Here is a 230,686-nt window from a genome sequence, read left to right on the forward strand (position 1 = left end):
CGCCGAGGATGGGGCGCGCGGCGACTCGCGGACCGCGACCATTGTGGAGATCAACCGGACGGTGCGGGCAATTACCGCGCTGCCGCATCCGGTTGTTGCCGTCGTTCAGGGACCGGCAGCCGGCGTCGGCGTTTCGCTGGCCCTGGCCTGTGACCTTGTGTTGGCGTCTGACAGAGCGTTCTTCATGCTTGCGTTCACGAAACTCGGGTTGATGCCCGACGGCGGTGCGTCGGCCTTGGTTGCCGCCGCTGTTGGCCGCATCCGGGCAATGCGGATGGCCCTACTGCCCGACCGACTGGCGGCCGCCGAGGCGCTGGCCTATGGCCTGGTCAGCGCGGTGTACTCCGCCGAGGAATTCGAAGCCCAAGTCGACCAGGTGATCTCGAAGCTGCTGACGGGCCCGGTCGTGGCGTTCGCCAGGACCAAAGAAGCAATCAACGCGGCCACGCTGACTGAGTTGGACCACACCCTCGAACGTGAGCTGCACGGTCAATCGGCTCTGCTGCGGTCAAACGACTTCCGTGAAGGTGCGAGGGCATTCCAGCAGCGCCGCGCCCCCCATTTCACCGATTTCTGAATGCGTCAGACGGCGAACAACGGGGGCAGCGCGAGCACCATGATCAGGCCCCACACGAAGTGGGTCAGCATCGGCGCCAACACCCCACCGCTGGCCCGGCGCTCAAACGCGCACACCGTGCCGACGATGACCGCCGCGAAGCCGAGCATCAGATTCGCGCTGGCCATAACGGCGCCGACGTACAACACGGTCGAGATGGTCACCGGAAAGCATCGCCCGAGCGCGGTGTAGAGCGCGCCGCGGAAGAACATCTCCTCGGCGATGGCGTTGACCAAGGTGATCAGGAGAATCGGGAGCAGAGCTCCCTGATGGGCGAATTGCAGTACGCGGGCTATCAATTCAGCTGCGCGAGGAAGCTCCCTGGCGATCACTCCGCCCACCACGAAGACGCCTGCGAGTAGCAGGCCAACGGTAGTCCCGGTGATGACTGGGCGCTGATTGCGACCGCGCCAGCAGATACCACCCAGATGTAACGGCCCGGAGATGAGCGCACCGAGGATCCACACGGCCGCTAGCGCCAGTGTCAGCCAGTAGAAACTCGCTTCGCCGGGTGTCCGCCTCAGCGAAAAGCCCAGCACCACGGCTCCGATGACCAACGTGACGGCGACAACGACACGGCGGCAGCGCACGACTCTCGGCGGTTCATGATGGGGCACAGCAACATTAGTGATCGCACGACGAAACTCTTCGAGCACGCTGGTGTGGTGTGGAGTGGTGGATTGGCTCATGCAGACCGGACTTTCGGGCTCAGAGTGATCAGAATATCCAGACCGGTACGCAGCGCACCGGCGACCGGGCCAGGGAAATGGTTCACCACCCCAAGGGTGGGCCGCGGCAGGTGCGGTATCAGCGCCCGGGCGAGCCGCCGAATTCGCAGCGCGTCGCCACCGGCCCAAGTCGGATCGGTGTCGGCGAGGTGATGGGGATCCGCTAGCGCGTTGACCGGCCGGGGCGCTGAATTGGACGCGTCCGCCAGCGCAAGCGCAATTGCCTCCTCGACGCCGAGCAAGCCACCGGGCGGGTCGGCTACCCGATCTCGCAGGTCAGTGCCGGACGCGGTCATTGAGTGGTCCATCGACTCCACCAGGTCACCCGCCAACCCCTGGGGCACCGGGAGCGCGATCGCGGTGACCTGCGAAGCCAACGCGGTGTCAACTCCGGGCACCCGCCAAACGGCCCGCCACCGACCGGAGACGCGCGCATATGCCTGCACTAGCTCACGGTAGGACGTGGTGTCGGCGCCGCGAATGTCATACGCCCCCGCGGGTACCTGGGCGGCGTCAGAAGCTGCGACGAGATAGTGCAGCACATCGCGGATGGAGATCGGATCGACCGCGTTGTCCATCCAGCCCGGAATCGGCATGAGCGGGAACCGGTCTCCGACGTAGCGCAGCATCTCGAACGACGTCGACCCGGCACCGATTATCATCGCCGCGCCCAGCCACACCAGCTCCGCGCCACCCTCGACCGCCAGGGCCGCGGCCACCTCGGCCCGGCTGGTCAGGTGCTCTGACAGCGCCGGTTCATCCGGCACGAAGCCACCCAGGTAGACGATCCGTCGCACGCCGGCATCGCTGGCCGCGGCTGCCACATTTGCGGCCGCGGCCTGGTCGGCGTCCCGGAAGCCCGGTCGACCAATTCCGTGGACCAGGTAATACATCACCTCGATCGGGCCCGCCGCGTCCAGCGCCGCGCGCGCTGAAGGGTCGGAAGCGTCGAGAATGACGGGTGTGACGTCGTCAAACCAACCTAACCGCTTGAGCCGGGCCAGGTTTCGGGAAGCCGCTACCACCTGGTGGCCGTCCGCTAGCAACGCCGTGACCAGTCGCGAACCCACATAACCGGTGGCACCGGTCACCAAAATCCGCACAACGTCCAACCTAGCGCGGCGACGATGCGGGCCGTGGAACGGCCCGAGGAGGAGCCACGCAATCAGCACAGCGCGGCGACCCCGAACCTTCCGAGCGGGCCGTGGAACGGCCCGAGGATGGCGATCCCCGCAACTGCGTGCAGGTCAACGTCCCCAGCCGACACGATCTGAACCCATCCGACGCCGGTAACGTAACTGACAATATGGACGTGATCACAGGGGGAGATACGGTCTGCCTCGGTGTGCAGACACCGAGGCAGACCGCACCAGATAGTCCGGCCGTGGCCGGCTTGGCCGTGAAATTCCCACGACACCGGCACACCCAGGACCAGACCATCGGGGCGCTCGCAGAATTCGCCGGCCCGGAGTTTCGGCGGTTCGCCCTCAACAGCGGGGTCCAGGCCCGCCACACCGCGCTACCGCTGTCGCGCTACTCGCAGCTGCACGGCTTCACCGAGGCCAACGATGCCTTCGTCGAGGTTGCCCTTGACCTGGGTGAGCGGGCGCTACTGGCGGCACTGGACGACGCCAAAGTCAAACCGTCGGAGGTGGACATCGTCTTCTCCACGACAGTTACTGGCCTGGCCGTGCCGACGCTGGAAGCGCGACTGGCGGCGCGAGTGGGGCTGCGCCAGGACGTCAAACGCATTCCCCTATTCGGACTGGGCTGCGTCGCCGGTGCCGCCGGGGTAGCGCGCATGCATGACTACCTGCGCGCCTTTCCCAACGAGGTAGGGGCGCTGCTGGCGGTCGAACTGTGCTCGTTGACCATCCAGCGCGACGACACTTCGGTGGCCAACCTGGTTGCCACCAGCCTCTTCGGTGACGGCGCCGCGGTCGTCGTCACCAAGGGAGCCGCCCGGGCCGCTGCGGGTTGCACCGGTCCCCATGTGCTGGCAACCCGCAGCAGAATTTATCCCGACACCGAAGAAGTCATGGGCTGGCGGATCGGCAGTGACGGGTTCCGGATCGTCCTGTCCGTCGACGTCGCTACCGTCACCGAGAAGTACCTCGGCGACGACGTCCGCAGGTTTCTCGCCGACCACGGGCTGGCCCTCGAAGATGTGACGACTTGGATCTGTCACCCCGGGGGGCCCCGCGTGATTGACGCGGTCGAAAACGTGTTGGATCTGCCCGAACACGCCCTGGACCACACGCGAAACTCACTGCGCGACAACGGCAACCTGTCGTCAGTATCGGTGCTGGATGTGTTGCGGGCCACCATGGCCGATCCGCCGCCGCCAGGTTCGATCGGGTTGATGATCGCGATGGGGCCGGCGTTTTGTTCGGAACTGGTGCTGCTCAGGTGGTAGGGCCGTGTACTACCTGCTGATCCTGGCGGTCGTCTTCGAACGCCTGGCGGAGCTGGTGGTGGCCCAACGCAACGCGCGGTGGTCTTTCGCGCAGGGCGGCAAAGAGTTTGGCCGCCCTCACTATGCGGTGATGGTTGTCCTCCACACCGCTCTGCTGCTCGGCTGCATCGTCGAACCGTGGGCCCTGCACCGACCTTTCCTACCTTGGCTGGGCTGGCCGATGCTGGCCGTGCTGGTGGGAAGCCAGGGCCTGCGCTGGTGGTGTGTCAAGTCGCTGGGCAAGCGGTGGAACACTCGGGTGATCGTGTTGCCGGACGTCGCGTTGGTGCGACGGGGCCCCTACCGGTGGATGCACCATCCGAATTATGTTGCAGTGGTGGCCGAAGGGATCGCGTTGCCGCTGGTGCACACAGCGTGGCTGACCGCGCTCTGTTTCACCTTGGCCAACGCGATCTTGCTGACGGTCCGTATTCGGGTAGAGAACTCCGTTTTGGGCTACGCATGACGAACTACGACACCGACCTGCTAATCGTCGGAGGCGGCCCAGGCGGCCTCGCCACGGCGTTACACGCACGCGCGCATGGACTTTCGGCGATCGTGGCCGAGCCTCGCGAGAATCCCATCGACAAGGCGTGCGGCGAGGGCCTGATGCCCGGCGGCCTGGCCGAGCTCACCTCACTCGGCGTGGACCCGGCCGGTATGCCGTTTCAGGGGATCGCTTACGTGGACGAACGGCGTCGGGCCGAGGCGCGGTTTCGCACCGGGCCGGGCCGGGGCGTGCGACGCACCACACTGCATGCGGCCTTGGCGGCACGAGCCAAAGAGCAAGACACTGAATGGATCCGGTCGCGGGTGACCGACATTCAGCAAGACGCACACGGCGTGACTGCCGCCGGCATTCGCGCGAAATGGTTGGTGGCAGCCGATGGACTGCATTCGGCGGTCCGGCGCACCGTCGGAATCAAAGCGACCGCCGGAACACCACGACGGTACGGCGTGCGCTGGCATTTCCGGGTGCCGGTGTGGTCGGAGTTCGTCGAAGTGCATTGGTCCCGTTGGGGTGAGGCCTACGTGACTCCGGTGGAACCCGACCTGGTCGGCGTCGCGATCCTGTCCCGCCAACGACCCGAACTCGCCTGGTTTCCATGGCTCGCGCACCATCTGCAAGAGGCCAGCCGCGGACATGCCCGCGGCTGCGGTCCCTTGCGGCAGGTGGTCTCCCGGCGCGTCGCAGGCCGGGTATTGCTGGTCGGCGATGCGGCCGGGTACGAGGACGCCTTGACCGGCGAGGGCATCAGCCTTGCCGTCAAACAGGCCGGCGCGGTGGTGCGCGCCATCATCGACGACGCACCGACGTCGTATGAGGCTGCGTGGCACCGGATTACCCGCGATTATCGGCTGCTCACCCGGGGGTTGGTGCTGGCCAGCACACCTCACGCGGCCCGGCGTGCCGTGGTGCCGCTATGCACACACCTGCCTGCGGCATTCCGGTACGGGGTGAACATCCTGGCGCACTGAGATAACCCGGTGTCCCGCGCCCGCAATGCCTCATCGGACAGCGACGGTCGCTGTGCGCCGCCGGGCCCAGCCGAGGTGGCCCGGCCGTTCAGCGTGCCTTCCAGACCGGTTCCCGTTTCTCGGCGAACGCCCGAGGTCCCTCCTTGGCGTCCTCGGATCTCATCAGGGAACCCATCTCGCGCTGCGTGCGGGCCCAGCCCGCCTCTTCGTCGACGACGACGCCGTCCTCGACGCCGTAGGCAATTCGCTTGCTGGCCTGCACCGACAGCGGCGCGTTGACGGTCACCCGCGCTGCCAGGGTAAGGGCGGCATCCAGGACCGAGCCCTCCTCGACGACGTAGTTGATCAGGCCCCAGTCCCAGGCTTCGGAGGCGGTGAGCGGGTCACCGGTCAGCAGCAGCTCCATCGCCACCTTGCGCGGCAGCTGGTTCATGATCCGGAAGACGCCGCCGGCGGCGGCGATCAGCCCGCGTTTGACCTCGGGCAACCCGAACTTGGCGCGCTCATCGGCCACCACCAGATCGCTGGCGAGCGCCAGCTCGGTGCCGCCGCCGAATGCCGTGCCGTTGACCGCGGCGATGGTCGGCTTGTCGATGAAATGGTGCACGTAGCCGGCGAAGCCCCATTCGCCGTGATCCGGGTGGTACAGGTTCTCCCGGCGTGCGATGGCCTTGAGGTCGGCACCGGCGCAAAACGACTTGTCACCGGCGCCGGTGATCACCACGGCCCGCACGTCGGCGTCGTTTTGCGCTTCTTCGAGCGCGTCCCCGACCGCGATGCTGACCGCACCGTTGACTGCGTTGCGGGCTTCGGGCCGGTTGATCGTAATGACCATGACGTTGCCACGGCGCTCGACAAGTGCCGCCGGCTGGCCATTGGCCCCTGTCACAGCAACTCCAGGATGGTCGCGTTGGCCTGGCCGCCGCCTTCGCACATCGTCTGTAGGCCATAGCGAATTCCCTTGTCCCGCATGTGGTATAGCAATGTGGTCATCAACCGTGCCCCCGAGCCGCCGAGTGGGTGGCCAAGCGCGATCGCGCCGCCGTTGGGATTGAGCTTGTCCTCGTCGGCGCCGATGTCACCCAGCCAGGCCAGCGGGACCGGCGCGAATGCCTCGTTGACCTCGTACGCACCGATCTGGTCAATGCTCAGCCCGGAGCGTTTCAGCGCCTTCTGCGTAGCCGGGATGGGCGCGGTCAACATGATCACCGGATTGGCTCCGGCCAACGTCGCGGTGTGCACCTTGGCGATCGGTTTCATCCCCAGCGACTTCGCCTTCTCGGCGGACATAAACAGCAGAGCCGCCGAGCCATCGGAGATCTGCGACGAGTTGCCGGCGTGGATCACACCGTCGGATTTGAACGCCGGTTTCAGCGATGCCATCTTTTCCATCGGGGTGCCGCGGCGGATGCCTTCGTCCTTGAGCACGATATTGCCGTCTTGGTCCTTGATGCCCACGATCTGGTCGTCAAAAGCGCCGGAATCCTGTGCTGCCGCGGCCTTCTCATGTGACCCAAGGGAGAACTCGTCGAGTGCTGTGCGGTCGAACCCCCACTGCTCGGCGATCATTTCCGCGCCGATACCCTGGTTGGGCACCTTGCGGTCGTAACGCTGCATAAAGGCCTCCGGTAGCGGTCTCCCGCCGCCGGCCAGCGACGAGCCCATGGGCACTCGCGACATCGATTCCACACCGCCGGCGACGACGACGTCGTAGTGACCGGCCACCACCCCGGCCGCGGCGAAATGCACCGACTGCTGGCTCGACCCACACTGACGGTCGACGGTGACTCCCGGGACGGTCTCGGGCCAGCCGGCCGCCAGCAGCGAGGTGCGGGCAATGTCGAGGGCCTGTTCGCCGGCCTGCATCACGCAGCCCCAGACGACGTCGTCGACGATCTCGGGGTCGATGCCGGCCCTGTCGACGAGTCCATTGAGTACCTGCGCCGACAGGTCGGCGGGATGCACCCCCGATAGCCCGCCGTTGCGCTTGCCGATCGGTGAGCGCACTGCCTCGACGATGACGGCTTCAACCATGGCACATCTCCTTTTGACATGATTTTGGACACAGTTTTCTTTAGTCGATTGTTGACCAGTGCGCTCGACGGTGTCGGGGCGGGGGTAGACGGATGTTCGAAACAACGCTTCGTAGGTGTCCCGGCCAGCACAAAGTCGGGCCGTGGACCACCCCAACGATTTAGCGGAAATGCTGATGCCGACCTGCGACTGTCATAGTGTTTTGCTGCCAGGGTGCATGAGTTGCCAGGCGATCGACCCAGTGTTGTCGGCGGGAGGCCCACCATGGTGACTGTCTTCATGCCGGCCGTGGCGGCCGCCACTGCTGTGATGCGGCCTGCTGAGGAAGGGATGGCGTGATGAGTTTTCTGGTGCTGCCTTCGCCAATGCCGGCAACACCAACACCGGTTTCTGGAACTCGGGCGGAACCAACACGGGCTTCGGAAACGACGGCAGCAACAACTTCGGCTTCGGGAACGGGGGCTCATTCAATATCGGCAGCGGGAACGCCGGCAGCTTGAACCTGGGTGTGGGCAACTCCGCCGGCGGCAACACCGGCAGCTACAACTCGGGCTCGTTGAACACGGGCTTCTACAACGCGGGCGACACCAACACGGGATGGGGAAACTCGGGCGATGTCAACACGGGCCTGTACAACTCCGGCGACGTGAACACCGCTGTCGGCAGCTCGGTCACCCAAGCGGCTATGAACTCGGGCGATAACCAGTCGGGTTTCAATAGCTAGACTCACCGAGGTTCTGGCGGTAGCTGGCCAACCTTGCCAACCTCAACGCGCTCAGGTGATTTCGGGTGCGGCGTGGCGGAGATTCACACCGGGGCGAACTCGAGGTGCAGTTCGGTTAGTCCCCGCATCTGCCAGGTCGGTTCGTAGGTGTAGCGACAAGCCCGCGGTGAGCCGTGCTTGGCCTCGAGGATGGAGATGTCTGACGTACGGTCCAGGATGCGGTTGATCGAAATTCGTCCCTCCGCCCGAGCGAGCGGCGCGCCGGGGCAGGAGTGGTTGCCCCGGCCGAACGCGACGTGCTCGCGAACATTGGCCCGGTCGATTCGAAACTCGTTGGGTTGCTCGAATTTACGTGGGTCCCTGTTGCTGGCACCGGGGAGCAGCATTACCGTGCTGCCGGCTGGAATCTGGACGTCACCGATAGACGTCGATGTGCGCGCCATGCGGAAGTGAGCTTTCACCGGGCTCTCCATGCGGAGTGTCTCTTCGACGAAAGTGGGTATGCGGGTGCGGTCTTCGCGCAGCAGCCCTTGAAGCTCGGGTCGTTGCGCGATCAACCGCATCGCGAAACTGAGCAACTTCGTGGTGGTTTCCTGTCCGGCCGCGAACAGGAACGTGGCGAGCCGGACGACGTCGATGACGTCGGGAGTAGAGCCGTCGGGATACTTTGCCCAAGCCAGTTCGGTCAGCACGTCCGCTCGTGGCTCGCGCCTGCGTTCGGTGATATGAGCAGTGAACTTTTCATCGAGGTACTCCAGCGGATTGTGCGCGCGCGTCAGCGAATCATCCTCGATCCCGCCCACTACCCTGCCCGAGAATGCGGCCCGGAACTCTTCATGGTCTGCTGCGGGAACTCCGAGCAGATCGGCGATTACCAACCCAGAAAAGGGCCTGGCGTACTCGTCGAGGAACTCGCACCTTCCGGTCGACACAAACTCATCAAGTTGCCGGTCGGCCAGCCGCCACATGAAGTCTTCATTCTCCTTGAGCCGCTTGGGGGTCAACAGGCGGCTCAGCAACCCCCGCGTCCGGATGTGCTCCGGGGGATCTTGGGTGACGATGTGTTCGCTCATGGGGATCTGCGCACGATGCTGCTCGATCAGCGCGCCGATGTCGTCGCCCTCGGGCACGAACGGCAGACCCGAGAACGGGCCGGCGACCGCCACACACGAGGAGAACGCCGGTTCTCGGTACACCGCAAGGGCTTCCTCGTGGCCCGTTACGGCCACCACACCCTGCTCAGGTCGCGACAGCACCGGGCAACGCTCGCGCAGATAGGCGAAGTACGGGTACGGATCGGGGATCAGGGCCGCGTCGGTGAAGAAGTCGACAGATTCGTAATCGTTCAACGGGCCTCCCGTGGCAACCTCGGCGCAGCCAAAGAAGCATCGAACAGCACCGGAAGTGACGTTGGCGACCGGAAAACCTGGCCCCGGATGTGCGGATCGTCACCCTGGGGGTGCAGCCGCAGGTTCGGCAGCCGGTCAAGTAGCAGGTTGAGCGCCACCCGCATCTCCAACCGGGCCAAATGCATTCCGAGGCAGACATGGACCCCGTGACCGAACCCGATATGCGCTCTAGCCGAACGGAAGATGTCGAAGCGATCCGGATCGGGATAACGGTCCTCTTGCCGGTTTGCCGCCCCCAGCATCGGCATGACCGAGGAGCCGGCGGGTATGGGCACGCCCGCCAACTCCGTGTCGCGGGTGGCCACCCGGGTGATGGTCAGCAGCGGCGGTTCCCATCGCACCGCCTCCTCGATCGCCTGTGGCAGCAGCGAGCGGTCGGCGCGGACCGCGTCGAGTTGATCGGTGTTGCATAGCAATCCGAACAGCAAGTTTCCCAGCGACCGGTAGGTCGTTTCGACGCCGGCCGGTAGCAGCAGGCGCAGGAACGAGAAGATCTCCTCGTCGGACAGCTGCTCCCCGTCGATCTCAGCCTGGGCGAGGCCGCTGATCAGATCGTGGCGGGGGGCCGCGCGCCGTGCCGCGACAATTGGCGTGAGATAGTCCTGCAACGCGCGCGAGGCGACGCGCCCGCGCTCCGGGTTGATGGTGAAACTCAGCAGGGAGATCGACCAGCGCTGGAACTGCGGATAATCCGCACGCGGCAAACCCAGCAGACCAGCGATGATCTGGGTCGGATAAGCAAAGGTGAACTCCTTCACCAGATCGGCGCGGCCGCGGACGGCGAACTGGTCGATCAGGTCATTTCCCACCTTCCGCACCAACTCGCCTTCCCAACGCGCCAACGCCTTCTGCGAGAACGCCTTTGCGACCAGGGACCGGTGTCGGCCATGTTCTGGCTCATCCATCCCGAGCATGACGTGGCGGCCCAGCACGTCACCGAACGCGTCGATGATGATTGCCGACGAGAACGTCTCGTTGTCGCGCAGCAGCTGCGCGACCTCTTCATGTCGATAGACGATGAAGACCGGTTTGGACTCGGCGTGCGGCATGCTCGACATGTCGATGCGCTGCACCGGTTCCTCGCGTCGCAATCGGGCCAGTTCGGTGTAGGGATCGCGGACGTCGCCGGAGACCACGTCGTCGAAGGACCCGAAAGCCTCGAGGTCGTCGAACAGTTGCACTCCCGGTCTCCTTCACCCAGCCGGGTAACCCACCGATTTGATCTGTGTGTATTGGTCGAACCCGGCGACACCGTTCTGCCGGCCCACCCCGCTGTCTTTGTAGCCCCCGAACGGTGTGTCGGCGCCGTAGGGAGCCCCACCCTGCACGCCGATAAAGCCGGCCCGCAGCCGGCGTGCCACGGCCAGGGAGTGCTCCAGCGACCCCGACATCACGTTCCCGGCCAATCCGTATGAGCTGTCGTTGGCTATCCGGATCGCGTCCTGTTCGTCGTCGAAGCCGATGACCGTCAGCACCGGTCCAAAGATCTCTTCCTGGGCGATCGTCATGGAGTTATCGACATCAACGAAAAGCGTTGGCCTAACGAAGAATCCCTTGTCGAAGCCGGTAGGTGCATCCGGGCCGCCGACCAGGCAGGTGGCACCCTCGTCGATGCCTTTGCGGATGTAGTCCAGTACCCGCTTGCGCTGCTTGTCCGAGATCACCGGACCGCACAGGGTCGCCGGGTCCTGCGGGTCTCCCGGCATTACGTTGTCATAGATGTTCTTCAGGTTCGCCACACCTTCGTCGTAGCGAGATCGTGGCAGCAGCAACCGCGTTGGGTTGGCGCAACCCTGGCCGGCGTGCATGCACGGCGCGATGCCGATCGCGCAGGCCATCGCAAAGTCGGCATCTTCCAAGACGATGGTGGCCGACTTGCCGCCAAGTTCCAGGAACAGCCGCTTCATTGTCGCGGCGCCCTTTTCCATGATTCGTTTCCCGACGACGGTGGATCCGGTAAACGAGATCAGGTCGACCTTGGGAGAAAGGGTTAGCTCCTCGCCGACCAGGTGATCCGAGGCGGTGACGACGTTGACGACACCGGCAGGGATATCTGTTGATTCGGCGATCACCCGGCCGAGGCGGGTTGCATTGAACGGGGTGTCCGGTGCCGGCTTGAGCACCACGGTGTTGCCGGTCGCCAGCGCTTGGCCGAGCTTGTTGATGGTGACCTCGAACGGGAAGTTCCATGGCACGATCGCACCGACCACCCCCACCGGTTCGCGCCAGACCCTGCGGCTGGTCAGCTGGCCGGTGATGCTGACTATCGCATCACCCAAGTCGGTTTCCCACGGGTATTCGTCGATCAGCTGGGCGGGATAACGCAGCGCGTCGGCCAGTGGGGCGTCCAGCTGGGGTCCGAAGGTGATGGCCCGCGGGGCGCCGGCTTCGAGGATGAGCTCCTCGCGCAGCTCTTCCCGCTCGGCCTCCAGCGCTTCCTGCAACTGCGCCAGGCAGCGCTTGCGCAACGCGCGGTTGGTTGACCAGTCGCTGTCGTCGAACGCTCGTCGGGCCGCGTCAATAGCCCGGTGCATGTCCGCCTTCGATGCGTCGGCGACTTCTCCGAGCGGCTCCTCGGTGGCCGGGTTGATGTTGGTGAACGCGCCGGCTTGGCCGTCGACCAGTGTGCCGCCGATCATCATCTTGGACTCGAACCGAACCGTGGCAGTGTCAGCCATGTGTGTCGCTCTCTGTAGCCGAGGCGTTCCGCAGAGCGCCGGGGGGTGGGGTTCCCATCGCCAGACGGGTCACCCTATGGAGAGCCTTACTGGAAAGCAACCGGTTAGCAACCACCAGCATCCGGGCATCGAGTCCGACGGCATGTCGGGCAAACGGTGCGCGCTCGTCGGCCGCCTTAGCGAGCGCGCGGGCGAAATGCGCCGGGGGGCGCGCAAATCGCATCGCAAAGCGGCCCCGCCGGTCGACCGTGGCGTGCAGCGCGGCGTACGGCCCACGCAAGTCACGGTGGTCCGCGGTCCCCGCGTCGGTGATGATGTCGGTGTCGAAGGTCCCGGCCACCAAAACCGTGACACCGAGCCCGAACGGCGCCACCTCGCCGGCCAATGACTCCGCCCAACGTTCAAGCGCACCCTTGGCGGCCGAGTAGGCCGCGATCTCCGGCATGCCCCGCACGCCGCCCTGACTCGAGATCACGACGATTCGTCCCCGCCCCGCGGTCCGCATCGACGGCAACAGCGCTTTGGTCAACGACACCGGCCCAAAGATGTGGGTGGCAAACATCAGCTCCCACAAGTCGATTGGTGTCTCCTCCAGCATCCCGGCCGCCGAAATCCCGGCATTGTGCACCAGCACGTGCGGGGCCCCGACCGCCGCCACGATCGCCTTGGCGGCAGCCGCGATCGAGGCGGTGTCCGTAAGGTCTAGCGGGATGGCGATCAATCGCGGATCATCCACGGCGGCACCGGTCTTCGACCGCAGCGCCGCAAGGCCGGACTCGGGTGCGCGCATGGCCGCCACCACGTGCCAGCCCAGCCGATACATATGCGTTGCGGAAGCGAGACCTAGCCCGCGGGATGCGCCGGTGATGACGATGCTGTGTGGCTGGCTCATGGCTCGATCATGGGTTGGGAGCACACCGCCCACCGTCGGCCGGGAGCGCCACGGTCGGTCGTCCGTTGGGCTGAGCGCTCATCCAAGTGGACCAGATTCCCACCGAGTACGGGCCTGGTTGCCCGTTGCGCTCGTAGAAGCCCTGTGGATCATAGACTTTGGCCTCGGGGTACGGCCACGGGCAGGCCACGGAGGTGGCAGTCCTGGTCCACTTGATTGCGGCGAAGCCAGTACCGTAGGCGAAGTAGGCGAGATTGATGAGAACGAACATCACCGCGAACATCCCCAGGGTCGGGCGGCCGGCAAAGAGCCGCACCCGGTACGCCAGTTTCTCGGCCACCGTGCGCCCGGTGTCGTCGCGGTAGAGCAGCACGCCCGCCGGGATCATCACGAAGGTCACCATTACGGTTTCCCAGATGAACGGGAATTGGTATGGCTTGCCGGTAAATACGGAGCCGAACGGGATGACTTGCGAGTAGATGTACATCCCGGTGCGCACCAGGGAGATCTCCAGCATCGCATCGATGGCTATTCCGATGGGCAGGATGATCGCCGCCAGGCAGATCAGCGGATGGCGCCATACGAACGAATCGACCGGACGGCGAGCCTGAATTCGGCGCAGGATCGCGACGGCTGGGAAGTACGGGCCGAGGTAGAACATGATGTACCCAATGACCAAAAACGGCTCCACCGTGGGCGACAGCGAGACCAGCGGCCAGTCTTCGGGCCAGTGCCACAACTGCGGGTTGTAGACGGCGTAGGGCGCCCAGTTCATGATGGGGTCCTGCCAGACGATCAACGTGGTGACAATGCCCATCAACAGCACCGGGTGCCGAGGGTGCCGGCGCCACGCCACCACGTAAACGGTGACGATGATGGCCATCGCGACGACAGTGAACAGCTGCATCAGCCCCAGCCAGTGCTGATAGCCGAACAGCGGCTGCACCGGACGGGGAGCGCCGGTGACGTCCGGGTTGCGAATTCGGTCGGAGACCGCACCCGTGCGTGCGAAGTACGCGACGACGGCGAGCACCGCGATGGCTACGGCAATCCACACCGAGGTCCAGACGAAGGTCCGCACGGACCGGTTCTCCCGTTCAGCGGCCGGGGTAGCGGCGGGCGGTGCGGTCTGGTGGGTGGCCACGGCTATTGGGCACCAAAGCGATCGACGAGATGGGAATGGATGCCGTCGGCATCCAGTCTGCGGGCCACCAGATACCCGGCGCCCATCCAGGCTCGCCGGGTCCACTTTCCGAATGAGACCCTGGTCCCGGGTGCACCGGATGCGGCCGGCAACATCTTCACCCGCTCCAGGGCCTCCTTCACACCGCGCGCGCTCAGCGGATGCGCATCGGCGAAGGCGTGCAGCAGCGCGTTGGCAACGTCGCGATTCACCACCGGCACGCAATACTGCGGACGGCGTCCGTACGCCGCCTCGTAGGTGTCCAGGAATCGCTGGCCGACACCGTTGCCTTCGTCGTACTGGTCGATACCGGTCCACCCCAGGAACGCTTGCCACATAACCGGGTTGATCCACGCGTTCTGAAACGCGGTGCTGGTGAACCGGGGTGGGTCCCAGCTCAGTTCCGCCAGAGCCGGGTTGACGAACACAATCCCGAAGCCGAAACCGCAATGCACCAACGCGCTCGGTTTCGCCTCGTACAAGCTACGAATCGCGGCACCGATGTCCTGGGCGGTTTGCGCGATACGGGCTTCACAGACAATGCGAATGCCCTTACGAACAACCGCATTTCGGAAGTTCTTGAGATAGTTCTCGCCGACCAGCGATTGCTCGACCAGCAGGCCGACCTCCGTATGGCCGCCCTTACCGAGCAGGTCGGCCCAGAAAATCGGCTCGTCGGTCATCGACCCCTGCGGAAACGCGAAGGTCCACTCCCCCAACCAGTCATCGCTACCACACACGTTGATCGCCGGGACCCGAAAACGCTCTTCGATGGCCTCCCGGGTGGGTATCGCGTTCTCGGTGATGTGGGGCCCGAACACCACCAGGCAACCGTCGTCGACCAGCTCGCCATAGGCGTCGATGACGGCCTTGACGGTACCCTTGGGCAGCCCCTCAACCTCCCGGTACACGATCTGGACCGGCCGGTCGATCACCTGCTGACGCAGTCCTTCGTCAAACACCAACTCGAAGGGCCGGGTGAGGTCGTCCCGCATCTCCTGCGGGTAGCCCTCCGGCAGCCGGAAGTCGAACAGGTAGCCGATCTTGATCGGCTCGGCTGTGCTCTCGTAGGACAATCTCAGCTCCCGCCCACCGCGCACGTCACGGCCGTCCAGGAAAACCTAAAATTTGTTCTGACATTATCGCGGGAAATGTCGCACCGTCAATGACGCGCCTAGCGACCGGCCAGATAGACGTCGATCATCTCCGACAGGCCGCCGGCTGCATGGGCGTCGTCGGTCAGCGGCCCGGCGATAGCGGCGCCAGCGGCTACCCGCGGGCTCAGCCCCTCGGCGATGAGTTGTCCTGCGGCGATGAGTACCCGCGTCGAAGCCACTTCGCGCAACCCGCCGTCCTCGACGCGCCGAATCGCATGGGCCAACCGCACCAGCTCGGCGGCCGCGTCGGGGCCGATGCCGGCCTCGTGGGCGACGATCTTTTCCTCGACGTCGGCGGCCGGGAAGCCGAATTCGATGGCGACCATTCGCTGCCGTGTCGAATCCTTGAGATCCTTGAGGACGCTCTGATAGCCGGGGTTGTAGGACACCACCAGGCAGAACCCCGCCGCGGCGTCCAGGGTTACCCCCAGTCGTTCAATCGGCAGCTGCCGGCGGTGGTCGGCGAGCGGATGCAGCACGACGGTGGTGTCCTGCCGCGCCTCAACGACCTCGTCGAGGTAGCAGATCGCGCCCTCGCGCACGGCCCGGGTCAACGGGCGGTCGACCCACTCGGTTTCGCCGCCGCGCAACAGATAACGCCCGACGAGATCAGCGGTGGTGAGATCGTCGTGGCAGGCCACCGTGATGAGCGGGCGATCGACGTCGTGTGCCATGGCCTCGAGGAACCGGGTCTTGCCGCACCCGGTTGGACCCTTGAGCAAGACCGAGAGCCCTTGCCGGAAGGCCGCCTTGAATACCCGTTCCTCGTTGCCGACCGACACGTAGAACGGACGACACGCCGGTGGCGCCACTCATCTCTCCTTCACACCGAGCTGGGCGCAGCGTAGCGCGGAACAGATATTTGGCTCAAGGTACGCCGCGGCCCCGGGTCGCCGGACATTCCCCGCGCGCAGTGCCTCGCGGAACAACGGCCCGACCACCCGGCTCAGTTGTTCCGGTCGCGCAACGGTGGCGTGGCTAGCGCTCCCGAATACCCGTTGCAACTCCCCCGGATCGGTGCCAGCGCCGACCGTCAGACACACGCACCCCATGCCCCGACCGCGGGCTTCGGCCAGCGCGCGGTGAACATCGGCCGCCCCGTAGCCGCGTTCATAACCGTGGTCGTAGGCCAACCCATCGGATACCACCACCAGCAGCCGCCGCGATGTGCCGCCGCGGTTCTCCAACACGGCAGCTCCGTGCCGGATCGCCGCGCCCAGCCTCGAATACCCGCCTGGAACTAAGCCGCGAAGTTGCCGCAACACCAACCCGTCGAGGGCGTCATCGAAACGCTTTACCGGCATCAGTCTAACCGCCGATCGCCCTTGGGAATGAAACGCGTAGAGCGCCAGTCGATCTCCGATACCATGCAGGGCGACAGCCAGCGCCGCCGCGGTGATCCGCTGTTGTTCGTGCACGGTGTTGCCGGCCACGCTCGGCTCGGCGACCGAGCCGGACACGTCCAGCAGCAGGAGCACCGCGAGATCGCGCCGGCGACGCAGGCTGTCGATGTATACCGCCTCGCTCGAACCAGAACCCGCCAGACTCCCGACCCGTGCTTCGATCGCGGCGTCGATGTCGATGTCGTCGCCGTGGACCTGCCGATGAAACCAGTCTGGCCCCAGGCCCAGGCGGGCCAGCGGCCGGCGCAATCCGTACTCCCCCGCACCGTCCGGTAACGAGGCGTCCCCGACACCGGGCTGGACTTCTCGCACCGTGCACCAGTTCGGCCGATAGCGCTGTCGATGAATATCCCACTCGGGGTATGTCGTTCCGAGGCTTTCACCGGCCGGACCGTCGATTGGGCCCATCGGACCGGTCCACGACACAGCCGCGTTGCCCCGGGGGGCCGAACGGGTATGGTGCGTCGGCGCGTTGGCGCCCGGCTGGCCACCGGCACCGAGCCGTCGCACCGCCCGCAGCATGCTGGCGAGCAACCGGCCGACCGCGCCGCCGCCTATCGAGCTGGTGAAACCGTCGGAAGCTGCCGCTGGATTGTCGGTGTCGTCCTCGTCGAGTTCGATCCATCTCCGACGACGGCTGCCACGGTGGTTCGTTGCCAACAGAATTCGACAGCGGATGGTTCCAAAGCACTCCGGTGGGTCGGCGACCGGCCCTCGCCCCAGCGCCACAGCCAAGGAACCCTCGGGCGATTCGGTGGCTGCCGCGATGCCACCATCGACCAGCGGCCGGACTGACGTCGGCAACAAATGGTTGTTCGCCGCCAGCGCCCGGTGGCCCTCCACGGCCAGATATCGCCTTGTCACCGCGGGGCGTCGGGTGAGGGTCCGCAGCACCTGCGGTTTCAGGCTTCCGGCGGCCAGCAGCGACGCCTGCACGGCCAGCGCCGCCAACTGATGGCGCGCAGTGGTCCCGGGATCGAGAAAGATCGTGACACCATCCGTCCACGCTCGCTCGCCCGGCCCCGCCGGGGCCACCCGCAGAGTGTGACCGGAAAGAGCGGAAGCCAGCATGCCCCATCGAGCAAACCGATCGGGGTGGGACTGGTCGGTCACCACGGGCCCTTCCTAGGTATCCCGGCCTCGATGCATTCGAGCGGTTTGACCAAATATCTGTTCCACCGTAAGGTCCGGCATTGCCGGGAGTCAATCGGGTGAACGAAGGAGAAGGAGCGGCCACGATCGACTTCACCGACCAGGTGGTGATAGTCACGGGAGCCGGTCGGGGGCTGGGCCGATTGTACGCGCTGGAACTGGCGCGTCGTGGCGCCTCGGTCGTCGTCAATGACCTGGGCGCGACGATGCGCGGCGACGGCACCGATACCACCGTTGCCGACGAGGTGGTCGCCGAGATCGAAAGCGTAGGCGGGGTGGCGGTGGCATCGCATGATTCGGTGGTCAGCCCACGGCGTGACAACCGAACCGGCGTCTTAGCACGCTCTAGAATCGGGCTGTCACCGCCCGTCAGCAACAACTATTTGGGTTTGAGAGGACGAGCAGCTAGCCATGGCCAAAGCCGACTCCTTGGTGCCCGACTACCAATCCAGGAGTGCCGGCGACGCCGGGACACGCCGAAGCGAGATCCTGCAGACCGCGGCATCGTTGATCGCCTCCTCGGGCTTGCGAACGTCGCTGCAGGAGATTGCCGATGCGGCAGGCATTCTCCCGGGTAGCTTGTACCACCACTTCGAATCCAAAGAAGCGATCCTGGTCGAGCTCACTCGTCGGTATCAGGATGAGCTGAATCGCATTGGGCTAGCCGCGCAGGCGAAATTGGACGAGGCCGACTCGCGACCCGTTTCCGAGAAGATTGCCGAGCTGGGGTCGGCGATTGCCAACTGTGCCGTGCGACACCGGGCTGCCCTGCAGATGTCGTTCTACGAGGGGCCGAGCGCAGATCCCGAACTGGTGAAGCTGACCCAGCAACGACCGGGCGCGATTAGGGAGGCGATGCTGCAAACCCTGCGAGCCGCCAGGTGGAGTGGCTACATCAAACCCGATATCGACCTTCCCACATTGGCTGACCGCATCTGCCAGACGATGCTGCAGGTTGGGCTCGACGTCATCCGGCACAACGCTTCCGCCGATCAGGTGTCGGCGCTCATGTGCCGAATCATGCTGCACGGGCTGGCGGCCCGACCGCCCGCCGACCGGGCGCTCGACGGGTCCGCCGCGTTCGCCGCCGCCAGCGATGTCATCGAGTCGTGGACCGACGACAAGGACGCCGACCCGAGCGACAAGTCCGCCCACGTTCGCGCGGTGGCGCGAACGGAGTTCGGCCGCAAGGGGTACGAAGTCACCACGATCAGGGACATCGCGTCGGCAGCCGGCCTCGGTACCGGGACCGTCTATCGGGTGATCGGATCCAAGGACGAGCTCCTCGCCTCGATCATGCGCTCCTTCGGGCAGAAAGTTGAAGCCGGCTGGGTCAGCGTTCTGCGCTCGGATTCAACGCCTGTCGCGAAGCTGGACGCGCTGAGTTGGGTCAACGTCAACGCGCTGGACCAGTTTTCCGACGAGTTCCGGATTCAGCTTGCCTGGATGCGCCAATCGCCACCCAACACTGCCAACCCGGGATGGTCATATCCGACGCGCCTGCGGCAGATGAAATCGCTTCTGTCCGAAGGGATCCGGTCGGCCGAGATAAGCATCGACACGCCGTCCACCGCGATGCTGGCACGGGCTGTCATCGGCATGCAGTGGATCCCGGAGAACATCCTGCGCGCCGTCGGCAATCGTCCGTCCCTGATCCTCGCACGCGACACCGTGTTGCGCGGCGCCGCTGTTCGCAACGGCTAAGCATGCCGTGAGTCTGAGGTATTGAACCAAATTTATGTTCTCCATAAGGTGGGCGGGAGGGCGTGGGCTGCGGAAAGGGGCGCAATGACTGCAATCGATCGGTTCCGGTACGACGGCAAGCGGGCGCTGGTGGTCGGCGGCGCGACGGGCATGGGTGCCGCAGCGGCCAAGGCCGCGGCAGAGCTCGGCGCCGAAGTTGTCGTGATGGACTACGCGCCGGTGAACTACCAGGTCACCCAGGCTCTGAATGTCGACCTGCGCGACCCGGCCTCGATCGACGCCGCCGTCGAGGAGATCGGTGGGCCGGTCCACGCGGTCTTCTCCGCCGCGGGCGTTGCCGACGGTGGAGATCTGATGAAGATCAACTTCATCGGACACCGGCATCTCATCGAACGCCTGCTCGGCAACGGCCAGCTCCCTTCCGGCTCGGCGATTTGCTTCATCTCCTCGGTCGCGGGCATGGGATGGGAGAACGATATGCCCCGACTGCTCGACTTCCTGGCCGCGCCGGATTATGCAGCGGCCGTGGCTTGGGCCGCCGCTCATGAGGCAGAAGGCATCATCCACTACGGCTTCAGCAAGAAGGCCATCAACGCCTACGTGGCAACGCGGGCCTATCCCCTGCTGAAGAACGGGATCCGCATCAACGCGATTTGTCCGGGTCCGACGGACACCCCGTTGGCCCAAGCCAATGCCGACCTGTGGCTCACCTTCGCGCAGGACTACCGAGACGAAACCGGCTCCATGGTCCATACCCCGGAACAGATGGGCGATGTCATGGCGTTCCTCAACAGCGCCGCTGCCGTCGGTATCAGCGGGACCACGCTGCTGGTGGACTACGGGCACGCGATGTCGTCGCTCACCGGGGCGTTCCCACCCGGAAAGCCCATCATCGATCTGATCATGGGCCGCGTCGCGCTGTCGTAGCGCCGCGCGGCTATCTCGCGTTCGCGCCCGATCGATCCTGCCAGTAACCTTGACATCGCAGCTGGTCTGCTGTCGCCGCAGCACGCGGCGCCGGCATCGAGCGAAGCAATGATGCATTCGCGAGAGGGAACCCGGTGAAAATCCGGGACTGTCCCGCAGCGGTATGCAGGAACGACCGCCGTCATATAGCACTGGGCCTCACAGATCTGAGACTGGGAAGCGACGGCCAGTAGGAGCACCCACCGGGTGCGTGCCTGTGAGTCCGAAGACCTGCCAGCTGTGCCGGGCGCGCCGCGTCCGGCGGCTCATCGCCTCGTGGAGAGGGCGTTTGGCCGTCGCGGTTGTGGTTAACGCGTCAGACGTGTGCACCGCAACCCGGATCGGCTGTGCGTTCGCGGGCGGTGAGGCCTCCGTCGATTCGATAGGACGAGCTCGTGACCCAGCTTGTAAGTCGTCAGCCATTCACCGCAACCATTACCGGCACGCCGCGCATCGGCCCGCACCGCGAACTCAAGCGCGCAACCGAGCGCTACTGGGCGGGGCGCGTCAGCCGATCCGACCTGGAGTCCGTCGCGGCCACCCTACGCCGCGACACCTGGTCGGACCTGGCCGCAGCCGGCCTGGACTCGGTGCCGGTGAACACCTTCTCCTACTACGACCAGATGCTCGACACGGCGGTTCTGCTGGGCGCGTTGCCGGAGCGGGTACGCAAGGTCTCCGACGACCTGGACCGCTACTTTGCCGCCGCGCGGGGCAACGACGACATCGCGCCGCTGGAGATGACGAAGTGGTTCGACACCAACTACCACTACCTGGTTCCAGAAATCGGGCCGTCGACCCGCTTCACACTGAATCCCGACAAGGTGCTCTCCGAGCTGAAAGAGGCACAAGAACAGGGTATCCCGGCACGTCCCGTTGTCATCGGGCCAGTCACCTTCCTGTTGCTGAGCAAGGCCGTCGACGGTGCGACGGCACCGATCGAGCGTCTCGAAGAGCTGCTTCCGCTCTACTGCGAACTGCTGTCCTTGCTCGCCGACAGCGGTGCGCAATGGGTCCAGCTCGACGAGCCGGCGCTGGTGAGCGACATCTCCCCCGACGCGCCAGCGCTGGCCGAGCGCATCTACAGCGCGCTGGGATCGCTGAGCAATCGGCCGGCCATCTATGTCGCCACCTACTTCGGCGACCCCGGCCCCGCGTTGGCCGGGTTGGCCCGCACACCGGTCGAGGCAATCGGCGTTGACTTGGTGTATGGGCAGAGTGCCGCGATTGCGGCGGTGCCTGAGCTGGCGGACAAGACGCTGGTGGCCGGCGTCGTCGATGGCCGCAACATCTGGCGCACCGACCTGCAGGCCGCGCTGGGCAAGCTGGCGACGCTGCTGGGGTCGGCTAAAGCCGTGGCCGTGTCTACATCGTGCTCCACGCTGCATGTCCCTTACTCGCTCGAGCCGGAAACCGACCTGGACCACGCCCTGCGCAGCTGGCTGGCGTTCGGCGCCGAGAAGGTGCAGGAGGTTGCCGTCCTCGCGCGCGCCCTGCACGAGGGCCGCGAGGCCGTCGCCGACGAGATCGCAGCGTCCAACGCCGCGGTGGCCTCGCGCAAACACGACCCGCGTCTGCACAACGGCCAGGTTCGGGCTCGCATCGACTCGATCATCGCCTCGGGTGCACATCGCGGCGAACCCGCAACACGCCGGGCCAGTCAGGAGGCGCGGCTGCACCTACCACCGCTGCCCACCACCACGATCGGGTCGTTCCCGCAGACTGTCGAGATCCGCAAGGCCCGCGCCGCGCTGGTCGCCGGTGAGATAGACGACGCCGAATACACGCGTCGGATGCAGGCCGAGGTCGCCGAGGTGATCAAGCTGCAGGAGCAACTCGGGCTGGACGTGCTGGTGCACGGTGAGCCCGAGCGCAACGACATGGTGCAGTACTTCGCTGAGCAGCTGGACGGCTTCTTCGCCACCAAGAACGGCTGGGTGCAGTCCTACGGCAGCCGCTGCGTGCGGCCGCCGATCCTCTACGGTGACGTCACGCGCCAGCACCCGATGACGGTGGACTGGGCCACCTATGCGCAGTCCCTGACCGACAAGCCGGTGAAGGGCATGCTGACCGGGCCCGTCACGATCTTGGCCTGGTCGTTCGTCCGTGACGATCAGCCGCTGGCCGAGACCGCCAACCAGGTGGCGCTGGCCATTCGCGATGAGACGGTGGATCTGCAGTCCGCCGGCATTGTGGTCATCCAGGTGGACGAGCCCGCACTGCGCGAGCTGCTGCCGCTGCGTGGCGCCGACCAGGACGAGTATTTGCGCTGGGCGGTGGGGTCGTTCCGGTTGGCCACCTCCGGCGTCGCGGACGCCACGCAGATCCACACCCACCTGTGCTACTCGGAGTTCGGCGAGGTGATCGGCGCTATCGCCGACCTGGATGCCGATGTCACGTCTATCGAGGCGGCGCGGTCACACATGGAGGTGCTGGACGACCTGAACGCGATCGGCTTCGCCAACAGCGTGGGCCCGGGTGTCTACGACATCCACTCGCCGCGGGTGCCGAGCACGAACGAGATGGCCGAATCGCTGCGGGCCGCATTGAGAGCCGTTCCGGCTGGGCGGCTTTGGGTCAACCCCGACTGCGGGCTGAAGACGCGAAACGCCGGCGAGGTGACCGCCTCGCTGCGGAACATGGTCGCCGCGGCGCAAGAGGTTCGAGCGGGCGTCTAGTCCCCCGCCGAGCAGACGCAGAATCGCACGACACGCCCCGCGTGCGTGCGATTCTGCGTCTGCTCGCCGAGTTAGTCGGGCAGCACCTGGATCGGCACCTCGTCGTCCCAGGGCTGTCGGTTCACCATGTCGGCGACGCGCACATAGCCGCGCTCGAACTCGCCGGTCGCCGCGTCCACCAGTCGATACTGCTGGGTCTGCCGGTGGATAGGCTGCGCATCGAGCAGCACGATCCGCACCTCCCCGGGCTCGAACCGGCAGCGTTGCTGCATTGCCTCGATCAGTTGCTCGTTGTGCATGTGGCCGTCGCCGAAATTCCACCCGATTGCGGTGCTGCAGATCCGCTCCCCGTCGGTGATGACGTAGTCGTCCTCGTTGTGGCCCGCCATCGCCCGATGCGCCAGCGTGAACAGCGCCCTGCCGTGAGTGTTCATGGCGCGGAACGCGTATCCGAGGTACATCGGGATTTGGGCTCGGTCCTTGCCGTAGTACAGCTCCAGCTGTGCGGCCGGCATGCTGGCGATCGCGACGATGCCCCTGGTGATCTTGTCGTCGGCCGAGGGCTTAATGCACCACAGCGTGGTGTCCCAGTTTCCGGCGTAATAGCGCATGCCCGGCAGGAACGAGATCTTACGCGGAAACAGGTTGCCCGCGATGACTGTGCTGACGACCACCGCCAACAGAATCGCCACCGGCACAGGGTTTTTCATGTCGGTCAGGCCAAGATCGGCATGGCCGACGAACAACGACAGGACACCGAATATCATGAAGACGTTCCACTCCAGCGGCACCCCCATTGGGATCGCGGTGAGGATCCCCAAGTGGAAACCCACCATGACCGCCGCGGCCACCGCGGTCGGCCAGCCGCCGTGGGCGACGAACAACACCACGGGCACACACATTTCGATGAAAGTGCTGACGTGGGCAAAGATCCGCGACAGGAGTCCGGGCCGCAGATCGTCGGGAAACTTCTCGAAGAACATCCGCTTGATGAACCGCGGGCGGAACAGGGGGTTGTTGGACATCATCGTGGCGATCACAAAGGGGAAGTGCCTGTTGAGCTTCGACGTCGCCGCGCCCATCCAGATCACCAGGAACACCAGCTTGGCGGCGACGATCATGTCGACACCGCCGAACAGGAAGGTCACCGTCAGCGTCGCGTACACCTCACCGCGGGCCGCCAGAAAGATCACCTTGTCCCGCAGCCCCAGCACCCCGAGAAGTACCAGGATCGTCACGATCTGCCACACCGGCAGCAGACCGACCCTCGAGCCCAGCTCCGGTACCGGCCCGCCGCCGTCGGTGAACAGCGCCGACAACAGCATGATCAGCAGTAGCGCGTAGAACGCGACGTCCACCGGTTTGCGCTTGGTACCCGCGGTCCACCCGACGCGATCCGGCCACGGTGGCAGCCGGATGGTGCCAAAGCGCATCCAGTACAGGATCGAGCCCATCGGCGGGAAGAACCGGTTGTTCAGCGGCCCGAAGCCGCAGCCCAGCCCGATCAATTCGAACAGCATCGTGTAGAGCACGACCTTCTGAAACACGATCGGCTCGGAGTACCACGACTTGAAGTCGGTGAACCCGTCAATGTCCTTGGTGCTGAACACGATCAGCCAGCCAACCAGGATGTAGAGCAGGATCTTTGCGACGTAGAACAGGTGCAGCGCCACCGGCGTTCCAAAGCCCACCTCGGCCCAGTGCCGGGCCATCGGGCGGATCTTCTCGCTGCGGGTGCCCTTACTCCACTCGGCCATGTCGATTTCCGGCAACTGGGGCTTGAGAAATCCCATGGTTGCAAAGACTAGAACGGTTCTAGCCGTGCACTGAATTGGTGCCTCGAAATCCTATGTCGGCCGGTGCGTTCGGGGCCGGTTTGGACTCCGGCAGACCACGATCGGTGTAGTTTGCTGCTGGACGGCATTCAAAACCCAAGGAGTCGCTCGTAGTTGACGTCGACTATTGCGTCGTTGGTGCAGGATTCGCCGGTTTGACGGCGGCGTGGCGGCTCAACCGGGCGAGGCGCTCGGTTGCTTTGCTGGAGGCGCGCGACCGGGTCGGCGGTCGCACGCACACCGTAACTTCCGACGATGGCGTGTGGATCGACCGCGGCGGCGCCTGGATCGGACCGGGTCAGGACCGGATTTATGCCCTGATGGAAGAGTTCGGCGTACCCGAATACAAGCAGCACAACGACAGTGACGCCATGCTGGTCGTCGACGGTAAGAAACACCGATACGGCGGCAAATTGCCTCCGACGATGAGCCCGTGGGCGGTGGCCAACCTGGGCCTTGGGTTGCTGACGGTGGAGCGAATGTGCAAGACGCTCCCCCGCGAGGCCCCGTGGGCGGCCAAGGACGCCGCCGAGTGGGACCGGACAAGCCTCGGGGATTGGGCTCGAGCGCAACGTCTTGTCCAGGCCGGCACGCGACGTGCTGGACATGGCCTTGGCCGGCCCGTACACCTCGGCGGCCGCAGAAGTGTCTCTGCTGTGGGTGCTGTTGCAGATGGGGTCTGCGGGCGGGCCTACCTTTGTCATCTCAGGCAAGGGTGGCGCACAGGACGCCCGCCCGGTCGGTGGGATGGGCGCGATTTACCGGCCGATGGCCGCGGGGTTGAGTGATGGGTTTCACTTGTCGCGACCGGTCCGCCAGATCGCTCAGGACGCCGACGGGGTAACCGTCCACGCCGAGGGCATGACCGTGCGCGCCCACCGGACCATCGTCGCGATTCAGATGGCGATCGCCGGCACGATCAGCTACCAGCCGGCGCTGCCGGTGGATCGAGCTTTTCTGAATCAGCGCTGCCCAGCGGCGCGGTCATCAAGATCTCGGTCGTTTACGACGAGCCCTTCTGGCGTGCCGACGGACTGTCCGGCCAATCGGCGGCGCCGGGAACCCCGGCCACGCTGACACTCGACGAAGCCGAGCGGAAAGCAATAGTCATCGGCGAACTCGTGGACCGGTTCGGCGCCAAGGCCAGTGCTCCCGTCGAATTCCACGAGCACAGCTGGACGCACGACCGCTATTCCGGTGGCGGGATGATCAGCCACACCCCCTGCGGTGCACTCACCGAATTCGGTTACACGCTGCGCGAACCGTGCGGTCGCATCCACTGGGCCGGCTCCGAGAGCTCAGCCACCATGTGCGGATGGGTCGCGATTCGCTCCGGGGAGCGCGCCGCGGCCGAAGTCATGGCACACGAAGCCGCGGCCTGACCGCTGACCGCGTGGATACCCCCACCCGCTAGGCCGGCGGGCGGTAGAAGATCAGCAACTGGCCCACGGCCCCGGCGAGGCCGAGCCCCGTCGCGAACAGCAATCCGTGCCAGCCGTCGAACCAGTTCTTCTGAAAGATCAGCCAATCCAGGCTGAGCTTGCCGGCGCCCAACGTGGCGACGACGACTGCACTGACCGCCAGCACCAGGTTGTACTCCCAGCCTTCATTGACGATGAAGAAGCCGTTGGCGCGGTGTACCGTCCACGCCGCAACCAGCATCAGCGAGACGAAACCCGCGGCCGGGATCGGCGTCAGCAGGCCTGCCGCCAGCCCCAGGCCGGCGGCCGTCTCGGTGCTGGCGGCCAGGGTGGCGTGAAAGGTGCCCGGCTTCATCCCGATGCTCTCGAACCAGCGCGCGGTGCCCGGAATCCGGCCGCCGCCGAAGAACTTGTTCAAGCCATGCGCGGCCAGGGTCACACCCAGCACCAGCCGCAGGATCAGTAGCCCGACATCGTAGGAAGTCATAGCTGCAAACCTAGAACATCGAGGTAGGTGTCTTGGCGGCAGCGGCGAGCCGCCGGGCCCGGTGATCGGTGTGGAAACATGGCTGGCGATGCAGCGTTTGCCGAAAAGCACTAGGGGGTGCACCACGACTCGTATCGCACGAGGCACCACGGGACACACCGTGGTCTTGCTGGACGGCGAGGCGCAACACCCGCGGGCGCTCCTGGGCAACAAGGGCCACGGCATCGATGCGATGCGACGGCACAAGTTGCCGGTGCCGCCCGCCTTCTGCATCACCACCGACGTGGGCGTTCGCTATCTCGCCGAACCCGGGCCGACGATCGACGCGATTTGGCACGACGTGGTTGACCGGATGAACTGGCTGGAAGCCGAGACGTCTCGCACGTTCGGCAAAGGTCCGCGTCCATTATTGGTCAGCGTGCGCTCGGGAGCCACCGAGTCCATGCCCGGCATGATGGACACGATCTTGGATCTGGGCGTCAACGACGCCGTCGAACAGGCGTTGGCCGCGCAGCGCTCCCCCGAGTTCGCCCGCGATACCAGACGGCGGTTTACCCGCATGTATCGGCGCATCGTGGCCGGTACCGACCCAGCCGAGGATCCATACGCACAGTTGCGCGCCAGCATCGAAGCCGTGTTTGCCTCGTGGAACTCGCCGCGCGCCGCCGCCTACCGCGCGCATTGCGGCCTCGACGACCAAGGCGGCACGGCGGTGGTGGTGCAGGCCATGGTGTTCGGCAACCAGGCGAAAGACTCCGGCGCCGGAGTGTTGTCCTCCCGCAACCCGATCACCGGCGCCCACGAGCCGTTCGGCGAATGGCTGCCCGGCGGCCAGGGCGATGACGTGGTGTCCGGATTGGTCGACGTAGAACCGATCACCGCGCTGCGCGACGAGCAACCGGGTGTCTATGACGAACTCATCGACGCCGCCCGCAGCTTGGAACGGCTGGCCTGCGACGTCCAAGAGATTGAGTTCACCGTCGAAGACGGCAAGCTGTGGTTGCTGCAGACACGGGCTGCCGAGCGGTCGGCGCAGGCCGCGGTGCGACTGGCGCTGCAGCTTCGAGACGAGGGACTCATCGACGACGACGAAACCCTCCGCCGGGTGACCCCAGCGCATGTCGAAACCTTGCTGCTGCCAGCGCTACAGCCGGAAACACGTTTAGCCGCACCACTTTTGGCCAAAGGCCTGCCGGCTTGCCCCGGCGTGGCAGCCGGCACGGCGTTCACCGACGTGGACCGGGCACTGGACGCCGCCGACCGCGGGGAACAGGTCATCCTGGTGCGCGACCACACCAGGCCCGAAGACGTCTCGGGCATGCTGGCGGCCCAGGGCATCGTCACCGAGGTCGGCGGTGCGGCCAGCCATGCGGCGGTGGTCAGCCGTGAGCTCGGCCGGGTGGCCGTGGTCGGCTGCGGGCAAGGAGTCGCCACATCCTTGGCGGGCAGGCAAGTCACCGTCGACGGCTACGAAGGTGAAGTGCGCGAAGGCAATCTGCGACTGTCGGCGTGGTCGGAGGACGACACGCCGGAGCTCTGCGAGTTGGCCGACATCGCGCGACGGATCAGCCCGCTGCGTGCCCACGCCGCCGGCGACTTCCCGCGACTGGACGATCATTCCGAAGCAGCGGTGCGCGCCGCGCTGACCGCCAGGCATGGCGACGTTGTGTCGGCCACTCCGCTGATCACCATGTTGACCGCACTGCGGCTTACGGGTCAGGACGCCCCGTGAGCGAGTTGACGGTGCTACAGGCAGTCCGGCTCAAGGGCCGGGTGCGTCCGGCAGACCTCGCCGCGACGTTGGACGAAAATCTTGCCGACGTCACCAAGACCGTCGAGCAGCTTACCGCGGCCGGCCTGCTGGTCGACGGCACAACATTGCGGATCAGCCCAAGCGGCCGTGACCGGCTCAGCTTGTTGCTAGCCGAGGAGCGCAAGCGGGTCGACCCGACCGCCCTCGCCGCTGCCTACGACGCCTTCCGCTCTGTCAATGCCGACTTCAAAGCTCTCGTCACGGACTGGCAGCTCAAAGACGGCACGCCCAACGTTCACGACGACGCCGCGTACGACGCCGCGATAGTGGCCCGCCTGGACGACATCCAGCAACGGGTGCTGCCGATCGTTGCGGCGGCCGCGATACAGCTGCCCCGGTTGAGCGCCTACCCGGCTAAATTGGGTGCGGCGCTGGACAAGGTGAAGGCCGGCGATAACGCTTGGCTGACCCGTCCACTCATTGACTCCTACCACACAGTGTGGTTCGAGCTGCACGAAGAACTGATCCTCGCCGCCGGCCTGACCCGGGAAGAAGCGGCCAGATCCGGTGATGCCCAGTAGCTTTCACTGCAGGGCCGCACCGAGGAGTTGTAGGTATCCGTCAATGTCGGGTAAGGCGGACTGTGCCGCATGCACGCTGATCGCGACGCTGTCGCCGATGCCATGCACCCCATGGGTCAGGCCCATCACCGGAGATAGCGCCGGGTATCCGGCGGTCAACACCACCGGCGCATCCCCGAAACTCAGATCGGCGGCTCCGCGATGGACACTGGAGACCACGGTGTTGCCGGCCACCTGCACGGGCCGCGCATCCGGGTTGAATTGCGAGATGCCCCAATGCAGGAGCGCTGCGGGCACCGCGGCAAAGGCCCGATCGCCCGACCGGGTCGCCGGATGCTCCAAGCGGCGGCGCCCGTTGGCCAGTTCGGCCGAGATCCGCTGCACCCGCTCGTCACGCTCAAGCTGCGGGTACAGGCCGACAACGACGTTGGCGAAATGATTACGTGCTTGCCGCACACCCGGTTTAGCCATCGGTACCTCGGCGCCCAGCGCGTCGGCGGCCGGGCCCAGCAGCCTGGACAGCGCGGTGGACACCGCGGCCAACACACTCACCGTGACGGTGCGGCCTTGCAACAACTGCGAGCGATGCCGCACCAGGGTACGCACCGCGCGGACGCCTTCGGGCCGGGCGTTCGTGGACAGCGGTGGCCGCGATCCGGCCCCCGGCGCCAGCAGTCCGGCCCCGATATCGCGAACCAGTCGGCGCTGTGTTCGCGCGGCATCCACCGCCCGCCACGGTAGGAAACCCCAACGCGGCCTCGCTAATTCGGGTACCGGGGTGGGCCGGCCGAACACCCACGCCGCCACCGCCGACGCCCGGGCGCCGTCGCCCAACGCATGCGCGATTTGCAGGACGGCAACCAAACCTGGGCCACTTACCCCCGGAATGCCCCGCACTTGTGTGAAAACGTGCAGCCGCCAAGCCATCCGGCGAATGTCCAGCTGGTCGTCGGCCAGCCCGACAACCGCCGCGAGACACCCCCGCCAGCTGCGATCGGCCAGGTCGTGGCAGACCACCTGGTCACACTGCACCGGGGCGGGCACCCACTGCGGGTAGGTCAGGGCGCATCCATCGTGAACCCGCATGGCCAAATCCGGGCAGGCACCGGCCCGACGGTAGATTTGGTCGAGGGCGTGACCGAGATCGGTGGGTTCACCGTCGAATGCATACAGCAGGAATTCGTCGTTGGGGATCTTGGCCGACATCCAGTAGAACTGCGCGTCGACGGCCGCCATCCGGTGCCCCGCCACTACTTCAGCCGGGCGAGCCGATGAACGCCAGGATCAGTTCGGCAACCGTGTCCGGCCGCTCGAGCTGCAGGAAGTGCCCGGCGTGCTCGACGATGACCACGTCACTGCCGGCGGGCAACACCCTTGCTGTCCAGCGCGCGAAAGCCGGTGTCAGGCAACCGTCATCGCGGCCGTGCAGGTACAAGCTCGGCAATGTCGGCGGCTCGGTCCAGCGCCGGTTCAGTTCGGCGTACCGCGCCGGTGGCCGGGTGTTGCGGATGGTGGCCCGGTAGGGTCCCAGCGCCGCCCGCCAGCTCTCCGGCGTCCCGATCGCGGCGTCGACGTGACGCAGATCCTCGTCGGCTCGATACCCCGGCGACCACCGTTTCCACAGCAGTGGCACCACCCAGGAAGCGGATCGTTCCGGCAACCACGGCAACTGGAAGTAGCTGATGTACCAGCTACGCAGCAGCTGATGCGGCAGCTCGCGGACCAGCCGGCCCCGATCGCGCAATTGGCCCAATCCGCGGAAGGCCGCGGCCGGCGGCACCGACATGATCACCGCCTTGTTGAACGGGCCAGCGGGCATTGCGGCCAAACCGGTGGCAGCAATCGCGCCCCAGTCGTGGCCGATCACCACATCGCGCTCGGTGCTTCCCGCGGCCGAGTGCACCCGCAACGCGTCGTCCATCAGGGCGCCGACGTGATAACTACCGTCGGCGGGAATCGACGACGGCGCGTACCCCCGCATGAACGGTGCGACCACCCGCCAGCCAGATTCGGCCAGCCGGGGAGCGATTAGGCGCCACCCATAGGCGGTGTCGGGGAAGCCGTGCAGGCACAACGCGATCGGGGCGTCGGTCGGCCCCCAGGTCAGCGCCTTCAGGTCACCGCCGGGTCCTCCTACGTCGATCCAGCGTGGTTCATGCATCGCGACACACCTTGCCGACTCGGGATGTCGGCTTGTCCAGAGTTGGCCCGAAGGCGGCGGCGATGTCGCGTGAAGTCCCCACGGTGACAGTCTGGTCGGCGAACACCGGAGCGGGCAATCCGGCACACCCGTTAGCTTCTAGGTATGCCGACCTCCGCGCAGGCCCACCGCTGGGCCAAGACCGGCGCCACCCAGCGGCGGATTCTCGACGCAGCTACTGAGGTTTTCGCAACCAAAGGTTTCACCGCGGCGACGATTGCCGATGTGGTGGCCGGCTCCGGCGCCAGCATCGGCAGCATCTACCACCACTTCGGCGGCAAGAGCGAGCTGTTTTCGGCGATTTTCGAGCAACTGGCCGACGCCGTCGATCGCGGCATCGAGGCGGCGATGCAGCAAGCCAGCGACCGGGTTGATCCGCGGCGGGTATTCGAACTCCACGTACGGGCCTACCTCGAGGCGATCTTCGAGAACCGGCGCCAGGCCAGGGTGCTGTCGTCCGGCGACACGCCAGCCGGGTTCGAGACCGCCCGGCGCAGCCGCATGACCGCCGCCTTTCGCCGCTGGATGGCGGTGCTAAACCTGGACACGTCGCTGCGCGGACAACTCCTGAGCCGCATATTGGTGGCCACCATGGCCGAGTCCTCGCTCATGGTGGCGGCATGCGAGCACCCCGAGGATGTGCCGCCGATCATAGACGCGACGATCGAATGGATCGGCCGGCTTGTCGAGTGAGCTCAGACACCGACTGCGCCGCCTGCTCCAGTTCGGCCACGACGATCTTGCGCATCCCGAGCATCGCGCGGGTGGCCGCGGCGACACGGGCGGAATCCGGATCTCCGATCAACTCGTAGAGCCGGTCCGGGACGATCTGCCAACTCAGACCGAAGCGGTCCTTGAGCCAACCGCACTGCGATTCCTCGCCGCCGTCGACCAACCGGTCCCAGTAGTAGTCGACCTCCTCCTGGTCCTTGCAGTGGACCGTGAAGGACACCGCCTCGGTGAATGAGAATTCCGGGCCGCCGTTGATCGCGATGAACCGGGTGCCGTCCAGCACGAAGGTGCCGGTCAGCACCGAACCCGGCTCGCCCGGTCCAGCGTCGGTGTACCGGGTGAAGCCCTCGATGTGCGAGTTCGGGAACACCGAGGTGTAGAACTCCGCCGCCTCCTGAAGGTTTCGGTCGAACCACAATGCGGGCGTGATCGGTGGCATGGATACCTCCTGGTTCCTTGGGTCTGCACTTTGATAGACCCCGGCGCCGGCGGGAACTCACCGTTGACAGTAATAGAATCTAATTCTAGTATTTGGCATGGCCATGCCCATCGCGCCTGCGACACCGCTCAAGCTCTGGGCCAACTCGGGTGACTCCCACTTCATCGAGCCGGCCGATCTGTGGCGGTCGCGGCTGCCGATGCGGCTGGCCGAGCGGGTGCCACGAAGCAAGAAGGATCCCGACGGCCGCTGGGAGACGATCCACGTCGACGGCCAGGTGTTCCGCCGCCGGCTACCGAGCATCGCCCAGGCAGAATTCTTCGAGACGACGGTCGCCGCGCCCGGATCCCGCGACGTCAGTCAGCGGCTGGCCGACCTCGACGACGAAGGCATCTGGTCGGAACTGGTGTTTCCGTCGCTGGGCATGTGGTCCAGCTCGTTTCGCACCCCGGAGCTGTTGCGCGAGGCGATGCGGGTATCCAACGACTGGGCGGCAGAAACGATCATGGACCGCTCAGCGCGGCTGATCCCCACCGCGCAAGTGTCGACACTTGATATCGACGATGCGATCGACGAGCTCAAGCGTTGCGGTGCAATGGGTTTCAAGGCGGTGTTTCTTCCGGTCACCCCGCATCCCGCGCAGCACGACTACCACCGGGACGACTGGGAGCCGTTCTGGGCCACCGCGGAGGACATCGGGATGGTGATCGCTTTCCACATCGGCACCGAGCCAATCGATTTCGCCGCGGGCAATTCCATCGGGGTGACCTACCACGGCCCGGGCGGCGCGGTGCTCAACTACACCGAGACGTCCTTCGGCGGCCAGCGCGCGGTGGTGAAGCTGGTCGCCTCGGGCGCGCTGGATCGGCATCCGAACCTCAAAGTGCTGGTAGCCGAGGGCGGCGCGACGTGGGTACCGTTCATCGCCGACCGGATGGAGGAGGGTTACCGGCAACACGCAATGGTGGTGCGGCCCAAACTCAAACGCAGCCCACGGGATATCGTCTACACGCAGGTATACGCATCGTTCCAGCATGACTCGTCGGCGATCGCGGCGATGACCTCGATGGGTTTCAACAACGTCCTCTGGGGCAGCGACTACCCGCACATCGAGGGCACCTTTGGCCACACCCAGGCGACGTTGCACCAGCTGTTCGATGACGTCGACCAAGCCACCCGGGACCGCATCCTGGTCGGCAGCTTCACCGAGCTGTTCCCCGATGCCCCGCCGCCGCCCCTAACGCCAACCACGTGGTTGCAGGACGGATGAACGCCATGAGCAGCAACCCCCGAACGGTCGAGTTTTCCGGTGCCGACGGGATCACCCTGGTCGCCGACGAATGGAACCGCGGCGGCACTGCGGCGGACCGCCCGACAATCCTGATGCTGCACGGTGGGGGCCAGAACCGGTTCTCCTGGAAAAACACCGGTCAGATCCTGGCTGACGAGGGGTACCACGTCGTCGCGATCGACACCCGCGGACACGGTGACAGCGATCGCGCACCTGACGCGGATTACGCCGTCGAGACGCTGACCGCCGATGTCATGCACGTGCTCGCTGCCATCGGCCGGCCGGTGGTGCTCATCGGGGCGAGCATGGGCGGGTTGACCGGCATCCTCGCCGCCCACCAAGCCGGCCCGGAACGGGTGCTCGCCCTGGTGCTCGTCGACGTGGTGCCGCGATTCGAGAAGGACGGCAGCGCCCGCATCCGCGAGTTCATGTTCGGCAACATCGACGGCTTTGACTCGCTGGATCAGGCCGCCGACGCCGTTGCCGCCTATCTGCCGCACCGGAGGCGGCCACGCAGCCCGGAGGGCCTGAAGAAGAACCTGCGCTTACGGGACGGACGCTGGTATTGGCACTGGGATCCGGCCTTCATGACCAAACCCGCCGACGACCCCGAACTGCGCACCGAAAAGTTCGAGCAGGCGGCCAAGCGCCTGACGGTCCCCGTCTTGTTGATTCGCGGAAAGCTGTCCGACGTCGTCAGCCCCGAAGGCGTCCAGGATTTCCAGGCGAAGGTACCGGGCGCGGAGTTCGTCGAGTTGCCCGACGCCGGACATACCGCGGCCGGTGACGACAACGACGCCTTCAGCGCTGCGGTGGTCGCGTTCGTCGAGCGGACTTAGTTGGCTGGTTTCTCCGCGTGTCCGCCGAATTGCTTGCGCATCGCCGAGAGCGCCTTGTTGGCAAAGTCATCGAGGTCACGTGAGGCGAACCGGGACTGCAGCGCGGTCGTCAGCACCGGCGTGGGCACTCCCTCGTCAATCGCCGCGATGGACGTCCACCGCCCCTCCCCGGAGTCGGAGACCCGCCCGGAAAACTCCTGCAGCTCCGGCGATTCGTGCAGCGCGATCGCGGTCAGATCCAGCAGCCAGGAGCCGATGACGCTGCCCCGTCGCCACACCTCGGCGACATCCGGGATGTCGAAGTCGTACTGATAGCACTCGGGGTTCGACAGCGGCGCGGTCTCGGCGTCGCCCTTGCGCACGCGGGTGCCGACATCGGCATTGCGCAGAATGTTCAAGCCCTCCGCGAGCGAAGCCATCATGCCGTACTCGATACCGTTGTGCACCATCTTGACGAAGTGCCCCGCCCCGGACGGTCCGCAATACAAATAGCCCTGCTCCGATTGCGCGACCTCGCCGTCTCGGCCCGGGGTACGCGGGGCCGCTCCTACCCCCGGCGCGACGGTGGCGAAGATCGGCTCGGCGTGCGCGAACGCGTCCTGGTTCCCGCCGATCATCAAGCAGTAACCCCGCTCCCGGCCCCACACGCCGCCACTTGTCCCGCAGTCCAGTAGATGAATCCCCTTATCGGACAACAGCTTTGCGTGGCGTAGGTCGTCGCGGTAGTACGAGTTGCCGCCGTCGATCACAATGTCGCCGGAGTCCAGTGTCGTGGCCAGCGCCTCGATCACCCCGGTGGTGATGTCGCCCGCGGGCACCATCACCCAGACGACTCGCGGCGCGGCGAGTTTGTCGCACAGCTCAGCCAGCGAGGACACCCCGCTCGTCCGGTCCTCACCGGCCATCGCCGTGACCGCGTCGGGGTTGTGGTCGTACACCACGCACTCGTGTCCGCCTTCGACCAAACGGCGGACGATGTTGGCGCCCATCCGGCCCAGACCGATCATCCCTAGCTGCATCTTCTGGTGTCTCCTTACTGTCCTGCGCCGGTGCCGCGGGGCAGCCACGGCTGTTGCCAATTGTGGTGACCGCGCAGCAATGACTTCGCGGCTTCGGGGCCCCAGGAACCGCGGTCGTATTGATGGATTTCACCGGGGTTGTCCAGCACCGGCTGCACGATCCGCCAGGTCTGTTCGATGCTGTCTTCCCGGGCGAAAAGCTGGTGATCGCCGGTCAGCCCGGCGTACAGCAGCCGTTCATAGGGTCGGATCGGTTCACCGAGGTCCTCTGCGAACGACGAGTCGAGGTGAACGTCTCGCCATGAGCCGCCGACTTGGGCTGACAACTGCAGGCGCATCCCCGGATCGGGGTCGATGCGCAGCACCAGCTGGTTCGGCTCGGCCGGCCGCCGGTTGGGCAGGAAGCCCAACGCGGGAACCCGCCGCAGAAATAACCGAACCTCAGTGACCTTCTCCGGCAACGCTTTTCCGGCCCGCACGAAGATCGGCACCCCCGCCCAGCGCCAGTTGTCAATCTCGGTCCGCAACGCGATAAAGGTCTCGGTTGCTGAATCGCCGGCCACCCCGGCAACGTCGGTATAGCCGCGGTACTGACCACGCACGCACCGCGTCGGATCCAGCGGCGACATCGCGCGGAAAACCTCGGCCTTCTTGTCGTTCAGGTCATCGGCGCTGGGACCGACCGGGGGGTCCATCGCCACCAGCGCCAGCACCTGCAGCAAATGGTTTTGCACGACGTCACGCACGGCGCCCACCGCGTCGTAGAATCTGCCGCGGTCCTCGACACCAAAGTCCTCGGCCATGGTGATGTGGATCTCCGAAACGCTGTTGCGGTCCCACAACTCGGCGAGCGCCTGATTGGCGAAGCGCAGGTATTCGAGCTCGACGACGGGCTGCTTGCCCAAAAAGTGGTCCACGCGCAGGATCTGGTCTTCGGCAAGCACCGCACGCAACCGGGCATTGAGTTCGCACGCCGACGCCAGATCGTGGCCGAAGGGTTTCTCCACCGCGACCCGGGCGCGGTCCAGCAGGCCGGTTCTCGAGAGGTTCTCGACGATGGGCGCGAACAGCGCCGGCGGCATTTCCAGGTAGTACAACGGACGGTGACCCGAACCGATCCGCTCCGCCAGCGTGGCGTAAAGCTCGGCCTTGGTGACATCACCGGATAGGTAGGACAACCGGCCGGCCAGCCGGTCAAAGACCGCGTCGTCGATCTTCTCGCCGCACCCGCCGATGGACTCCCGCGCCCGCTCGACCAGCTGCTCGACGGACATATCGTCACTGGCCACACCCAGGATCGGGCAAGCCAACAGCTCACGACGCTCGAGACGGTACAACGCGCGGAAGGTCATCTTGCGGGCCAGATCACCGGTAATTCCGAAGATCACCAACAGATCCGAGGCGCTACCTCCGCCGTCGGCCAAACCCCTACCTCCACCGATGCTTATCGACTCGATCACTTGAGATTTGCTTCCCCGCGACGGCCGAACTCAACCCTAGACACTGCGTATCGGCCCGACAAGGTCGGCCCATCTCATCCTTGACAGGATGTCTGGCATGGGCGATGCGATCCAGCTCGCGCTCTACCTCCTGGCCGGGATTGCGGTCGTCGAAGCCGGTGGGATCGCGGTGCTGTGGCGGCTGCTGAACCGCAGTCGCCGAGAGGCCGAGGAACTGCGACAGCGGGCCGACGGGCGCAATTGGCTACTCTCCAGCGGGCGTGAAGCCGTCAAGACGGTGTGGCAGACCGCGAACCTGATCAGCAAAGAGGGCTTGGGCGCGGCGGTGCGCAGTTCGATCGAAGACCTCGCCGATTGGGCCGAGGTCGAGCGGCCCGACCTGGCCCGGGTCACCCCGGACGGCCGGGTGGTGATTCTGTTCTCCGACATCGAGGAATCCACCGCGCTGAACGAACGGATCGGCGACCGCGCCTGGGTCAAGCTGATTGGCAGGCACGACAAGCTGGTCCATGATCTCGTGCAGCGCTGGTCCGGGCACGTCGTGAAAAGTCAAGGCGACGGATTCATGATCGCTTTCGCCCGTGCCGAGCAGGCGGTGCGGTGCGGTATCGACGTCCAACACGCGCTACGCAAGAATGCAAAGCGCAAGCGCCAGAATGAAATTCGGGTGCGTATCGGCATCCACATGGGCCGCTCGGTGCGCCGCGGCGACGATCTGTTCGGCCGCAACGTCGCCATGGCTGCCCGGGTAGCCGGGCAGGCCGCCGGGGGCCAGATCCTGGTGAGCCAACCGGTGCGAGACGCCGTCAACGACTGCGACGACATCAGTTTCGACGAGGGCCGCGACGTCGAGTTGAAGGGCTTCTCGGGCAGCTATCGCTTGTACGCGGTCGGCACCGACCCCGATCTGGACTGATGACCCTCGTCGGATTCGGCCAACCGCTGATGCAGCCGGGCCCGGACCTCGTCGGCGGTGTAGGCACGTCGTTTCCGTTGATCGCGGACCACCAGCGCGCCACCCGCGACGACGCCGGCGACACCGGCCAGCCCGAGCCACTTCCACATACTGCCCATGATGGACAGGCTAGCTCTGCCTACAGTGCTGGGGTGGACTCCAGCACGCTAACCCTGGACCAAGCGCTGAACGAAACCCGCACCGGCGACCTCTGGCTGTTTCGCGGCCGTTCACGTCCGGACCGCGCCATCCAGGCGCTGACGAACAGCCCGGTGAACCACGTCGGCATGACGGTGGCCATCGACGACTTGCCGCCGCTGATCTGGCATGCCGAACTGGGCGACAAACTCGCCGACCTGTGGACGGGCTCCAATCACCGCGGGGTGCAGCTCAACGATGCCCGCCAAGCCGTCGAGCAGTGGATGCAGCGCTACCACCAGCGGTGCTGGCTGCGTCAGCTGACGCCACACGCCACCCGCGAACAGGAGAACGAACTGCTGCGCGTGATCGCGCGGATGGACGGCACCCCATTCCCCGCTACCGCGCGTCTCACCGGCCGTTGGCTGCGCGGCCGACTCCCGACCGCCTACGATTGGACACGCGGAATCCCGTTGGTAGGCAAGAAGGTTCGCGAGTCGACGCAGCGACGTAAAGAGCGGCAAAAGGTCAGCCTGGAAGCGGCATACTGCGCGGAGACGGTGGCGATCACGTACGAGGAAATGGGTTTACTCGCCACGGAGAAGTACTCGAACTGGTTCGACCCGGGCTCGTTCTGGAGCGGTGACACGCTGCCGTTGGCGGCGGGTTTTCAGCTGGGCGACGAGATCGCGGTTGTCCTCGATTAGTCGACCGACACTTCCGCCAGCTGCGACGTTCGCCCACAACTTGCCTCGGTGAACGACTCGACGAATCCCGCCAACCATATATTTGCGGCCACTCCCGTATCGCATTGTGATTTGCCCCACAATTGTGATTCATATCGCAAAATATCGCCGCACGAAGATCTGTTATGCATCCGCAATTGTTCGGTCGGCAACGGGGTCCGAATTGGGCGCCGAAACCGGCATTTCCGGATCCATATCGCCGACCGGAGGCGGCATATGTCCGTCAGGCCCGTCGGCGACCATGGGCAAGTACATGTGGTGAGTGAATTGAGCCTGGTAGGCACCCCCGCCACCGACACGCACTCCACCGCCTTCGCCACTGGATACGGGAGTCCCATCGGGCAAGGTCACCGCCGTGTGATGACCATTCCACCCGATCACCAAGGCATTGGGAGCGGTTCCATACTGAAATCCGCGAGACGCCAGAGCGGCTTCTTCGTCGCCGGTGTCGAACCTATCTCCGAAAATCGGTCGGTCGGTTGCCGCATTCGATACCCAGGAAGCCAGCCCGGAACAGTCGGTCCCGGCCGGTGAATCTCCACCGGGGATATACGGAGTTCCGGCGACTTGATTTATCAGCGTCAACAGCGTTGCAAGAGCAATCATGCGCAGGGACGCTACCAACAATATCCCTAGGAAATCAAAATTAGTGTTGTCCATCACGCGCAATTTGCATAATGGATGTGAATTGCATATACAGCAAAATAGTCACGCGGAAGTCTATAGGTTGCAACGGAAATGCATGATCCAGTCCAGTCGATGTCACAGACTTGCCGCTTCTCTTAGGGCTAGGAGGTCGAGGAAGGGACTCGACTAGCACGAGTCGCGCGGCGGCCCGCACCGACGGCACGATGCGGTCCTTCCTCGGCCGCGAAATGCGCGAGTCAGACGAGTCTGGTAGTATCGAACGTATGTTCGACGCGACGGGTCCTCGATCCCGGGCGGCGGTGATCGCCTTCTTCGACGAGCTCTTCGAACGGCACTATCCCTCCACCACCGCGGAATCGGCGGAGTTGGTGGATCACATCTGCGCGTTGGCGCGGATACAGAACCGGGCCGCCGCCGCGCAACTGAGCGTGATCGGGCAGTTGTTCGGCTACCGGCTCTCGCGCTGTTCGGACACCGAGGACTGGGCCATCGATACCGAGGAGGCGGTGGCCGCCGAGGTGGGCGCCGCACTGCGGATCAGCCAAGGACTGGCCGCCCACCGGCTGCGCTACGCCCGCGCCATGCGCGAACGACTCCCGAAGGTGGCCGCGGTATTCCGCACCGGTGACATCGACTTCCGGATGTTCCAAACCATCGTGTACCGCACCGATTTGATCACCGACCGCGACGTGCTGGCCGCCGTGGACGCCGAACTGGCCGTCAAGGTGGCGCGCTGGCCATCGATGACCCGCGCCCGGCTAGCTGGGCAGATCGACAAGATCGTGGCGAAAGCTGATGCGGACGCGGTGCGCCGGCACACCAAGAATCAGACCGACCGCGAGATTTGGATCGGGGAGAACGAGGGCGGGATGTCGGAGATTCATGGCAGCCTGTTCACCCCCGACGCCACCGCCCTCGACAAGCGGTTGACCGCGGTGGCGGCCACCGTGTGTGAGCATGATCCGCGCAGCCGTGAGCAGCGCCGCGCCGACGCGTTGGGGGCGCTGGCCGCCGGGGCCGACCGGCTGGGCTGTCGCTGCGGGCGCACCGACTGCGCCGCCGGCACACGCCCGCCCGCCACGCCGGTGGTGATCCACGTGATCGCCGAACAGGCCAGCATCGACGGGCGCGGCACCACCCCGGCCTCCCAGGTCGGTGCCGAGGGGCTCATCACCGCCGACCTCGTGGCGGAGTTGGCCGCCTCGGCCAAGCTGGTGCCGCTGATCCACCCCGGCGATGCCGCACCCGAACCCGGCTACCTACCGTCTAAGGCGCTGGCCGATTTCGTGCGCTGCCGGGATCTGACCTGTCGCTGGCCGGGCTGTGACCAACCCGCCACCAACTGCGACGTGGACCATACGATCCCCTACGCCGACGGCGGACCCACCCATGCGGCAAACCTCAAGTGCTACTGCCGAACCCACCACCTGATCAAAACCTTCTGGGGCTGGCAGGACAAGCAACTACCCGACGGCACCCTGATCCTGACCTCCCCCGCCGGCCACACCTACGTCACCACCCCCGCCAGCGCGCTGCTATTCCCCAGCCTGTGCCGAGCCACCGGCGCCATCCCGTCACCCGAAGCCGACCCACCACCGGGCTACTGCCCCGAACGCACCGCCATGATGCCCAGGCGGCGCCGCACCCGCACCCAAGACCGCGCCCACCGCATCGCCACCGAACGCCGCCACAACCACCACGCCCGCACGGTTGCCCGCACCGCCCCACAAGCCGAGTGCCCCAGCTACACCGGCCCCGCCCCACCCCACACCGACGACGACCCACCACCGTTCTGACCTGGACTCCCCAGTCGCTACGCGTTGAACCGGAATTCAACCGGATTACCGCGTCGAGAAACTTGGAGCGCCGATGACTCAGCGGACTTCCCGCAGCATGACACCGTTGTCCGCACCCTCGACCGGCACGAATCCCAGAGATCCATAGAGCGCCATCGCTCTCGCATTCCCCGGCTCGACAGACAGGCTCATTCGGTGGACGCCTCGCTCGGATGCGCGGTCGAGTAGCTCGCCCATGACTGCCCGGCCGATTCCCCGGCCTCGAAGCCCCGGCGCAACCCACACACTGGACTCCGGCGTATGCGCGTCGACGAAGCCATAACCGGGGTCGGATGCAGGTAGGTAGAGCGCCCATGCCGCCGCAACGGTCCGGTCGCCGTCGACGGCGACCACCCCGAAATCTCCGCGGGCACCCGATATGTCCACGTCAGGGACTGGTCCGTCATGCGGCCTGCAGCGGAGTGATCGCCGCGATCTGCTCGGCAGCACGGTCCTCGGCCAAGTCGAGGTCGTAGCGCGCCTGAAGGTTCAGCCAGAACTGCGCCGATGTGCCGAAGTACTTTCCGAGCCGCATGGCCGTGTCCGCGGTGACCGCTCGCTTTCCGTGGACGATCTCGTTGATGCGAGGTGGTGGCACGCCAATCGACACGGCCAGCTATTTCTGCGTGATGCCGAAACCCTCGGTGAAGTCCTTCAAGAGGACTTCACCGGGGTGGATGGGCGCAATCTTGTCAGTGGTAGTCAACTATCTCCACCTCCTCCGGCCCGGCGTCGGTCCACACGAAGCAGATCCGCCACTGGTCATTGATCCTGATGCTGTGTTGTCCGACTCGATCGCCTTTCAGCGCCTCGAGTCGATTGCCGGGCGGTACCAGAGTTCGTCGAGGGCCTCTGCGGCCTCCACTTGATCGAAGCTTGCGCAACGCGACCCGATTAATCCGCGGATCGATCGAGGGCACACACGGCCGAGCTTGCAGGTCAGTCGGGCTGGGGCAACTCGCTAAGTCGCGGTTAGTCGACCGACATCTCCCCCATTGCCGACCACCCGAGCGCGTCGATCGTCTGACTGATGATCTTGGGCGTGGACACCAGTGCCTGCGGCAGTTCCCGCATCGCGTGCTTGAAGTGATCGCTGTTGACGTGGACGCCGCCCGCCTCGCCGTCACGGAACGCTTCGACGAGTACGTACTCCGCCGGGTTATCCAGGCTGCGCGACCACTCGAACCACAGGTTGCCCGGTTCGGCGCGAGTGGCGGCGGTGAACGGCCCCACCAAATCCGGCCAGCGATCCGTCCAGTCGGGTTTGGTTTCGAACTTGACGACGATGAAGATCATTGCCGTGACGATACGCGGCTAAGCGGTCCGCAAACCGGTCGTCACCCGGGACCGGACAACGCTCATCTTGTGGTCGTCGGAGTCGGTGGTGCCTCCAGCGACAAGCCGGCGTAAATCTCGTCGAGAACTGCGCGTGTAATGGCTTCCGCCGTCATCTTGCCCTCTGGCGAAAGAGACAGATTCGTCCAAACGACCAGCGTGACATCGTTATCCGGGTCGTAACCCATGAACGAGTTGAACCCCGGAAGTTCTCCCATGTGGTAGTAGATCGCGACATTCGGGCCGAAGCGCTGGTATTGGATCCCGTACCCATAGTTCTGCCCATTGGGCTTGGCCGGATCCTCGGCCTGCAGGCTCGTCAACCACTGGTGTTGGTAGTCGGCGTTGAAGACCTTGCCCGAGACGAGCGCCTTTATCCACCTCCCCAGATCGCCGTCCGTGGAGATCGCTGCCCCGGCGGTGTTGGCCCAAGATGGGTTCTGGTTGGTGTAGTCGATCGGCTGCAAAGGTCCCGCCCGTGCGGCGGCCTGCAGATCAGCGGGATACGGCTCGTCAGCGAGCACGTAGCTGCTACCGCCGTACGAGTAGCCATGTGAATAGGGAGCCGGAATGGCGGTGTCATCGGCGGCGGGAAGCGACGTCTGGGTCAGACCGACCGGACCAAACAACCGATCCCGCAACTGCTCGGCCAGTGGGCGCCCACCGACCTTCTCGGCGATCAGACCCAACAAACGTAGTTGGTGTTGTCGTACTCGTGGGACGCGTCGGGCGCGAACTGCGGCGGATGCCGAAACGCAATCGCCAATAGCTCCTGCGGCGTCCAGACCTTGCCCGGCTGGGCATCCATCGCGGCCGCTAACGCGGGGTCGGCGGTGTAGTTATAGAGGCCACTGCGCATCTTCAAAAGCTCACCGACAGTGATGTTCTCGCCGTTGGGCACATCTGGAACGTAGGCCGAGACCGAGTCGCTGAACTTCAGCTTGCCGTCCTGAGCCAGCAGCACGACCAGCGCCGCCGTCATAGTCTTGGTATTCGGGCCGATCCGGAAATGAGTGTTCGCATCCGGCGGTAGCTGCGCGCCGAGTTGGGTCGTACCGACCCCCACGTTGAATTCTCCCTGCGGCGTGCGCAGCCACACCATCGCCCCGGGAACCTTCAGCCGGTGCGCGGCGGCATCGACGACGGCCTGAAAACTCTTGAGCTCGATGGTCTTCAACGCCGAATTACGCGGCTTGGAACTGATCGCGGTCGTCACGCAGCTCGCGATCAACACGGCGACGCACGCCGCGAACGCAGCGACACGCATGGGACGCAGCCCGCCAAAACGAATCGCCATCACTGCCACCACCTTAGTTTTGCGCTTCGCCTGCGATACCGATCACGGGTCGGCAGAGCCGAGGTCGCAGCTTAGCCGTCACGGCCGCTAGCACGAATCAACAGCACAGCTTGCCCCTCGGTGGACGGCGCACGGCTAGCCCAACGCGTCGCCGGTCCGCCTGACGCGATCGCTGTTGACGTACACGAGTTCTGCTGGCTGGTTCAGGTCACGCGACCAGCGTCGACACCGCCAGCCGGCATCGCGTACCGCTGCGGTGGCCAGCCGGCGCGAGACGAAACACGCGCACCGGCAACACGGGCGCCGTCAACATCGGCAACTTCAACTCGGGCGTCGGAAAACCGGGCCTGCGCTACTTGTTCGGCTTCGTTGTTGCTCCATGCCGGAACTCCACCACGTCCCCGTCGGCCATCGCGTAGTCCTTGCCTTCCATCCGAACCTTGCCGGCCGCTTTGGCCGCCGCCATCGACCCGGCGGCGACGAGGTCGTCATAGGACACGACCTCGGCTTTGATGAAGCCCTTCTCGAAGTCGGTGTGGATCACCCCGGCCGCCTTGGGCGCGGTGTCGCCCTGGTGGATGACCCACGCCCGCGCTTCCTTCGGGCCCGCGGTCAGAAAGGTCTGCAGCGCTAGCGTGTGAAAGCCGGCTCGGGCCAGCGCGTCGAGCCCCCGCTCGGTTTGCCCGATCGACTCCAGCAGTTCGGCGGCCGACTCGTCGTCGAGTTCGGCCAGCTCCGACTCGATGGCGGCGTCGAGGAACACCGCGTCCGCCGGCGCGACAAGCCGGCGCAGCTCGGCGACCCGCGCAGTGTCGGTCAGCACCGCCTCGTCGGCATTGAACACATATAGGAACGGCTTGGTGGTCAGCAGGTTGAGCTCTCGTAGCGGGCCGGTATCCACCCCCGCGCCGAATAGCGTCTGGCCCGAGTCGAGCAACTCTTGGGCGGCCAATGCCGCTTCATAGACCGGTTTGCGCTCCTTGTTGTTGCGAGCTTCTTCTCCAGCCGGCCCACGGCGCGCTCCAGGGTTTGCAGGTCGGCCAGGATTAACTCGGTTTCGACGACCTCGATATCCGACTTGGGATCGACCGCTCCGGAGACATGCGTCACGTCGTCGTCGGCGAACACCCGTACCACCTGGCAGATGGCGTCGCATTCACGAATGTGGGCCAGAAACTTGTTGCCCAGCCCGGCCCCCTCGGACGCCCCCTTGACCAGTCCGGCGATGTCCACGAACGTCACCGGCGCGGCGACGATGCGTTCCGATCCGAACAGCTCCGCCAGCTTGGCCAACCGTGGATCGGGCAATGCAACGACGCCCTCGTTCGGCTCGATGGTCGCAAATGGATAGTTCGCCGCCACCACGTTGTTTCGGGTCAACGCGTTGAACAGAGTCGACTTGCCGACATTGGGCAGACCCACGATTCCCAGGCTCAGGCTCACAGGGAGCCAAGTCTAAAGGCGAGGCCGGTGCGGCGGCCGGGCGCCGGCGCCCGATCGCCCGGGCAAGTGACGTATGGCACGCCCGCTGCGGCTAGGTGGGCATTTACGCGTCTTTGGCGTCATTGCCGGTACGGTCGACATGTGTCAGTGCAGCGGGCGAGGTCAGCGGTGGAAGCAAGTCACCGCTCGATCCACCCCAATATCCCAGGTGTGCCGTGGTGGGCTGCCATCCTGATCGCAACCACCGCGACGGCCGTGGGGTACGCAATCGACGCCGGATTGGGCCACAAGGAGCTAACCAACATCTTCGCCGGCTGCTACATAGCCGGGTGCTTGGCGGCGGTGCTGGCCGTGCGGCAGTCGGGCGTGTTCACCGCGGTCATCCAGCCACCACTAATACTTTTCTGCGCAGTGCCCGGCGCCTACTGGCTATTCCACGGCGGCAATATCGACAAAATCAAAGACCTGTTGATCAATTGCGGCTATCCGCTCATCGAGCGTTTCCCGCTGATGCTCGGCACCGCCGGCGGCGTGCTGCTGGTCGGGCTGATCAGGTGGTATTTCGGGATGACGCACCGGACCGGAGTAGCCGCGAAAGCCACCGACGGCGCGGCCAGCACCCCGCGAACGTCCCTGTTCGACAGCATCGCCGCGAAACTCAGCTCACTTCTGGCCAGCGATTCCGACGACGACGCCGACGGGGCTGCCACCACCGACCCCCAGCCGGCCACCGGGCTCGGCCAGCGCCCAAGGAGCAACCGGGCGGCCCGCGGCAGCCGGTCGGCCAAGCGCCCTACCCAAACTCGCTCGCGGCGGGCCCGACCCGCATCGGAAGACAAGCACGAACCCACCGCCGAGCGTTCCCGCCGGCAACAAAGTCGCAGCGGCGCGGCGTCGGTCCGCGACGCCGACGCTGCCGACCGTCGATCGCGCCGCCGCCCCCGGCCGCAGAGCGATCCGGACCTGCGCGCGCAGCCCCCGCGGGAAATGCGTCGAGACCCGCATCCGCGCCGCAATCCCCACGAGCGGCCCGAGCCGCGCAGCAGCCGCTTCGATCCCTACGAGATGTACGAGCCGCCCGAGCGTTCCGACCGGTTCAACCGGTACGAGCGCTACGGACCTGCCTACGATCCCTATTCGCCATACGAACGCAACGAGCCCCCCTACGAACCCCCGCACCGGCGCGCCGCACCCCCCGGCCCCAACGGCGGCAACCCGACGCATCATCCGATCTCGCGCGTCCGCTATCGGACGTCAGCCCCACGAGACGAAGCTCGAGGCGAGCCACGCCCGGATCGACGCAGTCGATCGCGGGCAACGCAACGCAGACCCCCGGCCGAATCCTGGGAATACGACATTTGAGCGGGAGCGGAAACACCTCAGCGAGGTGACCGGATCTCTCGGGGCAACGCGAACACCAGCGTCTCGTTGGCCGTTGTCACCGGCTGCACGATGTCGTAGCCGCACTCGGCCAGCCGTTCCAGCACGCCGCGTACCAGCACCTCCGGGACCGACGCGCCGGACGTGACGCCGACCGTGGTGACGCCCGCAAGCCACGCCGGGTCGATATCGTCGGCCCAGTCCACCAGCTGAGCCGCCCGCGAGCCGGCACCGAGCGCCACCTCGACCAGCCGCACCGAGTTCGACGAATTGCGGGAGCCGACGACGATCACCAGCTCACACTCGGGCGCCATCGCCTTCACGGCGACCTGCCGGTTCTGGGTCGCATAGCAAATATCGTCGCTGGGCGGATCCTGCAGCTTCGGGAAACGCCGACGCAACCGCTCGACGATCTCCATGGTCTCGTCGACGGACAGGGTGGTCTGCGATAGCCACACCACCTTGTCCTCGTCACGAACCGTCACGTGCTCGACGGATTCCACCCCGTCCACGAGTTGCACATGATCGGGAGCTTCCCCGGCAGTACCGACGACTTCCTCGTGGCCCTCATGACCGATCAGCAGGATGTCGTAGTCGTCACGGGCGAATCGCCTGGCCTCGTTGTGCACCTTGGTGACCAGCGGACAGGTGGCGTCGATGGTCTGCAAGTTGCGTTCGGCCGCGGCCGTGTACACCGAGGGTGCGACCCCGTGCGCGGAGAACACCACGATCGCTCCCTCGGGAACCTGGTCGGTCTCCTCGACGAAAACCGCGCCGGCCTGGGCCAGCGTGTCAACCACGTGCCGGTTGTGCACGATCTCGTGGCGTACGTAGACGGGTGGGCCATGCTTCTGCAGCGCGCGTTCGACCGTTTCGACGGCCCGGTCCACTCCCGCGCAGTAGCCCCGCGGTTCGGCCAGCAGGACCCGCTTACGGTTGGGGTTGTCGGCTATCCAACTCCCGGATTTCGAAGTCCCGGGAATCCCCACGTCGACAGTCGGCGGCATGACATTCAGGGTACTTTCCGCCGGCCTGATGAGCACATGGCCCGAATATGGTCGAGCCACCTCGCGCCGTTGGCTTGGAGTTAGCCGCTGCTTGAGGCAGTCTTGGACCATGGCTACTGCACCGTACGGGGTTCGGCTATTGGTCGGCGCGGCGACAGTCGCCGTCGAGGAGACCATGAAGCTGCCACGCACCATCCTGATGTATCCGATGACCCTGGCCAGCCAGGCGGCGCACGTCGTGATGCGATTCCAGCAGGGCCTGGCCGACCTGGTTATCAGGGGCGACAACACCCTGGAGACGCTGTTTCCGCCGAAGGACGAGAAGCCGGAATGGGCAACATTCGACGAGGATTTGCCCGACACACTGGACGGGCCTTCGATTCCGTTGCCCGGTTTGCCGGGTGCCAGCGACGCCCAGGACAATGACCGCCGGGCCGACGGACGGTTTGCCTTGTACTCGGTATCCGATACAGCGCAGACAACGACCGCGTCCCGGGCCGCCGATCCGGCGCCCCAGTCCAGAACCGCCAAGAACCCCAGGAATTCGGCGGCCAAGCCGACGGTTCCGGCGCCTGCGGTGGCAGCCGATCTCGACTATCAGGCACTGACGCTGGCCCAGCTGCGAGCCAGACTCCAAACACTCGATGTCGCCGACCTCGAGGCCCTGCTGGCCTACGAGCAGGCGACCAAGGCCCGCGCCCCGTTCCAGACGCTGCTCGCCAACAGGATCACCCGCGCGACCGCGAAGTGACCCGAGGTTCGGCGCAGCTTGAACTCGATGGGGAATTCTGCCGAGAACCCGTTCCCGGTTCGTGCGGTGGCAATCCGGGTCGCCGGCTGGATCGACAAACTCGGCACGGTCTGGGTAGAAGGGCAATTGGCCCAGATCACGATGCGCCCAGACGCTAGGACGGTGTTCATGGTGCTGCGCGACCCGGCAGCCGACATGTCGCTGACCGTGACTTGTTCCCGCGACCTGGTGCTGGGCGCGCCGGTGAAGCTGGCCGAAGGCGTTCAGGTTGTGGTCTGCGGCAAGCCCTCGTTCTACACCGGACGTGGCACATTCTCCTTGCGGCTCAGCGAGATTCGCGCTGTCGGCATCGGCGAACTGCTGGCACGCATCGACCGGCTGCGCCGGCTGCTGGACGCCGAGGGACTCTTCGACCCACGGCTCAAGCGACCGATCCCGTTCCTGCCCAACATGATCGGTCTGATCACCGGTCGCGCGAGCGCCGCCGAGCGTGACGTGACGACGGTGGCTGCCGCGCGCTGGCCCGCGGCGCGTTTCGCCGTCCGCAATACCGCGGTGCAGGGTCCCAACGCCGTCCCGCAGATCGTCGAGGCGCTGCGCGAGCTCGATCGCGACGAGGACGTCGACGTGATCGTGCTGGCCCGGGGCGGTGGCAGCGTCGAGGACCTGCTGCCGTTTTCCGACGAGACGCTGTGCCGTGCGATAGCGGCCTGCCGTACGCCGGTGATCAGCGCGGTCGGTCACGAACCCGACAATCCGCTGTGCGATCTGGTCGCCGATCTGCGCGCCGCCACCCCCACCGACGCCGCCAAGAAAGTGGTCCCCGATACCGCGGCCGAGCGGCGGCTGATCGACGACATGCGCCGGCGCAGCGCCCGGGCACTGCGCAACTGGGTTTCCCGCGAGCAACGCGCCCTCGCCCAGTTGCGCAGCCGCCCGGTGCTGGCCGATCCGATGAAGATGGTGACGGTGCGCGGCGAGGAAGTACACCGGGCCCGCTCGGCGCTACGTCGCGACATCACCCGGATGGTCGCCGCCGAGACCGAACGCGTCGGTCATCTGGCCGCGCGACTGGCAACCTTGGGTCCGGCGGCCACGCTCGCCCGCGGCTACGCCGTCGTGCAAACCGTTGCACAGCCGGTTCCGGCGGGCGGGTCCGAACCACAGGTGCTGCGGTCGGTCGACGACGCACCGGCAGGCACCAGGCTGCGCGTGCGGGTTGCCGACGGCGCATTAACGGCGGTAAGTGAAGGACGAACCGATGGCCCCTGACCCCAACGGCACCGATGAAAGCCGTACCCACCCCATTACGCCCATTAGTCAGCTTGGCTATGAGGCGTGCCGGGATGAGCTGATTGAAGTGGTGCGGCTGCTGGAACAGGGCGGGTTGGACCTCGATGCGTCGCTGCAACTGTGGGAACGGGGGGAGCAACTCGCGAAAAGGTGCGAGGAGCACCTCGCCGGCGCACGCCAGCGGGTGTCCGATGTGCTGGCCGCCGGGGATGCCCCAACCGCCGAGGCAAACTGACGCGAACTGACCCGGCAACCTTCAGACGCCCGTCTGCGCCGGCAATTTTTTTCCAAACTGGAACACGTTTTAGTTATGCTTCGCCGCATGGGTGATGCATCACTGACAACCGAACTCGGCAAGGTCTTGGTCACCGGCGGCGCGGGCTTCGTCGGCGCCAACCTGGTGACGACCTTGCTCGACCGCGGGCACCAGGTGCGCTCCTTCGACCGCGCCCCGTCGCCGCTGCCCCAGCATCCGCAACTGGAGGTGCTGCAGGGGGACATCACCGACGCGGACGTCTGTGCCGCGGCCGTGAACGGCATCGACACGGTCTTCCACACCGCGGCGATCATCGAGCTGATGGGCGGCGCGTCGGTCACCGACGAGTACCGCAAGCGCAGCTTCGCGGTCAACGTGGGCGGCACCGAGAACCTGGTGCACGCCGCACAGCGGGCCGGGGTGCAGAGGTTCGTCTACACGTCCTCCAACAGCGTGGTGATGGGTGGCCAGAACATCGCCGGTGGCGACGAGACGATGCCCTATACCAACCGGTTCAATGACCTCTACACCGAGACCAAGGTGGTTGCCGAGCGATTCGTGTTGGCCCAGAACGGTGTTGACGGCATGCTGACGTGCGCGATCCGGCCCAGCGGCATCTGGGGAACCGGCGACCAGACGATGTTCCGCAAGCTGTTCGAAAGTGTGATCAAGGGCCACGTCAAGGTGCTGGTCGGCCGCAAGTCGGCCCGGCTGGATAACTCCTACGTGCACAATCTGATTCACGGGTTCATCCTGGCCGCTCAGCATCTGGTGCCCGGCGGCACCGCGCCCGGTCAGGCCTACTTCATCAACGACGCCGAGCCGATCAACATGTTCGAGTTCGCCCGGCCGGTGGTCGAGGCGTGCGGGCACTCCTGGCCGCGGATGCGGATTTCTGGCCCCGCGGTCCACTGGGTGCTGACGGGGTGGCAGCGGCTGCACTTCCGGTTCGGGTTTCCCGCGCCGCTGCTCGAGCCGCTGGCCGTGGAGCGGCTGTATCTGGACAACTATTTCTCGATCGCCAAGGCACGCCGCGACCTGGGTTATCAGCCGCTGTTCACCACCCGGCAGGCGCTGACCGAATGCCTGCCGTACTACGTGGGTCTCTTTCAGCAGATGAAGAACGAGGCCCGGGCGGCCAAAAGCGCCGGCGGCACGAAGCCGGCGGTCAGCGGGCCACGGTAGCAGGGCCAAGCGACCCTATTAGGGTTGCGCTCAACATCGAGGCGGAGGGCGGCCCGGTCCGGCGCATGAACACCGAATTCACCCTCACCCAGAAGCGCGCCCTCGCGGTCTTCACGCTGATTGCGTTGTTATTTGGCGCGTACTTCCTGCGCGGCTATTTCGTCCTCATCGTGGTCGCCGCGGTCGGAGCGTACTTGTTCACGCCACTGTTCAACTGGTTCAACAAGCGTCTCAACACCGGCTTGTCGGCCACCTGCACCCTGTTGTCGGCGCTGGCCATCGTTATCGTGCCGGTTGGACTCTTGGTGGGCCTCGCGATCGTTCAGATTGCCCGTATGGTCGAAAACGTCGCCGAATGGGTGAAGGCGACCGATCCGAGCCGGCTTGGCGACAGGGTCCTGCAACTCGTCAACGACCTGCTGGACCAAGTGCCGTTCGTCCACCTAACTGTCGACGCGGAGATGCTCCGAAAAGCGATGATCTCCGTAGCACAGACCGTTGGGCAGTGGTTGCTGCGTCTCCTGCAGGACACCGCGGGAAGCGTCGCCGGCGCCATCACGTCGGCCATCATCTTTCTGTACGTGTTTGTCGCACTGCTGGTGAACCGCGAGAAACTACGGACCTTGATCGCCCAGCTCAACCCGCTCGGCGAAGAGGTCACCGACCTGTACTTGCAGAAGATGGGCTCGATGGTCCGCGGCACCGTGAACGGCCAGTTCGTCATCGCGGCGTGCCAGGGGGTCGCCGGTGCCACATCCATCTACATCGCCGGATTTCACCACGGCTTCTTCATCTTTGCGATCCTGCTCACCGCGTTGTCGATCATTCCGCTCGGCGGCGGGATCGTGACGATTCCGTTTGGCATCGGGATGATCTTCTTCGGCAATATCCCCGGTGGCGTGTTCGTGGTCCTCTGGCACCTCGTGGTGGTCACCAATATCGACAACGTCTTGCGACCGATCCTGGTGCCGCGCGACGCTCGGCTGAACTCGGCGCTGATGCTGCTGTCGGTGTTCGCGGGCATCGCCATGTTCGGCCCGTGGGGCATCATCATCGGTCCGGTGCTGATGATCCTCATCGTCACCACCATCGACGTATACCTTGCGGTGTACCAGGGCGTCGAACTCAAACAGTTCGAACAAAAACCCCTCCGCCGCAAGTGGTTCCCCCGCCGAAGTGGAAATTCGGCCACGAACGCCGCGGCTAAAACAACCGCCGAGTGAGGAACTCAACCACCCGTTTACGGGCCTCGTAGGCGGGTTGGCCGTCGACCTCGCGCACCTCGTCGGTCAGCACGGAGTGTGCCATCCGACCGAAGCCGTATTCGTTGCCGGGAGCCGAGTTGATTTCGATGACCTCGAACGCGTCACCGAGCCGCTGCTTGAGCGTCTGGAACCGTTCGCGCGGCGCCATCCTATCCTCGCTGAACCGCAAGCCCATAGCGCACAAGCCCTCGTTGGCGCACCGATCGGCGACGGCCGACAACTCGGATTCGCTCAGCCCCGGATCGCGGCGCCGCGCCGATGTCAGCGGCAACGGTACCGAGGGCTGACTGAGCACCGGCGCCAAGACACTGTCGTCGACGGCGGCGGCAAGTGCGAAACCTCCGGTGAAGCATTGGCCGATCACGCCGACGCCCTTGCCCGGTGTCGAGGCGTTGAGGTCACGCGCCAGCGCGCGCAGAAACGATGACACCGGTCGCTGCTTGTTGGTGGCAAACGCCGCGAATTCCCTTGCCACACAGGCCCGGGCAATCTCGACCGCGGCGTATCCAACCGTCACCGGCTTGCCCGGCTCGCCAAACAGCGACGGAATGGCCACGGTGAAACCGTTGTCCACCAGGTGATTACCCAGCGCCAGCACACCGGGATGGATGCCCGGTATCTCCGGGATCAGCACCACTGGCGGACCCGTGCCCTTGCGATAGACATCGTGGGTGTAGCCGGCACCGCTGAACGGCGCCGCCGTCCAGCCGGTCAGGTCTGCTTCGGGTGCGTTCATGACATCCCGTCCATGGTGCTGGTGGCTATTTTGCTGGGAGGGGCGGCTGCGACTGAGTGGCCGACGCCAGCGTGCGGAACTGATCGGCGCTCCCGGCACCGGTGATCGCGATCTGGGTGGCACCGCCCGGACCGGCGAGCCTGGTGGTCCACACCGGCTCGGCGGCCGCGCCGCGTTGCTCGGCGCCCTCATAAACGACCCAGTTGGTACCGTCCACGTCGACCGTTCCGGTGGGGTACATAGACGTTTGGCCGGGATGGATGGATCCGATCAGCTTGTCCTCATCGGCGTTGCTCTGGGTCAGGCTCAGATACAACCCCGTCGGGCTGATGAATCCCACCGTCGAGGTAGCCGCGTTGCGCCGCTGACCGGTTGCGGGATCCGTTCGTCCGTTCTCGATACCCGCGCGACTGCCGGAGTTGGGCGTCCAACCCGCCGGCAACTGCGGCAACCGGATCGGGAATCCCAGTGTCTTGGCGTCTGCCCGCAACGCCGCGGCCGCATTGTAGGACGGAATCGGTCCCCGGTGCGTCCTACCGAGCTGGAACGAGCACATCCCAACCATTCCCGCCAGCAGGATGCAGCCAACCACCAGCGGCGCGAGTGACCAGAACATGTCGCGACCGTCCTGCAGCAACCGTGGTTTGGCCGGCCTAGGGGTCGGCTGCGGCTCTACGGTCACTTGTCCAGTATCGCAGGCCAATATCACAGGCCAGCATCCCAGCTCCAGCGCAAACTTCCGCCTCTGGGACAATCACCAACCATGGCAGCTGAGGGATCCGGTTCGGCACCGACCGTCGTCGCGGGCCGCGACGCGTCGTACCCGCGCTCGCGGGGTGAAGCCCCAGACCGCAACCTGGCAATGGAACTGGTGCGGGTCACCGAGGCCGGTGCCATGGCCGCGGGTCGCTGGGTGGGTCGGGGTGACAAGGAGGGCGGCGACGCCGCGGCCGTCGACGCGATTCGCGAACTGGTGAACTCGGTCTCGATGCGTGGTGTGGTGGTCATCGGCGAGGGCGAAAAAGACCACGCGCCGATGCTCTACAACGGCGAGGTAGTCGGCAACGGCGATGGTCCGGACTGCGACTTCGCCGTCGACCCGATTGACGGCACCACGCTGATGAGCAAAGGCATGCCCAACGCCATCTCGGTGCTGGCGGTGGCCGATCGCGGCGCGATGTTCGACCCGTCGGCGGTGTTCTACATGAACAAGATCGCCGTCGGGCCCGATGCCGCACACGTGCTGGACATCACCGCGCCGATCGCCGACAACATCCGGGCGGTAGCCCGGGTCAAGGGCTTTTCGGTGCGCGACATGACCGTCTGCATCCTGGACCGGCCCCGCCACGCCCAGCTGATCGAAGACGTCCGGGTAACCGGGGCGCGGATCCGGCTGATCACCGACGGTGATGTCGCCGGCGCAATCTCGGCCTGCCGACCCGAATCGGGCACCGACATGCTGGCAGGGATCGGCGGCACCCCGGAGGGCATCATCGCCGCCGCGGCGATCCGCTGCATGGGCGGGGCGATCCAGGCGCAGCTGGCGCCCAAAGACGACGCGGAACGCCGCAAGGCGCTCGACGCCGGCTACGACCTCGATCAGGTGTTGACCACGGAGGACCTGGTTTCGGGCGAGAACGTCTTCTTCTGTGCCACCGGGGTTACCGACGGCGACCTGCTCAAGGGGGTGCGCTACTACCCCGGCGGCTGCACCACCCAGTCCATCGTGATGCGTTCCAAATCGGGCACCGTGCGGATGATCGAGGCCTACCACCGGCTCTCGAAGCTCAACGAATACTCCGCCATAGACTTCACCGGCGACAGCACCGCCGCATATCCCCTGCCATAAATTCCGCCAACCAGCAAGGAACCCAAGCCATGCCCGCTGAAGCCGACAGCGCCGAATACCGCATCGAGCATGACACCATGGGCGAGGTCCGGGTGCCGGCAAAAGCGTTGTGGCGCGCTCAAACCCAGCGCGCGGTAGAGAACTTCCCGATATCCGGCCGTGGCCTGGAGCGTGCCCAGATCCGTGCGCTAGGTCTGCTGAAAGGCGCTTGCGCGCAAGTGAACAAAGACCTCGGGTTGCTGGCGCCGGAAAAGGCCGACGCCATCATCGCCGCAGCCGCGCAGATCGCCGACGGCCAACACGACGACCAATTCCCCATCGACGTCTTCCAAACCGGCTCGGGCACCAGCTCCAACATGAACACCAACGAGGTGATCGCCAGCATCGCGGCTGCGGCGACCCCTCCCGTTGTGGTGCACCCCAATGACGACGTCAACATGTCGCAGTCGTCCAACGACACCTTCCCGACCGCTACCCACATCGCGGCCACCGAGGCCGCGGTAACTCATCTCATCCCGGCACTGCAGGTATTGCACGACGCATTAGCCGCCAAGGCTCTTGACTGGCACACGGTGGTGAAGTCAGGCAGAACGCATCTGATGGATGCCGTTCCGGTGACGCTCGGCCAGGAGTTCAGCGGATATGCCCGCCAGATCGAGGCCGGCATAGAAAGGGTGCGCGCGTGCCTTCCCAGACTGGGTGAACTGGCGATCGGCGGCACCGCGGTGGGTACCGGCCTCAACGCGCCTGAGGACTTCGGCGTCAGAGTGGTCGCGGTGCTTGTCGCGGAGACCGGACTGTCCGAATTGCGTACGGCAGCCAATTCTTTCGAGGCGCAGGCCACCCGTGACGGATTGGTGGAGGCGTCCGGCGCGCTGCGCACCATCGCGGTGTCGCTGACCAAGATCGCCAACGACATCCGCTGGATGGGGTCCGGCCCACTGACCGGCCTGGCGGAGATCCAATTGCCGGATTTGCAGCCGGGTAGCTCGATCATGCCGGGCAAGGTGAATCCGGTTCTGCCGGAGGCGGTCACGCAGGTCGCCGCGCAGGTGATCGGCAACGACGCCGCAGTCGCCTGGGGCGGCGCGAACGGCGCATTTGAACTCAATGTCTACATCCCGATGATGGCCCGCAATATCCTGGAGTCGTACAAGCTGCTGACCAATGTGTCAAAGTTGTTCGCCGAGCGCTGCATTACTGGGCTGACCGCGAACGTCGAGCACCTGCGCGAGCTGGCCGAGTCTTCACCGTCGATCGTGACGCCGCTGAACTCGGCTATCGGCTACGAGGAGGCCGCCGCGGTGGCAAAACAAGCGCTCAAGGAACGCAAGACAATTCGCCAGACTGTCATCGACCGCGGCCTGATCGGCGACAAGTTGTCGATCGAAGAGCTGGACCGCCGCCTGGACGTATTGGCGATGGCCAAGGTGGCCCAAGACTAGGCCGCAGCAGGGGCGGCGAGCGCCGCGAATGAGTCTGCGTCACGCACGTGTGCCGTGACGCGATCGCACGGCAACCTCAGGGGACGTCCATGAGAGTGAGGGTGAGGGTGAGGGTGATTCGGCAATGACGGTTCCTCCCGGCGGTCCCTACGGTCCCTATCCGTCTGGACCGAATCCGTATGGACCGGACCCGTATTGGGGCGGCCAGCCGCAGGGTGGCCCCTATCCGTACCAGCCGGGTGGCCCGTACGCGGCTGGGCCCTATCCACCCCAGCAGTACCCGCAAGGTCCGCCCGGCTGGCCGGGCGGACCCTACTCCCCTGGACCACCGCCGCCCGGGCGAGGGTCGAAGACGCCGTGGTTGATCCTCGCCGGCCTCGTGGTGCTGGGCGTCATCGTGCTGGTGGTGATCCTGGTAATCGGCCTTAGTAGCGACAACAAGTCGACCACGGCAACCTCCCCGGCGACGACGTCGCAGCCGTTTTCCCAGCAGACCGCAACCGGCTGCACCCCCAATGTGTCCGGCGGTGTGCAGCCCATCGGCAACACGATCAGCGCAGGCAAGCTGTCGTTCCCGACCAGTGCGGCACCCGGATGGTCGCCCTTCGCCGACGACCAGAATCCGAACCTCATCGACGCGGTGGGGCTTGGCCAAGAGGTGCCCGGTGCCAGCCAGTGGATGATGCAAGCCGAGGTGGCCATAACCAACTTCGTCGCCAGCATGGACGTGGCCACGCAAGCGTCGAAGTTGATGCAGTGCGTGACCCAGGGCCCCGGCTACGCAGGCTCGTCGCCGACCCTGGGCCCGACCAAGACATCGTCGATCACCGTCGACGGCGTCAAGGCCGCCCGAGTGGACGCCGATATCAGGATCGCCGACACCTCACGAAACGTGAAAGGCGATTCCGTCACCATTATCGCGGTCGACACCAAACCGGTCACCGTATTCTTGGGCGCAACCCCCATCGGCGATGCGGCCTCTGCGGCCATCGTCAATCGGGTCATTGCGGCGCTGAAAGTGACGAAGACGGGCTAATCCAACAGCTCCACTGGGGATTGGTCGATCGGATTTCTTCCAATGCGGTACGGGGAAATCCGCGAACGCGATGATGCCATCGGCTTTTGTGTTGATCACGGATGCGTGACGTCCAAGGCGGCAACAGCGCAGGGTAGAGCGCGTGTTTCAGTGCTTCGATCGGGTGTCGGTGCCGCTGATTGATCTAGTAGCTGGCCGACTGGAGTGGGCATTGTCGGGCGTGGACGCGAGCCGATGACCGGACCAACACCGGGTCCCAGGCGCCGTCTTCACTTCATCCGCAGATACCAAATCCACATCGTCTGCCACGGCCCGGACACCTCGGGCACAACGCAGGGCCTGTCCATTTGAGCCTGCTAATTCGAGATCGTATGGAATATCCGACCGATCGGATATTGCGAGGTATCTTGAGTGAGACAGCCGAAAGCCACGGGCGGAAATCGAGCTGGAGAGGTTCGACTGCTAACTATGCATAGCGAATCAGGCCAGGCGGGATGCGGGGCAATCCGGCATTGCCGTCGCAGAACCGTTAGGCACTTGAGGAACTAGCTCCGGCTCGCCATTCGTCCGCGGCACTTGTCATTGCCGCTTTGATCCATAGGATGGTTATCTAGATGATAGTTGCGTAGGGCAATAGTATGCCTGCATGCTATTGTGATGGTCGAATAGCCTACTTCGACTCCGCAGAGAACTCCGCAGAGATTCGAGGTCTGCACGCTGCGGCGGCATCCGCCGCCCCAACCACCGCGGTGATTTCCGCCGCCGACAGGTCAGCGCTGACCGCGCCGCAATCCGCCGTTGACGGGCTAAAGAACCAAGCGGTCAGCCCTCAAACTACGGCGATTCGCCAACTGCTCGTGGCCCGTGGATGCTCGCGCCCGTTGTACGGCCGCGCGAGGCGCCACCATGACCACGACGCAAAATCGGAGGAAAGAATATGAATTTCGGAAAGGCCGGTCAGTGACATTAACTCGACTGCACCGCGTACTAGAGGAGATACCCACCCGCATCGTGGCGTGCAGCGGCGGCGTGGACAGTCTGCTGCTCGCTACCGTCGCCCACCGAACCGCGCCGCACAGCACCGTCGTGGCCCACGCCGTCACGCCAGCAGTCCCCGCTGCGGCCACGGCGCGGGTAATCGCGCACGCCAAGACCGAGAACTGGACACTTGAATTGGTCCGTTCCAAGGAGTTCGAGGACGAGCGCTACATCGCCAACCCGCGCAACCGTTGCTATTTCTGCAAGAGCCACCTATACGCCGCGATCCGCGAACTGCCGACGCGTGACGATGCAACAATGTTGAGCGGCGCCAACATCAACGATCTCGACGAGTACCGGCCCGGCCTGGTCGCTGCCAGTGAGAACCACGTGCGGCACCCCTACGTCGAAGCGGGTCTCGGCAAGGACGATATCCGGTCCATCGCCCGCAAGCTGGACCTGAATTTCGCGGAGCTGCCCGCCTCACCATGCTTGGCCAGCCGCCTGTACACGGATACCGCGGTGACCCCGTCGCGGCTTCGCGCGGTCGAAATCGGCGAAGACCTGTTGCGCATGTTGACTGGAATCGACGTCGCGCGGTGCCGGCTGCGTGAGGAGGTCGTGTTGATCGAGGTCTCGGCCGAAGACCATGCACTTGTCACCGACGAGGTCATCGACCAGGTGGCCGCGGCCATGCAGAAGGTGGAACCATCGCTGCGCGAAGTCTTCCTGGACGACAAGCCGTATCGTCCCGGTCGCGCCCTGACGGTGCTATCGTGACCGTTCGCTACGACTACGCCCGGCTTGCGCGCGTTGGGATGCCCGAGGCTACGTTCTGCCTCGACAAGACGGCGAGCCAGCTGCGCGCCATCGTGACAGAGTTGGTCGAACGGTCCGACAATCCGGTTCTGTTCACCCGAATGAACGAGTCTCAGTACCACGCCGTCCGGCAATTCGCCGGGCAAGCATTGGAATACGACGCGGAGTCGGCAACCGCAGTGATGCATGGTTGCTTGCCGGCGCGTGATGGCACAGTGGCGGTCGTCACCGCCGGCACGTCGGACATCCCCGTCGCGGCAGAGGCCTGTCGAACACTTGAGTTTCTTGGTTTCAAGGCCACTCGCATCGTCGACGTCGGTGTCGCCGGTCTCTGGCGTCTGCTGGAACGGGTCGATGAGATCGCCACCCACGATGTCGTGATCGTGGTTGCCGGAATGGATGCCGCACTCGCGTCGGTCGTCGGCGGGCTCACCGGCCAGCCCATTATCGCCGTACCCACGTCGACCGGTTACGGTGCGGCCGCCGGTGGGGAAACCGCGCTTCGCTCGATGCTGACCAGCTGTGCGCAGGGCATCGCCGTGACAAACATCGATAACGGGTTCGGTGCCGCGTGCGCGGCAAACCGAATCCTGCTGGCACTCAACCGAACATGATCGGCTGGATCGACGCCCGCGCCGGGGTAAGCGAAGATATGTTGCTCGGCGCTCTCGTCGACGTAGGGGTGCAGTTGGACGTGTTGCAGACAGCGGTCGACCGACTTGACCTTGGCATCACGCTCACGTCGACGCCATGCGAGCGGGGCGGCATCGGCGCCACCAGGGTTGACGTTGGTGCCGGCGAGAACCCACCCATCCGGTACCTTCCCGAGATTCAGCGGCTACTCGACCGAGTCGAAGAACCCGTTCGAACGACCGCCGGCGTCATCTTTCGCCGACTGGCCGAGGCCCAGTCGTGCGTATACCGAATTCCCTTGGAACGTGTCGACTTCCACGAGGTCGGCGTCCGCGACACCCTTGCTTACGTGGTCGGCGCAGCGGCCGGATTCCATCGGTTGGGCCTTAAGTCACTGCACTGTTCGCAGATCACCGTGGGCAGCGGAACTGCCCACGGGGCGCATGGTCGCCTGCCGTTGCCGGCTCCCTCGGTCCTGGAGCTACTCAGAGGTGTTCCGGTAGCCGCCGGTCCAGTCATGATGGAGTGCGCCACGCCCACGGGCGCCGCGGTGCTCGCAACACTGGTGACGGATTGGGGCGAGATGCCCCCACTCGTCTTGCTGCGTGTGGGATGCGGTGCAGGCCAGCGCAACCCGACGGAAGTAGCCAACGTGCTGCGCCTTGTCGTCGGCGAGCCGGTCGACCAACCGACCCACACCGTGCTGCTCGAAACCAACGTGGACGACCTCGACCCGCGCGTGTGGCCGTACGTCATTGAGCGCCTGCTTGCCGCCGGAGCCCACGACGCCTGGCTTACCCCGATCATCATGAAGAAAGGTCGGCCCGCCCACACACTTTCCGTACTGGTCTCCTGCGATCGTGCCGCGGATTTGCGCGCCATCATATTCCGCGAGACCAGCACCATCGGAATGCGAGAATCAACAGTGACCAAGCACCACAGGTTGGCCAGATCCGAGAGCCTGGTTCACGTTGGCGGGCAACCAATCCGGATCAAGACCGCCCGGCTCGACGGTGAAACCGTCAACGTCAACCCGGAGTGGCGAGATGTCGTAGCCGCCGCCCAAGCGCTCGGACAGCCGGCAAAGCAGGTTTTGGCGGAAGCTCGGCGGGCCGCATCCGATGACAGCCACGGTTCATGAACCGCTTGCCCTGGAGACAACAAACATGTGCGGGGCGGGGCGCGACGAGGCCAGGAAGGCCGTGCCTGCGAAAAGCAGTACGCCCGCAAGGAAGATCCACGGGACCACGCAGCCTAGGGTGAACAACCAGGAGAACAGCCCAGGGCCGACCGCGATGGCAATACCCCACGACAACGAGTAGACCGCCGAATGGCGACCCGCCCTGCCCGGCGGCGCGAAGCTCAACATGACTCTCAACCCGGTGGCTCCGAAGGTGGCTGTCGCCAGGCTGAAGAACGTGATCGCCGACGCCAGCAGGGCCGTCCTGCCGACGTCGACGATGACCATCGCGGTGAGCGACGCGAATGCGATTCCGAGCAGTCCGGTAACCAGCGCCAACAGACGTAACCCGCGCCGACGACGGCCCCATTTGGTCGCCAACGGCGCGAAGCCCGCGATCAACATGCTGGTCAGCAGGTAGGTGATCGGTGGAGTCCAGGCCGGAAAACCCAGCGCGAGCAGATACACGGGCAGTATCGAGTCGAAACCGATGTTTGCCAATGCGACCACGAAAACCGCGGCCACGAACACCAAGAACCGGCGCTGGGCCAACACGTCGCGGTAGCGGCCCACGCCGCTGTCGTCACGGTGCTCGGTGGTGTGATCGAATCGGCGCAGCCGCCAAAACAGCAACCCACAAAGCACGTAACTAAGCGCGTTCGCCACAACGATGAATGTCCAGAAATGCCCGCTGCCGCGCGCCGTCCAAACTCCGAGGGAGCCGATCAACCCACCCATCCCAAGACCGATACTGCGCAGTGCGCTGATCAACGAAAACAGGCCGACGCGCGCATTCTCCGACGGAGCCAAGGCACTTACCATCCCCGGATGCGCCACCCAGAAAAGCCGGCCGGCAAAACTGACCGCCATCGCGATAATCGCCACGGAAACAAAAGTGTTGTCAGCCAAGTAGCAAGGGAAAGCAATCACCCGGATCAGCGAACTGAGCGTCGCCGAGCGAAACGGTCCGATACGGTCGACGATAGCCCCGGTCAACAAGCCGCCGACCAGCAGCGAGACGAGGCTGCCCATTGTCAGCGCGGCACCAGCATCAGCGAGCCTCATGCCGCGTCCATACGTGAAGAACAGCAGCGCGAACGGAATCCACACACCGTTGCCGGTGGTGTCGATGACCATCGCAGTCAGATAGCTGAGCTTGTAGGAGTGCCGCGCCACCTCGCTGTGCGAACCACTTGAGCGGTGCACGCTAGGGGCCAATGCCACAGCAGACCGAGGGGTAGGCGAGTCCAGGTCCGGGCCCACAACACATCCCCCCGGAGTTGATTTCCGGTGGTAACGCCCCGAAATCGATTTGCGTCCTCCGATTTTTAGCTTGTCGCGGTCAAGTGGCGGCCTTGGTGGCAAATTGGGTCGCGGTCAGCGCTGACCTCTCGGCTGCGGGAACCACCCCGGTGATTGGGGCGGCGGATGCCGCAGTGAAATGTGCATCTCGAATTTCTACGGAGTCGAATAAGCTACTCGACCCCGCAATAGTATGCGGGCATACTGTTTTGCTACGCAACCATCATCACGAACGCAGCAACTTCTAGTCGGGACCTGCCGGGGCCGAGACGTGCGTTGCTTCGGAGCGGCCGCGCAGTACGGTGGAATAGCATTCGGCCCAATGCTGGCGCTCCGACTCAACGGCACGATCGACGGCCGCCGCCGAGCACAGGATGCGCCGGTCGGAAGTCTTGGCGAGGTCGGCCAGTCGGGCAGCCTCGTTGACGGCGTCACCAATCACCGTGTACTCGTGGCGATTTTCGGCACCGATATTGCCGGCAAAGACCCGGCCCGCCGAAACGCCGACACCGAAGTCCACCACGGGTAGCTGACGCAGCCGGCTCCCCAACGCGCGCGCCGTCGCCAGGGCCGCCGACGCCGGTTCATTCGTGCGCAGTGGCGCGCCGAAGACCGCCAACGCGGCGTCGCCTTCGAACTTGTTGATGAGTCCCTGATGTTCGTCGACGGTACTGACGACTATCTTGAAAAAGTCGTTGAGCACCTCAGCGACCTCTTGCGGCGAACGACTTTCCGCGAGCGTCGTAGAGTCGGCCAGGTCAATGAACAGAACCGCCGCCTCGACCACATCGCCGGATAGCGAGGCGCCCTCTTCCAGCGCGCGGTGGGCAACGTCGGTTCCGACGTAACGCCCGAACAGGTCGTGCAAGCGGTCGCGTTCGGCGAGCCCAGCGACCATCCGGTTGAATCCCGTTTGCAAGCGCCCGATTTGAGAACGTTCGTACACACCCACATGTGTCCCCATCCGGCCATGCTCAACTTCCGCCATGGCGTCGACGATCTCACCGACCGGATCCGAAACGGATCGAGACGTCAGGATCATTATCGGCAGCCCAAGAACCATCGCTGCCAGCGCCACCACCAGAACGGGCGCATCCAATGATGCGGAGCGCTGAATGAACCAGCCGTTCGAGCGCAGCACGACCATGGTCGCGATCACTCCGATCGGGAGTGCGCTGGATAGGAACCACAGCAAAACGATGCGCGCAAACACCCCGGGTACCGCAAATCGCGGCTCAAAATCCCGCGTGGCGGCGACCATGATCGGGCGCAGGGTGTGGTTCGTGAGCAGTAGACCGGTGCCCGCGGCGGCGGCACCGCCAAGCACCACACCCAGAGCAATGGGCACCAACAGCGCGGTTCCCCGATCGCGGTTCAATACGAGAAGGATTGCGCCGCACACGGCCCAGGCGGCCGCCAGGATGGCCGATTGGCGGTCGACAAGTTTCATCGCGACGTCCTGTTGCGCCGGCTTCGGGTCATCCCAGGCGCAATACCAGCGCAGAGTGGGAGCAATACTCAGCACACCGCCCACCGCCACGGCCATAGTGCCCAGCACAACCAGCACTACCACCGTCACCGTGTTCTTCTCAACGAAGTCGACATTCGCCGCGGCGGACGTGTTCCCCCGGAGCGGGACCAAGATTGCCGACGCACCGATGACAGCAAAAATGTAGGTCAGGGCGAGATCGGCCGCGTATTGGATCGACAACCTGCGGGCGCTCTTTCGATGCTCGCCAGTGGCCTCTGGTGTCCTAGGCACCGTTGTTCGGCCCGCCCGAGTTCTGCCCGGGAATGTCGGTGATCGGGAAGTTGGGCATCGGCAGGGGCGACGGCGTGTTGGGCAACGGCGGAATCTCGCTGGCCGGGATGTCGTGGAGTTCGTTGACCGGTGGGCCGTTCTCCCGGCTGCCGTAGCTGGTACCTGGGGCCCGCGGCCCAAGCAGTTCGCTGACCGTCACCAGGCGGTAGCCGTTGGCCTTGAGCACCGGGATGAACTGGTACACGAGGTCGACGGTGCTCGAGTAGGTGTCGTGGAACAGCACTACCGAACCCGGCTTGATCTGCGTCATCAGCAGGTGCCGCGTTGCCGCGGTGTTGGAGTCGTTGGCCCAGTCGAACGGAATGACATCCCAGAGGATTTCGGCTTGCCCCAACCTGCCGGCGACCTGACGTACCGCCTCGTTGGACAGCCCGCCGGCCGGACGGTACAAGGTCGGCGTGCGGCCGGTAGCGGCGGTAATCGCGTCGTTCGCCCTGGAAAACTGGCCGGCGATCGCGGCGGGCGGGATCGTCGTCATGTTGGGGTGTTCCCAGGTGTGGCTGCCGATCTCCATGCCCGCGTCGGCGATGCGCTTGGCACCGGCCGGATTGGCTGCGACTTTGTTGCCGATCAGGAAGAACGTGGCCTTGGCGTCGTCGTCCTTGAGGATTTGCAGCAGCCGGTCGGTGTAGGGCCCTGGACCGTCGTCGAAGGTCAGCGCGACGCACTTGACCGCCGCACAGCTCAGGGCGTCGGCCCGCGTGACGCGGCCGGTAAGGGCGCCGACCACCAGCACCGCGGCGGCGACCACGACACCGAAGACCGTGCGCCAGTAGCGCCAGATCTGGTTGTCGGGTCGTTTCGGCACTCAGGAAGTTTACCCGCGAGCAGACACAAAATCGCATGCGCGGGGCCCGCGCAGTGCGATTTTGTGTCTGCTCGCGGGAGGCGCACTCAGTGCGGGCCGGCGATCTCCTCGAGCATCTCGGTGACCAGCGCGGCGATCGGCGAGCGTTCACTGCGCAGCAGCGTGATGTGCGCGAACAGCGGATGCCCTTTGAGCTTCTCGATAACCGCGGCGACCCCGTCATGGCGGCCGACCCGCAGGTTGTCGCGCTGTGCGATGTCGTGGGTCAAGACCACCCGGGAGCCGGTCCCCAACCGGGACAGCACGGTCAGCAGCACGTTGCGCTCCAATGACTGTGCCTCGTCGACGATGACGAACGAATCATGCAACGAGCGGCCCCGGATGTGGGTCAGCGGCAGCACCTCGAGCATGCCGCGGGAAAGCACTTCCTCAAGCACCGCCGGGCTGGCCAACCCTTCGAGGGTGTCGAAGACGGCTTGCGCCCAGGGACCCATCTTCTCGCTCTCACTGCCGGGCAGATAGCCCAGCTCCTGGCCGCCGACCGCATACAGCGGGCGAAAGACCACCACCTTGCGGTGGGTGCGACGCTCCAGTACGGCTTCCAGACCCGCACACAACGCCAGCGCAGACTTGCCGGTGCCAGCTTTACCGCCAAGCGAGACGATGCCCACTGACTCGTCGAGCAACAGGTCCAGCGCCACTCGCTGCTCGGCGGAGCGGCCACGCAGACCGAACACCTCACGATCACCGCGGACCAGCTGCACACGTTTGTGCGCAGTGACCCGGCCCAGCGCGTGGGAACTGCCGCCCAGCAGCCGAATCCCGGTGTGGCAGGGTAGGTCCCGGGCTTCGGCCAGGTCGACCTCGCCATCGGCGAACAGCGCGTCGATATCCGAGGCAGCGGTCTCGATCTCGTGCATACCCGACCACCCGGAGGCGATAACGTCCTGCGCGTGGTACTCGTCGGCGGCCAGCCCCACCGCGGCCGCTTTGACACGAAGCGGAATGTCCTTGCTGACCAACGTAACTCGCCGGCCCTCGGCGGCGAGATTGGCCGCGCAACTCAAGATCCGCGAGTCGTTACTGTCGGTGCGAAAGCCTGCCGGCAGCACCGCCGGGTCGGTGTGATTGAGTTCGACGTGCAGCGTACCGCCTTGGGTGCCAACCGGAATCGGCTGATCCAGCCGTCCGTGTTCCAGCCGCAGGTCGTCGAACAATCGCAATGCCTGGCGGGCGAACCATCCCAGCTCGTGGTGGTGGCGTTTGGCCTCCAACTCACTGATTACCACCAGCGGAACCACCACATCGTGTTCGGCGAACCGACTGCACGCCCACGGGTCGGACAGCAGCACGGAGGTGTCGAGCACGTAGGTCCGGGTATCGGTCACGGAGCGCTCCTCGAGTAAGGGCTTGATTGCCCGCGCGGACCCACACAGGCACGTCGACGGTGGCCGCAGCACCAGGACCCGGGCCGGTCCTGCCGTAGTCGTGACGGGAGGTGCCGCCCTGGCAGCAGAGCATATCGCTGGCCATCGAGTGCGACGCTACTCCGCCGGCAGCATCCCCGCAGGGCAGGCGCGCCGACGGGGAAAACGCGACTTACTTCGTGACGAACTGCTGCAGCCGGGGCTCATCGGCCAACCCCCAAGCCACGATGCGGTCGGAGATCACCTGCCGCAGCTGTGGCGCGCCGAAAATGCCGGCGTCTGCCACGTTCTGCAGCTTGTCCCGGTAGGCGTCGATTTCGGCACCGACGACGCCGAGGTCGGCCGCGCGCGCGGCAATCGCCGTGATCGTCTCGTCGCGCGTGTGGCCGAGGCAGTGCGTGACCAGGTTGGCGAAGAACTCCTCATGACGTGCTTCGTCCCTGGCGATGCGGTCGATGAGTCCGGCCAGGATCGGCTCCTCGATCTGCGCGGCCAGGTTGCTGCAGAAGACGGCACAGGAGCGCTCGAAGAGCGCCATGAACACCAGGGTTTCCACCTGCGTTTGTTTGTCGGCGCGGTAGCCCTTCATCACGTATTGGACTCGAACGTCCTCGTTGGCGACCGGGTCGACTTCCCGGGTCACCACGAGATATTCGCGCAGCGCAATAGCGTGCAGGTGTTCCTCGGCGGTCCACCGGCCGAGCCAGCGACCCCACCACGCCTCGAGAATGAAGTGTTCGACCAGCTCACGGTGGTGGCCGGCCAGGTTGTCCTTGAGAATCAGCAGGATCTCGCATGCGTCCGTGATGGACCTGGGCAGCGTCACCTGGGACGGATCCCAATCACGTCCGCCCAGGAATGCGAAGTTCTCGCCCCGGTCGAACGGCACGTAGTCGTGGGCGAACCAGAGATCCTCGGTGTCGAGGTGACGAGTCATGTTCGCTTCGACCACGGGCTCGAGTTCGAGGGTCAGTGCATTAGCTACAGGTTTCTGTGCCATGCAGTAACTGTAACCCGCATACACAGGTTCTATGAAATTGGCGCGCGCCGCAGCACCGGGCCAATTGGCTAGTGGCCGACCAGGCTCCAGTCCTCCAGACCCTCATAGAGGGGGAACTCCCTGGCCAGCCGGGTCACCCGCTGCCGTAGTGCGGACACGTCAGCAGAGCTGCCCGCTGCAAGGGCGGTGGCGATTACATCGGCGACCTCGGTGAATTCGGCGTCACCGAACCCGCGGGTGGCTAGCGCGGGGGTCCCCACCCGCAGGCCCGAGGTCACCATGGGCGGCCGCGGATCATTGGGCACCGCGTTGCGGTTGACCGTAATACCGGCCTCATGCAGCAGGTCCTCGGCAGCCTGGCCGTCGAGCGGAGAGTTGCGCAGGTCAACCAGCACCAGGTGGACGTCGGTGCCGCCGCTGACCACGGACACCCCGGCCGCTGCGACGTCGGGAGCCATCAGCCGATCGGCGATGATCCGCGCGCCGGACAGCGTGCGCCGCTGCCGGTCGGCAAATTCGAGTGTGGCGGCGATCTTCAGCGCGACCGCCTTGCCCGCGATGACATGCATGAGCGGACCGCCCTGCTGACCGGGGAACACCGCCGAGTTGATGGCCTTGGCGTACTCCTGCTTGCCCACGATCAGGCCGGACCGGCCCCCGCCGAGCGTCTTGTGCACCGTGGTGGAGACCACGTCCGCGTGCGGCACCGGCGACGGGTGCAACCCCGCGGCGACCAGGCCCGCGAAATGGGCCATGTCCACCAGCAACCTGGCACCGACCTCGTCGGCGATCGACCGGAACGCCGCGAAATCGAGCACCCGCGGGTAGGCCGACCAGCCGGCGATGATCACCTTCGGGCGGAATTCGAGCGCCTTGGCGCGCACGACGTCCATGTCGATCAGATGTGTCGTCGGGTCGACGCCGTAGAAGTCGTTCTCGTACAGCTTGCCGGAGAAGTTCAGCCGCATGCCGTGGGTCAGGTGACCGCCATTGGCGAGGTCCAAGCCCAGCAACCGGTCGCCCGGGGACATGAGCGCATGCAGCACCGCGGCGTTGGCCTGAGCGCCCGAATGGGGTTGCACGTTGGCGAATTCGGCGCCGAACAGCGCCTTGGCCCGATCGCGAGCGATGTTTTCCACCACGTCGACGTGCTCGCAACCGCCGTAGTAGCGCCGGCCGGGCAGGCCCTCGGCGTACTTGTTGGTCAACACGCTGCCCTGGGCCTGTAACACCGCGCGCGGCGCGAAGTTCTCCGAGGCGATCATCTCCAGGGTGTCCCGTTGCCGGCCAAGCTCCTTGCCCAACAACTCGGCGATATCGGGGTCGACCTCGGCGAGCGGGGCGGACATGACAGAGGTAGTGCGAGCGTCAGGTGCAGCAGTCACGGCCGCCAGTGTATCCAGCAGTGCTGGGCAAGCGCTGGTCTGCGCACACGCGCGGTGATGCCCCAGCCGTCACACGGGACGGGCCGTAACCGGGATTTGACCGGCCCAACCGTCGGCCTCGGGCCCGTCCCTGCAAGACTGGCACCATGCCGCGGCTTAGCGAGCCGAGCCCTTATGTCGAGTTCGGCCGGAAGCAGTGGCGCGCGCTGCGGATGTCCACACCGCTGGCCCTCACCGAAGAGGAACTGATCGGCCTGCGTGGTCTCGGCGAGCAGATCGACCTGCTCGAGGTCGAAGAGGTCTACCTACCCTTGGCCCGGTTGCTGCATCTTCAGGTCGCCGCCCGCCAGCGGTTGTTCGCCGCCACCGCGGAATTCCTCGGCGAGCCCCAACAGCACCCGGACCGGCCGGTGCCGTTCATCATCGGTGTGGCCGGCAGCGTCGCGGTCGGCAAGTCGACCACCGCCCGCGTGTTGCAGGCGCTGTTGGCTCGCTGGGATCACCACCCCCGGGTGGACCTGGTCACCACGGACGGATTCCTGTACCCCAACACCGAGCTGGAGCGGCGAAACCTCATGCACCGCAAAGGCTTTCCGGAAAGCTATAACCGGCGGGCGCTGATGCGGTTCGTCACCTCGGTGAAATCCGGTTCGGATTACGCGTGTGCGCCGGTGTATTCGCATTTGCACTACGACATCATCCCGGGGGCCACGCAAGTAGTCCGCCATCCCGACATTCTGATTCTGGAAGGGCTCAACGTATTGCAGACCGGCCCGACGCTGATGGTGTCGGACCTGTTCGACTTCTCACTGTACGTGGACGCCCGAATCGAGGACATCGAGCAGTGGTACGTGTCGCGGTTCTTGGCCATGCGCACCACGGCGTTCGCCGACCCGGAGTCGCACTTCCACCATTACGCGGCGCTGTCCGACCCGGAAGCTGTCGTCGCCGCGCGCGATATCTGGCGGACAATCAACCGGCCCAATCTGGTGGAGAACATTCTGCCGACCCGCCCCCGGGCGACACTGGTGCTGCGCAAAGATGCCGATCATTCCATCAACCGGCTGCGGCTGCGCAAGCTCTAGTCTTTGGCCATCGGACGGCCGACGCGGGGCGCCGCTACCTGGGTAGCGTGACGCCCCGCTCGGCGGGAGGGGAGTTACGCCGCCAGGCGGCGCACTCCGAGGTACTGCAGACCGGCGAACGCCGCGGTGAACACACCACTGGCCAGCGTCGCGGCGACCCCTGCCGCGGTCATCGGGACCAGTTCAGCGGCGACGATCGCGGCCACGGTGTAGACGATGTTTCCGGCGATGACGGCGATCCCGGCGCGACGCAAGTTCGGCAACGCGGCAAGGCTGAACACCGCCAGGCCGTAGAGCACGAAGAAGGCGCCGATGCTGTACTCCTGGCCGGACGTCAGGCCAGTCAGCGACGAGATCGGGTCGGCCGCGACGGCAACGATCAGACCCATCAGGCCGGTCAGGGTGGCGTCGGCACGCATTGCGAAACGCAGCAGCGAGTCCGTCGAGTCGTACAGGGGCTTGGTCTCGTACCCGGGCTTGGTTGAGGTGCCAGGTATAGCGGTCATGTCGTTACTCCTCGTCGAGTTGGTCGAATAGGTCTGAGCGTGCCGTGGAAGCACTGCCAGATCGACGCATGGCACTGCCAACCGCTGCCACTCCGGCAGACGAAAACCGACGCGCTAGTCGCTGGGGACCCCGACGCGCCCGCGCAGATCGGCGGCGATGAGCCGGGCCGCGGCGTTCTGCCAGTTGTGCAACGAGCGCTGCGGAACCTCGGTGACCAGCCACTGCCAGGCCTGCCGGGCGGTGGGATCCAAACCCGACGCGGTGGCGTTCTGCGCGTATGCCCGCACGCCGACGACGTACGGGAAATACAGCGAGTTGTAGTAGCGCCACTGCTCGGTGGTTCCGAAATCGCCGCCGTCGCGCGGCTTGAGCCGCCCGATGCCGTCGGCCAGTACGGCTTTGAGCTCATTGGCCCGCTCCAGCGGGTGATCGGGTGCGCCCCGCGCGGCCAAGCGCTCGTCGATCACCGGCAGGGCGGTTAGTGGGCTGGCGACCAGCTTGGTCAGGTCGCCGTAGTGCCCCAGCGCCCGGCGGGTGAGCCTGACGAAGGTGTCGTCGTCAACGTCGTCAAGCGGATTGTCCGACCGCAGCGGTAACGCCGCCCCGGTTTGCCGCAGCGCGGCGCGGTCAGCACGCAGGCTGGGCGATCTGGAAAACGCCACCCGGTCCAGAATCCCGGCCAGCGGATCGGCCAGCACCTGCACCGTGATCGCCACCGCGAGGCTGGTGAACAGCAGCACCGTCAACGCGGTCTGCGCGCTGGGCTCACTTCGGGTGAGGGCAAGACCGATCAGCACCTGCCCGCCGAACAACACCGCCACGGCCATCGAGCCGGCGAACGAACGCAGCATGTCGGCGCGTAGCGCCTGGCCCTCGTCGAAGGCGTCCCATAGCGCTACCGCCACACCGAGCAGCAGCACATCCAAACCCGTCGACGCCAGCGCCAGCCAGCTGGGCACCAGGCCCAGCGGAATGATCAGGATGGCATTGCCCAGGGCGAAGAACAGCGTCGCGACAACCACCACGCCGGCTACGGGCACCGGCTGGCTCGGCCGCACCAGTGCGACGACCATAGCGCCGAGCGTGGACGCCGAGATCACCGCGAACATCAGCAGGTGCCCCGGCCGCAGCGGACCGTCGACGCTGCCGGCCAGCGCCGCGCCGAACAGAGCCACCGCGCCGACCCCGCTGACCAGCAAGAGCTCACCGGTGCGGGCCCGCCAGCTATCGCACGGCCGGGACAGCTCGACGAGCACCGCGAACCACGCCACGCCGGGGACGGCGACCAAATAGATCTCGACCTGGCTGAGCAGGTCAGCGTGCGCGACGCTGGTAGTCCGCACCGCGTCCAGCCCAACCACCAGCGCGAAACCACCGAGTCCGATCGCCGCCAACGCGAGCACCGGCTTGCGCGGATCACGAGCCAGTAGGTACAGCCCCAACCAGCCGCTCAGCGTGAACACCAGCGCCGACAGCGCAGCCATGTGTCCAGTGTGGCACGGGGTTGCGGGCGTTAGCGCTACCGTGCGCCCCGAGCAGACCAGACAGCGACCCGCCCTTGCCGCCTAGCGCGCCGTTGCCGCCGTTGCCGATCAGCGGGCGCCCCAACAGCGCCTGGGTGGGTGCGTTGACAATCGCCAGCACATCCTGCTGCACGCTCTGCGCCGTCGAAACGTTGATTGCTTCGGCAGCCGCATAGGACCCAATCGCGTTGGTCAAAGCCTGCACGAACTGCTCCCGAAACGCCGACAGCTGTGCGCCCACCGCCTGATAGGCCTGCCGTGCGTTCCGAACAGTGCCGCGATTGACCCCGACACCTCATCGGCGCCCGCGGCCAGCACCGCCGTCGTCGGGGCCAACGCCGAAGCGGCCGCGCGCAACGAGTGCCTGCGGCGCGGCGATTACAAACGACATCACGTTCCTCCGATCAGCCCAGCATGGGGTGATCCCGTCAGGGTGATCGGATGGTGTAGCCATCGCGCGCGGCATCTACCGGTTTTCTGGGGGCACTGTGCACACCATCCGAGCGGGAAATGTGCACTCCGCACGACGCGAAACATGCAGCTCAGCTATGGCGGTCAAGCGTGGCGATCGGCTGTGCAGCCCCGCGCCGGATTCACCTGCCGTACCGGCGGTGCCGCGCACTGTAGTCGCGCAGCGCGCGCAGAAAGTCAACCCGCCGAAACGCCGGCCAGTGCGCCTCGGTGAACCACATCTCCGAGTAGGCGCTCTGCCACAGCAAAAACCCGGACAAACGCTGCTCCCCGGAGGTCCGGATCACCAAGTCGGGGTCGGGTTGACCAGAGGTGTAGAGGTTTTCGGAGATGCCCTCGGTGGTCACCGCGTCCACGAGCTCCTCGGCAGTCGCGCCGTTGGCTAGTTGCTTACCCAACAACGACCGCACCGCGTCGACAATCTCCCGGCGGCCGCCATAGCCCACAGCGACGTTGACGTGGAACGATGCCGCCTCCGGCGTGGATTCCACGGCACCACGCAGCCGACGGGCGGGTTCCTCACCAATCAACCCCAGATCCCCGACCGTCCGCACACTCCAGCGGTTGGCCGGTGCGCAAATCTCCTCGACGACATCGGTGATGATCTCGATCAGTGCAGTGAGCTCGTCGGGGTCGCGTTGCAAGTTTTCGGTGGAGAGCAGGTAGACGGTGGTCATCTCGATGCCGGCTTCCTGGCACCACCGCAGCATCTCGGCGATCTTGGCGGCACCCATCCGGTAGCCGTAGCTAACGTCGTCGTAGCCCGCGTCGCGCGCCCACCGCCGGTTCCCGTCGCACAGCACCGCGATGTGCCGGGGCAGTTCGGATTTCGAGGAGGCTAGGCCCTGCCGCAGGCGCAGCTCGTAAAGCCGGTACAACGGTTCTTTGAGCCGTGGCGGGATGATCTCCACGAACATCAACACTACTTGTGATCGGGCCCAGATTCCGGCTTGAAATGCCGGCAATCTCACCTCGAGTCAGATGCCCGTCGGCTACCCAACCCGACTACTGTGATCGACGACAACCACGGCAAGTCCAAGACGAGGCAACGAGGGAAATGAGCGGCCAGGCCGGCACAGCCACCAACGCGGAGCCCGAATCACCCGGGCTGACGCCGTCCGATGCTGCCCACCAGATCGTCGAGGGCGTCGCCCGAGTTCTGACCAAGCCCCGCTTTCGCGGCTGGATTCATGTGTATTCCGCGGGGACCGCCGTCGTCGCGGGTGCGTCACTGGTTGCGGTGTCATGGGCGCTGGCATCCACCGAGGCCGGCCTGGCGACGCTGGCCTACACCGCGGCCACGGTGGTGATGTTCACCGTCAGCGCCACCTACCACCGCGTCCACTGGAAGTCCCCGACCGCCCGGAAGTGGATGAAGCGGGCGGATCATTCGATGATCTTCGTGTTCATCGCCGGCAGCTACACACCGTTCGCGCTGCTGGCCCTGCCCGGACACGCCGGGCGAGTGGTCTTGTCGATCGTATGGGGCGGCGCGCTGGCCGGCATCGTGCTGAAGATGTGCTGGCCGTCGGCGCCGCGCTGGGTAGGCGTGCCGCTCTATATTCTGCTGGGCTGGGTGGCGGTCTGGTACACCGGCACCATCCTGCACAACGCCGGGGTGGCCGCGACGGTGCTGCTGTTCGTCGGCGGCGCCCTATACAGCATCGGCGGCATTCTCTACGCGTTACGCTGGCCCGACCCGTGGCCGTCGACATTCGGCTTTCACGAGTTCTTCCACGCCTGCACCGCGATCGCGGCGATCTGCCACTACATCGCCATGTGGTTCGTGGTGTTCTGAGCCGCCCGCCGGGCGAGCGTCCCGCTGGGCGCGTGACCGACCGGACGCCAAGCTAATTCCCGGGTACGCCCAGGGCGGCCGCGAGTTCGGCTGCACTGGTCACCGGTAGGTCGCAGACTCGTCCACGGCATACGTATGCGGCGTCGACGCCGGCCACCCGGTCCCGACCGACCAGCGGCGCCGACGAGCCCTCCGCGCCGCCGATGACGATCGCCCCGCCCGGCGCCAGCCGGCGCGCGTCGGCGAGCAACGGCGATTGCGCCCCGTCACCGGCGACCGCTATTTGCAGCGGTCCGCGCACCGCGGCTTCGGCCACGGCCAACCAATGTCCGGCGGAGCGGGGCGCACGCTCCAGCAGCACCGCATGTGCGCGCAGCGTGTCGGCAGCCACCTGCAAATACCGCTCGGCGCGTGGGCCGTCGACCAGGTGCGCGGCGGTCAGCAGTGCTTCGGCGATCGAAGACGCCCCCGACGGCGTCGCCCCGTCCAGCGGGTCGGCGGGCCGCAGCATCAGCCGCTCGGCATCGTCGGCGGTGTCGAACCAACGGCCCGGGCGCTGCGGATCGCCGAAGTGCTCCAGCGCGGTATCCAGCAAGCCGGCGGCCGCGGTCAGCCAGGCCTCCTCGGGCCTCAGCTGGTAGAGCGCCATCAGCCCGGTGGCCAGCATCGCGTGGTCCTCCAGGATGGCGGCGCTGTCGCCGACCACTCCGCCCAGGCTGGCGCGCCGCAGCCGGCCCTCGACAACGTGCAGGTCCAACAGCGCCGTCGCGCATCGCTGCGCCGCTCGAGCCAACTCGGGTGCCGCTAGGGCCACACTGGCCTCGGCCAGCGCGGTTATCGCCAGACCGTTCCAGGATGTGACGACCTTGTCGTCGCGTCCGGGCTGCACCCGGGTGAGTCGCGCCGCCAACAGCTCCGCGCGGATCCGCTCCAGCCGCCCCGCGTCGTCCGGATCTGCGGGCAACTGCAACACCGACGCCCCGTGTTCGAACGTGCCCGACTGGGTGACCGCGAAAACCTCTGCCGCCCAACGTCCGTCGTCGTCTCCGAGCACCTCGGTCAGCTGCGCCGGCGTCCAGACATAGGTCGAACCCTCGCGGCCGTCGGCGTCGGCGTCCAGCGACGAGACGAACAAGGTGGCGTCGGTCAGCTCGTCGAGCAGAAAGCGCGCGGTCTGCGCTGCGACCCGGCGGGCCAACCGATCCCCGGTCCGCCGGGCCCAGTGCGCATAGGCACGCAGCAGCAGGGCGTTGTCGTACAGCATCTTCTCGAAATGCGGTACCACCCACGCATTGTCGACGCTGTACCGGGCGAAGCCACCGGCTAGTTGGTCATAGATCCCGCCACGGGCCATCGCGCTGCCGGTGCGCGACACCGCGGGTAGCGCCGCCGACGATCCGGTGCGCTCGTAGTTGCGCAGCAGCGCTTCCAACAACGCCGACGGCGGGAACTTGGGCCCGGAGGAGGCCTGAGCGCCGAAACCACCGCGAACGGTATCTTCGTCACGAAGCACGACCGCGACCGCGTGGTCACACAGCTCCGGCGCCACTTCGGGACCGCCGCCGGGTAGCCCCGACACCATCGAGCGCAATTCGCCCGCGATATGGTCGGACGCTTCCTCGACGTCGGCGCGGCGTTCGCGCCAGGTGTCGGATATGGCCGAAAGCAGTTGCAGGAAACCTGCTTTCGGGTAGTACGTGCCGCAGAAGAACGGCCGGCCGTCGGGAGTGAGAAAGCACGTCATCGGCCAGCCGCCCTGCCCGGTGAGCGCGACGGTGGCGTTCATGTAGACCGCGTCGATGTCCGGCCGTTCCTCGCGATCCACTTTGATGCAGACGAACCCCTCGTTCATCGCGGCGGCCACCTCGTCATCTTCGAACGATTCGTGGGCCATCACATGACACCAGTGACACGCGGCGTAGCCGACGGACAGCAGGATCGGCACATCGCGCGCGGCCGCGTTGGCCAGCGCCTGCGGGGTCCATTGCTGCCAGTGCACCGGATTGTCGGCGTGCTGGCGCAGATACGGGCTGGTGGCCAGCGCGAGGGTATTCGTTCCCGCCGAATCAGCCGGACTCATCGGCAGGTCCCGGTGGTCGGGTAGAGCCGTTGCGGTTGGTGCCGGGGAGCTTGTGATCAACCTCGTCAATCGCGTCCGTGCCCTCGTCGGCAGCCTGATCGAGTTCGGGGTTGTCCCGGTCGAAGGACTTGGGAACCTTCTTCAGTTGGCGGTTCATCGACCGCACCAGGAACAAGGTGGCGATCACCAGAAGCACCACAACCAGCAAACCCACTGGGCTGGCTTTGCCGAAATCGGGTCCGGTGTTACGGGGTCCGCCGTCAGCAATCACGCTGAGCAGAATGCGGTTCACGGCGCGATCCCGGCGAACAGTTCGATCTCCGGCAGGCGCACGGGGATACGCGAGCGAGCCAACTCGAATTCCTCGGTCGGCCATAGCCGCTCCTGCCACGCGAGCGGAGCGGCGAAGAATTCGGCATTCGGGTCGATCTGGGTGGCGTGCGCGCGCAGCGCATCATCACGCTGGCCGAAGTATTTCGAGCACTCGACGCGCGTCGTCACCCGGCCCGCAAGAAGGTCGTGGTCGGGGTCCCAGTACGCCAGCCATTTTTCGAACGGGCCGCGTTCGCCGTGCCGAGCGAACTCGTCTTGCAGCATCTGCATCCGTTCCCGCAGGAAGCCGTGGATGTAGTACAGCTTGGACACCGCCCAGGGCTCACCCGCGTCGGGAAAGCGACAATAGTCACCCGCCGCCTCGTAGGCGGCCACCGAAACCTGGTGGCAGCGAATGTGGTCGGGATGAGGATAGCCGCCATTCTCGTCGTAGGTGATCATCACCTGCGGCCGAAACTCGCGCACCACCCGCACCAGCGCCTCGGTGGACACCTCCAGCGGTACCCGCGCGAAGCAGTCCTCCGGCAGTGGTGGCGGCAGATCCCCCTTGGGCAGCCCGGAGTCGACGAAGCCCAGCCAGGTGTGCTCGACGCCGAGGATCGCGGCCGCCTTGGCCATCTCGTCACGGCGGATCTCGGCGATGTGCCCATGCACGTCAGGCAGGTCCATCGCCGGGTTGAGAATTTCGCCGCGTTCGCCTCCGGTCAAGGTCACCACCAGCACGCGATGCCCCTCGTCGGCATAGCGGGCAAGGGTGGCGGCGCCCTTACTGGACTCATCATCGGGGTGGGCATGCACCGCCATCAACCGCAATTCGCTCACGTGCCCCCTTGTCGGTCCGGCTGGTCGCCCCCTCAAGCCTATAAGTGACCCTATAATTCCAGTTTCTCGAACCGTTGCATCCCGAACCCAGGCATGACCCAGACTCCCATTCCGCGACCGGATACCCGCTACGGACGCCGGCGACTGTCCCAACGAGGACGTCGCCGGGTCGCGATTGCCCTAGCGGTGCTGGTCGTCGCGGCCGGCGTCGTGATCGCGGTCATCGGCTACCAACGCATCGGCACCAGCGCCGTCACCGGTTCGCTTGCGGGCTATCGACTGATCGACGCCGAGACGGCATCGGTGACGATCAGCGTGACGCGTGCCGACCCGTCCCGACCGGTGGCCTGCATCGTGCGGGTTCGGTCCAAAGACGGCAGCGAGACGGGCCGACGTGAGCTGCTGGTCCCGCCGTCGCAGGCGGCCACCGTGCAGGTGACCACGACGGTGAAATCCAGCAAACCGCCGGTGATGGCAGACGTATACGGTTGTGGCACAGACGTGCCCGCCTACTTGCGCCTCCCGTGACCTCCACAACAAATACCGAACTGCGAATATGACGTCACCGATCGTTTGCGCGGTGGTAACATGGACCGATGCACGGTCCTGCTGGGACCGTGTATTGCTGCATTAACGGCCGTGAGCCCAACGGAACGGCAGCAACCCGGGGTGGGACCAGATATCCGCGACACGGGATCCGAAACTTTCCCGAATACGCGGAAACGACAACATGAGGAGCGCGACGAGATGACGGACACTCAGGTGACCTGGTTGACCCAGGAGTCACATGACCGACTCAAGGCCGAGCTCGACCAGTTGATCGCTAATCGTCCGGTCATCGCCGCCGAAATCAACGACCGCCGCGAGGAGGGTGACCTGCGCGAGAACGGCGGATACCACGCCGCCCGCGAGGAACAGGGCCAGCAAGAGGCCCGCATCCGCCAGCTGCAGGATCTGCTCAGCAACGCCAAGGTCGGCGAAGCACCCGAGCAGTCCGGCGTCGCGTTGCCCGGTTCGGTGGTGAAGGTCTACTACAACGGCGACAAATCGGACAGCGAGACGTTCCTCATCGCCACCCGCCAGGAAGGCGTCAGCGACGGCAAGCTCGAGGTCTACTCGCCGAACTCACCGCTCGGCGGCGCCCTGATCGACGCCAAGGTCGGCGAGACGCGCAGCTACCTGGTGCCCAACGGCAGCACCGTCAAAGTCACGTTGGTCAGCGCGGAGCCGTATCACTCCTAGGGCGCTGCGCCGCCGACTAGCCCAGGGCCTGCTCGAGATCGCCGAGCAGGTCGGCAAGGTCCTCGATACCGACCGAAAGCCGCACCAGGTCGTCGGGCACCTCCAATTGCGAACCGGCCGTCGATGCGTGCGTCATGGCACTGGGATGTTCGATTAGCGACTCCACCCCACCCAGCGATTCGGCCAGGATGAAGACGCGGGTCTTGGCACACAGATCCTCGGCCGCGCGGCGGCCGGCACGCATCCGCACCGAAACCATGCCACCGAAGCCGCGCATCTGTCGCGCGGCAATCTCATGTCCGGGGTGACCGGGCAGACCGGGATACAGCACCGAACTCACCGACGGATGATCAGCGAGGAATTCCGCTATGGCAAAAGCATTTTCGCTGTGTCGCTGCATCCGCAGCACCAAGGTCTTCAGACCGCGCATGGTCAGGTAGGCATCGAACGGGCCGGGCACCGCGCCGGCGCCATTCTGTAGGAAGGCGAACGCTTCGTCCAGCTCTTGGTCGTTGGTGACCAGCGCACCCCCCACCACGTCGGAATGCCCGCCGATGTACTTGGTAGTCGAGTGCAACACGACATCGGCGCCGAGCTGCAACGGCTGCTGCAACGCCGGTGAGGCAAAAGTGTTGTCCACCAACACCTTTACCGACTTATCAACGCTCGGCTGGGCCGCGATTTCGGCAATGCCCGCGATATCGGCGATCGACAGCAACGGATTGGTCGGCGTCTCCACCCAGATCAGCCGGGTGCGCGGGGTAATGGCGGCAGCCACCGCATCCGGGTCGGCAAGCCGCACCGGCGTGTACTGGATATCCCACCGGGTGAACACCTTGTCTATCAACCGGAATGTGCCGCCGTAGGCGTCATCGGGAATGACGACGTGGTCTCCGGGTCGCAACATCGCCCGCAGAGCGCAGTCGGTGGCGGCCATCCCGGAACTGAACGCCCGCGCGAAGGTACCCTCCTCGACGGCCGCCAGCGAGGCCTCCAATGCGGCCCGGGTGGGGTTGCCGGTGCGGGCGTATTCGAATCCACCGCGCAGACCGCCAACACCGTCCTGGGCGAAGGTGCTGCTGGCATAGATCGGCGCGTTGACGGCCCCGGTCGCCGGGTCCGGGCGGTAGCCGGCGTGGATGGCTCTGGTGGCCAGTCCAGTGATTCCCTGGTGTCCCTTGCGGTTTTCGCTCATCGATGACCAGCCTAGTAGCGGGCACCGCCCTGGCCGCGCATTCGCGGCCAGGGTGGCGCGTTGCTAATCACTCACTTGCACAGTGAGTTTGCATCTCCCGATCAGATCGGCAGGCAAACCGTCGTCATGATCTTGTCCGCCAAGGTTTGCCGTTTGGCGTCCCACAGCGGGAACAGGAACCCGATGTAGCAGATGATCGCGTCGACGAAGTGGGCCAGCTGACGAACCACCGACATCCCGAAGCCGATTGGCTGCCCAGTGGTCTCGCTGACCACCTTGAACTTCAGCACCGACTTGCCGATGCTCGATCCGGTGGTGCCCTGGCGATAGCCGTAGTTCCAGACCAGGTAGACCAACCCAGCCAGCGACAGCAACCACTGCGCCAACTGGCCGATCATCGAAGGCTGGGACACGCAGAACTGACCGACGTCGTACTGACTGATATCGGTGACGCACGACGACGTCTGAGTGACCAGCATGATCACCCAACCGATGCCGACGACGGCGACGTAGGGAGCCCAGTCGATAAGTGCGGCCAGCACCCGGGTAATCCACGGTGTGTACGACTCGGCCGGCAGGGTACGAATTGCCGGTCCGGGCGGGGGTGGCGCGTAGCCGCCGGCCGACGGAGGAGGCGGCGGGTAGGAACCGCCGTCGGGCAGTGGGGGCGGCGGGTTGCCACCCGCGACCGGCGGCGGAGGAGGCGGGGGATATCCACTGCCGCCGGGCGGCGGCGGAGGTGGCTGGAAGCCACCGGATGGCGGCTGGGGCCCACCGGGTGGTTCAGGCGGCGGGGAGGACGGCGGGTAGGACCCGCCGGGCGGCTGTTCGGTCATCGGCAAACCTTCCACTGAGGGTTAGCTGAACTAGGCGGCACTACAGTACCTGAGGACCGGGCTCGCGGGAACGACCGGTCGTGAGTTGCGTCACAGGGTGAATCGGGCGGTGTCCCACGACCTGTTCGCACCAGCAACCCGCCGTAATTGTTTGTAGCCGAACTAGATTGCGGCGCGATCGCCTACCGTCGGCTCGATCCCTCCGACAAAAAGCCCAACAGGTCGTAACGGGTAATGACCCCAACCGGCTTGCCTTCCTCCACCACCATTAACGCATCCCAATCACGCAACGCCTTGCCGGCCGCACTGACCAATTCGCCGGCACCGATCATCCGCAGCGGCGGGCTCATGTGCTGGGACACGGCGTCGGCCAACTTGGCGCGACCCTCGAAGACGGCCGAAAGCAGTTCGCGTTCCGAGACGCTGCCGGCGACCTCGCCGGCCATCACCGGCGGCTCTGCGCCGACGACCGGCATCTGCGACACCCCGTACTCGCGAAGAATCCCGACGGCGTCGCGCACGGTCTCCGACGGATGGGTGTGCACCAGGTCGGGCAGCGCACCGGACTTGCGGCGCAACACATCCCCGACCGTGGACTGCTCGGCCGACCCGTCGAGGCGGCTGCGCAGGAACCCATAGGACGACATCCACGCGTCGTTGAAAATTTTCGACATGTAGCCGCGGCCGCCGTCCGGCAACAAGACGACGATCAGCGCGTCGGGTCCGGCTTCCTCGGCGACCTTCAGCGCGGCGACCACCGCCATTCCGCACGACCCGCCGACCAACATCGCCTCTTCGCGGGCCAGCCGCCTGGTCATATCGAACGAGTCGGAGTCGGACACCGCGATGATCTCGTCGGGCACGCTCGGGTCGTAGGCCGCCGGCCAGAAATCCTCGCCGACCCCCTCAACCAGATAGGGCCGGCCGCTACCGCCCGAATACACCGACCCCTCCGGGTCGGCACCGACGACGCGTACCCGCCCCCCCGACACCTCCTTGAGGTAGCGGCCGGCGCCAGAAATGGTGCCGCCCGTGCCGATTCCGGCCACGAAATGAGTGACCTTGCCATCGGTATCGGCCCAAATCTCCGGGCCGGTGGTGGCGTAGTGGCTGGCCGGTCCCGCCGGATTGGCGTACTGGTCGGGTTTCCAGGCACCGTCGATTTCTCGGACCAACCGGTCGGACACGCTGTAGTAGCTGTCCGGGTCGTCGGGCGGCACCGCCGTCGGGCACACCACCACCTCGGCGCCGTACGCCATCAGCACATTGCGCTTGTCCTCGCTGACCTTATCCGGGCAGACGAACACGCACCTGTACCCACGGTGCTGTGCGACCAAGGCAAGGCCGACACCGGTATTGCCCGACGTGGGTTCGACGATGGTGCCGCCCGACTTCAACTGCCCGCTGGCCTCGGCGGCGTCGATCATCTTCGCCGCGATCCGGTCCTTGGAGCTGCCGCCAGGGTTGAGATATTCGACCTTCGCGGCCACGGTTCCGGCCCCGTCTGGCACGACGGAGTTGAGCCGAACTAGTGGCGTGCCGCCGATGAGGTCACTGAGGTGTTGCGCTATCCGCATGCGTTCATGGTCTCAAGCGCCTTCCGGCCGCGCGCACGCGCTCCTGCCGCAGCGCGGAATCAGCCGGTGGCCTCGCGGATGTACTGTCCGATCTGACGCAGCGAGCGGATCGCCTCGGGCACCATCGGCGCTGCGACCTGAAAGTCGTGGACCTGGCCCGGCCAGACACGGACCTCGGCCGGCACCCCGGCGGCCGCCAGTTTGGCCGCCGCCAACTGTGCGTCATGCAGCAACACCTCGGAGCCCGACACGTGAATCAGCGTCCGCGGCAGGCCCGGTGTGATGTGCTCCAAGGGCTCATAAAGCTCTTCGCGTTTGCCGTCTACCTTGTTCTTGGCGGCCGCGCTAGCAACCAACGCGTCGAGCGCATCGAAGGCTCTCGCCGGGAACATCGCGTCGGTCTTGATGTTGGGATGCGCCTGCTTATCCTTCTTTGCTAGCTGCAGCAGTGGCGAGATCGCGACCAGAGCCGCCGGCTCCTCTCCCACTTTCAGCAGCCGCTGCGCGAGAGCGAGCGCGAGATACCCGCCCGCGGAATCGCCCGCCAGCACGATCTGCTCCGGGTCGTAGCCCAACAGTCTCAACCACCGGTAGCCATCGTGGCAGTCGTCGAGAGCCATCCCGATCGAGTGCTTGGGAATCAACCGATAGTTGACCGCCAGAACGGGCGAGTCAGCGAACTTGGAAAGCAGCTCGACCAATCGGCCGTGCGAGTTTGCCCCGCACGTCAGGAACGCGCCGCCGTGCAGGTACAGAACCGCTCGCCGAGTGCCGTCCGCGGGCATCACACCCGACGCACGAACCAGTTGGGCCGACGCTCTAGACAGGCGAACTGCAGTCCGAACGGTAGTTGACGCCGGGAGCAGAACCCGGGCGGCGTGGTCGACGAGACCCCACGGCCAGGGCACATGAGGAACATAGCTACCGACCGCCAATACCGGCCGGATCGCCACGCGTGACGCCAGCGCAGCTAATCGCGCAGCCACGCTTGGACCAGACTCGACGACCTCAACCGGGGCGCCGTCGCTGATCGCAAATCTGCGGGCTTCAAGTCTACGTGCCTTCAATACGTCACGCGGACGAATGACAACTCTGGGTGAGCCGGATACCTTACTGGGTGCAGTCATGCCCAACACTTCCTACGCCGTTGTAGTCCGATACAGCATGTGACGAAGCGGTTGAGCGCCCGGTTCACCTGCTCGCCGAAGCGGCCAGCCAACCCCGCGAACTTAGCTTGACAGTCCTTTTCCGTTCCAACATCCAAAGAGTCTGATTCGATACCACATTTGATCCACACCGTAACGGGTTTGTTCCTCAGCTACCCACGAAATCGGCACAGCCGTCCTAAACTGTTCGCGTGAGCATGCGCGTGCCGCGGCGTTCGACGATCGCTTTGGCCACCGCGGGTGCACTCGCCTCGACGGGCACGGCCTTTCTGGGCGCACGCAACCTGCTGGTCGGTCAGGCGACGCACGCGCGCACGGTAATTCCCAAATCCTTTGCCGCCCCGCCGCGGGCCGATGGCGTGTACAGCCGCGGCGGTGCGCCCGTGCAACGCTGGCAGCGCAACGTGCCTTTCGACCTGCACCTGATGATCTTTGGGGACTCGACGGCGACGGGATACGGCTGCGCCGGCGCCGAGGAAGTCCCCGGCGTGCTGATCGCCCGCAGAATCGCCGAGCAGACCGGCAAGCGGATCCGGCTGAGCACCAAAGCCATCGTCGGCGCCACCTCGAAAGGTGTTTGCGGACAAGTCGATGCGATGTTCGTAGTCGGACCGCCACCGGATGCGGCGGTGATCATGATCGGCGCCAACGACATCACGGCACTCAACGGCATCGGCCCGTCCGCGCAGCGGCTGGCCTCCTGCGTGCGCAGGTTACGCACACACGGAACGGTGGTGGTGGTCGGTACCTGCCCCGACCTCGGCGTCATTACCGCCATCCCCCAGCCGCTGCGCTCGCTGGCACACACCCGTGGTGTGCGGCTGGCCCGCGCCCAGACGGCCGCCGTCAAGGCGGCCGGTGGGGTGCCGGTGCCGCTTGGGCATCTGCTGGCTCCCAACTTCCGGACCAGGCCCGAGCTGATGTTCTCCGCCGACCGCTACCATCCGTCGCCGCGCGCGTACGTCCTGGCGGCCGATCCGTTGTTCCTCGCGCTGCGCGATGCGCTGCGCGAGAAGCTCGACATCCCGCTGCCCGAGTCGGCACCGCGGCCTGCGGCTCCCCCGCTCGGGCCGGACCACACGCGACGCAGCATCATGGCGCGGTTGCGGGCGGCCCCTACCGGCCCGGACCGTGCCACCCGTTGGTAGCGACTAGATTTGACCTAGATTCGACTACAGTCTTGTCCACGCCGGACCGGGGTGGAGGTAGCACGCCCTTAGGGGCGGGGCCGCATCCCATTGAAGGGAGCCGTCATGCCAGAAGCCGTCATCGTCTCGACTGCCCGCTCGCCGATCGGCCGGGCCATGAAAGGATCGCTGGTCAGCGTGCGGCCCGACGATCTGGCCGTACAGATGGTGCGCGCCGCGCTCGACAAGGTGCCGGCGCTGAACCCCCATCAGATCGACGATCTGATCATGGGCTGTGGCCTGCCGGGTGGCGAGTCGGGTTTCAACATCGCCCGCGTCGTCGCCGTTGCGCTCGGCTATGACTTCCTACCGGGCACCACGGTCAACCGGTACTGTTCGTCGTCGCTGCAGACCACCCGGATGGCTTTCCATGCGATCAAGGCCGGCGAGGGCGACGCGTTCATCTCCGCGGGCGTGGAGACCGTGTCCCGGTTCGTCAAGGGAAATTCCGATTCATGGCCGGACACCAAGAACCCGCTGTTCGAAGAGGCCCAGGAACGTTCGGCCGCCGGCGGCGATGAATGGCACGATCCCCGCGCCGACGGGAAGCTGCCCGACGTCTACATCGCGATGGGACAGACCGCGGAGAACGTCGCCATCATCACCGGTATCAGCCGCGCGGACCAGGACCACTGGGGCGTGCGCAGCCAGAACCGGGCCGAGGAGGCGATCAAAAGCGGATTCTTCGAGCGGGAGATCACGCCGGTCACCCTGCCGGACGGCACCACGGTCAGCACCGACGACGGCCCACGGCCGGGTACCAGCTACGAGAAGGTCAGCGAGCTCAAACCGGCTTTCCGCCCGAACGGCACCGTGACCGCGGGCAATGCCTGCCCCCTCAACGACGGGGCCGCCGCGGTGGTGATCACCAGCGACACGAAGGCCAAGGCACTGGGCCTGAAGCCGCTGGCGCGCATCGTGTCCACCGGGGTCAGCGGCTTGTCCCCGGAGATCATGGGCCTGGGGCCGATCGAGGCGTCCAAGAAGGCGCTGGAAAGAGCCGGGATGTCGATCAGCGACATCGACTTGTTCGAGATCAACGAGGCCTTCGCGGTGCAGGTCCTGGGCTCCGCACGGGAGCTGGGCATTGACGAGGACAAGCTGAACGTCTCGGGTGGCGCGATCGCCCTGGGGCACCCGTTCGGTATGACGGGCGCACGCATCACCACCACGCTGCTGAACAACCTCACGACCTATGACAAGACGTTCGGTCTGGAAACCATGTGTGTCGGCGGCGGCCAGGGCATGGCGATGGTGATCGAGCGGCTTTCCTAGCTTGCCGCGTTGACGCTGCCTCCACGGCGACGAAGTTCGAGAGGGCCACGACCTGGACGCAGAGTCAACTCGTCCCAGGCACGCTGAACTCGGCGAATCACCTCGCCGGCCCGGTGCTCGGCCACCACCCTAACCAGCGTCCAGCCCACGCGGGCGACGTACTCTAGCCGGTTGACGTCCTTGACGAACTGCGACCGATCCATTCGATGTTGATCGCCGTCGTATTCGACAGCCAACATGATGTCCTCCCAGCCCAGGTCAAGGAAGTAACGCGGATAGCCGTCGGAGCCCAGCACGGGGATCTGGGTCCGCGGCTTCGGGAACCCCGCATTGATCAACAAGAGCCGCAGCCAGGTTTCCTTCGGTGACTGAGCGCCCACGTCGACGAGGTCCAGCGCTACCTCCAACTGCCGCAGGCCCCGCGTGTGCCGATGGTTGCCAGCCAGCCCCAGGACATCGCACACCTTGAAATCCGTGGCCGCGGCAAGCGCATCAAGGCCAGCAACGGCGCGACCGAGCGTTCCGCGCCTGCCGATATCGAACGCGGTGCGCTCCGGTGTGGTCACGCAAAGGCCTTCGAGCGTCTGGTATTCATCGTCCAACACCACCTCGTTGCGCGCCACCACGCCTCGCGGCGCTCGCGCATTGCACCAGATCAATTCGACCGGCGCAGTGTCGTCCACCCACCTTGTGCCGTGCAGCGCCGCCGCGGCGGCACCTGCTACCACCGCCTGGCGGTGCGACCAGAGCCAGGCAGCCACGATGCGCTGTCGCAGCGACGGCTCAACCCGCTTTTCCAAGTAGACGTTCGGCATGATCGCGCGGTAATACTTGCGCAGCTCATGCCGGCTGACTTTCCCAGCGGCAAGCGCCTCACTGCCGATGAATGGCTGATTCCTCTGCCCCACGCTCGCATGGTGGCAGCTCGCACCGACATGGCCGCTGACTCTGCGTTCCGGGCGACCAAGTGTGAGTAGCCCGAGCCATCAGCGCAGCGTCAATGCCAAACAAGGCAAGCTAATCGTTCTGCAGGTAACTGAGCAGACGCAGGATCTCGATGTACAGCCAGACCAGCGTTACGGTCAGGCCCAATGCGATGCCCCATGCCGCCTTCTCGGGTGCTCCCGCGCGAATCATCTGGTCGGCCGCGTCGAAGTCGATCAGGAAGCTGAACGCCGCGATACCAATGCAGACCAGCGAGAAGATGATCCCCAGGGGTCCTGGGCTGCGCAGGCCCAAGCCTTCACCGCCACCGACATTGAACATCGCCAGCACGAAGTTGCCGAGCATGAGGAACAGCACGCCGAACAGCGCGGCGACCACCATTCGGGTGAACTTGGGCGTGACCCGGATCGCCCCGGTCTTGTAGACGACGAGCATGCCGAAGAACACACCCATCGTCCCCAGGATGGCCTCCCCGATCAGCACCCCCGCATTCGCCGACGCCACCGTCAAGTTGGCCAAAACGAACGAGATGGCACCGAGGAACAGTCCCTCGAGCGCCGCGTAGCTGAGCACGATCGCCGGGTTGTCCTGCTTGCGACCGAAGGTCGCCACCAGCACCAGCGCCAAACCGCCCAACGCACCCACCAAGGTCAGCGGCATCGCCAACGCGACGTTCGACGCGACCAGGAAGTAGGAGACGACGGCCGTGGCCGCCAACATGGCCAGCGTCAGGCCCGTCTTGGTAACGACATCGTCGATGGTCAGCGGACGGGTGGGCCGGGCCTCCTGATAGGGAGCGTAGGGATCGGCTTGGAATCCCTGCTGGGCGGTGCCAGTTCCGAATTGCGCGTATCCGCCCCGCTGCTTGGGCAGCGAACGAAATACCGGGTTGCTTGTCTCCCGCACCGTCGAATCCTCTCTTGATGACCAATCGCGCTTCGGGGCTTCGAGCCTGCGCGAACATCTGCTCAACGATCAGTAGCGTGCCCGGGTTCCCAGCCGAGCTGGGAGTTTTCTGCTTCTTCCAGGCGCCCGCGTTGTCGTCCGGTACACGATAAACCTTAGCCCCGCGGTCACCGCTGAGCGAGTCACGATCTACATTGCTGGTCAAACTCTTCAGCAGTATCTGACCCACGGACTTCGACGAGGGGAGACTGGGCGTGACTCGGGCTGAGGCCGTGACTGGGGAATCCGATGAGGTCCTGACCCGCGTCGACGAGGGTACCGGACTCGTGACACTCAACCGTCCCAAGGCGATCAACTCGCTGACCCAAACGATGGTGGAGCTGCTGAGCACGGTGCTCATCCGTTGGGAACGCGACGACGCGGTGCGAGCGGTGGTACTCGCCGGAGCCGGGGAACGGGGCTTGTGTGCCGGCGGCGATGTGGTGGCCGTGTACCACAGCGCCCGCGCGGACGGAGTCGCGGCGCGACGGTTCTGGCGCGACGAGTATCTGCTCAACGGCCAGATTGGGCGGTTCACCAAACCCTACGTGGCGTTGATGGACGGCATTGTGATGGGCGGTGGCGTCGGCGTCAGTGCACACGCGAACGTCCGGGTGGTCACCGATACCTCCAAGATCGCGATGCCCGAGGTGGGCATCGGGTTTATCCCCGACGTGGGCGGGGCCTACCTGCTGGCGCGGGCGCCCGGCGCGCTGGGTCTGCATGCCGCGCTGACCGGAGCACCGTTCTCCGGCGCCGACGCAATCGCGCTGGGGTTCGCCGACCACTTCGTGCCGCACGGCGAACTTGACGCATTCACCCAAGCCATCATCGCCGACGGTGTGCACAGCGCTCTGGCCGGCCACGCCGTCGAACCTCCACCGAGCAACCTTGCTGCACAACGTGATTGGATCGACGAGTGCTATGCCGGTGACAGCGTCGCCGACATCGTCGCGGCGCTGCGAAGACATGGCGCCGGACCCGCTGCAGATGCGGCCGACCTGATTGCCAGCCGCTCCCCCATCGCGCTATCGGTGACGTTGGAAGCGCTACGTCGCGCCGCCAAACTCGAAACGCTGGAAGACGTGCTGATCCAGGACTATCGGGTGTCGTCGGCGTCGCTGCGCTCCCATGACCTGGTGGAGGGTATCCGCGCGCAGCTGATCGACAAGGATCGCGACCCGAAGTGGTCGCCGGCGACCCTGGATGCGGTCAAGGCGGCCGATGTCGAGGCGCATTTCGAACCTGTTGATGACGACTTGAGCTTCTAGAAAGGTAACGCATGACCTACGAAACCATTCTGGTCGAGCGCGACCACCGCGTCGGCATCATCACACTGAACCGGCCCAAGGCGCTGAACGCGCTCAACAGTCAGGTGATGAACGAAGTCACCAGCGCCGCAACCGAACTGGACGACGACCCGGGCATTGGTGCGATCATCATCACCGGTTCAGCCAAGGCGTTCGCCGCCGGCGCCGACATCAAGGAGATGGCCGGCCTGACGTTCGCCGACGCGTTCGGCGCCGACTTTTTCGCCGAGTGGGGCAAGCTGGCCGCCGTGCGCACTCCAACGATCGCCGCGGTTGCCGGGCACGCGCTCGGCGGGGGCTGTGAGCTGGCGATGATGTGCGACCTACTGATTGCCGCCGATACGGCGAAGTTCGGCCAGCCCGAGATCAAACTGGGCGTGCTGCCGGGCATGGGCGGCTCACAGCGCCTGACCCGGGCCATCGGGAAGGCCAAGGCAATGGACCTCATCCTGACCGGGCGCACCATGGACGCCGCCGAGGCGCAGCGCAGCGGTCTGGTTTCGCGGGTGGTGCCGGCCGCCGACTTGATCAGCGAGGCCATGGCCGTTGCCACCACCATTTCGCAGATGTCGCTGTCGGCGGCCCGGATGGCCAAAGAGGCCGTCAATCGAGCTTTCGAATCCACCTTGTCCGAGGGACTTCTCTACGAACGCAGACTTTTCCATTCGGCTTTCGCGACCGACGACCAATCCGAAGGGATGGCAGCATTCATCGAGAAACGCGCGCCCCAGTTCATCCACCGATGACCGAGGCGGGCGCGGCGACCACCGCGGTTGAGACCACTGGCGCTACGGCCGCCCCGGCCGCCGTAACGGCGGAAACACCTGAGCCGCAACCGATCCGCAGCGCGTGGTGGATTCGCCACTACACCTTCTTCGGCACCGCGGTTGGCCTGGTTTTCGTCTGGTTCTCGATGACCCCGTCGCTGCTGCCGCGTGGCCCGTTGTTCCAGGGCCTGGTCAGCGGCATCTCCGGCGCCATCGGGTATGGCCTGGGCGTCTTCGCCGTCTGGCTGGTGCGCTATATGCGTTCGCGGGATTGGAGCCCGCCGCCGCCGCGCTGGGCGTGGTTGCCACTGATCGCGGTCGGCGCGGTCGGGATGGTGCTGATGGCGATCTGGTTTCATGTCTGGCAGGACGACGTGCGCGACCTGATGGGCGTCGAGCACCTGCCGTGGTACGGCTACCCGCTGGCTGCGGCCTTGTCGCTGATCGTGCTGTTCACGCTGGTCGAAATCGGCAAGTTCATCCGGTTGCTGGTGAGTTTTCTGGTGGCACAAGTGGATCGGATCGCGCCGTTTCGCGTCTCGGCGGCCCTGGTGGTGGTGCTGCTGGTGGTGCTGACCATCACCGTGCTCAACGGTGTCGTGCTCAAGTTCGCGATGAACTCCTTGAACAGCACCTTCGCCTCGGTCAACGATGAGTTGAGTCCCGATTCCGCACCGCCGGACACCCCGTTGCGATCAGGTGGGCCAGAATCACTCGTGTCGTGGGAGTCGCTGGGCCATCAGGGCCGGATCTTCGTCCGCGCCGGCCCCACCGTCGCCGAACTCACCGCATTCAATGGGGCCCCGGCCATCCAACCGATCCGGGCCTACGCCGGGCTGAACTCGGCGGACGGCATCGCGGCGACCGCCGAGCTGGCCGCCCGCGAGCTGCTGCGCACCGGCGGCTTGAGCCGCGCCGTCGTCGCGGTCGCAACGAGCACCGGAACGGGCTGGATCAACGAGGCGGAGGCCTCGGCGCTGGAGTACATGTACAACGGCAACACCGCCGTGGTGAGCATGCAGTACTCGTTCTTGCCCAGCTGGCTGTCTTTTCTGGTGGACAAGGAGAACGCCCGCCACGCCGGCGAGGCGCTGTTCGAAGCGGTCGACAAGCTGGTCCGGCAGATGCCGGAATCCCAGCGCCCCAAGCTCGTCGTGTTCGGCGAGAGCCTGGGGTCGTTCGGCGCGGAGGCGCCGTTCATGAACCTCAACAACCTCCTGGCTCGTACCGACGGCGCTTTATTCAGCGGACCGACTTTCAACAACACCATCTGGACCGGCCTCACCGCGAACCGCGATCCCGGCTCACCGGAGTGGCTGCCCATCTACGACGACGGCCGCAACGTCCGTTTCGTTGCCCGCCAAGACGATCTGCTGCGCCCGAATGCGCCGTGGGGTAGACCGCGGGTGGTGTATCTGCAGCACGCGTCTGACCCGATCGCCTGGTGGACTCCCGACCTGCTGTTCAGCGAACCGGACTGGCTGCGGGAAAAACGCGGCTACGACGTGCTACCCCAGACGCGCTGGATCCCGGTGGTGACGTTCATCCAAGTCTCGGCCGACATGGCGGTTGCCGTGCATGCGCCGGACGGGCACGGGCATCGCTACGTCGCCGACGTCGCCGACGGCTGGGCCGCGGTGCTGTCGCCACCCGGCTGGACGCAGCAGAAGACCGAACGGCTGCGGCCGTTGCTGCATGCGAACGCGAAGCCGCTGGGCTCGCCGAGCAGCGGCGGCTGAACCGCATAGCTGGCCGGTGGTGACGCGGCGGAAACGACCTGAGCAATTCGGCGCAAAACGGCGTCGCGCAACCCGGTGGTGTGGTGCACTTTTGGTGGTGCATCGGCGGGCGTTGCCAGGCGATGTCCGGGGGTGCCGTGTCCTGGCGACCTTAGTGGGAGGTGTCCCATGTCGTTTGTGATCGCGGTGCCGGAGATGATGGCGGCGGCGGCTTCTGATTTGGCCGGTCTGGGCTCGACGTTGAACGCGGCCAATGCGGCCGCGGCGGCTTCCACGACGCGGGTGCTGGCCGCGGCCGAGGATGAGGTGTCAGCGGCGATCGCGGCGCTGTTTTCCGTCCACGGCCAGGGCTATCAGGCGATCGGCGCGCATGCGGCGGCGTTTCATGACCAGTTCATGCGGACCTTGGCCGCGGGCGCGGGCTCGTATGCGAGTGCCGAGGCCGCCGCGGCCACGCCGTTGCAGGGTGTGCTCGAGGCGATCAATGCGCCCTTCCTGACACTGACCGGGCGCGCGCTAATCGGCAACGGCGCGAACGGGGCCCCGGGAACCGGGCAAAACGGTGCGCCCGGCGGGTGGCTGATCGGCAACGGCGGGGCAGGAGGATCCGGGGCCTACGACACCGGCGCGCCCGGCGGCGCCGGCGGGCCCGCCGGGCTGTTCGGCAACGGCGGCGCCGGCGGCGCCGGCGGACATTCTGGCTTCGGCACCATCGGTGGGACCGGCGGGACCGGCGGCGCGGGCGGGCTGTTCGGCGCCGGCGGCAACGGCGGCGCCGGCGGGAACGCATTCACCGGCTCGGGCGGGGCCGGCGGGGCTGGCGGGCCCGCCGGGTTGTTCGGCATCGGCGGCGCCGGCGGAACCGGCGGGAGCACATTCAGCGCCGCGAGCGTCGCCGGGAACGGCGGGGTCGGTGGTTCTGGCGGGCTGTTCGGGACCGGCGGCGCCGGTGGGGTTGGTGGCACGAGCGGTGGGGCCGGCGGCCTGGGCGGCAACGGCGGCGCCGGTGGGGCCGGCGGCGTGTTCGGCGGCCCCGGCGGTGTCGGCGGCACCGGCGGCCAAGGCACCACCGGCGGGTTCGGCGGGGCCGGCGGCGATTCCGGATTCCTCTACGGTGCCGCCGGCGACGGCGGCAGCGGCGGCACCGGCGGCATGAGCGGCGGGACCGGCGGGGCCGGCGGCAACGCCAGCGGGCTCTGGGGTGACGGCGGCGCCGGTGGCACCGGTGGGGTCGGCGTCGGGAACAGCGGGGCCGGCGGGGCCGGCGGCCACGCCGGTCTTCTCTTCGGCGCCGGCGGCACCGGCGGCGCCGGCGGCGGGTCCTTTACCACCGGCTCGGGCGGGACCGGCGGGGCCGGCGGCGTCGCCGGCCTCCTCTGGGGCAACGGTGGGGCGGGCGGCGCCGGCGGCACCGCCTTCAGTTTCGGCGGCACCGGCGGCGCCGGCGGCAAGGCCGGACTGATCGGCAACGGCGGCGACGGCGGCACCGGCGGCGGCGGCGACATCAACGGCACCAGCGGCGGAAACGGCGGTAAGGGCGGGGACGCCGTGCTGATCGGTATCGGCGGCAATGGCGGTAACGGCGGTGTGAATGGCAATCCCGCCGGAACCGGAACCGGCGGCGCCGGCGGCAACGGCGGGCTACTGGGCCTAACCGGGGTCAACGGGCTGCCGTAGCCAAACACGCTGCCGCGCAGCGGCGCTGAAGCTGCACGGCCGATTCGACTGCTAAGTAGTGGAGCCGCGCCGCAACGGCCCGCTCGTTAGACAAAGAATGGAGGCTGTCGAAGCATTTGACACCGACGGGTGCGCACAAATACCACACACATGGATGTCAAAGTATTTGACATACGCCGAATGCGTATTGATTGTCGCAGCGGCGCGAGTATCCCGAGCCGACGCGCAAAAGTGCGCGATCCCAGTTTGCGCAGTATTCGCGAAGTTCCATTCGCCCTCGCGTAAAACAGCTACCAGACAACAACTTTCGCGCCCGGCGCAAGTCTATGGAGTTACTATGAACGTGGCAAATTGCGTCGCGAATTTGCGCAAACCGATCTCGCGAGCCGGGCAGCCGAGTTAGCATCAACGCATCCATTACCAATTGACGAGGGGGACCGATGTCGTTTGTGCTGGTATCACCGTCGGAGTTAATGGCCGCGGCATCCGATGTGGCGCGTGTCGGTTCGACAGTCAGCGCGGCTAATGCGGCCGCGTTGGCGCCGACAACGGCGCTCGCCGCAGCCGGTGGCGACGAGGTGTCAGCGGCGATCGCGGCCCTGTTTTCCGCCCATGCCCAGCAGTATCAACAGCTCGGTGCGCAGGCGACGGTGTTTCACGACCAGTTCGTGCAGGCGTTGACCGCTGCGGGAGGCTCGTATGCCAGCGCCGAGGCGACAAACGTCGAGCAGCAGCTGTTGAATGCGATCAACGCGCCCAGCCTGGCGCTGTTTGGGCGTCCGCTGATCGGCAACGGCGCCGACGGGACCGCGGCCAATCCCACCGGTGGGGCCGGCGGGTGGTTGTACGGCAACGGCGGGAACGGCTTTTCCCAAACCACCGCCGGACTCACCGGTGGTGCCGGCGGATCGGCCGGCCTGATCGGCAACGGCGGAAGTGGTGGAGCCGGCGGGGCCGGCGCCGTTGGCGGGGCCGGCGGCAACGGCGGCTGGCTGGTTGGTGCCGGCGGGGCCGGCGGGAACGGCGGTGCCGGCGGGGTCGGGGTGGCCGGTGGCGCCGGCGGCTACGGCGGAGGCACCTGGCTGTTCGGCAACGGCGGCGCCGGCGGATTGGGCGGGGACGGCGGAGCCGGCGAGGCCGGCGGATTGGGTGGAGCGGGCGGCCGCGGCGGGTTGCTCTACGGTGCCGGCGGTACCGGCGGGAACGGCGGAATCGGCGGGACGGGCGGAGCCGGCGCGACAGGCTTGGCCGGCGGGGCCGGCGGCAACGGTGGATCCGCCGGACTCTTTGGCGACGGCGGGGCCGGCGGCACCGGTGGCGACGGCGGACAGGGCGGCAACGGCAGCGGAAACGGCGCCAAGGGCGGCGACGGCGGGGTTGCCGGCGCCGGCGGCATCGGCGGCAACGCCGGCTGGATCTCCGGGGCCGGCGGCGCCGGCGGCGACGGCGGAACCGGCGGGCAAGGCGGCTTGGGCACCGCCGGCGGCAACGCCCAAAACGGCGGTGCCGGCGGCACCGGCGGCGACGGTGCCGGCGGCGGCAACGGCGGCCAAGGCGGCTTGCTGTTCGGCAGCGGCGGCAACGCCGGCAACGGCGGCGGTGGCGGCAACGGCGCAGCCGGCGGCGCCGGCGGCACTAGCGGCGGAAACGGGGGCGCCGGTGGAAGCGGCGGCACCGCCGGCGGCGGCGGCAACGGCGGCCAAGGCGGCTTGCTGTTCGGCAGCGGCGGCAACGCCGGCAACGGCGGCGGTGGCGGCAACGGCGCGACCGGCGGCAACGGCGGCGACAATCTCCTTGGCGTTGCCGGCAAGGGCGGTGCCGGTGGCGGTGGCGGCAACGCCGGTGGCGGCGGCAGTGGTGGCGGCGGCGGTTTGCTGTATGGCAACGGCGGGGCCGGTGGCGCCGGCGGAAACGGCGGTATTGGCAACACCGGCGGTAAAGGCGGCGGGGGGATAGGCCTTGCCGGAGAAGGTGGCGAAGGCGGCGGCGGCGGTGCCGGCGGCGACGCCGGCGACGGCGGCAATGGCGGGTCGGCCGGCTGGCTGCTCGGCAGCGGCGGCAACGCCGGCGGCGGCGGGAACGCCGGCGGCGGCGGGAACGGCGGCGGCGGCGGCGACGCCGCCAACGTCGCCAACGCCGCCGGTGTCGGCGGCAAAGGCGGCGACACGGGCAACGCCGGCAATGGCGGCCACGGCGGAGCGGCCGGCATCCTGATCGGCGACGGCGGCACCGGTGGTGACGGCGGGGTCGGCAGCACCGGTGGCGCCGGAGGCAGCGGCGGCAGCAACACCGTCAGCGGCGCCCAAGCCGCCGGCGGCAACGGCGGCACCGGTCACGCCGGGGGTACCGGCGGGAACGGCGCCAATGGCGGTCTGCTCGGCAGCGGCGGAGACGGAGGAACCGGAGGTCAGGGCAGCCAAGGTGGTATAGGCGCTCCCGTTGGTGGAACCGGCGGCAACGGCGGTACGGGCGGTGACGGCGGCAAAGGCGGCGACGCCCAACTAGTTGGCGATGGCGGCAACGGCGGCAATGGCGGATCCGGCGGCGCCGGCCAGATCTCTGGACTCGATGGGTCCGGTGGAGCCGGCGGAAGTGGCGGATCGATCTTCGGCAACCCCGGCACGACCGGGCAATAACCCCGCCGGCAATCCCTGGGGGTAGCTGCTGGGCCCTACCGGCTCAGCTCGGCCAGCGCGCCGGTGGCCGCCAGCGCGTGATAGCCGCCCACAACGTCGGTGGAGCGGCGCAGGCCCAGATCCAGCAGCGCCGCCGCCGCCAGGCTCGAGGTGTAGCCCTCCGAACACAGGATGACCCACTCGACGTAGTCGTCGACCGCCTGCGGCAACCGGGCGTCACTGGTTGGGTCGCAGCGCCACTCCAGGACGTTGCGTTCGATCACCAGTGCTCCCGGCACCTCGCCTTCCCGGGCCCGTTGGGCCTGTGGCCGGATGTCCACGAGCAATGCGCCACGCCGCAACGCCTCCGGCACCCGTTGGGCGGGAAGGCGCTGATATCGGCGGCGGGCGGCGTCCAGTACCTGGTCAATCCGGCTCATCACGGCCCTTCGGGCTGGTCGGTCAACTCGGTGCGCTGGCGGCGCAGCGTGTTGTGGTCGGTCACCTCGTAATACGACATCGCGGTCAGCGGCGGCGAGTAGGCGTGCACGCTCAGCGTCGGCTGCACCGGCCTGGCACCCAGCTGCGAGACCGGGGCCTGCCGCGGCGCCCACACCACGTCGTGCACCCAGCCCAGCGGGAACCCGGCCTGGTCTCCGGCCTCCAGCCGGCGGCGGCGCAACCGGCGGCCGTCCCAGCGGAATTCGTTGAGCGATCCGGACAGCACCGTCAGCGCTCCGAGCGATCCGCCATGGTCGTGCAATTCGGTCGGGTGACCCGGCACCCAACTGATCAGCCAGATGTCCAGTTCGTCGTCGCCGTGGATGCGGGTGAACCAGCGCTCGGTTTGGGGCACACCACCCTGGGGTAGCAGGTGATCGCAACGTCCGCTGAGCACCTGGTCGGCGGCCTGGTCGGTGGCGTGTAGCAGGTCGGGCACCCGCAGCCGGGTGGGTCCCGAGGAGGGGGTCGCGAGGGTCAGCCGACGCGAAGGCGTGACCGGGTGCCGAGACGCAGGCATAGCCACGGAAGAACTCCAGAGTGTGAAACGGATCGGGTTATCGGCGGGGGGTCAGGGCCGACAACACTCGCGAAATCCGAGGCGCTTCATCACGCCCGACAGTGTTGCATAGATTGAGACCGTGCGCTGGTGCGGTCATCACCCCGAGGTGTTGGGTGCGCTCGTTGTCACGGTTGGTTTGACAAGCTTGGCCACCGGCTGCTCGCCCGGTGGCACCGCGGGCACGACCGCATCGTCGCCGGCACGTTCGGCACCGGTTTCCAGCGCGCAGCGGCCGGACTTCATCGGCATCTCGCCGGCCGGCGTGACGACCAGAGTCGACGTCCCGGCGGATTCGACCGAGGAGGAGTATTTCCAGGCCTGCCACGCTGCAAGAGTGTGGATGGACTCCCGGCCCAAGACCGGCGAGCCGCTAGTCGAGCCCTACCTGGCCATGCTCCAGGCGTCGGAATCGGGCACCCCGGGCAGCTGGAACATCCCCTGGATGGATCTGACCCCGGCCAGGCAGGCGGCGGTGATCACCGCCGCGCGCGCGGCCGCCAACGCCGAATGCGGGTGATAGCCAGTCCGGCGGTTTCGAACCCGTGTGCGATTGCAATCTGAGCGTGCGCAATTGTGCCGACCGGCTCGATGACTGCCAGTTCCGCCGAGCAGAATTGAAGGATGTCCGGACCAGCGACCGTGCGGCCACGCGCATCGTCTGCGCCTCGGGTCGCATTGGCGCTCGGCAGCGGCGGCGCCCGGGGTTACGCGCACATCGGGGTGATCCAGGCGCTGCGGGAGCGTGGTTACGACATCGTTGGGACCGCTGGCTCCTCGATGGGCGCGGTGATCGGCGGTGTGCATGCGGCCGGACGACTCGACGAGTTCGCCGATTGGGCCAAATCCCTCACTCAGCGCACCATCCTGCGACTACTGGACCCGTCCATTACCGCGGCCGGTGTGCTGCGGGCGGAGAAGATCCTGGATGCGGTGCGCGACATCGTCGGCCCGGTCGCCATCGAGCAACTGCGGATCCCGTTCACCGCGGTGGCGACCGACCTATTGGCAGGCAGGTCGGTGTGGTTTCAGCGCGGCCCCCTCGATGTGGCCATCCGGGCGTCCATCGCCATCCCCGGGGTGATCGCCCCGCACGAAGTCGACGGACGCTTGCTGGCCGACGGCGGCATCCTGGATCCGCTGCCCATGGCGCCGATCGCCGGGGTCAGCGCCGACCTGACCATCGCGGTGAGCCTGAACGGCAGCGAGGACGGCACCACCCGCGACGCCGAGCCAGGTGTCACCGCCGAGTGGTTGAACCGCATGGTGCGCAGCACTTCAGCACTGTTCGACGCCACCGCCGCCCGCTCGTTGCTCGATCGGCGCACGGCGCGGGCGGTGCTAAGCCGATTCGGTGCGGGCACCGGAGAATCGGACTCCTGGCCGCAAGCCGCGGACGTCGAACAGCGCCCGGCCGACGCGGAAGACCCCGATGACACCTACGTCGCACCCGGAATCCCGAAAATGGGCAGCTTCGAAGTGATGAATCGGACGATCGACATCGCCCAATCCGCGTTGGCGCGTCATACCCTGGCGGCCTACCCGGCCGACCTGTTGATCGAAGTGCCCCGCTCGACGTGCCGAAGCCTGGAGTTCCACCGGGCGGTCGAGGTGATCGCGATGGGCCGCGCGCTGGCCATCCGTGCTTTGGACGCACTCGAGATCGAGGGCGACAAATCTGCCGCACCCGCCATCGAGGGCTGATCAAACGCCGAGCAACCCCGCGACCGCCGGTGCTTCCCGGCGGCCCTGCGCACGTCCGGCCGTGGCCGAACCGACCCGGCAACGCGGATCCAGCGGGTTGGGTCCGAAGGCCGCCAACGAGTCGGCGTCGGCGAACACGGCGAACGCCGTGCCGGTGAATGCCGCGATCTCGGCGGCCGCCCCACCGCCGAAGGGCGACGGAGCGTCCGCGCCGGCGGGCACCAGAACCACGGCCGCATCACAATCGTCGGCAACGCCAACGTTGACCGAGCTGGCTACCCCGCCGTCCATGTAGCGGCGGTTGGCGATGGTCACCGGTGGCCACGCGCCGGGCACCGCGCAACTGGCCGCCACCGCGTCGACCAGCCCCACACCCGAGTCCCGATCGAAAATGACCAGTTCGCCGCTGGCGGTGTCGACCGCGGTGACCCGCAGCACCCGGTCCGGCCAGTCGTGCGACGGCAAGCGCTGCGCGATCACCCGACGGCGCAACGGCTCCCCAACGGTATCGACCGCCAGCGCCACCTCGCCGATCCGCTGTAGCCGCTGGCGCGTTGACGTGTCCGGGTCGGTCATGGCGGTCAAGAAAAGAGGGGTGATGGCATCGATGTCGACGCCGGGCTCGATCTCGGCCGACGTTTTGGCGAACTGTCGGTCGTAGAGCTCTTCGAGCGTGCAACCGCTGCTGATCTGCGCGGCGACCGTCGCACCGGCCGACGTCCCGACCAATACATCCGAATCCAGCAGCAACCGGGCCGCCGCTGGTGATTCATCCGCGATGCCCAGCAAAACACCTGTTTCCCAAGCGATTCCGGCCAGTCCTCCACCAGCCAGGACCAGAGCGCGTCGAGTTGCCACGAGTTCACACCGACGTGTGTTGCGCATGCAGTGCCGACTCGCTCAGGTCTGCCCGACTGATCGGATACCTGGGTGGGTCAGGCAGCACCAGGCTCCGGTTGACCTGCAGCGCCGCGTCGACGTGGACCAGCTCCCCCGGGTCGAGCAGGCGCCAACGCTGGTCACCATCCATCCGCTCGGTCGCGAACACCACCGACGGCCGCTCGCGCAAGTGCTCCGAGTGAGCGCGGATTCGATTGGTACGCAAGTGGAATTCGGGCGCGCCGTCGTGGCGGCGGTCCAAGACGTAGAGCTCATGGGATTCCGGGTAACGCAGTGCCCACACATCGGTAGCCGTGGCGAGCAACACGTTGACCGCGTAGATGGGCACGTTCGCCGCGAGCCATTGCAGCGCATCGGTCAGACCGGCTGACACATCGCCGTGATGGGCACGGATCGATGCGGTGATCAACGCGAACACCCGCTCGGAATCGGTCTGGCCCAACACCAACTCATCGGCACCGATCTCGCGGAGCCGCTCATCGAGGATATCCAGTCCCTCGAGAACCCCGTTATGCGCGAAGACCCGCTCGTCCTGCAGGAACGGGTGAGTATTGCGGACGTCGAGTGCCCCGGTCGTCGCGTAGCGAACATGCGCGACGAACGTCGTGCCGGTCAGCTGGTGCGCCTGGGTCGCGAACTCGGCATCCTGCCAGGCCGCGATGGGCTCCTTGCGTAGCTGCGGCCGGCGGTGTTCGTCGAATACGCCCAGGCCGGTGCCGTCGGGGTTACGGCGGCTTTGCTCGGCGAGGCTGTCCGGGGCGTCCAGTAACCAGAACGTCGCGGTGACGACATCGGTCCCGGCGTGCAAGCCAAAGAGTCGGCACATGGCCCCGACGGTACCGAACCCGGACATCATCCGCCGTCCCAGGACGCGAAATACAGCGTCACTGGCGCGCTACTCAGCGAAATCCGGTGTGGCTCATGCCCGTATCGATCGGCTGCGGACGACGCGCGGCGGGCCGGTAGCGGCGGCAGTAGCTATCGACGCACAGCAACGACCCGCCCTTGATCACTTTGCACCACCATCGGCACCCAGACAGCAAGAATGCCGGTCCCGGCCCAATGGCACCACCCAATAGCGGCGCGTCAGCGGGCCAGTCCGGTAGCGGCCCGGCCGGTGATGAGCGGCAGATCGAAGAAGCTCTGAATCCCCGCCGGGGCAGCGCAGGTAGCGGGGATCGCATTTACGCAATGCGCCGCGGTCGCGACAATCCCGGGGTTGCTGACCAGACCGGCCTGCACGCTGTCCGGCTGCCAACCCTTGACCGTCACAAAGGTATCTGGGTTTCCGCGCACCTCGATCTCGTAGCGTTCTCCGGCTGGCCCGAAAGACCAAGGCGGATCGAGGTTTTCCGATCCCATCAGCCAGTTCACGGTGATCTGGACGACCACTGTGTCCTCGACCAGTGCCTCCCAGTGGAAACGGCGTCCGGCGACCTGTCCGGGCTCGATCATCCCGATCGGCGATTCGATCGGGGCCGTCGCAACGGCCACCTCCTGCGAGGTACGGATCTGGGGGTCGGCCGCGAAACCCAGCCGATCGACACACAGCTGCACCGATTGGATGAAGCCTCCGTCGAGAAGTTTCTGCATCGGCCCGGTCAACGCGCTATCCGGTGTGCCACCGAAACCCATCACATAACGCAGCACATCAGGAGCCCCGTAGGTGCGCAAGTCCGAAAACTCCTCGGAGCGAACAAAAGTCACGCCGGTGGACATCACCGACAGCAGCAACGGGAACAGCTCGGTGGCAGCACCTGGCCCGATGCCGGCACCGTGCAGCGTCGCATTTCCTGCCTGCGCAGCGACCTCTAGTGGGGCAGCCTCTTTTTCACTCGGGTAGAACCAGCCGAGCGGGGTGACCACGTTCTTGCCCGAACGCAACAACGCGGCGACTTCGTCGACGCTGGGCAGCAACGGCGCGTAGATCACCGCGTCGGCGTCGAGCGCTAGCACTTCGTCGATGTTGTTGGTTGCGGTCACGCCGAGTGCTGACGCACCGATGATTTCCCCCACGTCTTTGCCGCTCTTGGCTTCGGAATGCACCCAGCAGCCGACGAGTTCGAGTTCGGGATGCTCTAGCACGCCTTTGATCGCGGCTACGCCGACCGATCCGGTTGCCCATTGCACGACCCGCAAGCTCATGGTCCCCTTTCTACCCCCCGAGTTTCTACGCGGCGAGCAGACACAGACTCGCACGTTTCGGCCCGAAACGATGCGACTCTGTGTCTGCTCGCGCCCTTGTCAGTCGCGCACCTCGGTGATCTGGTAGGCACCCTCTGCGTAGCGGGACCGGATGGTCTTCTTGTCGTACTTGCCCACGCTGGTGCGTGGAATCTCGTCGGCAAATGCCCACCGCTCGGGTAACCACCACCGAACAACCTTGTCCGCCAAAAACCTTCGCAGGTCACCGGCGCTGACGGTGGCGTCTTCCCGAACGACGACGACGGCCAGCGGCCGTTCCTGCCAGCGGTCGTCGGCGACGCCGACGACCGCGGCCTCGAGCACGTCCGGGTGCGCGATCAGGCAGTTCTCGAGTTCCACGGAAGAGATCCATTCCCCGCCGGACTTGATAACGTCTTTTGCGCGGTCGGTCAGGGTGATGAAGCCTTGCCCGTCAATGCGGCCGACGTCACCGGTGCGCAACCAACCGGAGTCGAACTTGGACTCATCGCGTCCCCGGTAGTAGGAGCCGGCAATCCAGGGCCCACGAACCTCCACCTCGCCAATGGCGGTGCCGTCGTTGGGCAGCACCTGGCCGTCGTCGTCGACGATCCGGGTTTCCACACCGCATACCGGCTGGCCCTGGGTAATCCGGAAGGCCCAATGCCGGTCGGATGGGGTTCCCGGCGGCGGCCAGGCCATGGTGGCCAGCGGTGATGTTTCCGTCATGCCCCACAACTGCCGGATCTGCACGTTGTGCTTGTCTTCGAAAGTGCGCATCAGCGATTCCGGCACCGCCGAGCCACCACAGACGACAAGCCGCAGCGATGACATGTCGTGGTCGGGGTCCTTCTCCAGGTAATGCATTACGTCGTTCCAGATGGTCGGCACCGCGCCGGCCAGCGTCGGCTTCAGGTTCTCCACCATGTGGATCAGCGAGCGGGCGTCCAGATGCCGATCGGGTAGCACCAGGTCGGCACCCGCCATCAACGCCGCATACGGCAGGCCCCACCCGTTGGCATGAAACATCGGCACGATCGGCAGCACCTTGTCGCTGGATCCCGCTCCGATGCCGTTGCTGGTGCAGGCCGCCATCGAGTGCAGAAAGCTCGAGCGGTGGCTGTAGACAACACCTTTGGGATTGCCGGTGGTGCCGCTGGTATAGCACATTGCGGCCGCGGAGTTCTCATCGAGCTGCGGCCAGTCGAATTCGGCCGGCTCGCCGTCGATCACCTCGTCGAAGCGCAGCACCGTCTTGCCCGATTCCTGCAGCGGCCTCGTGTCGCCCTCCCCCACCGCGATCACGGTGTGCACGGTGTCGAGTTTGGGCAGCACCGGCGCGAGCTGCCTGGCCAGTGACACGTCGACCAGAACGACCCGGTCCTCGGCCTCGTTGGCGACATAGGCGATCTGCTCGGGAGAGAGCCGGATATTCAGGGTGTGCAGAACCGCGCCCATCGACGGAACCGCAAGGTAGGTAGCCAGGTGTTCGGCGTTGTTCCACATGAACGTGGCGACCCGCTGGTCCCCGGTAACGCCGAGGCGGCGCAACGCATTTGCCAGCTGGGAGGCTTGCTGACCCACCTCGCGATAGCTGCTGTGCCGATAGCCATCACCCGTCGCGGTGGTGACCTGACGTAACCCGTGCACACCGCAGCCGTGCCGCATGATCGCGGTGATCGTCAACGGATATTCCTGCATCGTGCTGTACATCGACGTACCGCCTTACGGGTCTCGGCGCAGCACCGCCTCATGTCCGCCTCGGGCGAATGCTATCGCCGCGCGAAGTCATGAGAAACGGGTCCCCCAGAAAGACGACCCGACCGGTTAGGCCGAAGCCGGTTCGTACTGCAGCAGCTCAGGCAGGAAGCGCTCGATAGACGTTTGGCCCGGTAGCCTCGGCTGCTCGATGTCGGACACCTCGGTCGAACGCACCGGTGTCATGGTGACCGTGCCGGAGTAGTCGGCGATGTATAGGTGTTTTCCGTTCGGGCTCTCGACCACGCATGACGGCCGGTTGGTCCGGATGGTGCCGATGACGTCGCGCGTGCGGGTGCACAGCACGGTGACACGATCCTCGCTGACCAGGTAGGCGCGAGCTCCGTCGTTGCTGATGGTCACCCGGGTGACCAGCCCACCGATCTCTCCGATACTGCGCGAGCTGGTGATCTTGTTGGTGCGGGTGTCGATGACGTCGACCACTGCACCGAAGTCGGAGCCGCAGCTGGCGACGTACGCGACGGCGCCGTCGGGGCTGACCGCGACGTCGCGTACGGATGCCCCGATCTCGATGGTGTCCACCACGCGCAGAGCCGTCGGCGCCTGTTTGGCCCGGGATTTGGAGGTCTTCCGGCGCCAGCGCGAGAGGCCCCCGGTGCGCACCGCATCGTCGGCGTGCGCGCGGGTCGCGATCACGACGAGCCGGCCGCCGGATGGCCGGTTGGTACCGACATACAACCGACTTCCGTCGGGACTGACGCGCACGCATTCCGTGACGGTGCCTGGCTCCATGGCAAGGTCAGCGACATCGATCAGCTCGACCGTCGTTGTGTCCAGCGCCGCGACGTCGGCACCGCCAACGCCGTTTCGGCTCACGTATAGGTACTTTCCGTCCGGGCTGACGGCCAGGTCGCTCACACTGAGCGCCAGCGGATGGGTGGCGATTACGGCGTTGGTGGGCACGTCGATCACGGCGATCGCGTCATAGGCGGATGACACGGTGCTGACGTATGCGCGGTTGGCTTCAGCATTGCCCATGGTCACCGCGAACGGTTCATTGACACCGGTGACCGTCTGGGTGACCCGGCAGGTGTCGGTGTCAATGATCGAGACAGTGTCGCTGCCGTAGTTCGTCACCAACAGGAGGTTGCCGTCGGGGCTGATGTCGATGCCGCTGATCGGACCGTTCTGCACGGCAATCCTGACCACCGCCGATGTGGTGCCGAACTGCAAAACCCGGACAAGTTCGTTCACTTCCGTCATCAGCGCCGCTCCTCCTCATCCCTTCGGTCTGCTTCGTCGCGGGTCATGTCGGCACCGCCTGCCCGGGATTAACCGCATTCCAGCACCAAAAGACGCTGATTCGCACTGGGCTGAAATGCAGTCTAGCGGTCACATTCTGACCCAAAAGATCTCGAATTGAACGCTGTTACCCACGTCACGGGACAGACTTATGTTTCACTCAGAATGTGATTATCAAGCGTTACGTCGCCGGTTCTGTGGCAAATCAGAGAAAGCAATTGTCCCTGCGTTTTATTGACAGTCGCTAACACTTGATGCATATCTTGCACGGCCGACAAATAAGAAGTTCTCATAATCGCAGACAAAAGGAGGGGAATATCACATTGCGGGCGAGTACTCGTGCCCCGGGTCATTTCGCCAAGTCCGCCGCGATGGCGCCAAACGGATCGGCAGGCAATTCACCCCCGCAGGCTAAGGTCGCATGTTGTTGAAACGTTTGCGTTCGATGTTGCCCAAGTAGGTCGGCCAGCCGAAGCCAGCCGCGCTGTGGGCGCCATGCCATCACCGGAAGCCGACCCCCCACCCGACCACCGCGCCGAGCGCACCGCCATGATGCCCAAACGCCACCGCAGCCGCACCCAAGACCGCGCCCACCGCAGCACCACCGAACGCCGTCAACACCACCACGCCCCGCACCGCGAGCCCAGCACCGGACCCACCCCACCCCACACCGACGACGACCCACCGCCGTTCTGACCTCGGATTCTTCGGGAAATCTAGCTGAATTGGGTCTGCGGCCGGGACAGGGCGGCACCCTCGATGATCATGTCGACCTTCTCGTTGTAAAACGCCACCAGGCCGGCGATCGGGGCGACGGCGGGCAGTGGATAGTGATACGTCCAGGCGAGGTCGCGATGTACGGCGTCGCCCACGCGCACCGACCAGTAGCCCGACGTCGTTCCTTTGTACGGGCACCATGTCTGCGTCGAGGTGGGCTCCAGATGCTCGAAAGCGATGTCGGCCGGATCGATGTAATACCTTGTGGGTAGCCCGGTTTCGAATAGCAGAACCGGTGATCGGGTGTCGGCGAGCAGGGTGCCGTCGAGCTCGACACGGACGTGTCGGTGTGAGCGCAACGCGTCGGCCCGCGAATAGGGATTGCGCGGATGGACGTAGATCTGCTCGTCCTCCTCGAACCACCGCAGCGGATCCCAGTTGAAACGCACGGTGCCCGCGACAGGGCTGTCGCCGTCGACGTCGAATACCCGCGCCGCCGATCGGTGGATCTGACCCGCGCCTATCAAGGAGTGCAGCCGCGACGGGCCCAACTGGACCCGTTGCGGGTGATTCTCGTCGCGCAGAAACTCCCGGCGGACATCCGCCAGCGGGATGTAGTACTGCGGGTAATAGGGCACCTCCCAGACATAGCGCGCCGCGGTGGTGTCGAAGACGAGCACATGTCCGAGATAGCCGCGCACTCGCCGCGGTGCGGGCTCGATCCTGCCCCGGGTGGCAGCCATCTGGGGGTAGTCCACGCTCATCGCGTTGCTCCTTGTCCGGCCACGGCAACAGGCGGGGCGCAGGTGGCCCGACGGGAGACGCCCCGCTCGAACCAACGTATCGCCACCTCCGGCTTCCGGTCAGTGCCGCCGGTCGCGCACCTTGTAGGTCGAGGGCCACGACTTCCGCGACTCGTCGCCCGTCAGTGGAGTGCCCATTCCGCCGACCTTCACGTTGTAGGCCTCCTTGCCCGGGCCGACCTCACGATTGGCGTGTTCCTGGGCGAGGTAATACAGCTCGTCGATCGTGGCCTCGTCGTAGGCGACGAACGAGGTTCTGCGGACGACGTCGTCGATCCCGGCAAGCATCACCTCGGGCAGGAAACGCGAAACCAGGACCGCCACGCCGAACAGTGCAAACGGAATGACCCAATAACAGAGGAAACACAGCGGGGCTTTCGTGTCGAGAATCGTTGCGTTGGCCGCCACCATCGGCGGGATCGCCGATGACACCGTCATACCGGCAAACACCGCGACCCAGATCCAGGTCAGCACCCTGGCGATCCGGTCGAACAGCTCGGTCTTCACCACGTCGGCAGCCTGTTCTGCCGCCGCGAACTTGCGCACGAACGGCTTGCCGATCGCCACGCTGACCAGCATCACCAGGAATATCGCAGCGATGCTAAGCGGCTGCAGCCACCGCTGCCGAAACGACTCGCTGGACGCAAATGCCAGCACTGTCAGCACCAAAAACGTTGCAACGGAGCCGATTTCAAGCACCGGACCAGGGTTGCCGGTGCCCCGCACGAAGACAGACATGGCGACGGCAATCGCTAGCGCGACCAACGCGGCGACGGTGACAGGCACGTTGCCGACAAGCAGCCAATAGACGATCCACGGCGCAAGGCCAAAGAGCATGCCCACGATGGGTCAGTGTATGGCGGAGCGGGCCCAGTCGGACTCGACGTGTCCGCTTGACACCGGCCTCGGCGCGCCTCACTATGTTGCGTATTACGGAACATGTTTTGTAATACGAAACATTGAGGTGGGCGGCTATGGGACCGAAGGTCGTCATCGTGGGCGCCGGCATCGTCGGCACCTCGCTGGCCGATGAACTCACCGAACGGGGCTGCACCGATGTCACCCTGGTGGATCGCGGCCCGTTGTTCGTCACCGGCGGGTCCACGTCGCACGCTCCTGGCCTGGTGTTTACGACGAATCAGTCGAAAACGATGAGCGCGTTCGCGCGCTACACCGTGGAAAAGCTCTCCACGTTGGAGCATCCCGACGGACGGGTCTTCAACCGCGTCGGCGGACTCGAGGTCGCCAGCACCACCGAACGCTGGGCGGACCTGCATCGCAAGGCGGGTTGGGCGCAGGCCTGGGGAATACCGGCGCGGCTGCTGGGCCCGGCGGAGTGCCTCGAACTGCACCCGCTGCTGGATCGCCACGCCATCCTGGGTGGCTTTTACACCCCGACGGACGGGCTCGCCTCGGCCGTGCGCGCGGCAGCAGCCCAGGCGCAGCGCGCGGTGGCGCGGGGAGCGATCTTGCTACCCGAGACCGAAGTGCTCGACGTGGTGGACCGCGGTGGCCGGGTCGGCGGCGTTCGTACCAGCCGCGGCGTGATCGCCGCCGACATCGTGGTGTGCGCGGCCGGATTCTGGGGGGCGCAGCTGGCCAACCGGGTCGGGTTGGTCCTGCCGCTGGTGCCGATGGCACACCAGTACGCCCGGACCGGACAGGTCGCACCGCTGGTGGGCCGCAACACCGAACGCGACGACGCGAGCCTGCCGATCCTGCGGCACCAGGACGCCGATCTGTACTTCCGCGAGCATGTCGACCGGTTGGGTATCGGATACTACGGACACCAGCCGATGCCCGTCGACCTGTCCACATTGCTCGCCGACACCGCCGACGAGCCGATGCCGTCGATGCTTCCGTTCACCGAGCAGGATTTCGAGCCGGCCTGGCGCGAATCCGTACGGCTGCTGCCAGCACTGGGGGACAGCAAGGTCGAGGAGGGTTTCAACGGCATCTTCTCGTTTACTCCCGACGGCTTCGCACTGCTCGGCGAACACGCGCAGCTGCGCGGGTTCTGGGTCGCCGAAGCGGTCTGGGTGACCCATTCGGCCGGGGTGGCCAAGGCCGTCGCGGAGTGGATCGTCGACGGCACCCCATCGGTTGACGTCCATGAATGCGACCTCTACCGGTTCGAGAAGTTCGCGCGCAGCCCACGGTTCATCGACCAGACCTGCGCGCAGGCCTTCGTGGAGGTCTACGACATCATTCACCCCTACCAGTACCGCAGCGCGCTGCGCGGCTTGCGCACCAGCCCGTTTCACCACCGCCAGCTCGAGCTGGGCGCCTACTTCTACGAGGGCGGCGGTTGGGAACGACCCGCGTGGTTCGAGGCCAACGCCGGATTGGTTGGCCGGCTCGCCGCCCAGGGTGTGGCATTTCCCGAACGCGACGCCTGGACCGCGCGGTACTGGTCGCCCGTCGCGATTGCCGAGGCGCGGTGGACCCGCGAGCAGGTCGCGCTGTACGACATGACACCGCTGACCCGCTACGAGATCAGCGGTGCCGGTGCCGCCGACTTCCTGCAGCGGCTCACCACCAACGACGTCGACAAGGGCGTGGGATCGGTCACCTACACCCTGATGCTCGATCAGACCGGCGGCATCCGAAGCGATCTCACCGTCGCCAGGCTCGATGAGACCCGATTCCAGGTCGGCGCGAACGGTCCGCAGGACTTCGACTGGCTGACCCGTCATCTGCCGGCGAACGGCAGCGTCACGCTGCGTGACATCACCGGCGGCAGCTGCTGCATCGGGCTGTGGGGGCCCGCCGCGCGTGATCTCGTGCAGCCGTTGTGCCGAGACAACTTGTCGCATACCGCCTTTCCGTACTTCCGCTTGCTGCGGACCTATCTGGACGCCATCCCGGTCACGATGCTGCGGGTATCCTATGTCGGCGAGCTGGGTTGGGAGATCTACACCGAGGCAAGCTACGGCGCAGCGCTGTGGGATCTGCTGTGGGCCGCGGGCAGGGACCACGAGGCCATCGCCGCCGGGCGTATCGCATTCAACAGCCTGCGCATGGAAAAGGGCTATCGCGCCTGGGGTATCGACATGACCGCCGAGGATCGCCCGATTGAAGCCGGTCTCGACTTTGCGGTGCGGATGTCCAAAGGCGATTTCATCGGCAAGGCCGCCCTGCGGGATGCGACACCGCGAAAGATCCTGCAATCCGTGGTCTTCGACGACCCCACTGCCGTCGCACTCGGCAAGGAACCGGTGCTCGCCGGGGACGCCTGCATCGGCTTCGTTACCAGCGCTGGATACTCGCCTACCCTCGGCCGCACCATCGCCTACGCGTGGCTGCCGGCCGATTCGTCCATCGGTGACACCGTCACCGTCGATCACCGCGGCCAACGTCATACCGCGACCGTCCACCGGCAAACAGTGGTCGACCCCGAGCTGGCCCGGATCCGGAGGTAGATCGACATGACCGGCAGCACAACGGGTTACGACGTCATCGTGGTTGGACTGGGCGGTATGGGCAGTGCGGCCGCCTACCATCTGGCCGCCCGGGGACACCGAGTGCTCGGCCTGGAGCGCCACCAGCCGGCCCACGACAAGGGATCCAGCCACGGCGGATCGCGGATCATCCGGCAGTCCTATTTCGAGGACCCCGGCTATGTGCCGCTGCTGCTGCGGGCCTACGAGCTGTGGGAGAAGCTGGCCGTCGACGCCCAGCGCGACGTCTACCGGATCACCGGGGGCTTGTTCATCGGGCCACCGGACTGCCTGACCGTATCCGGCAGCCTGCGCGCCAGCCGCCAGTGGGGTCTGCCCCACGAGGTGCTCGACGCCCCCGAGATCACCGCCCGGTTCCCGAACTTCACTCCGCACCCGGCCGATATTGCGCTCTACGAAGCCAAGGCCGGGTTCGCGCGCCCGGAGCTGACAGTGCGCGCGCATCTGGATCTCGCCGAAAGGCAAGGCGCCACACTGCAATTCGGCGAGCCAGTGCTGGACTGGCGCCAGACCTCGTCCGGCGTTCGGGTGAGAACCGGCCGGGGCTCTTACACCGCCGCACGGTTGGTGATCTGCCCCGGCGCCTGGGCGCCGCAGCTGTTGGGTCAGTTGGGCGTTCCGATCGCGGTGGAACGTCAGGTGATGTACTGGCTGGACCCGGTCGGCGGTGCGCAAGGGTTCGCAGACCACCCGATCTTTATCGCCGAGAAGTCGTCTGGTGCACAGATATACGGCTTTCCGGCGATCGACGGATCACGCGGTGGTGTGAAAGTCGCCTTCTTCCGCAACGGGATCGCCTGCACACCGGACACCATCGACCGGCTGGTGCACGCGCGGGAGATCAGCGAGATGACGGCACGGGTCGCCGAGTTGCTGCCGGCGCTCTCGGGCACCTGCCTGCACGCGGTGACCTGCATGTACTCCAACACACCCGACCAGCACTTCGTGATCGCGCGTCACCCGGGATGCACGGAAGTCACTGTGGCGTGCGGGTTTTCCGGACACGGCTTCAAATTCGTTCCCGTGGTCGGTGAGATCCTTGCCGACCTGGCCATCGAAGGCAGCACCGCTCTCCCCATTTCGTTGTTCGACCCGCAGAGGTTGGTGACCGTATGACCGCCATCGAGCAACGGCCGGCGCTGCTGCCGACCCTGGGCGGCGCCTACTACACCAGCGCCGCCGTCTTCGCCGCCGAGCAACAACAGGTGTTCGAGAGCATGTGGTTTTGCGTCGTCCGCGCCGGCGACCTGCCCGAGCCGGGGCATTTCAAGACGGTGCAGGTGGGACGGGAAAGCGTGCTGCTGGTGCGCGGCCGGGATCGGGTCTTGCGGGCCTTCCTCAACGTCTGCCGGCACCGTGGCGCGCTGCTGTGTACCGAATCCGAGGGCCAGGTACGCCGCAACTTGCGCTGCCCGTACCACTCGTGGACCTACGGTTTGGACGGCGCGTTGATCGCCGCCCCCAACATCGGCTCGTTCACCGAGTCCGACGGTGCGGGCGCCGACCGCTACCGCTATGGCTTGATCGAGGTGGCGCTGCGGGAGTGGCTGGGCTACGCCTGGGTCTGCCTGGCCGACGACCCGCCGTCGTTCGAGGATGAGGTCGTCGGCGCGGTCACCCACCGCCTCGGGGACCCGCGCGCCATCGATAGCTACCGGATCGACACCCTGCAGGTCGGCCGCCGGATCCGCTACGACGTGGCGGCAAACTGGAAGTTGATCGTCGAGAACTTCATGGAGTGCTATCACTGCGCCACTATCCACCCCGAGTTGACCCGTTTGGTTCCGGAGTTCGCCCGGGGCCAGGCCGCCCAGCGCTCGGTGGGACGCGGCGCCGAATTCGGTTCGGGTGTAGCCGGCTTCACCGTCGACGGTCGCGCGGGTTTCGCCACTTTGCCCGGGCTCGGGCCGGAACAGGACCGCCGCTATTTCGCGATTACGGTGAAGCCGACGGTGTTCCTCAACCTGCTCCCCGACCACATCATCTGCCACCGGATGTTCCCGGTCGCCGCCGACCGCACCATCGTCGAATGTGATTGGCTCTACGCCGCTGACGTCGCGGCCGCCGGTGACCTGTCGCATTCGGTCGAAATATTCCATCGGGTCAACGAACAGGACTTCGCCGCCTGCCAGCGAACCCAACCGGCGATGTCCTCGCGTGCCTACCGCGCGGGCGGCGTTCTGGTACCCGCCGAGCATCACCTCGCCGAGTTCCACCAGTGGGTGGTCGCACGGATCGGCACGCCCGACGCACCGAGGTGAGCGCGGTGCCTCTGAGCAGCGGTATATCGTCGATCATCATGGGGACAGGCCACAACGGAGATACCCAAGCCGGCGAGCCGGACACCGTCCCCACGGTTCAATCGGTTGACCGCGCCCTGACGGTGCTCGAGCTCTTGGCGGAAATGGGCAAAGGGGGGGTCACCGAGATCGCCGATGAGCTCGGCGTGCACAAGTCGACGGCTTCCCGGCTGATCACGGCGCTGGAGTCACGCGGTTATGTCGAACAGCTCTCCGAACGCGGCAAGTACCAGCTCGGCATTGCGGTGTCGCGACTGGCCCGCTCCCGCAGCGGTCACCTGGATCTGGTCAAGCTGAGCCAGGATGCCTGCGACAAGCTGGCCGCCGATCTGGGCGAGACGGCCAACTTGGCCATCCTCGACGAGAACCGGACCGTCAACATCGTCGAGGCGGTCAGCACCGCCGAGATCGCGTTGCAGAGCTGGGTGGGCCAGAGCTGCCCGGCGCATGCCACTTCGGCCGGCAAGGTATTGCTGGCCGGCCTGGCTGCCGACGAGGTACGCGAGCGAATCGGCACCAGCCTGGACGGCTTCACCGACAACACCATCGTCACCATCGCCGCGCTGGAAGCCGAGCTTGCGGCGACCCGAAAAGCGGGCTGGGCCAGCGCATGTGAGGAACTCGAGATCGGTCTCAACGCGGTGGCCGCGCCGGTGCGCGACGGCAACGGACAGGTCGTCGCCGCACTGAGCGTATCCGGACCGGCCTACCGGTTGGAGGCCTCCGATTTCGAAGAGATCGCCAAGCGGACGATCGCGGCGGCCGACGGCGTCAGCCGCGGGCTGGGCTGGACGGACCGCGCCTCCTAGCGCATGCACCGAGAGCTGGGTGCGGAGGTGGACGTGCTGGTGGTGGGGGCGGGTCCGGCCGGTCTCGGGCTGGCGTGCGGTCTGCTGCAGCAGGGCGTGCGGGTCCGGGTCATCGACCTGGCCGCCGCGCCCGCCCGGACGTCACGGGCGAACTTCCTGCACGCTCGAGGTTCCGAGGTGCTCGACCGGCTCGGCGCACTCGGCGACCTGCCCGAGCACTCGCTGCGGGCGATGTCGATCACCACATACCTCGGCGGCAAACCGGCGCTACGGTTGCGGTTCGGGGATCCCGGCCTGCGGACATCGGCGCCACCGATGGTCATCTCCCAGGCGAAAGTCGAAGCGGCGCTGCGGGACAGGCTCACCGAGCTCGGCGGGCACGTCGAATGGGACACCCCGCTCGTCGACCTGCACCAGCACCCGGACGGCGTCGTCGCGAGGCTCGGCACCGGCCAAGAGGCGGACGCCGGCTGGCTGGTCGGCTGCGACGGCGCCGCCAGCTTGACCCGCCACCTCGCCGGCATCGGCTTTCCCGGCGTCAAGCTCACCGAGCGGTTCCTGCTGGCCGACGTGCGCCTGGACTGGGACCTGGACCGCTCGGGCACCACCGGCTGGGTTTCATCGGCGGGGCTGATCGGCGCGATGCCGATGCCCGACGGGTGGTGGCGGATCATGGCCTACGACCCCGATCGGTCCGGCGACAAACCGACCGAGCGGGAAGTCCTGGACCGGTTGCAGCGGATCCTGCCGGAGCGCACCGGCCGCGAGGTCCGGGTCGTCGAGGCCGATTGGCTGTCGATGTTCAGCGTGCACCGCCGGCTCGCCAACAGCTACCGGCGCGGACGCGTCCTGATTGCCGGTGACGCCGCCCATACGCATGCGCCGTTCGGCGGGCAGGGCATGCTGACCGGGCTCGGTGACGTCGAAAACCTCGCCTGGAAGCTCGCGTTGGTGGTCCGCGGCCAGGCCGACGGCGCGCTGCTCGACACCTACCAGGCCGAACGGCGGCCACTGGCCACCGAGGTGCTGCGCGGCACCAGCGCGGTCACCAGGGTCAACGTCGCGCGGGGACGGCTCGGCCGGTTCGTGCGGGACCGCGTCCTCACGCCGGTTTTCCGACTGCCGACCGTGCAACGCTGGGTGACCTATCGGACGTCGCAACTGTGGGTAAGTTACCGACGCGGCCCCCTTGCCCAAAGGGCCCTTCCGACAACGAAACCCCGCCCGGGTGACCGCGTGCCCGACCAGACCTGCAGCCGGCTCGACGCCGCGCCGACCCGGCTGCACGCCGAGCTTCGCGGACACTGGGTGCTGCTGCTCTGCGGCGCCGACCCGGCGCTGGTCGACACCGCGCGCGCCCACCTGGGCGACCGGGTCACCGTCCTGCGCCGATCCGACGGGGCGCAGCACGACGGCTATCTGGTCCGCCCCGACGGGCACCTGGCTTGGCGCGGCCGGGCGCCGGAAGAGCTGGACGGCTGGCTGCGCCGGGCGCTGGGCACCGGGCGGGTGCGATAGTGGTGCGGCCCATCGGCCGACTTCAGAAGTGCGGCAGGACTTTTGAGGCACAGCCAACGAGCTTGGAGAATGCGATCTCGGCTGTTGCCCACCGCGCTGAGCTCAGGATGGTCGAATACCGTCGTGGCGCAACTCGGCTGTTCACGGAAGATGTTCGGTGGCACATTGATTCATCTACACCTTCTTGCATTCAGGGCTAAGCCGTGCGAACCATCAGCGGGCCGGTGATTGGCAGCTGACGAGCAGGTCGATCTAAAATCTGCCAATGGGCTCGAGCGAACTCAAGGTGGCTTCCGAGCAGCTCCGGCAGACTGCCATCCAGTGGCAGGGGCTGAGCAGCGGATTCACCAGCACGGCATCGCCTCCCGGGCAACCGTTTCAACCCACAACCACGGCTATCGGTGCCATCGACGCGGTCATCGGGGTCGGCGCGGCAGCGTGCATGGCCCGTACCCGGGCCACAGCAGCCGGGGTCGCTACAGCCGCCACCGGGTACACCAACCAAGACGCCAGCGGAGCCAACAGACTCGCGGCCGCCGCGCCACCGACGGTGCTGGCGTAGCGATGCCACCAACCCTGTCGCAGCTGCAAGCGTGGGACATCGAGCATCTGGTCAACGCCGCCAACTACTGGACGAAAACTGCCGACGAGTGGGAAGACATCTTCACCCAGATGCGCAACCAAGCCCACTCCATCCCATGGGAAGGTGAAGGCGGTGAGGCGCTACGCACCCGGGCGAGCGGTGACCTGGCAACCGTGACAACGAATGCCAACCGGTTGCGGAAGGCCGCAAGAATTGCGCGGGCCGCGGCCAGCGATATCAGCGCAGCGCAGCGGCGGGTCATGTACGGCGTCGAAGACGCCCAAAACGACGGATTCCAAGTCGGCGAAGACCTGTCGGTGACCGACAGCCGCACCAGCGAGACAGCCGCAGAACAAGCCGCCCGTCAAGCCCAGGCACAAGCATTCGCCGGTGACATCAACCATCGCGCCGCGCAACTGCTGGGCCTAGAAACCGACGTCTCGAAACAGCTGACCGTCGCCGCTGGCGATGTCGGCACCCTCAGTTTCTCGGGACCACCCGGCCATACCGGTGTCCAGTTGGTCGACTTCACTCAAAACGGCGGCACACCCCCTAACCTGCCGCAGCCGCTGAAGGACTTCATCAACTTCCAAATCCACGGTAAGCCGCTCCCTCCAATGACCGGTCCGCCGATCACTGAGATCGAAAATCGGATCAAAGTGATCCAACAAACCCAGGAATGGCAGCAATGGCTGGCCGCACATCCCGATCAACATTTGTGCGGCACCGCTGACATCATGAAGGCATTGGGCGCAATGGCGGGCGGGGACCTTTCCCTCCTTGCAGGTGCCGTCGGCGCGCCCGAAACCTTCACGGCAAGCTTCTGGGTCGGACTCATGGGCTGGGCGGCTGGGCAGGCAACCGCTATCCACGGTCTCGCGAAGTGCGTGCCATAGGCTGATATTGGAGGGGAGCATGCAACTAGCAGTACCGACAGTTGGCGCCACATTCATACTCGTTGCCCTGATCGTGACAGTCCGCCGACTGGTCCAATCGCAACCTCGATCCAAAACCAGAACAGCGATGTGGGGCACCTTAGGACAATTGATAGCCACAGCCATATTCCTGGTGTTGGCTACCGACCACATGCACGGCGGCAACACGCTATTCCGATGGGAACTCGTCGCAATGGGACTCGCCGCGTTCAATGTTGTCCTGACATTGGTCATATCCAAATGGCGGGCTAAATCCGCCGCGTGACTGCTTCGGCGGTATCGCTGAGGTGCGCGATCTCGCCCTGAGCCAGCAGGTCGGCGTTGGCGGGGAAGGCCGCAAGGACACTCGTACCCCTGCGGACCCCCGATCGGTACACGTTGGGATAACGCTGGCTTTTGGCTGTCGCTTTGCCGTGGATGTCCCCGCAGAGGCGGCAATCCGGCTAGTGTGAGCTACGAGCATCGAGCCTTGGTGGTGGATCCTCCCGGTGTCGCGGAACCCCTGCCGTGGACGCCGTTTTTGCGCCTGCGGCTCCGCGGCCTGCCACGATGGAGACCGCGCGATCGATGACGCGAGAGAAACAAGGGGAATTCTGATGAGGTTGGCGACGCGTTGTGGTATCTCTCGCCGTTTCGCGAAGGTAGCGATAGTAGGTGCATTTATCGCCGTACCCGGCTTTGCTGTGACCGTCCGGGCGAACGCGGACCCGATTAACCCGTTCAACCCTTCGGATTGCATGGCAAACGCGGATGCCGTTTGCAACCTCGGCCCATACGGCCCTAACAGCCCGATAAACCCCGCGAGCCCGATGGATCCGATGAACCCGTTGAACCCAATGAACCCGATGAACCCCGCCAACCCGATGATTCCATGAATCACCTGCCGAACATCGTGCGACGCCAATCAGCCTTCGGTGGCTGAGAAGAACGCCGCTAGCAGGTTACCGATCTCGACTCCGCGCTCCTCCTGGCAAAAGTGCCCGACACCGCTGAGCCGGGTGATCTCGGCGCCGCCGAGGTCACGCGACGCGCGCTCCATCGTTTTGGCGACATCCGGCAGGATCCGGTCCTCGGCCCCGTAAATGATCCGCGCTGGGACGTTGAGCTGTGGGAGGCCGGCTGCGATCCGTTTCATGCCGCCAACACTGAGACCTTTGGCTGTCGCGGCCAGCGCTCTGCGAGCTGCCAAATCGTGGAACGGTTCCTGGTAGGGCTCGAGCGCCGCACCGGTCATGCGGGACTTGTCCTCGACTCCGAGTCGCATCGAAAATCGAATCCCGCGTGGGCTGGTGATCCAACTGCGGGCAAGCGGAAGGGTGCAGAGCGCGACGAACGCCTTGACGGCCCACGAGAGTTCGGGGTAGAGCAAGGTGTTGAGCAACGCCAGATGCGTGATGCGCTCGCGGTTGTGCACCGCCCAGTGCACCCCGACCGGACCGCCGAGATCATGGACCCCCAAGGCGACCTTTCCCACCCCGCGCTCCGCCAGAAAACCGTCGAGGACTTCGTCATAGAAGCGAAAGCCGTAGTGCTGATCGGGCGGCTTTGCCGAGCCACCGAACCCCGGCAGGTCGAGCGCGATCACCCGGTTCCGCTGGGCGATCGGGGGCATCACGTCCCGCCACAGCCACGACGAGGTGGGCCAGCCGTGGAGCAGGAGCACCGCAGGCCCGTTGCCAAGCTCACGGAAGGTGAGGGTAAGGCCGTCGACCTCGACGCGTTGCAGCTGCGGTGCACTCATCGCAAAGCGATCCTAGTTGCTTGCTCGCCCAAGGCCTCAGCCCCCTTGCAGCACTTTGGTTCCCGAGGTGGTGAGGAACGTTAGGAAACGGCGGGCGGCCGGAGCCAGCCGGCGTCCCTTGTGCCATACCGCTCCCACTTGCCTGCGCGCTGTGGGGTCGCGCAGGGCGATTTCGACCAGCCCTGGATAGTGGTGTGTCGCCCGGGGCAGCACGGCGACCCCCAAACCGGCCTGCACGAGCCCGCGCAGGGTCTCGTGCTCTTCGCCCTCGAGGGCCAGTTGCGGGACGAATCCGGCTTGTTGGCAAAGGGAATCGAACACGTGACGGAGGCTGTGTTGGGCGGTGAGCCCGACGAAGGTTTCGGTAGCCGCTTCCCGTAGGTCAACCGATGTTTGGGTAGCAAGGTGGTGGTCGGACGCGACGGTCAGGTAGAGCTGTTCTTCGCCCAGCACAAGCGATTCCAGCTGACTGTCGGTGGGTGGACACGGCGCGACGATCACGACATCGAGGTCACCGGCGCGCAGCTGGTCGAGCATCGCGGGCGCCCCGCCCTGTTTGAGCGTGAACGCGATGTCGGGATACGCGGACAGAAACGCGCCGAGCAGCCGCGGTACGTCGCGGGGGCCGCGGCTATGCACGAAACCCAGTGCGATGCGGCCTCGGTCGGGATCGATGACCTCCTGGAGATCTTGCCGGGCGGCGCGCAGCTGATTGAGCGCCTGTCGCGCCGCGGGCAGGAATGCGCGACCGGCTTCGGTCGCGACGATCCCGCGTCCCGAAGGCTGCACCAGCGGGGCACCAATCGCCTCGGCGAGGCGGCGCATCACGGTGCTCACCGTCGGCTGCGGCATGGCCAGACGTTCGGCGGCGCGACGGACGTGCTGCTCGTCTAGGACCGTCACGGCGATGGCCAGCTCCGGACTGATCGCCCGCAACCATTCGAGATCTTGATCAAACACATTAGAAAGTTTATTGGACTGATCAATCGGCGTGGGGAATCGTGGCGTCCGGAACAACCAACCAGACACCGAAAGACAACCGCCATGAACAACACCGGACCGAACCGGTCAGTCAAAGCGATGCTGCAGGACGGTGAGTTCATCACCGCCCCAGGCGTTTTCGATCTAGTCTCAGCCAAGATCGCCGATCGCACCACCGCGCAGGCGATCTACATGACCGGCTACGGAGTGTCGGCCTCCTACCTGGGCCAGCCCGACGCCGGCCTGGCCACCTACACCGACATGCTCGACCGCGCCGAAGCGATCGCTGCGGCCGTCGACAAGCCGCTAATCGCCGACGCCGACACTGGGTACGGCGGGCTGCTCAACGTCGCGCACACCGTACGCGGCTACGAGCGCGCCGGCGTCTCGGTGATTCAGCTTGAAGACCAGCACTTCCCCAAGAAGTGCGGCCACACCCCCAACCGCCGTGTGATCCCCACCCAGGAGATGGTCAACAAGATCAAAGTCGCCTCGGACGCACGCTTGTCCGACGAATTTCTGATCCTCGCGCGCACCGACGCCCTGGCGTCACTGGGCCTCGACGAGGCCTTGCGACGCGGCGAGGCGTACGCCGATGCCGGCGCCGACATCCTGTTCATCGAGGCGCCGCAGTCCGAAGAGCAGATGCGCAAAATCGGTGCGGCGTTTGACGTCCCCCTACTGTCCAATCAGCTGCACGGCGGCCTCACCCCGATCCTGGCGCCCGCGCAGCTACAGAAAATGGGATTCGCCGCGGCTATCTATCCCACGGCGGGGCTGTTCGCCGCAGCCCACGCCCTCACCGGCACCTATCGCGCCCTGGCGCTCGGACAGCCAGTCTCTGACCCGATGTGTGTCTTCGACGACTTCGTTGAAATGATCGGGTTTCCCAAGATCTGGGAATTCGAGAGCCGGTACGCAGACCAGCTGGCCGACCAAACGCCATTACCCGGCCACGGCTAGCCGGCCGTTGGCCTCGAGGTAGCAACGGGCGATCTCGCGCAAGCGGTCTCGTCCGAAGCTGGGGTGCCACGTTCAGAACCGTTGGAGAACCAGGGCGATTCAGTCGCCCGGACCGGCCGGTGCGCGCCTGGGAGCCCAGATACGGGTGCGCATCACGTCGATCTTGCACCCCCCTTGGAAAAGCGACGACCGTGAGCGCGGTGCCCAGCGGGGGATTCGTGTGTAGGGCGGGGCTGGGCGCGACTCGCGAGGCAACGCCCGCGTGCAGTGCCCCGCCAGCCGACTCGGCGTACTACTCGAAGGCGTGCCGGACTCGTGCAATTATGGGCATCGTCTCATCTTCCGATGGTCAGTGGCCGGGTGGGAGGACCACGATGGCGCAGCTGATAGCCGCACCGGACCTGTTGATGACCGCGACGGCAGATGTGGCGGCCATCGGCTCCTCGGTCAGGGCGGCGAACCTGGCGGTGTTGGCTCCGACTGGCACGTTGCTGGCTGCTGCTGGTGATGAAGTATCTGCGGCGATTGCCTCGCTGTTTTCCGGTCACGCCGAGGAATATCAGGCGGTCAGTGCGCAGGTGGCGGCGTTTCATGGGCGATTTGTGCAGGCGTTGAGTGCCGCCAGCGGGGCGTATGCGGCCGCGGAGGCGGCCAATGCCAACCCGCTGGGGACGCTGGCCGACGACGTTTTGGGTGTGATCAATGCGCCGACGAACTTTTTGTTGGGGCGTCCGGTGATTGGTGACGGGGCCAACGGCGTGCCCGGCACTGGGCAAGCGGGTGGGGACGGCGGGATTCTGTGGGGCAATGGCGGCACGGGCGGGTCAGGTGGGCCGGGTCAGATGGGAGGGCGCGGCGGCAATGCCGGGTTGATCGGTAATGGTGGACTCGGCGGGGCCGGCGGTATCCGAGGCGGGACCGGCGGCACCGGCGGCACGGGCGGGTGGTTGCTGGGCAATGGCGGGGTCGGCGGCACCGGGGGTGTCGGCTTAGGCAGCATCCCCGCTGGGACCGGTGGGATCGGCGGCGCCACATTGTCGTTGTTCGGCGCCCCGGGCGCGGCCGGCCCGGCCGGGACTTATTACGCAAACGTGATGCAGGCGACTCCCGAGCAGGCCGCCCTGCTGATCTTGACGACACCGGATGCGAATTTCCTGTTGATCGGCACCGACGGCACGAATCTGAGCAGAATCCTGGCCGACCCGGGTGGCACCCCGAACTTCCACGAACTGATGGCGCAAAGCGTCACCTCCGCGTCGACGATCGTCGGGCACACCACCATCTCCAACCCCTCGTGGACGACGATTCAGACCGGTGTGTCGAGCGAGACGGCCGGGGTGACCAACAACGTCTTCACCCCGTGGACGTATGACACATGGCCGACGGTGTACAACTTCCTTGAGAACACCTATGGCGACCAAGTCAACACCACGGTCATCGCTAACGGGGAGGGCACCGTTAGCGGCATCAACACCCGAATCGCCGGCGCCGGCTCGAATCCCGCCGACAACATCGAATTCGTCCCGCAGGTCGCGGGCGACACGGACTGGATAGCGACACAGAATCTGGTCGGCGAGAAGACCCAGGCCGCAATTCTGGCCGCCGATCCCAACAAAGGCAATCTCATCTTCGCGTCCTTCGCAGGTGTCGATAACGTCGGGCATCAATACGGCGGTGATTCGCCGCAGTACGCGCTGGCGCTTCGGAACATGGACTACAACCTCGGCTCCCAAACCAATGGTGGCGGCCTGATGGGAGCGATAGCAACCTGGGAGGCCAACCCCGCCAACATGGGTGAGGAATGGACCGTGCTCGTGGTCACCGACCATGGTCAAGTAGGGCCCGCCCAGCTCGGTGGTATCACTCACGGCTTCCAATCTCCCCTGGAGACAGCGACATTCCTGATTTTCGATCAGGCCGGCAATGATATGCAGGACGGGTTTATCAACAACTCGTGGCAGACCGTGAGTACGACGCCGACGATTATGGATCAATTCGGCATTGCGCCGCTGCCGTATATGCAGGGTGCGCCCCTGACGTCGCCCAGCTTTGATGGCACCTATGTTGATCCCGGCGCCAACCTGTACAGCGTGCTCAGCGCCGATTTCGCCGCACAAGGTTATCCCGATATCGCGACCAACCTGACTCTGGCATCGCGGACGATCGTGGCCACGATTCCCTACCTGGTGTACGAGCAGATAGACAGTATCGTCGATTTGGTGCCCAGTTTCTTACAGGTGCCGGTCTCATGGATCGGCGCCGGCATCTACCAGTCGGTTAATATCCCCGCACAGATCTTTATCCGGTTCACCGGCGTGACCGGCAACCAAATCATCCCGCCGGTACTCAACCCATTCCTAACCTAGCCGCTTAAGGATCGACTTCCGACAATTTGTTGGCGATGTTAAGCCCCTGGTTTGTGCCGAATCCTCAAGCGGCTAGCGGTGTTTCAATGGCGCCATCGTTGAAGATGGCTTGCGTGTCGATGCGGATTCGTTTCGTAGTCACGGTCGACGCGTATCCAGTGCGCGGGTTTGCGTCCGATGCGGGGCGTGCCCTACGTGATAGCGCCGGGTGCGGCCAGGCGATCACCGCCGCATCCAGGGCCTCCAACACCGCCCGATAACGCAGCTCAGACACACGCAGCTCCCCCAACATGCCGGGCCTTCGCAAAGCAGCAACCTGTCGGTGCCCCCAGTCGGACTCGAACCGACACTGGGCGGATTTTAAGTCCGCTGCCTCTGCCAATTGGGCTATGGGGGCTCGGCGGCGAATGTAGCGGTTGGACCCCCGATCCAGTGCACCAACCCTACCGCGACACGCGGGGTGCGCAGGGGCCGCAATCCGAGTAAGATCCGCGCGCCGCGCGCCTGTTTAAGGTGCCGATTCCGGCACCAGGTGACACCGCCATGTCAGCCCCCAGCAGCTTGTTAAAACTGTCGGCCACAGCGTTAAGAAGCCGTAAACGTCGGGCGTCCTAGGTCTTTCGATCACGAATGTGGAGCCGCGGCTGGTTAGCGTTACGCCAATCCACAGGCAGTCGTACGTAAACACACAGGGTCCACCCGGTGAATGCGTCGGCGAGGTTCACACACGAGGAGCAATGGATGTCATTCCTAACGACAGTGCCTGAAGAGTTGACGGCGGCGGCCGCACAGCTCGGGACCATCGGGGCAGCGATGGCAGCCCAGAACGCTGCCGCGGCGGCGCCCACCACGGCCATCGCTCCGGCGGCCCTCGATGAAGTATCCGCGTTGCAGGCGGCCCTCTTCACCGCGTATGGCACCTTCTACCAGCAGGTCAGCGCCGAAGCTCAGGCCATGCACGACATGTTTGTCAACACCCTGGGGTTCAGCGCCGGTACCTACGGCGTAACGGAGTCGCTCAACTCAACCGCGGCCGCTTCGCCCTTCGCGGGCCTCATGTCGGGTGCCAGCGGCCTGATCGACGCGTCGGCCTCGGTCATCCCGGACGAGTTCTCGGGTGGCATTGCCAACATTGCCAACATCGGAGCCGGGAACTGGGCCTCCGGCGCGTCCTGCCTGATCGGCCTCTGTGGCGGCGGTCTACTTCCCGCCGAGGAAGCCGCTGAGGCCGCGGCCGAGGGAGCCGGCCTGGGAGCGCTCGGGGCCGCCGAGGCGGCCATCGGAGCCGAGGCGGCCCTGGGCGCTCCGATCGCGGCCGGCCTGGGCGGGGCATCCGCGGTCGGCATGTTGTCGGTGCCACCCAGCTGGGCCGGACAGGCCACCCTGGTGTCGAGCACCAGCACGCTATCGGGCGCGGGCTGGACCGCCGCCGCACCACACGGGGCCTCGGGAACATTCCTTCCCGCCGGGATGCCGGGGGCGGCCACGGCGGCACGCAACAGCGCCGGCTTCGGTGCGCCGCGCTACGGCGTCAAACCGATCGTCATGCCCAAGCCGGCGACGGTCTAGGGAGCAGACGCCGACGCGGTCGCCCAATCAACAACGAAATTCAGCCAATAGAACTCTAAAGAACGGGATACAACAATGGATTTCGGAGCTTTGCCCCCTGAGATCAACTCCGCACGGATGTACGCCGGCGCAGGTCCGGCGCCGATGCTGTCCGCCGCTGCGGCGTGGAACGGCCTGGCTGCCGAGTTGAGCACGACAGCGACCTCCTACGAGTCGGTGATCACCCGGCTGACCACCGAGTCTTGGATGGGTCCGGCGTCGCTGTCGATGGTTGCCGCGGCCCAGCCCTATCTGGCCTGGTTGGCCTACACCGCCGAATCCGCGGCGCACGCGGGCGGGCAGGCCATGGCATCGGCGGCCGCCTACGAAGCGGCGTTTGCGATGACGGTGCCCCCGGCGGAGGTCGCCGCCAACAGGGCGATGCTGGCGGCACTGGTGGCGACGAACATCCTGGGTCAGAACACCCCGGCAATCATGGCCAACGAGGCCCTCTATGCCGAGATGTGGGCGCAGGACGCGATGGCGATGTATGGCTACGCCGCCTCCTCCGCGGCGGCCGGGACGCTGAGCCCGCTGACCACACCGGCGCAGACCACCAACCCGGGCGGGCTGGCCCTCCAGGCCGCGGCGGTGGGCCAAGCGGCCACCGCCGGCACCGCCCAGCAGGTTGGTCTGGAAAGCCTGATCACCAGCCTGCCCAACGCGATCATGGGTCTCGCCTCCCCGGTGACATCACTTGCCGATGCGACCGGGCTGACCGGAGTGGTGAAGAGCATCGACGAGTTTCTCGCGATTCCGTTCGTGGGGAACATTGTCAACAGCAGCATCAACACCGCGGCCTGGTTTGTCATGGCCGCCATACCCACCGCGATATTCCTCGGAAACACCGTGGGCGCCGCCGCGCCGGCGGCCGTCGTCGAGGGCGCCGCCGAGGGTGCGCTGGGCGCGGCCGGTGCGGCCGCCGCGGCGGGAGCGGGGTTGGCCGACGCCGTCGCGCCGGCGGGCCTCGGCGCCAGTTTGGGCGAGGCCGCCCTGGTCGGCAGCCTGTCGGTGCCGGCCAGCTGGTCGTCGGCCACCCCCGCGGTAACCGTTGGCGCCACGGCTGCGGAGGGTAGCGGTTGGACCGTCGCTGCCGAGGAGGCCGGGCCGGTCACCGGAGTGGCAGGAATGCCGGGAATGGCCGCGGCCGCTAAGGGTGCCGGCGCCTACGCCGGACCGCGGTACGGATTCAAACCCATCGTTATGCCAAAACAGGTCGTCGTGTAATTGGGAAAAAGGGGGGACATGTCACTCGTTTGAGGCCAGCAATTAACCGATTAGTCGTAACCTATCCGTAATGCGGCTACCACCGCGCCGATCACAACCGCTACAACGTCAACGACGTGAATACTTCGAGATAAGGAGACAGGAGTATGACCTCACGCTTCATGACCGACCCGCACGCGATGCGAGACATGGCGGGCCGCTTTGAGGTACACGCCCAGACGGTCGAAGACGAGGCCCGCCGGATGTGGGCGTCCGCGCAGAACATCTCGGGCGCGGGCTGGAGCGGCATGGCCGAGGCAACCTCGCTGGACACCATGACCCAGATGAATCAGGCATTCCGCAACATCGTGAACATGCTGCACGGGGTGCGCGACGGACTGGTCCGCGACGCCAACAACTACGAGCAGCAAGAGCAGGCCTCCCAGCAGATCCTCAGCAGCTAGCAGCGAAAACCGCTGCTGCCCAACAGCTTCAACTCAGGAGGACAAAACCTATGACCATCAACTATCAGTTCGGCGATGTTGACGCCCACGGTGCCATGATCCGGGCACAGGCCGCATCGTTGGAGGCCGAGCACCAGGCCATCGTTCGCGATGTCCTTGCGGCTGGTGACTTTTGGGGCGGCGCCGGTTCGGTGGCCTGCCAGGAGTTCATCACCCAGTTGGGCCGCAACTTCCAGGTGATCTACGAGCAGGCCAACGCCCACGGCCAAAAGGTGCAGGCGGCCGGCAGCAACATGGCGCAAACCGACAGCGCTGTCGGCTCCAGTTGGGCCTAAAGCAGCACCGTCATTCCAACGTGGCCGCACACCGGTTGGTGTGCGGCCACGTTGCTCTCTGAGCGGAACCAAATAGACTCACATTTGAAAATCATATGAATCCCGTGACAGCTGCATGTGCGCTTGCAGAGGAGTTGAGAGGATACGGGAATATGACGGCAATGTCGGGGTATGCGCGCAGTCAACGTCCGCGCCAAGCCATCCTGGGGCAGCTGCCCCGGATTCATCGCGCGGATGGATCACCGATCCGGGTATTGCTGGTCGACGACGAACCAGCGCTGACCAACCTAGTCAAGATGGCACTGCACTACGAAGGCTGGGAAGTCGAAGTCGCCCACGACGGTCGAGAGGCCATCGCCAAGTTCGACAAGGTCGGCCCCGACGTGCTGGTCCTGGACATCATGCTGCCCGACGTCGACGGGTTGGAAATTCTGCAACGGGTCCGAGAATCCGAGACCTACACGCCGACGCTGTTCCTGACCGCGCGCGACTCCGTCATGGACCGGGTCACCGGTCTGACCGCGGGCGCCGACGACTACATGACAAAGCCGTTCAGCCTCGAAGAGCTGGTCGCCCGGTTGCGCGGATTGCTGCGTCGCTCCAGCCATCTGGAAAAGCCCGCCGATGAGTCGCTCCGAGTCGGAGAACTCAGGCTGGACGCGGCCAGCCGGGAAGTCACGCGCGACGGTACGCAGATCTCGCTCTCGTCGACCGAGTTCGAACTGCTTCGCTTCCTGATGCGCAATCCGCGGCGCGCATTGAGCCGCACCGAGATCCTCGACCGGGTGTGGAACTACGACTTCGCGGGACGCACCAGCATTGTTGACCTGTACATCTCCTACCTGAGGAAGAAGATCGACTCCGACCGGGAGCCGATGATTCACACGGTCCGCGGCATTGGTTACATGCTGCGACCGCCGGAATGAGCCGGGAATGACCCCGGACCGAAGCGCTCGGTCCAGACGAATCCCCTGGTGGCGACCCCGTTCGTTGCGCCAGCAGTTGTTATTGGGCGTCCTGGCGGTCGTGACCGTTGTGTTGGTGGCCGTCGGTTTCGTCTCGGTGCTGAGCCTGAGCGGCTATGTCACCGCGATGAACGACGCCGAGCTCGCCGAATCCCTGCACGCGTTGAACCACGCCTACGCCAGGTACCGCACCGGCGAGCAGGCAGAAACACGTACCGGCAACCTGCCCGTGTCCCAGGCGGTGCTGGAGTTCACCGGACAGACGCCCGGAAACCTCATTGCCGTGCTGCACGACGGCGTGGTGATCGGATCGGCCGTCTTCACCGAAGACGGAGCACGGCCCGCTCCGCCCGACGTCATCCGCGCGATCGAGGCACGGCGGTGGACCGACAGCTCACCACACATCGAGAACCTGGGCAGCCTGGGCTCCTACCAGGTTGACAGTAGCGCCAATGGATCCGACCGACTGATCGTCGGCGTATCGCTGGGTCTGGCTGACGAGATCATCGCCCGCAAGAAGGTCACCACCATGGCGCTTGTCGGGGCCGCGTTGGTGATCACCGCGGCACTGACGGTTTGGGTGGTGGGCTACGCGCTGCGCCCACTGCGCCGGGTCGCCGCCACCGCCGCGGAGGTCGCCACGATGCCGCTTACCGGAGACGACCACCAGATCAGCGTGCGAGTGCGGCCGCAGGACACCGACCCGGATAACGAAGTCGGCATCGTCGGGCACACACTGAATCGCTTGTTGGACAACGTGGATAGTGCGCTGGCGCATCGCGTCGACTCCGACATGCGGATGCGGCAATTCATCACCGACGCCAGCCACGAGCTGCGTACTCCGCTCGCGGCAATTCAGGGCTATGCCGAACTGACTCGTCAGGACAGTTCGGACCTGCCCCCGACGACCGAATACGCGCTAGCCCGCATCGAGTCCGAAGCGCGGCGGATGACGCTGCTGGTCGACGAGCTGCTGCTGCTCTCCCGCCTCGGCGAAGGGGAAGATCTGCAAACCGAGGACCTCGACCTGACCGACCTGGTCATCAACGCGGTGAATGACGCGGCAGTGGCGGCACCGACCCACCATTGGGTCAAGGACCTGCCCGACGACCCGGTGCGGGTCAACGGGGATCATGCCAGGCTGCACCAACTCGTCAGCAATCTGCTCGGCAACGCCTGGGTGCATACTCCGCCCGGCGTCACGGTGACCACCGGGATCTCCTCCCACCGCAACGGACCCGACGCGCCGTACGTCGAACTGACGGTTACCAACGACGGCCCCGACATCGACCCCGAGGTCCTCCCCCGCCTGTTCGAGCGGTTTGTACGCGCAAAGAAGTCGCGGTCCGACGGCTCCGGGCACGGACTGGGTTTGGCCATCGTCAGCTCGATCGTGAAGGCTCATCACGGCTCGGTCACCGCGGAATCCGCTGGCGGCCGAACCGTCTTTCGGGTGCGGCTTCCGATGATCGAGCCGCCGCGGGTGGGTGTTCCTGAGCCAACGGGTCACAAACGCCTGGATGGCCGGAAAAGTCGCAGATGAGGCCGTAAAAATACCGTAAAGGGCGCTGCCGGCGGGCCTCGGACGCATTAACCTCTTTCTGGCCTCCAAACCGGGGCGTGCCCGCGAACGATCACGGATCGAATGGCCGGGTTGTCGTGAACGAAAGACAGATATGTCCGTAGTCGTCTACCTCGCGCTGACCGTGGCGGTCTTCGCCGCGCTTACCGCACTGCTGAAGTTGGAATTGTGAACGCCGCCAATACCATCGGCCTGACGCTGGCCGTGCTGGTTGTGCTGTTGCTTGGTGCGGCCCTGCTGTATCCGGAAAAGTTCTAGATGAGCGATACCACATCCGCCGTGCTGTTCCTTGCGCTCCTTGTCGCGGCACTTGCGGCCGTGCACGTGCCGCTGGGCGACTACATGTACCGCGTGTATAGCTCCCAACGGCATTCACGCGCCGAGCGGTTCATCTACCGCCTGATCGGCGCGAACCCGGCGTCCCAACAGACCTGGGCCGCGTACGCCCGCAGTGTGCTGGCGTTTTCGGCGGTCAGCATCATATTTCTGTTCCTCTTGCAGCTGGTTCAGCAAAGGCTGCCACTGCACCTTGGGCATCCGACTACGCCGATGACGCCGGCACTGGCGTGGAACACCGCCGTCAGCTTCGTCACCAACACCAACTGGCAGGCCTACTCCGGCGAATCCACCCAAGGTCATCTGGTGCAGATGGCCGGTCTAGCGGTGCAGAACTTCGTGTCCGCGGCGGTCGGCATGGCCGTCGCCATCGCCTTGGTGCGCGGGTTTGCCCGTCATCACACCGGTGAACTCGGCAACTTCTGGGTGGACCTGGTCCGCGGCACGCTGCGCATCCTGCTGCCGATCGCGGTCTTCGGCGCGATCGTCCTCGTCGCCGGCGGTGCCGTCCAGAACTTCCATCTCAACGACCAGGTCGTCACCACGCTGGCCGGGACCCCGCAAACCATCACCGGTGGTCCGGTCGCCAGCCAAGAGGCCATCAAGGAGCTGGGCACCAACGGCGGCGGCTTCTACAACGCCAACTCCGCTCACCCCTTCGAGAACCCGACCCCGTGGACCAACTGGGTCGAGATCTTCCTGCTCCTGGTCATCAGCTTCGCGCTGCCCCGCACCTTCGGCCGCATGGTAGGCAGCAAGAGGCAGGGCTATGCGATCGTCGCGATCGTCAGCGTCATCGCGATTTTCAGCGTCACCACGATGATGCTGGTCCAGTTGCAGCACCACGGCACCGTCCCAACGGCGGTGGGTGCCGCGAGCGAGGGGACCGAGCAGCGATTCGGGGTTGCTGATTCCGCGGTCTGGGCCGATGCGACCACGCTGACGTCCACCGGTGCCATCGACTCGATGCACGACTCCTACACCAGCCTGGGCGGCATGGTGGCGATGTTCAATATGCAGCTCGGCGAGGTCGCCCCCGGCGGCGCCGGTTCTGGTCTGTACGGCATCCTGATACTGGCCGTCATCACGGTATTCGTCGCCGGGTTGATGGTGGGCCGGACTCCGGAGTACCTCGGTAAGAAGATCACGCCACGCGAAATGAAGCTGGCCGCAAGCTATTTCCTGGTGACCCCGCTCATCGTACTGCTCGGCACCGCCATCGCGATGGCCTTGCCCGGCGAGCGTGCCAGCATGGCCAACACCGGGCCGCACGGCTTTTCCGAAGTGCTCTATGCGTTCACCTCGGCGGGCAACAACAACGGTTCGGCTTTCGCCGGCCTAGCGGCCAACACCGTCTGGTACAACACCGCTTTGGGACTGGCGATGGTCTTCGGCCGATTCCTGCCGATGATATTGGTTCTCGCGCTGGCCGGTTCGCTGGCCCGCCAGGGCGTCACACCCGAATCCAGCGGCACCCTGCCCACTCATCGGCCGCAGTTCGTGGGCCTGGTGGTGGGTGTGACGGTCATTCTGGTTGCCCTCACCTTCCTGCCCGCGCTGGCGCTTGGGCCGCTCGCTGAAGGGATTCACTGAAAAGTGTCACGCCGCACACCTAACGAACGGCTTCAGGGCGGCCTGGTCGACCCGGCCCTGCTGCTGCGGTCACTGCCGGACGCGCTGCGCAAGCTCGATCCGCGCACCCTGTGGCGCAATCCGGTGATGTTCATCGTCGAAATCTGCGCCGTGTTCTCGACCGTTCTCGCGCTCGGTGACGATACCTGGTTCAGCTGGCTGATCGTGTTCTGGCTTTGGCTGACAGTGCTTTTCGCCAATCTGGCCGAGTCCGTCGCCGAAGGCCGCGGCAAGGCACAGGCCGACACGCTACGCAAATCGAAGGCCGATACCATCGCGCACCGCATTAGCGACTGGTCGCCGGGCACCTTGCAAAAGTCCGGGGTCACATTCGAAGACGTTGCGGCGCCGCTATTGGAGCAGGGCGACATCGTGGTGGTCGCGGCGGGTGAGGTCATCCCCGGCGACGGCGACGTCGTGGAAGGTATTGCGTCGGTTGACGAATCGGCGATAACCGGTGAATCGGCACCGGTTATCCGTGAGTCTGGCGGCGACCGCTCGTCGGTGACCGGCGGGACAACGGTGCTATCGGATCGCATCGTGGTCAAGATCACCCAAAAACCCGGCGACAGCTTCGTGGACCGGATGATAGCGCTTGTCGAGGGAGCGAATCGGCAGAAGACACCCAACGAGATAGCGCTCAACATCTTGCTCGCGGCATTGACCATCATCTTCGTGTTCGCGGTCGCCACGCTACAGCCGCTGGCCATCTACGCCAAGGCCAACAACCCCGGTGTGCCGGACACCCAAGCGCTGGGCGGCGACGGCATCACCGGCATCGTCCTGGTGGCACTGCTGGTGTGCTTGATTCCCACCACCATCGGCGCGCTGCTGTCGGCGATCGGTATCGCCGGCATGGACCGGCTGGTCCAACGCAACGTGCTGGCCATGTCCGGCCGCGCGGTCGAGGCCGCCGGCGATGTCAACACGCTGCTGCTGGACAAGACCGGGACGATCACCCTGGGCAATCGGCAGGCGTCGGAATTCATTCCGGTCACCGGGGTGACCGCCGACGAGCTGGCCGACGCCGCTCAGCTGTCGAGTCTCGCCGACGAAACCCCCGAGGGCCGTTCCATCGTCGTGTACGCCAAAGAGGCCTACGGTCTGCGCGCGCGCACGCCCGGAGAGCTCGCCAACGCCTCCTGGGCGGAATTCAGCGCGACCACCCGGATGTCGGGTGTCGACCTCGACGGACGACAGTTGCGCAAGGGCGCGGCCAGCTCGGTGACCGAATGGGTCCGCGGTCACGGCGGCAACGTCCCCGCCGAACTCGGCCAGATCGTGGACGGCATCTCGGCTGCGGGCGGCACCCCGCTCGTTGTCGGCCTGGTGGCTACCGAAGCAGCTCGGGTGCTCGGCGTTATCCACCTCAAGGACGTGGTGAAGCAGGGCATGCGCGCCCGGTTCGACGCGATGCGTCTGATGGGCATTCGCACGGTAATGATCACCGGCGACAATCCGTTGACCGCCAAGGCGATCGCGGACGAAGCGGGCGTCGACGACTTTCTCGCCGAGGCTACCCCCGAAGACAAGATGATGCTGATCAAGCGCGAGCAGCTGGGCGGCCGCCTGGTGGCGATGACCGGTGACGGCACCAACGACGCACCCGCGCTGGCCCAGGCCGACGTCGGGGTGGCGATGAACACCGGCACCGCCGCGGCCAAAGAGGCCGGCAACATGGTCGACCTGGACTCCGACCCCACCAAGCTCATCGAGATCGTAGAAATCGGTAAGCAGCTGTTGATCACCCGCGGGGCGTTGACCACTTTCTCCATCGCCAACGACATCGCCAAGTATTTCGCGATCATCCCGGCGATGTTCGTGGCGTTGTTCCCGGGCCTGGAACTGCTCAACGTCATGCGGCTGCACAGCCCGCAATCGGCGATCCTGTCGGCGGTGATCTTCAACGCGCTCGTCATCATCGCCCTGATTCCGCTGGCGCTGCGAGGTGTTCGGTATACGCCGAGCCGCGCGTCGAAGTTGCTCAGCCGCAATCTTTATCGCTATGGACTAGGTGGCATCGTCGCCCCATTCATCGGGATCAAGCTCATCGACTTGCTGGTTCAACTACTCCCGGGGATACCCTGACATGAACGTCACCAACATGCTTCGCCAGCACTGGGCCGCGCTGCGCGCGCTGCTCGTCTTCACCGTGATCCTCGGCATCGGCTACCCACTGCTCATCTGGCTACTGGCCTGGATTCCCGGCCTGCATCACAAGGCGGAAGGCTCGATCATCTCGATCGGCGGCAAGCCGGTCGCTAGCACCCTGATCGGCCAATTGTTCACCGATGCGGCCGGCCACCCGTTGCCGCAGTACTTTCAGACCCGGCCATCGGCTGCGGGCGCTGGATATGACCCGTTGAGCAGCGGCGGCAGCAACCTGGGACCGGAAAGCATCGTCGACGTCCCGGCCGATCCGGCCAAGCTGGCCGCCGGAGCCAGTCCGGCCGAGGCCGGGTTCAAGCCGAGCCTGCTCACGCTGGTGTGCTCGCGCAGCCTGGCCGTGGCGCAGTTCGAAGGCTTGGGCAAGGAGGCCGGATCACGCCCGTTCTGCACTAGCGGCGTTGGCGCTGTGTTGTCGGTGATCGGCCCGCGGGACCCCCGCGGCGAAGTCGTCCACCCCTCCGCCGTCATCAGCGTCAACCAGCCATGCTCAACCACCGACCGGCCCTTCCTGGACAGCTACCACGGGGTTCGGGTCGAGTGCGCGGTGTTCGGCCGTGATTACTCGAGCGGGAGGATCGTGCCGATCCGCGGGGAAGCGCCCGACAACCCGCAAGTTCCCGCCGACGCCGTCACCGCCAGTGCTAGCGGCCTGGATCCCGATATCTCCGTCGCGTATGCCGATATCCAGGTCGCGCGGGTGGCCAGGGCACGGCACGTCACCCCGGATCAAATACGTGAGGTCATAGGACGGATCCGAACCGGCCGCCCCCTGGGCGTTCTCGGTGAGGCATGCGTCAACGTGGTGCGACTCAACCTGGAGCTCGACCATAGGTATCCGGCCACCACCTAGCGCATTGGTGGATGATATGGATGTGAGCGACGTCAGCCTCACAGACCACCGTGTCAAACGAGGGGAGCTCCGCATCTACCTGGGTGCGGCCCCTGGTGTCGGCAAAACGTACTCCATGCTGGGGGAAGCGCACCGGCGGTCCGAACGCGGCACCGATGTGGTGGCCGCGGTGATCGAGACGCATGGTCGAGCGAAAACGGCTGCGCTGCTTGAGGGCATCGAGGTCGTCGGGCCCCGCTACCTCGAGTACCGCGGTGGGAGCTTCCCCGAACTCGACGTGCCGGCCGTGCTGGAACGTCGCCCGCAAGTGGTCCTGGTGGACGAACTCGCGCACACCAATACACCGGGTAGCAAAAATCACAAGCGGTGGCAGGACGTCGAGGAGCTGCTCGATGCCGGGATCACGGTGATCTCCACCGTCAACATCCAACACCTGGAAAGCCTCAACGACGTCGTCGCACAGATCACCGGTATCGAACAAAAGGAGACGATACCGGATTCGGTTGTCCGGCAGGCTTCCCAAGTCGAGCTCATCGACATCACACCGGAGGCGTTGCGCCGCAGGCTGTCTCACGGCAACGTCTATGCGCCGGAAAAGATCGATGCAGCGCTGTCCAACTATTTCCGCCGCGGAAATCTGACTGCGCTCAGGGAACTGGCGCTGGTGTGGCTGGCCGATCAAGTGGACACCACTCTGGCCAGATACCGTGCCGAGAACAAGATCACCGACACGTGGGAAGCACGCGAGCGCGTCGTGGTGGCTGTTACCGGTGGTTCGGAGTCTGAGACGTTGGTACGGCGGGCATCCCGGATCGCGTCGAAGTCCAGTGCCGAACTCATGGTGGTGCACGTGATACGCGGTGACGGATTGGCGGGACTGTCTGAGGCCCGGATCAGTAAGATCCGTGAGCTGGCCAGCAGCCTGGGAGCCTCCGTGCATACGGTCGTTGGTGACGACGTGCCCGGTGCCCTGCTCGATTTCGCCAGAGAGATCAACGCCACACAGCTGGTGATTGGCACATCTCGGCGTTCGCGATGGGCACGCATCTTCGAGGAGGGCATCGGCCCGGCAATCGTCGAGCGGTCCGGCAAGATCGACGTGCACATGGTCACCCATGAAGAATCGAAACGCGGCTTCCGGGCGGCGTCGCTGTCGCCCCGGGAACGGCGGATCACATCCTGGCTGGCGGCCCTGATCGTGCCGACGGTCGTCTGCGCGGCCACGGTGACCACACTGGACCGGTTTCTCGACACCAGTGGGGCGAGCGCGCTGTTCTTTGTGGGCGTCCTGGTGGTGGCCCTGCTCGGCGGCGTCGCGCCGGCCGTGCTGTCGGCCGTGTTATCCAGCCTGTTGTTGAACTACTTCCTGACCACTCCCCGGCACACGTTCACCATCGCCGAACCCGATGCCGCGGTCACCGAGGTGGTTCTGCTCGTCGTCGCGGTCGCGGTCGCGGTTCTCGTCGATGGTACGGCCAAACGGGCCCGGGAGGCCCGCCGCGCATCCCAGGAGGCCGAGTTGCTGATCCTGTTCGCGGGGTCGGTGCTGCGCGGCGCGGATCTGGAGACACTGCTCGAACGGGTACGGGAGACCTACGGGCAGCGCGCCGTGAGCATGCTGCGCGAAGATGCCGACGATGAGCGCAACCGGGGCTACGTCGTCGCCTCGGTCGGCATAGACCCTTGCACCACCATCGATTCCGCTGACACCGCGATCGAGGTCGGCGACCAAAGTTTCGGGGATTACGGGGAGTTCTGGATGCTGATGGCCGGCAGGAAGCTTTCCGCGCGGGACCGCCGGGTGCTGTCCGCGGTGGCCAAACAGGCCGCGGGCTTGGTTAGGCAGCGCGAGCTGGCCGAAGACGCCAGCCGCACCGAAGCTATCGTGCGGGCCGACGAGCTGCGCCGATCGCTGCTCTCCGCGGTCAGCCACGACCTGCGCACCCCGCTGGCGGCGGCCAAGGTTGCGGTGTCCAGCTTGCGCGCCGCAGATGTCGCCTTCTCCGCAGCGGACACCGCCGAATTGCTGGCCACCATCGAGGAGTCCATCGACCAGCTGACCGCACTGGTCGGAAACCTGCTCGATTCGTCGCGGCTGGCCGCCGGCGTGATCCATCCGGAACAGCACCGGGTGTACTTGGAGGAAACGGTGCAGCGAGCCTTGGTCAGTATCGGCAAGGGCGCCACCGGCTTTTACCGATCCGCCATCGACCGGGTCAAGGTCGACGTCGATGACGCCGTGGTGATGGCCGACGCCGGGTTGCTGGAACGGGTGTTGGCCAACCTGATCGACAACGCGCTGCGCTACGCGCCGAACTGTGTGGTCCGGGTCAACGCCGGGCGAGTGGGCGATCGCGTCCTGATCAACGTCATCGACGAGGGCCCCGGGATTGCGCACGGGACCGAGGAGCAGCTCTTCGAAGCCTTCCAACGGCTAGGTGATAACGACAACACCACTGGTGTCGGGCTGGGCATGTCGGTGGCGCGCGGTTTCGTCGAGGCCATGGGCGGTACCATCGCCGCCGGGGACACGCCGGGGGGTGGACTCACCGTCGTGGTGGATCTGGCTGCGCCGCAGGAAAACGGTGAGCAATGACCCGCGACCGCGACGACGCAGAGCGCAGCGACAAGGAGAAGCGGCGCAAGTGACCCGGGTACTGGTGATCGACGACGAGCCGCACATCCTGCGCGCGCTGAGCATCAACCTCACGGTGCGCGGCTACGAGGTCATCACCGCCTCGACGGGTGCGGGTGCGTTGCGCGCCGCCGCCGAGCATCCCCCCGACGTGGTGATCCTCGACCTGGGCTTGCCGGACATATCGGGTATCGACGTGCTCGGCGGTCTGCGTGGCTGGTTGACGGCACCGGTGATCGTGTTGTCGGCGCGTACCGATTCGTCGGACAAGGTCCAGGCCCTCGACGCGGGCGCCGACGACTACGTGACGAAACCATTTGGCATGGACGAGTTTCTGGCCCGGCTACGCGCCGCGGTGCGGCGCAATACCGCGACCTCCGAGGTGGATCAACCGGCGATCGAAACCGATTCGTTCACCGTCGATCTGGCCGCTAAGAAGGTCATCAAGGACGGTGCCGAAGTGCATCTCACCCCGACCGAGTGGGGCATGCTCGAGGTGCTGGTCCGCAACCGCGGCAAATTGGTCGGGCGCGGCGAGCTCCTCAAAGAGGTGTGGGGACCGGCGTATGCCACCGAAACCCATTACCTGCGGGTATATCTGGCGCAACTGCGGCGCAAACTGGAAGATGACCCGTCTCACCCCAAACACCTGTTGACCGAATCGGGGATGGGCTACCGCTTCGAAGCCTAAATTGTCCCCGGTGTAACCGATCACCCCGCCGAGACACTGCGCCAACTGGGAAGTTTGACAGCGCCAGCCCGCCGCGTCGTAAACTATGGAAAGACGGTCGTGCCTTCCCGAAGCAGTGCGAAGGTTTGTCCACCTACGCCTCATCGCCGCGGCTCAGGCACAAGTTGTGATTTTTGCCTGGAATCCGTTGTGTTGATTCACCGTTATACCCGGAGTCGAAATGAAGTTGAAGCTTGCTCGCCTTGGCGTTGCGATATTGGGTTGTACTGCGGCGCTTGTGTTTCCTACCGCGGTTGCCAGCGCTGATCCGCCCGACCCGCATCAGCCGGACATGACGAAGGGCTACTGCCCGGGCGGCCGATGGGGATTCGGCGACTTGGCCGTCTGCGACGGCGAGAAGTACCCGGACGGGTCGTTTTGGCACCAGTGGATGCAAAGATGGATTATCGGTCCGCAGTTTTACTACGACTGCGTCGGCGGCGACGAACCCCTCCCGGGCCCGCCACCGCCGGGTGGTTGCGACGGGGCAATTCCGCCCGCGCCGCCTGCCCCGTCCGACCAGCCTGCCCCGCCCGCGCCGCCCGCCCCGCCCGCAACCTGACTGCGGAGGCGATCGCCGGGGTAGTGAGATCGGTCACCTGGCCTTGGGGCGGTAGATGTTGAGGGGTTGGTTCTTACCCTCACTGATCGTTGTGTAGCCACTTCCATCCGGATGGAAGGCGATCGCCTCGCCCTGTTTCTCATTGGGTTTGGGCCCGGTAACTGGCTTCTCGTCCATCGCCGTCCAGACGTCCTGCGACGGGTCCCGATCCCACAGCAGGACTTTGCCGTAGGTGCGGACAGCGATTTGTGAGCCGTCTGGTGATATGTCGGCGCCGGTCACCGCGGACGACCCGCCCGGTGGCAACTGCAGCGTTCCAACCTTCTGAACTGTTGTGGTGCTTCCGCTTTCCAAATCGCCGGACACCCGATAGATTGCCGGGTTGCCGTCATAGTTTTTCTCGATGATCAGCATGTCACCCGTGTGCGGGTCGACCATGAACGCCTCGGCATCGCGCGGGCCATCGGGATATTTCAGAGTAAACGTCGCGACGTCACTAAGCTTTGCGTTCGTTGGGTTCGCTGCGGTACCAGTCACAGTCGGCTCCTCGATGCGGTGAATTGTCACCCCCCCGTTCCGCGAGTGCCCATTGTCGCCGATATCGGCGACATAAAGATATGACTTGCCCGGCTCGGGTCCGGGACCGATCGAGATGTCCTCTATGTCCTTTGCCTTTACCCCTTTGAGTTCGTAGGTGCCCAGCGTTGCACCCGTCCGGGCGTCGATGGCGTAGATTCGCGCCCCGTCCCCGGAATCGTTGTGTACCCAAACCACATTCGGATTTTTCTTGCTATACACGATTCCGGAGATCTCGCCCAGCTTCGGATCTTTGACGGGCCCGCCTTGCGAATGCTCAAGTGTTTTGTCACGGGCCGAATCGGTCGCCTTCTTCCCCGGAGTAACCGGTGTAACCGGATCGGCCGGCTTGGTGGGGGGAGTAGGGAAAAGCGGGCGTCCAAACAGCTTTTCGAACGGAGCGTTGATCAAATCCAGCACGGGCCGCGCCGGACAACTCAAAGCGGAGACTGAGCCATTCGAGCCAAATTGATAGCGTTTCAAACCTTCACCGAAAGCCTGGTCGGCTTTGGTATAGATCTCGGCTGCGGCGGCCATACTGGTGCCCGTCTTGGTCAACGCGGCTTTGACACCGGGCAACCCCTCGGCTACTTGTGATTCGATGCGAGGCATCGTCGCGTTGATCGCTGCGGATATCCGATCCGATCCGGTCGCGGCGATCGGCGCCGGGGGCGTCGGGAAGGTAAGACCGGCAAGTCTGGTCCCAGCGGCACTCAGGCGTGAGGAGTCGACGACAAGTGTTTCAGGCAACGCGAAATCCTTTCTGTACGTTTCGTATTGAGCGAATTGACCTGATGCGCCCAGGCTCAGGACGCGGCCGACAGGGCGCTGTTGAGCAACCCGACCACGCAGTGCCAGTACAGCCAGTCGGCGACGGCCCCGCGTTGGCTTTCCGGGTCGGCCGCGGTGTAGGCCTGGTGCAAGGCGAGTCGTTGGCAGTGGGCGGTAAACGCCCGGAACGCCCGCAGGTGCGCAACCTCTCGACCGGTAGCGGTGCTGGTCATCGGTTTCATCAGCTGAAACCACAGCATGTGCAACTCATCGTCGGGCGGATATTCATCGACCGGTGCCGGCGGCAACAGGTCGGTCAACCGCAGCTCATCGGTGTCTGCCAGCGCCGCCGCCGCCGCGGGATTCACCACCTGCAGCCGTGACCGGCCGATCATTTTTCCGCTCGGCGGGATGTCGTCCGGTTCCAGCACGACCTTGGCCGCGCCCGGATCGGAGTTGGCCAACTGTTCGGCGGTACCGATCACCGCCCGCAGTTTCAAGTCGTGGTGGGCCGCCCAGCACTGCACGGCCAACAGCGGGTAGGTCGCAAACCGCGCCATCTCGTCGACGGGGATCACCTGGTCGGCGCTGGCCATGTACACCTTGTTCGGAAGCTGCACCTCGTCGGGTATGTAGGCCAAGCCATAACTGTTGGCCACGACGATCTCACCGTCGGTGGTCACCGCGGTGATCCAGAAGAATCCGTAGTCACCCTCGTTGCCCATGTCCGGCGCGTTCAATGCCGCGGCGATTCGACGCGCCAACCGCAGCGGATCATTCATGCCACCCGTGCCGGCGCCGCGTGCCGCAATCGCGTCGCGCGCGGCGCGTGCCGCCGATACCGGGACCAACGGCGACGGGGCGACTGTCCATTGCGACTTCTTCTTGTCCTTGTCGCGCTCCTCGCGTTCGGGCACCCAGGAACGCGGAGCGGGCGCGGTGCGCGCTGACGCCGCCCGGGTGGCCGGTGGCGCCGGTGCCCTACCGGCCGCGCGCAGCGGCGCCCGTCCAGACGCGGCACGCGACCCCGTGCCCGACTCCGCCGAAACCGAGCGCGCGCTCCCGGCAACCGGACTCGATCCAGCCGACGCCGCCGCACCGGCGGCTGGCGCGCCGCGCGCTGTGCCAGGCGCCGCCGACGTTGCGGAATCGTCCGCATGCGCGGGCCCCGACACCGGGGCCCCCTGGTAGCTGGGCGCGGGCGACGCATCGGTTACCGCCGCCGGTCGCACCGCAGGCGCCGGCTCGTTGGCCGGGGTACCCGGCGTCCACGGCGTTGCGGGATCCACCGGCGTCAACTGCTGATCAGGCGATGACGCCGCCGGAGTCGGCCGTGGGCTCGGCCCCGGGGTGGGCGTGACCGGAGCCGACGGAACCGGCGACGGCGCCGGGGCGGATGCAACCGGTGCGACCGATGCGACCGGGAGGCCCGGGGTCGGAAACATCGGCATGGCGTGGATATCGGGGACAAGCGGCGCACCCGGGGTCGGGAACACCGGGGTGCCCGGCGCCGAAACGGCGGGTGTCGCCGGCATCGGATTGACCGGTGTTCCCGGGGGGTAGGGCTGCGGTACGGAAGGCGTGGGGTTCGGTGTGGCCGGGGATGGCGACCCCGGGACTGGTACCACCAGCGACGGGATCTCCGGCGTTGGCGGGATCACCTGGCGCAGCAGGTCCGCAAGAGCATTGTGCGGGGATTGCCAATTCTTCGATGCCAGAACCTGTTCGGCGGTATCGGCGACCAGGCTGGTATTGGCCGCATGCGTCGCTCGAACCAACGCATCGATTGCGACAGTCCGCTCGTCAGCATCCAGGGTCGGGTCATTCTCCAGGATGCTTATCTCGTATTGCGCGCCGTCCACATTGTTGCCGATTTCCAATTTGGTTCGCACGATCAACCCGGCGATGTGCTGGTGCCAGGTAATCACGGTGGCCAGATAATCCTGCAGCGTGCTCATCTGGTTGAGGTTTGCGCCGAGTGCACCGTTAGCGGCGTTGGCGGCGCCCCCCAACCAGATGCCACCGTCGAACACTTCAACCTGCTGGCGCCGGCTGGTGTCCATTACGTCGGTGACCTTCCGCAGGACCCGGTTGTACTCATGCGCCCGGTCGTAGAAGGTTGCCTCGTCGATTTCCGGCCAGCCGCCCGGTTCGATCATCCGACCGGCATAGTTGCCGGTCGGCCTCGGAATGCGCATCGCCACTCTCCTTCCAATAGCAGCCAGGCCGCATCGACGAGACCCATTCGGTCGGTACCTACCGTGGATCGTTGGTCCGGCGCGCATGTTGCACATCCGGTGCGCCGACCGGGAATAAAATTATCAATCGCTTGTTTATATACACTAGCGTAGCTAGTGGGGATCAAGCGGATGAAATCTTTGTCCTCCGATCGGTGGACACGGTCAGCCATCTTGGGACCTGACGTCACCCGAGTTGGGACGCGGGTGGCGGCCGTGACCTACCCGGCCAGTGACAACGCGATGCCGTCCAGAATGTCGTGTTCGCTGACGGTCAGCTCACCGATGCCTGCCCGGTCCCGCAGTTCGCGCGCCAACTCCTCGACCACGATCGCGCCACCGCCGATCACGTCGGCCCGGCCCACGTGCATCGGCGGCAGCGCAGCACGTTGGGATCGCGTCATTCCGACCAGCCGTTCACACACCGTCTGCAACTCGCTGCCGGGTACCCGGGAAAGGTGAATGGCCGCAGCGTCATACGTCGTCATGGAATGAGCGAGCGCGGACAACGTCGTCATCGTTCCGGCCAACCCGACCCAGGTCCGGGCCCGTTCGACGGGCACCGCGCGAAATGCGGGCGCCAGACGCTCGCGGACCAGCCGGCGGGCCGCGGCCACTTCCTGCCGAGTCGGCGGGTCGGAGTGCAAACAGCGTTCGGTCAGCCGTACGCAGCCGATGTCCGCCGAGTAGCTCGCGATTACCCCGTTGTCAGCCAGGTCCTCGCCCAGCACGATCTCGGTGGAGCCGCCGCCCAAGTCCACGACCACGAAAGGCGCACCGGCGCTGCTTAACTCGCCGACCGCTCCACGGAAAGACAACTCGGCCTCCTCGGCGCCGGTGATCACCTCCGCGGCCGAGCCGGGGAGCACGGCGCCCAACACGTCGGCCGTCATCTCAAAGAAGACGTCGCGATTAACCACATCGCGGGCGGCCGAGGTGGCTACCATCCGCACCCGCTCGACACCATGAAACCTCAGCAGTTCGGCGTAGTCGGCCAGGGCGGCCCGGGCCCGGGCGATCGCTTCCGGCGCGAATTGACCCGTGGCGTCGACTCCCTGACCCAAGCGCACGATCCGTGTCTCGCGATGCAAATCGTGGCGCCGCCCGCCCGCCAAGCCGGCTGCCAAGTCGGCGATCAGCAAGCGAATCGAGTTGGTACCGCAGTCGATCGCAGCGACCCGGATCATCGCCACTGCCCAACCACCAGGGTCGCGGACCCCTCCAGGTCCAGACCGGGCTCGGCGGCCAGTAACGCCAGCGCCTCATCACCGAACGGGTTCAGCCCGGGGCCTTTGGCCAGCGAATGCGCGATCAGCACATGCAGGCACTTGACCCGATCGGGCATCCCGCCGGCGGAAACCGTGGTGCCGAGCGACTCGATTGCGTCCCGCTCAACCAGATACGACTCGTGCGCCCGCCGATAGGCGACGGCCAACTCGGCGTCCTGGCGCAACCGCTCGGTCATCTCGCGCATCAGTCCAGTGGTCTCCAGCCTGCTGGCCGCCGCGGTCAGCGTCGGATGCGTCAGGTAGTACAACGTCGGGAACGGCGTTCCGTCCGGAAGTCTCGGCGCGGTCTTCACCACGCCGGGCTCACCGTTGGGACAGCGATAGGCGATCTCAAGCACGCCGCGGGGAGCGCGGCCGAGCTGGCGCGCGACCACCTCCAGATCGGCACGATCAACCACCGGGCTGCTGTGGGTTCGGCGCGGGCGGCGGCACCGGGCCCGGGCCTGAGGGCTCCGGCGTGGGCGGCGCGGCTGGCGGCAGGTGCGGGGAATCGGCGATCGTGTGCCACAGCGCGGTGTACCAGGGCTCGTTTCTGGCCGGGGTGCCCGCCTCCAAGCCCGGTTGCGGTGGGACCGCCGCCGTCGGCGGAAGCTGGACCTGGAACGGGATGTCGCCGGGCATCACAAAGCCGAGCCGCTCGCGGGCCTGTGCCGCGATGTATGCCGGGTCAGCCAGCTTGCCCCGCTGTTCCTCAAGGTCAGCGATCTGGCGGCGCAGCATGGCCTCGGTCGCGGCCAGCTGTTCCACTTCGGCGCGCTGCGCGAAGTAGGTGCGTACCGGCCCCGCGATGGTCAGTGTCAGCACGCAGACAACCGCGGCCAGCACCGCCGCCCGCCGCGCGGTGAACCCCAGCCGCTGTTCGGACCGCTGCTCCACCGATTCGGTGAACGACCGTTTGATGGGTTCGACGATCGGCTCATTCGGCGTACGGGTGGTTGCGCGGCTGGCCTGCGATGCCGTCGGTGACGGTTGGGCGCGCTTGGAGGAGGGCTTGGTGGAGCGACCGCCCCGAACCGAGTCGCCGGCCTTCCCCGGGCGAGATGCCGGGGCGCGACGCTTGGAATCGGGCCGTTTCGCTTCGGGCATATACCTATTTTGTCTCGCAGGCAAACCGGGGAAATGCCAGGTCGCCGGCGTAGCGGGCGGCGTCACCCAGCGCCTCTTCGATCCGCAGCAGCTGGTTGTACTTCGCGACGCGCTCACTGCGAGCCGGGGCACCCGTCTTGATCTGCCCGCTGCCGACGGCCACCGCGAGATCGGCGATCATGGTGTCCTCCGTCTCGCCGCTGCGGTGGCTCATCATGGTGCGGTATCCGCTGTGGTGAGCCAGCACGACCGCGTCGAGTGTCTCGGTCAACGTCCCGATCTGGTTCACCTTGACCAGCAACGCATTCGCGACTCCCCGCTCGATACCCTCCTCGAGCCGCTCGGGATTGGTGACGAAAATGTCGTCACCGACGATCTGCACGCGGTCGCCTATCGAGGAGGTCAACGCGGCCCAGCCGTCCCAATCATCTTCGGACAGTGGATCTTCGAGTGACACCAATGGGTAGGCGCCGACCAGCTCGGCGTAGAACTCGGTCATCTGGTCCGCGGTACGGGTGCTGCCTTCAAAGCTGTAACCGGTGCCTTCGGTGTAGAACTCGGTGGCCGCCGCGTCAAGTGCCAACGCCACGTCGACACCCGGTCGCAGGCCCGCCGACTCGATAGCCCGGCCGATCAGATCCAGTGCCGCTTTGGTGCCGGCCACATCCGGGGCGAAGCCACCCTCGTCGCCCAGGCCCGTGGACAGCCCCTCCTTCTTCAGGACCGCCTTGAGCGCGTGGTACACCTCGGCGCCCCAGCGCAAGGCCTCGACGAAGCTGGGCGCGCCGATGGGTGCCACCATGAACTCTTGAATGTCGACCGCGGTGTCGGCGTGCGCGCCGCCGTTGAGGATGTTCATCATCGGCACCGGCAGAATGTGCGCGTTGGGCCCGCCGACATAACGAAACAGCGGCAGCTCCGCGGAATCCGCCGCGGCCTTGGCAACGGCGAGTGAGACACCCAGGATCGCGTTGCCACCCAGCCGGGATTTGTCGGGCGTGCCGTCGAGGTCCACCAGTGCCTGGTCGACCAAGCGCTGGTCATCGGCGTTGAGCCCGATGACGGCCGGGCCGATCTCATCGAGCACGGCTTGCACGGCCTTTTGCACGCCCTTGCCGCCGTAGCGGTCGCCGCCGTCGCGCAACTCGACGGCCTCGTGCTCCCCGGTCGACGCGCCGGAAGGCACCGCGGCGCGGGCGAAGGTCCCGTCGATCAGAGCCACTTCGACCTCCACCGTCGGGTTGCCGCGGGAATCGAGGATCTCGCGGGCCCCGACCTGCTCGATAATCGGCACTGGGTTCTCCTTGCGTCGTAGCTGCTGCGCGGACGGTCATGCGTTGGCTGGCCCCGGCCGCCTTTTAGCGTAAAGCCTGGTTCAGCGATCCATCCTTCTACAGCGGATGACCCGCCGCGTAGGCGGTCGCCCAGTCCCGGACCGCCCGCAGATAGATCCCGGAGTTGTTGTAGGCGCGCAGCGCGGTTATCCAACCTCGCGGTGTTGCGAGATCCTTTCCGCGCCAACATAAGTAACCCGCTGCCGAGAGGGCGGCATCGTCGATGTTGTCGACGTTGGCGACGCCGTCGTTGTTGGCGTCGACCCCGTACAACCGCCATGTCTCGGAGATGAACTGCATCGGCCCCATCGCACGCTCCACACCGGCGTCACCGTCCATATCGCCCGCGTCGCTGTCCACGATGCGCAGGGTGCCGCCGGTGCCGTCGAGGCGAACACCGCGAATAGGGGGATTGACATCCCCGTTGGGCGCTATCGTGGCGCCCCGGTAGGTGCCGTGGTGACTCTCCACCTGCCCGATGCCCGCCAGGGTGGTCCACGCGAGATGGCACTTCGGGTTCTCTACCTCGGCAACGCGGGCGGCATAGGCGTAGGCTTCCAGCGCGATGACCGGAATTCCCAATGCTGCAGAGCGTTTCTCGGCCCAATCGCGCAGCTGATCAGCGGGCCGGCCGCTGGCGTAGGTATCCACCGGCGGCACCGGATCTCCCGGCGGGGGCGGCACGCCGTCGGGGATGAAAAGGCTGAGCTGCCAGGTGCAACTCGACGCCAATAGCATCGCGGTCGCCCCCAACACGGCGACCGCGCGCAACCAGCGTCTCGGCGACACAGCTCTCCCCTATACCGGCTTCGGTCCCGATCATCGTCGCATGGGCTGAGGCACACCCCGTCGCACACAGGGCTCAGCACGCCCAGGAGTCGATCGGAGCCACAGGGGTCAGCGTGGGTCTTTGTGAGCGTCCTCGGGCGCTTCGGCGCCCTTCCCCGCCGCTGGCGTGGGCCAGTGCGCCAGCCACTCCTGCTCCGTGATCGCGCCCAGCGGAGTCACGTCGAGCTCCTCGGCGACGCTGTCGCCGCGGCGCGCTGCGGCAATTACCTTCTCGGCACTACGCAAAGTGTCCACAAAATCCAAAACCGCGGTGCGCAGCCTGCTTTCCGGATCGCCATCGGCCGACACAAAAATGGAAGTGATCTCATCGGGGATCAGGTGAGCCGGCAGCCCAGCCCTTTCTACACGTTGAATAACCTTCTGCGCCAACGCTAATGCCGGCTGGCCGGTATGAACATCGTCCAGTACCGAGTTCCGCGACTTTCGCGACCTTTCTGACGCCTTGGCTTCCTCCCACTGAGCTAGCTGATCTTCGAGCGAAATCGATTCGCCCGCAAGCACTCCTGGCACCCGATGGCCAAGCTTTCGCATCAGCGTGTCGGCGACGTCGTCGATGGTGAAGGGCAACTGCGACGCATCCTCAGCGATACGGGCGTGAAAGAGGACCTGCAGCAATAGGTCACCGAGCTCTTCGCGCAGGTCGTCAACGTTGCCGCGGTGCACCGCGTCCAACAGCTCGTAGGTCTCCTCCAGCAGGTATCTGCGCAGCGAGTCGTGGGTCTGCTCGCTTTCCCACGGTCCGGCGGTGCGCAGCCTGTCCATCATCGCGACCGCATCGACCAGTCGTTCGCCACGCTGGGGATCCGGTGCCGCAATCAGCCGGGCTCCGGCGGCAAGTCGAGCGGTCACGGCGGGGTGGTTGGGGTCGGACGACAGCAACACCGGCGCGTCGACTCCGCTATGCGCCGAACGCGCCGACCGCAGCGACCAGGGCACCGCGACCGGCATCTCCTCGGTGTATTGCACCTCACCGCCGAGGAACTCGATCGCCTCGACGGGCATCAGTGTCGGGCGGCGGGGGTCGACCAGGACGACAATCATCACGCTTGTCGCTCCTTAATCGAGGTCATGGATGTCTTCGCGGCCGTGGCCATCATCGCCGAGCGGGATTGGGTTGGTTATGGGTTCGTTATACCAATATCCTGCTGCGGTTTCCCGGCAAGCGCCGTCACCAAATCCGCCACCATCTGCACCAACTCGACATCGCGGATACGCGGCGCGCCGACGCCGCCGGCTCGCGGAATGGGAACCTGCACGGTGGCCGTCGTGGCGCGGTAGCGCGCTCCCGGATACATTCGCGTCAACCGCACCTGGGCGGAATCCGGCAGCGTCAGCGGCGCCAGCCGCACGGTCGCCGCCGACGCCGCCGCCACCTCGGTGATGCCACTGCCACGGCACAGCAGCCGCAGCCGGGCCACCGCCACCAGCCGCCGGGCCGGCTCGGGCAGTGCCCCATAGCGGTCGGTCAGTTCGTCCACAACGGCGGCGACCTCGCTATCGGAGGAGGCGGCGGCCAGCCGCCGGTAGCCTTCCAGCCGGAGCCGATCACTGGCGATGTAGTCCGGCGGCAGGTGCGCGTCAACCGGCAGGTCGATCCGCACATCCTTGGGCTCCTCGGGGGTGGTCACCGTTGTGCCGTCCGATGCCGCTCGAAAGGCCGCTCGGTATGCCTCTACAGCCTCGCCGACCAGCCGCACGTACAGGTCGAACCCGACGCCCGCGACGTGTCCGGACTGCTCGATGCCAAGCACGTTGCCGGCGCCGCGGATCTCGAGGTCCTTCAACGCCACGGCCATGCCCGCACCCAGCTCGTTGTTCTGCGCGATCGTCGCCAGCCGGTCGTAGGCGGTCTCGGTCAGCGGCACCTGCGGTGGATAAAGGAAGTAGGCGTAGCCGCGTTCGCGGCTGCGGCCCACCCGGCCACGCAGCTGGTGCAGCTGGGACAGCCCGAACGTGTCGGCGCGCTCCACGATCAGCGTGTTGGCGTTGGAAATGTCCAGGCCGGTCTCCACGATCGTGGTGCACACCAGGATGTCGTATTCGCGGTTCCAGAACCCCGCCACGGTGCGTTCCAACAGGTCCTCTGGCATCTGTCCGTGGGCGACAACCACCCGCGCCTCGGGTATCAGGCCACGCACCCGCGCGGCGGCCTGGTCGATGGAGCTGACCCGGTTGTGCACGTAGAAGGCCTGCCCGTCGCGTAGCAGTTCCCGGCGCAGCGCCGCAGCGATCTGCTTGTCGTCGTGCGGGCCGACGTAGGTCAGCACCGGGTAGCGCTCCTCGGGCGGCGTCAGGATCGTCGACATTTCGCGAATCCCGGCCAGGCTCATCTCCAGGGTGCGCGGGATCGGCGTGGCGCTCATGGTCAAGACGTCGACATGGGTGCGCATCGACTTGATGTGCTCCTTGTGCTCGACGCCGAACCGCTGTTCCTCGTCCACCACGACCAGCCCGAGGTTCTTCCAGCGCACCCCGGTCTGCAACAGCCGATGCGTACCGATCACGACGTCCACCGACCCGTCGGCCAGGCCATCGACCACGGCGCGAGACTCCGCGACATCGGTGAACCGGGACAGGCCCTTGACGACAACCGGAAATCCCGACATCCGCTGCGCGAAGGTTTGCAAATGCTGGTCGGCCAACAGGGTGGTGGGCACCAGCACCGCGACCTGTTTGCCGTCCTGCACCGCCTTGAACGCCGCCCGCACCGCGATCTCGGTCTTGCCGTAGCCGACGTCGCCGCAGATCACCCGGTCCATCGGCACCGGCTTTTCCATATCGGCCTTGACCTCGGTGATCGCGGTGAGCTGATCGACGGTTTCGGTGAAACCGAAGGCGTCCTCCATCTCGGCCTGCCATGGGGTGTCCGGCCCGAACGCATGTCCGGCGCTGGCCTGTCGTTTGGCGTACAGCGACACCAGCTCCCCGGCGATCTCGCGCACCGCTCGGCGCGCCTTGGTCTTGGTGTTCACCCAGTCGCTGCCCCCGAGCCGGCTCAGCGCCGGCGCCTGCCCGCCGACGTAGCGGGACAGCTGGTCCAGCGAATCCATCGGAACATAGAGCTTGTCTGTGTTTTTTTGGCCCCCGCCCCCTTTCTTGGCTGAGGCGTATTCCAGCACCAGGTACTCGCGGCGGGCGCCGCCGACGGTGCGTTCGACCATCTCCACGAACCGCCCGATCCCGTGCTGATCGTGTACCACCAGGTCACCGGCGCTGAGCGCCAGGGGGTCGACGGTGTTGCGTCGTTTGGCCGCCAGCCGCTTGCCTTCGGCCGTCGTGGCCCGGCTTCCGGTGAGATCGCTCTCGGTGATGATCACGAGGTCAGCGCCGGGGATGATGACCCCGTCGTGCAGCGGGCCCTTGAGTACGCCGACGACACCTGGCTTGGGACCCGCGCCCGGTTCCAGCATCGCGGCGGGGATATCGGATTCGGCCAGTCGCTCCACCACGCGATGCGCGGTCCCGGTCCCGGGCGTGACCACCAGGGCGTACCCGCCGGTCGCGACGTGTGCGCGCAGCATCGCAAATATGCCATCGATGTCCTGCTGATGCCCACGCGCCGACGGCGCAGCCCGGATGTCCAGCTCGATTGCCGACTCGTCGGACAACTGGCTCAACGTCCACCACGGATGGCCGGACTGAGCCGCCGCGGCCTGTATCTGGTCGAGGTCGGCGAAGCCGGATCCGCCCAGCTGTTCGACGTCGACGGGCGCCTGATTCGTTGGACCGGCGCCCATGGCCGCGACCGACCAGGACGCCTCCAGGAATTCCCGGCCGGTCTTGATCAGGTCGGCGGCCCGGGCTCGCACCTTCTCCGGATCACACAGCAACACCGGCGTGCCGTCGGGCAGCTGATCGGTCAGCAGCGCGTGACCGTCCGGCCGCAGCACCGGCAACAGCGCCTCCATGCCGTCGACCGGGATGCCCTCGGCCAGCTTGGCCAGCATGTCGGAGACGCTGCCGGTGACGGTGCTCCCGGTCGCGGGGTACTGCGCGGTCAGCTGGGCGGCCCGCGCCCGGACGTCGTCGCTGAGCAGCAGCTCACGGCAGGCGACGGCGACCAGCGTGTCGACGTCGATCTCCGGAATGGAGCGCTGATCGGCGACCGAGAACATCCGCATTTCGGTGATCTCGTCTCCCCAGAATTCGACCCGCAGCGGATGTTCGGCCGTCGGGGCAAAGATGTCCAGAATCCCGCCGCGCACGGCGAACTCGCCGCGCCGGCCGACCATGTCCACCCGGGTGTAGGCCAGCTCGACCAACCGGGTCACCGCGCCCTCGAAGGGGATTTCCTCGCCGACGGTGAGCGTGAGGGGCTCCATCAGACCCAGCTGTGGCGTCATGGGCTGTAGCAGCGAGCGCACCGAGGTCACCACGACCCGCAGCGGCGGGCCCAGCCGGGCATCGCCGGGATGAGCCAACCGGCGCAGCACCATCAGGCGGGCGCCGACCGTGTCCACGCCGGGCGAAAGCCGTTCGTGCGGCAGCGTCTCCCAGGACGGCAACAACGCGACCGCGCCACCCAACACGCCACGCAGCTCAGCGGTCAGGTCGTCGGCTTCCCGCCCGGTGGCGGTGACCACCAGCAATGGCCCCTGGGAAGCCAGCGCGCTGGCGACGAACAGCCGCGCGCTCGCCGGCCCGATTAGGGTCAATTCGTCGGGTCGACTCCCGGCGCGCTCGATGAGCTGCTGGAATGTCGGCGCGCTCAGCGCCAATTCGACGAGCCCCGCGATCGGGGTATCTGGGCAGGCAGGCCCCGGTGCGGTCATGATGCGGCCATTCTAGGGCGCCGAGGTTGGTCTCTACTGGGCCCGGCTGCCCCGCCTGCTATTCGTCTTGCAGTCGGGGATCGGCTTCCAGGTGAGTCAGGCCATTCCAGACCAGGTTGACCAGGTGCGCGGCGACCACTTCCTTCTTGGGTTCCCGGGCGTCGAGCCACCATTGCGCCGTCATCGACACCGAGCCCACCAACGCCTGGGCATACAGCGGGGCCAGGTCCGGATCCAGGCCGCGCCGGGCGAAGTCGCCGGCCAGAATCGAGCTGACCTGGGTGACTGCGTCGTTGAGCAGGCTGGAATAGGTGCCCGAGCTGATCGACGCCGGCGAGTCACGGATCATGATGCGGAAGCCGTCGGTGCGTTCCTCGACGTAGGTCAGCAACGCCAGCGCGACCCGCTCGACACGCACCCGGGACCTGTTGTTGGTCAGCGACGAGGTGATCCCGTCCAACAGGGCCGACATCTCCCGGTCCACCACCACGGCGTACAGGCCCTCCTTGCCACCAAAGTGCTCGTAGACCACCGGTTTGGACACGTTGGCACGCTGCGCGATCTCCTCGATCGACGTCCCGTCGTAACCGCGTTCGGCAAACAGCGTTCGCGCGATGCCGATGAGCTGGCGACGGCGCTCGCTACCGGTCATCCTGGCGCGCGGCACCCGCGTCTCCTTCTCCGACGCTTTACCCGGCTCAGCCACATCAACAAGGGTATCGGTTTGCGCGGAGCTCGCTGAGTGTGCGGCGACAGCGTTGAGTGTGATGACGGCGTTGACACCGTCTAAAGTCACATCGATACGCGATCCGTCGTGGTGTAATCGGCAGCACCTCTGATTTTGGTTCAGATAGTTCAGGTTCGAGTCCTGGCGACGGAGCTTCCTGTCCCGGGCTCACCCATTCGGACGCCGACAAGGAGCTTTTGCCTCGAGTGCGCGTGAAATGACACCCTGGACGGGCGTGTCAGCGCGCTGCCCCACCGGCTCGCGGGGGAAGAATGCAACGAAGGAGAGTTGATGACGATTCGTGGTGACACCGCGGTCCTGGTTCTCGCGGCCGGGCCCGGCACCCGGATGCGGTCGGACACCCCCAAAGTGCTGCACACACTTGCCGGCCGCACCATGCTGTCGCATTCGCTGCACGCGATCACCAAGCTGGCGCCCCAGCATCTGATCGTGGTGTTGGGCCACGATCACCAGCGCATCGCCCCGCTGGTCGGCGAGCTTGCCGACACCCTGGGCCGAACGATCGACGTCGCCCTGCAGGATCGACCGCTGGGCACCGGACATGCGGTGCTCTGCGGACTGTCCGCGCTGCCCGCGGATTACGCCGGCAATGTCGTGGTCACCTCCGGCGATACCCCACTGCTCGACGCCGACACGCTGGCCGACTTGGTCGCCACCCACAGCGCGGTGTCGGCCGCGGTGACGGTGCTGACCACGACGCTGCACGATCCCTTCGGCTACGGCCGCATCCTGCGCACCCAGGACCACGAAGTGATGGCGATCGTGGAGCAAACCGACGCGACGCACTCGCAGCGTGGAATCCGCGAGGTCAACGCCGGCGTTTACGCCTTCGACATCGCCGCACTGCGCTCGGCACTGAGCCGGCTGAGCTCCAACAATGCCCAACAGGAGCTCTATCTCACCGACGTCATCTCCATCCTGCGCTCCGACGGCCAGACCGTACATGCCCGCCACATCGACGACAGCGCGCTGGTGGCCGGCGTCAACAATCGTGTCCAGCTGGCCCAGCTGGGGGCCGAGCTCAACCGCCGGATAGTGGCCGCCCACCAATTGGCCGGCGTCACCGTCGTTGACCCCGCGACCACCTGGATCGACGTCGACGTCACGATCGGCCGCGACACCGTCGTGAATCCCGGTACCCAGTTGCTGGGCCGCACCCGGATCGGCGGCCACTGTGTCATCGGCCCGGACACCACGCTGGCCGACGTCATAGTCGGTGACAGCGCTTCGGTGGTGCGCACCCACGGCAGCTCGTCGGAGATCGGTGCCGGCGCCGTCGTCGGCCCGTACACCTACCTGCGGGCCGGCACCGTGCTGGGAGCCGACGGCAAACTCGGCGCCTTCGTCGAGACCAAGAACTCCACCATCGGCACCGGCACCAAGGTGCCGCATCTGACCTACGTCGGCGACGCCGACATCGGCGAGCACAGCAATATCGGCGCCTCCAGTGTGTTCGTCAACTACGACGGCATGTCCAAGCGACGAACCACCATCGGCTCGCACGTTCGCACCGGATCGGACACCATGTTCGTGGCGCCGGTGACCGTCGGCGACGGTGCCTACACCGGTGCGGGCACCGTGGTGCGTGCGGATGTGCCGCCCGGGGCGCTGGCGGTGTCCGCGGGCCCGCAACGCAACATCGAGAACTGGGTGCAACGCAAACGGCCGGGCAGCGCAGCGGCTCAGGCCGCCGAACGAGCCGCGGAAATGGCGTCCCAGCGGGCCACACGGAAACCCGACACCGATCAGACACCGTGAATTCGCATCCCGGCTACCCGGCGAAAAATCCAAGCGCTTCGCTACGTACGATGGGTAATCCAATTCGATCCCGAACGGCGAGGACAGCGCGTTGAGCCACGACTGGACCGATAATCGCAAGAACCTGATGCTGTTCGCCGGCCGTGCCCATCCGGAGCTGGCCGAACAGGTAGCCAAAGAACTCGACGTCCACGTCACCGCGCAGACGGCGCGGGAGTTCGCCAATGGCGAGATCTTCGTGCGCTTCCACGAGTCGGTGCGCGGCTGCGACGCCTTCGTCCTGCAGTCCTACCCAGCACCGGTGAACAGGTGGCTGATGGAGCAGCTGATCATGATCGACGCCCTCAAGCGGGGCAGCGCCAAGAGGATCACCGCCGTCATGCCGTTCTACCCCTACGCCCGGCAGGACAAGAAGCACCGCGGCCGCGAACCGATCTCCGCGCGGTTGGTCGCCGACCTGCTCAAGACCGCGGGCGCCGACCGGATCGTGACGGTCGACCTGCACACCGACCAGATCCAGGGTTTCTTCGACGGGCCCGTCGACCATATGCGCGGTCAGAACCTGCTGACCGGATATATCAGGGACAACTACCCGAACGGCAACATGGTGGTCGTCTCCCCCGACTCTGGCCGGGTGCGCGTCGCGGAGAAGTGGGCCGACGCTTTGGGTGGCGTCCCCCTTGCCTTCATCCACAAGACCCGCGACCCGCGCGTGCCCAACCAGGTGGTGTCCAACCGCGTCGTCGGCGACGTGGCCGGGCGCACCTGTGTCCTGATCGACGACATGATCGACACCGGCGGCACCATCGCCGGTGCGGTGGAATTGCTGCACGACGACGGCGCCGGTGACGTGATCATCGCGGCAACCCACGGTGTGCTGTCCGACCCGGCCGCCCAGCGACTGGCCGGCTGCGGCGCGCGGGAAGTGATCGTCACGAACACGCTGCCGATCGGCGAAGACAAGCGCTTCTCTCAGCTCACCGTTTTGTCCATCGCACCGCTGCTGGCCAGCACAATCCGGGCTGTCTTCGAGAACGGCTCAGTCACAGGATTGTTCGACGGAGACGCCTAGATGGCAGCCGGCACTAAGGACACTGTCATCTACCACAACCCCAAATGCAGCACATCTCGCAAGACGCTGGACTTGTTGCGGGACAGCGGATTTGAGCCCATTGTTATCCAGTACCTGAAAACGCCGCCATCCCGAGCCGAGTTGGTACGCATGATCAGCGACGCTGGGATCGACGTGCACACCGCGGTGCGCAAGCGCGAATCCCTCTATTCAGAGCTCAACCTCGCCGACGCGACCGATGACGAGTTGCTCGACGCCATGGCCGAACACCCCATCCTGATCGAACGTCCGTTTGTCATCACGCCGAAGGGCACCCGGCTGGCTCGGCCCCTCGACGCTGTCCGCGAGATTCTGTGAGACCCCTCGCGGTCGCGTTCGGGGTAGCCACGCTGGCCGCGTCAATGGTCGCCTGCGGACCGAAATCCCCCGACTTCCAGTCGATCTTGTCTACCAGTTCGACAATCAGCGCGCCCCCAACCACGACGGAAGTGCCTGTTCCCCTGTGGAAGTACCTGGAAGGCGTCGGCGTCACCGGAGAGCCGGTGGCGCCGAACAGCCTGACCGACCTGACCGTGTCCATCCCGACACCACCGGGGTGGGCATCCCTGAAGAGTCCGAACATCCCGCCGAATACGGAAGTGATCGCCAAGGGCGAAAGCTTTCCTACGGCGATGCTGATGGTGTTCAGGCTACGCGGGGATTTCGATGTCGCCGAAGCGCTCAAACATGGCACTGCAGATGCCCGGCTGTCGAAGAACTTCACCGAATTGGAAGCCTCGACAGCAGATTTCAACGGGTTTCCGTCGTCGATGATTCAGGGCAGTTACGATCTGCAGGGCAGACGGCTGCATGCCTGGAACCGGATCGTCTTCGCCACCGGTTCACCGCCCGCCGACCAGAGCTACCTGGTTCAGCTCACCATCACGAGTCTGGCCAACGAGGCCGTCGAGCAGGCTTCCGACATCGAGGCGATCATCCACGGATTTGTCGTCGCGGCAAGGGCGTGAATGCCGACTGAGCCGCCAGAATTTTAGTGCGACTTCAGCTCCACATTAGATTCGAAGACGGGAGCATTCCAACGCCACCGCTGACGCCATAGATAAAGCGCCAACGGCGTATCGGGTCACATCAGCCGTAAGTCGTGTTTAAGCGTTACTTTAGGACGATCCGGACAATCGAAGTACCAGCAAATGCCTTCGGAAGAGATTGTGTAAATGCCAGATGTCCGGACCTCAGACCACCATTCGTAGAACCACCATATCCCTCGGTGAGGTGTCGCCGTGAACGACATCGGCGAACTCAAACGATTCGCCATGTCCCACGGCCGTGCCCCTGACGTCCCGCTTCGACAGTATTCGGCCGTGCTTGACCGCATCACCTGCGACACGGACGGCGCTGCCGGCTCGTGGACGCGCGAATGGATCAACGCCGCAGAGCAATTGGAAGCCGATGAGCGGCTGCTGGAAGCCTGCCACTACTACAATCTCGCCCGCCTTCCCTACATAGACGGACCGGCTCGCGCCGAAGCGATGGCGGGCTGTGTGCGCGTCTTCGACCGATGGCGCCTGATCACGTCCGATCTCGAACGGCTCGACATCGACACGCCCGAGGGAACCGTCAGTTGTTGGGCGACTGGGCTTTCCAGCACCGACCGCAAACCGTTGATAATCTTCACCGGCGGCATCGCCAGCATCAAGGAGCAGTGGGCGCCGCTGCTGCCGCACCTGCGCGGGCTCGGAGTCGCCGCGATTGCCACCGAACTACCCGGTGTCGGCGAGAGCCGACTGCACTATCACGCGGACAGCCACCAGCTGTTCTCCAGCGTGCTCGACGCGGTGACCAAACTGGCGAACGTCGAGTTGACGTATCTGATGACGTTGAGCTTCAGTGGACACCTCGCGATGCGAGCGGCACTGGCCGACCACCGTATCCGTGGCATCGTGACGGTCGGCGCACCGGTGCACGACTTCTTCTGCGACGCGCGGTGGTGGTCGAGTCTGCCGGACGTCACCGTGGACACATTGAGCCACGTGACCGGGATTGCCCGGCCCGACCTGCCCGCGCAGCTCAGCCGCTGGGCATTGAGCGCGCACGAGATCGCCGCCCTGACTGTGCCACTCGGCTACGTCGCGTGCGGCCGAGACGAGATCATTCCGCCCGGCGAACCCGCCTTCCTGCAGAGCCATGCCCGCGACCTGCGGCTGGTCGAGTACCCCGATGTGCACGGCGCGCCGGCGCACGCGGCACAAATGCAGGCGTGGGCCCTGTGCACGATGGCGAGCATGCTCTGCGGCCGGTAGCGGTTTCCGGCGGGGACGGCTAGGAATCGAACGTTATGCCGATAGGAGCGACGAATCGGAAAGCAGTATCGACCGGTACAGTTCTTGCAGTTTGGTACATGGATCCAAGCCAAGTTCATCTCTAAGACGGTGTTGCAGAATTCTAAATGTTCTTAGCGCATCGGCCCGACGCCCGACCCGATAGTACGCCAGCATCAACTGCCCATAGAAGGGCTCGTGCAATGGATGCTCCCGTATAAAATTCGGAAGATGAGCGATGACGGCTCGATGCTCGCCAACCGCCGTCAAAGACCTGATCAAACTTGCTTTGCAACCATGTCGACTCTCCGCGATCCACGTATACAAACCATGCAGGATGGGCCCATTGAAATGCGCTGGACGTTGCAGTTCTTCCGACATCTCGAGCAAATGATATAGCACCGGAATCGCGTCTTGATAATTCCCTTCCCGCTCCAAGGCTCGCGCGTTCTTGAGGCGGGACTTGAAGTCCACCAGATCAATCTTCAATTGTGCACCCTGCAGCGCATATCCGTTAGACGTAGTTACAATCGGATCCGGTACGGATCCGATTGACCTTATCGCCTTCCTCAATTGTGATACATAAACATGCATCCCCGCATTTTGCAGTCTCGGCGGGGATTCATTCCAAATTTCCAGCGCTAACCTGCCAACCGATACCGGCTTGTCAACCATCGCCGCGAGCGTTACCAGGACGGTTTGAACCTTGGGCGCAGAAATATATTGCAGATCATCCCCGTCGATAAGACCAATCCCCACCCGCCGAAATAATTGCACTCGCAACACAGAAGAACCTCTCAATCCGCAACCGGAGATACGTCATTCAGCCCAGCTTCCACGTTGAAGAATTTTGCTGTTTCATTGGCAGGAGATATATGCACGGGGCGTGCAGCACCGAACCAGCGACGCCGGCCGCCGCCAAACCTTCCGGAACGACTCGCAGCGTCACTACTCACGCTCCTCCGGACCACCTACGAATTGCCATGTATGAGAACAAATGATCCACGAATCATTGTTGGTGTCAAATGTTGCGCATTACTACGGTTACGTAGGTGAAAGCGACGGCTCGGTAGGTTGTTCTGGCACCATCTCGTTCGGCTAAACGTCCACTGCCGCCCCGCAAGGCCGTAACGCGGGCGCCGAGGCCGGCGCTGGAATAGGCCGAGAAGAACACGGCAGCAACAGATTTCGACCGCTTATCGTCCGTTGCGCCGGTGCTTCGGCGTGCGTTGGGACGAGCGCCAAACTGCCCGATTTCCCCTCCGAGGTGCACATGCGCTACCCTGTCCGGGCGTCACGGCGAGGGTGGCTGACCGTCTCGACACGCTTCCAGAGACTTCCAGCGCACCGTTATCGACGGAGACCGACTTCGCTGTCGCGATCCTGGCCGTGCCCCCAACGAGGTAGGAAGCACACAGGAGCGACACATGGCTAAGTCTGCAGGGTCTTCAGGTTCGGCGAGCAACCAGCTCAAGGTCACGGTGCGTGCCGAGACCGGTAAGGGCGCGTCTCGGCGGGCCCGGCGCGAGGGCAAGATTCCTGCCGTCCTGTACGGCCACGGTGCCGATCCACAGCACCTGGAGCTGCCCGGACACGACTACGCGGCCGTGCTGCGGCATTCCGGCACCAACGCGGTGCTGACCCTGGACATCGCCGGTGAAGAACAGCTGGCACTGACCAAGGCACTCCACATCCATCCGATCCGCCGCACCATCCAGCACGCCGACCTCCTGGTCATCCGTCGCGGCGAGAAGGTCGTCGTCGAGGTCAACGTGGTGGTCGACGGCGAGGCCGGACCCGACACCCTGGTCACCCAGGAGACCAACAGCATCGAGATCGAGGCCGAGGCGCTGTCGATTCCCGAGCAGTTGACCGTGTCCATTGCGGGCGCCGAGCCGGGCACCCAGTTCACCGCCGGTCAAATCACTCTGCCGGCGGGTGTCAACCTGATTTCCGACCCGGACTTGCTGGTGGTCAACGTGGTGAACGCGCCGACCGCCGAAGAGCTCGAGGGCGAGGAAGCCGAGGCCGAAGAAGCGGAAGGGGCCGCCGCACCCGAAGAAGCCGCAGCAGCCGGCGAAGCCGCGGCCGCGGACGAGGCCGAGTAGGCGGCACGCGACGTGGCCGAACCGCTTCTGCTGGTCGGCCTGGGCAACCCGGGAGAAGGCTACGCGCGTACCCGGCACAATCTCGGGTTCATGGTTGCCGACCTGCTCGCCGCGCGGCTTGGCTCGAAATTCAAGGCGCACAAGCGGTCCGGCGCCGAAATCATCACTGGCCGGTTGGCCGGGCGTTCGGTGCTGCTCGCCAAGCCGCGCTGCTATATGAACGAATCCGGGCGCCAGGTGGGGCCGCTGGCGAAGTTCTACTCGGTGCCGCCGGCCGACATCGTCGTCATCCACGACGAGCTGGACCTCGAGTTTGGTCGCATCCGGCTCAAGCTGGGCGGGGGCGAAGGAGGCCACAACGGGGTGCGCTCGGTGGCAGCCTCGCTGGGTACCAAGGACTTTCAGCGGGTCCGGATCGGGATCGGTCGCCCGCCCGGACGCAAAGACCCCGCGGCGTTCGTGTTGGAGAACTTCACCGCAGCCGAGCGAGCCGAGGTTCCCACGATCTGTGAGCAGGCCGCCGATGCCACAGAAATGCTCGTCGAACTGGGACTGGAGCCCGCGCAGAACCGGGTCCACGCCTGGTAGTCCCCGCCCGGGCCGCGAGGGCGCGTGTCTGTATGCCGACACGCCGCAAACCGTGGCAATCTGGGCGCGCTCGCGGCGGACCCGCGGCGAAATACCTAGCTGACCAGGGTGACGGAGTTCGCCCGCCGCAGTTTGCCCGACGGTGTTTTCGGGATGGTCCCCGGACCGAGCACGACGACGTTGCGGGGCCGCACGTCAACCTCGGCGACCACCTCGTGGGCCACCTGGTGCTCGATGCGGCGCACCTCGGCGGGATCCTCGTAGGCGTTCGACTCGACAGCGACGGCGAACGTCTCACGCGAATGTCCGGCGTCGATGCGCACCGCCACCGCACAACCCGGACGGACGCCTTCGACGCGGCCTGCCGCCCGCTCGATATCGGTCGGGTAGATGTTCCGGCCGGCCATGATGATGACGTCCTTGACCCGGCCACACACCACGACGTGCCCGTTGTCCATCCGATAGCCGAGATCACCGGTGTCGTACCAGCCGTGGTCATCCTGGGCCGGAATGAAGCCGCCCATCGTGATGTAGCCCGGCGTGACCGACTCGCCGCGCAGCTCGATCACCCCGACACCCCTGGTCGGCAATATGTTGCCGTCCTCGTCGACGATGCGCGCTTCGATGCCGTGCAACAGCGGCCCAAGCGAGGCCAGCCGACGGATGTTGCCTTTGCTGGCCGGCACCGCACGGCGCAGGGCGGCCAGCAGGTCGGCGTCTACCTCGTCGACCACCAGGCCGGCACCACATTCGGAGAACGCCACCGCGAGGGTTATCTCGGCCATGCCGTAGGCCGGCAGGATCGCCTGCGGCTTGAGCCCGAACGGCGCGCCGGCATCGCAGAGATCCTCGACGTCGGCCGGCTCCACGGGCTCCGCACCGGACAGCGCGAAACGCAAGGTGGATAGGTCGAACTGGCCGGGCTTAGCCTGCTTGCGCAGGCGCTTGGCGAACAACGAGTAGGCGAAATTGGGCGCGGCCGTCATGGTGCCTTGGTATTTGTCGATCAGCTTGGCCCACAGCAGCGTGTCCCGCATGAAGTCCATCGGGGTGACCTTGACCAGCTCGCCGCCGAAATACATCGGCACCGTCAGGAAGCCAATCATGCCCATGTCGTGGAACAGCGGCAGCCAGCTGACCATCACGTCGGTGTGCTCGTCGTACTCGGCGCTGATGTACATCGCCTCGAGATTGGCGAACAGGTTGCGGTGGGTGATTTGAACGGCCTTAGGCGACCCGGTCGAACCGGACGTCAACTGCATCAGCGCCAGATCGTCCTCACCGGTCTCGACGGGGTCGATCGGATCCGACGCCAGCAGCTGCTCGACGGTCACCACCTTGATGCCGCGCTCCTCGAGCACCGGGGCCGCCGCCAGGAACGGATCGGAGACGACGACCGCCTTCGCCTCGATCATCTCGATGACGGTCGTGGTGTCCTCGGCCCACAACTGCAGGTCGGTGCGCGGCGTGGGCTGATGCAGCATGGTCAGGCTGGCGCCGCGAATCCACAGGCCCTGGGCGACCGGCGCGATCTCCACCGGCGCTCCGGCCAGCACGCCGACCGCGTCGCCGTGGCCCACGCCGGCAGCGACCAGCCCCCCGGCAATCCGGCGTGCCCGTTCATGCACCTCGCCCCAGGTGTGCCGGACCGGGGCGTGCGGCTCTCCCGTGACCATGCCCTTGGCGCTCTCGCGAGCATTCCGGAACATTTTCTCGGTAAACCTGCTCACGAAATCCTCCTCGGCTTCGGTGCTTTCCCCAAGGTCCGGGCTCTCATGTTCCGCCTGCGCAACACCACATCACGGCAGGCACGCGCACACAGTTGGGGAGCGGATAGGTCTCGAATCAGCAATGAACCGGCCACACCGCGTCGGGTCGTGGGATCGGCGAGCCCCAGCTCGACGTTGGGATTCCTCGGTCGCCCACCGGGATGTCCGGCGGACGAGGGAATCGCGTGCTCTTGCTCATCGCTGGTCGTCACCGCGAATTATCTTAGGCATCTCTTAAGTAGCTGCCAAACGGTGACGCGATTTGAGGCTGATGTCACACCCGGGTGACCGAGGATCACCCGCCTGACGGGGGCGTTGCAGGCGCCGGGACGACGCGGGCCCCGGGTACCGGTCCGCTGGCGACCCGCACGGTGCGGCAGACGCCCGCCCCGGACAGCTGCGCGCCGACGTCGATCGCCGAGGTCGCCGAGGCGCACAGGAAGGCGCACGTGGGACCCGATCCGGACACGATGCCCGCCAGCGCACCGGCCTCCACACCGGCGCGCAACGCACGCCGCAGCGCCGGGTCCAGGCTCACCGCCGCCGCCTGCATTTCATTGCCCAGTAGCGGCGCCAGCCGATCCGGATCACCCGCGGCCAGGGCCGCCAGCACCGGTCCGGGTTCACCAAGCCGGGGTGGATCTCCCACCTCCCTGAGCCGGTCGAGCTCGGTGTACACCACGGCGGTGGGCAGCCCACTGTCGGCGAACGCCAGCACCCAGTGGAAGGTGTTCCGGGACAACACGGTGGCCAGCTCCTCCCCACGACCGGTCCCCAGCGCGGTACCACCATGCAATGCGAACGGCACATCGCTGCCCAGCCGCGCAGCGAGCATGCGCAGGTCGCGCCTCGGCACATTGAGTTCCCACAGCGAGTTCATCGCTACCAGGACCGCCGCCGCGTCCGCGCTGCCACCCGCCATGCCGCCGGCAACCGGAATCGATTTGTCGATCATGATCGACACGTCCGGCGCCCGGCCGACGTGTTCGGCCATCAGTTCGGCCGCCCGCCAAGCGAGATTGCGTTCGTCGGTGGGCAACTCGTCGGCCCCCTCGCCGACCAACTCGAGTGAGAGCACATCGGCGTTGCGTACGGTCACCTCGTCGACCAACGAGACAGCATGAAACACCGTGGTCAGCTCGTGATATCCGTCCTCGCGGCGATCACCGACCGCCAGATAGAGGTTGACCTTTCCGGGCACGTGAACGGTGACCGACCCGGTAGGCACCCACAGTTCAGCGGTGTTGCCATCAGATGCGGACACCGCAGCAGACTATCGCTGTGGCCGACCAACCACACACGGACGGCGTCCCGATTACCGGTCAGCTCGCCGATGCGTGCCCCGAAACATTGCCCAACGTGGCGTCCCGGCCGGCGGCGTCGTCGGAGCCGCCGGATCGTCGCAGCAGTCGCACGAAGTCCTCGATGGACAGCGTCTCACCGCGACGGGCGGGGTCGATACTGGCCGCCAGCAATCGATTCGCCGACTCGTTTCCCGAGCCCGCCCACTGGACAAACGCGTTGCGAGACGTCTTGCGCCGCTGCGCGAACGCGATGTCGACCAGTTCGAATACCCGCTGCCGGAAGGCGTCGTCGGTGGGCCACGGAGCGGTCTCGTACCGATCGATGCGTACCAGCCCGGAGTAGACCCGCGGAATGGGCCAGAAAACCGTCGGCGACACCATGCCGCAGCGACGAACCCGCCCGAAGAAGCGCAGCTTGACGCTGGGCACACCGTAGTCCTTGCCACCTGGCTCGGCGGCAAGCCGTTCGGCGACCTCGGCCTGCACCATCACCGTCACGACGCGGATCGACGGAAACTCGGCAAGTAGGTGCAACAACGCGGGAACCGCGACGTTGTACGGCAGATTGGCAACCACCGCGGTCGGCTCGGCGGCCAATTCCTCCCGGCGCAGGGCCAGGACGTCGTGATTGACCACCGTCAGCCGGTTGATCTCGCTGTGTGAGTGCTCCGCCACGGTCTGCGGCAGCCGGCCGGCCAGCAGCGGATCGATCTCGACCGCGGTGACGGTCGCGCCGCGGTCCAGCAGTGCCAGGGTCAGCGATCCCAGACCCGGCCCGACCTCCAGAACCAGGTCGGATCGGCTGACCCCGGAAGCCGTAACCACGCGCCGCACCGTGTTGGCGTCGTGGACGAAATTCTGCCCGAGAGATTTCCGCGGCCGAAAGTCGAGCTCTTTGGCTAGCTGCCTGATCTCGGTGCGCCCGAGGAGCCGGATGGTCAGCGTGCACCCGCTCGTCCGGCGCACACCGGCCAGGCGCCCCAACCTTGACGCTGCCGGGTCACCTCGGCGACGGCAATCTGCTCTTCGCGGGTGGCGAGGTCGGCGCGGGCCGCATACCGAAGCCCACCGTTGGCCTCCCAGGTGCCCTGGTCGAACTGCACACCCCCGTAATACCCGTTGCCGGTGTTGATCGCCCAGTTTCCGCCGGCCTCACAGCCCGCGATCGCGTCCCAGATGTTGCCGTCGATCACCACTGGGACGTCGGTGCCAGGCTTGGTGCCCACCCGCACCACCGCTTCGCGGGCTGGGGTCACCACGATGTTGGCGACCGGCAAACGACCGGTCTCGACGCCGTTGACCTGGGCCACCGCGAACGTCACATCCTGGGTCCCCGGGATACCCGGGTCTTCGACGACCTCCCGGCTCATGTTCATCTCCGGGTCCTCGATGCGACGCGCGTTGGGCGGCAGCGGCAGCCGCTCGGTGACCTTCGTGATCCGGTTACGGGTCACCTGGATCTGCATGCCGTCGACGATCGGGGCCGTCGCGCTGGGCACCACCTGGTCGCTTTGCAACAGCGGCACGCCGGCGGCGTTCAGCAGCCCTGCCACGTTCGGCGCCGGCAGGTGAACCGTGCGCACCACCCCGCCGTCGTTGAGTTCCACCGTCTTGGCGCTGACGACCGGCAACGCCATGCCGGACAGCGGGACGCGGCTGGCGCGAGAAGCCGCGGCGGGTGCGGTGTCGGTCATCGCAAGTTGGGCCAGCGCCTCGTCCACCGTCGAGGCCGTCGTCCACACCTGACTGGTGTCGTGACCGTCCAGCGAGATCTGCAGCGGACGGCTGCGCCGCAACACGATGTTGTCGGCGTCATGGACCTGCACATCAGCGGCCGGATACAGGTCATCGCGCTCGTCGACGGAGAACCCGTTCTCCTGGACGATGTCGATCACCCGCGACTTCATCGTCGTCACCCGCATAGCGGTTCCGTCGACGGTCAACGTCACCGTTTTGCTTGCGGCGACCGCATAGCCACCGGCGAACGCCACTGCCAGCAGCAGGGCGCCCACTACGAGGCGCAACATCGGTGATTGGGTCTGATGAAGTTTGGCAAGTAATGTCAACGCGCTATATCCCCGACCTCGGCAACACTCAACGACCTTCACAGCAAACAGAAAATGCAAAATGGGCCCGCCGAAAATAGCTGCCCACCCGTTCGATCACAAGACGGTAACGAACTGGCCAATGTTGAGCAACTCCGACACAAGGATGTTATAGGCAGTTCGGAGCACTCACTCAGGAACCTGCCCCAGCCGGTAGGCCCGGCTAGCGTTGCTCGTGGTGATTCGCGCCACTTCGTCGGGGCGGCGATTGACCAGTTCAGCCAGCGCCCGCACAGTATACGGCAGGCAGTAGGGTTCGTTCGCTAGGCCCCGGTAGGGATGCGGGGTCAAAAAGGGTGCGTCGGTTTCTACCAGCAGCTCGTCCACCCCCACCAGCGCAACGGCCTCGCGTAGGTCACGGGCGTTACGGAAGCTCACGGTCCCGGACAGGCTCAGCAGCCATCCGGCGTCCACACACGCGCGGGCCATCGCCGTGTCCGACGAGAAGCAGTGAAAGATCACGGTGTCGGGCGCGCCCTCGGCCCGCAGCACGTCGAGCACATCATGGTCGGCCTGACGATTGTGGATCATCAACGGTTTGCCGGTCCGCTTGGCCAGGTCTATATGCCACGCAAAGGCCTCCCGCTGGACGTCGGGGTCCGCACAGCCCTGAAGGCGACCGGGCCAATACCTATCCACTCCGGTCTCACCGATGGCCACCACCCGCGGATGGGCCGCCAATCGCTCGAGTTCGGCACGGGCACCGTCGGTGAGCGCATCCGCGCGGGTTGGGTGCAATGCCACCGCGGCATAGACCCGCCGATCCCACTCGGCGGCACGGGTAACCCAGCGCGCCGAATCCAGATCGTCGGCGATGGTGACCACGGCCCTCACCCCGACCGCCGCGGCGCGGTCGACGATGGCTCGCACCCCATCGGCATCGGCGGCGCCGCACGCGTCGAGGTGGGTGTGGGCATCGATCAACGGCGCCAGGGGTTCCGGAGCGGGCGGCGCTTCCCGTCTGACTGGGCGGTCGGAGCTCACGCGCACACAATAGGGTGATGTCCCAATGAAGCCCTATTACGTCACCACCGCGATCGCGTATCCCAACGCGGCGCCGCACGTGGGTCACGCCTACGAATACATCGCCACCGACGCGATTGCCCGGTTCAAACGGCTCGACGGCTTCGATGTGCGCTTCCTGACCGGAACCGACGAGCACGGCCTGAAGGTCGCGCAAGCCGCCGCGGCGGCGGGCGTACCCACCGCGGCGCTTGCCCGGCGCAACTCCGACGTGTTTCAACGCATGCAGGAGGCGCTGAACATCTCCTTCGACCGGTTCATCCGCACCACGGATGCCGACCACCACGAAGCGTCCAAGGAAATCTGGCGGCGGATGTCCGCTGCCGGCGACATCTATCTGGACAACTATTCCGGGTGGTACTCGGTGCGCGACGAGCGATTCTTCGTCGAATCGGAGACCCAACTCGTAAACGGCACCCGCATCACGGTTGAGACCGGCACGCCGGTGACCTGGACCGAGGAGCAGACCTACTTCTTCCGGCTGTCGGCCTATGCAGACAAGCTGCTGGCCCACTACGACGCCAACCCCGGTTTCATCGCACCCGAGACGCGGCGCAACGAAGTGATCAGCTTTGTCTCCGGCGGGCTGGACGACCTGTCGATCTCGCGCACCTCGTTCGACTGGGGGGTGCAGGTGCCCGACCACCCCGACCATGTCATGTACGTCTGGGTCGATGCGCTGACCAACTATCTGACCGGTGCGGGCTTCCCGGATACCGACTCGGATTTGTTCGGCCGCTACTGGCCCGCCGATCTGCACATGATCGGCAAGGACATCATCAGGTTTCATGCGGTCTACTGGCCGGCGTTTCTGATGTCAGCTGGAATCGAGCTGCCGCGAAGGGTTTTCGCGCACGGGTTCTTGCACAACCGCGGCGAGAAGATGAGCAAATCGGTGGGCAACATCATCGACCCGGTAGCCCTGGCGGAAACGTTCGGGGTAGACCAGGTCCGCTACTTTCTCTTGCGTGAGGTCCCGTTCGGCCAGGACGGCAGCTACAGCCCGGAGGCCATCATCACGCGGATCAACACCGATCTGGCCAACGAGCTGGGCAACCTGGCCCAACGTTCGTTGTCGATGGTGGCCAAGAACCTCGACGGGGTGTTACCCGCCCCCGGTGAGTTCTCCGACGCCGACACCGCACTGCTGGCCACGGCGGACGGCTTGTTGGAGCGAGCGCGTGCCCACTTCGACGCACAGGCGATGCATCTGGCCCTAGAGGCGATCTGGCTGATGCTCGGCGAAGCGAATAGATACTTTTCCGCGCAGCAGCCGTGGGTGCTGCGCAAGAGCGAGTCCGCTCAGGACCGGGCCCGGTTCGGCACCACGCTGTATGTCACCTGTGAGGTCGTCCGCATCGCGGCACTGCTGGTCCAGCCGGTGATGCCGGAGTCGGCCGGTAAGATCTTGGACCTGCTCGGCCAGGCCGCAGACCAGCGGTCGTTCACCGCCGTAGGGGTTCGGCTGGCCCCCGGCACGGCGCTACCGCCGCCGACGGGAGTGTTTCCCCGCTACCAGCCGCAGCCCGAAGCTAGCTGAATTTCAGTTACGTTGCACCGCATGCGAATTCAGCAGCTGTGGGCGAGAACGGGCTGCGGGTAGCGGCGTTTGGGCCAAAAGCCCTGGCTCAACTGCTGTCATACGCCATAATCGGCCTGTGGAGCGGCGACGGAACCGGCATACCAGCCAATCTCCGTTGACCTCCTTGGAACAGTTGCCCGCGCTGGTCGTGCTCGAGCGGATCCCGATCCCCGTCCTGGCTATCGGACACGACGGCAGCATCTTGTTCACCAACTCCGCGTTTGCCGAGATGGTGGGCTGGGAACCGGACGAGATCTTGTCGCGGAGATTTCATGAGATCTTCCGCAAGGCGCCGATCTCGGAATCGCTGCTGTCGGCGGTCCACACCCTGGCCAACATGGTCGTCGAATTGGCGCACCAGGACGGTTCGGTGGTGCGCGCGATGATGAGCAGGTCGGCGGCGATGCGGGCCGACGACCAATTTGCCCTCGCCACGTTCCAGGACCTGACCGAACAACTCTGGGAGGACGAACGCTAGGGCACCGGCAATTCCGGCGCTACGGCGGTGTCGCCGGCCGGAACCGGGGCATGGCGGATCGCCTCACGGGCCAGGAACTGCCGGAAGTACGGCAACGACGCCTCGGATGCGATAGTGGGCAGCAGAAGTTCCCAGATTCGGCTCAATCGCCCGCTGATATCTCCGACCAGGCCTTCGCTGCCGCCTTGTGCACGCATGGCGTTGGACAGCAGCCGCGTTCCGATCATCGCGGCGACGATCCACTCGCTGACCAATTCCGGATCGACGTCGTTGCGCAGGTCTCCTTGGGCGATCGCCCGCCGCGCTTCGGTGGCCATCTCACCAACCCAGCATGCGCAGAAGCGCTCCGCCGCCGCATTGAATCCGGCTAGGGCCGCGGTCAATTGCTCGGCCGCATGTGCCATCTTTTCCGAACGGAGCAGCTTGGCGACCGCAAAGGTGCCGTGGATCAGGTTCTCCAGTGCCGGCGAGGCCGTCCCGCACACACCGCGAAAGGCGCCGACGACTAGGTCCGACCCCTCGTCGATGATGGCCGAGGCCAGCGCTTCCTTCGAATCGAAGTGGTGGTACAGCGCCCCCTTCGTCATGCCCGTCCGGTCGATAATCGTGCCCCACCCCGCGGCCGGATAGCCGACCTCGCCGAACACCTCAATCGCGGCGTCGAGAATCTTTCGCCGGGTTAGTTCGGATCGAACCTGGCGCGCCAAAGCGTCCGCACCTCCCCAGTTCAGTCGCCGTTCAGCCGATCAGCCCGGACTCCCGGCCCCCGCGTGTCAAAATAGCTGGTCAGGGCATCAAGCCTAACAGCTGTGTGCCAGGACACGTGCGAGCGTGCGCCCCGGTTCTGCCCGGTCGGACTCAGCCGGTTTTCGCCCGGGTCGTGGTGGCGCTGATCGCAAGCGCTGTGCGTCGCCTGATGAACTGCGCGAAATAGTCGAAGCGGTCCGGTTGCAAGATGCCGGACAGCACGGGAGTCCAGCTCTTCTCCAGATCGAGCAGAAACCGCTCTGGCTCATCCAGATCGCTGGTTTGCCGCAGACCCAAATACATCGACACGATGAGGCGTCCGACGTCGGGTGGATCGATTCGTTCGATGACGTCACCCTCGGCGATCGCCCGCCGGATTACCCTGGCCAGGCTGTCCATCCACCCGCCCAGCAGTCGCGCCTGTAGCCCTTCGGCCCGCCCCACCGAGCCGAGCAAATGCAGCGCCGCCCGGGCCATGTCCTGGCTGATGTCCCGAACGGCAATCAGGTAGCAGAAGTCGATCAGGGTTTCCAGGCCCGAAAGCTCTCTGGCAAGCAGTTCTTGGACGGCCGCGGTTGTCGTGGTGGTGTGTTGTTCGATAATCGCCACCGCCAGCGCATGCTTGGACCGGAAGTGGAAATACATTGCGCCCTTGGTCAATTCGGCTTCGGCAAGTATGTCGTCGAGGCCGACGTCGTGGTAAGCCCGTCGGGCGAACTGATGCGCAGCGGACCGCAGGATCTGTTGACGTGTGGCATCTGCGCGTCCGTCGGCTGAGGCGGCTGTCATCTGACCCGACGAACTCATGTCAGCCGTGCCGGGATGATCGCCTTCACGTTCGCGATGCCTTACTCGAGCAGGGTGGCCGGTTCGTCGGTACTGAGCACGCACCGGCCTGTCTCAGGCGGCATTTGCGCCGCTTCCGAGGCTAGCAGTCCGGCCGCGACCTGCAGTGATCCACGCCGCCGCGACGCGGACCAGAATTGCAAATACTTGAGGTTGCCCATAATGCTTTATTCCATGCCAAAAGTATGTAGTATAGCCCTGCATGTGGGTCGGCGGTTTGCATACGCCGACGGGTTAGGAGGGGCGCATGTCGTTCGTGACCACACAGCCGGAAGCGCTCGCGGCCTCGGCTGGCACCCTGCAGGGCGTCGGCGCGGTGCTGCACGACGGGAACGCCGCCGCCGCGGCTCCCACCACCGGAGTGGTTCCCGCCGCTGCAGACGAAGTGTCGACGCTGACGGCGATGCAATTCGCCGCGCACGCCCGTATGTACCAGGCCGTGAGCGCCCAGGCCTCGGCGATTCACGACATGCTCGTCGACGTCTTGCGGGCCAGTGCCGGATCGTACGCCGCCACCGAGGCCGCCAACGCGGGCACGGCCGGCTGACCCGGGGGGGGTTCGCAGCAATGGATTTTGGCGCACTACCACCGGAGATCAACTCCGCCAGGATGTATGCCGGACCCGGTGCGGGGCCGATGCTGGCCGCCTCGGTGGCATGGGACGAATTGGTCTGCGAATTGCAGACCGCGGCTTCGGCATACTCGTCGGTGATCGCGGGACTGACAAGTGGGCCGTGGCTTGGTCCGGCCGCGGTGGCAGCGGCCGCCGCGGCCTCGCCCTATGCGGTCTGGATGAGCGCCACCGCCGGGCAGGCCGAGCAGGCGGCCGGGCAGGCCAGGGCGGCGGTGGCCGCCTACGAAGCGGCCTACGTGATGACCGTGCCGCCACCGGCGATTGCCGCCAACCGAGCTCTACTGATGGCGCTGACGGCGACCAATTTCTTCGGTCAGAACTCGCCGGCGATCGCGGCTACCGAGGCCTTCTACGGCGAGATGTGGGCTCAGGATGCCGCGGCCATGTATGGCTATGCGGGCAGTTCGGCGGCCGCCTCAACGCTGACACCGTTCACGTCGCCGCCGCAGGTGACCGACCCGGCTGGAGTGGCCGCTCAGGCCACCGCGGTCGCCGAGGCCACCGGCGAGGCAGCCGCACACACGTTGTTGGCGCAACTGGTCGCCTCGGTTCCGGCCGCATTGCAGGGGCTGGCCACACCCACCGCAATCTCGGGAATCTTTCAGTCGCCGGTTGAACTTCTGACCGATCCCTTCCTCGTTCCCAACTACCTGAGCGCGGGCGCCACCCCGATCTACGCGCTCGCCAGTGTGCTTGGCATCGCCCAGACCCTGCAGGGTATGAGCGCTGCCGCTGTCGAGCAGCTGGCCAGCGAGGCAGCAGAAGTGGCCGCCGGTGCCGCCGCCATGGGCGCCGACGGACTCGGCGGTCTTGGGGGCGTGCTGGGCAGCATGGGCCGGGCGGCCAAATTGGGGTCGTTGTCGGTGCCGTCGAGCTGGACCAGCGTAATCCCGACCGCCCACCTCGGCGGCATCAGTTCGGCACTCCCGGGCAGCGGCCCCAACGGGATGGCAAACGTGGCACCGAGCCTGTTGGGCGGGGTGCCGCGGGGCGCGGTCACCCAGGGCCCCGTTCCCGGTCCCCGATATGGACTGGTTCCCACCGTGATGGCACAACCGCCCTCCGCCGGATACGGGGACGTGGTGTGACGGGCACCGGTCGACGGGTCGCCGAGCCCGCATACAGAGATACCAATAGTCTGTTTCTTCTTCCGAAACATTCTTGCAGTATCTATAATTACTATTATTGATTGCTTAGGTATGTACCTCCGCGCCAGCGGAAGGAGAGCTGCAATGGGCGGTTTGCACGGCAACACCACCGGTTCGGTACGCGCTCTGATCGGCGCACGGTCATGAAGGTCGTACTCTTCTGCGGCGGCTACGGCATGCGCATGCGCAGCATGGACAGCGACCTTGTCCCCAAGCCCCTGCAGATGGTCGGGCCCCGGCCGCTGCTGTGGCACGTAATGCGCTACTACGCGCACTATGGCCACAAGGAATTCATCTTGTGCCTGGGTTACGGTCAGGCCCTGATCAAGGACTTCTTCCTCAATTACCGCGAGATGGAGTCCAACGACTTCGTCATGCGCAGCGGTCGGATCGAACTGCTCGACTCCGACATGTCGGACTGGACCATAACCTTCGTGGACACCGGGTTGGAGTCGCCGATCGGCGAGCGGTTGCGCCGGGTCCGCAACCACGTCGGCGACGACCGGTACTTCCTTGCGAACTACGCCGACGTGCTGACCAATGCGCCGCTCGACACGATGATTGACCGGTTTATCGGCAGTGGCGCAGCGGCTTGCATGCTCATCGTGCCGCCGCAGTCGTCCTTTCACTGCGTCGATGTCGGCACCGACGGCGACATCAAAGAGATCGCTCCGATAGCCAAGTTTCCGATCTGGGTAAACGGCGGTTACTTCGTGCTGAGCCCGGAGGTCTTCGATCTGATCCCGGAAAACGGCGATCTGGTCGGCGATGCGTGTATGGCGTTAGCCGGAACGGGCCGGCTGCTGGGCTATCAACACGACGGCTTCTGGAAGCCAGCCGACACGTTCAAGGAGCGAGCCGAACTCGACGCCGACTACAACGCGGGAATCCGTCCATGGATGGTGTGGGAGAAATCGCACTCAGCGAGGCATTCGGCATGATCCCCCTGACCACCCGAGCCGTCAATTCCGTTGCCGCCATTGGAGCCCACTGCGATGACATCGTCATTGGTGCGGGCGCCACGTTGATGCAGATCGCCCGCAACAATCCGGGCGTCGTCGTACACGCGCTGGTATTGAGCGGCGCCGGCACCGAGCGCGAGATCGAGGAAAAGAACGCATTTGCGGCGTTATGCCCCCAGGCCGATGTCCGGTTGACGGTGGCTGACCTACCTGATGGCCACTTGCCGGACCACTGGGGGGCGGTGAAGCGGCAACTCGCCGAGTTCCGCCGGGCCTGTCAGCCGGACCTGGTGCTGGGTCCACAGCGCGACGATCATCACCAGGATCACCGCCTGATAGCCGAGCTCATCCCGACCGAGTTCCGCGCACACCTCACCTTGGGCTACGAGATCCTCAAATGGGAGTCGGACTTGCCGAATCCCACTCTCTACGTACCGGTTCCGGACGATGTGGCACATCAGAAGACACAACTTCTCGCGCAATGCTATCCGTCTCAGGCGAAGCGGGCCTGGTTCGACGACGAGGCGTTCCTGGGCTTGATGCGAGTCCGTGGGGTCCAGTGCCGGGCCCGCTACGCCGAGGCCTTCGTGTCGGAAAAGGCCGTACTGAATCCCGCCGCCGACGATCCACGCGGTTGACGCACCGGCACCGAACCCAGGGGGAGCCGAATGAAGTACACACCCACCGATGTCGCCGGGGCGACAATTGTCGACATCGAACCAAACCGTGACCATCGCGGCTTCTTCGCACGTGCTTTCTGCGCCGCCGAATTCGCAGCGCACGGGCTCATTCCCGAGGTCGCGCAGACCAGTGTCTGCTTCAACCACACCCGGGGGACGGTGCGGGGTCTGCACCGTCAGGTGCCGCCGCACGCCGAGGCCAAGCTGGTGCGCTGCATCCGCGGCGCCATCGTCGATGTCGCCGTCGACGTCCGTCCCGATTCGCCGACCTATGGCATGCACGCGATGGTGGAGTTGAGCGCCGACAACCACCGGGCGCTATTCCTACCCCCCTATGTCGCACACGGTTTCCAGACCCTCACCGACGACACCGAGATCTTCTATCAGGTCAGTGGTTCGTATGTGCCGGCAGGCGAACAAAGCTTCCGTTGGAACGAACCGGAATTCGGCATCGCCTGGCCGCTGCCGGTCACGGTGATCTCCGAAAAAGATGCTAGCTGGCCGCTATTGGCCGCAACGTCGACGACGAAGGCGCCGTCATGATGTTGCTGGGCGGGCTGGGTTGACCATGACCCAGGACACGCTGCCCACGGCCGCTGTGCGCATGGTTGTCAGCGGGAGCATCGTCGAACGCTACGAGACCGACGAAGTGCTCTCGATCATCGCGTCGCACCTGCGTCTGCAGACACCGCTCGGTTTGGCGGTGGGGTCGGTGAACCTCGATCACCTGCACCACTTCCGCCGGGTCGGCGCCGCACCCAAAGGTCGGCTGGAATGGTTGCTGCTGGCAGACGGCATGCCGATCGCCTGGCGGGGCCGACTGCTGACCGCGAAACCCTGGCCTCGGGTCACCGGAGCCGACCTGTTGCCGGCTGTGTTGGCATTGGCCGAAACGAACACCAACCGGGTCGGCTTCCTCGGCGGTAGCACGGCAACCCACCGGCAGCTGGCTGCGCGTCTGCAGACGCGCTATCCAGAACTCGTGATCTCGGGAATGTGGGCACCGCACCCAGCCGACATCGAATCATGCGCCGAGACCCTTGCTGCCGCAATACAGGCCGCGCACACCGACATCCTGGTCGTCAGTCTGGGCAAACCGCGTCAGGAGCAGTGGGTCGACCGGCATGGGCACGCGACCGGGGCGCAGATATTCCTGCCCTGCGGTGGTGCCATCGACTTCCTGGCGGGCAGGACCCGCCGCGCCCCGGAGTGGATGCAGCGCGCCGGGCTGGAATGGCTCTACCGGTTGTCTCGCGAACCGCGCCGACTGGCGCGCCGCTACCTGCTGCAGGGTCCGCTGGCGTTGCTGCGCGCCGCACGAGCCCAGCTCATCTGCTACCCCGGTGTCTTCTACTCCGGCGGGAGCGACGAGCGTGACTAGTACGCTTCGCGCCCAAGACGGTTCGAGGCCGGTCACCGCGTCTCCCGATCGAGAATCTCGCGCAGCGGGCCACTCGCGCTGGCAGCAACGCTATTCGCGTCATCTGCGCATCACCGACTCGGTGCTCGTCTGCGCGGCGGTCGTGGTCGCGCAGTACGTGCGGTTCGGTGACTCGCCGAACAACTCGGGATACCCGGGCCCGGTAATGACGCTGTTCTCATGCCTTTTCGCGATCCTTTGGCTGTCCTCAATCTCGGTCTTTCACACCAGGACCGCCAGCGTGGTCGGGGCGGGAATCGACGAGTATCGGCGCATCGCCAGCGCGTCCTTCTCGACATTCGGAATCATCGCGATGGTCACCCTGCTCGCCAAGATTGACCTCGCCCGAGGCTACTTGGCGGTCGCCCTCCCGGTTGGCACCATCGGCCTGTTGACCAGCCGCCACTTTTGGCGCAAGTACCTCTGGCACCAGCGCGCCCAAGGTCAGTGCCAGACCCTGGTATTGGCGATCGGCGACCGGCCGGGCGTTGCGCACCTCGCCCGAGAGCTGATTCGCAACCCGAAAGACGGCCACGTCGTGGTCGGGGTCTGCATAGCCGGCTATGGACCACCCCGCGGCGAGACGCTCACGGTTGGGGACCGCAAGATTCCGATCCTCGGCGACGAAACCAATGCGGTGGCCGCGATCGACGACTGCGGCGCCGATGCCGTCGCCGTGACACGCACGGAACATTTTGGTGTGCAAGCGATCCGGGAACTGATGTGGCAGCTGGAGACGACCGACGTCCAGCTCGTGGTGTCGCCCGGAGTGATGGACGTCGCCGGGGGACGATTGACTGTGCGCCCCATCGCCGGATTTCCGCTGCTGCATGTCGAGAAGCCGCAGTACAAAGGAACTCAGCGCTTTCAGAAGCGAGCATTCGACTTCTGCTTCTCGCTGGGCGCGTTGATCGCAACCGCACCGCTTCTCATCGCATCCGCCATCGCGATCAAACTGACCAGCAAAGGACCGGCCCTGTACCGCGCCGAGCGCATCGGCCTAGACGGAAAGCCGTTCATGATGCTCAAGTTCCGGACGATGGTCGACGGCGCGGACGCGCAAGTCGAACGACTGCTTCCAGTCAACCAGGGCGCGGGCGGCATGCTCTTCAAGATCCATCACGACCCCCGGGTCACACGGATTGGCAGGATGCTGCGCCGATTCAGCGTCGACGAACTACCGCAGTTCATCAATGTGCTGAAACAAGATATGAGCGTCGTAGGGCCCCGGCCGCCGTTGCGCCGCGAAGTGGAGAACTACCACGGGGAAGTCAGGCGACGGCTGTTGGTGAAGCCGGGCATCACCGGATTGTGGCAAGTGAGCGGTCGTTCGGACCTTTCCTGGGAAGACTCGGTCCGGCTAGATCTGTCCTACGTCGACAACTGGTCGATGGCAGGGGATCTCATTATCATCACCAGGACGATCAAGGCCGTTCTGGCCACCGACGGAGCCTACTGATGGCCAGCGAAGCGATAGCCAAGCCGACGGCCGCGATACCGCATGCATCAGCCAGTGCGCCATCGGTGTCGCAGTCCCGTATCGCACAAGCATTCTCGGTCCAGCTGTGCTGCCGCGCAGTGGGGATGCTGGCCTCGGTGATCTCGGTGGCGATAACGGCACGGTATTTGGGGCCGGGGCGCTATGGCCAGCTCACCATCGCGGTCGCCTTCATCGGGATGTGGTCCAGCATGGCCGATCTCGGCATCGGCACCGTGATCGTGCGCCGCGTCTCATCGGGTGCGGGTGATCTGGAGCGGCTCGTCCGAGTCAACAGTGGCCTGTCCCTGGTGTACTGCGTTCCCCTTGCCGCGCTTGCGGCAACGTCGGGGCTGCTCCTGTATCACGACGGCGACGTGCGCGCGATGCTCGTGGTGCTTTCCGCCCAGCTACTCATGCTGACCATGACGACCCGGTTCGAGCCGGTGTTTCTGTCCACAGTCCGCTTCTCGGCCGTGGCCGTGTCGGATATCGCCGGTCGGCTGGGCACACTGGCGATGGTTAGCTGGCTCGTGGCAACACAAGCCAATGTCCTATGGTTCGCGGTCGCACAGCTTGTTCCGCCGGCGTTACAGCTGCTGATCCAGGGCACGGCTGCGGCGCGCCACATGTCCATCCGCCCGATCTTCGCACCGCGTGAGGTCGCGGATCTGTTGCGGGAAAGCCTGTTTCCGATCGGGGTGGCGGTGATCAGCATCCTGTACTGGCGCACCGACGGCGTGATCCTGTCGATGCTGAGCACGCATTCTGAAGTCGGCGTCTACGGGTTGGCGTACACGGTCGCGTTCAACACCCTGGTGGTGTCGATGTTCTTTCTCAAGGCGACATTGTCGACGGCTACCGAATTGTTTTCCCGCAATGTCGCCGAATTCGCCGCCTTTCTGCGGCGCAGCGTCGAACTGATGTATTTCCTGGCGGTCCCGATCGCCGTGGTCGGTGCATTGCTCGCCCGGCCCTTGATCGGCCTCTTCGGTGATCAGGAGTTCCTTGGTCGCGGTGCGCCGACGCTGGCGATGCTCTTCATCGCGGTAGCACTGCGGTTCATCACCGGGACCCTGGGGCAAGGCCTGTTCGCCTGCCACCATCAGCGCTTCTTCTTCCGCCTGTCGATCGCCACCCTGGCGTTCAACGTCGCACTCAACTTCTTGTTGGACGGGCCATTTGGCGCCGTCGGAGCCGGCGTTGCGCTGGTGTGCACCGAATTGTTCGGCATGGTGACGGCCAGCTGGTGGTTACACCGACAGTGTGGCTACCGCACACCGGTGGCGTTCTTGTTTCGGGTGTTGGTTCCGACAACGCCCGCCGTCGTGGTGGCGCTGCTGCTGTGGCAACACCACGCGGTCTTGGTGGTGACCGGTGCCGCCGTTGCCTACCTCGCCACCAGCGCGGTGTTCGGCCCGCTCAACTGGTCGATGGTGACCTCGATGCGTCGGAAACAGGTGATCGCATGACTGCCGAACTGGACCGGGCATATTCGCGGCGGCCGCTGGCTGCGTTGATCGTGACCTACAAGAGCCACGACCTGGTGCAGAAGTGTCTTGCCAGCCTCGCCGAACACCTGCCCGAACTACCGGTCTATGTCTACGAGAACAGCGGCGACGAGTATCCCGGTCGCCAGCAGCTGGCCGCGCGCTACCCGGATGTGCACTGGGTGCTGGGACAGGTGAACCTCGGATTCGGCGCGGCCTTCAATGAGCTGGTGGAGCACACCCCCAGCGACACCGATCTGTTGCTATTGAACGCCGATGCCCGGCTACACGGGCCGTTGACCCGCACCAGAGAACTGCTGCGCCGGCCCAATGTGGCGGCGGTGTCACCAATGGTGCGCGACGACGGGGCGCCCGGTCCAAAGCGGTGGGACATCGCGACTCGCCGCCGGACCCTGAGCCGGGCGCTGGTCGCCGCCGCCGGCTACTCTGACTCCCTGCGGGGCACCCCGATATCCCACCTGTATCGTCGCCAGCCCGCCGAATTGCAAAGCATCGACGGATATCTGGCCGGCATCTGCTTGGCAATCAACCGCGCGGCCTGGAACGAGATCGGCGGCTTCGATGAAGAGTTCTTCCTCTACGGCGAGGAAACCGACTGGCAGGCCCGTGCCAGAGCGGCGGGCTGGCGGGTGCTACTGGCCGACGAAATCGAGGTTGACCATGGCAATCCGGCGGCCACCAAGAATGCGTCCCAACCCGGGTCGACTCATGGCGCAGAAGTCTCGACCGTCGAGCGGCGCCGCAATCGCGACTTGTTGCGCGCCAACATCGCCCTGCTGCTCGAACGCCAAGACAGCGTGCACCATGCGGACGCGTATCTAGCCGGCACCACCGCGTTGGAGCGACTACAGCGGTCACACCGTGGACCGCGGAAGAAGGCGATCGCTGGCAGTCGTGCGGACAAGCCTGCGATCGTGATCACCACCAATCGCCTGGTCTATGGCGGTGCTGAACGCCAGAAAGTCTTGCTGGCAACGGAATTGGATCGCCGAGGCTACTCGGTCACCATTGTTTGCATGCAACGGTTCGGCCCGTTGATCAAGGAGATTCCGCACACCGTGCGGGTGGTGCGCCAGCCTTGGTGGGCACCGTTCGTGGACCTTCCCGACGGCCCGGCAGTACTGATCAGTGGTGACACCAACACCGAGACGGGCTTTGCCACCTTGTGGCGGGCCGCCGCCGGTAGCCGGCGCTGGTTGGTCGCTCCGCACGTTCCCCCGGCGGACGATCAACCCATCTATTCACGCCCACTGACCGCTGCGATGCGCCGCTGTGACGGCTTTGTCGTTCTAGCACAAAAACATTGGGATACGTTGACCCCACACCATCGACTTCGTGGACGTCCATTCATCGCACCAAACGGCGTTGCCGTGACGAGCGAGCCGGGCCAGCGGATCCGGACGGTCGGTGCGCCGCTACATCTGGTGATGCTGTCCCGCATCGTCGAGCACAAGAACCCCCATGTGCTGATCGAAGCGCTGAGCGGCCTGACGGAAATGCCCTGGACGCTCTCCATATTCGGCGACGGCCCGGATCGGAAGAGGCTGCAGTCCGCTACTCCCGCCGAGCTACGCGACCGGGTGCGGTGGCGCGGCTGGTCGGCCGGCCCCGGGCCGGCGCTGGCGGCCGCGGATCTGCTCTGCGTGCCGAGCCGCTCCGAGGCGTTCCCTCTGGTCATTCTCGAAGCGATGGCTCGACGGGTTCCGGTTGCGGCGTCGGCGGTTTGCGCTGTCCCGGAAATGCTGGACTTCGGCAGGTCCGGTTTCGTCGTTGAACCGGTGTCGGTCTCGGGCTGGCGAACCCGCCTTGCCTCGATCCTCAGCGAGCCCACCACGCTGCCCGCGGTCGGACTCAGCGGCTTCCAACGGCTGCGCACCCACTACACGGTGGAAGCAATGACCGATGCCTATCTGCACGCAATCGGCGCGGTGCTGTGATCGGCAACATTAGGAACAAAGAATCGAGAGTTGGATGAACTGCCGCCTGTGCGACTCGACCCGCATGCTCAGTGTCTTAGACCTCGGCGCGACTCCGCCCTGCGAAAAGATCCTCGCCGCCGAAGAACTCGACCTACCCGAACAGACCTTCCCGCTGCACCTTCGGCTGTGCGAGGACTGCCTGCTGCTGCAGATACCCGCACTGATCACCCCCGCGGACACCTTCACCGAATACGCCTACTACTCGTCGTATTCCGACAGCTGGGTACAGCACGCGAAGACCTTCGTCGATCAGGCCGCCGAGCGACTCGGGCTCGGATCGAAGTCATTCGTGGTCGAAGCCGCCAGCAACGATGGCTATCTGCTGCAACACGTCGTCGCCCGGGGCATACCGTGCCTGGGCATCGAACCATCACTCAACGTCGGTGCTGCCGCTGTCAAACGGGGTGTGCCAACGATGCCGGCGTTTCTGGACGAGACAGTGGCACGCCAAGTACGCGCCGAACATCGCCCCGCAGACCTGGTGGTCGCCAACAACGTCTACGCGCACATACCCGATCTGCGCGGCTTTACCCGATCCCTGCGCGGATTGCTCGCCGACGACGGCTGGCTGAGCATCGAGGTACACCATGCGCTGAACCTGGTAGGCCTGGGCCAGTTCGACACCGTCTATCACGAACACTTCCAGTACTACACCCTCTTCTCGGCGACGGGCGCGCTAGCCACCGCCGGGCTGGCGGTCGTCGACGTCGAACTCCTCCCCACCCACGGTGGGTCGCTGCGAATTTGGGCGCGCCCGGCAGCGGCCGCCGGGCCGCCCGCCGAACGGGTAGCCAAAGTGCTGCGCATCGAGGAGGCGGCGGGACTGCATCGCCCGGACGGCTATCTGCAGCTGCGCCGGCGAACCGAAGCGACGCGCCACGACCTGTTGCGGTTTCTACTCCGGTGCCGCGCCGAAGGAAAGCGCGTGGTCGGCTACGGCGCGCCGGGCAAGGGCAACACCCTGCTCAACTATTGCGGCATCCGCACCGACCTGCTCGAGTACACCGTCGACCGCAATCCGTACAAACATGGCCGCTTCACGCCGGGCGCGCGGATCCCGATTCACGATCCGGAGCTCATCGCCAAGGACCGCCCGGACGTGGTTCTTGCCCTGCCCTGGAACCTGGAATCCGAACTGACCGAGCAACTCAGCTACATCGCCGAATGGGGCGGCCAGCTTGTCTTTCCACTTCCGACCCTGCACCTGGCGACCAACTCCAGATCGCGCCGGGCGGTGCTGCGATGAGTACCTGTCGGGGATGCGGCGGCACTGAGCTATGCCGAGTGCTCGACCTGGGAAAGGTGCCGGCGGCCGACAACTTTCCGTTGGCGACCGAGCCGATCAGCCCGAAGGAATCGGCCCATGCGCTCGCGATGGACCTGTGCGCCCGCTGCGGCCTCGCCCAGCTCGCCCGCGACGACACGGTTACCTCCGAGCCTCGCGGTATCGAGCCGCAGGCCCTGCGGGAGCAGGCCGCCGACGCGGTACGGCGAGTCGCGGACGGGGGCTGGCTGCGCGGAACGACGGTACGCGAGTTCGGTAGCCCCCATGGTGGAACATGGTTGCCACTGCTGGCCGAACGCGGTTTTGTCGAAGCCGAAATCGCCGATGTTGTCCTCGACTCTTTCGGCATCATGCACGATGCGGACCAGCGGGCTGGTTTTGAGCTCCGAGCCCGGACGACGGCACCCAACGGAGTGCTACTGCTGCAGTTCCCCTCGCTCATGACGATGGTCGGTCAGGGCCAATGGAATGCCCTGCGCCACGGGCACTTCGCTTACTACTCGCTAACCGCGCTGACCGGGCTGCTCGAAGCCGTCGGGATGCACGTGGCAACGGCTTGGGAGTTCTATCTGTACGGCGGGACCATCTTGGTCGGCGCCGTGCACGATCAGGTCGAGCCGGACGATCGCGTCAAAAACATATTGAGGCGCGAACGCGATTTCGGCATTACCGACCCGGCCGTCATCGCGCGTCTGCAACAGGCGGCCGAGACCCACGCCGTAGCACTACGTGACTGGCTGGTGGCGCAAGCGGATAACCGGCGCATGGTGTACGGGTACGGCGCCGGCTCGCGGGTGCCTGCGCTGTTTCGCATTGCGGGGGTGGATCGGCGGCTGGTTGTGGGCGTCGCCGACGCGTCACCCGGTAAGCAGGGACGCAGAATCCCGGGAACCGATGTCGCGATCATCTCACCCGAACAACTCATCGCCGCCGACCCCGATCGGGTACTGCTCACCCTTCCGGATCTGTACCAAGAGGTCCGACACCGATACCCCCAGCTGCACGGGCGGTGGCGGGTCGACCCTGGCTCGAATGAAAACGACTTCCCATTGTGAATTCGCTTCGGGTACTGTGGCTTTCGCCGTGGATGCGACCGCTGGCCCGCGTTCAGGCCGAGGCGCTGCGCCAGCGGGGCATCGACGTGCTGGTGATCACCTCCGACCAACACCCGGAGTCCGACCAGGCCCGCGCCTACGAGCTGGTGCTCGATCCACGCTTTCGCACCGCCGCGACCTGGCCCGCCAGCTTCGCCACCTGGCGCCGCATCCGGGGATACCGACCGCACGTTGTGCTCACCGAGCTGGTCCGCGATCCACGCTGGATCGCGCTGCCCGGACGGACTCCGCGGATACAGCTGGTGCACGACCACCGTCCGCATGACGCCGCCGAGCGGCGTCCGGCCTACGAGCACGCGTTGTTCGACCACTGGGGCGCGCACTCGGCGGCCACCATCACCTACAGCGACTACGTCGCAACCGCTGTTGCTCACCGCCGCGACGTGGCCGGCACGCCCGTGCATGTGCTGCCGCTGACCAGCGACCTGGACACGAACCTGGTACCAGCTCCGGTTGGCCCGCAGCGGCGCCGTGACTTTGTGATGATCGGCCGGCTCAACCCCTACAAGAACCTCGACGTCGTGCTGCAGGCATGGCATGGACATGTCACCGGGGGCGGCTGGCGCGGCGACAACCTGATGCTCATCGGCGACGGGCGGGTCAGCGCCGGTCTGCCGCGGCACACGCAGTGGCGTTCCGGACGGTACCGCTACGTCGACGTCGTCGAAACACTGTCCGCGGCAAAGGGTTCAGTTGCACATTACCGGCGTGCCTCGCAAAGCGGCGTGCAGGTGCTGTCGATGCAGCTGGGCGTGATGCCGATCGTGTCCACCGCCGGCGGCCTGCCCGAGTACCAGCCACCCAGCTGCCCGGCGGTGGGTGTCGACGACGTCACCGGGTTGGCGGCCGCATTCGACAAACTGGCCGATCCGGCCACCGCGGCGCAGGCCGGCATCGAGGCCGCGCGCCACTACGCAAAGCGATTCAGCGTCGACCGCGTCGCGGACCGGTTACTGGATGTCATCGCTGCAGTGCTCGCGGGGCACTCGCCAGCTCGATCCATAGCTGGGCCAACCGCTGATACCAGCCGTCAAGCCCGAAGTCGATAGCGCGACCCCGCGCGGCGGCGCCCAGGCGGGCCCGCAGGCTCTCGTCGGCGACCAGTGCGGCCAGGGCCTCGGCGATCTGCCCGGACGACCCGGGCTGCACCAGGATGCCGGTAACTGTGTCGCTTACCACCTCTGCGATGCTGCCGGCCGTCGTGGTGATCGGTGCCAGCCCGTAGGCCATCGCCTCCAGCAGCGCCATCGGCAGCCCCTCATCACGGCTGGGCAGTACGAAAATGTGTGCGGCCGAGAGCAGTTCGTCGCGCGCCACCGGATCCAGCCATCCCGCAACGTGAATCGTAGGGCCCAGGCCGGCGGCCGCGACCGCGGCGCGAACCTGGTCAACCTCACCGTCGCCGGCAAATGTCACATGCAACCGAGCGCGCACCAGATGGTCCAGCGCGCCGACGGCGGCGATCAGGTCGTAGCTGCCCTTGCGCACGCCCATCCGGCCGAGCGTCACCGCGTTCACCCGCGCTATGCCCGTTTGGCTCACCGGGGCATCCGGAATTCGGACTGCGTTGTGCAGCACGCTGATTCGTCCCGGGGTTAAGCGAAGTCGACTCGCGTACTCGACCACATGCCGCTCGCCCAGCACCACCCAGCGATCGGCGACCAACATACGCCGGACCGCTGCTTGACCCAGCGACGGCAGCCCGTCGAACCAACCACCGAAATCGTAGCTGTGCCCGTGCACCACCGCCGGGACACCCGCGAGCCGCGCCGCGCACAACGGCATGGCCTTGCGCAGCACGCTGCCACCATGCGCCAGGTGCACGTGCAGCACCTCGGTACGACCGCGCAGCAGCAGCCAACTGGCCCGCGCCATCCCGCCCACACCCACCAGCAGCCGTCGCCAACGCGACCGGTCCACATACGTCGGCACCACGGTGAGCGCGAAGCGGTCGTCGGGATGTGCTGCCATCAGGGCGGCCACCGTCGCCATCCCGCCGCGGCTGCTTGCCGCCGCGGGTGCCGGACCTACCACCAGCACCCGCAGCGGGCGCTGGGGCACAGTCACAAGGCCACTCCGGCGGGCACGCGCTCGGTCGGCACCCAGCCCAGCTGGCCACCGTCGGTCAGGTCGGCGTCTCGGGCAGGGCCGATACGCCACGGCCGGGCAAAGGCCAGAGCCGACCCTAATGCCATGCCGAGCGTCATCGCGTTGGCCGGATCCTCGGGCAACGGATCGATGATGCACATCACCAGCAGGCCGATGCTGACCGCCGCACTGGCCTTCGCCGACACCGACGCGCTGCGCAGCGCACGCACCAGCGGCGTAAGTGCAAACAACGCAAACGCCGCCATGCCGACCGCACCGGATTTGGCTAGCCACCAAAGGTAAAAGTTGTGCGAGTAGGTGGTGCCCAACGTCTCGGTGAATTCATCCGGGTCGTGCCCGAACGGCAGCTGGTAGGCGTAGCCCAGGCCATGGCCGAACACGGGCGCCTGGCTGATCGCACGGTTGAGGTTGGCGTCTTCGGCCAACCTGGCCAGCGTCGAGGAATCCGTGGCGAGCACGCCGGTCGAGATGCCGCCAAGGACCCGATGACTGAAACCGGCGATCTGATCGCCAAGCCAGGCGCCGGCCGTCGATTGCTGCAGCAGAAACAGGGCGGCGGCCACGGTCACCACCAATAGGCCCGCCCCGGCGATGGCCAACAGCGTGGCCCGTCGCACCGCCGACCAACCCAAGCTGGCGAAGAACGCCACGACGGCGGCCACCCCCACGGCGAGCAGGGTGTTGCGGGAGAACGCCAATACCGAAACGATCAACGCGGGCAGGCCCAACCCAAGATACGCAACGGGTTTAACCCGGCCGACGATCTGAGCGGCGACCAATGCGGCCAACACCGCGATGGCCGGTATCAGCGTGGTGGTGATCACGCGGGTGGCGGAGTGGCCGGTCGCGGACTCCAGGCTTTCCAGTCGGCCGGCCAACCGAATACCGCCCGACGAGCTCAAGACCGCCATGCCCGCCGAAAACCACAGCGTGACGACGATCGCGTTGATCGACAGCTTGATGTAGCTGCCGTACACGATCAGCAGCGCCAGCACGAATCCAGCAACCATTTCCAGCAGGAACGTCGCTTCGCGCGCCACGATGGCGGCGCTGTGCCCGGTCGCGAATCCGACGGCAGCGAAGTACACCACCGTCAACGCAAACATTCCCGGCAAGAGGTAGCCGGCGAGGCGTAGTCGCACCACGGGCAGGACGAAGCAGATCGCCAGCAGCGCCACCACGTGGTAGGCATAGATCGATACCGGGCCGATCACCTTGCCGACATGCAAACCCTCTGGCAGCGCAGCGAACGCCAAAAACAGCGCCACGCCGATCATTAACTCCGGCTTCGTCCAATACACGACCAGGCCGAACGTCGCGCCGATCAGGATCACGCCCCCGGTGGTGTCTCGTACCGACAGCACGCCGTAGCCGAAGGATCCGACAACGAACATCGCCACAACGGCCGCGGCCATCGCCAACCGATGACGACTCCGCAGATACCGAATCACGCGGGCCCGCTGACCTTTGCCCGGTACGTCCGGGTTGCGGCCTTGGTGTGACGGGCAATCCGGGCATCGGTGAGCACGGTGCCCACCACGTTGGCGCCGGCCGCATGCAACGCGGTCAATGCATCGTTGAGTTCGTCCTCGGTGGTACGCCCCGCCCGCAGAACCAACACGGTGGCCTGGACGGCCCCGCCCAGCAGGCCAGCGTCCGCCGTCGCCAGCACCGGCGGACCGTCCACCACCGTGCGGTCGAAGACGGCCGACAAGTCCCGCAGCACCTTGTCCAACACCTCTGGCAGGTAGGCGCTGCACGGCAGGGTCTCCCGGCGGACGGCGCGCGCCGCGAGCACGAATAGCTTCGGAATCGCAGTCGGCTTCACCGCTTTGGTCGCGATGTCGGGGTTGGCCAGCGCATTGGCCAACCCCTCCCCCGATTCGACTTTGAGCAAGCCGGCGATCACCGGTCGACGCGTGTCCCCCTCCACGAGCAGCACGTCTTCGCCGAGTTCCGCGAACGCGCGACCCAGGTTCAGCGCCGTCGTCGTTGATCCCTCACCGCCGAACGGCGCCGTTACCAGTACCCGGTGCGCTCCCGGTCCCATCGCCCGCAACAGACGTGCACGCAACCCGCGGACCGCATCATCGAACGAGATGTCCGTGCCGAATCGCGGTGCGACGCCACGCTTTCCGGGCAGTTCAGCCAAGGTCGGCAAACCCGAAAGTCGTTCCAACTTGGCGCGGTCGCGCACCGTGCGGTCGGCGGCCTCGCGCGTCAACGCCACACCGGTGCCCAGTAGCAGCCCGGCAACGAGCCCCATCGCCATGTTGCGGATCGGCACCGGCCGGATCGGACGGTCGGGCACCCGGGGCTGCTCCACCACCGTCGCCCTGGCGATCGGCACCGCCTGGGGTGACGCCGCCTGCGGGTCCGGCGCCGGGGTTGGCTCGCCCGCCTGCGGTTGCGTTGTTGGTTGGTCCGGTGCCCTCGGCACCCCGGGATTCGCGCCGAGCGTCGCAACCATCGAAGTGAACGATTCGGCCATCGCTTTGGTAAGTGCCGCCGCGCGTTTCGGATCGGAATCGGTGACGGCGACGGTGAACAGTGTCGATTTCGGGATGAACTCCACATGCGTCTGGCGCACCAGCGCGTCCGGGCTGACCGGAAGCTGGAACGCAACGACGGCGTGCTCCGCCACGGCGCGCCCCCCGGCGATCGCCGCATACGATGACAGCCGTTCTTGGGCGGCCTGGGTGCCCTGAAACACCTGAGCGAGGTCGGTTTCGCCGGAGAATGAGATCAGCACGGTAGCCGATGATTCGTAGATCTTCGTCTGGGCCGCCGTCACAGCCGCGGCACCGGCGAGACAGAACAGCAACGCCGCGACGAACAGCTTCCAGTGGTGGATGAGCGTCCGGACAAAGGTGCGGAAATCCATCGGCTTGTACCTCCCTACCCGCTGCCTATACCCACTTGTCGACCGCGTCAGACGGTGTCGCTGACCGGAGCTGTGGACGCGCCACGCTATCGACCGTTGACTGAGGTCAGCGCGTCGCGTGGCACGTCGAGGGTGGCAATCGGGTAGAAGCCGGAATCGTCGCGGCCGTCGCGGGCCAACTGCATCGGCGGATAGTTCACCACATGGGAACCGTTCGGTTTGTGCTGTTGCCAGTCGATCGCGGCCCGCAGCGTGTAGTGGCCGGCCGGTAAGCCCGACAGATCAACGCGAACCGTCTCGGTGGCCGACGCCGGTGTCGGCTGGTCGCTGCTGCGATCACCGGGCTGGTCGGACACCAGGGTCTTGAGGTCCACGGTTGCCGGTAGCGTGCGAATCACCCGTCCGGTGAAATCCACCAGCCGGTAGCCGGGCACCCATTTCTCGATGGCGGCGGCAGCGCCGAAGTTGGTCCAGGTGACCGAGATCGTCGCGACCTTGCCCTCTAGCGCTTGCGATCCCGGCCGCGCTTCGACCGAGTACCGATAGCCCGCCACGACGTTGGCTTGCGCCCACAGCAGGTACAGCTTGGGGTCCATCGGTGCGGTCGCCGCCTGGTCCGGGAAGTTGATGCTCGACGTCATCGACACGTGATACCGGATGACATCGCGCAGCCCCTTCTCGTAATACGACTGCGGCGAGGTCCCGCTCGGCAACTGGCACCATTCGGTGATCACCAGCGCGGTTGCCAGACGCTGGCGCAGCGCGGCGATCACCGGGTCTCTGGTCTGGACGTAGTGCGAGCCATTGGACTCGGCCCAGGCCGGCATCGGCGCGTAGACGCCCAGGCAGTCCGAGCGGATGCCCACCGGCGCAGACAGCTTGTTCGTGACGTCGTCGGCGAGCAGTTCGCGCACGATTTCCGGATTGGCGGGACTGGTCACCAACTGGGTGTGCGGGAAAGCGCTGACGTTCGCCGCGACCAGCCGCCTAATGGACGCGATGGTGATGTTTTGATCGCGGAACTGGCTGTAGTAGCCCAGGGCCGCCACGCTGTCGTCCGGGCCGGGGCCGGGCGCGCCGAGCGTGTCGCGCAGATAGGCGATGTGGTTTTCGCTGAAGTCCCCGTACCCGGAGAACTCGAAAACGCTGAGCCGTTCGTCACCGTCGTAGCGACGACCGAGTGCGGCGAGCAACTGCGAAAAATCGTCCAGATAGGTCGGGTCGTTGAAGTTCGGCACCACTTGCGTCACCCCGGCCGCGGGACCGTTCGCCGGGCCGGGATAGCTGGTGTTGGTACTGGCAACGGCGCGCTCCCAATCGGGAATCGCGATGTTGGTGTTGTTCGGATAGGTTGCGTCGCAACAGGAGTTGTACGCGTACACCCGCAGCGTCAGCCGCATACCACGGTCGGCCAGCTTCGTCAGCGCGTTGTCGATCACGCTGAAGTCGTACTTGCGATCGTCGGGAGCGTCCGGGCCCAGGGTGCGCGGATCGGTGGGCTGCAGCTGCCGCCAGGAGACGCGCAAGCTTGCATCGTAGGACGCGGGCCAAGCCGGATAGCGTTGCTGCGCCGGTTCGCCTTGCGGGAAAAGCGGTTCCATGAGGTCTTCGTACTGGCCGCGCAGCGGGTTGGGGATCTCCTGAGCGGTCGACGGTATGGCCGGACTTACCATCGCAGTCAGTGGACTGCTGTGGCTCTGGTTGCCGCTACACCCGCTGAGCGGCCCACCTAGCATCAGCGCTGCGCACGCAACGACGACCAGTGTGATTTTCCTAATTTTTCGAACCATTCTGTAACTAGATCGCACCGAGCGTCAGCGCCTCGCGGTCAGCGAGGAACGGCATCGGCATCCAGCGCGCGGACAGCAACGCCTCCATGGCGTTGCCCGGAACGGGACGCGACAACAAGAACCCCTGCGCCCGGTGGCAGCCATGTTGCATCAAAGTCAGTGCCGCAGCGGGTGTCTCCACACCTTCGGCCACCAACTGAAGTCCGAACGCCTCGGCAAGACCGATGATGGCCCGAACGATCGCCAGGTCACCGGCGTTGGTGCCCAGGTCGCGCACGAACCCGGTGTCGATCTTGAGCATGTCGACCGGTAGGGATTTGAGATGCGACAGCACGGCGTAACCGGTGCCGAAGTCGTCGATGGCAAGCTGAACCCCGACCTCCTTGAGCTCCGAAAGCGTTTTGCGAGTGGCTTCGATGTCGTGAACCACTGCGCGCTCGGTGATTTCGAGGCACACCGATCCGCTGTCAATAGCGAACTCCTCGATGGTTTCCGCGACACTGCGGACGAAGCCGCGAGTAATCAGTTGAACGGGTGACACATTGATGCGCAGTACCGCGCTTTGTCCGATGCCGTTGGATCGCCACCGACTGAACTCGGCACACGCGCTGCGCATCACCCATCGGCCGAGTTCGCCGGCAAGGTTGGTTGATTCGGCAACCCCGATGAACGCATCCGGCAACAGCAGCCCCCAAACCGGGTGCCGCCAGCGGACCAGCGCCTCGGCCGCCACGATCGCGCCGGTCCACAAGTCGACCTCGGGCAGGTAGTGCAGCATCAGCGCTTCGCTGTCGATGTCGCCCTGCAAATGCAGCTCGATGTCGTTGCGGAACGCGCTCTTCAGCGACATGTCGTCGGTGGACACCGCTACCTGGTTGCCGCCGGCTCGCTTGGCCGTCAGGACCGCCTCGTCGGCACGACGGAGGAGATCGGTGCTGTTGTCGCGCCCCGGCATCCCCATGGCCAACCCGATGCTGACGGTGCGGGTGATCTGGTGGCCGCCGATGGCCAGCCGTTCGCGCAGCATCGTGGCAAGACGACGCGCCAACGTTTCGGCGGTTCCAGCCGACATCGTCTGGTCCGGAATGACGACGAACTCGTCCCCACCCAGACGGGCGATCATGCTGCCAGGACCCGCGCACACGCGAAGGCGTTCGGCGAAGACGCGGATGAACCAGTCACCGGTGGTGTGGCCGAGGTAGTCGTTGATCGATTTCAGCCGGTCAAGATCGAGATACAGGACGGCGACGGGTCCCGGGCTGCCGGCGGTTAGCCGGTCGGACAGATGCCCGACCAGCGCCCGGCGGTTGTAAAGGCCGGTCAGGTCGTCGTGCTCGGCCAGGTAGCGAAGCTTTTCTTCGGCCGCGATGCGGGCCTGAAGCTGCGCAAACAGGGCCGCGATCGCCTCGAGGGTGTTGATCTCCTCTTGCTTCCACTTCCTGGCACCGAACTTGATGAAGCCCAGCACGCCGGTGGTCATCTCCCCCGAAACCAACGGTGCGGCGGCCACCGAGGGCCACACCGCCTGTTTGGTCCCCCCCAGCCAGCGCTGGAAGGACCGGATGTTCTGGTCCGGCCGGATAACGACGGGCTTCCTACCGTGCTCACACTGCGCAAGCACCGGGTCGGCGCTGGTGAAGTGCACGACGGCGTGCGGGTCCGGGTCCGGGACGTCGGTTCGCGCCGGCCACTCCGCGACCAGTACCGAGGCGCGGATGTCGTGGTCGTGGTGCCGCAAGAAGCTGCCGTCCACATCGAACTGGGTAACGAGCTGGGCGAGTACCCGTTGGCTCACCTGCGTCGCGGTCGACGCGGTGGCCTGCATGAGCTGGGTAGCAACGGAAGTGACGACGAGGTCTAGGCTGCGCGGCAACGTGACCTCCGATTCGTGCACGTGTCCCAGGGTTACTCGACCCAAATTATGGACGACTGGCCCGGTTCGGGGAGGGTCTTTGCGGCAGCCCCCTCGTCCGCACACCGATGCGAATCGAAACGCCCCTGGGTTCGCCCGGTTGTCTGCTTGGTGTATGAGGATTTGAGTGTACTGGGATTTCGGTGTTCGGTGGCCTGGCTCGGTTACGGTTGCGGTCGCCAAAGAAACAGGAGACCACTGCAGATGCCCGTCGCACCCGCACCCAAACGGTGGCTCGCCGCGGCGGCAAAGACCCTGGCACCGCGGCTGTACTGGCGGCGCAAATACCGCATCCTGTTGCGCCTCGGCCAGACCCGCCCGGACGTGGCGCTGGTTGGCTCCCTGTGCGACCCGAACCGGGTCTCGCTGGACGTCGGGGCTGACGTCGGCGAGTTCACGATCGCCATGCTCGGCTCGTCACGATCGGTGATCGCCTTCGAACCCCGACCGGCCCAAGCCCGCGATCTGGCCGCAATGTTCGGCGCCCTCGGTGCCAAGGTGCGGGTCGAGGCGATGGCGCTGTCGGACCGGCCCGGCGTCACCGCCATGCGAGTGGTGCGGTCCGAGCCGGGCCGCAGCACGATCGAGGGCCACAACGTCCTGGGCGACCTGGGCGGCCCCTGCGGCGGAGCGATCACCACCATCGATGTGCAGGTCAAGCGCCTCGACGATTTGCACCTGGACAACGTTGGCCTGGTCAAGGTCGACGTCGAGGGCCACGAACTGGCGGTGCTGCGCGGCGCGGCGGACACGCTCGTCCGCAACCGGCCAGCGATCGTGGTGGAAGCCGAAGAACGCCATCACCCCAACGCCGTGGCCGCGCTCACCGAGTATTTGACCGGGCTCGGCTACGCCGGCTCCTTCAGCCTCGGCTCCGATCCGGACGCCGACCGCCGGCCCATCGAGGAGTTCGACGCCGCCCGGCACCAGAACCCGGCGAACATCGGCGGCAGGGCGGCGGGTTGGGCGGCACGTGGGGTCTACGTCAACAATTTCGTCTTCTTGCCGAAGGGCGACTAGGAACGGGCTCACTCGCGTAAGCCATTGATGACACCGCTGAACCAGGCGTTCGTCGGACAGTGCATCAGCCTGGGCCGAAGCCACGGAACCGCCCAGTTCGCCGCATCGACAACACCGTCGTCGAATTGGCGCACAGAGACCGCTCGGTGATGCGAACTGCTGATGAGCACACCGATGACGGGACAACGACAACCAATCGCGCCTCGCTGGCTCAGTTCGCGACCCGCTCCAATCCCAGCTGCCGCAGTGACCGCGAGAGCACCGCAATGAACCGCGACGGCGTGCCGACCAGAAATATCGACCCGATCTGCCGGTAGCCACATTTGTGCACAGCTCGACGCGAACTCCAGTTCGTGTGCCTCACGATCGCCAGCAGCCCGTCTCGCCTGCACCACCGCTCGTACTCGAGGACCGCGTAATGCCGGTAGGCCTGCAAGCCCATACCTCGAAAGTCGGGCAGGGTCAGCCCCGCATAGAGGTATAGGTACTCCTCGGGCACCCGCACGACCAGCCCCGGCAGGAGTTCGGGCTGGCCCGTAGCGTCGACCCACGTGTACCCGGCAAGCTTGCCGTCCAGGAAACTGAGCAGACAACGATTGCCAGCGTCGTACTGCGCCAGCTTGACTTTGTCGATGGAAAGCCCCGGATCCTCCCGCATCCGCTCGAGATCTTCGCGCGTGGCCAGGCCGTGGCTGAGCCTCCCATTCACGTCCCGCGACATACGAGCATTGCGGCGGTCCAACGAGACAACGTGCATGCGTTCAACGAATGCGAACCTGCTAAGGAGCTTGTAGACAGCGTGCTGAGCTGCGCACCACAGCCCGAACCCGCGCCGCACCGAACCGACGGTGGGCAGTGGCCACACACGAAGCCAACTGTTCAGTTCTGTGTCCGCCAATCTGAGCACGCCCACAAGCGATCGCGGCATTCCGCGTCAATCGCTTCCACACGCGCAGCGCACAGCGTCGTCTCGGGCAGCGTGTTCTGCGTCGCCTACGACGACGACTCCCGGAGCCGACCGGCGTCCCCGGCCACGTTCCCAGCATTCACGTTGGGAGTCGCAAGTGACGCCGCCGCACAAGCACACCCAGCAGCTCCTCGGCGAGCGCCACGCCCCGCCCATTGTAGCCGGATGTGGCGCCCGATCCGACGTCGCGTCGCTGCACATCGCTGCACATGAACACCTGAGCTCGATACCGGCACCCAAGGACCAACGCCCCTCGACCTTGACCTCGTGCCGCCGTCGTGACCACGCCAGTAGGGCCGTGGGGGGTGACCGTTGTTGGGGTCAGCGCGTCGCGCGGCATATCGAGTCGGACAACCGGGTAGAAGTCGGAATCGTCGGAGCCGGTCACGGATCGAACTTGGTGTGCTCAGCTAGGCACGCCGGACGAACGCCGGGCTGGGAACGCATAGTGCGATAGTGAAACAGCTCACACTCGTGGCCCGGATTGTCACGGCCTGCCGGCCCGCGGTGTCTCAAGGGCACAAGCCCCATCGGAACCGCGACCAGAGGAGACACCCATGACCAAGCCAGCCGAGCAGCGCATTCACGTCGTCGTCGTCGGCGGCGGATACGCCGGAGCGATGGCCGCCAATCACCTGCGCCAGCGTGCCGACATCGACATCACCCTGGTCAACCCGCGTCCGGTCTTCGTCGAGCGAATCCGTTTGCACCAGTTGGCCGCTGGCAGCGGTACCGCTACCGCCGACTACTCGACGCTGCTGGGTGACGGCATCCGGCTGGTCGTCGACAGCGCGAAGCGCATCGATACCGGGGCCCGCCGGGTGACGCTGGCCTCGGGCGACGTGCTGGGCTACGACTACCTGATCTACGCAGTGGGCAGCACCACCGCCCCGCCCACGGCGCCCGGCGCGGCCGAGTTCGGGTATTCGGTGGCCGATCTGGAAAGCGCTACCCGGCTGCGGTCCGCCCTCGCCGATGCGGGTCCCGATGCGCCCATCAGCGTGGTTGGCGGCGGCCTGACCGGCATCGAAACGGCCGCCGAGCTGGCCGAACGGGGCCGCCGGGTGACCCTGGTGTGCGGCGGCCGGCTGGGTCCCTCGCTGAGCAACCGGGGCCGGCGTTCGGTGGCCAGGCAGCTGCGCAAACTCGGCGTCACGGTGCTCGATGCCACCGCAGTCAGCCAGGTGCGCCGCGATCAGGTGGTACTGGCCGACGGCGCGGTGCTGCCCAGCGCGGTGACGGTGTGGACGGCGGGCTTCACCGTGCCGGATCTGGCCAACCGCAGTGGGCTACGCACCGACACGCTGGGCCGACTGCTCACCGATGAAACACTCACCAGCCTCGACGATGAGCGTGTCGTGGCTGCCGGTGACGCCGTCGCGCCGTCCGGTGAGCCGTTGCGGATGAGCTGTCAGGCCGCCGGACCGTTGGCCGCGCAGGCCGCCAACTCCGTGCTCAGCCGCATCGCCGGAGGAACGCCCGCACCGCTGAACCAGGCGTTCGTCGGGCAGTGCATCAGCCTGGGCCGCAACCACGGAACCGTCCAGTTCGCCCGCACCGACGACACCCCGGTAAACGTGGCCGTGGGTGGCCGCGTGAGCGCATCCATCAAGGAGGCGGTCTGCAAGGGCACATTGTGGGCGCTTCGCCGCGAAGCGGCGAAACCCGGCTCGTACTGGTGGCTCAAAGGCGGCGACCGGCCCGCCGGGCTGGCCGCCGATCGACAGGTCGCGCTGCGATGACGGGTCCGTCGGACCCGTCATCCTCGGGAGTTGAGCACGCCGAGCGGTTCACCCTGCTGCGTCCGCTGCTATTCACCATCGCCTACGAAATCCTGGGCTCGGCAACAGAATCCGATGATGTGTTGCAGGACAGCTATTTGCGGTGGGCGGATGTCGACCTGTCGACGGTGCGCGACACCAAGTCCTATCTGGCCCAGCTAGTCACCCGGCAGGCACTCAACGCGTTGCGGGCCGGTGCCCGCCGCCGTGAGGAGTACGTGGGCCCGTGGCTGCCCGAGCCGCTGCTCCTCGACGACCAGGATCCGTCGGCCGATGTCGTTCTGGCGGAATCGGTTTCGATGGCGATGCTGGTGTTGCTGGAGACGCTGAGTCCCGACGAACGCGCTGTGTTCGTGCTGCGCGAGGTGTTCGGATTCGACTACGGCGCGATCGCCGAGGCGGTGGGCAAGCCGGCGCCGACCGTGCGACAGGTTGCCCACCGGGCCCGGGAACATGTGCGGGCCCGACGCAAGCGCTTCGACAGCGTGGATCCGCGACGCAACGAGCAGATCACCGCTGCGTTCCTCCAAACGGCGGCCAACGGCGACGTGGCGGCGCTGATGGCGATGCTCGCCCCGGACGCGACCTGGCTGGCCGACAGCGGCGGAAAAGTGTCGGCGGCCCGCCGGCCGGTGGTCGGCGCCGAGCGGGTGGCCAGGGCCATTGCCGGGCTGATGCGCAAGGCGGGGGCGCAGTTGCAGGTGCAGACGGTGACGTGCAATAGCGCGCCGGCGGTCTTGCTCTACCTCGACGGACACCTTGAAGGGGTGATCACGTTGGAAATCGTCGACGACAAGATCACGCATTTCTATGTGATGCGCAACCCCGACAAGTTGACGACCCTGGCGACGGCCCGCACCATCAGCCGCGGCTGAGCCCCCGCAGCAACACTTGCGCTGCGAAAATCCACCGTTCTGTCAAGCTAGAACGGTGCGAATCGAGCGACTCGGCGATCTTGGCGGCGCACCCGCGGTGCTCCGGGCCGTCGGCCGCGCCACCCGTCGACTCGATTTGCCGCCACCGGCCGCGCTGACCGGTGAATGGTTCGGTGCGCGGGCGGTGATCGCTCCGAGTGTGTCGATACAACCGGTCAGCCGCGACGACGTGTTCGCGGTCCCGCCGGGCGGCAACGGGCCCGATGCCGCTAGCGGGGCGGTGGGCGGCGGCTGGGTCGGCTACCTGTCCTACCCGGACGCCGGCGCGGACGGGCGACCTCACCGGATCCCGGAAGCCGCCGGCGGCTGGACCGACTGCGTGCTACGCCGCGATCGAGACGGGCAGTGGTGGTACGAGAGCTTGTCCGGTTCCCCGATAGCGGGCTGGCTGGCCAGCGCGCTGGCGGCAATCCCGGCATCGGTCAACCGACCCACCCCGGATTGCCGGATCGACTGGGAACCGGCCGACCGGGCGGCGCACCGGGACGGGGTGCTGGCCTGCCTGGAAGCGATCGCCGCCGGCGAGGTCTACCAAGCATGCGTGTGCACGCAGTTCTCCGGGACGGTCGTCGGGTCCCCGCTGGACTTCTTCATCGACGGGTTCGGTCGTACCTCTGCCGCCCGGGCCGCCTTTGTCGCGGGAGGGTGGGGCGCGGTCGCGTCGCTATCCCCGGAGCTATTCCTGCGGCGCCGTGGTGCCGTTGTGACGTCGAGCCCGATCAAGGGCACGCTTCCGTTGGATGCCCAGCCGTCGGCGCTGCGGGCCTCGGCCAAAGAGGTGGCCGAGAACATCATGATCGTGGATCTGGTCCGCAACGATCTCGGCCGGGTGGCGGTAACCGGGACGGTGACGGTGCCCGAGTTGTTGGTGGTGCGACGAGCGCCGGGAGTGTGGCACCTGGTGTCCACGGTGTCGGCGCGAGTTCCGCTCAAGCAGCCGACGTCAGCGCTGCTAGACGCCGCCTTTCCGCCGGCTTCGGTCACCGGCACACCCAAACTTCGGGCTCGCCAATTGATTTCGCAATGGGAGCAGCATCGTCGCGGGATATATTGCGGCACAGTTGGTTTGGCCTCCCCAATCGCCGGATGCGAGCTCAACGTCGCAATCCGCACCGTCGAGTTCGACACCACCGGCAACGCCGTGCTGGGCGTCGGCGGCGGGATCACCGCAGACTCCGATCCCGCCGCCGAATGGGAGGAATGCCTGCACAAAGCTGCTCCCATCGTCGGGCAGCCGACCACGGCGACCGCGACCCGGGTCGGTTAGCCAGCAAACTGGCGGCAGCCAGCGTGGTGAATTTCGCCGAACGCCCACGCGGTGGGCCAGGTGCGCCTAAGCTCAAGCCATTGACGCGTGTCTGTCGCGTGTCGAATTTCGAGAGGGGCTCGAGAGGGGTTTGCGATGAGAATCGCTGTCGTTGGCACCGCGGCCGCTGCCGTGGTAGGGGGGACGCTGGCGGTAGCGCCGTTAACGTTGTCTTCACAGGAGCGAATTGCGGGCGGGACGTGTGTTGCCGGCCAGCAATGCGATCGTCTGGCATCGGTCCTGATGCCCGACCACGTGACACAACCGGGGCCCGCCGCAGCGCAGCCCGCGGTACCGGCGCCCGTCCAGCCGGCGGTCGACGCGATCGCGCCGGCTCTGCTTCCGCGACCGGCCGCCCGCGCGGTACCCGGGGTGGCCACGCCGGGAACCCCCGGCGCGCCTGGCGCGGGCATCTCGGCCCTGCCCCCCGCGGCCGCCCTGCCGCCCGGACCTGCCCTGCCGAACGCGGCCGCGCCGGACATAGCTGACATCGGGATTCCGGGCGTCGGCATCCCCGGCATTGGGATCCCCGGCGTCGGCGTTCCCGGCATCGGCATTCCCGGCATCGGCGTTCCCGGCATCGGCATTCCCGGCGTCGGCGTCCCTGGTATACCCGACCCAATCACCGGGGTGAACACGGCCGCCGCGGTCGTGAATGGGGTCCTGGGCGTGGGAGCCACGACCGCGGGCGTTTTGACCTCAAGCGCGGTCGCGGTCACCTATCTTGTGCTCGCAGTAAACGCGCTGGAGTCCTCCGGGATCCTGCCGGGAGTCCGCGAAACAGCAAGCACGGTGGGCTCCCTGCTGCTGCCCGGGGTGCCAGCAGCGGGTGCGCTGCCGGCGGTGGGTTTGCCGGGCCTGCCCGGCGTGACGCCGGCGAGCCTGGTCGCGTTGGCGGCAGCGGGCGGTCTGCCGGGTGTGGGTTTTCCGAGTCTGCCGGGCGTATCGCCGACGGATCTGATCGCGATGGCGGCGGCGGCCGGTCTGCCGACGAGCTTGCCGGGTTTGCCAGCAATGTCGCCGGCGGAGCTGACCGCGCTGGTGGCAGGTGGTCTGCCGATGCTGGCGGCCGGTCTGCCGGCTGGCCTGCCGGGGGTGGATCCGGCGATGCTGGCCGCTCTGGTTGGGGCGAATCCGGCGGTGCTGGCCGCGGCTCTGCCGGGGGTGGATCCGGCGGTTCTGGCTGCGGGCGCGGCGGCGTTGCCCGGGCTGGATCCGGCGGCCCTGGCCGCGGGCGCGGCGGCGCTGCCGGGGGTGGATCCGGCGGCCCTGGCCGCGGGCGCGGCGGCGCTGCCGGCGCTGGCGGGCGGTCTACCGCCCGGTCTCCCGGCATTGCCCGCGGGTGTGCCCCCGCTCCCGGCGGCGCCGGCGCTGCCGGCACCGCCCGCACTACCGGCACCTCCGGCACTGCCGGGACCTCCGGCACTGCCGGCGCTTCCGCACCCACGGGTGTGCACACCTTCATTTGGCCCCATCGGAGTGTGCACCCCCTAACCTGACCCGCGGCTACAGTTCCGCTGCCCCAGGTGCCTCCGCCTCCCGGCGTGATTGCAGCACGGCCTCGTAGAGCTGACGCGTGCGCACCCCGGGATGCGCCGCCGCCACCTCGCTGCAGGCGTCCTTGACGCGAATACCCCCCGCGACGAATTCCTCCACTTGAGCCAACAGCGACGCCAGGTCCGGACGCGGGGCCGCGCCGGCCAACACCACGGTGATCTCGCCGAGCACGCCCCCGGACGCCCAGGCGGCCAGCTCGTCAAGCGATCCGCGCACCACTTCCTCGTGCACCTTGGTCAGCTCCCGGCAGATCGCCGCCGGCCGGGCGCCGCCGAGCTGCTCGGCGGCATCGCGCAGGCACGCGGCCAACCGACGCGGTGATTCGAAGAACACACAGGTGCGCCGCTCCTCGGCCAGGGTGGCCAGCCATGCCCGCCGCGCCGAGCCCTTGCGCGGGGCGAAACCCTCGAAGCAGAACTTCTCCGCCGGCAGACCGGACACCACCAGCGCGGTCGTCACCGCGGACGGCCCCGGCAAACACGTCACCGGAACCCCGGCGTCGACACACGCCGCAACCAGCCGATAGCCGGGGTCGTTGATCACCGGCATCCCGGCGTCGCTGACCACCAGCACCGTCGCACCGGTGATGACCGCGTCGAGCAGGGCAGTCACCCGCACCGCCTCCACCCGGTCGAACAAGCTGACCAGCCGTCCGCCAATCCGGATATCGAGAGCCTTGGCCAAGGTTCGCACGCGCCGGGTGTCCTCGGCCGCCACCACATCGGCACTGGCCAACGCGTCGACCAGGCGTGGCGAGGCATCCGAGGGCTGACCCAGCGGGGTTGCGCCGAGCAACAGGCGACCAGAGGTCATGACCGACAGCCTACGATCGACACCGATGGCCGCCCCGCCCCGAGAAACCCCCGCCGTTGCCCAGGAGCGGGAAGCACCCGTGGTCAGCCCCGGACCGCTGGTGCCGGTCGCTGATTTCGGGCCGGTAGACCGATTGCGCGGCTGGATCGTGACCGGCGTGATTACCCTCCTCGCCGCGGTGTCCCGGTTCCTGAACCTGGGTTCTCCGACCGACGCCGACACCCCCATCTTCGATGAGAAGCACTACGCACCTCAGGCCTGGCAGGTGCTGAACAACCACGGGGTGGAGGACAACCCCGGCTACGGCCTGGTTGTGCACCCTCCGGTCGGTAAGCAGCTGATCGCGATAGGCGAGGCAATCTTCGGTTACAACGGACTCGGCTGGCGGTTCACCGGGGCCCTGCTGGGCGTGGTACTGGTGGCCCTGGTGGTGCGCATCGTGCGGCGAATCAGCCGGTCGACGCTGGTCGGCGCCATCGCCGGCCTGCTGCTGATCTGCGACGGGGTCAGTTTTGTCACCGCGCGGACCGCGCTGCTGGACGGCTTTCTGACGTTCTTCGTGGTCGCGGCGTTCGGCGCGCTGATCGTCGACCGCGATCGGGTCCGGGAACGGATGCACATCACGCTCCTGGAGGGCCGCAGCGCCGCCACGGTGTGGGGCCCCAGGTTGGGCGTGCGCTGGTGGCGGTTCGGCGCCGGGGTGCTGCTGGGATTGGCTTGCGCGACAAAGTGGTCCGGCCTGTACTTCGTGCTGTTCTTCGGCGCGATGTCGCTGGCGTTCGACGTGGCGGCGCGACGTCAATATCAGGTGCCAAGACCGTGGCTGGGGACATTGCGACGTGATGTGGTTCCCACCGGGTATGCGCTGGTGCTAGTCCCGCTCGCGGTCTACCTGGCCAGCTATGCCCCGTGGTTCGCCTCCGAGACCGCCATCGACCGGCACGCGGTGGGCCAGGCGGTTGGTCGACACTCGGTTATCCCGCTGCCCGATGCCATTCGCTCGCTCTGGCACTACACCGCCAAGGCTTTCCACTTCCATGCGGGCCTGACGAACTCCGCAGGCAACTACCACCCGTGGGAATCCAAACCGTGGAGCTGGCCCATGTCGTTGCGGCCGGTCCTGTATGCCATCGACCAACAGGACGTTGCCGGCTGCGGCGCCCAGTCGTGCGTCAAGGCCCAGCTGCTGGTCGGCACGCCGGCGATGTGGTGGCTGGCCGTGCCGGTCCTCGCCTATGCCGCCTGGCGGATGTTCGTGCGCCGGGACTGGCGCTACGCGGTGGTGCTGGTCGGCTACTGCGCCGGTTGGTTGCCGTGGTTCGCCGACATGGACCGGCAGATGTACTTCTTCTACGCAGCGACGATGGCGCCGTTCCTGGTGATGGGCATTTCGCTGATTCTCGGCGATATCCTCTACCACCACCCCGTTCCCGGCTCGGAGCGACGCACGCTCGGCCTGATCGTCGTCTCCTGCTACGTGGCTTTAGTGGTAACCAATTTCGCCTGGCTGTATCCGGTGCTCACCGGCATGCCGATCTCGCAACAGACCTGGAACATGGAGATCTGGCTGCCCAGCTGGCGGTGAGCTGCGCCGAGAATGCCGTGACGGCTGTGAGGGCTACCGGTGGCAAGCCGGCGCGCACCGCGTTGGATCTCGGCCGGCATCTACCGGGCGGTGTAGCGGTCGCTCACCTTGACGCGCGAGCTAGAGCGGATCGCGCGCGGCCGGACACGACATACAGCGCGGCCCGCCCCGGCCCGTGCCCAGTTCGGAGCCCGCGATGGTGAGCACTTCGATACCCGCGTCCTGCAGGTGGGCGTTGGTCTGTACGTTGCGCTCATAGGCGACGACGACACCGGGCGCTAGCGCCAAAGTGTTGTTGCCATCGTCCCACTGTTCGCGTTCGGCGATGACGGGGTCCAACCCGGTGTGTATGACGCGCAGCTTGTCGATCCCCATCGCCTTGGCCGCTGCGTCCGGAAAAGGGGCCGCATCGCTGATCGTCACGCCGTCGGGCGTGCGCAGGATCGTGAACGCCTCTAGCCTGTCGACAACGTTGGCGTACATCACCACCGTATCGGTGTCGACCATCGTGCACACCGTGTCCAGATGCATCTGCGCGCGCTGCTGGGCGATCGGCACGGCCAGCACAGTGTGTGCGAGATCATCGTCAAAAAGGCTGCGCGCCAACGCTTCCGCACCCGCCGGCGTGGTCCGCTCGCCTACCCCGACAGCGACCACCCCCGGGGCGAGCAACAGCACGTCGCCACCCTCAACCGGAGCGGTGCGCGATTCGTAGGCACGCCGCACACCGGTGAACCGCGGGTGATGGGCGTAGATGAGGTCGGTCAACGACGCTTCACGGACCCGCGCTCGCAGCGCCAGCGATGGAATCACGAATCGCGGCCCGATCCATATCGACGAGTCGCGGGTGAACACCAGGTTCGGCAACGGCTCAATGACGAAATCCCCGCCATGGTGCATGCGCAGCACCAACGACACCGCGGTGCGGGTGTCCGCGGGAAGCTCGTCGAACGTCATGCCGGCGGTCAGCACATGAGCCAGCCTGACCGGGTCAAGGCCACGCAGGTGGGCCGAAAGCTCCTGCGCCAGCGGCAGTCCGAGCCGCGGCGTGTCGACGGCAGACGCGATGCCCTGCACGCGGGCCGCCCCGCTGTGGTGCAGCGCCTCAGTCAGCAGGTCGGACAGCAACAGCACTTGCACCCCGCGGGATCGCAGCAGCTCGGCGAACTCGTCATGCTCCTCCTGCGCGCGGGATACCCAGGGCAGCCCGTCGAACAGCAGCTGGTCACTATTTCGCGGCGTTAGCCGACGCAGTTCGGCTCCCGGGCGGTGCAGAATGACGACTCGTAGCGCGCCAACCTCGGAATTGGACCCCAATTCGACACCCACAGCTCAAACCGTAGCCGCGCCGGCCCCAACCTTCGCATCGTGCACCGCCTCATCGAACTGGTGTGCGATAAACTCAGGGGCGTGGCGATCGCGGTTCAGGGCTCGCTGTTCGAGCACAACGAGCGAAGACAGCTCGGCGACGGAGCCTTTGTCGACATCCGCTCGGGCTGGCTGACCGGCGAACCATCGGGCGGGGCAGAGCTGCTGGATGCGCTGCTGTCCATGGTGCCGTGGCGCGCCGAGCGCCGGCAGATGTACGACCGGGTGGTCGACGTGCCGCGACTCGTGAGTTTTCACGACCTGACCGTCGAAGATCCGCCGCATCCTCAGCTCGCGCGGATACGCCGGCGGCTCAACGACATCTACGGCGGCGAAATGGGTGAGCCCTTCACCACCGCCGGGCTGTGTTACTACCGCGACGGCTCCGACAGCGTCGCCTGGCATGGCGACACCGTTGGTCGCGGCAACACCGAGGACACCATGGTGGCAATCGTCAGCCTGGGCGCCACCCGCGTCTTCGCGCTGCGGCCGCGTGGCGGCGGTCCTTCGTTGCGACTGCCGCTGGCGCACGGCGATCTGCTGGTGATGGGCGGGTCGTGTCAACGCACGTGGGAGCATTCGGTGCCCAAGACGGCTGCACCCGCGGGTCCGCGGGTCAGCATCCAGTTCCGGCCGCGCGACGTTCGCTAGCCGGTCAACCGCGGACCGCGGCCACCGCCTGCACGAGCAGGTCCCGGGCGCGTTGCGTGTCGACCCGGGCAACCGGCTGTCCGGGGATCACCAGCGGATTGGCGATGACGATCACCTGGTAGTCGCCGAACCGAGCGGAGTAGTCGTAAAGTTCGCCGGTGCGCGCCGCCCCGCCGACCATCGCCTGCAACACCCGATGCACGCCCAGCGTCTGCGTCCCGTCGATGTGCGGCGCCTCGACCACCTCGATGCCGCCCCGCAGCTGGGTCCCGGCAAATGTCACCTTGCGGCAGTCCTTCCCGGGATCGCGGCCCGGCAGCGGCTCGGAAGTCTCCACCGCGATGACCACGAACCGGTTGCCCTTGCCCTCGGCGGAGACGGCGGCCATGTTGCCCTGCAACCCCGTTGGCAGCTCAGGGCCCGCCGCCATCTTCGCGCAGTTCGCCGGATCAAAACTCAGCCCGTCGGGCAGTTTGCGGGCGGAGAAGAACTGGGGATCGATGGCCCTGACAGCGATATCGGTGACCTTGAAGTCGGGGCCAAAGCCCGACTTCACGTCGGCCACCTTGGCGATGTCGCCAGTCGGGGGCGCTGCGGAGTTGGCACCCGATGAGCAGCCGACCAGCCAGCACACCGATCCGACTGCCAGTACCACCTTGCGCATCGTGGCCAATCTACCCAACCCACGCGCTCAGCTGCGTAACGTCGACACCGTTTTGACCAGCAGATCGGCCGCGAACTGCGATGCCAGCGGCGGCGCCACCGACCCGGGATCGGTGGTCAGGGTGGTAAAGGCGTAGTGATCGTCCAGATAGGCGATGAATGTGTATACCCGCGAACCGATTTCGGTTCCGGACTCGACCGACGTCGCGACGTCGGCCACCATGCCCAGAGTTTCCGCGCCGTCGATGCGGGGGGCGTCGCCAAGACTCACGCTGGCCGTGGCGGGCCCGGCCGTGAGGGTCCACCGCCCGCAGGCCGCAACGATGTTGCTGTCCAGGCCAACCGGGCCCGACCGCACGGCGACGACCACCGCGTCGACGATGCCGCCCGCACCGGACGCGGAAACGCCCTGCGCCGACGGGTCACGTCCATCACCCGGGTCGGCGAGTGTCAGGCATTGCGGCGGCTTGGCTGCGACATCCGCCGGATCCGCGCCGAGACCCCAGACCACCCTGGGTGAGGCTGCGCTGGGGACGCCGGTCACCTCATAGCCTGGCGGCAGCTCTCGACCGATCCTCTTGATATTGGCCGGGTTTACCGCGCCCGCTTGAGCTGACGGCGACGGCGCAGCGGGCGCCAGCATGGGCGGGGTCGGCGCAGCGCATGCGGCCGCTAGCAGCACCATGAGGATCGCCACCGGGCCAATACAGAACGGCCGCATGCGGCGTTCCTATCACGACAGATCTCGATTTCCGCGCAGGCGCGGCCTCCGCACGCAATCGAACCGTCGGCCGAATTGCGGCGTCAGCCGACGGCGTCGATCACCTGCCGGGCCACCCGCCTGATCCGGTCTGCCATCTCGTGTCCGAAACCCAAGTCACGGCCGCCCGGTACATCGATCACGGTGGTGATGACGCCGACGTCCTCGCGCTGCCACACCGAACCGTAGCGGTCCATGATGGTGCGCATCGACAGATTGCCGGAAAGCATCCGCGCGGAAAACCTTTCGACGCCGTCGACCCGCGCGGCGACCGACAGCGCACCGATCAGAAAGCTTCCGATCCCCCTGCCCTGATATGCGTCGGCGACCGTGAACGCGATCTCGGCGACCGTTGGATCGTTTTCGTCTCGAACAAAGCGCGCGTCCGCCACGGGGTCGTCTCCGTCGGTCACCACCCAGACGAAGTGATCGACGTAGTCGACCTCGGCCAGGTAGCGCATCAACGCCTTGCTGGGAGCACGGGCCGACATGAACCGCCGATACAGCGTCTCGGCGGAGAAATGGACGTGTCCGTGCACGGTCCGCTCGCGGTCACCGGGCAGCACCGGGCGCAGCAGCAGTTGGGTCCCGTCCCGAAGCCGCACCGGAATCGGCGTGACAAAAGCGGCGAGACGCTGTCGGGCTGTGCGCAGCAGCCGCTCCATGACCCCGGGGATGTGCACCATCGTGGCGAAGGCGTCGCTGTCACCGATCCAGCCGGTCAGCCCCTCGATGGCGGTGACCGTTGCGGTTCGTGGGATGTCGCGAAGCAACGCGACCTCGCCGACGATCACGCCGGGCAGCACCCGCTCGACGATCGCTACACCGTCGTGGCCAACATGGCTGACCTCGGCGCTACCCGACGTGATCAGCAGAAAGGAAACGGGTTGCTCGCCCTGCCGCATCAGCACTTGGCCGGCAGCGGCCCGCAGCGGTACCAGGCCGGCCGCCAGCGACACCAAGTCCTCGGCCGGGCATCCCTCGAAGATGTCCATTCCCGCTAGATCTACGACTCGCGCGCCGGTCAATTCGGCCATCCCCCTGCAATCCGCCGCGACACCAGGCCCAGTTCGCGGTCTGATCCGACTCAGGCTATGACGTAAGCTGCCACTGCGGCAAGAACACGAAAGCGGACCCCATGAACACGAGCCAGGATCCGACCGAGTTGACCCGCGGTCTGCTGACCACCGGCGCCGCGCTGCGGCACGGCTTCCTCGACGTGTTGGGCGAATCGACAAGTTCTCCGGTTCCGACGTTCGCGCAGCGCGCGATGAACAGCCGGTTCGTCGCCACCGTGTACGAACGGCTATGGCGACCGACTTCCTTCTACCTTGCCAGCGGTGTCACCACCGGAGCCGAGCAGCGCCGCGCGGCGGTGGCCCTACGGCTCGGCGGTGCCCACACGTTGCTCGATATCGGTTGTGGGCCCGGCAATTTCACCGAGCCGTTGTCCCGGCAGTTACCGGACGGGGGTCTTGCGGTCGGGTTCGACATTTCTGCGCCGATGCTGACTCGGGCCGCGCTGGACAACCGCGGGCCGCGAACGTGTTATGTCCGTGGTGACGCCCGCATGTTGCCATTCGGCGACGAAACATTCGATGCCGTCTGCTGTTTCGGCGCGTTGTATCTGATGCCCGAGCCGTTCCGGATCGCCCGCGAGATGGTGCGGGTGCTGCGGCCGGGTGGCCGGATCGCGATCCTCACCAGCTATGCCGGGCAAGAACCTCCGATCCGCTACGCCGTGAACATTGCCGCACGCACGATCGGGCTCACAATGTTCGACCGGCACGCCTTCGTCGACCTGTTCTCGTCGGCCGGGCTGGCCGACGTCGAGCAGCAGACACAGCGCGCCTTGCAGTTCGTCGCCGCCGCTAAGCCCGGCTAGCGAGCACCCGCCACGCACTACGAGGCGGCCTCGCACACGCCGAGGAGCCGGATTACCGGCGTTCCCGCTTCATATTCCAAGACCCGCGGCTCGCCACCATTGATGGGCTCCGACACGAGCTTGATCATCACCGGCTGACCGCTCCGCTGCCACATCTGCGTGCAGTCGACCTGGAAATGGCGATAGTCGCCGCCCGTTCGAATGGCCAACGAGAAGCCCGGCTGGACGGATTCGACGGGTACCTTCTGCAGGTAGTACTTGGTGCTCATGCTCCCGACACTAGGGGGCGGCGGTGACAAAATCCGGCGCCGCAACGGTGTCTTAGCGAATGCTCAGCCGAAATTTTGATCTTCATCAGGCTTCGCGCGGGATCGCCTTCGGCACAGCGCCATACGTCCTCCCGGGCATTGCGCGGGCCGCACCCACGGGTAGCGTTGACCGTCATGGTCGACAAGTTGGGCGACACGCGGTGACCATCGCCGCATTCGTACTCGGCGTGGTCGCCACGGTGCTCGCGGCGCTGTCCCTCACCTGGCAGATGATCGCGGTGCGGTTGCGCGGCGACCGACCGAAACTGACGGCCGTAATCGGTCTGTATACGCCCGACGGGCTGGTGGCTACCGACGCGAGCAGCGACGTGCGGGAGTCTCTGCTCAACGCCGCGGGTCAACTCCCGCCCGGCCATCTCATCGTCGGCGTCAAGGTGGTCAACACGGGGCGGGCATCCTTCCATGTCGGTGGGTGGGCAATCCGCGCTGACCCCGGCGGTGCGTCCCTGGTACCCGTCGCGGACGCGATTGGCGGCACTGCGGTTCCGCACGACATTCCGCCTGGCGGGAGCGCGGTTTTCAGCACCACGCTGCACCAGGCGCAGCGCTTCGCAGACGTTGCCGAAGGCGTCGATGGTCAACCACGACGGATCGTGCTGACCGTATCGTCGGGCGCGCGCACCTACGCCACCAAACCCTTGGCGCCGGCCTTGTTTTCGCTCGGCTCGGGTATACGCGCCTGACGGTCGCGCACCGGGGGTCAGACCACGCCCAAATCCGGGGGCGTGGTAGCGAGTTGTAGGCGCTCGAGGCGTCGCACCAGCAGGCTCGGGAGCCACCGCCCGACATCGGCGGCTTTGAGGTCACGGGTGCGTTCGAGGAGTTGACCGAGCACGATCCTCGCCTCCAACCGGGCGAGCGCGGCTCCGACGCAGAAGTGTGGGCCTTTGCCGAAGGTGATGTGCCCCTTGCCGGCGGATCGGTCCAGTCGAAAGTGTCCGGGATCGTCGAAGTGCGCTGGGTCTCGGTTAGCCGCGCCCCACAGCAACAGCAGCCGCGAACCGGCTTCAAGGTCGACCCCGCACAGCGTGGTGTCGTTGACGACGTGGCGGTAGTGACCGCGAAATGGCGGTTCGTAGCGCAGCACTTCCTCAACGAACACACCGAGCAGTTCCGGTCGGTCGCGCAGTTGCCGCTGAATGTGGGGCTGGGTCGCCAAAACCCAGGCGGCGGAACCGATCAACGAGGCGGTGGACTCGCCGCCGGCACTGAACAGCGTGATCATCATGACCAGGGCGGTCGCGTCGTCCAACTCACCGGACGCGCATGCCATGGCAAGGTCGCCGAGCAGGTTGTCTTGCGGTCTGGCCACGGCCCGTTGGAACTGGTCGGTGATGTAACCGCCGAGTTCCAACACCGCGATGCCCGCGGCATCCAGCTGATCTTGCGTGACGAGTCCCTCGACCACTTGGGTGGCGGCGTATCCCCAACGGATGAGCGTGTCGATGTCGTCGTCGGGAACGCCGATGATCCTCCCGACGATCATCATCGGCAGCCGATTCGCCATCGCGCTCATCCACTCGATGCGTCCGTCGCGCATCGAGGCGTCCCAGATCCGCGCGGCGGTCTCAGCGATGAATGGCTCAAAGGCGAGGATGCGTTTCGCCGCCAATTGCGGCAGCAGCGCCTTCCGGTGCGCCGCGTGCGCGGGATCGTCAGCGGTCGCCAACGCCTGGGTCGGTCCGCCGAGTTCCCCCATCACGAACGGCGTCACCGTGCCCTCCGGCTGGTACATCATGGTCGCGGTGAGGTTCGAGGAGAAGTCGTCGCAACGTCCGAGGGCCTCGGTGACCGCGTCCCAACTGCACACCGCATAGAACTGCGAATCACCGATCCGGTGGACATGCCCGGCCGATTGCATGCGCTGGTAGAGCGGATACGGGTCTTGCAGGTAGGCATCGTGGAACAGCGCGATGCCGAGGCCACCATCCAGTTGCGTCATTTCTCCACGCTGAGCTGCGGCGACCGGCGATGTCAACGACTCGGCGCAGGTTGATACCGCCCGTCGGTGGTCAAGGTTGCCGTCGTCTCATGGGTGCCCGCTACACCTGGCCAAATCGTGAGATGTTGAGAGCATTGTGTCGCAAAATTGCGATGATAGATCGAAAGCGGAACAAGGAGCACGTCGGGTGGTTCGAAACGATTGGATCGATGACCGCCGAGCGGCGGCGGCGGATCGCATCTACGCCGCCGCCACCGATCTGGTGGTCCGCGACGGGCTGGACGCCCTCGATATCGACACCTTGGCGGCGCGCGTGCATTGTTCGCGCGCAACCATCTACCGCCACGTGGGCGGCAAAGCGCAGCTCCGGGATGCCGTTCTGATGCGCATCGCAGCGGGCATCATCGACACCGTTGGGCGCGCGGTCGCGGGCATGGGTGGCTGCGAGCGGGTCATGACGGCAATCACGGTGGCGCTCGAGCAGATCAGGTCCGACCCCATGCGGCGACTGATGATGGGTGCGGTCACCGCACCCGAGCTCAGCGAACTGCACTCGTCACCCGTGCTGAGCCGCCTCGCCGCCGAACTCAGCGGACTGACCGACGACGATCCGCAGGCGGCGCGCTGGATCGTCCATGTGGTGATGTCGCTGGCCTACCTGCCGATCGGCAACACAGAGGCCGAACAAGAAATCTTGCGGCGGTTCGTCGCGCCGGCATTCAGCTGAGGCCACGGTTGCAGGGGTTGCAACCTGCTCAAACTGCGTGGAGCTAGGGAGATTCGAACTCCCGACCTACTCGATGCGAACGAGTCGCGCTACCAACTGCGCCATAGCCCCTGACCGCTAGCAGGCTACCAGCCGCAACGGGTAATGGCCGAACCGCGCGCGCTACTGGCCCACGGCCCGCGGCAGGTCGCGAGGCCAGCCGTAGCCCCGCGACGGCATTGCGTAGTCCAGGTGCGAAAAGATCGGGTCCTCGTCGTCGATCTCGAGAACCACCGCGCCGGGACGGCGCAGCCGCGACGGCACCAGGTCGTAGTCGCGGTCCCGGGTGTTCTCCACACCAAGCCGCGCCCGCGCCATCCGCTGCATCCGGCGCCGCCGCACTTTCTCCTCGATGCGGGTTTGCCGGCGCAGATACGCCAGGTAGAGCACCGTCATCCCGGTGGCACTACCGCAGATCCACCACGCGGCCGGCGTCACTTCGAAGGCCGCGGTGGCCGAGCCGATCAGCATCACCGCCATCGCTATCAACACGCGCTTGCGGAAGGCGTATTTGCGGGCAGTGACCGCGGCGGCGGTCTTGGTGTCGAACCGGCGCCGCCGCGACCTGCCGTGCGCGACCCTCGGTGGCGCCTCGTGGATGTCCGCGGAGTCGTCCTCCGCGACTTCCAAACCGCAAGTGTCCTCGACGTATTCGTATTCGTATTCGTCGTCGGCCGGCTCCAGGCGATCGACCTCCGGATCGGCGTCGTCGGCGGGGTCGTCGACCGTCGGCAGCGCGGGCTTCCCGGCGCGGGCACTGGCTCCCGCCGGAAGGGCCCCAGAGTCTTCGTCGACCACGTCGACGTCCAGGTAGTCCGGCTCGTCGGCGCCGGTGGCGTGGGGGGCGGCAACCGTCACGACGACCGCGCCCCGACGGCGCACCTCGTCATCCTCGTCGTTGTCAGGCTCGGCGTCCTCCTCGAAGCCCTGCTCGGGGTCTTGCTCGACGTCGGTGAACTCCTCTTCGTCGACCGCGTCGTCCCGCCACTCCTCCTCCGGCTTCCAGTCCGGGTCGCTGCGATGCCCCGCGGCGGGACCGCCGCGCTTGAGCAGGCGTGCACCCGCGCCACCGTTGAGCACCCGGGTCGCGAGCGCGACATCGCTGGTGCGCCTTACCGCATCACGTTTGCTGATCAGCATGGGCACCAGCACGAACAGCCAGAGCACCACGAGCGAGATCCACAACAACGATTGCGGGATGCTTGGCATGATGACCTGCTCTCTTCGGTTCCGATCCCCGCGAGGCCCCATCGTTGGCCAGCGCGGCCGGGTCGTCTAAGCGACCACCGCAATTACACACCTGTAATTCCACTCCCACAAGCACCACACGTCACACGTGTCGCGCCAGCCACATTTTGGTTGCGTCGGGATAGCCGCGGTGGTCGTGATCAGGACACCAATAACAACCCATGGCGGCCATCTCGGCGCACACCGCGCCGCTACGGCCAGCTGGCGTGCCCGCCGCGGACCAGGGTCGACGCCACCGACCCGTAGACCTCTTCGGCGGTGATGGCCATCAGCAGGTGGTCCCGCCAGACCCGGTCCACCTCAAGGTACCGGCGCAACAGCCCCTCTTCGCGGAACCCGACCTTTGCCAGCACGGCGCGGCTGGCCGTATTCTCCGGACGCACGGTGGCCTCCACGCGGTGCAACATGACCGGGCCGAAGCAGTGGTCAAGACCCAGCGCCAATGCTCCGGTGGCCACCCCCGCGCCGGTAGCCGTGCTTGGTACCCAGTAGCCGATCCAGGCCGATCGCAACGCCCCATGGATGACGTTGCCGATGGTCAACTGACCGCAGAACCGTCCGTTCAGCTCGATCACATACGGCAGCATCCGGCCCCTGCGAGCCTCCGAACGCAGACTCGAACACACCGCCGGCCACGCGGCAATCGTGTGCCGGATGGTCCAATCGCCGTCGGTGCTGGGCTCCCACGGTTCGAGATGTGCGCGGTCGGCCAACCGGATCCGGCTCCAGTGCGCACCATCGCGCATCCGCACCGGCCGCAACCGGATCACGCCCGCCGAGACCCGCAGCGGCCCAACGGCCGTCGGCCAGCCGGGATGCCGGGAATCCGAACGCCACAGGTTCACGAGAGTTTGCCGCGGTTCGGATCAGCCGTGCTGAGCCAGGAAGGCGACGTCGACGATCTCGCCGGTACGGATTTGCTCGGCACCGGTTGGAACCACGACCAGACAGTTGGCCTCGGCAAGCGTCGCGAGTAGGTGCGATGACGCCCCCGGCGCTCCGCCCAACGCCTGAACCAGGTACTCACCGCTGTCCTGATCACGCATCAGCTGGCCGCGCAGGTAGCCCTTGCGCCCGGCCACCGAGGTGATCGGCGACAGCGTGCGGGCCTGGACGATCCGGCGCATCGGCTGCCGCCGACCCAGTGACAGCCGGATCAGCGGCCGGACCATCACCTCGAAGACCACCAGGGCGCTGACCGGATTTGCCGGCAGCAGAAAAGTCGGAACGCCATCGCGGCCGAGCTGTCCGAAGCCCTGCACGGATCCCGGGTGCATGGCGATGCGAACGACCTCCATCTCGCCCAGCTCGGACAGCACCGACCGTACCGCCTCTGCCGCCGCACCGCCGACCCCGCCGGCGATCACCACAATCTCAGCCCGGCTGATCTGACCCTCGACCGCTTCGCCCAGTTCCTTCGGGTCGTTGCTGACGATGCCGACCCGGTTCACCTCCGCGCCGGCATCCCGGCCCGCCGCGGCCAACGCATAGGAATTGACGTCGTACACCTGCCCGTTGCCCGGGGTGCGCGCGATATCGACCAGCTCGCCACCCACCGCCATGACCGACAGCCGTGGACGCGGGTGCACCAGCACCCGTTCGCGGCCCACCGCCGCCAGCAGCCCCACCTGGGCCGCGCCGATGATCGTCCCGGCCCGCACCGCGACATCGCCCGGCTGCACATCGTCACCCGCGCGCCGCACATAGGCGCCGGACGGCGCGCCGCGCAGCACCCGCACGCGAGACATTCCGCCATCGGTCCACCGCAACGGCAGGACCGCGTCGGCCAGCGTCGGAAGCGGGGCGCCGGTCTGCACCCGGACCGCCTGGCGGGGCTGCAGCCTGCTGAGTGTGCGCGCTCCGGCTTCGATGGTCCCCGTCACCGGCAGGGTCAGCACCTCGCGAGCGTCGACATCGCCGTCATCGGCAAAGACTTCGGTACCACCCGCGTCACCGACACCGGCAACGTCAACACTGCGCACCGCGTAACCGTCGATCGCGGCCTGATCGAAACCGGGCATTGGGTGTTCAGTGACCACTTCTTCGGCGCACATCAATCCCTGTGCCTCGGCGATCGCAACGCGTATCGGCCTTGGGGCTACCGCGGCGGCCGATATCCGGCTCTGCTGCTCCTCCACCGAACGCACAGCGCGCGCCTTTCCGTCGAGCCAGGTGGGGCAAATTGGGCCCGAGCGCCCGGCTCACCCCTTGGGGCGGGCATCCCCCGCCCCGGACCGTCCGTGCCGTATCGTCGCCCGGCTATTGCTCGGTCAGACCCAATCGCGCCACCAACCATCGCCGCAAATCCGGGCCGTAGTCGTCACGATCCAATGCAAAGTCAACCGCAGCCTTGAGGTACCCGCCGGGATTTCCCAGGTCGTGTCGGGATCCTTGGTGGACGACGACGTGGACGGGATGGCCTTCGGCAATCAGTAGCGCGATCGCATCGGTGAGCTGCACCTCGCCCCCGGCGCCCCGGTCAATGCGGCGTAACGCGTCGAAGATGGCACGGTCCAGCACGTAGCGGCCGGCCGCCGCGTACCTCGACGGCGCGTTTTCGGCCTTGGGCTTTTCGACCATGCCCTTGACCTTCAGCACATTCGGATCATTCGCCCACTCACCATCGTGGACCGGCTCGACATCAAAAACCCCGTATGCGCTGATCTCGTCAAGAGCCACCTCGATGGCGCACAGCACCGTGCCGCCCGTGCTGGCCCGCACCTTCGACATCGTCTCCAGCACGCCGGTCGGCAGCACCAAGTCGTCTGGCAGCAGCACCGCGACCGCGTCCTCGTCGGGCGCCAGCGTCGGCTCCACGCAGCCGATGGCGTGTCCCAGCCCCAGCGGCTCGGCCTGCACAACGGATTCGACCTTGATCAACCCGGGGGCGCGGCGCACCTTGGCCAGCATGGCGATCTTGCCCCGCGCCTCAAGCGTGCCCTCCAGCACCAGGTCTTCCACGAAATGCGCGACGACGCCGTCCTTACCCTCGGAGGTGACGATCACCAGTCGTTCGGCACCGGCCGCGGCCGCCTCGGCGGCCACCAGCTCGATGCCGGGAGTGTCGACGACGGGCAACAACTCCTTCGGCACCGTCTTGGTGGCCGGCAGAAAACGGGTGCCCAGGCCGGCCGCCGGGACGATTGCCGTGCAAGGCGTCAGTACTTCTGGGCGTGACATCGTTCACACGATAACCTGCGTTGTTCCGATTGCCCGACTTCTCGCTCGCGCCGTCCCGGCGCTCCCCGTCGTCGGGCGAGTTCCGATTGCCCGACTTCTCGCTCGCGCCGTCCCGGCGCTCCCCGTCGTCGGGCGAGTTCCGATTGCCCGACTTCTCGCTCGCGCCGCCCCGGCGCTCCCCGTCGTCGGGCGAGATTGCCAGTCGGTGTGGCGGCGGGATGGCGGGAGCTGTCATGGTTGACGACATGGTCACCGCGAGCAAAGCCGCGTTGCGCGAACAGCTGCTGGCAGCCCGCCGTCGCGTTACCGACGACATTCGCGCCGCCGAGGCCAGGATGTTGCGTGATCACCTGAACCGCGTGGTGACCAGCGACAGCACCGTCTGCGCGTATGTGCCGGTGGGCACCGAGCCGGGGTCGATAGAGATGCTGGACGTGTTGCTGCTCCGCGCCGGACGAGTGCTGTTGCCGGTGGCGCGCACCACCGGTAATGACGTTCCGTTGCCGTTGCGCTGGGGCGAGTACCGCACCGGTGGACTCGCGCGGGCACGCTGGGGTTTGCTCGAGCCGCCCGAACCCTGGCTGCCGGAAGCGGCGGTGGCGGAGGCCAACCTGGTGCTTGTGCCGGCGTTGGCCGTCGACCGGCGGGGCGTGCGGCTGGGCCGGGGCCGCGGCTTCTACGACCGCTCGCTGCGGTGCCGGGACCCGCAGGCTCAGCTGATCGCGGTGGTGCGCACTGCCGAACTGGTCGATGCGTTGCCGGCGGAGCCGCACGACATACCAATGACCCATGCGCTCACCCCGGAGCGCGGGCTTAGCAGCCTACCTTGCCGGGAATGACAAAGCTCACGTAGCGGTTCTAGCACTTGAGACGGTAGAGTGCTAACGCCGACTGACATTTCCGGAGGTTCTTGTGCCGACCTACAGCTACGAGTGCACCCAGTGCGCCAACCGCTTCGATGTTGTGCAGGCCTTCACCGACGACGCGCTGACCACGTGCGAGCAATGCTCCGGCCGGCTGCGCAAGCTGTTCAACGCCGTCGGCGTGGTGTTCAAGGGCAGCGGGTTTTACCGCACCGACAGCCGCGAGTCCGGCAAGAAGGCCAAGAGCTCGACCAATGGTTCTTCGACCAGCGAGTCGACACCGAGTTCGGGCTCCAGTGAGAGCAAGGCGTCCGGGTCTGCAGAGAAGTCGTCCAGCTCCCCAACCTCCGCCGCAGCTGTCTGAGTTGCGGGGTTATCCACAGGGATATCGCTGACCGGCACCGCCGGTAGCGTGCTGCGCCTAGCGTTTGCGGCGTGACGGAGTCATCACTGAATCCGAGCCCGTTCGGCCGGATATGGACGCTGATATCGACTTTTGTGCGCCCGGACTGGACCCGGACCATGCGGGCACGGCGGGTCGCCGCAGGCGGGCTGGTAGTGCTGGCCGGCGTTGCGGCGCTGCGGTCCGATCCAGACGGTGATCTGGCCGAGGTGGTGGTGGCCGCCCATGACCTACGGCCCGGTGCCGCACTGACCGCCGGCGATGTCCGGCTGGAAAAGCGCTCGGTCACAACCCTTCCCGACGGGGCACAAGCCGAGCTGGGCGCAGTAGTCGGTGCCACGCTGGCCAGCCCGACACGCCGTGGCGAGGTGCTCACCGACATGCGCTTGCTGGGGAGCCGGTTGGCCGGGTCGACAGTCGGCCCCGGCGGCCGCATCGTGCCGCTACATCTGGCCGACAGCGCTCTGGTCGACCTTGTTCGGGTTGGCGATGTCGTCGACGTGCTGGCCGCGCCGGTAACCGAGGCGCCGGCAGCTTCCCGGGTTCTGGCCAGCGACGCCATCGTGGTTCTGGTCTCGTCCCAGCAACGGGTCCAGGCAGCCGACCAGGACCGGGTGGTCTTGGTGGCGCTGCCAGCCCGGGTGGCAAATGCGGTGGCCAGTGCGGCGCTGGGTCAGACGGTGACCCTCACCCTGCACTGACCGCCCAGCCCCATCAGGAACGCGTAAGCACACCAACGGCGTGGTGCGCGAGCGTCCGGCTGAGCTAGTTTTTTTCTTGGGTTCCAGTTCTGGGATCGGCAGATGCCCACATTAGAAAGGACATCGCATGCTCAAGGGGTTCAAGGAGTTTCTCGCGCGGGGCAACATCGTCGACCTGGCCGTCGCGGTGGTGATCGGCACAGCATTTACCGCGTTGGTCACCAAGTTCACGGACAGCATCATCACGCCGCTGATCAACCGGATCGGCGTCAACAAAGAGTCCGATGTCGGCATCTTGCGGATCGGCATCGGCGGTGGTCAGACCATCGACTTGAACGTCTTGCTGTCGGCGGCGATCAATTTCTTCCTGATCGCGTTCGTGGTGTACTTCCTGGTCGTGTTGCCCTACAACACGCTGCGCAAGAAGGGGGAGGTCGAGCAGGCGGACGACGCCCAAGTCGTCCTCCTCACCGATATCCGCGACTTGCTCGCCCAACCCGACGAGGGCCCGCCCGGCCGGCATGGCGGTCAAGCCGCAGCGACGCCCGCCCCGAATCACGGCCCCCGGGCGGACACCTGACGACGGTCATTCGACGGTCGGTCGACCGCGCGCTACCCGACGCTCGGTGATCTAGATCTCCAGGCTCGACAACTGCCCGATGATCTGGGCCGCCAGCGGATTCAGCGTCGCCATGCCATCGCGCACCGCATAGCGGGAACCGGCGAGATTGACCACCAACGTGCTGCCGGACACACCCGCCAGGCCGCGGGACAGTCCGGCGTCGATGATCCCGGCCGACAGGCCGGAGCCGCGGATCGCCTCGGCGATGCCGAGGATTTCGCGGTCCAGAATGTCGCGGGTGGCTTCTGGGGTGACATCGCGCGGCGTCACTCCCGTACCGCCGACCGACACCACCAGGTCCACCCCGCCGATCACCGCGGTGTTCAGCGCGTTTCGGATCTCGACCTCGTCGGCCGACACCGCCACCACGCCGTCGACGACGAACCCCGCCTCGGTGAGCAGCTCGGTGACAAGCGGCCCGCTGTGGTCTTCATCTCCATGCGCGGTGCGGTCGTCCACGACGACGACAAGTGCCCGGCCGACTACCAACTCCGCACGCTGTTCCATGGGTGCAACCGTATATCCGGGGTCTGACCACTGCCCATCGACCTTCATCACTGCTCCGCCTTGCCGAGCGTGACTTCCACTGTGCGGGTACCACCCGAGGGATCCTGGAAGGTCAGCGACACCTTGGCGCCCGGCGACTTGGACCGCACGGCGGCGACCAACGCATCGGCGCTGTTGATCGGGCGGTCGTCGACTTTGGTGACAACGACGCCCTTGGGCACTCCGGCGTTCGCGGCTGCGCCGCCGGCCACCACCTCGACGACCTTGGCGCCCGGGGTGTCTTTGTCGTTGGTCACCTGCACGCCCAGCGAGGCATGCGACGCCTTGCCGGTGCTGATCAACTCGTCAGCGATGCGCTTGGCCTGGTCGACCGGAATCGCAAAACCAAGGCCGATCGAGCCGCTCTGCGCGTCGGCTGAGTCCGCGCCCAGGGTGGCAATCGCCGAGTTGACTCCCACGAGTTGACCGTTCATGTTGACCAGCGCGCCGCCGGAGTTACCGGGATTGATCGCGGCGTCGGTCTGAATGGCGTCTAGCACGGTGTTCTGGTTGCCTGCCTCGCCGGTCGTCGATACCGGGCGGTTGAGTGCGCTGACGATGCCCGTGGTCACGGTGCCCTCCAAACCGAGCGGCGACCCGATTGCCAGCACCGGCTGGCCGACCCGCAGGTCCGATGAGGAACCCATGGAAATCGGGGTGAGCCCGGAGACACCTTGAACCCGGACGACGGCGATATCACTGGTGGGGTCGGCGCCAACCACCGTGAATGGAGCGGTCCGGCCGTCGGAGAAGGTCACCGTCGTTTTCGGCGGCGGACCGCCGGCCGGTGGTTTGGCGGCCGCGGCGATCACGTGGTTGTTGGTCAAGATCAGCCCGTCGGCGGACAGGATGATGCCGGAGCCCTCCTCCGACTGGCGGCCCAGATCGGTCTCAAGCATCACGACGCTGGGCACCACCTTGGCGGCCACCTGTTCGACGGAGCCCGGAGGCATGTTTGCCGCGGGGACGCTTGGCGCCGCGCTCGCCGCCACCGGACCGCCGCTGCCGCCCGCGGGTAGCCGATTGAACTCGACAAGCGACGCCGCCGCGCCACCGATACCGGCGGACACCACCGCTATCGTCAGCGCACCAATGGCCAACATGCCTGCGCGAGGCGGGCGTTGGCGATTCACCGCGGGAGGGGGCGTCATCGGCGGAAGCATTGTGGGTATCGGACCCGTCCCGGTGCCGGCCAACCCCTCGTAGGGCTGACGGTACTGGGGGGGCTGGGACGGCTGGGGCTGTCGGTAGCGCCAGTCGAACTGCTGGTTGTACGTTTGCTGCTGCCCCTGGGCATAGGCTGGGGTTCCCGCATGACTAGGCAGGGGCACAGGCTGGCCAGGCGCGGCGCGATATCCCGGCTGCTGCGGCGGTGGCGAATACCTCGGGTGATTCGTCATGTCGCTAGGTTTGCTCTTCCTCTACTGAGCCCACTACCTTGGGCTGACTTTTCAACAGTAACTGCACAACTACCTTGCGCGCGCGGACTGAGATTCCACTGAGATAACGTTCGCCGAACCCCGAGAGTTCTCCGCGGTGGCCCTGCCGACCGGGTCGGTCGGATAATCGGCCGTCGCATCGGCGGGGCCGGTCGGGTGCGGCGGAGTCGGCATCGCACGGCCGGGGAGCAGCACGTAAATCGATGTGCCCGGCGGCTGACCACCCGGATCGGTGTCTTCGACGCGCAGCGACCCCCCGTGGTTGAGCACCACCTGTTTGACGATCGCCAACCCCAAACCCGAACCCGGCAACGCCCGTGCCGACGCCGACCGGTAGAACCGTTCGAACACCAGCCGGCGCTCCTGCGGCGGAATGCCCGGGCCGCGGTCGGAAACCACCAGCTCAGCGTGCGACGGGTCGAGCCGGCGTAGCCGCACACCCACGTGGCCGCCCGGCGGGCTCCACTTCGCCGCGTTGTCCATCAGGTTCAGCGCCATCCGCGACAATCCGGCGGCATCGCCGTAGACTTGCCACGGACTCACCGCGACATCGAAGTGGATATCGTTGCGCCGCCGCCTGACTCGCTCCAGGCTGCGGTCGATGACGTCAGCCATGTCGACCGGCTCGTGCACCACTTCGCCGGCGTCGCCACGGGTGAGGTCCACCAAATCGCCTACCAATGTCGACAACTCCTCGATCTGCGCCAGCACATCGGCACGCAGATCGACCATCTCCTGCTCCGGTAGCCGCGGAGCCCCGGGGGCCATCGAGGCCATCAGCAGCTCCACGTTGGTGCGTAACGACGTCAACGGGGTACGCAATTCGTGTCCGGCGTCGGTGACCAGCCTTGCCTGCCGTTCCCGTGATTCGGCCAGCGCCCGCAGCATCAAGTTGAATGCCTCTGTGAGCCTAGCCAATTCGTCACTGCCGAAGACGGGGATGGGCCGCAGGTCGTCGGTTCGCGCCACCCGCTCCGCCGCCTCGGTGAGGCGGCCCACCGGCCGCAGCCCGGCTCGGGTGACCATCCCCCCGGCCACCGCGGCGACCACCACCCCGATCCCACCGACGATCAATAGCACCCAACGCAGCTTGGTCATGACCGCTTCGGTGGGCTTGAGACTCTTGGAGATCAGCAACGAACTGCCGTTGGGCAGATGGATGGCGAGCACCCGTTGGTCGGCAGCGGTGCGCCGCGACATGAACAACTCGCCGCGGATCACCGCCTTCTCGGCCGCACCCACCGGCAGCGTCTGGCCCGGCTGCTGGGCGGTGTAGATCGACCGGCCCGGATTCACTAGCATCGCGTTGACATCCGAATAGGCGGTCCCCTCGATCGCCTTGCCCGGGTCGGCCGCCAGCGAACCACTGGCGATCAGCAGCTGCGCCCGACTCTGCAGCTGGTTGTCGATGTCGCTGTAGAGCGCCGCCGAGATCACCGCATAGACGGCGAACGACATCAGCACGACAACCATCGCCACCATGGACATTGCCAGCAGCATTACTCGCCACCGCAGCGACAACGAGCTAGTGGCTCGTAACGGTGCGCGGCCCATCCGGCCAGGCCGGCGGAATCCGAACATCAGGGCGGCGTCTCGCGTAGCACGTAACCCACCCCGCGCACGGTGTGAATCAGCCGCGGCTCACCGTCGGCCTCGGTCTTGCGACGTAGGTACCCAACGTAGACTTCCAGCGCATTGCCCGAGGTGGGAAAGTCAAATCCCCACACCTCCTCGAGAATGCGGCTGCGGGTAAGCACTCGCCGCGGATTGGCGATCAGCATCTCCAGCAATGCGAATTCGGTGCGGGTCAGGCTGATCCGGCGCTGCCCGCGGGTGACTTCGCGGGTTACCGGGTCCAGGGTCAGGTCGGAGAACATCATGGCTACCGAGTCGGCGGCGTCGTCGGGTTTGGTGCGGCGCAACAGCGCCCGCATCCGCGCCAACAACTCTTCGAGGGCGAACGGCTTCGGCAGGTAGTCGTCGGCGCCCGCATCGAGGCCGGCGACCCGCTCGGAGACCGAGTCGCGGGCGGTCAGTACCAGGATGGGCAAGTCGTCGCCGGTGCTGCGGAGCTGACGGCACACCTCCAAGCCGTCCAGCCGCGGCATCATCACGTCCAGAACGAGCGCATCGGGCCGATCGCTGGCAATCATCTCGAGGGCCTCCACCCCGTCGTGGGCCAGTTCGACCGAGTAGCCATTGAAGGAAAGCGACCTGCGCAGCGACTCGCGCACCGCACGATCGTCGTCGACGACAAGTATTCGCACGGCCACCAGTTTCGCCCTCACGCCTGAGAGCGACCTGAGAGGCGCGCCGTTGTTTGCCCCCGCGGGCAACGCGGGTCGCGACCCGTTGTCACATCCGCCACATCGGTCTCTGAAATGAGCGGGCCTACGATCGCGTGTGTAAGCACCCGCACCGACACCGCTACCCGGCCGAGGAGTCGGGCGATCGGGTCAGCGCCGGTCGAGATCGATCAGACCGAGGCGAGCGGCCTTGAGCAGCCGGCGGGGCACTTTGTGCTGCTGACCTGCGACCGTCACCCCGACGAGCTCGGCCGGGGCGGCCTTCCACTGCGAGCGCCGGCTTCGGGTATTCGCGCGCGACATCCTGCGCTTGGGTGTGGCCATGGTGGGGCCTTACTCCTCGATTGGGGCTTCCGGTCGGACATGCCGCACGGCCAGGGCCGGTGTGCCCGAGCGGCGACTATGTGGCCCCTAACGATAGTCGGTGACCTGCTGGTCGCCAAAACGGCCCGCCAAACGACCAGGTGCGGATTAAGGTCCCCGGCAACGGAGGCGGGTACCTACGGAACCGTTACCCCCGCTATGCTGACCTACCGGTTGGTTGGCTTCTTGGTTAGGCCCGCCGACAGATGATCCCAATGAAGGGAGGATTCGCATGGCCCCTACTTCCGGTGCCGTGCGCATCGGAAACTGCTCGGGCTTCTACGGCGACCGGCTGTCAGCCATGCGCGAAATGCTCACCGGCGGCGAGCTGGACTACGTCACCGGCGACTATCTGGCCGAGCTGACCATGCTGATCCTCGGCCGCGACCGGATGAAGCACCCCGAACGTGGCTATGCCAAGACTTTCCTGACCCAGCTCGAGGACTGCCTGGGACTGGCCATCGACCGCGGGGTGCGCATCGTCGCCAACGCCGGCGGCTTGAACCCCGCCGGGCTGGCCGACGCGGTACGGGCCCTGGCCGAGCGCCTGGGCATCAACGCCCGGATCGCCCACGTGGAAGGTGACGACCTACAGGCGCGTGCGGCGGAACTTGGCCTCGGCACGCCGCTGACCGCAAACGCCTATCTCGGCTGCTGGGGCATCGCCGACTGCCTGCAAGCCGGCGCCGACGTCGTCGTCACCGGACGAGTCACCGATGCCTCGGTGATCGTCGGGGCGGCGGCCGCGCACTTCGACTGGGGCCGCACCGACTACCACCAGCTGGCCGGCGCCGTGGTCGCCGGCCATGTCATCGAATGCGGCGTGCAGGCCAGCGGCGGCAACTACGCATTCTTCACCGAGGTCCCTGCGATCCCCGACCTGATCCACGCCGGTTTCCCGCTTGCCGAGGTCCACCCCGACGGCTCGTCGGTGATCACCAAGCACCCCGGCACCGGCGGCTTGGTCAGCATCGACACGGTCACCGCGCAGCTGCTCTACGAGATCACCGGCGCCCGCTATGCCAACCCGGATGTGACGGCCCGGATGGACACCATCGAACTGTCCAGTGACAGCCCCAACCGGGTGCGCATCAGCGGTGTGACCGGCGAGCCGCCGCCGCCCACCCTGAAGGTGTCGCTGAACAGCATCGGCGGATTTCGCAACGCCATGACGTTCGTGCTGACCGGCCTGGACATCGAGGCCAAGGCCGACTTGGTGCGCCACCAACTAGAGGCCGCCCTGACCGTCAAGCCCGCCGAACTGGAGTGGACGCTGGCCCGTACCGACCACACCGACGCCGACACCGAAGAAGCCGCGAGCGCCCTGCTACGCTGCGTGGTCCGCGATCCCGATCCAGCCAACGTCGGACGCCAATTCTCCTCGGCGGCAGTCGAATTGGCACTTGCGAGCTACCCGGGTTTCACCGTCACCACTCCGCCCGCCGACGGTCAAGTGTATGGCGTTTTCACCCCCGGCTACGTCGATGCCGGCCAGGTGCCCCACATCGCCGTCCATGCCGATGGCGTTCGCACCGAGATACCTTGTGCCACAGATACTTTAGAGTTGATGCCGGCCGACCCCCCACCACTGCCCGACCCACTGCCGCCAGGTCCAACCCGGCGGGCGCCGCTGGGCCTGATAGCCGGGGCCCGCAGCGGCGACAAAGGCGGATCGGCGAACGTCGGGGTCTGGGTCCGCACCGACGAGCAGTGGCGCTGGCTGGCCAACATGCTGACCGTCGGGCTGCTCAAGGAGCTGCTTCCGGAGGCGGCCGACCTCGACGTCACCCGCCACATGCTCCCGAACTTGCGGGCGGTGAACTTCGTCATCGAGAAGATCCTCGGTCAGGGCGTCGCCTACCAAGCGCGATTCGATCCGCAGGCCAAGGGACTGGGCGAATGGCTGCGCAGCCGCCACGTCGACATTCCGGAAAGGCTGTTATGAATCCTTGGACGACACTGTGAACATCTGGACCACACCGGAGCGGGATCAGCTACGAAAGACGGTGCGCGCGTTCGCCGAGCGGGAGATCCTGCCCCACATCGATGAATGGGAGCGCATCGGCGAGCTGCCACGCGAGCTGCACCGGCGCGCCGGGGCCGCCGGCCTGCTGGGCGCGGGCTTTCCCGAGGCGGTCGGCGGGGGCGGCGGGGACGGCGCCGACCCGGTCATTATCTGCGAGGAGTTGCACCGCGCGGGGGTACCCGGAGGGGTCTTCGCGTCGCTGTTCACCTGCGGTATCGCGGTGCCGCACATGGTCGCATCGGGCAATGCCCGATTGATCGACACGTTCGTGCGGCCAACTCTGGCCGGCGAGAAGATCGGCGCGCTGGCCATCACCGAACCCGGCGGCGGCTCCGACGTCGGGCATCTGCGGACCAGCGCGGTCCGCGACGGCGACCACTACATCGTCAACGGCGCCAAGACCTACATCACGTCTGGGGTGCGGGCCGACTACGTCGTCACCGCGGTGCGCACCGGTGGGCCTGGCGCGGCAGGCGTTTCGCTGCTGGTAGTCGAGAAGGACGGCGTCGGCTGCTCACCCGGCTTACAAGTCACCCGCAAGCTGGACAAGATGGGTTGGCGTTCCTCTGACACCGCCGAACTGTCGTATACCGACGCACGGGTGCCCGCCGCCAATCTGGTAAGCCGCGAGAACAGCGGCTTCGCCCAGATCGCCCAGGCTTTCGTGTCCGAACGCATCGCCCTTGCCACGCAAGCGTATTCGAGTGCGCAGCGGTGCCTGGACATCACCGCGCAGTGGTGTCGCGATCGGGAGACGTTCGGCCGCCCTCTCATCTCGCGGCAGTCGGTGCAGAACACGCTCGCCGAGATGGCCCGCCGCATCGACGTCGCTCGTGTCTACTGCCGCAGTGTGGTCGAGCGGCAGCTGGCCGGCGAGACCGACCTCATTACCCAAGTGTGTTTCGCCAAGAACACCGCCGTCGAGGCCGGGGAATGGGTTGCCAACCAAGCCGTCCAGCTGTTCGGCGGTATGGGGTACATGGCCGAATCCGAAGTCGAACGCCAGTACCGGGATATGAGAATCCTGGGCATCGGCGGCGGAACCACCGAGATACTGACCGCACTGGCCGCCAAAACCCTAGGCTACCAATCATGATTGCACCGCCTCCTCCTCATCGCTGTGTCCCCCGCAACCGGGCGGTGCCCCCACTGCATCGTCGGCGGTGGTCATGACGTTGCTGCGGTCCACGCTCGATCGCAACGCCCCCGGCTACACCGAAGCGGCGGCCGCGGCGACGGTAAAGCTCGACGAAATCAACGCCGAACTCGCCAAGGCCCTGGGCGGCGGCGGCCCCAAGTACGTAGAGCGTCATCATGCCCGGGGCAAGCTGACCCCTCGGGAACGCATCGAGCTGCTCGTCGACCCGGACTCCCCGTTCCTCGAGCTGAGCCCACTCGCGGCCTGGGGCAGCGCGTTCACGGTTGGCGCCAGCCTGGTCACCGGCATCGGCGCGGTCTGCGGTGTGGAGTGCATGATCGTCGCCAACGACCCGACGGTCAAAGGCGGCACGAGCAATCCGTGGACATTGCGAAAGATCCTGCGCGCCAACCAGATCGCCTTTCAGAATCGACTTCCCGTCATATCGCTGGTCGAATCCGGCGGGGCGGATCTGCCGACCCAGAAGGAAATCTTCATCCCCGGTGGGCAGATGTTCCGCGACCTGACCCAGCTGTCGGCGGCCGGGATCCCCACAGTCGCCCTGGTATTCGGGAACTCCACCGCCGGTGGCGCCTACGTCCCCGGCATGTCCGATCACGTGGTGATGATCAAGGAACGTTCGAAGGTGTTCCTGGCCGGTCCGCCGCTGGTGAAGATGGCCACCGGCGAGGAGTCCGATGACGAATCCCTGGGCGGCGCCGAAATGCATGCCCGCATATCGGGTTTAGCTGACTACTTCGCCATCGACGAGCTCGACGCCATCCGCATCGGACGTCGCATAGTGGCCCGGCTGAACTGGGTCAAACAGGGACCTGCGCCCAAGCCGGTGACCGCGCCGTTGTTCGATACCGAGGAGCTAATCGGCATCGTGCCCTCGGATCTGCGTATCCCGTTCGACCCGCGCGAGGTCATCGCCCGCATCGTCGACGGCTCCGAATTCGACGAGTTCAAGCCGCTATACGGCTCTTCTCTGGTGACCGGCTGGGCACAGCTGCACGGCTATCCGCTAGGCATCCTGGCCAACGCCCGGGGGGTGCTGTTCAGCGAGGAGTCGCAGAAGGCCACCCAATTCATCCAGCTAGCCAACCGCGCCGACACGCCACTGTTGTTCTTGCATAACACCACCGGCTACATGGTGGGCAAAGACTACGAAGAAGGCGGGATGATCAAGCACGGCTCAATGATGATCAACGCGGTGTCCAACTCGACCGTCCCACACCTCTCCCTGCTGATCGGTGCGTCCTACGGCGCGGGCCATTACGGCATGTGCGGACGCGCCTATGAACCCCGATTCCTGTTCGCCTGGCCGAGCGCCAAGTCCGCGGTGATGGGCGGCGCCCAGCTGTCGGGGGTGTTGTCCATCGTGGCGCGAGCGGCCGCCCAAGCCCGGGGGCAGGAAGTCGACGAAGCGGCCGATGCCGCGATGCGGGCCGCCGTTGAAGGCCAGATCGAAGCCGAGTCACTGCCGTTGGTCTTGTCCGGGATGCTCTACGACGACGGGGTGATCGACCCACGTGACACCCGCACCGTGCTGGGAATGTGTTTGTCCGCCATAGCCAATGGCCCAATCAAGGGGACGTCGAACTTCGGCGTCTTCAGGATGTGAATCCCATGCCGATCACTCGAGTCCTGGTTGCCAACCGCGGCGAGATCGCCCGGCGGGTGTTCGCCACCTGCCGCCGGATGGGCCTGGGCACCGTCGCCGTGTACACCGACCCCGACGCCGGTGCGCCACATGTCACCGAGGCCGACGCTCGGGTTCGGCTGACGCGCACCACCGACTATCTGAACGCGCAGGCCATCATCGCGGCCGCACTCGCTGCCGGTGCCGACGCCGTCCATCCCGGCTACGGATTTCTCTCGGAAAACGCCGAATTCGCGACCGCCGTACAGGAGGCCAGCCTGACCTGGGTCGGGCCGCCGGTGGACGCGGTGCGCGCGATGGGCTCCAAGATCGAGTCCAAAAAGCTGATGGCCGCCGCCGGAGTTCCGGTGCTCGACGAACTCGATCCCGCTACCATCACCGCAGCGCAGCTGCCGGTCCTGGTGAAGGCGTCGGCGGGCGGTGGCGGTCGCGGCATGCGGGTAGTGCACGAATTATCAGCCCTGCCAGCCGAAGTCGAGGCCGCACGGCGCGAAGCTCAATCCGCATTCGGCGACCCGACCGTGTTCTGCGAGCGCTACCTGCCGACCGGACACCATGTCGAGGTCCAAATCATGGCCGACGCCCATGGCACCGTCTGGGCCGTCGGGGAACGAGAATGTTCAATTCAGCGCCGCCACCAGAAGATCATCGAAGAGGCGCCGTCACCGTTGGTTGAACGCACACCGGGAATGCGCGCCAAGCTGTTCGACGCGGCCCGGTTGGCCGCCGCAGCAATCGGATACACCGGGGCCGGCACGGTGGAGTTCCTCGCCGACGATGACGGCGAGTTCTACTTCCTGGAAATGAACACCCGGCTGCAGGTCGAGCACCCGGTCACCGAGGAGACGACGGGACTGGATCTGGTCGAACTGCAGCTAGAGGTTGCCGACGGTGGCCGGCTCGACACCGAACCTCCGCTGGCCAAAGGGTACTCGATCGAGGCCCGACTCTATGCCGAGGACCCGGCGCACGGCTGGCAGCCGCAGGCGGGTTTGGTACACACGATCGACGTGCCGGCGATCCGAGCGCAGTTCTGCTCGCTGGAACACCGGACCGGGATCCGGCTGGATTCTGGGATCGTCGCCGGATCAGTGGTGTCGATCCACTACGACCCGATGCTTGCCAAGGTCATCTCCTATGCGCCGACCCGCCGGCGGTCAGCACTGCTGCTCGCCGAGGCACTGACCCGCACCCGCCTGCACGGCGTGCGCACCAACCGCGACCTGCTGGTCAACGTACTGCGCCACCCGGCGTTCCTCGCCGGCGCGACCGACACCGCGTTCTTCGACACACATGGGCTGGCCGCGCTCTCCACGCCGCTGGCCGACGCCGCGACGGTCCGGTTGTCGGCAATCGCCGCCGCGCTTGCCGACGCCGCGCACAACCGAGCGACCGCCAGCGCATTTGGCTCGATTCCGAGCGGCTGGCGCAACCTGGCATCGGGCTACCAGGTCAAGACCTACCGCTTCCCCGGCGGTTCAGCCGGCGACACCGAGCACCGGGTTGAATATCGCTTCACCAGAACCGGATTGGCGCTGCCCGGCGACGAAGCGGTGCGACTGGTGTCGGCTGCGGCCGACGAGGTCGTGCTGGCCGACGGCGACGGGGTGGCCTACAACTTCGCGGTCGCCCGCCACGACCAGGACGTCTACGTCGATTCGTCGCGCGGACCTGTTCACCTGGTCGTGCTGCCCCCCTTCCCCGAGCCCGGTTCAGCCGTTGAACAGGGATCTCTGATTGCACCGATGCCCGGCAACGTTATCCGGCTGGGCGCCGAAGTCGGCGACACCGTCACGGCCGGTCAACCCCTAATCTGGCTGGAAGCGATGAAGATGGAACACACCATCAGCGCGCCGGCCGACGGCGTGTTGACCCAACTCAACGTCGGAACCGGCCAGCAGGTCGAAGTCGGCGCCGTCCTAGCCAGAGTCGAAGCGCCCGAATCCGCAAGCTCCCAGGGAGGAGATCCGAAATGACAGATGCCAGCTTCGTCGAAAACGAGGAACGCCAGGCACTGCGCAAAGCGGTGGCCGCGCTGGTGTCCAACTACGGACACGAGTACTACCTGCAGAAGGCGCGCGTGCACGAACACACCGACGAGTTGTGGGCTGAGGCAGGAAAACTCGGCTTTCTCGGGGTGAATCTTCCCGAAGAGTACGGCGGCGGCGGCGCCGGAATGTATGAGCTGTCCCTGGTGATGGAGGAAATGGCAGCCGCGGGGTGCGCCCTGCTGCTGATGGTGGTGTCGCCCGCCATCAACGGCACCATCATCAGCAAGTTCGGTACCGACGAACAAAAGCAGCGCTGGCTGCCGGGCATCGCCGACGGCTCCTTGACAATGGCGTTCGCCATCACTGAGCCCGACGCCGGGTCCAACTCGCACAAGATCACCACAACCGCCCGGCGTGACGGCAGCGACTGGATCCTCAAGGGCCAGAAGGTCTTCATTTCCGGTATCGACCAGGCGCAGAGCGTCCTTCTGGTGGGTCGCACCGAGGAGGCCAAGACCGGCAAACTGCGTCCGGCGTTGTTCGTGGTGCCCACCGACGCGCCCGGCCTCACCTACACCCCGATCGAGATGGAGCTGGTTAGCCCCGAACGCCAGTTCCAGGTCTTCCTCGACGAGGTCCGGCTACCCGCCGATGCACTGGTTGGAGCGCAAGACGCCGCGATCGCACAGCTTTTCGCGGGCCTGAACCCCGAGCGCATCATGGGTGCGGCCAGCGCGGTCGGTATGGGGCGCTTCGCGCTGAACAAGGCCGTCGACTATGTCAAGACCCGCAAGGTCTGGTCCACCCCGATCGGTGCGCACCAGGGCCTTTCACATCCGTTGGCCCAGAACTACATTGAGATCGAACTTGCCAAGCTGATGATGCAGAAGGCCGCGTCGCTCTACGACCATGGCGATGACTTCGGCGCAGCCGAGGCAGCCAACATGGCCAAATACGCTGCGGCCGAGGCTTCGACACGCGCGGTCGACCAGGCCGTGCAGTCATTGGGCGGCAATGGGCTGACCAAGGAGTACGGCGTGGCGGCCATGATGACGTCGTCACGCCTGGCACGGATCGCCCCGATCAGTCGCGAGATGGTGCTCAACTTCGTGGCGCAGACGTCTCTTGGCCTGCCCCGGTCCTACTGATGAATCGGCTTGTCGAGTACGCCGGCCCGGCCGCCTGCGGGGGCCCGTTCGTCCGATTGACGCTGAACTCTCCGCACAACCGCAACGCACTATCCAACGCACTCATCAGCCAACTGCATCAGGGGCTGCGTGACGCCGAAGCGGATCCGGCGGTGCGGGCGGTGGTGCTCGGACACGCCGGCGGCACGTTCTGTGCCGGTGCGGACCTGAGCGAGGCCAGCGGTGGTGACCCGCGTGGCGATCGCGAGCGCGGCGTAGCCGGGGGAAGCGGGTCGGCACCATCGGCGCGTGGCGATCGCGAGCGCGGCGTAGCCGGGGGAAGCGGGTCGGCACCATCGGCGCGTGGCGATCGCGAGCGCGGCGTAGCCGGGGGAAGCGGGTCGGCACCATCGGCGCGTGGCGATCGCGAGCGCGGCGTAGCCGGGGGAAGCGGGTCGGCACCATCGGCGCGTGGCGATCGCGAGCGCGGCGTAGCCGGGGGAAGCGGGTCGGCACCATCGGCATACGACATGGCCGTGGCGCGCGCGCAGGAATTGACCGCGCTGCTGCGCGCCATGGTGGCATTGCCGCTGCCGGTGATCGGCGCCATCAATGGGCACGTCCGGGCCGGCGGGTTCGGTCTGGTCGGCGCGTGCGATCTCGCGGTCGCCGGTCCGCACAGCACCTTTGCGCTGACCGAGGCCCGGATCGGCGTCGCCCCGGCGATCATCTCGCTGACCTTGCTGCCAAAGATGTCGGCACGAGCGGCCGCACGCTACTACCTGACTGGCGAAAAATTCGGAGCCAGCCAAGCTGCCGAAATCGGATTGGTCACCATGGCAGCCGACGATGTGGACGCCGCGGTGGCCGCGCTGGTGGCCGAGGTGGGCCGCGGTTCACCACAGGGCCTCGCGGCATCGAAAGCGTTGACCACCGCCGCGGTGCTGGCAGGGTTCGAGCGCGACGCCGAGCGGCTCACCCAGGAGTCGGCCCGGTTGTTTGTCTCCGACGAGGCGCGCGAAGGCATGCTCGCGTTCTTACAGAAACGTCCACCCAGCTGGGTGCCCGCGGACAGTGCGGAGGGGCAGGCGGCCCGATGAGGAGGCAACCCAACCGGGGCCGGACCCGCCACGAAGATTGCAGTTTCGCCAACACCTCTTGCAGCAAGATTTTGACGCCGTAGGCTCGTGGGTGATGGGCAACTCAGCGCAGCGTGACGCAAGGGATTCGCGAGACGAGTCGTCCCGGGCGTCGGATACCGACCGGATACAGATTGCGCAGTTGCTGGCTTATGCGGCCGAGCAGGGCCGCCTGCAGCTGACCGACTACGAAGACCGGCTCGCCCGTGCCTATGCGGCGACGACGTACCAGGAGCTGGATCGGCTGCGGGCCGACCTGCCGGATGCGGCGTTGAGCCCACGCCGCGGGGGGGAATGCAATCCGGCACCGTCCACATTGCTGCTGGCGCTGTTGAGCGGGTTCGAGCGACGGGGCCGGTGGAATGTGCCGAAAAAGCTCACCGCCGTCACGTTCTGGGGTAGCGGTGTGCTGGATCTGCGCTACGCCGACTTCACCTCGACCGAGGTTGAGATCCGTGCCTACTCGATCATGGGTGGGCAAACCATATTGCTGCCGCCCGAAGTCAACGTCGAGATCCACGGCCACGGTGTGATGGGCGGCTTCGACCGGGAGGTCATGGGTGAGGGCACCCGTGGCGCGCCCCAGGTGAAGATCCGCGGTTTCTCACTGTGGGGCGGCGTAGGGATCAAACGCAAAGCCCGAAAGCCCCACAAGCAGCAGCGAACTCGCTAACGCCGCCGCCGCGACCGCAGGTAGTCGCCCACCACGGCTGCGCCCAGCCCGTCGAGATCGGGCTCCACAACGCGTCCCTCGACCCGACGCGCGACCTGGTCGATGAATCGGGCTAGGCCCGGGTCGCTGCCCAGCCGGAAGATCGTTACTTGCGCACCCAGCCGGGCCATGTCGTCGAACCCGCGCACGGTGTGGGCAATGGTGCGTGGATGCGGCGGGTAATCGAAGAAGACTGCAGAACCCGACCCTTCGGCGTCGACGTCCTCCAGATGGGCGGTCGGCTCACCGTCGGTCACCACCAGCACCACGGGCTGCGCGTTAGGGTGCCGGCGCAGGTGACGCCCCGCCAACGCCAGCGCGTGATGCAGGTTGGTGCCCTGCTCGTAGACGCCCTCCAATCCCGTCAGCTCGGCGGCCGTCACTGTCCGCGCATAGCGGCCAAACGCGACGATCTGTAACGCATCCGACCGGAACCGCGTGCACACCAGGTGGTTGAGCGCGAGCGCGGTGCGCTTCATCGGCAGCCAGCGGTTCTCCATCACCATCGAAAACGAGGTATCCACCAACAGGGCGACCGCCGCCTGCGTTCGTGTTTCTGTCTCGGAGACCTCGACGTCGTCGACGGTGATCTGGATTTGCGCAGCCGGCCCGTTGCGGCTCGCGGTCCCCGCCTGCCGCAGCACCGCGTTGGTGAGGGTGCGGGCGATGTGCCACGGCTCGGTGTCCCCGAACTGCCAGGGCCGCGTCGCGCCGGTCAGCTCGCCGGCGGCCCCCGCACGCCGATGATCACGTTCGCCACGACGCCCGGAAAGCTGTTGCACCACATCGCGTAACGCTGTCTCGCCGAGCCTGCGCATGGCCTTTGGCGAGAGTCGCCACTGACCGTCGGAGCCGCGATCCAGGAAACCCTGGTTGACCAGCGCGCGTTCCAACTCGGCGAGTGTTCGGGCGTCGATCGCGGCCTGGTCGCCAAGCTGACGTGCCAGCAAGTCCAGATCGACATCGTCCATGGTGGCGCCCGGATAACTCTGCGACAGCTGCTCGGCCAGCTGCTCCAGCTCGGCGATGTCGGCCAATGCCTGGGTGCCTTCGCCCATGCCGAACGGATTGTCTCCGGAGAACCGCTGCGACCCGGTCCAGTCTTCGCCGGGGCGGGCCGCCTGCAGATGCGCGTCCAGTCGGTCGAGTGCCTGCATCA

Annotated in this window: 202 protein-coding genes, 3 tRNA genes, 13 pseudogenes and 1 riboswitch (2 of these 219 only partly in view); of the genes and pseudogenes, 112 read left to right on the top strand and 106 right to left on the bottom strand. The window is 66.1% G+C overall.

Annotated elements, in window-relative coordinates:
- Positions 1–577 carry the 3' portion of an enoyl-CoA hydratase gene (locus tag AADZ55_RS17735; protein WP_085325688.1) on the top strand. Its footprint begins 233 nt before the window's first position, so 577 of the gene's 810 nt are visible here — the last part of the coding sequence; its start codon lies off the left edge, out of view; its stop codon occupies positions 575–577.
- Positions 578–582: 5 nt separating this feature from the next.
- Here the strand turns inward: AADZ55_RS17735 and AADZ55_RS17740 are convergent, their stop codons facing one another.
- The gene (locus AADZ55_RS17740) at positions 583–1,305 is read right to left on the bottom strand and encodes a CPBP family intramembrane glutamic endopeptidase (protein WP_085325687.1); all 723 of its coding nucleotides are present in this window, start codon (positions 1,303–1,305) and stop codon (positions 583–585) included.
- A complete protein-coding gene (locus AADZ55_RS17745) occupies positions 1,302–2,447 on the bottom strand; it encodes an NAD(P)H-binding protein (protein ID WP_085325686.1) in 1,146 nt (381 codons plus the stop codon). Before AADZ55_RS17745 ends, AADZ55_RS17740 begins: the two co-directional genes overlap by 4 nt.
- A 167-nt stretch (positions 2,448–2,614) precedes the next feature.
- Between AADZ55_RS17745 and AADZ55_RS17750 the strand changes: the two genes are divergently transcribed.
- From AADZ55_RS17750 to AADZ55_RS17760, 3 genes are read left to right on the top strand one after another with little or no spacing between them, the layout of a single operon-like run.
- On the top strand, positions 2,615–3,760 hold the full coding sequence (locus tag AADZ55_RS17750; RefSeq protein ID WP_423202404.1) for a type III polyketide synthase: 1,146 nt from the start codon (positions 2,615–2,617) through the stop codon (positions 3,758–3,760).
- Positions 3,761–3,764: 4 nt separating this feature from the next.
- Complete coding sequence (locus tag AADZ55_RS17755; protein ID WP_085325685.1) at positions 3,765–4,265, top strand: isoprenylcysteine carboxyl methyltransferase family protein; 501 nt, start codon at positions 3,765–3,767, stop codon at positions 4,263–4,265.
- Positions 4,262–5,278 (top strand): NAD(P)/FAD-dependent oxidoreductase, encoded by a 1,017-nt coding sequence (locus AADZ55_RS17760; RefSeq protein WP_085325684.1) that lies wholly within the window; start codon positions 4,262–4,264, stop codon positions 5,276–5,278. The genes AADZ55_RS17755 and AADZ55_RS17760 overlap by 4 nt, the downstream gene beginning before the upstream one ends.
- Positions 5,279–5,366: 88 nt before the next feature.
- Here the strand turns inward: AADZ55_RS17760 and AADZ55_RS17765 are convergent, their stop codons facing one another.
- The gene (locus tag AADZ55_RS17765) at positions 5,367–6,113 is read right to left on the bottom strand and encodes a crotonase/enoyl-CoA hydratase family protein (protein WP_242670182.1); all 747 of its coding nucleotides are present in this window, start codon (positions 6,111–6,113) and stop codon (positions 5,367–5,369) included.
- A 50-nt stretch (positions 6,114–6,163) separates the two neighbouring features.
- A complete protein-coding gene (locus AADZ55_RS17770; RefSeq protein ID WP_085325682.1) occupies positions 6,164–7,312 on the bottom strand; it encodes a thiolase family protein in 1,149 nt (382 codons plus the stop codon).
- 346 nt (positions 7,313–7,658) lie between these two features.
- On the opposite strand from AADZ55_RS17770, the pseudogene AADZ55_RS17775 reads away from it, so the two are divergent.
- Positions 7,659–8,033: pseudogene (locus AADZ55_RS17775) on the top strand (pentapeptide repeat-containing protein); the annotation flags it as partial.
- 86 nt (positions 8,034–8,119) lie between these two features.
- Here AADZ55_RS17775 and AADZ55_RS17780 read toward each other — a convergent pair.
- The 8 genes from AADZ55_RS17780 to AADZ55_RS17815 all read right to left on the bottom strand — a co-directional run bounded on the left by AADZ55_RS17780 (position 8,120) and on the right by AADZ55_RS17815 (position 17,874).
- Entirely contained in the window at positions 8,120–9,385 is a 1,266-nt protein-coding gene (locus AADZ55_RS17780) for a cytochrome P450 (RefSeq protein ID WP_085325680.1), read from the bottom strand.
- Positions 9,382–10,626: a cytochrome P450 gene (locus tag AADZ55_RS17785; protein ID WP_085325679.1), complete on the bottom strand. Its 1,245-nt coding sequence runs from the start codon at positions 10,624–10,626 to the stop codon at positions 9,382–9,384. The genes AADZ55_RS17780 and AADZ55_RS17785 overlap by 4 nt, the downstream gene beginning before the upstream one ends.
- Positions 10,627–10,638: 12 nt before the next feature.
- Positions 10,639–12,087, bottom strand: a complete 1,449-nt coding sequence (locus AADZ55_RS17790) for an aldehyde dehydrogenase family protein (RefSeq protein WP_119185004.1) — start codon at positions 12,085–12,087, stop codon at positions 10,639–10,641.
- 28 nt (positions 12,088–12,115) lie between these two features.
- Complete coding sequence (locus AADZ55_RS17795) at positions 12,116–13,015, bottom strand: SDR family NAD(P)-dependent oxidoreductase (protein ID WP_085325677.1); 900 nt, start codon at positions 13,013–13,015, stop codon at positions 12,116–12,118.
- A gap of 7 nt (positions 13,016–13,022) precedes the next feature.
- A complete protein-coding gene (locus AADZ55_RS17800) occupies positions 13,023–14,159 on the bottom strand; it encodes a spirocyclase AveC family protein (RefSeq protein ID WP_085325676.1) in 1,137 nt (378 codons plus the stop codon).
- Positions 14,160–14,161: 2 nt separating this feature from the next.
- Positions 14,162–15,274 (bottom strand): ABC transporter substrate-binding protein, encoded by a 1,113-nt coding sequence (locus AADZ55_RS17805; protein ID WP_085325737.1) that lies wholly within the window; start codon positions 15,272–15,274, stop codon positions 14,162–14,164.
- A gap of 98 nt (positions 15,275–15,372) precedes the next feature.
- Positions 15,373–16,167: a CbbQ/NirQ/NorQ/GpvN family protein gene (locus AADZ55_RS17810; RefSeq protein ID WP_085325675.1), complete on the bottom strand. Its 795-nt coding sequence runs from the start codon at positions 16,165–16,167 to the stop codon at positions 15,373–15,375.
- Positions 16,168–17,874, bottom strand: a complete 1,707-nt coding sequence (locus AADZ55_RS17815) for a nitric oxide reductase activation protein NorD (RefSeq protein ID WP_341286221.1) — start codon at positions 17,872–17,874, stop codon at positions 16,168–16,170.
- 122 nt (positions 17,875–17,996) lie between these two features.
- On the opposite strand from AADZ55_RS17815, the pseudogene AADZ55_RS17820 reads away from it, so the two are divergent.
- From AADZ55_RS17820 to metE, 4 genes and pseudogenes are all read left to right on the top strand, one after another.
- Positions 17,997–18,221, top strand: a pseudogene (locus AADZ55_RS17820) (SDR family NAD(P)-dependent oxidoreductase); the annotation flags it as partial.
- A 100-nt stretch (positions 18,222–18,321) separates the two neighbouring features.
- Complete coding sequence (locus tag AADZ55_RS17825; RefSeq protein ID WP_085325674.1) at positions 18,322–19,614, top strand: TetR/AcrR family transcriptional regulator; 1,293 nt, start codon at positions 18,322–18,324, stop codon at positions 19,612–19,614.
- A gap of 84 nt (positions 19,615–19,698) precedes the next feature.
- Positions 19,699–20,541: an SDR family oxidoreductase gene (locus tag AADZ55_RS17830; protein ID WP_085325673.1), complete on the top strand. Its 843-nt coding sequence runs from the start codon at positions 19,699–19,701 to the stop codon at positions 20,539–20,541.
- A gap of 45 nt (positions 20,542–20,586) precedes the next feature.
- Positions 20,587–20,833, top strand: a riboswitch (cobalamin riboswitch).
- Between the two features lie 142 nt (positions 20,834–20,975).
- Positions 20,976–23,258, top strand: a complete 2,283-nt coding sequence (gene metE / locus AADZ55_RS17835; protein ID WP_085325672.1) for a 5-methyltetrahydropteroyltriglutamate--homocysteine S-methyltransferase — start codon at positions 20,976–20,978, stop codon at positions 23,256–23,258.
- Positions 23,259–23,329: 71 nt separating this feature from the next.
- Here the strand turns inward: metE and AADZ55_RS17840 are convergent, their stop codons facing one another.
- The gene (locus AADZ55_RS17840) at positions 23,330–25,051 is read right to left on the bottom strand and encodes a DUF3556 domain-containing protein (RefSeq protein ID WP_085325671.1); all 1,722 of its coding nucleotides are present in this window, start codon (positions 25,049–25,051) and stop codon (positions 23,330–23,332) included.
- Between the two features lie 197 nt (positions 25,052–25,248).
- Here AADZ55_RS17840 and AADZ55_RS17845 point away from each other — a divergent pair.
- Positions 25,249–26,475: pseudogene (locus tag AADZ55_RS17845) on the top strand (flavin monoamine oxidase family protein).
- Positions 26,476–26,503: 28 nt separating this feature from the next.
- Here AADZ55_RS17845 and AADZ55_RS17850 read toward each other — a convergent pair.
- Positions 26,504–27,001 (bottom strand): DoxX family protein, encoded by a 498-nt coding sequence (locus AADZ55_RS17850; protein ID WP_085325670.1) that lies wholly within the window; start codon positions 26,999–27,001, stop codon positions 26,504–26,506.
- A gap of 88 nt (positions 27,002–27,089) precedes the next feature.
- Here AADZ55_RS17850 and AADZ55_RS17855 point away from each other — a divergent pair, with 88 nt between their 5' ends.
- Both AADZ55_RS17855 and AADZ55_RS17860 read left to right on the top strand, forming a co-directional pair.
- A complete protein-coding gene (locus tag AADZ55_RS17855) occupies positions 27,090–28,733 on the top strand; it encodes a pyruvate, phosphate dikinase (protein ID WP_085325735.1) in 1,644 nt (547 codons plus the stop codon).
- Positions 28,730–29,335: a MarR family transcriptional regulator gene (locus AADZ55_RS17860; RefSeq protein WP_085325669.1), complete on the top strand. Its 606-nt coding sequence runs from the start codon at positions 28,730–28,732 to the stop codon at positions 29,333–29,335. The genes AADZ55_RS17855 and AADZ55_RS17860 overlap by 4 nt, the downstream gene beginning before the upstream one ends.
- Positions 29,336–29,338: 3 nt before the next feature.
- Here the strand turns inward: AADZ55_RS17860 and AADZ55_RS17865 are convergent, their stop codons facing one another.
- Positions 29,339–30,586, bottom strand: a complete 1,248-nt coding sequence (locus AADZ55_RS17865; RefSeq protein ID WP_085325668.1) for a WS/DGAT domain-containing protein — start codon at positions 30,584–30,586, stop codon at positions 29,339–29,341.
- Positions 30,587–30,590: 4 nt separating this feature from the next.
- Complete coding sequence (locus tag AADZ55_RS17870) at positions 30,591–31,496, bottom strand: alpha/beta fold hydrolase (protein WP_085325667.1); 906 nt, start codon at positions 31,494–31,496, stop codon at positions 30,591–30,593.
- A gap of 144 nt (positions 31,497–31,640) precedes the next feature.
- Between AADZ55_RS17870 and AADZ55_RS17875 the strand changes: the two genes are divergently transcribed.
- Positions 31,641–32,228: a TetR/AcrR family transcriptional regulator gene (locus AADZ55_RS17875; protein ID WP_119184998.1), complete on the top strand. Its 588-nt coding sequence runs from the start codon at positions 31,641–31,643 to the stop codon at positions 32,226–32,228.
- On the opposite strand, the gene AADZ55_RS17880 is transcribed toward AADZ55_RS17875, so the two are convergent.
- Complete coding sequence (locus tag AADZ55_RS17880) at positions 32,185–32,706, bottom strand: VOC family protein (protein WP_085325666.1); 522 nt, start codon at positions 32,704–32,706, stop codon at positions 32,185–32,187. The genes AADZ55_RS17875 and AADZ55_RS17880 overlap by 44 nt on opposite strands.
- A gap of 97 nt (positions 32,707–32,803) precedes the next feature.
- Between AADZ55_RS17880 and AADZ55_RS17885 the strand changes: the two genes are divergently transcribed.
- Both AADZ55_RS17885 and AADZ55_RS17890 read left to right on the top strand, forming a co-directional pair.
- Positions 32,804–33,976 (top strand): amidohydrolase family protein, encoded by a 1,173-nt coding sequence (locus AADZ55_RS17885; protein ID WP_085325665.1) that lies wholly within the window; start codon positions 32,804–32,806, stop codon positions 33,974–33,976.
- Positions 33,973–34,836 (top strand): alpha/beta fold hydrolase, encoded by an 864-nt coding sequence (locus AADZ55_RS17890; protein WP_085325664.1) that lies wholly within the window; start codon positions 33,973–33,975, stop codon positions 34,834–34,836. Before AADZ55_RS17885 ends, AADZ55_RS17890 begins: the two co-directional genes overlap by 4 nt.
- On the opposite strand, the gene gnd is transcribed toward AADZ55_RS17890, so the two are convergent.
- The gene (gene gnd / locus AADZ55_RS17895) at positions 34,833–35,855 is read right to left on the bottom strand and encodes a phosphogluconate dehydrogenase (NAD(+)-dependent, decarboxylating) (protein WP_085325663.1); all 1,023 of its coding nucleotides are present in this window, start codon (positions 35,853–35,855) and stop codon (positions 34,833–34,835) included. The genes AADZ55_RS17890 and gnd overlap by 4 nt on opposite strands.
- A 14-nt stretch (positions 35,856–35,869) precedes the next feature.
- The gene (locus AADZ55_RS17900) at positions 35,870–37,279 is read right to left on the bottom strand and encodes a glucose-6-phosphate dehydrogenase (RefSeq protein WP_085325734.1); all 1,410 of its coding nucleotides are present in this window, start codon (positions 37,277–37,279) and stop codon (positions 35,870–35,872) included.
- Between the two features lie 124 nt (positions 37,280–37,403).
- Here AADZ55_RS17900 and AADZ55_RS17905 point away from each other — a divergent pair, with 124 nt between their 5' ends.
- Positions 37,404–38,231, top strand: a complete 828-nt coding sequence (locus AADZ55_RS17905; protein WP_085325662.1) for an adenylate/guanylate cyclase domain-containing protein — start codon at positions 37,404–37,406, stop codon at positions 38,229–38,231.
- On the opposite strand, the gene AADZ55_RS17910 is transcribed toward AADZ55_RS17905, so the two are convergent.
- Positions 38,189–38,389, bottom strand: a complete 201-nt coding sequence (locus tag AADZ55_RS17910) for a hypothetical protein (RefSeq protein ID WP_207569106.1) — start codon at positions 38,387–38,389, stop codon at positions 38,189–38,191. The genes AADZ55_RS17905 and AADZ55_RS17910 overlap by 43 nt on opposite strands.
- Before the next feature lie 33 nt (positions 38,390–38,422).
- On the opposite strand from AADZ55_RS17910, the gene AADZ55_RS17915 reads away from it, so the two are divergent.
- A complete protein-coding gene (locus AADZ55_RS17915) occupies positions 38,423–39,115 on the top strand; it encodes a guanylate cyclase (RefSeq protein ID WP_207569105.1) in 693 nt (230 codons plus the stop codon).
- 162 nt (positions 39,116–39,277) lie between these two features.
- Here the strand turns inward: AADZ55_RS17915 and AADZ55_RS17920 are convergent, their stop codons facing one another.
- Positions 39,278–39,814 (bottom strand): peptidoglycan endopeptidase, encoded by a 537-nt coding sequence (locus AADZ55_RS17920; protein WP_423202405.1) that lies wholly within the window; start codon positions 39,812–39,814, stop codon positions 39,278–39,280.
- A 251-nt stretch (positions 39,815–40,065) separates the two neighbouring features.
- Here AADZ55_RS17920 and AADZ55_RS17925 point away from each other — a divergent pair, with 251 nt between their 5' ends.
- The gene (locus tag AADZ55_RS17925; protein WP_341286222.1) at positions 40,066–41,598 is read left to right on the top strand and encodes an HNH endonuclease signature motif containing protein; all 1,533 of its coding nucleotides are present in this window, start codon (positions 40,066–40,068) and stop codon (positions 41,596–41,598) included.
- 78 nt (positions 41,599–41,676) lie between these two features.
- Here AADZ55_RS17925 and AADZ55_RS17930 read toward each other — a convergent pair whose 3' ends face one another.
- From AADZ55_RS17930 to ychF, 6 genes and pseudogenes are all read right to left on the bottom strand, one after another.
- Positions 41,677–42,024, bottom strand: a complete 348-nt coding sequence (locus AADZ55_RS17930) for a GNAT family N-acetyltransferase (RefSeq protein WP_165759449.1) — start codon at positions 42,022–42,024, stop codon at positions 41,677–41,679.
- Positions 42,025–42,040: 16 nt separating this feature from the next.
- Positions 42,041–42,253 carry a HigA family addiction module antitoxin gene (locus tag AADZ55_RS17935; protein ID WP_242670350.1) on the bottom strand — a complete coding sequence of 71 codons (213 nt, stop codon included), beginning with the start codon at positions 42,251–42,253 and terminating at the stop codon, positions 42,041–42,043.
- A gap of 76 nt (positions 42,254–42,329) precedes the next feature.
- Positions 42,330–42,575 (bottom strand): type II toxin-antitoxin system RelE/ParE family toxin, encoded by a 246-nt coding sequence (locus AADZ55_RS17940; protein ID WP_085327120.1) that lies wholly within the window; start codon positions 42,573–42,575, stop codon positions 42,330–42,332.
- Between the two features lie 34 nt (positions 42,576–42,609).
- Positions 42,610–42,933, bottom strand: a complete 324-nt coding sequence (locus tag AADZ55_RS17945) for a putative quinol monooxygenase (protein ID WP_085327113.1) — start codon at positions 42,931–42,933, stop codon at positions 42,610–42,612.
- A gap of 62 nt (positions 42,934–42,995) precedes the next feature.
- Positions 42,996–44,239: pseudogene (locus AADZ55_RS17950) on the bottom strand (serine hydrolase domain-containing protein).
- Between the two features lie 382 nt (positions 44,240–44,621).
- Positions 44,622–45,712, bottom strand: a pseudogene (gene ychF, locus AADZ55_RS17955) (redox-regulated ATPase YchF).
- Positions 45,713–45,853: 141 nt separating this feature from the next.
- Here ychF and AADZ55_RS17960 point away from each other — a divergent pair.
- Positions 45,854–47,074 (top strand): DUF6542 domain-containing protein, encoded by a 1,221-nt coding sequence (locus tag AADZ55_RS17960; protein WP_085327111.1) that lies wholly within the window; start codon positions 45,854–45,856, stop codon positions 47,072–47,074.
- Positions 47,075–47,091: 17 nt separating this feature from the next.
- On the opposite strand, the gene AADZ55_RS17965 is transcribed toward AADZ55_RS17960, so the two are convergent.
- Entirely contained in the window at positions 47,092–48,099 is a 1,008-nt protein-coding gene (locus AADZ55_RS17965; RefSeq protein WP_085327119.1) for a 4-hydroxy-3-methylbut-2-enyl diphosphate reductase, read from the bottom strand.
- Between the two features lie 109 nt (positions 48,100–48,208).
- On the opposite strand from AADZ55_RS17965, the gene AADZ55_RS17970 reads away from it, so the two are divergent.
- The 5 genes from AADZ55_RS17970 (at position 48,209) to AADZ55_RS17990 (ending at position 52,807) form a co-directional block, all read left to right on the top strand.
- Positions 48,209–48,850, top strand: coding sequence for a lipid droplet-associated protein (locus tag AADZ55_RS17970; protein ID WP_085327110.1), 642 nt, complete (start codon positions 48,209–48,211; stop codon positions 48,848–48,850).
- A 27-nt stretch (positions 48,851–48,877) separates the two neighbouring features.
- Complete coding sequence (xseA, locus tag AADZ55_RS17975; RefSeq protein ID WP_085327109.1) at positions 48,878–50,122, top strand: exodeoxyribonuclease VII large subunit; 1,245 nt, start codon at positions 48,878–48,880, stop codon at positions 50,120–50,122.
- A complete protein-coding gene (locus AADZ55_RS17980) occupies positions 50,112–50,378 on the top strand; it encodes an exodeoxyribonuclease VII small subunit (protein WP_085327108.1) in 267 nt (88 codons plus the stop codon). Before xseA ends, AADZ55_RS17980 begins: the two co-directional genes overlap by 11 nt.
- Positions 50,379–50,453: 75 nt before the next feature.
- Positions 50,454–51,584, top strand: coding sequence for a 3-beta-hydroxysteroid dehydrogenase (locus AADZ55_RS17985; RefSeq protein WP_085327107.1), 1,131 nt, complete (start codon positions 50,454–50,456; stop codon positions 51,582–51,584).
- Positions 51,585–51,649: 65 nt separating this feature from the next.
- Positions 51,650–52,807, top strand: a complete 1,158-nt coding sequence (locus AADZ55_RS17990; RefSeq protein WP_085327106.1) for an AI-2E family transporter — start codon at positions 51,650–51,652, stop codon at positions 52,805–52,807.
- Here the strand turns inward: AADZ55_RS17990 and AADZ55_RS17995 are convergent.
- Both AADZ55_RS17995 and AADZ55_RS18000 read right to left on the bottom strand, forming a co-directional pair.
- On the bottom strand, positions 52,788–53,585 hold the full coding sequence (locus tag AADZ55_RS17995; RefSeq protein ID WP_085327105.1) for a dienelactone hydrolase family protein: 798 nt from the start codon (positions 53,583–53,585) through the stop codon (positions 52,788–52,790). The genes AADZ55_RS17990 and AADZ55_RS17995 overlap by 20 nt on opposite strands.
- A 25-nt stretch (positions 53,586–53,610) precedes the next feature.
- The gene (locus tag AADZ55_RS18000; RefSeq protein WP_085327104.1) at positions 53,611–54,267 is read right to left on the bottom strand and encodes a DUF4245 domain-containing protein; all 657 of its coding nucleotides are present in this window, start codon (positions 54,265–54,267) and stop codon (positions 53,611–53,613) included.
- Between the two features lie 81 nt (positions 54,268–54,348).
- Here AADZ55_RS18000 and glpX point away from each other — a divergent pair, with 81 nt between their 5' ends.
- The 6 genes from glpX to larC all read left to right on the top strand — a co-directional run bounded on the left by glpX (position 54,349) and on the right by larC (position 61,486).
- Positions 54,349–55,434, top strand: a complete 1,086-nt coding sequence (gene glpX / locus AADZ55_RS18005) for a class II fructose-bisphosphatase (protein ID WP_119185078.1) — start codon at positions 54,349–54,351, stop codon at positions 55,432–55,434.
- A gap of 29 nt (positions 55,435–55,463) precedes the next feature.
- The gene (locus AADZ55_RS18010; RefSeq protein WP_085327103.1) at positions 55,464–56,879 is read left to right on the top strand and encodes a class II fumarate hydratase; all 1,416 of its coding nucleotides are present in this window, start codon (positions 55,464–55,466) and stop codon (positions 56,877–56,879) included.
- A gap of 124 nt (positions 56,880–57,003) precedes the next feature.
- Complete coding sequence (locus AADZ55_RS18015; RefSeq protein ID WP_085327102.1) at positions 57,004–57,915, top strand: hypothetical protein; 912 nt, start codon at positions 57,004–57,006, stop codon at positions 57,913–57,915.
- A 960-nt stretch (positions 57,916–58,875) separates the two neighbouring features.
- On the top strand, positions 58,876–59,673 hold the full coding sequence (locus tag AADZ55_RS18020; RefSeq protein ID WP_165759448.1) for an ATPase: 798 nt from the start codon (positions 58,876–58,878) through the stop codon (positions 59,671–59,673).
- The gene (larB, locus tag AADZ55_RS18025; protein WP_119185077.1) at positions 59,670–60,326 is read left to right on the top strand and encodes a nickel pincer cofactor biosynthesis protein LarB; all 657 of its coding nucleotides are present in this window, start codon (positions 59,670–59,672) and stop codon (positions 60,324–60,326) included. Before AADZ55_RS18020 ends, larB begins: the two co-directional genes overlap by 4 nt.
- Positions 60,323–61,486, top strand: coding sequence for a nickel pincer cofactor biosynthesis protein LarC (gene larC, locus AADZ55_RS18030; RefSeq protein ID WP_085327100.1), 1,164 nt, complete (start codon positions 60,323–60,325; stop codon positions 61,484–61,486). Before larB ends, larC begins: the two co-directional genes overlap by 4 nt.
- Here the strand turns inward: larC and AADZ55_RS18035 are convergent.
- From AADZ55_RS18035 to glyA, 6 genes are all read right to left on the bottom strand, one after another.
- On the bottom strand, positions 61,481–62,731 hold the full coding sequence (locus tag AADZ55_RS18035) for an MFS transporter (RefSeq protein WP_085327099.1): 1,251 nt from the start codon (positions 62,729–62,731) through the stop codon (positions 61,481–61,483). The two genes, larC and AADZ55_RS18035, sit on opposite strands and share 6 nt — an antisense overlap.
- 340 nt (positions 62,732–63,071) lie before the next feature.
- Complete coding sequence (locus AADZ55_RS18045; protein ID WP_423202406.1) at positions 63,072–64,532, bottom strand: adenylate/guanylate cyclase domain-containing protein; 1,461 nt, start codon at positions 64,530–64,532, stop codon at positions 63,072–63,074.
- Positions 64,533–64,581: 49 nt separating this feature from the next.
- On the bottom strand, positions 64,582–65,457 hold the full coding sequence (locus tag AADZ55_RS18050; protein WP_085327097.1) for a polysaccharide deacetylase family protein: 876 nt from the start codon (positions 65,455–65,457) through the stop codon (positions 64,582–64,584).
- Between the two features lie 86 nt (positions 65,458–65,543).
- Positions 65,544–66,845 (bottom strand): PhoH family protein, encoded by a 1,302-nt coding sequence (locus tag AADZ55_RS18055; protein ID WP_085327096.1) that lies wholly within the window; start codon positions 66,843–66,845, stop codon positions 65,544–65,546.
- Between the two features lie 211 nt (positions 66,846–67,056).
- Positions 67,057–67,884 carry an acyl-ACP desaturase gene (locus tag AADZ55_RS18060; RefSeq protein WP_085327094.1) on the bottom strand — a complete coding sequence of 276 codons (828 nt, stop codon included), beginning with the start codon at positions 67,882–67,884 and terminating at the stop codon, positions 67,057–67,059.
- Between the two features lie 68 nt (positions 67,885–67,952).
- A complete protein-coding gene (gene glyA, locus AADZ55_RS18065) occupies positions 67,953–69,233 on the bottom strand; it encodes a serine hydroxymethyltransferase (protein ID WP_085327093.1) in 1,281 nt (426 codons plus the stop codon).
- 182 nt (positions 69,234–69,415) lie between these two features.
- Between glyA and coaA the strand changes: the two genes are divergently transcribed.
- A complete protein-coding gene (gene coaA / locus AADZ55_RS18070; protein WP_085327092.1) occupies positions 69,416–70,354 on the top strand; it encodes a type I pantothenate kinase in 939 nt (312 codons plus the stop codon).
- A gap of 74 nt (positions 70,355–70,428) precedes the next feature.
- On the opposite strand, the gene AADZ55_RS18075 is transcribed toward coaA, so the two are convergent.
- The 4 genes and pseudogenes from AADZ55_RS18075 to AADZ55_RS18090 form a co-directional block, all read right to left on the bottom strand.
- On the bottom strand, positions 70,429–70,860 hold the full coding sequence (locus tag AADZ55_RS18075; RefSeq protein ID WP_085327091.1) for a hypothetical protein: 432 nt from the start codon (positions 70,858–70,860) through the stop codon (positions 70,429–70,431).
- A gap of 114 nt (positions 70,861–70,974) precedes the next feature.
- Positions 70,975–72,345 (bottom strand): hypothetical protein, encoded by a 1,371-nt coding sequence (locus AADZ55_RS18080; protein WP_085327090.1) that lies wholly within the window; start codon positions 72,343–72,345, stop codon positions 70,975–70,977.
- A pseudogene (locus tag AADZ55_RS23605) lies at positions 72,278–72,702 on the bottom strand (PE family protein). Before AADZ55_RS23605 ends, AADZ55_RS18080 begins: the two are co-directional and overlap by 68 nt.
- Before the next feature lie 275 nt (positions 72,703–72,977).
- Positions 72,978–73,766, bottom strand: coding sequence for a (2Z,6E)-farnesyl diphosphate synthase (locus AADZ55_RS18090; protein ID WP_085327116.1), 789 nt, complete (start codon positions 73,764–73,766; stop codon positions 72,978–72,980).
- Positions 73,767–73,912: 146 nt separating this feature from the next.
- On the opposite strand from AADZ55_RS18090, the gene trhA reads away from it, so the two are divergent.
- Positions 73,913–74,653 (top strand): PAQR family membrane homeostasis protein TrhA, encoded by a 741-nt coding sequence (gene trhA, locus AADZ55_RS18095; RefSeq protein ID WP_085327089.1) that lies wholly within the window; start codon positions 73,913–73,915, stop codon positions 74,651–74,653.
- Between the two features lie 52 nt (positions 74,654–74,705).
- Here the strand turns inward: trhA and AADZ55_RS18100 are convergent, their stop codons facing one another.
- From AADZ55_RS18100 to mca, 3 genes are read right to left on the bottom strand one after another with little or no spacing between them, the layout of a single operon-like run.
- Positions 74,706–76,733 carry a thioredoxin domain-containing protein gene (locus AADZ55_RS18100; RefSeq protein WP_085327088.1) on the bottom strand — a complete coding sequence of 676 codons (2,028 nt, stop codon included), beginning with the start codon at positions 76,731–76,733 and terminating at the stop codon, positions 74,706–74,708.
- A complete protein-coding gene (locus AADZ55_RS18105) occupies positions 76,720–77,025 on the bottom strand; it encodes a hypothetical protein (protein WP_085327087.1) in 306 nt (101 codons plus the stop codon). Before AADZ55_RS18105 ends, AADZ55_RS18100 begins: the two co-directional genes overlap by 14 nt.
- Positions 77,022–77,888: a mycothiol conjugate amidase Mca gene (gene mca, locus AADZ55_RS18110; protein WP_085327086.1), complete on the bottom strand. Its 867-nt coding sequence runs from the start codon at positions 77,886–77,888 to the stop codon at positions 77,022–77,024. The genes AADZ55_RS18105 and mca overlap by 4 nt, the downstream gene beginning before the upstream one ends.
- A 93-nt stretch (positions 77,889–77,981) precedes the next feature.
- On the opposite strand from mca, the gene AADZ55_RS18115 reads away from it, so the two are divergent.
- Together AADZ55_RS18115 and greA are read left to right on the top strand one after the other, a co-directional pair.
- Positions 77,982–78,416, top strand: coding sequence for a DUF4307 domain-containing protein (locus AADZ55_RS18115; RefSeq protein WP_085327085.1), 435 nt, complete (start codon positions 77,982–77,984; stop codon positions 78,414–78,416).
- Between the two features lie 219 nt (positions 78,417–78,635).
- Positions 78,636–79,130, top strand: a complete 495-nt coding sequence (gene greA, locus AADZ55_RS18120; protein WP_085327084.1) for a transcription elongation factor GreA — start codon at positions 78,636–78,638, stop codon at positions 79,128–79,130.
- Between the two features lie 16 nt (positions 79,131–79,146).
- Here the strand turns inward: greA and AADZ55_RS18125 are convergent, their stop codons facing one another.
- From AADZ55_RS18125 to AADZ55_RS18140, 4 genes are all read right to left on the bottom strand, one after another.
- Positions 79,147–80,325 carry a cystathionine gamma-synthase gene (locus AADZ55_RS18125; RefSeq protein WP_085327083.1) on the bottom strand — a complete coding sequence of 393 codons (1,179 nt, stop codon included), beginning with the start codon at positions 80,323–80,325 and terminating at the stop codon, positions 79,147–79,149.
- 101 nt (positions 80,326–80,426) lie between these two features.
- On the bottom strand, positions 80,427–81,161 hold the full coding sequence (locus AADZ55_RS18130) for an RDD family protein (protein WP_341286223.1): 735 nt from the start codon (positions 81,159–81,161) through the stop codon (positions 80,427–80,429).
- 182 nt (positions 81,162–81,343) lie between these two features.
- Positions 81,344–82,738 (bottom strand): cystathionine beta-synthase, encoded by a 1,395-nt coding sequence (locus AADZ55_RS18135; RefSeq protein WP_085327594.1) that lies wholly within the window; start codon positions 82,736–82,738, stop codon positions 81,344–81,346.
- A gap of 59 nt (positions 82,739–82,797) precedes the next feature.
- Positions 82,798–83,865, bottom strand: coding sequence for an alpha/beta hydrolase fold domain-containing protein (locus tag AADZ55_RS18140; protein WP_119185108.1), 1,068 nt, complete (start codon positions 83,863–83,865; stop codon positions 82,798–82,800).
- 242 nt (positions 83,866–84,107) lie between these two features.
- Between AADZ55_RS18140 and AADZ55_RS18145 the strand changes: the two are divergent.
- Together AADZ55_RS18145 and AADZ55_RS18150 are read left to right on the top strand one after the other, a co-directional pair.
- Positions 84,108–85,059 (top strand): annotated as a pseudogene (locus AADZ55_RS18145) (SGNH/GDSL hydrolase family protein).
- Between the two features lie 98 nt (positions 85,060–85,157).
- Entirely contained in the window at positions 85,158–86,366 is a 1,209-nt protein-coding gene (locus tag AADZ55_RS18150; protein ID WP_085327592.1) for an acetyl-CoA C-acetyltransferase, read from the top strand.
- On the opposite strand, the gene AADZ55_RS18155 is transcribed toward AADZ55_RS18150, so the two are convergent.
- Positions 86,363–87,274: an endonuclease domain-containing protein gene (locus AADZ55_RS18155; protein WP_085327591.1), complete on the bottom strand. Its 912-nt coding sequence runs from the start codon at positions 87,272–87,274 to the stop codon at positions 86,363–86,365. The genes AADZ55_RS18150 and AADZ55_RS18155 overlap by 4 nt on opposite strands.
- A 109-nt stretch (positions 87,275–87,383) precedes the next feature.
- Complete coding sequence (locus AADZ55_RS18160) at positions 87,384–88,217, bottom strand: Bax inhibitor-1/YccA family protein (protein ID WP_085327590.1); 834 nt, start codon at positions 88,215–88,217, stop codon at positions 87,384–87,386.
- A gap of 272 nt (positions 88,218–88,489) precedes the next feature.
- Here AADZ55_RS18160 and AADZ55_RS18165 point away from each other — a divergent pair, with 272 nt between their 5' ends.
- The 5 genes and pseudogenes from AADZ55_RS18165 (at position 88,490) to AADZ55_RS18185 (ending at position 96,385) form a co-directional block, all read left to right on the top strand.
- On the top strand, positions 88,490–89,527 hold the full coding sequence (locus tag AADZ55_RS18165) for an enoyl-CoA hydratase/isomerase family protein (protein ID WP_085327589.1): 1,038 nt from the start codon (positions 88,490–88,492) through the stop codon (positions 89,525–89,527).
- An 11-nt stretch (positions 89,528–89,538) separates the two neighbouring features.
- Positions 89,539–90,312 carry an enoyl-CoA hydratase gene (locus AADZ55_RS18170; RefSeq protein ID WP_085327588.1) on the top strand — a complete coding sequence of 258 codons (774 nt, stop codon included), beginning with the start codon at positions 89,539–89,541 and terminating at the stop codon, positions 90,310–90,312.
- A complete protein-coding gene (locus tag AADZ55_RS18175) occupies positions 90,309–92,072 on the top strand; it encodes an alpha/beta hydrolase (RefSeq protein WP_085327587.1) in 1,764 nt (587 codons plus the stop codon). The genes AADZ55_RS18170 and AADZ55_RS18175 overlap by 4 nt, the downstream gene beginning before the upstream one ends.
- Positions 92,073–92,240: 168 nt before the next feature.
- Positions 92,241–93,737: pseudogene (locus tag AADZ55_RS18180) on the top strand (PE family protein); the annotation flags it as partial.
- A gap of 452 nt (positions 93,738–94,189) precedes the next feature.
- On the top strand, positions 94,190–96,385 hold the full coding sequence (locus AADZ55_RS18185) for a PE family protein (protein WP_341286224.1): 2,196 nt from the start codon (positions 94,190–94,192) through the stop codon (positions 96,383–96,385).
- 35 nt (positions 96,386–96,420) lie between these two features.
- Here AADZ55_RS18185 and AADZ55_RS18190 read toward each other — a convergent pair whose 3' ends face one another.
- The gene (locus AADZ55_RS18190) at positions 96,421–96,804 is read right to left on the bottom strand and encodes a rhodanese-like domain-containing protein (protein ID WP_085327386.1); all 384 of its coding nucleotides are present in this window, start codon (positions 96,802–96,804) and stop codon (positions 96,421–96,423) included.
- Positions 96,804–97,385 carry a cysteine dioxygenase gene (locus AADZ55_RS18195; protein WP_085327387.1) on the bottom strand — a complete coding sequence of 194 codons (582 nt, stop codon included), beginning with the start codon at positions 97,383–97,385 and terminating at the stop codon, positions 96,804–96,806. The genes AADZ55_RS18190 and AADZ55_RS18195 overlap by 1 nt, the downstream gene beginning before the upstream one ends.
- Before the next feature lie 121 nt (positions 97,386–97,506).
- On the opposite strand from AADZ55_RS18195, the gene AADZ55_RS18200 reads away from it, so the two are divergent.
- Together AADZ55_RS18200 and AADZ55_RS18205 are read left to right on the top strand one after the other, a co-directional pair.
- Positions 97,507–97,944 (top strand): lipoprotein LpqV, encoded by a 438-nt coding sequence (locus tag AADZ55_RS18200; RefSeq protein ID WP_278248633.1) that lies wholly within the window; start codon positions 97,507–97,509, stop codon positions 97,942–97,944.
- A 104-nt stretch (positions 97,945–98,048) separates the two neighbouring features.
- Positions 98,049–99,128, top strand: a complete 1,080-nt coding sequence (locus AADZ55_RS18205; RefSeq protein WP_085327388.1) for a patatin-like phospholipase family protein — start codon at positions 98,049–98,051, stop codon at positions 99,126–99,128.
- Here AADZ55_RS18205 and AADZ55_RS18210 read toward each other — a convergent pair whose 3' ends face one another.
- From AADZ55_RS18210 to AADZ55_RS18235, 6 genes and pseudogenes are all read right to left on the bottom strand, one after another.
- On the bottom strand, positions 99,129–99,986 hold the full coding sequence (locus tag AADZ55_RS18210) for a patatin-like phospholipase family protein (RefSeq protein WP_085327389.1): 858 nt from the start codon (positions 99,984–99,986) through the stop codon (positions 99,129–99,131).
- A gap of 4 nt (positions 99,987–99,990) precedes the next feature.
- On the bottom strand, positions 99,991–100,854 hold the full coding sequence (locus tag AADZ55_RS18215) for a class II glutamine amidotransferase (RefSeq protein WP_085327405.1): 864 nt from the start codon (positions 100,852–100,854) through the stop codon (positions 99,991–99,993).
- Between the two features lie 73 nt (positions 100,855–100,927).
- Positions 100,928–101,044, bottom strand: a pseudogene (locus AADZ55_RS18220) (formylglycine-generating enzyme family protein); the annotation flags it as partial.
- 70 nt (positions 101,045–101,114) lie between these two features.
- Complete coding sequence (locus tag AADZ55_RS18225; protein WP_085327390.1) at positions 101,115–102,173, bottom strand: dihydrodipicolinate reductase; 1,059 nt, start codon at positions 102,171–102,173, stop codon at positions 101,115–101,117.
- Positions 102,174–102,272: 99 nt separating this feature from the next.
- Positions 102,273–103,904: a long-chain fatty acid--CoA ligase gene (locus tag AADZ55_RS18230; RefSeq protein ID WP_085327391.1), complete on the bottom strand. Its 1,632-nt coding sequence runs from the start codon at positions 103,902–103,904 to the stop codon at positions 102,273–102,275.
- A 114-nt stretch (positions 103,905–104,018) separates the two neighbouring features.
- Entirely contained in the window at positions 104,019–105,173 is a 1,155-nt protein-coding gene (locus AADZ55_RS18235) for a YncE family protein (protein WP_085327392.1), read from the bottom strand.
- 534 nt (positions 105,174–105,707) lie between these two features.
- Here AADZ55_RS18235 and AADZ55_RS18240 point away from each other — a divergent pair.
- Complete coding sequence (locus tag AADZ55_RS18240) at positions 105,708–105,908, top strand: hypothetical protein (RefSeq protein ID WP_133056462.1); 201 nt, start codon at positions 105,708–105,710, stop codon at positions 105,906–105,908.
- A gap of 20 nt (positions 105,909–105,928) precedes the next feature.
- Here AADZ55_RS18240 and AADZ55_RS18245 read toward each other — a convergent pair whose 3' ends face one another.
- Positions 105,929–106,693, bottom strand: coding sequence for a DUF427 domain-containing protein (locus AADZ55_RS18245; RefSeq protein ID WP_085327393.1), 765 nt, complete (start codon positions 106,691–106,693; stop codon positions 105,929–105,931).
- Between the two features lie 99 nt (positions 106,694–106,792).
- On the bottom strand, positions 106,793–107,575 hold the full coding sequence (locus AADZ55_RS18250) for a hypothetical protein (RefSeq protein ID WP_085327394.1): 783 nt from the start codon (positions 107,573–107,575) through the stop codon (positions 106,793–106,795).
- A 131-nt stretch (positions 107,576–107,706) separates the two neighbouring features.
- Here AADZ55_RS18250 and AADZ55_RS18255 point away from each other — a divergent pair, with 131 nt between their 5' ends.
- From AADZ55_RS18255 to AADZ55_RS23610, 9 genes are all read left to right on the top strand, one after another.
- Complete coding sequence (locus tag AADZ55_RS18255; protein ID WP_085327395.1) at positions 107,707–110,154, top strand: GcvT family protein; 2,448 nt, start codon at positions 107,707–107,709, stop codon at positions 110,152–110,154.
- Between the two features lie 6 nt (positions 110,155–110,160).
- Positions 110,161–111,309, top strand: coding sequence for an N-methyl-L-tryptophan oxidase (gene solA / locus AADZ55_RS18260; RefSeq protein ID WP_085327396.1), 1,149 nt, complete (start codon positions 110,161–110,163; stop codon positions 111,307–111,309).
- Positions 111,306–112,454 (top strand): aromatic ring-hydroxylating oxygenase subunit alpha, encoded by a 1,149-nt coding sequence (locus tag AADZ55_RS18265; protein WP_085327397.1) that lies wholly within the window; start codon positions 111,306–111,308, stop codon positions 112,452–112,454. The genes solA and AADZ55_RS18265 overlap by 4 nt, the downstream gene beginning before the upstream one ends.
- A gap of 38 nt (positions 112,455–112,492) precedes the next feature.
- A complete protein-coding gene (locus tag AADZ55_RS18270; RefSeq protein ID WP_165759462.1) occupies positions 112,493–113,302 on the top strand; it encodes an IclR family transcriptional regulator in 810 nt (269 codons plus the stop codon).
- A 3-nt stretch (positions 113,303–113,305) separates the two neighbouring features.
- Entirely contained in the window at positions 113,306–114,820 is a 1,515-nt protein-coding gene (locus AADZ55_RS18275) for an FAD-dependent monooxygenase (protein WP_085327398.1), read from the top strand.
- A gap of 265 nt (positions 114,821–115,085) precedes the next feature.
- A complete protein-coding gene (locus AADZ55_RS18280; protein WP_085327399.1) occupies positions 115,086–115,382 on the top strand; it encodes a hypothetical protein in 297 nt (98 codons plus the stop codon).
- A 2-nt stretch (positions 115,383–115,384) separates the two neighbouring features.
- Positions 115,385–116,299, top strand: coding sequence for a hypothetical protein (locus AADZ55_RS18285; RefSeq protein ID WP_085327400.1), 915 nt, complete (start codon positions 115,385–115,387; stop codon positions 116,297–116,299).
- Between the two features lie 148 nt (positions 116,300–116,447).
- On the top strand, positions 116,448–116,603 hold the full coding sequence (locus tag AADZ55_RS18290) for a hypothetical protein (RefSeq protein WP_165759463.1): 156 nt from the start codon (positions 116,448–116,450) through the stop codon (positions 116,601–116,603).
- 331 nt (positions 116,604–116,934) lie between these two features.
- The gene (locus tag AADZ55_RS23610; protein WP_423202326.1) at positions 116,935–117,213 is read left to right on the top strand and encodes a hypothetical protein; all 279 of its coding nucleotides are present in this window, start codon (positions 116,935–116,937) and stop codon (positions 117,211–117,213) included.
- Positions 117,214–117,242: 29 nt separating this feature from the next.
- Here AADZ55_RS23610 and AADZ55_RS18295 read toward each other — a convergent pair whose 3' ends face one another.
- Both AADZ55_RS18295 and AADZ55_RS18300 read right to left on the bottom strand, forming a co-directional pair.
- The gene (locus AADZ55_RS18295; RefSeq protein WP_085327401.1) at positions 117,243–118,079 is read right to left on the bottom strand and encodes an alpha/beta fold hydrolase; all 837 of its coding nucleotides are present in this window, start codon (positions 118,077–118,079) and stop codon (positions 117,243–117,245) included.
- 36 nt (positions 118,080–118,115) lie between these two features.
- Positions 118,116–119,039 (bottom strand): LysR family transcriptional regulator, encoded by a 924-nt coding sequence (locus tag AADZ55_RS18300; RefSeq protein ID WP_165759464.1) that lies wholly within the window; start codon positions 119,037–119,039, stop codon positions 118,116–118,118.
- 84 nt (positions 119,040–119,123) lie between these two features.
- Here AADZ55_RS18300 and AADZ55_RS18305 point away from each other — a divergent pair, with 84 nt between their 5' ends.
- Together AADZ55_RS18305 and AADZ55_RS18310 are read left to right on the top strand one after the other, a co-directional pair.
- Positions 119,124–120,023: an isocitrate lyase/PEP mutase family protein gene (locus tag AADZ55_RS18305; protein ID WP_085327403.1), complete on the top strand. Its 900-nt coding sequence runs from the start codon at positions 119,124–119,126 to the stop codon at positions 120,021–120,023.
- Between the two features lie 374 nt (positions 120,024–120,397).
- Positions 120,398–122,389: a PE domain-containing protein gene (locus AADZ55_RS18310; protein WP_341286225.1), complete on the top strand. Its 1,992-nt coding sequence runs from the start codon at positions 120,398–120,400 to the stop codon at positions 122,387–122,389.
- A 64-nt stretch (positions 122,390–122,453) separates the two neighbouring features.
- Here the strand turns inward: AADZ55_RS18310 and AADZ55_RS18315 are convergent, their stop codons facing one another.
- Positions 122,454–122,663 carry a hypothetical protein gene (locus tag AADZ55_RS18315; RefSeq protein ID WP_133056424.1) on the bottom strand — a complete coding sequence of 70 codons (210 nt, stop codon included), beginning with the start codon at positions 122,661–122,663 and terminating at the stop codon, positions 122,454–122,456.
- Positions 122,664–122,712: 49 nt separating this feature from the next.
- Positions 122,713–122,786 (bottom strand) — tRNA-Leu (locus tag AADZ55_RS18320).
- A gap of 344 nt (positions 122,787–123,130) precedes the next feature.
- Here AADZ55_RS18320 and AADZ55_RS18325 point away from each other — a divergent pair.
- The 13 genes from AADZ55_RS18325 (at position 123,131) to AADZ55_RS18385 (ending at position 137,463) form a co-directional block, all read left to right on the top strand.
- Complete coding sequence (locus AADZ55_RS18325; RefSeq protein WP_085325344.1) at positions 123,131–123,958, top strand: PPE family protein, SVP subgroup; 828 nt, start codon at positions 123,131–123,133, stop codon at positions 123,956–123,958.
- A 75-nt stretch (positions 123,959–124,033) separates the two neighbouring features.
- Positions 124,034–125,224 carry a PPE family protein gene (locus AADZ55_RS18330; protein ID WP_085325343.1) on the top strand — a complete coding sequence of 397 codons (1,191 nt, stop codon included), beginning with the start codon at positions 124,034–124,036 and terminating at the stop codon, positions 125,222–125,224.
- Between the two features lie 146 nt (positions 125,225–125,370).
- The gene (gene esxW, locus AADZ55_RS18335; RefSeq protein WP_003899603.1) at positions 125,371–125,667 is read left to right on the top strand and encodes a type VII secretion system protein EsxW; all 297 of its coding nucleotides are present in this window, start codon (positions 125,371–125,373) and stop codon (positions 125,665–125,667) included.
- Positions 125,668–125,717: 50 nt separating this feature from the next.
- Positions 125,718–126,002, top strand: coding sequence for an effector (gene esxN, locus AADZ55_RS18340; protein WP_085325342.1), 285 nt, complete (start codon positions 125,718–125,720; stop codon positions 126,000–126,002).
- Between the two features lie 152 nt (positions 126,003–126,154).
- Positions 126,155–126,928 carry a two-component system response regulator TrcR gene (trcR, locus tag AADZ55_RS18345; protein WP_085325341.1) on the top strand — a complete coding sequence of 258 codons (774 nt, stop codon included), beginning with the start codon at positions 126,155–126,157 and terminating at the stop codon, positions 126,926–126,928.
- A gap of 7 nt (positions 126,929–126,935) precedes the next feature.
- Positions 126,936–128,510, top strand: a complete 1,575-nt coding sequence (locus AADZ55_RS18350; protein ID WP_085325340.1) for a sensor histidine kinase — start codon at positions 126,936–126,938, stop codon at positions 128,508–128,510.
- Between the two features lie 207 nt (positions 128,511–128,717).
- Positions 128,718–128,807: a K+-transporting ATPase subunit F gene (locus AADZ55_RS18355; protein WP_085325339.1), complete on the top strand. Its 90-nt coding sequence runs from the start codon at positions 128,718–128,720 to the stop codon at positions 128,805–128,807.
- Positions 128,808–130,478 (top strand): potassium-transporting ATPase subunit KdpA, encoded by a 1,671-nt coding sequence (kdpA, locus tag AADZ55_RS18360; RefSeq protein ID WP_085325338.1) that lies wholly within the window; start codon positions 128,808–128,810, stop codon positions 130,476–130,478.
- A 3-nt stretch (positions 130,479–130,481) separates the two neighbouring features.
- Positions 130,482–132,605, top strand: coding sequence for a potassium-transporting ATPase subunit KdpB (gene kdpB, locus AADZ55_RS18365; RefSeq protein ID WP_085325337.1), 2,124 nt, complete (start codon positions 130,482–130,484; stop codon positions 132,603–132,605).
- 1 nt (position 132,606) lies between these two features.
- On the top strand, positions 132,607–133,536 hold the full coding sequence (locus AADZ55_RS18370; protein ID WP_085325336.1) for a potassium-transporting ATPase subunit C: 930 nt from the start codon (positions 132,607–132,609) through the stop codon (positions 133,534–133,536).
- A gap of 16 nt (positions 133,537–133,552) precedes the next feature.
- Entirely contained in the window at positions 133,553–136,132 is a 2,580-nt protein-coding gene (locus AADZ55_RS18375) for a sensor histidine kinase (RefSeq protein ID WP_085325335.1), read from the top strand.
- A gap of 49 nt (positions 136,133–136,181) precedes the next feature.
- Positions 136,182–136,862, top strand: a complete 681-nt coding sequence (gene kdpE, locus AADZ55_RS18380) for a two-component system response regulator KdpE (protein WP_085325334.1) — start codon at positions 136,182–136,184, stop codon at positions 136,860–136,862.
- A 220-nt stretch (positions 136,863–137,082) separates the two neighbouring features.
- Positions 137,083–137,463 (top strand): hypothetical protein, encoded by a 381-nt coding sequence (locus AADZ55_RS18385; protein ID WP_341286226.1) that lies wholly within the window; start codon positions 137,083–137,085, stop codon positions 137,461–137,463.
- A 33-nt stretch (positions 137,464–137,496) separates the two neighbouring features.
- Here the strand turns inward: AADZ55_RS18385 and AADZ55_RS18390 are convergent, their stop codons facing one another.
- The 10 genes from AADZ55_RS18390 to AADZ55_RS18435 form a co-directional block, all read right to left on the bottom strand.
- Complete coding sequence (locus AADZ55_RS18390) at positions 137,497–138,651, bottom strand: hypothetical protein (RefSeq protein WP_085325098.1); 1,155 nt, start codon at positions 138,649–138,651, stop codon at positions 137,497–137,499.
- A gap of 194 nt (positions 138,652–138,845) precedes the next feature.
- On the bottom strand, positions 138,846–141,008 hold the full coding sequence (locus tag AADZ55_RS18395) for a secretion protein EspK (protein WP_085325097.1): 2,163 nt from the start codon (positions 141,006–141,008) through the stop codon (positions 138,846–138,848).
- 260 nt (positions 141,009–141,268) lie between these two features.
- Positions 141,269–142,240 carry a Ppx/GppA phosphatase family protein gene (locus tag AADZ55_RS18400; RefSeq protein ID WP_085325096.1) on the bottom strand — a complete coding sequence of 324 codons (972 nt, stop codon included), beginning with the start codon at positions 142,238–142,240 and terminating at the stop codon, positions 141,269–141,271.
- Entirely contained in the window at positions 142,231–142,734 is a 504-nt protein-coding gene (locus AADZ55_RS18405) for a DUF501 domain-containing protein (RefSeq protein WP_207569086.1), read from the bottom strand. Before AADZ55_RS18405 ends, AADZ55_RS18400 begins: the two co-directional genes overlap by 10 nt.
- On the bottom strand, positions 142,727–143,422 hold the full coding sequence (locus AADZ55_RS18410; RefSeq protein ID WP_085325095.1) for a septum formation initiator family protein: 696 nt from the start codon (positions 143,420–143,422) through the stop codon (positions 142,727–142,729). Before AADZ55_RS18410 ends, AADZ55_RS18405 begins: the two co-directional genes overlap by 8 nt.
- A gap of 4 nt (positions 143,423–143,426) precedes the next feature.
- Positions 143,427–144,716 carry a phosphopyruvate hydratase gene (gene eno / locus AADZ55_RS18415; protein ID WP_085325094.1) on the bottom strand — a complete coding sequence of 430 codons (1,290 nt, stop codon included), beginning with the start codon at positions 144,714–144,716 and terminating at the stop codon, positions 143,427–143,429.
- Positions 144,717–144,813: 97 nt separating this feature from the next.
- Positions 144,814–145,545 carry a lytic transglycosylase domain-containing protein gene (locus AADZ55_RS18420; protein WP_085325093.1) on the bottom strand — a complete coding sequence of 244 codons (732 nt, stop codon included), beginning with the start codon at positions 145,543–145,545 and terminating at the stop codon, positions 144,814–144,816.
- A gap of 108 nt (positions 145,546–145,653) precedes the next feature.
- Positions 145,654–146,646: a nucleoside triphosphate pyrophosphohydrolase gene (locus AADZ55_RS18425; RefSeq protein ID WP_085325092.1), complete on the bottom strand. Its 993-nt coding sequence runs from the start codon at positions 146,644–146,646 to the stop codon at positions 145,654–145,656.
- A 77-nt stretch (positions 146,647–146,723) separates the two neighbouring features.
- Positions 146,724–150,377 carry a transcription-repair coupling factor gene (mfd, locus tag AADZ55_RS18430; RefSeq protein ID WP_085325091.1) on the bottom strand — a complete coding sequence of 1,218 codons (3,654 nt, stop codon included), beginning with the start codon at positions 150,375–150,377 and terminating at the stop codon, positions 146,724–146,726.
- 58 nt (positions 150,378–150,435) lie between these two features.
- Entirely contained in the window at positions 150,436–151,029 is a 594-nt protein-coding gene (locus tag AADZ55_RS18435; RefSeq protein WP_085325113.1) for a TetR/AcrR family transcriptional regulator, read from the bottom strand.
- A gap of 156 nt (positions 151,030–151,185) precedes the next feature.
- Between AADZ55_RS18435 and AADZ55_RS18440 the strand changes: the two genes are divergently transcribed.
- The 6 genes from AADZ55_RS18440 (at position 151,186) to AADZ55_RS18465 (ending at position 156,255) form a co-directional block, all read left to right on the top strand.
- Positions 151,186–151,257: transfer RNA gene (locus AADZ55_RS18440), tRNA-Gln, on the top strand.
- Positions 151,258–151,395: 138 nt separating this feature from the next.
- Positions 151,396–152,883 carry a bifunctional UDP-N-acetylglucosamine diphosphorylase/glucosamine-1-phosphate N-acetyltransferase GlmU gene (gene glmU / locus AADZ55_RS18445; RefSeq protein WP_085325090.1) on the top strand — a complete coding sequence of 496 codons (1,488 nt, stop codon included), beginning with the start codon at positions 151,396–151,398 and terminating at the stop codon, positions 152,881–152,883.
- Between the two features lie 91 nt (positions 152,884–152,974).
- Positions 152,975–153,955: a ribose-phosphate diphosphokinase gene (locus AADZ55_RS18450; RefSeq protein ID WP_085325089.1), complete on the top strand. Its 981-nt coding sequence runs from the start codon at positions 152,975–152,977 to the stop codon at positions 153,953–153,955.
- A complete protein-coding gene (gene arsC / locus AADZ55_RS18455) occupies positions 153,956–154,312 on the top strand; it encodes an arsenate reductase (glutaredoxin) (protein WP_085325088.1) in 357 nt (118 codons plus the stop codon).
- 44 nt (positions 154,313–154,356) lie between these two features.
- Complete coding sequence (locus tag AADZ55_RS18460; RefSeq protein ID WP_207569088.1) at positions 154,357–154,962, top strand: LpqN/LpqT family lipoprotein; 606 nt, start codon at positions 154,357–154,359, stop codon at positions 154,960–154,962.
- A 273-nt stretch (positions 154,963–155,235) separates the two neighbouring features.
- A complete protein-coding gene (locus AADZ55_RS18465; protein WP_085325086.1) occupies positions 155,236–156,255 on the top strand; it encodes an alpha/beta fold hydrolase in 1,020 nt (339 codons plus the stop codon).
- A 33-nt stretch (positions 156,256–156,288) separates the two neighbouring features.
- On the opposite strand, the gene AADZ55_RS18470 is transcribed toward AADZ55_RS18465, so the two are convergent.
- A complete protein-coding gene (locus AADZ55_RS18470; protein ID WP_133056416.1) occupies positions 156,289–157,059 on the bottom strand; it encodes an AfsR/SARP family transcriptional regulator in 771 nt (256 codons plus the stop codon).
- A gap of 641 nt (positions 157,060–157,700) precedes the next feature.
- Here AADZ55_RS18470 and AADZ55_RS18475 point away from each other — a divergent pair.
- The gene (locus AADZ55_RS18475; protein ID WP_085325084.1) at positions 157,701–158,381 is read left to right on the top strand and encodes a 50S ribosomal protein L25/general stress protein Ctc; all 681 of its coding nucleotides are present in this window, start codon (positions 157,701–157,703) and stop codon (positions 158,379–158,381) included.
- A gap of 12 nt (positions 158,382–158,393) precedes the next feature.
- Positions 158,394–158,969: an aminoacyl-tRNA hydrolase gene (pth, locus tag AADZ55_RS18480; RefSeq protein ID WP_085325083.1), complete on the top strand. Its 576-nt coding sequence runs from the start codon at positions 158,394–158,396 to the stop codon at positions 158,967–158,969.
- A 95-nt stretch (positions 158,970–159,064) separates the two neighbouring features.
- Here the strand turns inward: pth and AADZ55_RS18485 are convergent, their stop codons facing one another.
- The 5 genes from AADZ55_RS18485 to AADZ55_RS18505 form a co-directional block, all read right to left on the bottom strand.
- Positions 159,065–160,699, bottom strand: a complete 1,635-nt coding sequence (locus tag AADZ55_RS18485; RefSeq protein ID WP_085325082.1) for a fatty acyl-AMP ligase — start codon at positions 160,697–160,699, stop codon at positions 159,065–159,067.
- A 334-nt stretch (positions 160,700–161,033) separates the two neighbouring features.
- A complete protein-coding gene (locus AADZ55_RS18490) occupies positions 161,034–162,002 on the bottom strand; it encodes a 4-(cytidine 5'-diphospho)-2-C-methyl-D-erythritol kinase (protein ID WP_207569085.1) in 969 nt (322 codons plus the stop codon).
- 58 nt (positions 162,003–162,060) lie between these two features.
- Positions 162,061–163,008, bottom strand: a complete 948-nt coding sequence (gene rsmA / locus AADZ55_RS18495) for a 16S rRNA (adenine(1518)-N(6)/adenine(1519)-N(6))-dimethyltransferase RsmA (RefSeq protein WP_085325111.1) — start codon at positions 163,006–163,008, stop codon at positions 162,061–162,063.
- The gene (locus AADZ55_RS18500) at positions 162,981–164,108 is read right to left on the bottom strand and encodes a resuscitation-promoting factor (RefSeq protein ID WP_207569084.1); all 1,128 of its coding nucleotides are present in this window, start codon (positions 164,106–164,108) and stop codon (positions 162,981–162,983) included. The genes rsmA and AADZ55_RS18500 overlap by 28 nt, the downstream gene beginning before the upstream one ends.
- 168 nt (positions 164,109–164,276) lie before the next feature.
- Positions 164,277–165,137, bottom strand: a complete 861-nt coding sequence (locus AADZ55_RS18505; RefSeq protein WP_207569083.1) for a TatD family hydrolase — start codon at positions 165,135–165,137, stop codon at positions 164,277–164,279.
- A 19-nt stretch (positions 165,138–165,156) separates the two neighbouring features.
- On the opposite strand from AADZ55_RS18505, the gene metG reads away from it, so the two are divergent.
- Both metG and AADZ55_RS18515 read left to right on the top strand, forming a co-directional pair.
- Positions 165,157–166,710, top strand: a complete 1,554-nt coding sequence (gene metG / locus AADZ55_RS18510) for a methionine--tRNA ligase (protein ID WP_085325080.1) — start codon at positions 165,157–165,159, stop codon at positions 166,708–166,710.
- Between the two features lie 157 nt (positions 166,711–166,867).
- Complete coding sequence (locus tag AADZ55_RS18515) at positions 166,868–167,230, top strand: PAS domain-containing protein (protein WP_085325109.1); 363 nt, start codon at positions 166,868–166,870, stop codon at positions 167,228–167,230.
- Here the strand turns inward: AADZ55_RS18515 and AADZ55_RS18520 are convergent.
- Together AADZ55_RS18520 and AADZ55_RS18525 are read right to left on the bottom strand one after the other, a co-directional pair.
- Entirely contained in the window at positions 167,227–167,937 is a 711-nt protein-coding gene (locus AADZ55_RS18520) for a TetR/AcrR family transcriptional regulator (protein ID WP_085325079.1), read from the bottom strand. The genes AADZ55_RS18515 and AADZ55_RS18520 overlap by 4 nt on opposite strands.
- Before the next feature lie 151 nt (positions 167,938–168,088).
- Entirely contained in the window at positions 168,089–168,766 is a 678-nt protein-coding gene (locus AADZ55_RS18525; RefSeq protein WP_085325078.1) for a TetR/AcrR family transcriptional regulator, read from the bottom strand.
- A gap of 304 nt (positions 168,767–169,070) precedes the next feature.
- On the opposite strand from AADZ55_RS18525, the gene AADZ55_RS18530 reads away from it, so the two are divergent.
- From AADZ55_RS18530 to AADZ55_RS18585, 12 genes and pseudogenes are all read left to right on the top strand, one after another.
- Entirely contained in the window at positions 169,071–169,370 is a 300-nt protein-coding gene (locus AADZ55_RS18530; RefSeq protein WP_085325077.1) for a PE family protein, read from the top strand.
- 20 nt (positions 169,371–169,390) lie between these two features.
- Positions 169,391–170,545: a PPE family protein gene (locus tag AADZ55_RS18535; protein ID WP_085325076.1), complete on the top strand. Its 1,155-nt coding sequence runs from the start codon at positions 169,391–169,393 to the stop codon at positions 170,543–170,545.
- Positions 170,546–170,748: 203 nt separating this feature from the next.
- On the top strand, positions 170,749–171,546 hold the full coding sequence (locus AADZ55_RS18540) for a glucose-1-phosphate cytidylyltransferase (RefSeq protein WP_085325075.1): 798 nt from the start codon (positions 170,749–170,751) through the stop codon (positions 171,544–171,546).
- Positions 171,543–172,205, top strand: coding sequence for a PIG-L deacetylase family protein (locus AADZ55_RS18545; protein WP_085325074.1), 663 nt, complete (start codon positions 171,543–171,545; stop codon positions 172,203–172,205). Before AADZ55_RS18540 ends, AADZ55_RS18545 begins: the two co-directional genes overlap by 4 nt.
- A 30-nt stretch (positions 172,206–172,235) precedes the next feature.
- Positions 172,236–172,790 (top strand): dTDP-4-dehydrorhamnose 3,5-epimerase family protein, encoded by a 555-nt coding sequence (locus AADZ55_RS18550; RefSeq protein WP_085325073.1) that lies wholly within the window; start codon positions 172,236–172,238, stop codon positions 172,788–172,790.
- Between the two features lie 25 nt (positions 172,791–172,815).
- Positions 172,816–173,628: a WecB/TagA/CpsF family glycosyltransferase gene (locus AADZ55_RS18555; RefSeq protein WP_085325072.1), complete on the top strand. Its 813-nt coding sequence runs from the start codon at positions 172,816–172,818 to the stop codon at positions 173,626–173,628.
- Positions 173,621–175,126, top strand: a complete 1,506-nt coding sequence (locus AADZ55_RS18560; RefSeq protein ID WP_085325071.1) for a sugar transferase — start codon at positions 173,621–173,623, stop codon at positions 175,124–175,126. Before AADZ55_RS18555 ends, AADZ55_RS18560 begins: the two co-directional genes overlap by 8 nt.
- A gap of 14 nt (positions 175,127–175,140) precedes the next feature.
- A complete protein-coding gene (locus tag AADZ55_RS18565; RefSeq protein ID WP_085325108.1) occupies positions 175,141–176,616 on the top strand; it encodes a flippase in 1,476 nt (491 codons plus the stop codon).
- Positions 176,613–178,592 carry a glycosyltransferase gene (locus tag AADZ55_RS18570; RefSeq protein ID WP_085325070.1) on the top strand — a complete coding sequence of 660 codons (1,980 nt, stop codon included), beginning with the start codon at positions 176,613–176,615 and terminating at the stop codon, positions 178,590–178,592. Before AADZ55_RS18565 ends, AADZ55_RS18570 begins: the two co-directional genes overlap by 4 nt.
- Before the next feature lie 34 nt (positions 178,593–178,626).
- Positions 178,627–179,880, top strand: a complete 1,254-nt coding sequence (locus AADZ55_RS18575) for a class I SAM-dependent methyltransferase (RefSeq protein ID WP_085325069.1) — start codon at positions 178,627–178,629, stop codon at positions 179,878–179,880.
- A complete protein-coding gene (locus AADZ55_RS18580; RefSeq protein WP_085325068.1) occupies positions 179,877–180,974 on the top strand; it encodes a class I SAM-dependent methyltransferase in 1,098 nt (365 codons plus the stop codon). The genes AADZ55_RS18575 and AADZ55_RS18580 overlap by 4 nt, the downstream gene beginning before the upstream one ends.
- Before the next feature lie 32 nt (positions 180,975–181,006).
- Positions 181,007–182,014, top strand: a pseudogene (locus AADZ55_RS18585) (glycosyltransferase family 4 protein); the annotation flags it as partial.
- On the opposite strand, the gene AADZ55_RS18590 reads toward AADZ55_RS18585, so the two are convergent.
- The 5 genes from AADZ55_RS18590 to AADZ55_RS18610 form a co-directional block, all read right to left on the bottom strand.
- Complete coding sequence (locus AADZ55_RS18590; RefSeq protein WP_242670153.1) at positions 181,995–183,101, bottom strand: glycosyltransferase family 4 protein; 1,107 nt, start codon at positions 183,099–183,101, stop codon at positions 181,995–181,997. The pseudogene AADZ55_RS18585 and the gene AADZ55_RS18590 overlap by 20 nt on opposite strands.
- Positions 183,098–184,558 (bottom strand): O-antigen ligase family protein, encoded by a 1,461-nt coding sequence (locus AADZ55_RS18595; RefSeq protein WP_242670152.1) that lies wholly within the window; start codon positions 184,556–184,558, stop codon positions 183,098–183,100. Before AADZ55_RS18595 ends, AADZ55_RS18590 begins: the two co-directional genes overlap by 4 nt.
- A 32-nt stretch (positions 184,559–184,590) precedes the next feature.
- Positions 184,591–186,027, bottom strand: coding sequence for a polysaccharide biosynthesis tyrosine autokinase (locus tag AADZ55_RS18600; RefSeq protein WP_085325066.1), 1,437 nt, complete (start codon positions 186,025–186,027; stop codon positions 184,591–184,593).
- Between the two features lie 86 nt (positions 186,028–186,113).
- Positions 186,114–187,817 carry a hypothetical protein gene (locus AADZ55_RS18605; protein ID WP_085325065.1) on the bottom strand — a complete coding sequence of 568 codons (1,704 nt, stop codon included), beginning with the start codon at positions 187,815–187,817 and terminating at the stop codon, positions 186,114–186,116.
- 7 nt (positions 187,818–187,824) lie between these two features.
- Entirely contained in the window at positions 187,825–189,690 is a 1,866-nt protein-coding gene (locus tag AADZ55_RS18610; RefSeq protein ID WP_085325105.1) for a putative bifunctional diguanylate cyclase/phosphodiesterase, read from the bottom strand.
- A gap of 243 nt (positions 189,691–189,933) precedes the next feature.
- Here AADZ55_RS18610 and AADZ55_RS18615 point away from each other — a divergent pair, with 243 nt between their 5' ends.
- Positions 189,934–190,749: an FkbM family methyltransferase gene (locus tag AADZ55_RS18615; protein ID WP_085325064.1), complete on the top strand. Its 816-nt coding sequence runs from the start codon at positions 189,934–189,936 to the stop codon at positions 190,747–190,749.
- A gap of 211 nt (positions 190,750–190,960) precedes the next feature.
- On the opposite strand, the gene AADZ55_RS18620 is transcribed toward AADZ55_RS18615, so the two are convergent.
- Both AADZ55_RS18620 and AADZ55_RS18625 read right to left on the bottom strand, forming a co-directional pair.
- Positions 190,961–191,470 carry a hypothetical protein gene (locus tag AADZ55_RS18620; protein ID WP_133056415.1) on the bottom strand — a complete coding sequence of 170 codons (510 nt, stop codon included), beginning with the start codon at positions 191,468–191,470 and terminating at the stop codon, positions 190,961–190,963.
- Positions 191,471–191,795: 325 nt separating this feature from the next.
- Positions 191,796–192,104 (bottom strand): hypothetical protein, encoded by a 309-nt coding sequence (locus AADZ55_RS18625; RefSeq protein WP_085325062.1) that lies wholly within the window; start codon positions 192,102–192,104, stop codon positions 191,796–191,798.
- Between the two features lie 169 nt (positions 192,105–192,273).
- On the opposite strand from AADZ55_RS18625, the gene AADZ55_RS18630 reads away from it, so the two are divergent.
- The 4 genes from AADZ55_RS18630 (at position 192,274) to AADZ55_RS18645 (ending at position 197,232) form a co-directional block, all read left to right on the top strand.
- Positions 192,274–193,458: an NAD(P)/FAD-dependent oxidoreductase gene (locus tag AADZ55_RS18630; protein ID WP_085325061.1), complete on the top strand. Its 1,185-nt coding sequence runs from the start codon at positions 192,274–192,276 to the stop codon at positions 193,456–193,458.
- On the top strand, positions 193,455–194,372 hold the full coding sequence (locus AADZ55_RS18635) for an RNA polymerase sigma-70 factor (protein ID WP_085325060.1): 918 nt from the start codon (positions 193,455–193,457) through the stop codon (positions 194,370–194,372). The genes AADZ55_RS18630 and AADZ55_RS18635 overlap by 4 nt, the downstream gene beginning before the upstream one ends.
- Before the next feature lie 55 nt (positions 194,373–194,427).
- Positions 194,428–195,699: an aminodeoxychorismate synthase component I gene (locus tag AADZ55_RS18640; protein WP_207569082.1), complete on the top strand. Its 1,272-nt coding sequence runs from the start codon at positions 194,428–194,430 to the stop codon at positions 195,697–195,699.
- 87 nt (positions 195,700–195,786) lie between these two features.
- Entirely contained in the window at positions 195,787–197,232 is a 1,446-nt protein-coding gene (locus AADZ55_RS18645) for a hypothetical protein (RefSeq protein WP_085325058.1), read from the top strand.
- 12 nt (positions 197,233–197,244) lie between these two features.
- Here the strand turns inward: AADZ55_RS18645 and rsmI are convergent, their stop codons facing one another.
- Positions 197,245–198,108, bottom strand: coding sequence for a 16S rRNA (cytidine(1402)-2'-O)-methyltransferase (gene rsmI, locus AADZ55_RS18650; protein WP_085325057.1), 864 nt, complete (start codon positions 198,106–198,108; stop codon positions 197,245–197,247).
- Between the two features lie 25 nt (positions 198,109–198,133).
- Between rsmI and AADZ55_RS18655 the strand changes: the two genes are divergently transcribed.
- The gene (locus AADZ55_RS18655; RefSeq protein WP_085325056.1) at positions 198,134–199,693 is read left to right on the top strand and encodes a dolichyl-phosphate-mannose--protein mannosyltransferase; all 1,560 of its coding nucleotides are present in this window, start codon (positions 198,134–198,136) and stop codon (positions 199,691–199,693) included.
- A 120-nt stretch (positions 199,694–199,813) separates the two neighbouring features.
- Here the strand turns inward: AADZ55_RS18655 and arcA are convergent, their stop codons facing one another.
- Positions 199,814–201,022, bottom strand: coding sequence for an arginine deiminase (gene arcA, locus AADZ55_RS18660; RefSeq protein ID WP_085325055.1), 1,209 nt, complete (start codon positions 201,020–201,022; stop codon positions 199,814–199,816).
- Between the two features lie 81 nt (positions 201,023–201,103).
- On the opposite strand from arcA, the gene AADZ55_RS18665 reads away from it, so the two are divergent.
- A complete protein-coding gene (locus tag AADZ55_RS18665) occupies positions 201,104–201,712 on the top strand; it encodes an alpha-ketoglutarate-dependent dioxygenase AlkB (protein ID WP_207569081.1) in 609 nt (202 codons plus the stop codon).
- Positions 201,713–201,716: 4 nt separating this feature from the next.
- On the opposite strand, the gene AADZ55_RS18670 is transcribed toward AADZ55_RS18665, so the two are convergent.
- The 3 genes from AADZ55_RS18670 to AADZ55_RS18680 all read right to left on the bottom strand — a co-directional run bounded on the left by AADZ55_RS18670 (position 201,717) and on the right by AADZ55_RS18680 (position 204,172).
- Positions 201,717–202,376, bottom strand: a complete 660-nt coding sequence (locus AADZ55_RS18670) for a DUF5642 family protein (RefSeq protein WP_085325054.1) — start codon at positions 202,374–202,376, stop codon at positions 201,717–201,719.
- Positions 202,377–202,403: 27 nt separating this feature from the next.
- The gene (locus AADZ55_RS18675) at positions 202,404–203,096 is read right to left on the bottom strand and encodes a DUF5642 family protein (protein ID WP_085325053.1); all 693 of its coding nucleotides are present in this window, start codon (positions 203,094–203,096) and stop codon (positions 202,404–202,406) included.
- Positions 203,097–203,179: 83 nt separating this feature from the next.
- A complete protein-coding gene (locus AADZ55_RS18680) occupies positions 203,180–204,172 on the bottom strand; it encodes a GNAT family N-acetyltransferase (protein ID WP_085325052.1) in 993 nt (330 codons plus the stop codon).
- 101 nt (positions 204,173–204,273) lie between these two features.
- Here AADZ55_RS18680 and AADZ55_RS18685 point away from each other — a divergent pair, with 101 nt between their 5' ends.
- Complete coding sequence (locus AADZ55_RS18685; RefSeq protein WP_085325051.1) at positions 204,274–205,020, top strand: class I SAM-dependent methyltransferase; 747 nt, start codon at positions 204,274–204,276, stop codon at positions 205,018–205,020.
- Positions 205,021–205,037: 17 nt separating this feature from the next.
- Here AADZ55_RS18685 and AADZ55_RS18690 read toward each other — a convergent pair whose 3' ends face one another.
- Positions 205,038–205,289: a hypothetical protein gene (locus tag AADZ55_RS18690; protein WP_085325050.1), complete on the bottom strand. Its 252-nt coding sequence runs from the start codon at positions 205,287–205,289 to the stop codon at positions 205,038–205,040.
- A gap of 200 nt (positions 205,290–205,489) precedes the next feature.
- Here AADZ55_RS18690 and AADZ55_RS18695 point away from each other — a divergent pair, with 200 nt between their 5' ends.
- Entirely contained in the window at positions 205,490–206,032 is a 543-nt protein-coding gene (locus tag AADZ55_RS18695) for a hypothetical protein (protein WP_085325049.1), read from the top strand.
- A 17-nt stretch (positions 206,033–206,049) separates the two neighbouring features.
- Here AADZ55_RS18695 and AADZ55_RS18700 read toward each other — a convergent pair whose 3' ends face one another.
- Positions 206,050–207,291 (bottom strand): cytochrome P450, encoded by a 1,242-nt coding sequence (locus AADZ55_RS18700; protein ID WP_085325048.1) that lies wholly within the window; start codon positions 207,289–207,291, stop codon positions 206,050–206,052.
- Between the two features lie 187 nt (positions 207,292–207,478).
- On the opposite strand from AADZ55_RS18700, the gene AADZ55_RS18705 reads away from it, so the two are divergent.
- Entirely contained in the window at positions 207,479–208,018 is a 540-nt protein-coding gene (locus AADZ55_RS18705) for a TetR/AcrR family transcriptional regulator (RefSeq protein ID WP_085325047.1), read from the top strand.
- A gap of 38 nt (positions 208,019–208,056) precedes the next feature.
- Here AADZ55_RS18705 and AADZ55_RS18710 read toward each other — a convergent pair.
- From AADZ55_RS18710 to AADZ55_RS18730, 5 genes are all read right to left on the bottom strand, one after another.
- Positions 208,057–208,129 (bottom strand) — tRNA-Ala (locus AADZ55_RS18710).
- 51 nt (positions 208,130–208,180) lie between these two features.
- Complete coding sequence (gene glpR, locus AADZ55_RS18715) at positions 208,181–209,266, bottom strand: gephyrin-like molybdotransferase receptor GlpR (RefSeq protein WP_085325046.1); 1,086 nt, start codon at positions 209,264–209,266, stop codon at positions 208,181–208,183.
- Positions 209,267–209,496: 230 nt separating this feature from the next.
- Complete coding sequence (locus tag AADZ55_RS18720; protein ID WP_085325045.1) at positions 209,497–210,150, bottom strand: GNAT family N-acetyltransferase; 654 nt, start codon at positions 210,148–210,150, stop codon at positions 209,497–209,499.
- 21 nt (positions 210,151–210,171) lie between these two features.
- Positions 210,172–211,452, bottom strand: a complete 1,281-nt coding sequence (glp, locus tag AADZ55_RS18725; protein WP_085325044.1) for a gephyrin-like molybdotransferase Glp — start codon at positions 211,450–211,452, stop codon at positions 210,172–210,174.
- A 112-nt stretch (positions 211,453–211,564) separates the two neighbouring features.
- A complete protein-coding gene (locus tag AADZ55_RS18730; protein ID WP_085325043.1) occupies positions 211,565–212,485 on the bottom strand; it encodes a UTP--glucose-1-phosphate uridylyltransferase in 921 nt (306 codons plus the stop codon).
- Between the two features lie 245 nt (positions 212,486–212,730).
- Between AADZ55_RS18730 and AADZ55_RS18735 the strand changes: the two genes are divergently transcribed.
- The 4 genes from AADZ55_RS18735 (at position 212,731) to mscL (ending at position 215,032) form a co-directional block, all read left to right on the top strand.
- A complete protein-coding gene (locus tag AADZ55_RS18735; RefSeq protein ID WP_085325103.1) occupies positions 212,731–213,324 on the top strand; it encodes a 5-formyltetrahydrofolate cyclo-ligase in 594 nt (197 codons plus the stop codon).
- Positions 213,325–213,397: 73 nt separating this feature from the next.
- Positions 213,398–213,712, top strand: coding sequence for an FmdB family zinc ribbon protein (locus AADZ55_RS18740; RefSeq protein WP_085325042.1), 315 nt, complete (start codon positions 213,398–213,400; stop codon positions 213,710–213,712).
- Positions 213,713–213,783: 71 nt separating this feature from the next.
- Positions 213,784–214,452 (top strand): SAF domain-containing protein, encoded by a 669-nt coding sequence (locus AADZ55_RS18745; protein ID WP_085325041.1) that lies wholly within the window; start codon positions 213,784–213,786, stop codon positions 214,450–214,452.
- A 127-nt stretch (positions 214,453–214,579) separates the two neighbouring features.
- Positions 214,580–215,032 carry a large-conductance mechanosensitive channel protein MscL gene (mscL, locus tag AADZ55_RS18750; protein ID WP_085325040.1) on the top strand — a complete coding sequence of 151 codons (453 nt, stop codon included), beginning with the start codon at positions 214,580–214,582 and terminating at the stop codon, positions 215,030–215,032.
- Positions 215,033–215,083: 51 nt separating this feature from the next.
- Here the strand turns inward: mscL and AADZ55_RS18755 are convergent, their stop codons facing one another.
- The 5 genes and pseudogenes from AADZ55_RS18755 to rpmF all read right to left on the bottom strand — a co-directional run bounded on the left by AADZ55_RS18755 (position 215,084) and on the right by rpmF (position 219,689).
- A complete protein-coding gene (locus tag AADZ55_RS18755; RefSeq protein WP_085325039.1) occupies positions 215,084–215,629 on the bottom strand; it encodes a MogA/MoaB family molybdenum cofactor biosynthesis protein in 546 nt (181 codons plus the stop codon).
- Positions 215,629–217,075 (bottom strand): annotated as a pseudogene (locus AADZ55_RS18760) (S1C family serine protease). The gene AADZ55_RS18755 and the pseudogene AADZ55_RS18760 overlap by 1 nt, the downstream one beginning before the upstream one ends.
- A 14-nt stretch (positions 217,076–217,089) precedes the next feature.
- The gene (locus AADZ55_RS18765) at positions 217,090–218,640 is read right to left on the bottom strand and encodes a HAMP domain-containing sensor histidine kinase (protein WP_085325036.1); all 1,551 of its coding nucleotides are present in this window, start codon (positions 218,638–218,640) and stop codon (positions 217,090–217,092) included.
- Positions 218,640–219,326, bottom strand: a complete 687-nt coding sequence (gene mprA / locus AADZ55_RS18770; RefSeq protein WP_085325102.1) for a two-component system response regulator MprA — start codon at positions 219,324–219,326, stop codon at positions 218,640–218,642. Before mprA ends, AADZ55_RS18765 begins: the two co-directional genes overlap by 1 nt.
- A 189-nt stretch (positions 219,327–219,515) precedes the next feature.
- Positions 219,516–219,689 (bottom strand): 50S ribosomal protein L32, encoded by a 174-nt coding sequence (gene rpmF / locus AADZ55_RS18775; protein WP_085325035.1) that lies wholly within the window; start codon positions 219,687–219,689, stop codon positions 219,516–219,518.
- Positions 219,690–219,981: 292 nt separating this feature from the next.
- Here rpmF and AADZ55_RS18780 point away from each other — a divergent pair, with 292 nt between their 5' ends.
- The 8 genes and pseudogenes from AADZ55_RS18780 to AADZ55_RS18815 all read left to right on the top strand — a co-directional run bounded on the left by AADZ55_RS18780 (position 219,982) and on the right by AADZ55_RS18815 (position 229,488).
- A complete protein-coding gene (locus AADZ55_RS18780) occupies positions 219,982–221,673 on the top strand; it encodes an acyclic terpene utilization AtuA family protein (RefSeq protein ID WP_085325034.1) in 1,692 nt (563 codons plus the stop codon).
- 16 nt (positions 221,674–221,689) lie between these two features.
- Positions 221,690–222,850 carry an acyl-CoA dehydrogenase family protein gene (locus tag AADZ55_RS18785; RefSeq protein ID WP_085325101.1) on the top strand — a complete coding sequence of 387 codons (1,161 nt, stop codon included), beginning with the start codon at positions 221,690–221,692 and terminating at the stop codon, positions 222,848–222,850.
- 79 nt (positions 222,851–222,929) lie between these two features.
- Positions 222,930–224,519 (top strand): acyl-CoA carboxylase subunit beta, encoded by a 1,590-nt coding sequence (locus AADZ55_RS18790; RefSeq protein ID WP_085325100.1) that lies wholly within the window; start codon positions 222,930–222,932, stop codon positions 224,517–224,519.
- A gap of 5 nt (positions 224,520–224,524) precedes the next feature.
- Positions 224,525–226,534, top strand: coding sequence for an acetyl/propionyl/methylcrotonyl-CoA carboxylase subunit alpha (locus AADZ55_RS18795; RefSeq protein WP_085325033.1), 2,010 nt, complete (start codon positions 224,525–224,527; stop codon positions 226,532–226,534).
- The gene (locus AADZ55_RS18800; protein WP_085325032.1) at positions 226,531–227,697 is read left to right on the top strand and encodes an acyl-CoA dehydrogenase family protein; all 1,167 of its coding nucleotides are present in this window, start codon (positions 226,531–226,533) and stop codon (positions 227,695–227,697) included. Before AADZ55_RS18795 ends, AADZ55_RS18800 begins: the two co-directional genes overlap by 4 nt.
- Positions 227,697–227,924: pseudogene (locus AADZ55_RS18805) on the top strand (enoyl-CoA hydratase-related protein); the annotation flags it as partial. The gene AADZ55_RS18800 and the pseudogene AADZ55_RS18805, both read left to right, overlap by 1 nt.
- A 246-nt stretch (positions 227,925–228,170) precedes the next feature.
- Positions 228,171–228,776: pseudogene (locus AADZ55_RS18810) on the top strand (enoyl-CoA hydratase family protein); the annotation flags it as partial.
- A 94-nt stretch (positions 228,777–228,870) separates the two neighbouring features.
- The gene (locus AADZ55_RS18815; RefSeq protein WP_085325030.1) at positions 228,871–229,488 is read left to right on the top strand and encodes a DUF1707 SHOCT-like domain-containing protein; all 618 of its coding nucleotides are present in this window, start codon (positions 228,871–228,873) and stop codon (positions 229,486–229,488) included.
- Here AADZ55_RS18815 and AADZ55_RS18820 read toward each other — a convergent pair.
- On the bottom strand, positions 229,485–230,686 hold the 3' portion of the coding sequence (locus AADZ55_RS18820) for a vWA domain-containing protein (protein ID WP_085325029.1). It continues 787 nt past the right edge of the window; only the last 1,202 of its 1,989 coding nucleotides appear in the window; its start codon lies beyond the right edge, outside the window; the stop codon is at positions 229,485–229,487. The genes AADZ55_RS18815 and AADZ55_RS18820 overlap by 4 nt on opposite strands.

It is taken from the genome of Mycobacterium decipiens (assembly GCF_963853665.1).
GTDB classification, from domain to species: Bacteria; Actinomycetota; Actinomycetes; order Mycobacteriales; family Mycobacteriaceae; genus Mycobacterium; species Mycobacterium decipiens.

Bases quoted from the DNA above. Each gene is read 5' to 3' on its own strand.
- AADZ55_RS17740 (WP_085325687.1), bottom strand. From the start codon at position 1,305: ATGAGCCAATCCACCACTCCACACCACACCAGCGTGCTCGAAGAGTTT.
- AADZ55_RS17760 (WP_085325684.1), top strand. From the start codon at position 4,262: ATGACGAACTACGACACCGACCTGCTAATCGTCGGAGGCGGCCCAGGC.
- AADZ55_RS17765 (WP_242670182.1), bottom strand. From the start codon at position 6,113: ATGGTCATTACGATCAACCGGCCCGAAGCCCGCAACGCAGTCAACGGT.
- AADZ55_RS17770 (WP_085325682.1), bottom strand. From the start codon at position 7,312: ATGGTTGAAGCCGTCATCGTCGAGGCAGTGCGCTCACCGATCGGCAAG.
- AADZ55_RS17790 (WP_119185004.1), bottom strand. From the start codon at position 12,087: ATGATGATCGGCGGCACACTGGTCGACGGCCAAGCCGGCGCGTTCACC.
- AADZ55_RS17795 (WP_085325677.1), bottom strand. From the start codon at position 13,015: ATGAGCCAGCCACACAGCATCGTCATCACCGGCGCATCCCGCGGGCTA.
- AADZ55_RS17825 (WP_085325674.1), top strand. From the start codon at position 18,322: ATGGCCAAAGCCGACTCCTTGGTGCCCGACTACCAATCCAGGAGTGCC.
- AADZ55_RS17830 (WP_085325673.1), top strand. From the start codon at position 19,699: ATGACTGCAATCGATCGGTTCCGGTACGACGGCAAGCGGGCGCTGGTG.
- AADZ55_RS17840 (WP_085325671.1), bottom strand. From the start codon at position 25,051: ATGGGATTTCTCAAGCCCCAGTTGCCGGAAATCGACATGGCCGAGTGG.
- AADZ55_RS17850 (WP_085325670.1), bottom strand. From the start codon at position 27,001: ATGACTTCCTACGATGTCGGGCTACTGATCCTGCGGCTGGTGCTGGGT.
- AADZ55_RS17855 (WP_085325735.1), top strand. From the start codon at position 27,090: ATGCAGCGTTTGCCGAAAAGCACTAGGGGGTGCACCACGACTCGTATC.
- AADZ55_RS17870 (WP_085325667.1), bottom strand. From the start codon at position 31,496: ATGCATGAACCACGCTGGATCGACGTAGGAGGACCCGGCGGTGACCTG.
- AADZ55_RS17875 (WP_119184998.1), top strand. From the start codon at position 31,641: ATGCCGACCTCCGCGCAGGCCCACCGCTGGGCCAAGACCGGCGCCACC.
- AADZ55_RS17880 (WP_085325666.1), bottom strand. From the start codon at position 32,706: ATGCCACCGATCACGCCCGCATTGTGGTTCGACCGAAACCTTCAGGAG.
- AADZ55_RS17885 (WP_085325665.1), top strand. From the start codon at position 32,804: ATGGCCATGCCCATCGCGCCTGCGACACCGCTCAAGCTCTGGGCCAAC.
- AADZ55_RS17890 (WP_085325664.1), top strand. From the start codon at position 33,973: ATGAACGCCATGAGCAGCAACCCCCGAACGGTCGAGTTTTCCGGTGCC.
- gnd (WP_085325663.1), bottom strand. From the start codon at position 35,855: ATGCAGCTAGGGATGATCGGTCTGGGCCGGATGGGCGCCAACATCGTC.
- AADZ55_RS17905 (WP_085325662.1), top strand. From the start codon at position 37,404: ATGTCTGGCATGGGCGATGCGATCCAGCTCGCGCTCTACCTCCTGGCC.
- AADZ55_RS17910 (WP_207569106.1), bottom strand. From the start codon at position 38,389: ATGGGCAGTATGTGGAAGTGGCTCGGGCTGGCCGGTGTCGCCGGCGTC.
- AADZ55_RS17920 (WP_423202405.1), bottom strand. From the start codon at position 39,814: ATGGACAACACTAATTTTGATTTCCTAGGGATATTGTTGGTAGCGTCC.
- AADZ55_RS17925 (WP_341286222.1), top strand. From the start codon at position 40,066: ATGTTCGACGCGACGGGTCCTCGATCCCGGGCGGCGGTGATCGCCTTC.
- AADZ55_RS17945 (WP_085327113.1), bottom strand. From the start codon at position 42,933: ATGATCTTCATCGTCGTCAAGTTCGAAACCAAACCCGACTGGACGGAT.
- AADZ55_RS17965 (WP_085327119.1), bottom strand. From the start codon at position 48,099: ATGCCGCCGACTGTCGACGTGGGGATTCCCGGGACTTCGAAATCCGGG.
- AADZ55_RS17970 (WP_085327110.1), top strand. From the start codon at position 48,209: ATGGCTACTGCACCGTACGGGGTTCGGCTATTGGTCGGCGCGGCGACA.
- xseA (WP_085327109.1), top strand. From the start codon at position 48,878: ATGGGGAATTCTGCCGAGAACCCGTTCCCGGTTCGTGCGGTGGCAATC.
- AADZ55_RS17980 (WP_085327108.1), top strand. From the start codon at position 50,112: ATGGCCCCTGACCCCAACGGCACCGATGAAAGCCGTACCCACCCCATT.
- AADZ55_RS17985 (WP_085327107.1), top strand. From the start codon at position 50,454: ATGCTTCGCCGCATGGGTGATGCATCACTGACAACCGAACTCGGCAAG.
- AADZ55_RS17990 (WP_085327106.1), top strand. From the start codon at position 51,650: ATGAACACCGAATTCACCCTCACCCAGAAGCGCGCCCTCGCGGTCTTC.
- AADZ55_RS17995 (WP_085327105.1), bottom strand. From the start codon at position 53,585: ATGAACGCACCCGAAGCAGACCTGACCGGCTGGACGGCGGCGCCGTTC.
- glpX (WP_119185078.1), top strand. From the start codon at position 54,349: ATGGCAGCTGAGGGATCCGGTTCGGCACCGACCGTCGTCGCGGGCCGC.
- AADZ55_RS18010 (WP_085327103.1), top strand. From the start codon at position 55,464: ATGCCCGCTGAAGCCGACAGCGCCGAATACCGCATCGAGCATGACACC.
- AADZ55_RS18015 (WP_085327102.1), top strand. From the start codon at position 57,004: ATGACGGTTCCTCCCGGCGGTCCCTACGGTCCCTATCCGTCTGGACCG.
- larC (WP_085327100.1), top strand. From the start codon at position 60,323: ATGATCGGCTGGATCGACGCCCGCGCCGGGGTAAGCGAAGATATGTTG.
- AADZ55_RS18060 (WP_085327094.1), bottom strand. From the start codon at position 67,884: ATGGCACAGAAACCTGTAGCTAATGCACTGACCCTCGAACTCGAGCCC.
- glyA (WP_085327093.1), bottom strand. From the start codon at position 69,233: ATGTCCGCCCCGCTCGCCGAGGTCGACCCCGATATCGCCGAGTTGTTG.
- coaA (WP_085327092.1), top strand. From the start codon at position 69,416: ATGCCGCGGCTTAGCGAGCCGAGCCCTTATGTCGAGTTCGGCCGGAAG.
- AADZ55_RS18075 (WP_085327091.1), bottom strand. From the start codon at position 70,860: ATGACCGCTATACCTGGCACCTCAACCAAGCCCGGGTACGAGACCAAG.
- AADZ55_RS18080 (WP_085327090.1), bottom strand. From the start codon at position 72,345: ATGGCTGCGCTGTCGGCGCTGGTGTTCACGCTGAGCGGCTGGTTGGGG.
- trhA (WP_085327089.1), top strand. From the start codon at position 73,913: ATGAGCGGCCAGGCCGGCACAGCCACCAACGCGGAGCCCGAATCACCC.
- AADZ55_RS18100 (WP_085327088.1), bottom strand. From the start codon at position 76,733: ATGAGTCCGGCTGATTCGGCGGGAACGAATACCCTCGCGCTGGCCACC.
- AADZ55_RS18115 (WP_085327085.1), top strand. From the start codon at position 77,982: ATGACCCAGACTCCCATTCCGCGACCGGATACCCGCTACGGACGCCGG.
- greA (WP_085327084.1), top strand. From the start codon at position 78,636: ATGACGGACACTCAGGTGACCTGGTTGACCCAGGAGTCACATGACCGA.
- AADZ55_RS18125 (WP_085327083.1), bottom strand. From the start codon at position 80,325: ATGAGCGAAAACCGCAAGGGACACCAGGGAATCACTGGACTGGCCACC.
- AADZ55_RS18130 (WP_341286223.1), bottom strand. From the start codon at position 81,161: ATGACCGAACAGCCGCCCGGCGGGTCCTACCCGCCGTCCTCCCCGCCG.
- AADZ55_RS18135 (WP_085327594.1), bottom strand. From the start codon at position 82,738: ATGCGGATAGCGCAACACCTCAGTGACCTCATCGGCGGCACGCCACTA.
- AADZ55_RS18140 (WP_119185108.1), bottom strand. From the start codon at position 83,865: ATGACTGCACCCAGTAAGGTATCCGGCTCACCCAGAGTTGTCATTCGT.
- AADZ55_RS18150 (WP_085327592.1), top strand. From the start codon at position 85,158: ATGCCAGAAGCCGTCATCGTCTCGACTGCCCGCTCGCCGATCGGCCGG.
- AADZ55_RS18170 (WP_085327588.1), top strand. From the start codon at position 89,539: ATGACCTACGAAACCATTCTGGTCGAGCGCGACCACCGCGTCGGCATC.
- AADZ55_RS18175 (WP_085327587.1), top strand. From the start codon at position 90,309: ATGACCGAGGCGGGCGCGGCGACCACCGCGGTTGAGACCACTGGCGCT.
- AADZ55_RS18185 (WP_341286224.1), top strand. From the start codon at position 94,190: ATGTCGTTTGTGCTGGTATCACCGTCGGAGTTAATGGCCGCGGCATCC.
- AADZ55_RS18190 (WP_085327386.1), bottom strand. From the start codon at position 96,804: ATGAGCCGGATTGACCAGGTACTGGACGCCGCCCGCCGCCGATATCAG.
- AADZ55_RS18195 (WP_085327387.1), bottom strand. From the start codon at position 97,385: ATGCCTGCGTCTCGGCACCCGGTCACGCCTTCGCGTCGGCTGACCCTC.
- AADZ55_RS18205 (WP_085327388.1), top strand. From the start codon at position 98,049: ATGTCCGGACCAGCGACCGTGCGGCCACGCGCATCGTCTGCGCCTCGG.
- AADZ55_RS18215 (WP_085327405.1), bottom strand. From the start codon at position 100,854: ATGTGCCGACTCTTTGGCTTGCACGCCGGGACCGATGTCGTCACCGCG.
- AADZ55_RS18225 (WP_085327390.1), bottom strand. From the start codon at position 102,173: ATGAGCTTGCGGGTCGTGCAATGGGCAACCGGATCGGTCGGCGTAGCC.
- AADZ55_RS18230 (WP_085327391.1), bottom strand. From the start codon at position 103,904: ATGTACAGCACGATGCAGGAATATCCGTTGACGATCACCGCGATCATG.
- AADZ55_RS18235 (WP_085327392.1), bottom strand. From the start codon at position 105,173: ATGACGGAAGTGAACGAACTTGTCCGGGTTTTGCAGTTCGGCACCACA.
- AADZ55_RS18240 (WP_133056462.1), top strand. From the start codon at position 105,708: ATGCCATCACCGGAAGCCGACCCCCCACCCGACCACCGCGCCGAGCGC.
- AADZ55_RS18245 (WP_085327393.1), bottom strand. From the start codon at position 106,693: ATGAGCGTGGACTACCCCCAGATGGCTGCCACCCGGGGCAGGATCGAG.
- AADZ55_RS18255 (WP_085327395.1), top strand. From the start codon at position 107,707: ATGGGACCGAAGGTCGTCATCGTGGGCGCCGGCATCGTCGGCACCTCG.
- solA (WP_085327396.1), top strand. From the start codon at position 110,161: ATGACCGGCAGCACAACGGGTTACGACGTCATCGTGGTTGGACTGGGC.
- AADZ55_RS18265 (WP_085327397.1), top strand. From the start codon at position 111,306: ATGACCGCCATCGAGCAACGGCCGGCGCTGCTGCCGACCCTGGGCGGC.
- AADZ55_RS18270 (WP_165759462.1), top strand. From the start codon at position 112,493: ATGGGGACAGGCCACAACGGAGATACCCAAGCCGGCGAGCCGGACACC.
- AADZ55_RS18275 (WP_085327398.1), top strand. From the start codon at position 113,306: ATGCACCGAGAGCTGGGTGCGGAGGTGGACGTGCTGGTGGTGGGGGCG.
- AADZ55_RS18280 (WP_085327399.1), top strand. From the start codon at position 115,086: ATGGGCTCGAGCGAACTCAAGGTGGCTTCCGAGCAGCTCCGGCAGACT.
- AADZ55_RS18285 (WP_085327400.1), top strand. From the start codon at position 115,385: ATGCCACCAACCCTGTCGCAGCTGCAAGCGTGGGACATCGAGCATCTG.
- AADZ55_RS23610 (WP_423202326.1), top strand. From the start codon at position 116,935: ATGAGGTTGGCGACGCGTTGTGGTATCTCTCGCCGTTTCGCGAAGGTA.
- AADZ55_RS18295 (WP_085327401.1), bottom strand. From the start codon at position 118,079: ATGAGTGCACCGCAGCTGCAACGCGTCGAGGTCGACGGCCTTACCCTC.
- AADZ55_RS18305 (WP_085327403.1), top strand. From the start codon at position 119,124: ATGAACAACACCGGACCGAACCGGTCAGTCAAAGCGATGCTGCAGGAC.
- AADZ55_RS18310 (WP_341286225.1), top strand. From the start codon at position 120,398: ATGGCGCAGCTGATAGCCGCACCGGACCTGTTGATGACCGCGACGGCA.
- AADZ55_RS18325 (WP_085325344.1), top strand. From the start codon at position 123,131: ATGTCATTCCTAACGACAGTGCCTGAAGAGTTGACGGCGGCGGCCGCA.
- AADZ55_RS18330 (WP_085325343.1), top strand. From the start codon at position 124,034: ATGGATTTCGGAGCTTTGCCCCCTGAGATCAACTCCGCACGGATGTAC.
- esxW (WP_003899603.1), top strand. From the start codon at position 125,371: ATGACCTCACGCTTCATGACCGACCCGCACGCGATGCGAGACATGGCG.
- esxN (WP_085325342.1), top strand. From the start codon at position 125,718: ATGACCATCAACTATCAGTTCGGCGATGTTGACGCCCACGGTGCCATG.
- trcR (WP_085325341.1), top strand. From the start codon at position 126,155: ATGACGGCAATGTCGGGGTATGCGCGCAGTCAACGTCCGCGCCAAGCC.
- AADZ55_RS18350 (WP_085325340.1), top strand. From the start codon at position 126,936: ATGACCCCGGACCGAAGCGCTCGGTCCAGACGAATCCCCTGGTGGCGA.
- kdpA (WP_085325338.1), top strand. From the start codon at position 128,808: ATGAGCGATACCACATCCGCCGTGCTGTTCCTTGCGCTCCTTGTCGCG.
- AADZ55_RS18370 (WP_085325336.1), top strand. From the start codon at position 132,607: ATGAACGTCACCAACATGCTTCGCCAGCACTGGGCCGCGCTGCGCGCG.
- AADZ55_RS18375 (WP_085325335.1), top strand. From the start codon at position 133,553: ATGGATGTGAGCGACGTCAGCCTCACAGACCACCGTGTCAAACGAGGG.
- AADZ55_RS18385 (WP_341286226.1), top strand. From the start codon at position 137,083: ATGAAGTTGAAGCTTGCTCGCCTTGGCGTTGCGATATTGGGTTGTACT.
- AADZ55_RS18390 (WP_085325098.1), bottom strand. From the start codon at position 138,651: ATGCCTCGCATCGAATCACAAGTAGCCGAGGGGTTGCCCGGTGTCAAA.
- AADZ55_RS18395 (WP_085325097.1), bottom strand. From the start codon at position 141,008: ATGCGCATTCCGAGGCCGACCGGCAACTATGCCGGTCGGATGATCGAA.
- AADZ55_RS18410 (WP_085325095.1), bottom strand. From the start codon at position 143,422: ATGCCCGAAGCGAAACGGCCCGATTCCAAGCGTCGCGCCCCGGCATCT.
- AADZ55_RS18425 (WP_085325092.1), bottom strand. From the start codon at position 146,646: ATGATTGTCGTCCTGGTCGACCCCCGCCGCCCGACACTGATGCCCGTC.
- mfd (WP_085325091.1), bottom strand. From the start codon at position 150,377: ATGACCGCACCGGGGCCTGCCTGCCCAGATACCCCGATCGCGGGGCTC.
- AADZ55_RS18435 (WP_085325113.1), bottom strand. From the start codon at position 151,029: ATGACCGGTAGCGAGCGCCGTCGCCAGCTCATCGGCATCGCGCGAACG.
- glmU (WP_085325090.1), top strand. From the start codon at position 151,396: ATGACGATTCGTGGTGACACCGCGGTCCTGGTTCTCGCGGCCGGGCCC.
- arsC (WP_085325088.1), top strand. From the start codon at position 153,956: ATGGCAGCCGGCACTAAGGACACTGTCATCTACCACAACCCCAAATGC.
- AADZ55_RS18460 (WP_207569088.1), top strand. From the start codon at position 154,357: ATGGTCGCCTGCGGACCGAAATCCCCCGACTTCCAGTCGATCTTGTCT.
- AADZ55_RS18475 (WP_085325084.1), top strand. From the start codon at position 157,701: ATGGCTAAGTCTGCAGGGTCTTCAGGTTCGGCGAGCAACCAGCTCAAG.
- metG (WP_085325080.1), top strand. From the start codon at position 165,157: ATGAAGCCCTATTACGTCACCACCGCGATCGCGTATCCCAACGCGGCG.
- AADZ55_RS18525 (WP_085325078.1), bottom strand. From the start codon at position 168,766: ATGACAGCCGCCTCAGCCGACGGACGCGCAGATGCCACACGTCAACAG.
- AADZ55_RS18530 (WP_085325077.1), top strand. From the start codon at position 169,071: ATGTCGTTCGTGACCACACAGCCGGAAGCGCTCGCGGCCTCGGCTGGC.
- AADZ55_RS18535 (WP_085325076.1), top strand. From the start codon at position 169,391: ATGGATTTTGGCGCACTACCACCGGAGATCAACTCCGCCAGGATGTAT.
- AADZ55_RS18540 (WP_085325075.1), top strand. From the start codon at position 170,749: ATGAAGGTCGTACTCTTCTGCGGCGGCTACGGCATGCGCATGCGCAGC.
- AADZ55_RS18545 (WP_085325074.1), top strand. From the start codon at position 171,543: ATGATCCCCCTGACCACCCGAGCCGTCAATTCCGTTGCCGCCATTGGA.
- AADZ55_RS18550 (WP_085325073.1), top strand. From the start codon at position 172,236: ATGAAGTACACACCCACCGATGTCGCCGGGGCGACAATTGTCGACATC.
- AADZ55_RS18555 (WP_085325072.1), top strand. From the start codon at position 172,816: ATGACCCAGGACACGCTGCCCACGGCCGCTGTGCGCATGGTTGTCAGC.
- AADZ55_RS18570 (WP_085325070.1), top strand. From the start codon at position 176,613: ATGACTGCCGAACTGGACCGGGCATATTCGCGGCGGCCGCTGGCTGCG.
- AADZ55_RS18575 (WP_085325069.1), top strand. From the start codon at position 178,627: ATGAACTGCCGCCTGTGCGACTCGACCCGCATGCTCAGTGTCTTAGAC.
- AADZ55_RS18580 (WP_085325068.1), top strand. From the start codon at position 179,877: ATGAGTACCTGTCGGGGATGCGGCGGCACTGAGCTATGCCGAGTGCTC.
- AADZ55_RS18595 (WP_242670152.1), bottom strand. From the start codon at position 184,558: ATGGCCGCGGCCGTTGTGGCGATGTTCGTTGTCGGATCCTTCGGCTAC.
- AADZ55_RS18600 (WP_085325066.1), bottom strand. From the start codon at position 186,027: ATGGATTTCCGCACCTTTGTCCGGACGCTCATCCACCACTGGAAGCTG.
- AADZ55_RS18605 (WP_085325065.1), bottom strand. From the start codon at position 187,817: ATGGTTCGAAAAATTAGGAAAATCACACTGGTCGTCGTTGCGTGCGCA.
- AADZ55_RS18615 (WP_085325064.1), top strand. From the start codon at position 189,934: ATGCCCGTCGCACCCGCACCCAAACGGTGGCTCGCCGCGGCGGCAAAG.
- AADZ55_RS18620 (WP_133056415.1), bottom strand. From the start codon at position 191,470: ATGTCGCGGGACGTGAATGGGAGGCTCAGCCACGGCCTGGCCACGCGC.
- AADZ55_RS18630 (WP_085325061.1), top strand. From the start codon at position 192,274: ATGACCAAGCCAGCCGAGCAGCGCATTCACGTCGTCGTCGTCGGCGGC.
- AADZ55_RS18635 (WP_085325060.1), top strand. From the start codon at position 193,455: ATGACGGGTCCGTCGGACCCGTCATCCTCGGGAGTTGAGCACGCCGAG.
- rsmI (WP_085325057.1), bottom strand. From the start codon at position 198,108: ATGACCTCTGGTCGCCTGTTGCTCGGCGCAACCCCGCTGGGTCAGCCC.
- AADZ55_RS18655 (WP_085325056.1), top strand. From the start codon at position 198,134: ATGGCCGCCCCGCCCCGAGAAACCCCCGCCGTTGCCCAGGAGCGGGAA.
- AADZ55_RS18670 (WP_085325054.1), bottom strand. From the start codon at position 202,376: ATGCGCAAGGTGGTACTGGCAGTCGGATCGGTGTGCTGGCTGGTCGGC.
- AADZ55_RS18675 (WP_085325053.1), bottom strand. From the start codon at position 203,096: ATGCGGCCGTTCTGTATTGGCCCGGTGGCGATCCTCATGGTGCTGCTA.
- AADZ55_RS18680 (WP_085325052.1), bottom strand. From the start codon at position 204,172: ATGGCCGAATTGACCGGCGCGCGAGTCGTAGATCTAGCGGGAATGGAC.
- AADZ55_RS18685 (WP_085325051.1), top strand. From the start codon at position 204,274: ATGAACACGAGCCAGGATCCGACCGAGTTGACCCGCGGTCTGCTGACC.
- AADZ55_RS18690 (WP_085325050.1), bottom strand. From the start codon at position 205,289: ATGAGCACCAAGTACTACCTGCAGAAGGTACCCGTCGAATCCGTCCAG.
- AADZ55_RS18700 (WP_085325048.1), bottom strand. From the start codon at position 207,291: ATGACGCAACTGGATGGTGGCCTCGGCATCGCGCTGTTCCACGATGCC.
- glpR (WP_085325046.1), bottom strand. From the start codon at position 209,266: ATGCCAAGCATCCCGCAATCGTTGTTGTGGATCTCGCTCGTGGTGCTC.
- AADZ55_RS18730 (WP_085325043.1), bottom strand. From the start codon at position 212,485: ATGTCACGCCCAGAAGTACTGACGCCTTGCACGGCAATCGTCCCGGCG.
- AADZ55_RS18735 (WP_085325103.1), top strand. From the start codon at position 212,731: ATGGTCACCGCGAGCAAAGCCGCGTTGCGCGAACAGCTGCTGGCAGCC.
- mscL (WP_085325040.1), top strand. From the start codon at position 214,580: ATGCTCAAGGGGTTCAAGGAGTTTCTCGCGCGGGGCAACATCGTCGAC.
- AADZ55_RS18755 (WP_085325039.1), bottom strand. From the start codon at position 215,629: ATGAAGGTCGATGGGCAGTGGTCAGACCCCGGATATACGGTTGCACCC.
- AADZ55_RS18765 (WP_085325036.1), bottom strand. From the start codon at position 218,640: ATGTTCGGATTCCGCCGGCCTGGCCGGATGGGCCGCGCACCGTTACGA.
- rpmF (WP_085325035.1), bottom strand. From the start codon at position 219,689: ATGGCCACACCCAAGCGCAGGATGTCGCGCGCGAATACCCGAAGCCGG.
- AADZ55_RS18795 (WP_085325033.1), top strand. From the start codon at position 224,525: ATGCCGATCACTCGAGTCCTGGTTGCCAACCGCGGCGAGATCGCCCGG.
- AADZ55_RS18800 (WP_085325032.1), top strand. From the start codon at position 226,531: ATGACAGATGCCAGCTTCGTCGAAAACGAGGAACGCCAGGCACTGCGC.
- AADZ55_RS18815 (WP_085325030.1), top strand. From the start codon at position 228,871: ATGGGCAACTCAGCGCAGCGTGACGCAAGGGATTCGCGAGACGAGTCG.